The sequence below is a fragment of the Streptomyces sp. NPDC088785 genome (assembly GCF_044750685.1).
GTDB lineage: Bacteria > Actinomycetota > Actinomycetes > Streptomycetales > Streptomycetaceae > Streptomyces.
Map to the genome: position 1 here is coordinate 849,595 of NZ_JBIVKH010000002.1, position 204,701 is coordinate 1,054,295.

200 protein-coding genes, 1 pseudogene and 1 riboswitch (1 of these 202 running past the window's edge) are annotated in these 204,701 nt (G+C 72.3%); of the genes and pseudogenes, 111 read left to right on the plus strand and 90 right to left on the minus strand.

All coding sequences use genetic code 11. From position 1 onward, the window contains the following. Window positions 1–430, minus strand: partial view of a DUF2293 domain-containing protein gene (locus ACIP5K_RS09475; RefSeq protein WP_401407145.1) — the 5' portion only. Its footprint begins 311 nt before the window's first position; the window shows 430 of its 741 coding nt (coding positions 1–430); the start codon lies at window positions 428–430; its stop codon lies beyond the left edge, outside the window. A 64-nt stretch (window positions 431–494) separates the two neighbouring features. Here ACIP5K_RS09475 and ACIP5K_RS09480 point away from each other — a divergent pair, with 64 nt between their 5' ends. Beyond that, a complete protein-coding gene (locus tag ACIP5K_RS09480) occupies window positions 495–1,130 on the plus strand; it encodes a uridine kinase (RefSeq protein ID WP_401407147.1) in 636 nt (211 codons plus the stop codon). A gap of 19 nt (window positions 1,131–1,149) precedes the next feature. Here the strand turns inward: ACIP5K_RS09480 and ACIP5K_RS09485 are convergent, their stop codons facing one another. Continuing rightward, window positions 1,150–2,277 carry a magnesium and cobalt transport protein CorA gene (locus ACIP5K_RS09485; protein ID WP_401407149.1) on the minus strand — a complete coding sequence of 376 codons (1,128 nt, stop codon included), beginning with the start codon at window positions 2,275–2,277 and terminating at the stop codon, window positions 1,150–1,152. Window positions 2,278–2,497: 220 nt separating this feature from the next. Here ACIP5K_RS09485 and ACIP5K_RS09490 point away from each other — a divergent pair, with 220 nt between their 5' ends. Next, on the plus strand, window positions 2,498–3,301 hold the full coding sequence (locus ACIP5K_RS09490) for a methyltransferase domain-containing protein (RefSeq protein WP_401407151.1): 804 nt from the start codon (window positions 2,498–2,500) through the stop codon (window positions 3,299–3,301). Between the two features lie 134 nt (window positions 3,302–3,435). Here the strand turns inward: ACIP5K_RS09490 and ACIP5K_RS09495 are convergent, their stop codons facing one another. The 3 genes from ACIP5K_RS09495 to fdhA form a co-directional block, all read right to left on the minus strand. Continuing rightward, window positions 3,436–4,344 (minus strand): carbohydrate kinase family protein, encoded by a 909-nt coding sequence (locus ACIP5K_RS09495; RefSeq protein WP_401407153.1) that lies wholly within the window; start codon window positions 4,342–4,344, stop codon window positions 3,436–3,438. Further along, complete coding sequence (locus ACIP5K_RS09500) at window positions 4,341–5,246, minus strand: pseudouridine-5'-phosphate glycosidase (RefSeq protein WP_401407155.1); 906 nt, start codon at window positions 5,244–5,246, stop codon at window positions 4,341–4,343. The genes ACIP5K_RS09495 and ACIP5K_RS09500 overlap by 4 nt, the downstream gene beginning before the upstream one ends. A gap of 145 nt (window positions 5,247–5,391) precedes the next feature. Beyond that, window positions 5,392–6,618 carry a formaldehyde dehydrogenase, glutathione-independent gene (fdhA, locus tag ACIP5K_RS09505; protein ID WP_401407157.1) on the minus strand — a complete coding sequence of 409 codons (1,227 nt, stop codon included), beginning with the start codon at window positions 6,616–6,618 and terminating at the stop codon, window positions 5,392–5,394. A gap of 285 nt (window positions 6,619–6,903) precedes the next feature. Between fdhA and ACIP5K_RS09510 the strand changes: the two genes are divergently transcribed. Continuing rightward, complete coding sequence (locus ACIP5K_RS09510) at window positions 6,904–7,287, plus strand: cupin domain-containing protein (protein WP_401407159.1); 384 nt, start codon at window positions 6,904–6,906, stop codon at window positions 7,285–7,287. Window positions 7,288–7,317: 30 nt separating this feature from the next. Here the strand turns inward: ACIP5K_RS09510 and ACIP5K_RS09515 are convergent, their stop codons facing one another. The 3 genes from ACIP5K_RS09515 to ACIP5K_RS09525 form a co-directional block, all read right to left on the minus strand. Beyond that, entirely contained in the window at window positions 7,318–8,541 is a 1,224-nt protein-coding gene (locus tag ACIP5K_RS09515) for an MFS transporter (protein ID WP_401407574.1), read from the minus strand. Window positions 8,542–8,707: 166 nt separating this feature from the next. Next, window positions 8,708–9,283 carry a methylated-DNA--[protein]-cysteine S-methyltransferase gene (locus ACIP5K_RS09520; RefSeq protein WP_401407161.1) on the minus strand — a complete coding sequence of 192 codons (576 nt, stop codon included), beginning with the start codon at window positions 9,281–9,283 and terminating at the stop codon, window positions 8,708–8,710. Between the two features lie 43 nt (window positions 9,284–9,326). Then, window positions 9,327–10,211 (minus strand): glycerophosphodiester phosphodiesterase, encoded by an 885-nt coding sequence (locus ACIP5K_RS09525; protein ID WP_401407163.1) that lies wholly within the window; start codon window positions 10,209–10,211, stop codon window positions 9,327–9,329. 269 nt (window positions 10,212–10,480) lie between these two features. Between ACIP5K_RS09525 and ACIP5K_RS09530 the strand changes: the two genes are divergently transcribed. From ACIP5K_RS09530 to ACIP5K_RS09555, 6 genes are all read left to right on the plus strand, one after another. Beyond that, window positions 10,481–11,359 carry an MHYT domain-containing protein gene (locus ACIP5K_RS09530; protein ID WP_401407165.1) on the plus strand — a complete coding sequence of 293 codons (879 nt, stop codon included), beginning with the start codon at window positions 10,481–10,483 and terminating at the stop codon, window positions 11,357–11,359. A 60-nt stretch (window positions 11,360–11,419) separates the two neighbouring features. Next, window positions 11,420–13,558: an excinuclease ABC subunit UvrB gene (uvrB, locus tag ACIP5K_RS09535; RefSeq protein WP_401407167.1), complete on the plus strand. Its 2,139-nt coding sequence runs from the start codon at window positions 11,420–11,422 to the stop codon at window positions 13,556–13,558. 108 nt (window positions 13,559–13,666) lie between these two features. Further along, the gene (locus tag ACIP5K_RS09540) at window positions 13,667–14,287 is read left to right on the plus strand and encodes a TerD family protein (RefSeq protein ID WP_401407169.1); all 621 of its coding nucleotides are present in this window, start codon (window positions 13,667–13,669) and stop codon (window positions 14,285–14,287) included. A gap of 10 nt (window positions 14,288–14,297) precedes the next feature. Next, the gene (locus ACIP5K_RS09545) at window positions 14,298–16,199 is read left to right on the plus strand and encodes a TerD family protein (protein ID WP_401407171.1); all 1,902 of its coding nucleotides are present in this window, start codon (window positions 14,298–14,300) and stop codon (window positions 16,197–16,199) included. Between the two features lie 235 nt (window positions 16,200–16,434). Then, complete coding sequence (locus tag ACIP5K_RS09550; RefSeq protein WP_401407173.1) at window positions 16,435–17,424, plus strand: TerC family protein; 990 nt, start codon at window positions 16,435–16,437, stop codon at window positions 17,422–17,424. 176 nt (window positions 17,425–17,600) lie between these two features. After that, window positions 17,601–18,701 carry a calcium:proton antiporter gene (locus tag ACIP5K_RS09555; protein ID WP_401407175.1) on the plus strand — a complete coding sequence of 367 codons (1,101 nt, stop codon included), beginning with the start codon at window positions 17,601–17,603 and terminating at the stop codon, window positions 18,699–18,701. Here ACIP5K_RS09555 and ACIP5K_RS09560 read toward each other — a convergent pair. After that, window positions 18,691–19,983: an MFS transporter gene (locus tag ACIP5K_RS09560; protein ID WP_401407177.1), complete on the minus strand. Its 1,293-nt coding sequence runs from the start codon at window positions 19,981–19,983 to the stop codon at window positions 18,691–18,693. The two genes, ACIP5K_RS09555 and ACIP5K_RS09560, sit on opposite strands and share 11 nt — an antisense overlap. Before the next feature lie 228 nt (window positions 19,984–20,211). Here ACIP5K_RS09560 and aroQ point away from each other — a divergent pair, with 228 nt between their 5' ends. Then, window positions 20,212–20,685 (plus strand): type II 3-dehydroquinate dehydratase, encoded by a 474-nt coding sequence (aroQ, locus tag ACIP5K_RS09565; RefSeq protein WP_401407179.1) that lies wholly within the window; start codon window positions 20,212–20,214, stop codon window positions 20,683–20,685. A 32-nt stretch (window positions 20,686–20,717) separates the two neighbouring features. Here aroQ and ACIP5K_RS09570 read toward each other — a convergent pair whose 3' ends face one another. The 5 genes from ACIP5K_RS09570 to ACIP5K_RS09590 all read right to left on the minus strand — a co-directional run bounded on the left by ACIP5K_RS09570 (window position 20,718) and on the right by ACIP5K_RS09590 (window position 24,714). Next, a complete protein-coding gene (locus ACIP5K_RS09570) occupies window positions 20,718–21,467 on the minus strand; it encodes an amino acid ABC transporter ATP-binding protein (RefSeq protein ID WP_401407181.1) in 750 nt (249 codons plus the stop codon). Beyond that, the gene (locus ACIP5K_RS09575; RefSeq protein ID WP_401407183.1) at window positions 21,464–22,342 is read right to left on the minus strand and encodes an amino acid ABC transporter permease; all 879 of its coding nucleotides are present in this window, start codon (window positions 22,340–22,342) and stop codon (window positions 21,464–21,466) included. Before ACIP5K_RS09575 ends, ACIP5K_RS09570 begins: the two co-directional genes overlap by 4 nt. Beyond that, entirely contained in the window at window positions 22,339–23,211 is an 873-nt protein-coding gene (locus ACIP5K_RS09580; protein ID WP_401407185.1) for an ABC transporter substrate-binding protein, read from the minus strand. Before ACIP5K_RS09580 ends, ACIP5K_RS09575 begins: the two co-directional genes overlap by 4 nt. A 114-nt stretch (window positions 23,212–23,325) precedes the next feature. After that, window positions 23,326–23,982, minus strand: a complete 657-nt coding sequence (locus ACIP5K_RS09585; protein ID WP_401407187.1) for an MBL fold metallo-hydrolase — start codon at window positions 23,980–23,982, stop codon at window positions 23,326–23,328. A gap of 9 nt (window positions 23,983–23,991) precedes the next feature. After that, window positions 23,992–24,714 (minus strand): maleylpyruvate isomerase family mycothiol-dependent enzyme, encoded by a 723-nt coding sequence (locus tag ACIP5K_RS09590; protein WP_401407189.1) that lies wholly within the window; start codon window positions 24,712–24,714, stop codon window positions 23,992–23,994. 286 nt (window positions 24,715–25,000) lie between these two features. On the opposite strand from ACIP5K_RS09590, the gene uvrA reads away from it, so the two are divergent. After that, window positions 25,001–28,096 carry an excinuclease ABC subunit UvrA gene (gene uvrA, locus ACIP5K_RS09595; RefSeq protein ID WP_401407191.1) on the plus strand — a complete coding sequence of 1,032 codons (3,096 nt, stop codon included), beginning with the start codon at window positions 25,001–25,003 and terminating at the stop codon, window positions 28,094–28,096. Between the two features lie 134 nt (window positions 28,097–28,230). On the opposite strand, the gene ACIP5K_RS09600 is transcribed toward uvrA, so the two are convergent. Next, window positions 28,231–28,854 (minus strand): YceI family protein, encoded by a 624-nt coding sequence (locus ACIP5K_RS09600; RefSeq protein WP_401407193.1) that lies wholly within the window; start codon window positions 28,852–28,854, stop codon window positions 28,231–28,233. Between the two features lie 102 nt (window positions 28,855–28,956). Here ACIP5K_RS09600 and ACIP5K_RS09605 point away from each other — a divergent pair, with 102 nt between their 5' ends. Continuing rightward, window positions 28,957–29,814, plus strand: coding sequence for a helix-turn-helix domain-containing protein (locus ACIP5K_RS09605; protein WP_401407195.1), 858 nt, complete (start codon window positions 28,957–28,959; stop codon window positions 29,812–29,814). A gap of 91 nt (window positions 29,815–29,905) precedes the next feature. Here the strand turns inward: ACIP5K_RS09605 and ACIP5K_RS09610 are convergent, their stop codons facing one another. Then, window positions 29,906–30,847 (minus strand): carbohydrate kinase, encoded by a 942-nt coding sequence (locus ACIP5K_RS09610; RefSeq protein ID WP_401407197.1) that lies wholly within the window; start codon window positions 30,845–30,847, stop codon window positions 29,906–29,908. A gap of 508 nt (window positions 30,848–31,355) precedes the next feature. Here ACIP5K_RS09610 and ACIP5K_RS09615 point away from each other — a divergent pair. After that, window positions 31,356–31,787 carry a Rieske 2Fe-2S domain-containing protein gene (locus ACIP5K_RS09615; RefSeq protein ID WP_401407199.1) on the plus strand — a complete coding sequence of 144 codons (432 nt, stop codon included), beginning with the start codon at window positions 31,356–31,358 and terminating at the stop codon, window positions 31,785–31,787. Between the two features lie 47 nt (window positions 31,788–31,834). Here ACIP5K_RS09615 and ACIP5K_RS09620 read toward each other — a convergent pair whose 3' ends face one another. Continuing rightward, a complete protein-coding gene (locus tag ACIP5K_RS09620; RefSeq protein WP_401407201.1) occupies window positions 31,835–32,620 on the minus strand; it encodes a hypothetical protein in 786 nt (261 codons plus the stop codon). Window positions 32,621–33,377: 757 nt separating this feature from the next. On the opposite strand from ACIP5K_RS09620, the gene uvrC reads away from it, so the two are divergent. The 12 genes from uvrC to ACIP5K_RS09680 all read left to right on the plus strand — a co-directional run bounded on the left by uvrC (window position 33,378) and on the right by ACIP5K_RS09680 (window position 47,411). Continuing rightward, a complete protein-coding gene (gene uvrC, locus ACIP5K_RS09625) occupies window positions 33,378–35,492 on the plus strand; it encodes an excinuclease ABC subunit UvrC (RefSeq protein ID WP_401407202.1) in 2,115 nt (704 codons plus the stop codon). Next, the gene (gene rapZ, locus ACIP5K_RS09630; protein WP_401407203.1) at window positions 35,489–36,511 is read left to right on the plus strand and encodes an RNase adapter RapZ; all 1,023 of its coding nucleotides are present in this window, start codon (window positions 35,489–35,491) and stop codon (window positions 36,509–36,511) included. Before uvrC ends, rapZ begins: the two co-directional genes overlap by 4 nt. Next, entirely contained in the window at window positions 36,508–37,545 is a 1,038-nt protein-coding gene (yvcK, locus tag ACIP5K_RS09635) for a uridine diphosphate-N-acetylglucosamine-binding protein YvcK (RefSeq protein ID WP_401407204.1), read from the plus strand. The genes rapZ and yvcK overlap by 4 nt, the downstream gene beginning before the upstream one ends. Further along, the gene (whiA, locus tag ACIP5K_RS09640) at window positions 37,536–38,573 is read left to right on the plus strand and encodes a DNA-binding protein WhiA (RefSeq protein WP_401407206.1); all 1,038 of its coding nucleotides are present in this window, start codon (window positions 37,536–37,538) and stop codon (window positions 38,571–38,573) included. Before yvcK ends, whiA begins: the two co-directional genes overlap by 10 nt. 546 nt (window positions 38,574–39,119) lie before the next feature. Next, a complete protein-coding gene (gap, locus tag ACIP5K_RS09645) occupies window positions 39,120–40,130 on the plus strand; it encodes a type I glyceraldehyde-3-phosphate dehydrogenase (protein WP_401407208.1) in 1,011 nt (336 codons plus the stop codon). 138 nt (window positions 40,131–40,268) lie between these two features. Further along, window positions 40,269–41,480 (plus strand): phosphoglycerate kinase, encoded by a 1,212-nt coding sequence (locus tag ACIP5K_RS09650; RefSeq protein ID WP_401407210.1) that lies wholly within the window; start codon window positions 40,269–40,271, stop codon window positions 41,478–41,480. A gap of 6 nt (window positions 41,481–41,486) precedes the next feature. Beyond that, window positions 41,487–42,263, plus strand: coding sequence for a triose-phosphate isomerase (tpiA, locus tag ACIP5K_RS09655; RefSeq protein WP_401407212.1), 777 nt, complete (start codon window positions 41,487–41,489; stop codon window positions 42,261–42,263). Window positions 42,264–42,405: 142 nt separating this feature from the next. Next, a complete protein-coding gene (gene secG, locus ACIP5K_RS09660) occupies window positions 42,406–42,636 on the plus strand; it encodes a preprotein translocase subunit SecG (RefSeq protein WP_111666919.1) in 231 nt (76 codons plus the stop codon). Window positions 42,637–42,862: 226 nt separating this feature from the next. Next, window positions 42,863–43,198, plus strand: a complete 336-nt coding sequence (locus ACIP5K_RS09665; RefSeq protein WP_111666920.1) for an RNA polymerase-binding protein RbpA — start codon at window positions 42,863–42,865, stop codon at window positions 43,196–43,198. 206 nt (window positions 43,199–43,404) lie between these two features. Then, complete coding sequence (pgi, locus tag ACIP5K_RS09670) at window positions 43,405–45,060, plus strand: glucose-6-phosphate isomerase (protein WP_401407215.1); 1,656 nt, start codon at window positions 43,405–43,407, stop codon at window positions 45,058–45,060. 288 nt (window positions 45,061–45,348) lie between these two features. Next, complete coding sequence (locus tag ACIP5K_RS09675; RefSeq protein ID WP_401407577.1) at window positions 45,349–45,606, plus strand: DUF2087 domain-containing protein; 258 nt, start codon at window positions 45,349–45,351, stop codon at window positions 45,604–45,606. Between the two features lie 104 nt (window positions 45,607–45,710). Further along, window positions 45,711–47,411 (plus strand): FUSC family protein, encoded by a 1,701-nt coding sequence (locus tag ACIP5K_RS09680; protein ID WP_401407217.1) that lies wholly within the window; start codon window positions 45,711–45,713, stop codon window positions 47,409–47,411. A gap of 240 nt (window positions 47,412–47,651) precedes the next feature. Here ACIP5K_RS09680 and pgl read toward each other — a convergent pair whose 3' ends face one another. From pgl to tkt, 5 genes are read right to left on the minus strand one after another with little or no spacing between them, the layout of a single operon-like run. Beyond that, window positions 47,652–48,437, minus strand: a complete 786-nt coding sequence (pgl, locus tag ACIP5K_RS09685) for a 6-phosphogluconolactonase (RefSeq protein WP_401407219.1) — start codon at window positions 48,435–48,437, stop codon at window positions 47,652–47,654. Further along, a complete protein-coding gene (gene opcA, locus ACIP5K_RS09690; protein ID WP_401407221.1) occupies window positions 48,434–49,552 on the minus strand; it encodes a glucose-6-phosphate dehydrogenase assembly protein OpcA in 1,119 nt (372 codons plus the stop codon). Before opcA ends, pgl begins: the two co-directional genes overlap by 4 nt. Next, complete coding sequence (zwf, locus tag ACIP5K_RS09695; protein WP_401407223.1) at window positions 49,549–51,084, minus strand: glucose-6-phosphate dehydrogenase; 1,536 nt, start codon at window positions 51,082–51,084, stop codon at window positions 49,549–49,551. The genes opcA and zwf overlap by 4 nt, the downstream gene beginning before the upstream one ends. A gap of 4 nt (window positions 51,085–51,088) precedes the next feature. Next, window positions 51,089–52,207, minus strand: coding sequence for a transaldolase (gene tal, locus ACIP5K_RS09700; protein ID WP_401407225.1), 1,119 nt, complete (start codon window positions 52,205–52,207; stop codon window positions 51,089–51,091). Window positions 52,208–52,239: 32 nt separating this feature from the next. Then, the gene (gene tkt / locus ACIP5K_RS09705) at window positions 52,240–54,327 is read right to left on the minus strand and encodes a transketolase (protein WP_401407227.1); all 2,088 of its coding nucleotides are present in this window, start codon (window positions 54,325–54,327) and stop codon (window positions 52,240–52,242) included. 465 nt (window positions 54,328–54,792) lie between these two features. Here tkt and ACIP5K_RS09710 point away from each other — a divergent pair, with 465 nt between their 5' ends. The 3 genes from ACIP5K_RS09710 to ACIP5K_RS09720 all read left to right on the plus strand — a co-directional run bounded on the left by ACIP5K_RS09710 (window position 54,793) and on the right by ACIP5K_RS09720 (window position 57,383). After that, window positions 54,793–55,707 carry a heme o synthase gene (locus ACIP5K_RS09710; protein WP_401407579.1) on the plus strand — a complete coding sequence of 305 codons (915 nt, stop codon included), beginning with the start codon at window positions 54,793–54,795 and terminating at the stop codon, window positions 55,705–55,707. 95 nt (window positions 55,708–55,802) lie between these two features. Further along, a complete protein-coding gene (locus ACIP5K_RS09715; RefSeq protein WP_401407229.1) occupies window positions 55,803–56,135 on the plus strand; it encodes a hypothetical protein in 333 nt (110 codons plus the stop codon). Window positions 56,136–56,249: 114 nt separating this feature from the next. Next, window positions 56,250–57,383 carry an amidohydrolase family protein gene (locus tag ACIP5K_RS09720; RefSeq protein WP_401407231.1) on the plus strand — a complete coding sequence of 378 codons (1,134 nt, stop codon included), beginning with the start codon at window positions 56,250–56,252 and terminating at the stop codon, window positions 57,381–57,383. A gap of 46 nt (window positions 57,384–57,429) precedes the next feature. Here ACIP5K_RS09720 and ACIP5K_RS09725 read toward each other — a convergent pair whose 3' ends face one another. From ACIP5K_RS09725 to ACIP5K_RS09740, 4 genes are all read right to left on the minus strand, one after another. Next, window positions 57,430–58,425 (minus strand): heme A synthase, encoded by a 996-nt coding sequence (locus tag ACIP5K_RS09725; RefSeq protein ID WP_401407233.1) that lies wholly within the window; start codon window positions 58,423–58,425, stop codon window positions 57,430–57,432. Between the two features lie 129 nt (window positions 58,426–58,554). Beyond that, window positions 58,555–59,322, minus strand: coding sequence for an ABC transporter permease (locus ACIP5K_RS09730; RefSeq protein WP_401407235.1), 768 nt, complete (start codon window positions 59,320–59,322; stop codon window positions 58,555–58,557). Further along, window positions 59,319–60,245: an ABC transporter ATP-binding protein gene (locus ACIP5K_RS09735; RefSeq protein WP_401407237.1), complete on the minus strand. Its 927-nt coding sequence runs from the start codon at window positions 60,243–60,245 to the stop codon at window positions 59,319–59,321. The genes ACIP5K_RS09730 and ACIP5K_RS09735 overlap by 4 nt, the downstream gene beginning before the upstream one ends. Before the next feature lie 123 nt (window positions 60,246–60,368). Next, window positions 60,369–61,160 (minus strand): aminoglycoside N(3)-acetyltransferase, encoded by a 792-nt coding sequence (locus ACIP5K_RS09740; RefSeq protein ID WP_401407239.1) that lies wholly within the window; start codon window positions 61,158–61,160, stop codon window positions 60,369–60,371. A gap of 194 nt (window positions 61,161–61,354) precedes the next feature. Between ACIP5K_RS09740 and ACIP5K_RS09745 the strand changes: the two genes are divergently transcribed. The 13 genes from ACIP5K_RS09745 (at window position 61,355) to ACIP5K_RS09805 (ending at window position 72,169) form a co-directional block, all read left to right on the plus strand. Continuing rightward, window positions 61,355–62,140 (plus strand): helix-turn-helix transcriptional regulator, encoded by a 786-nt coding sequence (locus ACIP5K_RS09745; protein WP_401407241.1) that lies wholly within the window; start codon window positions 61,355–61,357, stop codon window positions 62,138–62,140. After that, window positions 62,137–63,561, plus strand: a complete 1,425-nt coding sequence (sufB, locus tag ACIP5K_RS09750) for a Fe-S cluster assembly protein SufB (RefSeq protein WP_401407243.1) — start codon at window positions 62,137–62,139, stop codon at window positions 63,559–63,561. Before ACIP5K_RS09745 ends, sufB begins: the two co-directional genes overlap by 4 nt. 57 nt (window positions 63,562–63,618) lie before the next feature. Then, entirely contained in the window at window positions 63,619–64,800 is a 1,182-nt protein-coding gene (gene sufD / locus ACIP5K_RS09755; RefSeq protein WP_401407245.1) for a Fe-S cluster assembly protein SufD, read from the plus strand. Then, window positions 64,800–65,129 (plus strand): bifunctional 3-phenylpropionate/cinnamic acid dioxygenase ferredoxin subunit, encoded by a 330-nt coding sequence (locus tag ACIP5K_RS09760; RefSeq protein WP_401407247.1) that lies wholly within the window; start codon window positions 64,800–64,802, stop codon window positions 65,127–65,129. Before sufD ends, ACIP5K_RS09760 begins: the two co-directional genes overlap by 1 nt. 7 nt (window positions 65,130–65,136) lie before the next feature. Further along, window positions 65,137–65,901: a Fe-S cluster assembly ATPase SufC gene (gene sufC, locus ACIP5K_RS09765; protein WP_401407249.1), complete on the plus strand. Its 765-nt coding sequence runs from the start codon at window positions 65,137–65,139 to the stop codon at window positions 65,899–65,901. Beyond that, window positions 65,898–67,154: a cysteine desulfurase gene (locus tag ACIP5K_RS09770; protein WP_401407251.1), complete on the plus strand. Its 1,257-nt coding sequence runs from the start codon at window positions 65,898–65,900 to the stop codon at window positions 67,152–67,154. The genes sufC and ACIP5K_RS09770 overlap by 4 nt, the downstream gene beginning before the upstream one ends. A 26-nt stretch (window positions 67,155–67,180) precedes the next feature. After that, entirely contained in the window at window positions 67,181–67,639 is a 459-nt protein-coding gene (sufU, locus tag ACIP5K_RS09775; RefSeq protein WP_401407253.1) for a Fe-S cluster assembly sulfur transfer protein SufU, read from the plus strand. Beyond that, window positions 67,636–67,974, plus strand: a complete 339-nt coding sequence (locus tag ACIP5K_RS09780; RefSeq protein WP_338695301.1) for a metal-sulfur cluster assembly factor — start codon at window positions 67,636–67,638, stop codon at window positions 67,972–67,974. Before sufU ends, ACIP5K_RS09780 begins: the two co-directional genes overlap by 4 nt. A 153-nt stretch (window positions 67,975–68,127) precedes the next feature. After that, complete coding sequence (locus ACIP5K_RS09785) at window positions 68,128–69,507, plus strand: DUF3616 domain-containing protein (protein ID WP_401407255.1); 1,380 nt, start codon at window positions 68,128–68,130, stop codon at window positions 69,505–69,507. A 104-nt stretch (window positions 69,508–69,611) separates the two neighbouring features. After that, on the plus strand, window positions 69,612–69,932 hold the full coding sequence (locus ACIP5K_RS09790; RefSeq protein ID WP_401407257.1) for a DMT family transporter: 321 nt from the start codon (window positions 69,612–69,614) through the stop codon (window positions 69,930–69,932). Then, the gene (locus ACIP5K_RS09795; protein WP_401407259.1) at window positions 69,932–70,471 is read left to right on the plus strand and encodes a TetR/AcrR family transcriptional regulator; all 540 of its coding nucleotides are present in this window, start codon (window positions 69,932–69,934) and stop codon (window positions 70,469–70,471) included. The genes ACIP5K_RS09790 and ACIP5K_RS09795 overlap by 1 nt, the downstream gene beginning before the upstream one ends. Before the next feature lie 127 nt (window positions 70,472–70,598). After that, window positions 70,599–71,201 (plus strand): RNA polymerase sigma factor, encoded by a 603-nt coding sequence (locus ACIP5K_RS09800; protein ID WP_401407261.1) that lies wholly within the window; start codon window positions 70,599–70,601, stop codon window positions 71,199–71,201. After that, window positions 71,198–72,169, plus strand: a complete 972-nt coding sequence (locus ACIP5K_RS09805) for a CU044_5270 family protein (RefSeq protein ID WP_401407263.1) — start codon at window positions 71,198–71,200, stop codon at window positions 72,167–72,169. Before ACIP5K_RS09800 ends, ACIP5K_RS09805 begins: the two co-directional genes overlap by 4 nt. Before the next feature lie 222 nt (window positions 72,170–72,391). Here ACIP5K_RS09805 and ACIP5K_RS09810 read toward each other — a convergent pair whose 3' ends face one another. Continuing rightward, entirely contained in the window at window positions 72,392–72,916 is a 525-nt protein-coding gene (locus ACIP5K_RS09810; protein WP_401407265.1) for a hypothetical protein, read from the minus strand. 286 nt (window positions 72,917–73,202) lie between these two features. Here ACIP5K_RS09810 and dapD point away from each other — a divergent pair, with 286 nt between their 5' ends. Next, window positions 73,203–74,195, plus strand: coding sequence for a 2,3,4,5-tetrahydropyridine-2,6-dicarboxylate N-succinyltransferase (dapD, locus tag ACIP5K_RS09815; protein WP_401407267.1), 993 nt, complete (start codon window positions 73,203–73,205; stop codon window positions 74,193–74,195). A gap of 155 nt (window positions 74,196–74,350) precedes the next feature. Here dapD and ACIP5K_RS09820 read toward each other — a convergent pair whose 3' ends face one another. Then, entirely contained in the window at window positions 74,351–75,754 is a 1,404-nt protein-coding gene (locus tag ACIP5K_RS09820) for an ATP-dependent nuclease (RefSeq protein ID WP_401407269.1), read from the minus strand. A 973-nt stretch (window positions 75,755–76,727) separates the two neighbouring features. On the opposite strand from ACIP5K_RS09820, the gene ACIP5K_RS09825 reads away from it, so the two are divergent. After that, window positions 76,728–76,997, plus strand: a complete 270-nt coding sequence (locus ACIP5K_RS09825; RefSeq protein ID WP_401407271.1) for a barstar family protein — start codon at window positions 76,728–76,730, stop codon at window positions 76,995–76,997. A 63-nt stretch (window positions 76,998–77,060) separates the two neighbouring features. Here the strand turns inward: ACIP5K_RS09825 and ACIP5K_RS09830 are convergent, their stop codons facing one another. After that, window positions 77,061–77,474, minus strand: coding sequence for a DUF6578 domain-containing protein (locus tag ACIP5K_RS09830; protein WP_401407273.1), 414 nt, complete (start codon window positions 77,472–77,474; stop codon window positions 77,061–77,063). A 172-nt stretch (window positions 77,475–77,646) separates the two neighbouring features. Here ACIP5K_RS09830 and ACIP5K_RS09835 point away from each other — a divergent pair, with 172 nt between their 5' ends. Continuing rightward, complete coding sequence (locus tag ACIP5K_RS09835; protein WP_401407275.1) at window positions 77,647–78,213, plus strand: SigE family RNA polymerase sigma factor; 567 nt, start codon at window positions 77,647–77,649, stop codon at window positions 78,211–78,213. After that, window positions 78,210–79,454, plus strand: a complete 1,245-nt coding sequence (locus ACIP5K_RS09840) for a WD40 repeat domain-containing protein (protein WP_401407277.1) — start codon at window positions 78,210–78,212, stop codon at window positions 79,452–79,454. The genes ACIP5K_RS09835 and ACIP5K_RS09840 overlap by 4 nt, the downstream gene beginning before the upstream one ends. On the opposite strand, the gene dapA is transcribed toward ACIP5K_RS09840, so the two are convergent. Then, window positions 79,387–80,355 carry a 4-hydroxy-tetrahydrodipicolinate synthase gene (gene dapA / locus ACIP5K_RS09845; protein ID WP_401407279.1) on the minus strand — a complete coding sequence of 323 codons (969 nt, stop codon included), beginning with the start codon at window positions 80,353–80,355 and terminating at the stop codon, window positions 79,387–79,389. The two genes, ACIP5K_RS09840 and dapA, sit on opposite strands and share 68 nt — an antisense overlap. A 372-nt stretch (window positions 80,356–80,727) precedes the next feature. On the opposite strand from dapA, the gene ACIP5K_RS09850 reads away from it, so the two are divergent. The 5 genes from ACIP5K_RS09850 (at window position 80,728) to ACIP5K_RS09870 (ending at window position 83,473) form a co-directional block, all read left to right on the plus strand. Continuing rightward, window positions 80,728–80,988, plus strand: coding sequence for a hypothetical protein (locus tag ACIP5K_RS09850; RefSeq protein WP_401407281.1), 261 nt, complete (start codon window positions 80,728–80,730; stop codon window positions 80,986–80,988). Window positions 80,989–81,118: 130 nt separating this feature from the next. After that, window positions 81,119–81,274 (plus strand): hypothetical protein, encoded by a 156-nt coding sequence (locus tag ACIP5K_RS09855; protein ID WP_401407283.1) that lies wholly within the window; start codon window positions 81,119–81,121, stop codon window positions 81,272–81,274. Then, window positions 81,271–81,954: a hypothetical protein gene (locus tag ACIP5K_RS09860; protein WP_401407285.1), complete on the plus strand. Its 684-nt coding sequence runs from the start codon at window positions 81,271–81,273 to the stop codon at window positions 81,952–81,954. Before ACIP5K_RS09855 ends, ACIP5K_RS09860 begins: the two co-directional genes overlap by 4 nt. A gap of 100 nt (window positions 81,955–82,054) precedes the next feature. Beyond that, window positions 82,055–82,687 carry an ArsR/SmtB family transcription factor gene (locus ACIP5K_RS09865; protein WP_401407287.1) on the plus strand — a complete coding sequence of 211 codons (633 nt, stop codon included), beginning with the start codon at window positions 82,055–82,057 and terminating at the stop codon, window positions 82,685–82,687. Between the two features lie 6 nt (window positions 82,688–82,693). After that, complete coding sequence (locus ACIP5K_RS09870; RefSeq protein ID WP_401407289.1) at window positions 82,694–83,473, plus strand: SRPBCC domain-containing protein; 780 nt, start codon at window positions 82,694–82,696, stop codon at window positions 83,471–83,473. Between the two features lie 69 nt (window positions 83,474–83,542). Here ACIP5K_RS09870 and ACIP5K_RS09875 read toward each other — a convergent pair whose 3' ends face one another. Further along, window positions 83,543–85,597 (minus strand): endonuclease/exonuclease/phosphatase family protein, encoded by a 2,055-nt coding sequence (locus tag ACIP5K_RS09875; RefSeq protein ID WP_401407291.1) that lies wholly within the window; start codon window positions 85,595–85,597, stop codon window positions 83,543–83,545. An 83-nt stretch (window positions 85,598–85,680) separates the two neighbouring features. Between ACIP5K_RS09875 and ACIP5K_RS09880 the strand changes: the two genes are divergently transcribed. Beyond that, entirely contained in the window at window positions 85,681–87,120 is a 1,440-nt protein-coding gene (locus ACIP5K_RS09880; RefSeq protein WP_401407293.1) for a hypothetical protein, read from the plus strand. 78 nt (window positions 87,121–87,198) lie between these two features. On the opposite strand, the gene ACIP5K_RS09885 is transcribed toward ACIP5K_RS09880, so the two are convergent. The 4 genes from ACIP5K_RS09885 to ACIP5K_RS09900 form a co-directional block, all read right to left on the minus strand. Then, window positions 87,199–87,645 carry a hypothetical protein gene (locus ACIP5K_RS09885; protein ID WP_401407295.1) on the minus strand — a complete coding sequence of 149 codons (447 nt, stop codon included), beginning with the start codon at window positions 87,643–87,645 and terminating at the stop codon, window positions 87,199–87,201. A gap of 11 nt (window positions 87,646–87,656) precedes the next feature. Further along, a complete protein-coding gene (locus ACIP5K_RS09890; RefSeq protein ID WP_401407297.1) occupies window positions 87,657–88,811 on the minus strand; it encodes a hypothetical protein in 1,155 nt (384 codons plus the stop codon). 88 nt (window positions 88,812–88,899) lie between these two features. Continuing rightward, on the minus strand, window positions 88,900–89,160 hold the full coding sequence (locus tag ACIP5K_RS09895) for a hypothetical protein (protein ID WP_401407299.1): 261 nt from the start codon (window positions 89,158–89,160) through the stop codon (window positions 88,900–88,902). Between the two features lie 134 nt (window positions 89,161–89,294). Beyond that, window positions 89,295–90,059 (minus strand): SDR family NAD(P)-dependent oxidoreductase, encoded by a 765-nt coding sequence (locus tag ACIP5K_RS09900; RefSeq protein WP_401407301.1) that lies wholly within the window; start codon window positions 90,057–90,059, stop codon window positions 89,295–89,297. Between the two features lie 114 nt (window positions 90,060–90,173). Between ACIP5K_RS09900 and ACIP5K_RS09905 the strand changes: the two genes are divergently transcribed. Next, window positions 90,174–91,625, plus strand: a complete 1,452-nt coding sequence (locus tag ACIP5K_RS09905) for an alkaline phosphatase PhoX (RefSeq protein ID WP_401407303.1) — start codon at window positions 90,174–90,176, stop codon at window positions 91,623–91,625. Between the two features lie 4 nt (window positions 91,626–91,629). Here ACIP5K_RS09905 and ACIP5K_RS09910 read toward each other — a convergent pair whose 3' ends face one another. Further along, window positions 91,630–93,105, minus strand: coding sequence for an amino acid permease (locus ACIP5K_RS09910; protein WP_401407305.1), 1,476 nt, complete (start codon window positions 93,103–93,105; stop codon window positions 91,630–91,632). Between the two features lie 210 nt (window positions 93,106–93,315). Here ACIP5K_RS09910 and ACIP5K_RS09915 point away from each other — a divergent pair, with 210 nt between their 5' ends. Further along, on the plus strand, window positions 93,316–94,542 hold the full coding sequence (locus tag ACIP5K_RS09915) for a TerD family protein (protein WP_401407581.1): 1,227 nt from the start codon (window positions 93,316–93,318) through the stop codon (window positions 94,540–94,542). Window positions 94,543–94,616: 74 nt separating this feature from the next. On the opposite strand, the gene ACIP5K_RS09920 is transcribed toward ACIP5K_RS09915, so the two are convergent. The 6 genes from ACIP5K_RS09920 to ACIP5K_RS09945 all read right to left on the minus strand — a co-directional run bounded on the left by ACIP5K_RS09920 (window position 94,617) and on the right by ACIP5K_RS09945 (window position 100,710). Next, window positions 94,617–95,606 carry a zinc-dependent alcohol dehydrogenase family protein gene (locus tag ACIP5K_RS09920; RefSeq protein WP_401407307.1) on the minus strand — a complete coding sequence of 330 codons (990 nt, stop codon included), beginning with the start codon at window positions 95,604–95,606 and terminating at the stop codon, window positions 94,617–94,619. After that, a complete protein-coding gene (locus ACIP5K_RS09925) occupies window positions 95,603–96,436 on the minus strand; it encodes a carbohydrate ABC transporter permease (protein ID WP_401407309.1) in 834 nt (277 codons plus the stop codon). Before ACIP5K_RS09925 ends, ACIP5K_RS09920 begins: the two co-directional genes overlap by 4 nt. Then, entirely contained in the window at window positions 96,433–97,377 is a 945-nt protein-coding gene (locus ACIP5K_RS09930) for a carbohydrate ABC transporter permease (RefSeq protein WP_401407311.1), read from the minus strand. Before ACIP5K_RS09930 ends, ACIP5K_RS09925 begins: the two co-directional genes overlap by 4 nt. After that, window positions 97,374–98,744 (minus strand): ABC transporter substrate-binding protein, encoded by a 1,371-nt coding sequence (locus ACIP5K_RS09935; RefSeq protein WP_401407313.1) that lies wholly within the window; start codon window positions 98,742–98,744, stop codon window positions 97,374–97,376. The genes ACIP5K_RS09930 and ACIP5K_RS09935 overlap by 4 nt, the downstream gene beginning before the upstream one ends. A 104-nt stretch (window positions 98,745–98,848) precedes the next feature. Beyond that, window positions 98,849–99,610: a DeoR/GlpR family DNA-binding transcription regulator gene (locus tag ACIP5K_RS09940; RefSeq protein WP_401407315.1), complete on the minus strand. Its 762-nt coding sequence runs from the start codon at window positions 99,608–99,610 to the stop codon at window positions 98,849–98,851. Between the two features lie 254 nt (window positions 99,611–99,864). Then, on the minus strand, window positions 99,865–100,710 hold the full coding sequence (locus ACIP5K_RS09945) for an NAD-dependent epimerase/dehydratase family protein (RefSeq protein ID WP_401407317.1): 846 nt from the start codon (window positions 100,708–100,710) through the stop codon (window positions 99,865–99,867). Between the two features lie 210 nt (window positions 100,711–100,920). On the opposite strand from ACIP5K_RS09945, the gene ACIP5K_RS09950 reads away from it, so the two are divergent. The 6 genes from ACIP5K_RS09950 to araD all read left to right on the plus strand — a co-directional run bounded on the left by ACIP5K_RS09950 (window position 100,921) and on the right by araD (window position 107,501). Beyond that, window positions 100,921–101,925: a 5-dehydro-4-deoxyglucarate dehydratase gene (locus ACIP5K_RS09950; protein ID WP_401407319.1), complete on the plus strand. Its 1,005-nt coding sequence runs from the start codon at window positions 100,921–100,923 to the stop codon at window positions 101,923–101,925. After that, window positions 101,922–103,082, plus strand: coding sequence for a hypothetical protein (locus ACIP5K_RS09955; RefSeq protein ID WP_401407321.1), 1,161 nt, complete (start codon window positions 101,922–101,924; stop codon window positions 103,080–103,082). The genes ACIP5K_RS09950 and ACIP5K_RS09955 overlap by 4 nt, the downstream gene beginning before the upstream one ends. A 124-nt stretch (window positions 103,083–103,206) precedes the next feature. Continuing rightward, the gene (locus ACIP5K_RS09960) at window positions 103,207–103,791 is read left to right on the plus strand and encodes a TIGR03086 family metal-binding protein (protein ID WP_401407323.1); all 585 of its coding nucleotides are present in this window, start codon (window positions 103,207–103,209) and stop codon (window positions 103,789–103,791) included. A gap of 385 nt (window positions 103,792–104,176) precedes the next feature. Beyond that, window positions 104,177–104,854 carry a GntR family transcriptional regulator gene (locus ACIP5K_RS09965; protein WP_401407583.1) on the plus strand — a complete coding sequence of 226 codons (678 nt, stop codon included), beginning with the start codon at window positions 104,177–104,179 and terminating at the stop codon, window positions 104,852–104,854. Continuing rightward, window positions 104,851–105,762 carry a dihydrodipicolinate synthase family protein gene (locus tag ACIP5K_RS09970; RefSeq protein WP_401407325.1) on the plus strand — a complete coding sequence of 304 codons (912 nt, stop codon included), beginning with the start codon at window positions 104,851–104,853 and terminating at the stop codon, window positions 105,760–105,762. The genes ACIP5K_RS09965 and ACIP5K_RS09970 overlap by 4 nt, the downstream gene beginning before the upstream one ends. Continuing rightward, window positions 105,759–107,501, plus strand: a complete 1,743-nt coding sequence (gene araD, locus ACIP5K_RS09975) for an L-arabinonate dehydratase (RefSeq protein ID WP_401407327.1) — start codon at window positions 105,759–105,761, stop codon at window positions 107,499–107,501. The genes ACIP5K_RS09970 and araD overlap by 4 nt, the downstream gene beginning before the upstream one ends. A 16-nt stretch (window positions 107,502–107,517) precedes the next feature. Here araD and ACIP5K_RS09980 read toward each other — a convergent pair whose 3' ends face one another. Next, window positions 107,518–107,838, minus strand: coding sequence for a hypothetical protein (locus ACIP5K_RS09980; protein WP_401407329.1), 321 nt, complete (start codon window positions 107,836–107,838; stop codon window positions 107,518–107,520). Between the two features lie 247 nt (window positions 107,839–108,085). On the opposite strand from ACIP5K_RS09980, the gene ACIP5K_RS09985 reads away from it, so the two are divergent. Both ACIP5K_RS09985 and ACIP5K_RS09990 read left to right on the plus strand, forming a co-directional pair. After that, window positions 108,086–108,925 carry an HAD family acid phosphatase gene (locus ACIP5K_RS09985; protein ID WP_401407331.1) on the plus strand — a complete coding sequence of 280 codons (840 nt, stop codon included), beginning with the start codon at window positions 108,086–108,088 and terminating at the stop codon, window positions 108,923–108,925. Between the two features lie 80 nt (window positions 108,926–109,005). Continuing rightward, window positions 109,006–109,557 (plus strand): hypothetical protein, encoded by a 552-nt coding sequence (locus tag ACIP5K_RS09990; protein WP_401407333.1) that lies wholly within the window; start codon window positions 109,006–109,008, stop codon window positions 109,555–109,557. A 50-nt stretch (window positions 109,558–109,607) separates the two neighbouring features. Here the strand turns inward: ACIP5K_RS09990 and ACIP5K_RS09995 are convergent, their stop codons facing one another. Both ACIP5K_RS09995 and ACIP5K_RS10000 read right to left on the minus strand, forming a co-directional pair. Continuing rightward, entirely contained in the window at window positions 109,608–111,068 is a 1,461-nt protein-coding gene (locus ACIP5K_RS09995) for a peptidoglycan D,D-transpeptidase FtsI family protein (protein WP_401407335.1), read from the minus strand. 118 nt (window positions 111,069–111,186) lie between these two features. After that, on the minus strand, window positions 111,187–111,981 hold the full coding sequence (locus ACIP5K_RS10000) for an IclR family transcriptional regulator (protein WP_401407337.1): 795 nt from the start codon (window positions 111,979–111,981) through the stop codon (window positions 111,187–111,189). Between the two features lie 161 nt (window positions 111,982–112,142). On the opposite strand from ACIP5K_RS10000, the gene ACIP5K_RS10005 reads away from it, so the two are divergent. From ACIP5K_RS10005 to ACIP5K_RS10025, 5 genes are all read left to right on the plus strand, one after another. Further along, a complete protein-coding gene (locus tag ACIP5K_RS10005; RefSeq protein WP_401407339.1) occupies window positions 112,143–113,684 on the plus strand; it encodes an aldehyde dehydrogenase (NADP(+)) in 1,542 nt (513 codons plus the stop codon). Between the two features lie 4 nt (window positions 113,685–113,688). Further along, a complete protein-coding gene (locus tag ACIP5K_RS10010) occupies window positions 113,689–114,294 on the plus strand; it encodes a DUF1349 domain-containing protein (protein ID WP_401407341.1) in 606 nt (201 codons plus the stop codon). A 57-nt stretch (window positions 114,295–114,351) separates the two neighbouring features. Continuing rightward, a complete protein-coding gene (locus tag ACIP5K_RS10015) occupies window positions 114,352–114,822 on the plus strand; it encodes a GNAT family N-acetyltransferase (RefSeq protein WP_401407343.1) in 471 nt (156 codons plus the stop codon). A gap of 90 nt (window positions 114,823–114,912) precedes the next feature. After that, on the plus strand, window positions 114,913–115,626 hold the full coding sequence (locus ACIP5K_RS10020; RefSeq protein ID WP_401407345.1) for a DsbA family oxidoreductase: 714 nt from the start codon (window positions 114,913–114,915) through the stop codon (window positions 115,624–115,626). A gap of 82 nt (window positions 115,627–115,708) precedes the next feature. Next, a complete protein-coding gene (locus ACIP5K_RS10025) occupies window positions 115,709–116,788 on the plus strand; it encodes an aminotransferase class V-fold PLP-dependent enzyme (protein ID WP_401407347.1) in 1,080 nt (359 codons plus the stop codon). A gap of 77 nt (window positions 116,789–116,865) precedes the next feature. Here the strand turns inward: ACIP5K_RS10025 and ACIP5K_RS10030 are convergent, their stop codons facing one another. Further along, complete coding sequence (locus ACIP5K_RS10030) at window positions 116,866–117,363, minus strand: MarR family winged helix-turn-helix transcriptional regulator (RefSeq protein ID WP_401407349.1); 498 nt, start codon at window positions 117,361–117,363, stop codon at window positions 116,866–116,868. Between the two features lie 141 nt (window positions 117,364–117,504). Between ACIP5K_RS10030 and ACIP5K_RS10035 the strand changes: the two genes are divergently transcribed. Continuing rightward, window positions 117,505–118,569, plus strand: coding sequence for an alkene reductase (locus ACIP5K_RS10035; RefSeq protein WP_401407351.1), 1,065 nt, complete (start codon window positions 117,505–117,507; stop codon window positions 118,567–118,569). Window positions 118,570–118,643: 74 nt separating this feature from the next. Here ACIP5K_RS10035 and thpD read toward each other — a convergent pair whose 3' ends face one another. The 5 genes from thpD to ACIP5K_RS10060 form a co-directional block, all read right to left on the minus strand. Beyond that, complete coding sequence (gene thpD / locus ACIP5K_RS10040) at window positions 118,644–119,525, minus strand: ectoine hydroxylase (RefSeq protein WP_401407353.1); 882 nt, start codon at window positions 119,523–119,525, stop codon at window positions 118,644–118,646. Window positions 119,526–119,530: 5 nt separating this feature from the next. Beyond that, entirely contained in the window at window positions 119,531–119,929 is a 399-nt protein-coding gene (locus ACIP5K_RS10045) for an ectoine synthase (RefSeq protein ID WP_018533388.1), read from the minus strand. 37 nt (window positions 119,930–119,966) lie between these two features. Continuing rightward, window positions 119,967–121,238 carry a diaminobutyrate--2-oxoglutarate transaminase gene (ectB, locus tag ACIP5K_RS10050; RefSeq protein WP_401407356.1) on the minus strand — a complete coding sequence of 424 codons (1,272 nt, stop codon included), beginning with the start codon at window positions 121,236–121,238 and terminating at the stop codon, window positions 119,967–119,969. Window positions 121,239–121,295: 57 nt separating this feature from the next. Further along, window positions 121,296–121,820 (minus strand): diaminobutyrate acetyltransferase, encoded by a 525-nt coding sequence (gene ectA / locus ACIP5K_RS10055; protein WP_401407358.1) that lies wholly within the window; start codon window positions 121,818–121,820, stop codon window positions 121,296–121,298. 365 nt (window positions 121,821–122,185) lie between these two features. Beyond that, window positions 122,186–123,286 carry a pyridoxal-phosphate-dependent aminotransferase family protein gene (locus ACIP5K_RS10060; protein ID WP_401407360.1) on the minus strand — a complete coding sequence of 367 codons (1,101 nt, stop codon included), beginning with the start codon at window positions 123,284–123,286 and terminating at the stop codon, window positions 122,186–122,188. A gap of 77 nt (window positions 123,287–123,363) precedes the next feature. On the opposite strand from ACIP5K_RS10060, the gene ACIP5K_RS10065 reads away from it, so the two are divergent. The 3 genes from ACIP5K_RS10065 (at window position 123,364) to ACIP5K_RS10075 (ending at window position 126,540) form a co-directional block, all read left to right on the plus strand. After that, window positions 123,364–124,458 carry an amidohydrolase family protein gene (locus ACIP5K_RS10065; protein WP_401407362.1) on the plus strand — a complete coding sequence of 365 codons (1,095 nt, stop codon included), beginning with the start codon at window positions 123,364–123,366 and terminating at the stop codon, window positions 124,456–124,458. Window positions 124,459–125,144: 686 nt separating this feature from the next. After that, a complete protein-coding gene (locus ACIP5K_RS10070; RefSeq protein WP_401407364.1) occupies window positions 125,145–126,107 on the plus strand; it encodes an SCO1860 family LAETG-anchored protein in 963 nt (320 codons plus the stop codon). Window positions 126,108–126,174: 67 nt separating this feature from the next. Further along, window positions 126,175–126,540, plus strand: a complete 366-nt coding sequence (locus ACIP5K_RS10075; RefSeq protein WP_401407366.1) for a group 1 truncated hemoglobin — start codon at window positions 126,175–126,177, stop codon at window positions 126,538–126,540. A gap of 101 nt (window positions 126,541–126,641) precedes the next feature. On the opposite strand, the gene cobC is transcribed toward ACIP5K_RS10075, so the two are convergent. The 3 genes and pseudogenes from cobC to ACIP5K_RS10090 form a co-directional block, all read right to left on the minus strand. Continuing rightward, on the minus strand, window positions 126,642–127,718 hold the full coding sequence (gene cobC / locus ACIP5K_RS10080; RefSeq protein ID WP_401407585.1) for an Rv2231c family pyridoxal phosphate-dependent protein CobC: 1,077 nt from the start codon (window positions 127,716–127,718) through the stop codon (window positions 126,642–126,644). A 105-nt stretch (window positions 127,719–127,823) separates the two neighbouring features. Next, a pseudogene (locus ACIP5K_RS10085) lies at window positions 127,824–128,108 on the minus strand (CbiX/SirB N-terminal domain-containing protein); the annotation flags it as partial. Window positions 128,109–128,166: 58 nt separating this feature from the next. Continuing rightward, window positions 128,167–128,601: a cobalamin biosynthesis protein gene (locus ACIP5K_RS10090; protein ID WP_401407368.1), complete on the minus strand. Its 435-nt coding sequence runs from the start codon at window positions 128,599–128,601 to the stop codon at window positions 128,167–128,169. A 6-nt stretch (window positions 128,602–128,607) separates the two neighbouring features. Here ACIP5K_RS10090 and ACIP5K_RS10095 point away from each other — a divergent pair, with 6 nt between their 5' ends. Next, window positions 128,608–129,339, plus strand: a complete 732-nt coding sequence (locus ACIP5K_RS10095) for a ZIP family metal transporter (RefSeq protein WP_401407370.1) — start codon at window positions 128,608–128,610, stop codon at window positions 129,337–129,339. 22 nt (window positions 129,340–129,361) lie between these two features. Here ACIP5K_RS10095 and ACIP5K_RS10100 read toward each other — a convergent pair whose 3' ends face one another. The 8 genes from ACIP5K_RS10100 to ACIP5K_RS10135 form a co-directional block, all read right to left on the minus strand. After that, window positions 129,362–130,717, minus strand: a complete 1,356-nt coding sequence (locus tag ACIP5K_RS10100) for a cobyrinate a,c-diamide synthase (protein WP_401407372.1) — start codon at window positions 130,715–130,717, stop codon at window positions 129,362–129,364. After that, the gene (gene cobO / locus ACIP5K_RS10105) at window positions 130,714–131,313 is read right to left on the minus strand and encodes a cob(I)yrinic acid a,c-diamide adenosyltransferase (protein WP_401407374.1); all 600 of its coding nucleotides are present in this window, start codon (window positions 131,311–131,313) and stop codon (window positions 130,714–130,716) included. The genes ACIP5K_RS10100 and cobO overlap by 4 nt, the downstream gene beginning before the upstream one ends. Further along, window positions 131,313–133,376, minus strand: a complete 2,064-nt coding sequence (locus ACIP5K_RS10110; protein WP_401407376.1) for a putative cobaltochelatase — start codon at window positions 133,374–133,376, stop codon at window positions 131,313–131,315. Before ACIP5K_RS10110 ends, cobO begins: the two co-directional genes overlap by 1 nt. 94 nt (window positions 133,377–133,470) lie before the next feature. Then, window positions 133,471–134,982, minus strand: a complete 1,512-nt coding sequence (locus ACIP5K_RS10115; protein WP_401407378.1) for a cobyric acid synthase — start codon at window positions 134,980–134,982, stop codon at window positions 133,471–133,473. Next, window positions 134,979–135,914 carry a cobalamin biosynthesis protein gene (locus ACIP5K_RS10120; RefSeq protein ID WP_401407587.1) on the minus strand — a complete coding sequence of 312 codons (936 nt, stop codon included), beginning with the start codon at window positions 135,912–135,914 and terminating at the stop codon, window positions 134,979–134,981. The genes ACIP5K_RS10115 and ACIP5K_RS10120 overlap by 4 nt, the downstream gene beginning before the upstream one ends. 79 nt (window positions 135,915–135,993) lie before the next feature. After that, window positions 135,994–136,066, minus strand: a riboswitch (cobalamin riboswitch). A 193-nt stretch (window positions 136,067–136,259) separates the two neighbouring features. Next, on the minus strand, window positions 136,260–136,481 hold the full coding sequence (locus ACIP5K_RS10125) for a hypothetical protein (protein ID WP_401407380.1): 222 nt from the start codon (window positions 136,479–136,481) through the stop codon (window positions 136,260–136,262). Between the two features lie 16 nt (window positions 136,482–136,497). Continuing rightward, entirely contained in the window at window positions 136,498–137,772 is a 1,275-nt protein-coding gene (locus ACIP5K_RS10130; RefSeq protein WP_401407382.1) for an anion permease, read from the minus strand. A 214-nt stretch (window positions 137,773–137,986) separates the two neighbouring features. Next, complete coding sequence (locus ACIP5K_RS10135) at window positions 137,987–138,733, minus strand: GH25 family lysozyme (RefSeq protein WP_401407384.1); 747 nt, start codon at window positions 138,731–138,733, stop codon at window positions 137,987–137,989. A gap of 115 nt (window positions 138,734–138,848) precedes the next feature. Here ACIP5K_RS10135 and ACIP5K_RS10140 point away from each other — a divergent pair, with 115 nt between their 5' ends. The 3 genes from ACIP5K_RS10140 to ACIP5K_RS10150 all read left to right on the plus strand — a co-directional run bounded on the left by ACIP5K_RS10140 (window position 138,849) and on the right by ACIP5K_RS10150 (window position 142,332). After that, window positions 138,849–139,514 (plus strand): class II aldolase/adducin family protein, encoded by a 666-nt coding sequence (locus tag ACIP5K_RS10140; RefSeq protein WP_401407386.1) that lies wholly within the window; start codon window positions 138,849–138,851, stop codon window positions 139,512–139,514. 191 nt (window positions 139,515–139,705) lie between these two features. Next, the gene (locus ACIP5K_RS10145) at window positions 139,706–140,833 is read left to right on the plus strand and encodes an alpha/beta hydrolase (RefSeq protein ID WP_401407388.1); all 1,128 of its coding nucleotides are present in this window, start codon (window positions 139,706–139,708) and stop codon (window positions 140,831–140,833) included. Between the two features lie 113 nt (window positions 140,834–140,946). Continuing rightward, the gene (locus tag ACIP5K_RS10150) at window positions 140,947–142,332 is read left to right on the plus strand and encodes a hypothetical protein (protein WP_401407390.1); all 1,386 of its coding nucleotides are present in this window, start codon (window positions 140,947–140,949) and stop codon (window positions 142,330–142,332) included. Window positions 142,333–142,428: 96 nt separating this feature from the next. On the opposite strand, the gene ACIP5K_RS10155 is transcribed toward ACIP5K_RS10150, so the two are convergent. Beyond that, on the minus strand, window positions 142,429–143,316 hold the full coding sequence (locus ACIP5K_RS10155) for a neutral zinc metallopeptidase (RefSeq protein ID WP_401407392.1): 888 nt from the start codon (window positions 143,314–143,316) through the stop codon (window positions 142,429–142,431). Between the two features lie 217 nt (window positions 143,317–143,533). On the opposite strand from ACIP5K_RS10155, the gene ACIP5K_RS10160 reads away from it, so the two are divergent. From ACIP5K_RS10160 to ACIP5K_RS10175, 4 genes are all read left to right on the plus strand, one after another. Next, a complete protein-coding gene (locus ACIP5K_RS10160; RefSeq protein ID WP_401407394.1) occupies window positions 143,534–144,340 on the plus strand; it encodes a hypothetical protein in 807 nt (268 codons plus the stop codon). 97 nt (window positions 144,341–144,437) lie between these two features. Continuing rightward, window positions 144,438–146,036 carry an ABC-F family ATP-binding cassette domain-containing protein gene (locus tag ACIP5K_RS10165; protein ID WP_401407396.1) on the plus strand — a complete coding sequence of 533 codons (1,599 nt, stop codon included), beginning with the start codon at window positions 144,438–144,440 and terminating at the stop codon, window positions 146,034–146,036. A gap of 386 nt (window positions 146,037–146,422) precedes the next feature. Continuing rightward, window positions 146,423–146,644, plus strand: coding sequence for a helix-turn-helix domain-containing protein (locus tag ACIP5K_RS10170; protein WP_018533414.1), 222 nt, complete (start codon window positions 146,423–146,425; stop codon window positions 146,642–146,644). 152 nt (window positions 146,645–146,796) lie between these two features. After that, the gene (locus ACIP5K_RS10175; RefSeq protein ID WP_401407398.1) at window positions 146,797–147,588 is read left to right on the plus strand and encodes an enoyl-CoA hydratase/isomerase family protein; all 792 of its coding nucleotides are present in this window, start codon (window positions 146,797–146,799) and stop codon (window positions 147,586–147,588) included. Between the two features lie 810 nt (window positions 147,589–148,398). Here ACIP5K_RS10175 and ACIP5K_RS10180 read toward each other — a convergent pair. Next, complete coding sequence (locus tag ACIP5K_RS10180) at window positions 148,399–149,124, minus strand: nucleopolyhedrovirus P10 family protein (protein WP_401407400.1); 726 nt, start codon at window positions 149,122–149,124, stop codon at window positions 148,399–148,401. 111 nt (window positions 149,125–149,235) lie between these two features. On the opposite strand from ACIP5K_RS10180, the gene ACIP5K_RS10185 reads away from it, so the two are divergent. From ACIP5K_RS10185 to amaP, 5 genes are read left to right on the plus strand one after another with little or no spacing between them, the layout of a single operon-like run. Next, window positions 149,236–149,712 carry an Asp23/Gls24 family envelope stress response protein gene (locus tag ACIP5K_RS10185; RefSeq protein WP_401407402.1) on the plus strand — a complete coding sequence of 159 codons (477 nt, stop codon included), beginning with the start codon at window positions 149,236–149,238 and terminating at the stop codon, window positions 149,710–149,712. A 49-nt stretch (window positions 149,713–149,761) separates the two neighbouring features. Beyond that, window positions 149,762–149,947 (plus strand): hypothetical protein, encoded by a 186-nt coding sequence (locus tag ACIP5K_RS10190; RefSeq protein WP_338695133.1) that lies wholly within the window; start codon window positions 149,762–149,764, stop codon window positions 149,945–149,947. 3 nt (window positions 149,948–149,950) lie between these two features. Continuing rightward, window positions 149,951–150,286 (plus strand): hypothetical protein, encoded by a 336-nt coding sequence (locus ACIP5K_RS10195; protein WP_401407404.1) that lies wholly within the window; start codon window positions 149,951–149,953, stop codon window positions 150,284–150,286. Next, a complete protein-coding gene (locus tag ACIP5K_RS10200; protein WP_401407406.1) occupies window positions 150,283–150,945 on the plus strand; it encodes a DUF6286 domain-containing protein in 663 nt (220 codons plus the stop codon). The genes ACIP5K_RS10195 and ACIP5K_RS10200 overlap by 4 nt, the downstream gene beginning before the upstream one ends. Next, entirely contained in the window at window positions 150,942–151,529 is a 588-nt protein-coding gene (amaP, locus tag ACIP5K_RS10205) for an alkaline shock response membrane anchor protein AmaP (RefSeq protein ID WP_401407408.1), read from the plus strand. The genes ACIP5K_RS10200 and amaP overlap by 4 nt, the downstream gene beginning before the upstream one ends. A gap of 151 nt (window positions 151,530–151,680) precedes the next feature. On the opposite strand, the gene ACIP5K_RS10210 is transcribed toward amaP, so the two are convergent. From ACIP5K_RS10210 to ACIP5K_RS10235, 6 genes are all read right to left on the minus strand, one after another. Further along, complete coding sequence (locus ACIP5K_RS10210; RefSeq protein WP_401407410.1) at window positions 151,681–152,436, minus strand: SDR family oxidoreductase; 756 nt, start codon at window positions 152,434–152,436, stop codon at window positions 151,681–151,683. A 4-nt stretch (window positions 152,437–152,440) separates the two neighbouring features. After that, complete coding sequence (locus ACIP5K_RS10215; RefSeq protein WP_401407412.1) at window positions 152,441–154,237, minus strand: glycoside hydrolase family 15 protein; 1,797 nt, start codon at window positions 154,235–154,237, stop codon at window positions 152,441–152,443. Window positions 154,238–154,526: 289 nt separating this feature from the next. Further along, the gene (locus ACIP5K_RS10220) at window positions 154,527–155,324 is read right to left on the minus strand and encodes an SURF1 family protein (protein WP_401407414.1); all 798 of its coding nucleotides are present in this window, start codon (window positions 155,322–155,324) and stop codon (window positions 154,527–154,529) included. A 76-nt stretch (window positions 155,325–155,400) separates the two neighbouring features. Next, entirely contained in the window at window positions 155,401–155,634 is a 234-nt protein-coding gene (locus ACIP5K_RS10225; RefSeq protein ID WP_111667090.1) for a hypothetical protein, read from the minus strand. Window positions 155,635–155,805: 171 nt separating this feature from the next. Further along, the gene (locus tag ACIP5K_RS10230) at window positions 155,806–156,789 is read right to left on the minus strand and encodes a DEDDh family exonuclease (RefSeq protein WP_401407416.1); all 984 of its coding nucleotides are present in this window, start codon (window positions 156,787–156,789) and stop codon (window positions 155,806–155,808) included. A gap of 90 nt (window positions 156,790–156,879) precedes the next feature. Continuing rightward, window positions 156,880–157,512, minus strand: coding sequence for a TetR/AcrR family transcriptional regulator (locus ACIP5K_RS10235; protein WP_401407418.1), 633 nt, complete (start codon window positions 157,510–157,512; stop codon window positions 156,880–156,882). 121 nt (window positions 157,513–157,633) lie between these two features. On the opposite strand from ACIP5K_RS10235, the gene ACIP5K_RS10240 reads away from it, so the two are divergent. The 8 genes from ACIP5K_RS10240 (at window position 157,634) to ACIP5K_RS10275 (ending at window position 165,381) form a co-directional block, all read left to right on the plus strand. After that, on the plus strand, window positions 157,634–158,431 hold the full coding sequence (locus tag ACIP5K_RS10240) for an acetoacetate decarboxylase family protein (RefSeq protein WP_401407420.1): 798 nt from the start codon (window positions 157,634–157,636) through the stop codon (window positions 158,429–158,431). Between the two features lies 1 nt (window position 158,432). Next, complete coding sequence (locus tag ACIP5K_RS10245; protein WP_401407422.1) at window positions 158,433–159,317, plus strand: SDR family NAD(P)-dependent oxidoreductase; 885 nt, start codon at window positions 158,433–158,435, stop codon at window positions 159,315–159,317. An 18-nt stretch (window positions 159,318–159,335) separates the two neighbouring features. After that, the gene (locus ACIP5K_RS10250; RefSeq protein ID WP_401407424.1) at window positions 159,336–160,625 is read left to right on the plus strand and encodes an amidohydrolase family protein; all 1,290 of its coding nucleotides are present in this window, start codon (window positions 159,336–159,338) and stop codon (window positions 160,623–160,625) included. Further along, on the plus strand, window positions 160,622–161,857 hold the full coding sequence (locus ACIP5K_RS10255) for an amidohydrolase family protein (protein WP_401407426.1): 1,236 nt from the start codon (window positions 160,622–160,624) through the stop codon (window positions 161,855–161,857). Before ACIP5K_RS10250 ends, ACIP5K_RS10255 begins: the two co-directional genes overlap by 4 nt. 25 nt (window positions 161,858–161,882) lie before the next feature. Continuing rightward, the gene (locus tag ACIP5K_RS10260) at window positions 161,883–162,608 is read left to right on the plus strand and encodes a VIT family protein (protein ID WP_401407428.1); all 726 of its coding nucleotides are present in this window, start codon (window positions 161,883–161,885) and stop codon (window positions 162,606–162,608) included. A 108-nt stretch (window positions 162,609–162,716) separates the two neighbouring features. After that, window positions 162,717–163,643, plus strand: coding sequence for a sterol desaturase family protein (locus ACIP5K_RS10265; protein ID WP_401407430.1), 927 nt, complete (start codon window positions 162,717–162,719; stop codon window positions 163,641–163,643). Continuing rightward, a complete protein-coding gene (locus tag ACIP5K_RS10270) occupies window positions 163,640–164,314 on the plus strand; it encodes a lysoplasmalogenase (RefSeq protein ID WP_401407432.1) in 675 nt (224 codons plus the stop codon). Before ACIP5K_RS10265 ends, ACIP5K_RS10270 begins: the two co-directional genes overlap by 4 nt. A 23-nt stretch (window positions 164,315–164,337) precedes the next feature. Continuing rightward, complete coding sequence (locus ACIP5K_RS10275) at window positions 164,338–165,381, plus strand: zinc-dependent alcohol dehydrogenase family protein (RefSeq protein ID WP_401407434.1); 1,044 nt, start codon at window positions 164,338–164,340, stop codon at window positions 165,379–165,381. Window positions 165,382–165,397: 16 nt separating this feature from the next. Here ACIP5K_RS10275 and ACIP5K_RS10280 read toward each other — a convergent pair whose 3' ends face one another. The 4 genes from ACIP5K_RS10280 to ACIP5K_RS10295 form a co-directional block, all read right to left on the minus strand. Beyond that, on the minus strand, window positions 165,398–166,405 hold the full coding sequence (locus tag ACIP5K_RS10280) for a CopD family protein (protein ID WP_401407589.1): 1,008 nt from the start codon (window positions 166,403–166,405) through the stop codon (window positions 165,398–165,400). A gap of 130 nt (window positions 166,406–166,535) precedes the next feature. Beyond that, the gene (locus tag ACIP5K_RS10285) at window positions 166,536–167,927 is read right to left on the minus strand and encodes a CoA transferase (RefSeq protein WP_401407436.1); all 1,392 of its coding nucleotides are present in this window, start codon (window positions 167,925–167,927) and stop codon (window positions 166,536–166,538) included. A gap of 75 nt (window positions 167,928–168,002) precedes the next feature. Next, complete coding sequence (locus ACIP5K_RS10290) at window positions 168,003–169,556, minus strand: S8 family peptidase (RefSeq protein ID WP_401407438.1); 1,554 nt, start codon at window positions 169,554–169,556, stop codon at window positions 168,003–168,005. A gap of 53 nt (window positions 169,557–169,609) precedes the next feature. Further along, window positions 169,610–171,136, minus strand: coding sequence for a S8 family serine peptidase (locus ACIP5K_RS10295; protein WP_401407440.1), 1,527 nt, complete (start codon window positions 171,134–171,136; stop codon window positions 169,610–169,612). Between the two features lie 396 nt (window positions 171,137–171,532). Here ACIP5K_RS10295 and ACIP5K_RS10300 point away from each other — a divergent pair, with 396 nt between their 5' ends. From ACIP5K_RS10300 to moaA, 3 genes are all read left to right on the plus strand, one after another. Beyond that, entirely contained in the window at window positions 171,533–171,901 is a 369-nt protein-coding gene (locus tag ACIP5K_RS10300; RefSeq protein ID WP_401407442.1) for a DUF485 domain-containing protein, read from the plus strand. Further along, complete coding sequence (locus tag ACIP5K_RS10305) at window positions 171,898–173,526, plus strand: cation acetate symporter (protein ID WP_401407444.1); 1,629 nt, start codon at window positions 171,898–171,900, stop codon at window positions 173,524–173,526. Before ACIP5K_RS10300 ends, ACIP5K_RS10305 begins: the two co-directional genes overlap by 4 nt. Window positions 173,527–173,708: 182 nt before the next feature. Then, window positions 173,709–174,707 (plus strand): GTP 3',8-cyclase MoaA, encoded by a 999-nt coding sequence (gene moaA / locus ACIP5K_RS10310; RefSeq protein ID WP_401407446.1) that lies wholly within the window; start codon window positions 173,709–173,711, stop codon window positions 174,705–174,707. A 31-nt stretch (window positions 174,708–174,738) separates the two neighbouring features. Here moaA and ACIP5K_RS10315 read toward each other — a convergent pair whose 3' ends face one another. Both ACIP5K_RS10315 and ACIP5K_RS10320 read right to left on the minus strand, forming a co-directional pair. After that, window positions 174,739–175,002: a hypothetical protein gene (locus ACIP5K_RS10315; RefSeq protein WP_401407448.1), complete on the minus strand. Its 264-nt coding sequence runs from the start codon at window positions 175,000–175,002 to the stop codon at window positions 174,739–174,741. A 221-nt stretch (window positions 175,003–175,223) separates the two neighbouring features. Continuing rightward, window positions 175,224–175,577, minus strand: coding sequence for a DUF3099 domain-containing protein (locus ACIP5K_RS10320; protein ID WP_401407450.1), 354 nt, complete (start codon window positions 175,575–175,577; stop codon window positions 175,224–175,226). Window positions 175,578–175,802: 225 nt separating this feature from the next. Between ACIP5K_RS10320 and ACIP5K_RS10325 the strand changes: the two genes are divergently transcribed. After that, window positions 175,803–176,078 carry a GlsB/YeaQ/YmgE family stress response membrane protein gene (locus ACIP5K_RS10325; RefSeq protein ID WP_401407452.1) on the plus strand — a complete coding sequence of 92 codons (276 nt, stop codon included), beginning with the start codon at window positions 175,803–175,805 and terminating at the stop codon, window positions 176,076–176,078. A 124-nt stretch (window positions 176,079–176,202) separates the two neighbouring features. Here the strand turns inward: ACIP5K_RS10325 and tyrS are convergent, their stop codons facing one another. From tyrS to ACIP5K_RS10340, 3 genes are all read right to left on the minus strand, one after another. Further along, entirely contained in the window at window positions 176,203–177,477 is a 1,275-nt protein-coding gene (gene tyrS / locus ACIP5K_RS10330) for a tyrosine--tRNA ligase (RefSeq protein ID WP_401407454.1), read from the minus strand. Window positions 177,478–177,541: 64 nt separating this feature from the next. Then, window positions 177,542–178,936: a metallopeptidase TldD-related protein gene (locus tag ACIP5K_RS10335; protein ID WP_401407456.1), complete on the minus strand. Its 1,395-nt coding sequence runs from the start codon at window positions 178,934–178,936 to the stop codon at window positions 177,542–177,544. Continuing rightward, window positions 178,933–180,456 carry a TldD/PmbA family protein gene (locus ACIP5K_RS10340; protein WP_401407458.1) on the minus strand — a complete coding sequence of 508 codons (1,524 nt, stop codon included), beginning with the start codon at window positions 180,454–180,456 and terminating at the stop codon, window positions 178,933–178,935. Before ACIP5K_RS10340 ends, ACIP5K_RS10335 begins: the two co-directional genes overlap by 4 nt. A gap of 195 nt (window positions 180,457–180,651) precedes the next feature. Here ACIP5K_RS10340 and fabG point away from each other — a divergent pair, with 195 nt between their 5' ends. The 3 genes from fabG to ACIP5K_RS10355 all read left to right on the plus strand — a co-directional run bounded on the left by fabG (window position 180,652) and on the right by ACIP5K_RS10355 (window position 182,586). Next, window positions 180,652–181,371 (plus strand): 3-oxoacyl-[acyl-carrier-protein] reductase, encoded by a 720-nt coding sequence (gene fabG, locus ACIP5K_RS10345; protein WP_401407460.1) that lies wholly within the window; start codon window positions 180,652–180,654, stop codon window positions 181,369–181,371. A 5-nt stretch (window positions 181,372–181,376) separates the two neighbouring features. Continuing rightward, window positions 181,377–182,162 carry an enoyl-ACP reductase FabI gene (gene fabI / locus ACIP5K_RS10350; protein ID WP_401407462.1) on the plus strand — a complete coding sequence of 262 codons (786 nt, stop codon included), beginning with the start codon at window positions 181,377–181,379 and terminating at the stop codon, window positions 182,160–182,162. 79 nt (window positions 182,163–182,241) lie between these two features. After that, window positions 182,242–182,586: a hypothetical protein gene (locus tag ACIP5K_RS10355; protein ID WP_401407464.1), complete on the plus strand. Its 345-nt coding sequence runs from the start codon at window positions 182,242–182,244 to the stop codon at window positions 182,584–182,586. Here ACIP5K_RS10355 and ACIP5K_RS10360 read toward each other — a convergent pair. Next, window positions 182,561–183,256: a FadR/GntR family transcriptional regulator gene (locus tag ACIP5K_RS10360; protein ID WP_401407466.1), complete on the minus strand. Its 696-nt coding sequence runs from the start codon at window positions 183,254–183,256 to the stop codon at window positions 182,561–182,563. The genes ACIP5K_RS10355 and ACIP5K_RS10360 overlap by 26 nt on opposite strands. 187 nt (window positions 183,257–183,443) lie before the next feature. Between ACIP5K_RS10360 and ACIP5K_RS10365 the strand changes: the two genes are divergently transcribed. The 4 genes from ACIP5K_RS10365 (at window position 183,444) to ACIP5K_RS10380 (ending at window position 185,946) form a co-directional block, all read left to right on the plus strand. Further along, on the plus strand, window positions 183,444–184,739 hold the full coding sequence (locus ACIP5K_RS10365; RefSeq protein ID WP_401407468.1) for a CynX/NimT family MFS transporter: 1,296 nt from the start codon (window positions 183,444–183,446) through the stop codon (window positions 184,737–184,739). Between the two features lie 29 nt (window positions 184,740–184,768). Next, a complete protein-coding gene (locus ACIP5K_RS10370) occupies window positions 184,769–184,888 on the plus strand; it encodes an SGM_5486 family transporter-associated protein (RefSeq protein ID WP_351458658.1) in 120 nt (39 codons plus the stop codon). Window positions 184,889–185,145: 257 nt separating this feature from the next. After that, a complete protein-coding gene (locus ACIP5K_RS10375) occupies window positions 185,146–185,352 on the plus strand; it encodes a hypothetical protein (RefSeq protein ID WP_401407470.1) in 207 nt (68 codons plus the stop codon). Window positions 185,353–185,427: 75 nt separating this feature from the next. Continuing rightward, entirely contained in the window at window positions 185,428–185,946 is a 519-nt protein-coding gene (locus ACIP5K_RS10380) for a SixA phosphatase family protein (RefSeq protein WP_401407472.1), read from the plus strand. Window positions 185,947–186,027: 81 nt separating this feature from the next. Here ACIP5K_RS10380 and serB read toward each other — a convergent pair whose 3' ends face one another. Both serB and ACIP5K_RS10390 read right to left on the minus strand, forming a co-directional pair. Continuing rightward, on the minus strand, window positions 186,028–187,275 hold the full coding sequence (gene serB, locus ACIP5K_RS10385; protein WP_401407474.1) for a phosphoserine phosphatase SerB: 1,248 nt from the start codon (window positions 187,273–187,275) through the stop codon (window positions 186,028–186,030). 383 nt (window positions 187,276–187,658) lie between these two features. Continuing rightward, window positions 187,659–189,326, minus strand: a complete 1,668-nt coding sequence (locus tag ACIP5K_RS10390; protein WP_401407476.1) for a streptophobe family protein — start codon at window positions 189,324–189,326, stop codon at window positions 187,659–187,661. A 246-nt stretch (window positions 189,327–189,572) separates the two neighbouring features. Between ACIP5K_RS10390 and ACIP5K_RS10395 the strand changes: the two genes are divergently transcribed. Next, complete coding sequence (locus ACIP5K_RS10395; RefSeq protein WP_401407478.1) at window positions 189,573–192,167, plus strand: FHA domain-containing protein; 2,595 nt, start codon at window positions 189,573–189,575, stop codon at window positions 192,165–192,167. A 124-nt stretch (window positions 192,168–192,291) separates the two neighbouring features. On the opposite strand, the gene ACIP5K_RS10400 is transcribed toward ACIP5K_RS10395, so the two are convergent. From ACIP5K_RS10400 to ACIP5K_RS10410, 3 genes are all read right to left on the minus strand, one after another. Next, window positions 192,292–193,050: a transglycosylase SLT domain-containing protein gene (locus tag ACIP5K_RS10400; protein ID WP_401407480.1), complete on the minus strand. Its 759-nt coding sequence runs from the start codon at window positions 193,048–193,050 to the stop codon at window positions 192,292–192,294. Between the two features lie 321 nt (window positions 193,051–193,371). Further along, on the minus strand, window positions 193,372–194,454 hold the full coding sequence (locus ACIP5K_RS10405; protein ID WP_401407482.1) for an S-adenosylmethionine:tRNA ribosyltransferase-isomerase: 1,083 nt from the start codon (window positions 194,452–194,454) through the stop codon (window positions 193,372–193,374). Next, window positions 194,451–195,149, minus strand: a complete 699-nt coding sequence (locus ACIP5K_RS10410) for an SDR family NAD(P)-dependent oxidoreductase (protein WP_401407484.1) — start codon at window positions 195,147–195,149, stop codon at window positions 194,451–194,453. The genes ACIP5K_RS10405 and ACIP5K_RS10410 overlap by 4 nt, the downstream gene beginning before the upstream one ends. A gap of 182 nt (window positions 195,150–195,331) precedes the next feature. Between ACIP5K_RS10410 and ACIP5K_RS10415 the strand changes: the two genes are divergently transcribed. The 4 genes from ACIP5K_RS10415 to ACIP5K_RS10430 all read left to right on the plus strand — a co-directional run bounded on the left by ACIP5K_RS10415 (window position 195,332) and on the right by ACIP5K_RS10430 (window position 198,008). Continuing rightward, window positions 195,332–196,477 carry a GAF domain-containing sensor histidine kinase gene (locus ACIP5K_RS10415; protein WP_401407485.1) on the plus strand — a complete coding sequence of 382 codons (1,146 nt, stop codon included), beginning with the start codon at window positions 195,332–195,334 and terminating at the stop codon, window positions 196,475–196,477. Continuing rightward, window positions 196,470–197,111, plus strand: coding sequence for a response regulator (locus ACIP5K_RS10420; protein ID WP_401407486.1), 642 nt, complete (start codon window positions 196,470–196,472; stop codon window positions 197,109–197,111). Before ACIP5K_RS10415 ends, ACIP5K_RS10420 begins: the two co-directional genes overlap by 8 nt. Window positions 197,112–197,293: 182 nt before the next feature. After that, a complete protein-coding gene (locus tag ACIP5K_RS10425; RefSeq protein ID WP_401407488.1) occupies window positions 197,294–197,539 on the plus strand; it encodes a chaplin in 246 nt (81 codons plus the stop codon). Window positions 197,540–197,768: 229 nt separating this feature from the next. Further along, window positions 197,769–198,008 (plus strand): chaplin, encoded by a 240-nt coding sequence (locus ACIP5K_RS10430; RefSeq protein ID WP_401407490.1) that lies wholly within the window; start codon window positions 197,769–197,771, stop codon window positions 198,006–198,008. Window positions 198,009–198,090: 82 nt separating this feature from the next. Here the strand turns inward: ACIP5K_RS10430 and ACIP5K_RS10435 are convergent, their stop codons facing one another. Next, window positions 198,091–198,873 (minus strand): hypothetical protein, encoded by a 783-nt coding sequence (locus ACIP5K_RS10435; RefSeq protein WP_401407492.1) that lies wholly within the window; start codon window positions 198,871–198,873, stop codon window positions 198,091–198,093. Window positions 198,874–199,048: 175 nt separating this feature from the next. Between ACIP5K_RS10435 and ACIP5K_RS10440 the strand changes: the two genes are divergently transcribed. The 3 genes from ACIP5K_RS10440 (at window position 199,049) to ACIP5K_RS10450 (ending at window position 201,427) form a co-directional block, all read left to right on the plus strand. Further along, window positions 199,049–199,846: an ABC transporter ATP-binding protein gene (locus ACIP5K_RS10440; RefSeq protein ID WP_401407494.1), complete on the plus strand. Its 798-nt coding sequence runs from the start codon at window positions 199,049–199,051 to the stop codon at window positions 199,844–199,846. 70 nt (window positions 199,847–199,916) lie between these two features. Continuing rightward, window positions 199,917–200,351: an NfeD family protein gene (locus ACIP5K_RS10445; RefSeq protein ID WP_401407496.1), complete on the plus strand. Its 435-nt coding sequence runs from the start codon at window positions 199,917–199,919 to the stop codon at window positions 200,349–200,351. 137 nt (window positions 200,352–200,488) lie between these two features. Beyond that, window positions 200,489–201,427: an SPFH domain-containing protein gene (locus tag ACIP5K_RS10450; protein ID WP_401407498.1), complete on the plus strand. Its 939-nt coding sequence runs from the start codon at window positions 200,489–200,491 to the stop codon at window positions 201,425–201,427. A 65-nt stretch (window positions 201,428–201,492) separates the two neighbouring features. On the opposite strand, the gene ACIP5K_RS10455 is transcribed toward ACIP5K_RS10450, so the two are convergent. From ACIP5K_RS10455 to ACIP5K_RS10465, 3 genes are all read right to left on the minus strand, one after another. Beyond that, a complete protein-coding gene (locus ACIP5K_RS10455; protein WP_401407500.1) occupies window positions 201,493–202,005 on the minus strand; it encodes an HNH endonuclease in 513 nt (170 codons plus the stop codon). Between the two features lie 146 nt (window positions 202,006–202,151). Further along, complete coding sequence (locus tag ACIP5K_RS10460) at window positions 202,152–202,703, minus strand: YbhB/YbcL family Raf kinase inhibitor-like protein (RefSeq protein WP_401407502.1); 552 nt, start codon at window positions 202,701–202,703, stop codon at window positions 202,152–202,154. A 44-nt stretch (window positions 202,704–202,747) separates the two neighbouring features. Next, the gene (locus ACIP5K_RS10465) at window positions 202,748–203,530 is read right to left on the minus strand and encodes a sporulation protein (protein WP_401407504.1); all 783 of its coding nucleotides are present in this window, start codon (window positions 203,528–203,530) and stop codon (window positions 202,748–202,750) included. Window positions 203,531–203,674: 144 nt separating this feature from the next. On the opposite strand from ACIP5K_RS10465, the gene ACIP5K_RS10470 reads away from it, so the two are divergent. Next, window positions 203,675–204,313 carry a DNA-3-methyladenine glycosylase gene (locus tag ACIP5K_RS10470; protein ID WP_401407506.1) on the plus strand — a complete coding sequence of 213 codons (639 nt, stop codon included), beginning with the start codon at window positions 203,675–203,677 and terminating at the stop codon, window positions 204,311–204,313. 155 nt (window positions 204,314–204,468) lie between these two features. Here the strand turns inward: ACIP5K_RS10470 and ACIP5K_RS10475 are convergent. After that, window positions 204,469–204,701 (minus strand): hypothetical protein (locus ACIP5K_RS10475; RefSeq protein ID WP_401407508.1); only part of this gene is annotated, 233 nt, incomplete at its 5' end.

Consider the following 204,701-nt stretch of genomic DNA (forward strand, 5'->3'; position numbering starts at 1 on the left):
TCTCCGCCGCGAACGCCGCCACGAAGCGCACGTCCTGCGCCGCCCGCCGCCCGGCGTCCCGCGCCCGGCGCCGCGCCCGGGCCTCCGCGTCGGCCAGGCACCGCTCCTCGGCCCGGATGAGCCCGCCCTCCTCGACCAGCACCCCCTGCCGCTCGTAGCGCCCGCGCCGCCGGTGGAACCGCACCACGACCGCCGACAGCCCGCTCTCCTCCCTCGCCCGCCTGGTCAGCGCGCTGTCGCCGCGCGGCAGGAACACCAGATGCCCCAGGTCCGCGCAGTCCAGGCAGCGCGGCTGCCCGTCCTCGAACACCAGCAGCGCGAGCGGCCCGCTGCGGCACGCGCCGCACCGCCGCCGCTTGACCGGCTGGAAGGCGAGGGGACCGCGCGTCACGGGAGAGGTCACGGGAAAGGGGGGATCGACACCGCTCATACCCACGTCATGCCCACCCCGGACACCCGGCCACCGCCCGCCCGCCGCCCGGCATCATGGACGGGTGCGACTCGAAGCGATCACCTGGGAACGGCTCGGCGACGCCCTCGCCGAGCGACTGCTCGACCTGAAACCGTCCGACGGCGGCCCTTGGCCGAAGATCGCCTTCGACGGGGCACCCGCTGCCCGTCCCGGCGACCTCGCCTCACGCGTCCACGAGGCGCTGCGCGTGCGCGGCCGGTCTTCGCTGACCGTGGGGACCGGCGGCTTCCTGCGCCCGGCCTCCCTCCGCTACGAGTACGGACACGAGGACGTGGAGGCGTACTACAGCGGCTGGTTCGACACCGGCGCCCTGTGGCGCGAGGTGTTCGGCCCCCTCGAACCGGACGGCACGGGACGCGTCCTGCCCGACCTGTGGGACCCCGACACCGACCGGGCCACCCGCAGCGCCCCCGTCCGACTCCCGCCGGGCGGCGCCCTGTTGCTCCACGGCCCCCTCCTCCTGAACCACTGGTTCCCCTTCGACCTGACCGTCCACGTGAGCCTGTCGCCCGGCGCCCTGCGCCGCCGCACCCCGCAGACCGACCACTGGACGCTGCCGGCGTTCGCCCGCTACGACGCGGAGACCGCCCCCGCCGACCACGCCGACGTCGTCGTCCGCGCCGACGACCCCCGCCACCCCGCGTGGAACGGCGGCTGACGGACACCGCGGTCCGCCGTCACAACCACCCGTTGCGCTTGAAGCCCCGGTACACCACGAAACAGATCACGGCGATGACGCCCAGCATCAGCGGATAGCCGAACCGCCAGTGCAGCTCCGGCATGTGATCGAAGTTCATGCCGTAGACCCCGCACCCCATCGTCGGCACGGCGACGATCGCGGCCCACGCCGTGATCTTGCGCATGTCCTCGTTCTGCGCGACGGTCACCTGCGCGAGATGGGCCTGAAGGATCGAATTGAGCAGCTCGTCGAACGCGGCTATCTGCTCCACCGCGCGCAGCAGATGGTCCGACACGTCACGGAAGTACGCCTGTATCTCGGGCGGCACCACCGGGAACGGGCGGCTCGCCAGCTCCAGCACCGGCCGGGACAGCGGCGCCACCGCGCGCTTCAGCTCCAGCAGCTCCCGCTTCAGCTGATAGATCCGGCCGGGATCGGTCCGTGCCCCGTTCCGCGCGAAGACCTCCGTCTCCACCTCGTCGATGTCCGCCTGGACCTCGTCGATCACCGTCAGATAGTCGTCGACCACACCGTCCGCGATGGCGTGCAGCACCGCCGCGGGCCCCTTGGCGAGCTGCTCCGGACTCGCCTCCAGCGACTCCCGGACGGGCCCGAGCGAACCGTGCCGGCCGTGCCGCACCGTGATCACGAAGTCGTATCCGACGAACACCATGATCTCGCCGGTGTCGACGACCTCGCTGGTGGCCGTCAGCTCCGCGTGCTCGACGTAGCAGACCGTCTTCAGTACGGCGAACAGCGTCGTCCCGTACCGCTCGACCTTCGGCCGCTGATGCGCGTGGACCGCGTCCTCCACGGCGAGCGGGTGCAGATCGAACAGCTCCGCGACGTCCGCGAACTCCAGCTCCGTCGGCTCGTGCAGGCCGAGCCACACGAAGCCGTCGTCCGCCTTGCGGACCGCGCGCACCGCCTCGACGAGATCCCGGCCGCCCGTCTCCCGCCGCCCGTCGCGGTACGTCACGCAATTCACCACCGCCGACCCGAGCGGGGAGCGCGCCGGGTGGCTCAGGTCGACCCGCGGCCGTCGGCGTGCCAGACGCGCGACTCTCCGCAGCCCGCCCACCTTGCGCAGGCTGCCGACCCTTCGCAGATTGCCCGCCATCGACATGCTCGGCTCCTCGCGCCGCTCTTCGTACGTGCGTGTACCTGGCCGCCGTCCCGGTGCGAGGACGACCTGGCGAGCCAGTCTGCCAGTCGTCGCCGACAGCGTGTCCAGCCCTGTGGGAACGGAGGATTCCGCTCCGCTCCGCTTCGGGGTGATCTCCGCGCAGACGTCCACGGCCAGGTCAAATGCCGGGTATGCGGGGAGAGGCTGGGATGATCGGGACATGACTCCATCCGGCGGCCACGCATACCTTCTCGACAATCAGCAGCCCGAGGCGGGCCAGCGGTTCGACGCGCTGTCGACGCTGTTCGACCCCACGACGTTCCGGCACATCGAGCGGCTCGGCATCGGATCCGGCTGGCGCTGCTGGGAGGTCGGCGCGGGCGGCACCTCGGTGGTGTCCTGGCTCGCCCGGCAGGTCGGCCCGACCGGCCGGGTGCTCGCCACCGACATCGACACGTCCTGGCAGACCGGTTCGCCCCGCTCGCCGGTCGAGGTCCGCCGGCACGACGTCGGTGCCGACGCACCGCCCGCCGAGACCTTCGACCTGGTCCACGCCCGGCTCGTCCTGGTCCACGTCCCCGACCGGGACCGCGCGCTCCAGTCCATGATCCAGTCGCTGCGCCCCGGCGGCCGCCTGCTGATCGAGGACGCCGACCCCGCGCTCCAGCCCCTGCTCTGCCCCGACGAGCACGGCCCCGCACAGCAGTTGGCCAACCGCCTGCGCCACGGCTTCCGTTCCCTGCTCGCCGAGCGCGGCGCGGACCTGAGCTACGGCCGCAGGCTCCCGCGCCTGCTCCGCGAGGCCGGCCTGCGCCAGGTCGAGTCGGACGCGTACTTCCCCCTGGCCTCTCCCGCCTGCACGGCCCTGGAAGCGGCGACGGTCGAACAGATCCGCGCCGACCTGGTCTCCGCGAACCTGGCCACGGACGCCGAGATCGACCGCCACCTGGCCAACGTGCGGGAGGGCTCGATGGATCTGGCGACGGCCCCCCTGATCTCGGCCTGGGGCAGGAAGCCCGCCTAGCCCCGCAGAGCGGCACGCACGGCCGGGGGCGCCGGGATCCGCGCGCCCAGGCCGGCGCGGCCGGGTCTCCCCGAGGGCGGGAGGGGCGGGCCGGGGATCGCCCGCCCGCCAGCGCGGCCCCCTCCGCCGCCGGGTCATCCCGGCGGCCGTCCCCCGACCACCCCCACCGCGGCCGCCCCGGCCCGGCATCCTGCCCCCACGGCCTCCCGCCACCCCTCGCCCCTGAGCCGCGCCGCGATCACCGCCCCGGTGAAGGCGTCCCCGGCCCCCGTCGAGTCGCGCACCACGACCCCCTCCGCGGCGACGCCCCGCTCCCGCACCACGCCACCCCGCGCGACCAGAGCCCCGGCGGCCCCCGACTTCACGACCACCACCGGGAACCGTCCGCTCAGCTCCGCCCCGGCCCCACCCGCGTCCTCCACCCCGCTGAGCAGCACCGCTTCGTCCCGGCTCGGCACCAGGACGTCGACCCCTTCGGCCAGCGCGAGAAACCGCCCGGCCCCCAACTCCCGCAGAAAGCCCGCCGATGCCGGGTCCACACTCACCGGCACTCCACGCGCGCGGGCGTCCCGCACCGCGACGGACACCAGCGCGCGCCCCGACGCGGAGAAGAACAGATACCCGGACAGGTGCAGCCAGCCCACCCCGTCCAGCCGCGCGGCCGACCAGTCGCGCGGCCCCACCAGCAGCGACGCCCCACTGTCCGTCAGGAACGTCCGCTCGCCGCCGTCCCCCTCGTCGACCAGGCTCACGACGGCCCCGGTCGGCGCCTCGTCGTCCACCACGAGCAGCGGCCGCACCCCGGCCCCCACCAGCGCCTCCGCGTGCCACCGCGCCGAGTCCGCCCCGACCCGTCCGAGCAGCGCGACGTCGGGGCAGCCCGCGTACGCCGCCCAGCAGGCCACGTTGGCGCCCGCGCCTCCCGGCACCGTCCGGATCCGGGCCGTCGTGTCCGTCCCCCGGGCGAGCGGTCCGCGGTGCCGGGCGACGACGTCCGTGACGACGTCGCCGACGACGAGCAGCGCCCCGCCGTCCCCCGTCACATCCGGGCCCGGGCCGCCGCGATCCGCGCGCCCAGCCGCACGTTCCCGCGCACGGCCGCCAGATTCGCCTCCAGGGAGGCCCCCTCGGTGTGCCGCATCAGATGGTCCAGCAGGAACGGCGTCACCGCCTGCCCGGCGACACCCTCCTCGGCGCAGGCCCGCAACCCGCTCTCCAGCACGCGCGCGTGCAGCTCCGGATCCAGCTGGGACTCCTCCGGTACGGGAAGGGCGACGATCAGCGCCGACTCCTGGGCCGCCAACTCGTCCTGGGCCCGCATGACCCGGGCCACCTCCTGCGGCGTGTGCAGCGTCCAGTCCACCGGCTCCCCGGAGTCGGCCAGGTAGAAGCCGGGGAAACGTGTCGTGCCGTACCCGGCCACCGCCACCCCCAGCGTCTCCAGCCGCTGCAACGTGGCCGGCACGTCGAGGATCGACTTCACCCCGGCACAGACCACGGTGATCCGCGTACGCGCGAGCAGCCCCAGATCGGCCGACTCGTCCTGCGTCCCGGCCCAGTCCCGGTGCACCCCGCCGAGCCCGCCCGTCGCGAAGACCCGTATCCCCGCCCGCGCCGCGAGCAGCGCCGTCGCGGAGACCGTCGTCGCACCGCTCGCACCCGTGGCCATGGCGAGCGGAAGGTCCCGCTGACTCAGCTTGCGGATGCCGTCCTCCTCGGCGACCCGCTCCACCTGCGCCCTGTCGAGGCCGACGTGGGGACGTCCGTCCAGGACGGCGATCGTCGCGGGCACCGCCCCCTCGTCCCGTACGGCCTGTTCCAGTTCGAGCGCCACCCGCAGATTCCGGGGCCGCGGCAGCCCATGAGCGATGATCGTCGACTCCAAAGCCACCACCGGGCGCCCCGCCCCGAGCGCGTCCCGTACCTCGTCCGACACCACCGGCATGCGTGTGCCTCCTCCGCCATCTGATCTGTCCCTGACATCCCTGGCGGACGTGCGTCACTCCCAAACACCGCCGCCGCGCGGGCGGATGGCACGGGAAAGGTGCCCCACGCGCGCGTGGAGCACCCTCACTCCGGTAACGCCCCTCCTAGACGGGACGCGCCCCGCTCAGCGCGCCGTGCGGATCGAGGACGTACTTCCTGCTCGCCCCCTGGTCGAACTCCGCGTATCCGCGCGGCGCGTCCTCCAGGCCGATCACCGTCGCGTTGACGGCCTTCGCGATGTGCACGCGCTCGTGCAGGATCGCCATCATCAGGCCGCGGTGGTACTCCATGACCGGGCACTGCCCGGTCGACAGCCGATGGCTCTTCGCCCAGCCGAGCCCGAGCCGCACCTTCAGCGTTCCGGTGCGCGCGTCCTGGTCGACACCGCCCGGGTCGTCGGTCACGTACAGGCCGGGGATGCCGAGCGCGCCACCGGCCGTCGTGAGGCCCATCAGGGAGTTGAGGACCGTCGCCGGCGCCTCGGCGGCGTCCGGGCCGTGCGCGCGGGCCTCGAAGCCCACCGCGTCCACGGCGGCGTCGACCTCCGGCACGCCCAGGATCTCCGCGACCTGGTCCTCGGCCGTGCCCCGCGTCAGATCGACCGTCTCGCAGCCGAAGCTGCGCGCCTGGGCCAGCCGTTCGGGGTTCAGGTCGCCGACGATCACCACGGCGGCGCCCAGCAGCTGCGCCGACGCGGCCGCCGCGAGACCGACGGGCCCGGCCCCGGCCACGTACACGGTCGAGCCGACCCCCGTCCCCGCCGTGACCGCGCCGTGGAACCCGGTGGGGAAGATGTCCGACAGCATCGTCAGGTCGAGGAGCTTCTCGCGCGCCTGGTCGGCGTCCGGGAAGCGCAGCGCGTTGAAGTCCGCGTACGGAACCATGACGAACTCGGCCTGCCCGCCGACCCAGCCACCCATGTCGACATAGCCATAAGCCGCGCCGGGCCGAGCGGGATTGACGTTCAGACAGATGCCGGTCTTGCGCTCCTTGCAGTTGCGGCACCGCCCGCACGCGATGTTGAACGGCACCGAGACGATGTCCCCGATGTCCAGGAACTCGACGTCCGGACCCTTCTCGACGATCTCGCCCGTGATCTCGTGGCCCAGGACCAGCCCCTCGGGCGCCGTGGTGCGGCCGCGCACCATGTGCTGGTCGCTGCCGCAGATGTTGGTGGCGAGCACCTTGAGGATCACGCCGTGCCGGCAGACGCGGCCGACGTTGGCACGCGCCACCCCCGGCCCGTCCTTCAGTTCGAGCGTCGGGTGGTCGATGGTCCTGACCTCCACCGCACCCGGCTTGAGATATGCGACTGCCCTGTTTCCGCTCATGCTTGATCGCCGTCCCTTCGGCTCTGCTGCTCGTCGTCGGCGGATGCTCCGGCTGTGCGCACGGGGGAGTCTGCTACCGAATCGGGCCGCTGAGGAGACGCGCGGCGCGGTCCTCTCGAAGGCGCCGCGAGCCCGCACGCCCGCGGGGTGCCCATGTCGTTACATCGCTTCGAGTCTCCGCCCGACGGCCCGCCCGCCCCTCGACGAGCCGTCCAGTCGGCGGCGCCGGCACGCTACGAGGCGTCCAGTGAGACCGCGGGCGCAGGCCGACTAGGGTGACCGGCCATGACCGTGAACGACCAGACCGCCGCCCCGGCTACCGCCGCCCCCTCCTTCGCCGTGCACATCCCGGACGTGGAGCTCGAACCCGAGCCGCTCGACCCCGCGCAGATCGTCTCCGGAACCCCCGAGGTCACCGGCAAGGTCCTGTGGGAGTCCGAGGACGGCACACACCTGCGCGGCATCTGGCAGATCACGCCGGGCGTCGTCACCGACACCGAGGCGAACGAACTGTTCGTGGTCGTCAGCGGCCGCGCCACCGTCGAGGTCGAGGGCGGCGCCACCCTGGAGGTCGGACCGGGCAGCGCCGCCGTGCTCCGCGAGGGCGACCGCACGACATGGACCGTGCACGAGACGCTGCGCAAGGCGTACCACATCACGCTGAGCTGAACGAACGTTTCCGCTGAACGGTCGTACGCGTCAGCCCGGTTGCGGGAGACGGCGGGTGAACAGCGCGAGCGCGCCGAGCGGCAGCAGCAGGCAGGCCGCCGCCAGGTTCAGCCACGCGTAGCTCGCCGTGGCCACCACCAGGCCCGCGGTCGCGCCGCCGATCCCCGCCGCCAGGCTCGTCGTCAGATCCGACAACCCCTGTGCGGCGGCCCGCGCGGCCCGCGGCACCGAGTCGGTGAGCAGCGCGGACCCGGCGACCAAGCCCGCCGACCAGCCGAGCCCGAGCGTGAACAGCCCCGCCGCGCTCTGCGCCCGGCCGCCGCCCGCCGTCCCGGCGAGCAGCGCCGCACACGCGAGCAGCCCGACGGCGAGCCCGATCACCGTGAGCCGCCCGAACCGGTCGGCCAGCCGCCCCATGACCGGGGAGAACGCGTACATCCCCGTGATGTGCCCGCTGATCACGAGGCCGATCACCTGGATGCCCGCGCCGTGGTGCTGGAGATCCACCGGCGTCATCGACATCACCGAGACCATCGCGGTGTGCGACACGGCCACCGTGACCAGCGCGAGCCGGGCCCGCGGCGAGGCGGCGACCGCGGCGAACCCCGCCCGGACGGACCGGGCCTCGCGCCCGTGCTCCTCGGCCGGCGCCGCCGCCCGCGCCGCCAGCAGCGGGTCGGGCCGCAGCATGACCTGTACGAGGACGGCGGCCACGAGGAACACCCCGGCCGCCCATACGAACGGGCCGGCCTCCGCGGGTATCCCGAGGCCGGTGACGCTGCGGCCCGCGGGCGCCGCGATGTTCGGCCCGAGCACGGCGCCGATCGTGGTGGCCCACACGACGGTCGAGATCGCGCGGGCCCGCCGGTCGGGCTCGGCCAGATCGGCGGCCGCGTAGCGGGCCTGCAGATTCGCGGACGACGCCGCTCCGAACCCGGCGAGCCCGACGAGCAGCAGCGGGAAACTCCCCGCCGCCGCGGCGCCCACGGTGAGCACCGCTCCCACCGCGCCGATCAGATAGGCGAGCACGAGTCCGGCCCGCCGCCCCCACGCGTTCATCAACGCGGCCAGGGGCACCGAGAGCACCGCGGTCCCGGCGACGCTCGCGGTGGACGCGAGCCCGGACAGCGCCTCGTCCCCGCTCACCCGCCTGGCGAGCACCGCCGCCAGCGCGATCCCCGTGGCGGTGCCCAGACCGCCGAGTATCTGCGAGGCGACCAGCACCTTCTGGGTCCGCCGCTGGAGCGCGCGCAGCTCGGGCCCGGCGCCGTCACCCGCGGCTGCGCCGGCGACCCGGCCGGCCGCGTCCTCGACCCGGTCGCGGCCCCCGCTCTCCGCACCCCGCACCCCTCACCCCTCACCCCACCCGGTCCCGGCGGCCCCGCGGCCCGGAGACGTCCTCGGAGCCCCGCAGACCCTCTCAGAACAGCGGCTCGGGCAACACCCCTTCGAGCGCGAGCAGCTTCCGCTTCGTCTCCAGTCCGCCGCCGAAGCCCCCGATGCCCCCGTCCCGCTCCACGACCCGGTGGCACGGCACCACGACCGGCAGCGGATTGGCCCCCATCGCCACCCCCACGGCCTGGGCGGCGGAGGGCTGTCCGACCCGGCGGGCCAGATCCCCGTATCCCACGACCGCGCCGAAGGACACCCCGGCCGCCAGCTCGCGCAGCACCTCGCGGTTGAACCCCGTGATCAGCGACCAGTCGAGCGGCAGCTCGAACGCGCGCCGCCGCCCGGCGAAGTACTCGTCCAACTGCCGTATCGCGTCGGCGAGCAGCGGCGAGTCCGGCGCCTCGACCGGCTCGGTCCCGAAGCGGGATCCGATCCGGGCGAGCGCCTTGTCCCGTACGGCGTCGGTGGCGTGGAAGACCACGTTCACCAGACCGTCCTCCGTCGCGGCCAGCAGCAGCGGTCCGATGTCGCTGCCCACGACGGCCCACACGACCCGCGGCCGCGCGGTCGCCGTGCCCTGCTCGTTCTGCCCGGTGGCGTCCATGGCGACCACGGTACGGCGGGCCACTGACAACGCCGGGCCGGGCTCAGCCCTTCAGCGCCCCCCGCACGACGTCGGGGGTGTTCGTGATGATGCCGTCGACGCCGTAGCCGGCCACGCGCCGCGCGCTCGCCGCGTCGTTGACGGTCCACGTGTAGACCTGGAGCGGCTTGCCGTGCGGCCCCTTGAAGGCGTGCACCGCGGCGACGTAGTCGGTGCCGATCGTCGTGTTCGACGGGTTGATCTGATCGGCGAACCGCGTGTACGCGGGCAGCTCGGCCACGGCGGGGGTGCCCAGGAAGCCGGTGGTGATGTCGGGCCGCCGCGCGTGCACGGTCCGGACGCTCCCCGCGTCGAAGCTCTGCACGACCAGCCGGCCCCTGACGTGCCCCCGGTCGAGCCAGCCGTCGCGGCCCAGCTGCCGCAGGATCTGGTCCTCGATGCCCGGATACAGCTCGGGCGACTTGATCTCCATGAGGAGCTTCTGGTGGTTGCGGTCCACGCGCCGCAGGTACTGGTGGAGCGTCGGGATCCGCGCCCCCGTGAACGCCGCGTCCTTCCAGCCGCCCGCGTCCAGCCGGGCGATCTCGGCCGCGGTGAAGTCCTTGACGTTCCAGGGGGCACGGTCCGGAAAGACCTGCTCCACGTCGGTCGTCCGCGTCAGCGTCGTGTCGTGCAGGACGACCAGGACGCCGTCCTTGGTGCGCTGCACGTCGTTCTCGACCCAGTCGAAACCGAGCCGGTCCGCCTTGTCGACGGCTTCGAGCGTATTTTCGGGGGCGTAGGCGGAGGCACCGCGGTGGGCGACGACCACCGGGCCGGGGTGCCGGTCGGCCCCGGGGGCGGCCTGGGCCGCAGTGGGCAGGACCAGAACCCCGATGACGACCGAGCCGGTCATGGAGGCCAGGGCGACTGCTGTACGTGCGGACACGTCTGCTCCTCGTGCGTCGTGAGATCACGGACGGCACGAGCGTGACAGTCCGGAGCCAACAGAACACAGGCGAAGGATGGTCAGAGGTTGAACGGTGTCACCCGACCGGAGCGACCCCCGCGTGGAATGGCAGGATTCTTTGCCGGAAAATCGTTCGGACGTTCCCGCGTGAGCTTTAATCTCAGCCTCGACCGCGGCCACTCGGGTGGCCGCCCACGAGGGATCGGTACGACACCTCACGGCACAACAGGGCGGAAGGGCTGCGACGCATGCAAGGCACGGTCGACGGCTTCAGTTACGGGCTCGTCACACCGGTGGTCGCTTATCTCATGGCGTGCCTCGGCGGCGCGCTGGGCTTGCGCTGCACGACCAGATCGCTCCTGGTGGCCAACACCTGGCGGGCCGGCTGGCTCGCGCTCGGATCGGCGGCCATCGGCTCGGGCATCTGGACGATGCACTTCATCGCGATGATGGGGTTCTCCGTCGAGGGAGTGCCGATCCACTACGACATGGCCACGACGTTCGCGAGCCTCGGCGTCGCCATCGTCATGGTCGGCGTCGGCGTCTTCATCGTCGGCTACAAGGGAGCGACCGGTCCCGCCCTGTTCACCGGCGGCACCCTCACCGGCCTGGGCGTCGCCACGATGCACTACCTCGGAATGGCCGGAATGCGCCTCCACGGGACGATTCAGTACAACATCGTCACCGTGGCCGCCTCCGTGGTGATCGCCATGGTGGCCGCCACCCTCGCCCTGTGGGCGGCCGTACAGGTCCGCGGCATCCTCTGGAGCCTCGGCGCCAGCCTCGTCATGGGGCTCGCCGTGTCCGGCATGCACTACATGGCGATGACGGGCGTCAGCGTCCACATGGAGAACTCCACGGCCGGCAACCCCGGGGGCGACGCGGCCGCCGGCATCATCGCGCCCATGATGATCGGCCCGCTCTGCTTCCTCCTGCTGGCCGGCGTGGTCGTCATGTTCGATCCGCTGATGGTCATGGGCCGCCCCGACTGGCGCGACGCCCAGGAGGCGGCGGACCACCGCGGCGCCGCCGCCACGCCCGTCCCCGTCGCGCGCCACGGGCAGAGCCACCGCGCCCGCCGGACCCTCGGCCGGCAGGAGCGGCCGCGGACCCCGCAGGACTGGTGAGCCCCGCCGCCGACGGCCGATCCGACCCGGTTGTCAGTGGCGGGTCGTACGGTTGATTCCATGCGGCCCGTATCGAAGATCGAACGCACGGTGGCACCTTTCGAGGTCGTCAGCCCGTACCAGCCCAGCGGTGACCAGCCCGCGGCCATCGCCGAGCTGGAGAAGCGCGTCACAGCAGGCGAGAAGGACGTCGTCCTGCTCGGGGCGACCGGCACCGGCAAGTCCGCCACCACGGCGTGGATGATCGAGAAGCTCCAGCGCCCCACCCTGGTGATGGCGCCGAACAAGACCCTGGCCGCCCAGCTGGCGAACGAGTTCCGAGAGCTCCTGCCGAACAACGCGGTGGAGTACTTCGTCTCGTACTACGACTACTACCAGCCCGAGGCGTACGTCCCGCAGTCGGACACGTACATCGAGAAGGACTCCTCGATCAACGAGGAGGTGGAGCGCCTGCGCCACTCGGCGACGAACTCGCTGCTGACCCGCCGCGACGTCGTCGTGGTCGCCTCCGTCTCCTGCATCTACGGCCTCGGCACGCCGCAGGAGTACGTCGACCGCATGGTCCAGCTGAAGGTCGGCGACGAGATCGACCGCGACGACCTGCTGCGCCGTTTCGTCGACATCCAGTACACCCGCAACGACCTGGCGTTCCAGCGCGGCACCTTCCGGGTGCGCGGCGACACCATCGAGATCTTCCCCGTCTACGAGGAGCTCGCGGTCCGCATCGAGATGTTCGGCGACGAGATCGAGTCGCTGTCCACCCTCCACCCGCTCACCGGCGAGGTCATCAGCGACGACGACTCGCTGTACATCTTCCCGGCGACGCACTACGTGGCGGGCCCCGAGCGCCTGGAGCGCGCGGCGAACGACATCGAGAAGGAGCTGGGCGAGCGCCTCACCGAGCTGGAGAAGCAGGGCAAGCTGCTGGAGGCCCAGCGGCTGCGCATGCGCACCACGTACGACCTCGAGATGCTCCGCCAGATCGGCTCCTGCTCCGGCGTGGAGAACTACTCGATGCACTTCGACGGCCGCGAGCCCGGCTCCCCGCCGAACACGCTGCTCGACTACTTCCCGGACGACTTCCTCCTCGTCATCGACGAGTCGCACGTCACCGTGCCGCAGATCGGCGCCATGTACGAGGGCGACGCCTCCCGCAAGCGCACCCTGGTGGACCACGGCTTCCGGCTGCCGTCCGCGCTGGACAACCGCCCCCTCAAGTGGGAGGAGTTCCAGGAGCGCATCGGCCAGACCGTCTACCTGTCGGCGACGCCCGGCAACTACGAGCTCGCCCGCTCGGACGGCTTCGTCGAGCAGATCATCCGCCCCACCGGCCTCATCGACCCCGAGGTGGTCGTCAAGCCCACCGAGGGGCAGATCGACGACCTGGTGCACGAGATCCGCACCCGCACCGAGAAGGACGAGCGCGTCCTGGTCACCACGCTCACCAAGAAGATGGCCGAGGACCTCACGGACTACTTCCTGGAGCTGGGCATCCAGGTCCGCTACCTGCACAGCGACGTGGACACCCTGCGCCGCGTCGAGCTGCTGCGCGAGCTGCGCGCGGGCGAGTACGACGTCCTGGTCGGCATCAACCTGCTCCGCGAGGGCCTCGACCTGCCCGAGGTGTCCCTGGTGGCCATCCTCGACGCCGACAAGGAGGGCTTCCTGCGCTCCGGGACGTCCCTGATCCAGACCATCGGCCGCGCCGCGCGCAACGTGTCGGGCCAGGTGCACATGTACGCGGACAAGGTCACCCCGGCGATGGAGAAGGCCATCGACGAGACCAACCGCCGCCGCGAGAAGCAGATCGCGTACAACGAGGCGAACGGCATCGACCCGCAGCCCTTGCGCAAGAAGATCAACGACATCGTGGCGTCCATCGCGCGCGAGGACGTCGACACGGAGGCGCTGCTCGGCACCGGCTACCGCAAGGGCGGCAAGGACGGAAAGGGCGCCAAGGCCCCCGTCCCCTCGCTCGGCACGGCGGACACGGGCAAGAAGAAGCGCGGCAAGGCGGCCGAGCCGACCGTGCCCACCGACCGGCCCGCGGCCGAGCTCTCCGCACAGATCGAGGAGCTGACCGAGCGGATGCGCGCCGCGGCGGCCGACCTCCATTTCGAGATCGCGGCACGGCTGCGCGACGAGGTGTCGGAGATGAAGAAGGAGCTGCGCCAGATGAGGGAGGCGGGGCTCGCCTGACCTGCCGCGACGGGCGGAGCGGCGTGGCTGTGTTGCAAGACCGCCACAATGTTCCGCCCGCGGTGGCGGCGCTGTCGGTGCCGCCCTCTAGGGTTTGACCAACCGCGCATGCGCCGCGGCAACAGGGGACGGTACGAGAGGGGACTGGGCGTGGGCATCAGCTTGGACAAGGGGCAGGCCATCAGCCTCGAGAAGCAGGGCGGAGGCACGCTCACCGCCGTGCGCATGGGCCTCGGCTGGCAGGCGGCCCCCCGGCGGGGTCTGTTCGGCACCCGCACCCGCGAGATCGACCTCGACGCCTCGGCGGTCCTCTTCGCCGACAAGCAGCCGGTGGACGTGGTCTTCTTCCGCCACCTCGTCAGCGACGACGGCTCGGTGCGGCACACCGGCGACAACCTCGTGGGCGGAGCGGGACAGGGCGGTGACGACGAGGCGATCCTCGTCGACCTCGCGCGCGTCCCGGTCCACATCGACCAGATCGTCTTCACGGTCAACTCGTTCACGGGCCAGACCTTCCAGGAAGTGCAGAACGCGTTCTGCCGACTGGTCGACGAGACGAACGGCCAGGAGCTGGCCCGCTTCACGCTCGACGGCGGCGGTCAGTACACGGCGCAGATCATGGCCAAGGTGCACCGGGACGGGGCGGGCTGGAAGATGACGGCCCTGGGCACGGCGGCCAACGGCCGGACGTTCCAGGACCTCATGCCTTCCATCCTTCCCGGCCTCTAGCGGGCCGACGATGGCGGCCGAACTGGTGAGGGGCCAGAACCACCCCCTCACCCAGACCCGTCTGGAGATCCGGGTGTCGGCCGGCCACCCGGTCGTCGCGGGCGCCACGCTCGCCGACGACCGGGGCACCGTGCACGGCGCCGGGCGCGTCGCCCACCCCGGCGCGCCCGCCCTGCCGGGCCTCGAAGTACCACGGCAGGCGGCGGCCGACCACCGCCTCGCCGTCGACCTGGACGCGATGCCGCCGGACGTGCACCGCGTCACCGTGCTGCTCGCGCTGCCCGTCGGCACCGGCGGGCCGACCCGCTTCGGCGCGGTGGCCGCCCCGTTCGTGGCGGTCACCGGTCTCGACGGCGCCGAGCAGGCCAGCTACACCGTCACCGACCTCGACTCCGAATCGGCCGTCGTCGCCCTGGAGCTGTACCGGAGACAGGACGCCTGGAAGGTACGCGCCATCGGCCAGGGCTACGCCGACGGACTCGCCGCGCTCCTCGCCGACCAGGGCCTGCCGGACGCCGGGGCGCTGGCGGGCGCCATCCACGACGCCGTCGCGCAGGGACTGGCCCGCGCGGTCGCACCCCCACCGCGTACGGCGGACGAGAGCCAGGTCCGCGCGGCGGCCACGGCCGGCCACGCCGCCGGCGCCCTGCCACCCACCCCCGCGGCCCCGGCCGCCGGCGGACCGGGCGGCCCCATCGACTACAGCCATCCGCGCCGCCAGGCGCCGCCGCCCCCGCCGGCGGCGCAGCCCGCCGGCACCGGTGGGCCCGCCGCACCGGTCGCGGGCGACGCCACCGGCTGGACCATGGAGGAGCGGCTCTACAACCAGGTGTGGGGCATGTTCGAGGACCTGGCCCGCACCGCCGCCGCCTTCCGCAGCGCCGTCGACTTCGCCGACTCCCGGATGGAGCAGGAGCTCGACCGCATCCTCTCCGGCCTGTCCGACCCGCGCAGCCGCCTCGGCAGCCAGGGCGACGCCGCCCGCGAGGCCGCCCGCGCCAAGCACGGCGCCCTCGTGGAGCGGGCCCGCGAAGTCCTCGACCGGGACCTGGCCCAGCTCGCCGCCGAGTCCGAGGTCGTCGAGCCGGCGCTCCCGGCCCCGTACGCCGGCTGGGACAACCCGTGCTGGCACGCCTACCGCAGCCCCATGGAGCTCCCCATGGCCGTGCGGCTGGGCGACCTCGGACTGCCGGAGAGCGACAGCCTGGGCCTGCGCATCCCGATGCTCGTGCGGCTGCCCCTGGAGCGCGGGCTGTGGATCGACGCCGGTGCCTCGGCCGGTGACGGGCTCAGCGACGCCGACGCGGTGCGGGCCCGCGCCGCACAGACCGCCGTCGTCCACGTCGCCCGGCTGCTCGCGGCGTATCCGGCGGGCGGGTTCAGCGTGCACGTCGTCGATCCGGCGGGCACGGCCGCGGCCGCCCTGGCGCCCCTGGTCGACGCCGGGGTGCTCGACGGGCCTCCCGCCCGGGGAGCGGCCGGTGTCTCCGAGGTACTGACCCGGCTCACCGAGCGGGTCGACCTCATCCAGATGGCGATCCGCGCGGGCGCCGCCGACTCCCTGCCGCCGGACTTCGACACCGCCCAGCAACTGCTCGTCGTGCACGACTTCCCGCACGGTTTCGACGACCGCGCCGTCACCCGGCTGCGCTACCTCGCGGACGAGGGGCCGCAGGTGGGCGTCCATCTGATGCTGGTCGCCGACCGCCAGGACGCCGCCGAGTACGGCCCGCTCCTCGACCCGCTCTGGCGCACCCTGCTGCGCCTGACGCCGGTGCCCGACGACCATCTCGCCGACCCCTGGGTCGGGCACGCCTGGACGTACGAGCCGCCGGCGGTCCCGCAGGGCAGCGCGGTCCTGCGGACCGTCCTCGCGGAGGTGGCGCGTGCCAGGCAGGAGAGGGGCCTCTGACCTGGTCTTTTGGTGATTCCTTTACTGAAACCTTTACCTTTCATGGGTCTTTCGAGTACTCTTCTTGACGCGGAGGGGAGTACTCCCATACGCGACGTGCCCGTCAATACGGACGACCCGGCCGCACGGCCGTCGATCCCGGGGCGTCGGCCCGAAGCCCCGGAGCGGGGCTCGGGTGGAAGAGACCTCCGGCAGCGACGACGCTGATCAGTAGCCGTACGACGCCGGAGGCGCAGTGGACGTATCGATGACCCTGTGGGTGCTGACCATTCTTGGTCTGAGCGCCCTGATCGCGGTCGACTTCTTCATCGGGCGCAAGCCCCATGACGTGTCGATCAAGGAAGCCGGCATCTGGACCGTGGTCTGGATCGCCCTGGCCGTGCTCTTCGGCGTCGGTGTGACGATCTGGGGCAGCGGCCAGGCCGGTGGCGAGTTCTTCGCCGGCTTCATCACCGAGAAGTCGCTCAGTGTCGACAATCTCTTCGTCTTCATCCTGATCATGGCGAAGTTCTCGGTGCCGACCCATCTCCAGCAGCGCGTCCTGCTCTTCGGCGTGCTCATCGCCCTGGTCCTGCGGGCGATCTTCATCGCGGCGGGCGCCGCGATCATCTCCAGCTTCTCGTGGGTCTTCTACCTCTTCGGTGCCTTCCTCATCTACACCGCCTGGAAGCTCATCAAGGAGGCCCTGGCGGACGAGGAGGAAGAGGACTTCGAGGAGAACCGCCTCCTGAAGTCGGTCGAGAAGAAGTTCGGCGTCGCGGATCGCTACCACGGCACGAAGCTCTTCATCCAGCAGCACGGCAAGCGGATCATGACGCCGCTGCTGGTCGTCATGCTCGCCATCGGCATGACCGACGTGCTGTTCGCCATGGACTCGATCCCGGCGATCTTCGGCCTGACCCAGGACCCGTACATCGTCTTCACGGCGAACGCCTTCGCCCTGATGGGCCTGCGCCAGCTGTACTTCCTCATCGGCGGACTGCTCAAGAAGCTGGTCCACCTCAGCTACGGCCTGTCGGTGATCCTCGGCTTCATCGGAGTGAAGCTGATCCTGCACGCCCTGCACGAGTCCGGCGTGCACGTACCGGAGATCTCGATCCCGGTCTCGCTCGCCGTCATCTGCGGTGTCCTGATCATCACGACGATCACCAGCCTCATCGCCTCGAAGAAGCAGGCCCGGCGCGACGCCGCCGAAGAGGCGCAGAAGGACAGCATCGGCGCCTGACGCCGACGGGCGCGGGGAACGACCCGGCACCGGGAGGGACGCGCGGCCGACGGCCGCACCCCCTCCCGGTGCTCGCTCGTGGCGTGGACGTGCCCCTGTCGGCCGCCCGCCTCCGCCCACCGCGACCCGAAGGACCCCAGGTCGCGCCCCCTCCCCGCCCCGGGCACCATCAAGACATGATCACCAGACTTCGGGCACTGGCCACCCGGTGGACCGTCCTCGTCCCGGTGCTGGCGATCGTGCTGCTCGCGTTCACCTGGGGGCGCGACCTGCCGGGTTTCCTGGTCGCCGTCGCCTCCCTGGTCCTCGCCGGATCCGTCCTCGCGGCCGTCCACCACGCGGAGGTCGTCGCCCATCGGGTCGGTGAACCCTTCGGCTCCCTCGTGCTCGCCGTCGCCGTCACCGTCATCGAGGTGGCGCTCATCGTCACGCTGATGGCCGACGGCGGCGCCAAGAGCTCGACGCTCGCCCGCGACACCGTCCTCGCCGCCGTCATGATCACCTGCAACGGCATCGTCGGTGTCAGCCTCCTCGCGGCGTCCCTGCGCCACCGAGTGGCGATCTTCCAGTCGGAGGGGACCGGCGGCGCGCTCGCGACCGTGGCCACCCTCGCCACGCTCTGCCTCGTCCTGCCCACGTTCACGACGAGCAGGGTCGGGCCCGAGTTCTCCACGTCGCAGCTGGTCTTCTCGGCCGTCTCCGCGATCGTCCTGTACGGCCTGTTCGTCGCGACGCAGACCGTGCGCCACCGCGACTACTTCCTGCCGATCTCCCGGCAGGGCGTCGTCATCGACGCCGACGACCACGCCGAAGCACCGACGAACCGCACCGCGCTGCTCAGCCTCGGGCTGCTCGGTCTCGCCCTCGTCGGCGTGGTCGGGCTGGCCAAGGGCGTCTCCAAGACGATCGAGCACGGGGTGGAGGCCGCGGGCATGCCGCAGGCCGTCGTCGGCGTGATCATCGCGCTGCTGGTGCTGCTGCCGGAGACGATCGCGGCCCTGCGCGCCGCCCGGCGCGACCGCGTACAGACCAGTCTCAACCTCGCGCTCGGCTCGGCGATGGCCAGCATCGGACTGACCGTGCCGGCCGTCGCCATCGCCTCGTTCTGGCTGTCGGGGCCGCTCGTCCTCGGTCTGGGCGCCACCCACATGGTGCTGCTCGCGCTGACCCTGGTGGTCAGCACGCTCACCGTCGTGCCCGGACGGGCGACACCGCTCCAGGGCGGCGTGCATCTGGTGATCCTCGCCGCATACGTGGAACTCGCCGTCACGCCGTGACCGCGTCCGGCGCCACCGCGGCGGGCGCCGTTTCCGGCAGCAGCAGGAAACACCCCAGGCTCAGCGCCGCGACGCCCGACAGATACAACCCCACGCCCCATGGAACCCCCGTCCCCTCACCGGCCAGCGCCGTCGCCACGATCGGCGTCAGTGCCCCGCCCAGCACACCGCCCAGGTTGTAGCCGACGGCGGCACCCGTACAACGCACCCGCGGTTCGTACAGTTCCGGCAGATACGCGGCGATCACGGCGAACATCGCGATGAACGCGAGCAGGGCCACCAGGAACCCCAGGAACATCAACAGCGGTTCCCTCGTGGACAGCAGAGCCACCATCGGCGCCATCCACACCACGGCCACCGCACACCCCGCGAGACACACCGGCCGCCGTCCGTACCGGTCACCGAGCAGCGCCGCCACGGGAGTCAGCGCCCCCTTCACGACGACCGCCGTCATGATGCAGGTCAGCATGACGCTGCGGCTCACCCCCAGTTGCTCCACTCCGTAGGCGAGCGACCAGGTGGTCACCGAGTAGAAGATCGCGTACCCGACGGCGAGCGCGCCCGCGGTGAGCAGCACCAGCCGCCCGTGCCCGCGCACCACCTCGGCGAGCGGCAGCCGGGCGGGCTCCTCCATGGCGAGGAACGTCGGGCTCTCCACCAGGGAGGAGCGCAGCCAGAGCCCGACCAGTGCCAGCACGCCGGCGGCCCAGAAGGGCACCCGCCAGCCCCAGGTGGCGAACTGCGCGTCGGTGAGGGTCGTCGACAGGACGAGCATGATGCCGTTGGCCAGCAGGAAACCCGCGGACGGGCCGATCTGGGGCAGGCTCGCCCACAGGCCGCGCCGCCCCGCGGGCGCGTGCTCGGCCGTCAGCAGGACCGCGCCGCCCCACTCGCCGCCCAGGCCGAGACCTTGCAGGAAGCGCAGCAGGAGCAGGAGCAGGGGAGCGGCCACCCCGATCGACGCGTAGGTGGGCACGAATCCGACCGCGACGGTCGTCGCCCCGGTCAGCAGCAGCGAGCCGACCATGACGGGCCGCCGCCCCCTGCGGTCCCCGATGTGCCCGAACAGGACCGATCCGAGCGGCCGGGCCACGAAGCCCACTCCGAAGGTCGCGAAGGCCGCGAGGGTTCCCGCGAGCGGCGAGAACGTCGGGAAGAAGAGCGGGCCGAGGACGAGCGCCGCCGCGGTGCCGTAGACGAAGAAGTCGAAGAACTCGATGGCCGTCCCGACCAGGGCGGCCGCCGCGAGCCGCGGCAGTGACGGAGGGTGAGAAGTGTGCATGACGCGGCAACTACCCGTGATCTGCGCTGGTTACGGGGCGTGCGAGAGCGCGACGAGAGGCGCACGAAAGCGCTCGGCGTTCCCGTGCCCGACCCCCGTCCGGTCCGCCTCGGAGCCGCGCGCGGCCCGTCCCCGGGGCTCCGCCGGGTCCGTGTCGGCCGACGTCCCGCGCGCGAAGGGCGCGTGATAGACCCTCAGGGAGCAACCGCCCCACGTACGGAGGTCCCAGTGCCGCACACCCTCGCCAGCGCCCCGATCATGGTTCTCAACGGCCCCAACCTGAACCTGCTCGGCAAGCGTCAGCCGGAGATCTACGGCCACGACACCCTCGCCGACGTCGAGGCACTGTGCGTGAAGGCGGCCGCCGCCCTGGGCGCCACCGTCGACTTCCGGCAGTCCAACCACGAGGGCGAGCTGGTCGACTGGATCCACGAGGCCCGGGAGAACCACGTGGGCGTCGTCATCAACCCGGCCGCCTACTCGCACACCTCGGTGGCGATCCTGGACGCGCTCAACGCCTGCGACGGCCTGCCGGTGATCGAGGTCCACATCTCGAACGTCCACCAGCGCGAGGAGTTCCGCCACCACTCCTACGTGTCGCACCGCGCGGACGGGGTGATCGCGGGCTGCGGCGTGCAGGGCTACGTGTTCGGGGTGGAGCGGGTGGCGGCGCTGACCGCACCCGGCACCGCGCGCGCCTAGCGCCCGGGGACACCCACCAGCACCGGGGACGGCTACAGGCGTCCGGCCTCCACGATCCGGCGCAGGAACCGGCGGGTACGTTCCTGCCGCGGGTCCCCGAACACGGCTTCGGGGGAGCCGCGTTCGAGCACGACACCGCCCTCCAGGAAACAGACCTGGTCGGCGACCTCCCGCGCGAAGCTCATCTCGTGGGTGGCCAGCACCATGGTCATGCCCTCGCCCTTCAGGTCGCGCACGACGTCGAGGACCTCTCCCACCAGCTCCGGGTCGAGGGCCGCGGTGATCTCGTCGAGGAGCAGCAGCCGCGGCCTGACGGCGAGAGCCCGCACGATCGCCGCACGCTGCTGCTGGCCGCCGCTGAGCCGGTCCGGGTACTCGTGGGCCTTCGCGCCGAGCCCGAGGCGCTCCAGCAGCTCCCCGGCGTGCTCCTCGGCCGCCTTGCGCGCGACGCCGTGGACCCGGCGCGGGGCCAGCGTGATGTTCTCCAGGACCGTCATGTGCGGGAACAGGTTGTAGGCCTGGAACACGATCCCGATGCGGCGCCGCACCGTGTCCGCGTCCGTGCGCGGATCGGTGATCTCCTCGCCGCTCAGCCAGATCGCCCCGTCGTCGATCTCCTCCAGGAGGTTGGCGCAGCGCAGCAGCGTCGACTTCCCGGAACCGGAGGAGCCGATCAGCGCCGTCACGGTGTGCGGGGCGACATCGAGGTCCACGTCGCGCAGCACCACGCTCTCGCCGAACGTCTTGCGCACGGACCGCATCCGCAGCACGGGCTCGGTCATACGAGGCCTCCTTGAGCCCGGCGCCGGTCCATGCGGGCCGTCACCCAGTCCGTGAAGCGGGTCATGGGGATGGTGAGGGCGACGAACACCAGTCCGGCGACCACGTAGGGCGTGTAGTTGAAGTCCTTGCCGGCGATGATCTGCGCCGCGTACACGGCGTCCACCGCACCTCCGATGGAGACGAGCCCCGTGTCCTTCTGGAGCGAGACCAGGTCGTTCAGCAAGGGAGGCACGACTCGGCGCACCGCCTGGGGCAGCACTACGTAGCGCAACGTCTGGCGGCTGCTGAGCCCCAGGGAGCGCGCCGCGGCCCGCTGCGAGGAGTGCACCGACTCGATGCCGGCGCGGAAGACCTCGGCGACGTACGCCGAGTAGGTCAGCACGAGCGCAGCCCCTCCGAGGAGCACGGGATCCGTGGTGACCCCCTGGAGCCGCAGGGCGGGCACCCCGAAGATGACCAGCAACAGGCAGATGATGAGCGGCAGTCCGCGGAAGAAGTCCGTGTAGGCCGTGGCAAGGGCCCGTACCGGGAAGAACACCGGCCCTTGCAGCGTGCGCGCCAGGGCCAGCAGCATCCCCAGGACGAGTACGCACGCCCCGCACACCGCCAGGAGGCGGACGTTCAGCCACAGTCCTTCGAGGACGTCGGGCAGCGCCACGCGCGCGTAGTGCGCGCTGAAGAACGTCTCCTTGGTGCGGTCCCAGCCGGGGGAGCGGGTGACGACGAGGAACAGCACGGTGCCGGTCACCAGGGTGCTCAGCGCCGCGATGGCGGTCGCGCGGCGCGTGCGGGCCCGCCGGTGGCGCTCGCGGGCCCGACGGCGCTCGGAGGGGACGTAGGTGTCCCGGGCGGCGGGCTGCTCGGCGACCGTCACTTGAGCACCGGTGCGTCGACGGCCTCGGACAGCCACTTCTTCTCCAGGGAGGCGAGCGTGCCGTCCTTGCGGAGCGCGTCGACGGCGTCCGTCACGCACGGGGTGAGCCGGCTCTCCTTGTCGAGGACGAGGCCGAACTGTTCCGGTGTGCCGGTGGAGTTCTCGAACTGGCCCACCACCTCGGCGTCGGTGACCTCGGCGCCCGTTATGTAGAAGGCGGTCGGCAGGTCGACGACGATGGCGTCCACCTGGCCGTTCTTGAGGGCGGACTTGGCGAAGTCGTTCTTCTGGTAGACGGCCGGCTTCTGACGGGGCTCCACCAGGTCGTTGATGAAGTCCAGGCTGGTGGTGCCGACCTGGGCGCCCAGCTTGACGTCCTTGAGGTCGGCCACGGTCTTCGCCCCGGCCGCCTTGGAGGACTTCAGGGCGACGACGGCCTGCCGCACGTCGTAGTAGCCCGAGGAGAACGCCACGGCCTTCTTGCGGGCGGCGCTGATCGACACCTGGTTGATGTCGAAGTCGAACTTCTTGGCACCCGGTGCGAAGGAGCTGTTGAACGGGACGGTCCGCCAGGCCACCCGCGGTTTCCCGTAGCCGAGCCGCTTCGCCACGGCGTACGCGACCGCCGACTCGAAGCCCTGGCCGTTGGCCGGGTCGTCGTCCTTGAACCACGGCGCGTAGGCGGGCTTGTCGGTCCCCACGGTCAGCTTCCCGGAGGCCACCGTGGACAGCTTGCCGGGGGCGCAGGACGAGGCGCCGGCGGGCTTGTCCCCGGCCCCGTCATCGGATTCGGGGGCGCAGGCCGCCGTCGCGGCCAGGACGACGGTCGAGCAGACGGCAAGACGCACGATGCGGTTGTCGAGAGGCATGGCGGGAGAGTGACAGCGCTCAGGCCCGTCTGTCGAGGTCAGACGGGCAACTGTCCGCATGGTGGGAACGGTGTTGCAGGTTCGTGAACACCCGGCCCGCGCCGCCCTCCCGGGTCACCAGCCGCGGGCGCGCCACTCCGGCAGGTGCGGCCGCTCGGCCCCCAGGGTCGTGTCGTTCCCGTGCCCCGGGTAGACCCAGGTCTCGTCGGGGAGCCGCGCGAAGATCTTCGTCTCCACGTCGTCGATGAGGCTGGCGAAGGCCTGCGGGTCCTTCCGGGTGTTGCCCACGCCTCCCGGGAAGAGGCAGTCGCCGGTGAAGACGTGCGGGTGGCCGTGCGGGTCGTCGTAGACCAGTGCGATGGAGCCCGGCGTGTGGCCCACGAGGTGGCGGGCGGTGAGGGAGATCCGGCCGAACTCGATGGTCTCCCCGTCGGCCACGGCCACGTCCGTCGCCACCGGGATGCCCTCGGCGTCGTCGCGTCCCGCGTACGTGCGCGCGCCGGTCGCCGCGACGACGTCGGACAGGGCCTGCCAGTGGTCCCCGTGCCGGTGGGTGGTGACGACGGCCGCGATGCCGTCGTCGCCGATGAGCCGCAGCAGGGTCTCCGGCTCGCTCGCCGCGTCGATGAGGAGCTGCTGGTCGGTCGCGCGGCAGCGCAGCAGATAGGCGTTGTTGTCCATCGGCCCGACCGCGACCTTGGAGATCATCAGGCTCTGCAACTCGTGCACGTCCGCCGGGCCGCCGACCTTCACCGTTCCGCTGTACGTCATGGGCTCAGCCTATAGCGGGGGCAGGGCGGGCAGCAGGCCCCCCGTGACGGTCAGCCCGGCACCCGCGCGACGGCCGCAGAGCCAGCCCAGGAGGTCCGCGGGACGGCCCGTGACGGCTCGCGCCGAACCGGTCGCGCCGCCCCCTGTGGTCCAGTTCCCGGTGCCGAAACCGGCGCCCCGGCTCCACACGCGTCCCGTGTCCGTGGCCAGGGCCGTCGACGGCACGTCCCGGTGCCCGGCGAAGCGCTCGGCGAGGAAGTCGATCTCGCGGTAGGTGAACTCCTCGGGGAGGTCCTCCAGCTCGTAGCCGATCCCGAGGTCCACGTGGTGCAGCTCCACCTCCACGAGGCGGCGGAAGGGGATGCGGGACGCGCTGTCGGTGACCCCGTTGCGGAGCTCGACCGTCCGTCCCCAGTCACCGTCCTCGGCCCCGACCCGCCCGAAGCGCTCCGCGCTCGCGCGCACGTCCTCGATCTGCTCGCGCAGGTCGCGGGGGGCGCCCCGCTCGATGTCGGCGTCGCGCACCTCGGCGCCGGCGTACATGGGCCGGCCCTCCAGGACGTTGACCAGAGCGTCGGCGTTCCGGGCGAGGTGGGCGAGCACGTGCCCCCGGCTCCAGCCCGGAAGCCGTGACGGCTCGGTCACACCGGCGTTGTCCAGGGTGCTGATCGCAGCGAGCAGCCGGTCGGTCGCTTCGCGTACAGACGCCAGGTCGCGCACATGATCACTCATGACGCCGACGATAGCGGCGCCACACGTTCGGGTGAAGGCGGCCGACCTCACACGTAAATCGAATACACGTGCTATATGGTCGAGTGCGACATCGGGCATGGTTGAAGGTCCGGGTTTGTTGGCAAACAGGGAAACCAACCGGCGTTGTCAGTGGCTCCCTCTACTCTTCGAAAGACAGCCTTCTCGTAATGTCTCCGGGACCCCTCGGAGGCCGGCGCGAGAGTCAGACCTCGGGAGACGGGGGCCTTCGCCCCTGTCGCTTCTCTCTAGAAAGGTGCGGACCGGCGTGGCCGACCGTCTCATCGTCCGTGGCGCGCGCGAGCACAATCTCCGGAATGTCTCGCTCGACCTCCCGCGCGACTCCCTCATCGTCTTCACCGGTCTGTCCGGCTCCGGCAAGTCCTCGCTCGCGTTCGACACGATCTTCGCCGAGGGCCAGCGCCGGTACGTCGAGTCGCTGTCCTCGTACGCCCGTCAGTTCCTCGGCCAGATGGACAAGCCGGACGTCGACTTCATCGAGGGCCTGTCGCCGGCCGTCTCGATCGACCAGAAGTCGACGTCGCGCAACCCGCGCTCCACGGTCGGCACCATCACCGAGGTCTACGACTATCTGCGCCTGCTCTTCGCGCGCATCGGCAAGCCGCACTGCCCCGAGTGCGGCCGCCCCATCGCGCGCCAGTCGCCGCAGGCCATCGTCGACAAGGTCCTGGAGCTGCCCGAGGGCAGCCGCTTCCAGGTCCTCTCGCCGCTGGTGCGCGAGCGCAAGGGCGAGTTCGTCGACCTCTTCAGCGATCTCCAGACCAAGGGCTACTCCCGCGCGCGCGTGGACGGCCAGACGATCCAGCTCTCCGAGCCGCCGACCCTGAAGAAGCAGGAGAAGCACACCATCGAGGTGGTCGTCGACCGCCTCACGGTGAAGGACTCCGCCAAGCGCCGCCTGACCGACTCCGTGGAGACCGCGCTCGGCCTGTCCGGCGGCATGGTCGTGCTCGACTTCGTCGACCTCCCCGAGGACGACCCGGAGCGCGAGCGCATGTACTCGGAGCACCTGTACTGCCCGCACGACGACCTGTCCTTCGAGGAGCTGGAGCCCCGCTCCTTCTCCTTCAACTCGCCCTTCGGCGCCTGCCCGGACTGCACGGGTATCGGCACGCGCATGGAGGTCGACCCCGAGCTGATCGTCCCCGACGAGGACAAGTCGCTCGACGAGGGCGCCATCCACCCGTGGTCGCACGGCCACACCAAGGACTACTTCGGCCGTCTCGTCGGGGCGCTCGCCGACGCCCTCGGCTTCCGTACGGACATTCCGTTCGCCGGACTGCCGCAGCGCGCGAAGAAGGCGCTGATCTACGGCCACAAGACGCAGATCGAGGTCCGCTACCGCAACCGGTACGGGCGCGAGCGCGTGTACACGACGCCCTTCGAGGGCGCCGTCCCGTTCGTCAAGCGCCGCCACAGCGAGGCCGAGTCGGACGCGAGCCGCGAGCGCTTCGAGGGCTACATGCGCGAGGTGCCCTGCCCGACCTGTGAGGGCACGCGCCTCAAGCCGATCGTGCTGGCCGTCACCGTCATGGACAAGTCGATCGCCGAGGTCTCGGCGATGTCCATCAGCGACTGCGCCGACTTCCTGGCCAAGCTGACGCTGAACGCGCGCGACAAGAAGATCGCCGAGCGCGTCCTGAAGGAGGTCAACGAGCGGCTCCGCTTCCTCGTCGACGTGGGCCTCGACTACCTGTCGCTGAACCGGGCGGCGGGCACCCTCTCCGGCGGCGAGGCCCAGCGCATCCGCCTCGCCACGCAGATCGGCTCCGGTCTCGTCGGCGTGCTGTACGTCCTTGACGAGCCGTCCATCGGCCTCCACCAGCGCGACAACCACCGCCTGATCGAGACCCTGGTCCGCCTGCGGGACATGGGCAACACACTCATCGTCGTCGAGCACGACGAGGACACCATCAAGGTCGCCGACTGGATCGTCGACATCGGCCCCGGCGCGGGTGAGCACGGCGGCAAGGTCGTGCACAGCGGCCCGTTGAAGGAGCTGCTGAAGAACGCCGAGTCGATGACCGGCCAGTACCTGTCAGGCAAGCGGGCCATCCCGATCCCCGACCTGCGACGCCCGGTGGACCCCGGGCGCCGTCTCACGGTGCACGGCGCCAAGGAGAACAACCTGCGGGACATCGACGTGTCCTTCCCGCTGGGCGTCCTCACGGCTGTCACCGGCGTCTCCGGCTCGGGCAAGTCCACGCTGGTCAACGACATCCTCTACACGCACCTGGCCCGCGAGCTGAACGGCGCCCGCACGGTCCCCGGCCGGCACACGCGCGTGGAGGGCGACGACCTCGTCGACAAGGTCGTGCACGTCGACCAGTCGCCGATCGGCCGCACCCCGCGGTCGAACCCGGCGACGTACACCGGTGTCTTCGACCACGTCCGCAAGCTGTTCGCCGAGACCACCGAGGCGAAGGTCCGCGGCTACCTGCCGGGACGCTTCTCCTTCAACGTCAAGGGCGGCCGCTGCGAGAACTGCTCGGGCGACGGCACGATCAAGATCGAGATGAACTTCCTGCCGGACGTGTACGTCCCGTGCGAGGTCTGCCACGGCGCCCGGTACAACCGGGAGACGCTGGACGTCCACTACAAGGGCAAGTCCATCGCCGAGGTCCTGGACATGCCGATCGAGGAGGCATTGGGCTTCTTCGAGGCGGTGCCCGGGATCGCCCGCCACCTCAGGACGCTGAACGACGTGGGCCTCGGCTACGTCCGGCTCGGCCAGTCCGCGCCGACCCTGTCCGGCGGCGAGGCGCAGCGCGTGAAGCTCGCCAGCGAGTTGCAGAAGCGGTCCACGGGACGCACCGTCTACGTGCTCGACGAGCCGACGACCGGTCTGCACTTCGAGGACATCAGCAAGCTGATCACGGTGCTCTCGGGCCTCGTGGACAAGGGCAACTCGGTCATCGTCATCGAGCACAACCTCGATGTCATCAAGACCGCGGACTGGGTCATCGACATGGGCCCCGAGGGTGGCAACGGCGGCGGCATCGTCGTCGCCGAGGGCACCCCGGAGGAGGTCGCGGCGGAGCCCGCCAGCCACACCGGCAAGTTCCTGCGCGACATCCTCGGCGCCGACCGCGTCAGCGACGCCCCGGTGCCCGCGACGCGTGCCCGCAGGACCACGGCCAAGAAGGCGGTGGCGGCGGGCAGGGCGCCGGCGAAGAAGGTGGCGACGGCCAAGACCGCCGCCACCAAGCCGGCCGCCACGTCGACCACCAAGAAGGCCGCGTCGACCACGAAGAAGGCGACTCCGGCGAAGTCGGCGGCCACGAAGTCCACGGCCAAGAAGACCGCGGCGAAGAAGACGACCGGCAGGGCCCGCAAGGCCTGACGCATCGAAGTGGCCCGGTCCGACCCGTCGGACCGGGCCACTTCGCCGTGCACGCCCCGCCACCCAAAAGTCACTCTCCGTGAAAAAATCGGCGCCCCGTGGGAACTCCCCACGGGGCGCCGCACGTTCAACGGTCAGCCAGCCTGGTCCTGCGGTTCACGAGGCGCCACGAACTGCATGTCCAGTTGCACCTTGACAACATCAGAGAGCAGGCCGCCGCCGAAATCGAGTCCGAAGTCGCTGCGCCGGATCTCCCCCGTCGCCTCGAATCCGGCGTGCCGGCTCCCGTCCGCGGGCACGTCGACGACCCCGCCGAACTCCACGTCGAGCGTCAGCGGACGGGTCACGTCACCGATGGTCACCTCACCCTCCAGGGACCAGTCCTCGTCCGACCCGCTGACCCGGGTCGAGCGGAAGACCATGGTGGGACGCCGCTCCACGTCCAGGAGGTCCGCGGAGCGGGTGTGCGCGTCCCGATCGGCGTTGCCCGTGTCGATCGAGGCGAGCGAGATGGTGGCCGTCACCCGCACGTCGGCCGGCGTCTCGCCGACGTGCAGCCCGGCCTCGACCTGGGTGAAGCGGCCGCGCACCTTCGCGATCCCCAGGTGCCGGATCGTGAAGCCCACCGCCGAGTGCAGCCGGTCCAGGGTCCAGTCGCCGGGGACCAGGGGCAGTGCCACGGTGGACGTCGCGGTCGCGGTCGCGGAGAAGGAGGTGGAGGTGGAAGTGGGGGTGGTCGCGGAATCGTTGTCAGCCATGCGTCCACTCTGTGCCGGGGTGCCGGACGCCAGGAAGGCCGAGCCGAGAGTGGTAGTGACAGGGCCACGATGTGCGGCCGCCCGGATTGGTACGTTCGCCGGGTGAGTGACAACGAGTTGGGTACGTTCCTGCGGACGCGCCGCGAAGCGGTCACTCCCGCCGAAGCGGGGCTGCCGACCGGTCCGCGCCGCCGCACTCCGGGACTGCGCCGCTCCGAGCTGGCCACGCTGGCCGGGGTCAGCGTGGAGTACCTGACCCGGCTCGAACAGGGGCGGGACCGCAATCCGTCGCCGTCGGTCCTCGGCGCCCTGGCCGACGCCCTGCGCCTTGCGACGGACGAGCGGCTGCTGCTGCGCCGCCTGGCGAAGGCGAGCGGGGCGGACGCCGCGTTCTGCTCCGGGGTCACCGCTCCGTCCCAGGCGGTCAGGCCCGGTGTCCGCGCAGTGCTGCGCCGCCTCGAACCGGCCCCGGCGGTCCTGGTGAACTGGGTCGGCGACATCCTGGCCCACACCGACGGCTACGCCCGTTTCGCCGGACCGCTCGGCATCCTGGACGGCGAGCGGCCCAACCTCCTGCGGTACGTGTTCACCGACGAGCGGGCCCGCCTCGTCCACCCCGACTGGGACCGGGTCGCCGACGACCAGATCGCGCGATTCCGGCAGGGCGCGCCGCTCGTGGACGCTCATGTCATCGCTCTCGTCGACGAGTTGACGGTGACCGCGGGTGCGTCCTTCGCCGACCGGATGGCGGCGGCGCCGACTCTGCCCCGGCGCGCCGGTCACGACCTCGTGGAGCACCCCGAGGCGGGGCCGCTGCGCATGGCGTACGAGGCCCTGTCGCTGCCGGACGCCGACGCGCAGACGATCCTCGTCCTGCTGCCGGCCGACGACGCCACGGCGGCGGCCCTCGACCGGCTCGACGGACGCACCCCGGGGGCGCTGCGCGCGGTCAACGGCTGAGACGGCCGGGGCCGGGGCCGGGGGCGGGGGCGGGACCGGACCGAACCCGGCACCCGCATCTCGCCGGGCCCCGGGCCGCAGGACCCGACGCCTACACCCCGCCGACCTCGGACGCGTACGGCGGTTCCGCGCCGGCGCGGGAGCAGGTGATCGCCGCCGCGTGCGCCGCGAATCCGAGCAGGCGGGTCCAGCCGTCGCCGTCCAGGCCGCCGACGGCGGCGGGGGAGAGGGCGTCCCGCTGCGCAAGGCCGTGCAGCAGTGCCGCGTTGACGGTGTCACCGGCGCCGATGGTGTCGACGACCTCGACCTGCTCACCCGGCACGGCGTGTTCGCCGCCGTCCCGGGTGAAGACGGTCAGGCCGTTCCCGCCGCGGGTGAGCACCACGGCGGCGGGACCGTCGGCCAGCCACTCCCGTGGGGTGCCGCCCAGCCACTGCGCGTCCTCCTCGGACAGTTTGAGGAGCGTGGTCGACGGCAGCCAGCTCTTGAAGCGGGTCCGGTAGGCGTCCGCGTCGGGGATCAGCCCGGCCCGGATGTTCGGGTCGAGCGCGGTGAACAGGCCCTGCGCGGCGGCCGAGCGCATCACCTCCTCGTAGGCCGTGGCGCCCGGCTCCAGAACCAGCGAGCAGGTGCCGAACGACACCGCGCGCGTCCCCGACGGCAGCCGGTCCGGCACCGAGAAGAGGCGGTCGGCGGTGCCCTCCGCGTAGAAGGAGTAGCCGGCCGACCCGTCGGGCCCGATGGCCGTGACCGCCAGCGTCGTCGGTTCGTCGCCCCGCTGCACGGGGGACACGTCCACGGCTGCCGAGCGCAGGCCGGCCAGCAGGGCCTCGCCGAACCCGTCCCGCGACAGGCGCGAGCAGAACGCGACGGGGGAGCCGAGCCGGCCGAGGGCCACCGCCGTGTTGTACGGGCCGCCGCCGAGACGCGGCGCGAGCTGGGGCAGCCCCGCCGCCCGCCGGTCCACCCCGTCGGCGGGGCTCGCCTCCAGCGGGACGAGGTCGATCAGGGCCTCTCCGGCGACGACGATCACAAGGGGGCCTTTCGGACGGCGGGACGGGACGGGGACGGCCAGGTCGGCGGGCGTACTGCATGGTGCGGGTGCGGGTGCGGGTGCGGGTGCGGGTGCGGACTGTGGACTGCGGACTGCGGTTGTGCCCGGCCGCCCCGGCTGGGCGCCGGGCCGAGACGGGTCGGGTCGGGTCGGGTCGGGTCGGGCCCACCATGTGAGCCGTCCGACGGCAGGCTAGAACGTCAGCGCCGCGGAGGGCAGCACCCGCCCCCGACCCGGGCACGTCCAGAGCCGAAGCGGGCACGGCGAGGACAGGGTCGGGCAGCGCCCGCGCGCGGGAGTTCCGCCCTCGCCGCCTCCCCGGGCTTCCGGAAAGTCCCCGTCGCCCCGTCTCTCCCGGGGGCCCCGGGAAGCGCCCGTCGCCCCGCCGGTATCGTCTGATCTGTCACCCCTGATCAGCCTCAAGGCCGCTCGGTTCTCGGTCTGTCGCCCGGCTGTTCCTCCGCCCAGCGACCCCTGTGGAGCCCCGATGGCCGGCACGACCCCTTCCCGTATCTCCCGTCGCACCGCACTGCGCGGCGCCGCCCTCGCGGGGACGGCCGGGATCGGCCTGACCGCGTGCTCGACCGGGTCGGACTCGGGCGCGGCCGCCGCACCCACCGCCCCCGTCGACCTGGGCAGGGCCGAGGACGTGCCCGAAGGCGGTGCGAAGCTCTACAAGGACGAGCACGTCGTCGTCAGCCGCGCCAAGGGCGGCGACTACAGAGCCTTCAGCACCATCTGCACCCACGCGGGCTGCCCGATCGCCCTGCTCAAGGGCACGGAACTGACGTGCAACTGCCATGGCAGCAAGTTCGACGCCACCACCGGCAAGGTCCTCCAGTCCCCGGCGACGCAACCGCTGGAGGAGCTGTCGGTGAAGGTCGAGGGCGGCAAGATCGTCGCGGGCCCCCAGAAGTAGTCGCGGGCCTCCCGCGCTCTCCCTCCCGCTCTCGCCCCGGTTCCTCCCTACTCCCAGTCCCAGCCGATCCCCAGCAGCCCCACCCGCACCGGTTGCTCCACCACGTGCACGGACCGGTGCCGGACGCTGAGTGCCAGTTCCCGGCGGTCCACGCGCGGTGCCGCCGTCGACTGCTGGGCGAAGCGGTGGCAGCGTACGGGCAGCGCGGCAGCGGCGAACCGCACCTGGAGCGCGTACTGCCCGGCCGGGCGGCCGAATCCCCGGATGTACTCGCTCGAAGCGCCCGCCGTGCCGTCCTCGAACCCGTACCGGAACACGTGGGTCTCCCCGGACCGCAACCGGGTGTCGAAGAGCAGTTCCGCCACCAGCACCCCGGTACCGGTGTCCCAGCGCACCCGCCCCGTACGACAGTTCTCCATGGCCTCCACCGCCACCTCGCCGGGGGAGCAGCCCGGACCTCCGTGGTGGACGGCCACATAGCGATCCACTCCGTCGCGGTGGGCCCGCACGATGTGCTGCGAGTCCCTGCCGAGCAGCTCCCTGTGCGCGCCGATCCGGACCCGTTCGACGTGCCCCACGGTGCGCGGGCCGCCGTCCAGGGGCGATCCCAGGTCGGCCAGCAGCCGGTCGAGGGCTCCGGAGGCCGTGACCAGGGCACGGTAGGAGCGGGTCGTGGGCCGTCGGGTGGCCACGGCCTTCTCGCCCGGGCCGAGCAGCCTGATCAGCGACTCGTCGGGCAGTCGCAGGATCTCCTCCAGCGCGCGCACCGCCCGCATCGACTCGTCGCGCTGCGGTCGCCGAGCGCCCTGTTGCCAGTAACTCAGGCTCGTCACCCCGACCTTGATGCCCTGGCGTGACAGATGGTGCTGAACCCGGTGCAGCGGCAGTCTCCGGGCGGCGATCGCGGCGCGCAGAGCGACATGGAACGGACCGCTCCGCAGAGCCGCCTCCAACGAGGGAGCGGGTTCCGGCACGGATGTAAGGGCCGACGGTGCCGGTGGAACCGACCCCGACCCCGACCCCGACCCCGGCCCTGACCCGGGCGTCGGCACCGTTGTCGAGGTCGGACCCAGCCCCCGGGTCGGTCCCGGTGTCGCGCTCATGTGCCGTTCGCCCAGTCGCATCGGGGTCTCCCGCTTCTCCGCGCACCGCCTGCGGCATGTGGACGTCCACATCACCGTCACCGGGCGCTCGCGCCGGTCGGAGTGGGGCGGCCGATCGACGTACCGAGGTCGTTTCCGCGTCGGTGGGCCGTCGTCCGGGAGGCGGCCGAGTCGCGCCGGTCACCTTCGCACGGCCACCTCCGTACGGCGTCCTTCGCCACCCGAAGTCACCCGGCATTGAAGCGTGTTGATCTGCCGCCGACAAGGGTCGGCGTCAGCGGTGCGTCCGGCTTGGCGGAAATGGGCGTGATGGGCACCGCGCCCACCCCGCCGACCGCGGGGAGACCCCGACCCGCCGGCCCGCCACCCTCCAGGCTCGCCGACCGACCGGGCCGACCGGGCCGAGGGGACTGACCTGGCGGGGTGTGCGGTGGTCCGGTGGGCGGACCGGCCCGAAGTGTCACACCCCGGAAGTAGGGTGTCTGACATGGCCGACCCCTCCAGCTACCGCCCCAAGCCGGGACAGATCCCCGACTCCCCAGGGGTGTACAGGTTCCGTGACGAACACCGCAGGGTGATCTACGTCGGAAAGGCGAAGAGCCTGCGCCAGCGCCTGGCGAACTATTTCCAGGACCTCGCGAATCTGCACCCGCGCACCCGCACCATGGTCACCACGGCCGCGTCCGTGGAGTGGACCGTGGTGTCCACGGAGGTCGAGGCGCTCCAGCTGGAATACTCCTGGATCAAGGAATATGACCCCCGGTTCAACGTCAAGTACCGCGACGACAAGAGCTATCCGTACCTCGCGGTGACCATGAACGAGGAATTCCCCCGGGTCCAGGTCATGCGGGGCCAGAAGAAGAAGGGCGTGCGCTACTTCGGCCCGTACACGCACGCCTGGGCGATCCGCGACACCGTCGACCTGCTGCTGCGGGTCTTCCCGGTGCGGACCTGCTCCACCGGAGTGTTCAAGAACGCGGCGAGGACCGGCCGCCCCTGCCTCCTCGGCTACATCGGCAAGTGCTCGGCGCCCTGCGTCGACCGCGTCACCCCGGACGAGCACCGCGAACTGGCGGACGAGTTCTGCGACTTCATGACCGGACGGACGGGGACGTACATCCGCCGCCTGGAGAAGGAGATGCAGGCGGCGGCGGAGGAGATGGAGTACGAGCGGGCGGGCCGCCTGCGCGACGACATCGAGGCCCTGAAGAAGGCCATGGAGAAGAGCGCCGTCGTGCTCGCCGACGCCACCGACGCCGACCTCATCGCCCTCGCGGAGGACGAGCTGGAGGCGGCGGTCCAGATCTTCCACGTGCGCGGCGGCCGCGTCCGCGGCCAGCGCGGCTGGGTCACCGACAAGGTCGAGGCCGTCACCAGCGGTGACCTGGTCGAGCACGCGCTCCAGCAGCTCTACGGCGAGGAGAGCGGCGACGCCGTCCCCAAGGAGGTCCTCGTCCCCGCGCTGCCCGAGCCCGTCGAGCCGATCCAGGCCTGGCTGACCGAGCGCCGCGGCTCCATCGTCTCGCTGCGCATCCCGCAGCGCGGCGACAAGAAGGCCCTCATGGAGACCGTTCACCGCAACGCACAGCAGGCGCTTGTCCTGCACAAGACCCGGCGCGCCTCCGACCTGACCACCCGCTCGCGCGCCCTGGAGGAGATCGCCGAGGCCCTCGACCTGGGCGGGGCCCCGCTGCGCATCGAGTGCTACGACATCTCCCACCTCCAGGGCGACGACGTCGTCGCCTCCATGGTGGTCTTCGAGGACGGCCTCGCCCGCAAGAGCGAGTACCGGCGCTTCCAGATCAAGGGCTTCGAGGGCCAGGACGACGTGCGCTCCATGCACGAGGTCATCACGCGCCGCTTCAAGCGCTATCTCGCCGCCCAGGAGAAGTCGGCCGACTGGTCCGACGCCGAGCTCGACGACGAGACCGAGCAGGAGATGCGCCTCACCGAGGACGACGGCCGGCCCAAGAAGTTCGCCTATCCGCCCCAGCTGGTCGTCGTCGACGGCGGCCAGCCGCAGGTCGCGGCGGCCAAGCGGGCCCTGGACGAGCTGGGCATCGACGACATCGCCGTGTGCGGCCTCGCCAAGCGCCTCGAAGAGGTCTGGGTGCCGGACGAGGACGACCCGGTGGTGCTGCCGCGGACCAGCGAAGGGCTCTATCTTCTCCAGCGGGTGCGCGACGAGGCGCACCGCTTCGCGATCACCTACCAGCGCACCAAGCGGGCCAAGCGCTTCCGGGCCGGCCCGCTGGACGACGTACCGGGACTGGGTGACGCCCGTAAGCAGGCCCTCATCAAGCACTTCGGTTCGGTGAAGCGGCTGAGGTCCGCCACAATCGACCAGATCTGCGAGGTTCCCGGCATAGGCCGCAAGACCGCCGAGACCATCGTGGCCGCCTTCGCGCTGGCGGCACCGGCGGCACCCGCGGTGAACACGGCCACCGGAGAGATCATGGAAGACGACGACCAGACCGACCACCACACCGAGGACAGCGCCGCGGACCGGGCCCAGGACCAGGCCACGGACCCCGCGCCGGACGCGCGGACCGGCGAGGAGCCCGTGGGCGCTTCGGAAGAACGACGGGGGCAGGAGCCATGAGCGAGCAGGACCACGAGAGCAGCGGCACCGGCGAAGCCGGCGGTACGGCACACGGCTCCGCAGCGCCGGAGCGGCCGACCGGGCAGCAACCCGACCATGGAGCAGCAGTGAGTACCGGCACAGGCACCACCCACGACACCCCCGGAGCCACCGACTCCGCCATCCCCGAGCTGGTGATCATCTCGGGGATGTCGGGCGCGGGCCGCTCCACCGCCGCCAAGTGTCTGGAGGACCTCGGCTGGTTCGTCGTCGACAACCTGCCGCCCGCGCTGATCCCCACGATGGTGGAGCTCGGCGCCCGCTCGCAGGGGAACGTGGCACGGATCGCGGTCGTCGTCGACGTCCGCGGCCGCCGCTTCTTCGACAACCTCCGGGAATCCCTCGCCGACCTGGAGTCCAAGCACGTCACCCGGCGCATCGTCTTCCTGGAGTCCTCCGACGAGGCGCTGGTGCGCCGCTTCGAGTCGGTGCGCCGCCCGCACCCCCTCCAGGGCGACGGCCGCATCGTCGACGGCATCGACGCCGAGCGGGAACTCCTGCGCGAGCTGCGCGGCGACGCCGACCTCGTCATCGACACCTCCAGCCTGAACGTGCACGAGCTGCGCGCCAAGATGGACGCCCAGTTCGCGGGCGAGGAGGAGCCCGAGCTGCGGGCCACCGTCATGTCGTTCGGCTTCAAGTACGGTCTGCCCGTCGACGCCGACCTCGTCGTCGACATGCGGTTCCTGCCGAACCCGCACTGGGTCCCCGAGCTGCGCCCCTTCACCGGGCTCAACGAGGAGGTCTCGAACTACGTCTTCTCGCAGCCCGGCGCCAAGGAGTTCCTGGACCGCTACACCGAGCTGCTCCAGCTGATCGCGGCCGGCTACCGGCGCGAGGGCAAGCGGTATGTGACCATCGCCGTCGGCTGCACCGGAGGCAAGCACCGCTCCGTCGCCACCTCGGAGAAGCTCGCCGCCCGCCTCGCCGCGCAGGGCGTGGAGACGGTGGTCGTCCACCGGGACATGGGCCGGGAATGACAGGACGCACGCTCCGGCTCACCAGCAGGATCCGCCGCAGAACCTCCCCGGCGGCGCCCGGCAGGGGCGCCACGCCCAAGGTCGTCGCGCTCGGCGGCGGCATGGGCCTGTCCGCCTCCCTCGCGGCGCTGCGCCGCATCACGGGCGACCTCACGGCCGTCGTCACGGTCGCCGACGACGGCGGCTCCAGCGGGCGCCTCCGCGACGAGCTGGGCGTCCTGCCGCCCGGCGACCTGCGCAAGGCCCTCGCGGCCCTGTGCGGCGACGACGACTGGGGCCAGACCTGGGCCCGCGTCATCCAGCACCGCTTCCAGTCACCCGGCGAGATGAACGGCCACGCCGTCGGCAATCTGCTGATCGTCGCCCTGTGGGAGCAGCTCGGGGACCACGTCCAGGCCCTCGACCTCGTCGGCAAGCTGCTGGGCGCGCACGGCCGGGTCCTGCCCATGTCGGCGGTGCCGCTGGAGCTCCAGGCCGAGGTCAGGGGAGACGATCCGACGCGCCCGGACGACATCCGGACCATTCGCGGTCAGGCGAACGTCGCGCTCACCCTGGGCGAGGTCCAGTCCGTGCACGTCGTGCCGCACGACCCGCCGGCCGTTCCCGAGGTGGTCGCGGCCGTACTCGACGCGGACTGGGTGGTGCTGGGCCCGGGCTCCTGGTTCTCCTCGGTGATCCCGCACCTCCTGGTGCCCGAACTGCTCGACGCGCTCGTCGAGACGAAGGCCCGCAAGGTGCTCTCGCTCAACCTCGCTCCGCAACCCGGAGAAACCGATGGCTTCTCCCCGCAGCGTCATTTGGAGGTTTTGGGACGACACGCCCCTAAACTCGCCCTGGACGTGGTGCTGGCCGACGAGGCCGCCGTGCCCGACCGCGATGAACTCATCGATGCCGCCAAGGAGCGATTCGGTGCCGCGGTCGAGCTGGCGCCGGTAGCCAGACCCGACGGAACTCCAAGGCACGATCCGGAGCTGTTGGCCGCCGCGTACGACCGTATTTTTCGGATGCATGGAAGGATCGGCCCATGGCGATGACGGCAGCGGTGAAGGACGAAATCTCCCGGCTCCCCGTCACCCGGACCTGCTGCAGGAAGGCCGAGGTCTCGGCGATCCTGCGGTTCGCGGGCGGCCTTCACCTGGTGAGCGGCCGCATCGTGATCGAGGCGGAGCTGGACACCGCGATGGCCGCCCGGCGGCTCAAGCGGGACATTCTGGAGATCTTCGGGCACAGCTCGGAGCTGATCGTGATGGCACCGGGCGGGCTGCGCCGCGGCTCGCGCTTTGTCGTACGGGTGGTGGCGGGCGGCGACCAGCTGGCCCGCCAGACGGGGCTCGTGGACGGCCGCGGCCGTCCGATCCGGGGTCTGCCCCCGCAGGTGGTCTCGGGGGCCACCTGCGACGCGGAGGCGGCCTGGCGGGGCGCCTTCCTGGCGCACGGCTCGCTGACCGAGCCGGGGCGCTCCAGCTCGCTGGAGGTGACCTGCCCGGGCCCGGAGGCCGCGCTCGCGCTGGTCGGCGCCGCCCGCAGGCTCTCGATCGCCGCCAAGGCCCGCGAGGTGCGCGGCGTCGACCGGGTCGTCGTCCGGGACGGTGACGCGATCGGCGCGCTGCTCACCCGGATGGGTGCTCATGAGTCGGTGCTCGCGTGGGAGGAGCGGCGGATGCGCCGCGAGGTCCGCGCGACCGCCAACCGCCTGGCGAACTTCGACGACGCGAACCTGCGCCGCTCGGCGCGCGCCGCGGTCGCCGCGGGTGCGCGGGTGCAGCGCGCCCTGGAGATCCTGGCCGACGAGGTGCCCGAGCACCTGGCGGCGGCCGGACGGCTGCGGATGGAGCACAAGCAGGCCTCCCTGGAGGAGCTGGGCGCGCTCGCCGACCCGCCGCTGACCAAGGACGCCGTCGCCGGCCGGATCCGCCGCCTGCTGGCCATGGCGGACAAGCGGGCGCAGGACCTCGGCATCCCGGGCACGGAGTCGAACCTGACGGAGGAGCTGGCCGACGAGATGGCGGAGGAGATGGCCGAGGACCTCGCGGGCAGCCTCGCGGACAACATGGTGGGCTGAGGCCCGCCGACCGGCGCGCGGAGCCGGTGGCGGTACCCCCGAAGGGTGCCGCCACCGGCTTTTCCCGTCTTCCGGTCCTCCCGCTTCCGGCCCCCGGCGGCCGGTCCCGCGATTTCGCCTCAATTTCCTGTTGGCCACCTGTCGGCCGCCACTTCCCGCGCGCATTTATCCGGTCATCGGCCGGCTCATCGGCCGGCCGCCGAAATCCGGAAAGCGGACGTCCGGACCGCCGCCGTTCACCGACACCCCGCCGGTCCGCGGCGGGCCCCGCCACCCGGACGGCCCAGGTCCCCGGGCCCCCGCCCATTGCGCTCATCGGAATGGTCCCGCGCTCAATTAGCGACCGAACGGCCGGATCGGCGCGGAAATACCCTCGAAATAAGCCGCGGCCACGACGTTACTGGTGAGTACGAGTCGATGAGCGCTGTGTACGGACGCTCGATGTCACCCAAAGCCTTTATGAGAGGTAGGGTCGGAGGCGGTCGGGGACATCCCAATACATCTCGCCGGCGTCGAAACCCGGCGTACCAACGAGGAGATCGGTTCGTGACGATCCGCGTAGGCATCAACGGCTTTGGCCGCATCGGTCGTAACTACTTCCGCGCGCTGCTGGACCAGGGTGCGGACATCGAGATCGTGGCTGTCAACGACCTTGGTGACACCGCGACCACCGCACACCTTCTGAAGTACGACACCATCCTGGGCCGTCTCAAGGCCGAGGTGTCGCACACCGAGGACACCATCACGGTGGACGGCCACACCATCAAGGTGCTGTCCGAGCGCAACCCGGCCGACATCCCGTGGGGTGAGCTGGGCGTCGACATCGTCATCGAGTCGACCGGCATCTTCACCAAGAAGGCCGACGCCGCCAAGCACATCGCCGGTGGCGCCAAGAAGGTCCTGATCTCGGCCCCCGCCTCGGACGAGGACATCACCATCGTGATGGGCGTCAACCAGGACAAGTACGACGCGGCGAACCACCACGTCATCTCGAACGCCTCCTGCACCACCAACTGTGTGGCGCCGATGGCCAAGGTTCTCGACGAGAACTTCGGCATCGTCAAGGGCCTGATGACGACGGTGCACGCGTACACCAACGACCAGCGCATCCTTGACTTCCCGCACAAGGACCTGCGTCGCGCCCGCGCCGCCGCCGAGAACATCATCCCGACCACGACGGGTGCCGCCAAGGCCACCGCCCTGGTCCTGCCGCAGCTCAAGGGCAAGCTCGACGGCATCGCGATGCGCGTCCCGGTCCCGACCGGCTCGGCCACCGACCTGGTCGTCGACCTCCAGCGCGAGGTCACCAAGGACGAGGTCAACGCCGCGTTCAAGAAGGCCGCCGACGACGGCGACCTCAAGGGCATCCTGTACTACACCGAGGACCCGATCGTGTCCTCGGACATCGTGAGCGACCCGGCGTCCTGCACCTTCGACTCCTCCCTGACGATGGTCCAGGAGGGCAAGACGGTGAAGATCCTCGGCTGGTACGACAACGAGTGGGGCTACTCCAACCGCCTCGTCGACCTCACGGTCTTCGTCGGCGGCCAGCTCTGAACCTCTAAGGTTCTGGAGCAGCAAGGCACTCAGATGTGAGCGAAGGGTCCGGACCCGCGCGACGCCGCGCGACGGTCCGGACCCTTCGCACGTCAGCCTCCCAGCCTCGTACGACCAGTCCTCTCAAGGAGCCCACTCATGAAGACCATTGAGGAACTTCTCGCCGAAGGGGTCGAAGGCAAGCGGGTGTTCGTCCGCGCCGACCTCAATGTGCCGCTGGCCGACGGCCTCATCACCGACGACGGCCGCATCCGCGCCGTCCTGCCGACCGTCGAGGCCCTGGCCGGGGCGGGCGCCAAGGTCGTCGTCGCCTCCCACCTGGGCCGCCCCAAGGGCGCCCCGGACCCGCAGTTCTCCCTGCTGCCCGCGGCCGAGCGCCTCGCCGAGCTGCTCGGCAAGCCGGTCGCGTTCGCCCAGGACACCGTCGGCCCCGCCGCCCACGACGCCGTGAACGGCCTGGAGCCGGGGCAGGTCGCCGTCCTCGAGAACCTGCGCTTCAACGCGGGGGAGACGAGCAAGGACGACACCGAGCGCGGTGAGTTCGCCGACCGGCTCGCCGCCCTCGCCGACCTCTACGTGGGCGACGGCTTCGGCGCGGTGCACCGCAAGCACGCCTCGGTGTACGACCTGCCGAAGCGCCTCCCGCACTACGCCGGCTTCCTCATCGCCACCGAGGTCGGCGTCCTGAAGAAGCTCACCGACGACGTCAAGCGCCCCTACGTGGTCGCGCTCGGCGGCGCCAAGGTCTCCGACAAGCTGGCCGTCATCGACGAGCTGCTCGGCAAGGCCGACCGGCTCCTCATCGGCGGCGGCATGGCGTACACGTTCCTCAAGGCCAAGGGCTACGAGGTGGGCATCTCGCTGCTCCAGGAGGACCAGCTCCCGGCGGTCACCGAGTACCTGGAGCGCGCCGAGAAGAGCGGCGTGGAGCTCGTGCTGCCGGTGGACGTCCTGGTGTCGACGGAGTTCCCCGACCTCAAGACCAAGGCCCCGGCCAACCCCTCCACCGTCGCCGCGGACGCCATCCCGGCCGACCAGGAGGGCCTGGACATCGGCCCGCAGACCCGCAAGCTGTACGCCTCGAAGCTCGCCGACGCGCAGACCGTCTTCTGGAACGGGCCGATGGGCGTCTTCGAGCACCCCGACTACGCCGAGGGCACCAAGGAGCTCGCCCAGGCCCTCATCGACTCCCCGGGCTTCACCGTGGTGGGCGGCGGCGACTCCGCGGCCGCGGTCCGTACGCTGGGCTTCGACGAGAAGGCATTCGGCCACATCTCGACCGGCGGCGGCGCCTCCCTCGAATACCTCGAGGGCAAGACGCTGCCCGGTCTCGCCGCACTGGAGGACTGACCCTTTATGAGCACCCGCACGCCGATCATGGCGGGCAACTGGAAGATGAACCTCAACCACCTCGAGGCCATCGCCCACGTCCAGAAGCTCGCCTTCGCCCTCGCGGACAAGGACTACGAAGCCGTCGAGGTCGCCGTCCTGCCGCCCTTCACCGACCTGCGCTCCGTCCAGACGCTGGTGGACGGCGACAAGCTCAAGATCAAGTACGGCGCCCAGGACGTCTCGGCGCACGACTCCGGTGCCTACACCGGTGAGATCTCGGGCCCGATGCTCGCCAAGCTCAAGTGCACCTACGTCGCGATCGGGCACTCCGAGCGCCGGCAGTACCACGACGAGACCGACGAGATCGTCAACGCCAAGGTGAAGGCCGCCTTCAAGCACGGCATCACCCCGATCCTGTGCGTCGGTGAGGAGCTGGACGTCCGCGAGGCGGGCAACCACGTCTCGCACACCCTCGCCCAGGTCGAGGGCGGCCTCAAGGACCTGCCGGCCGAGCAGGCCGAGACCGTCGTCATCGCCTACGAGCCCGTGTGGGCCATCGGCACCGGCAAGGTGTGCGGCGCCGACGACGCGCAGGAGGTCTGCAAGGCCATCCGCGGCAAGCTCGGCGAGCTGTACTCCGAGGACGTCGCCGAGAAGGTCCGCATCCAGTACGGCGGCTCCGTCAAGTCGGGCAACGTCAAGGAGATCATGGGCCAGGCCGACATCGACGGCGCCCTGATCGGCGGCGCCTCGCTGGACGCCGACGAGTTCGTCAAGATCGTCCGCTTCGGCGAGCAGTGAGTAGGCGCTGACGGCGATACGTCGTACCCTTGCGGGGGCCGAGCGGCACGCTGCTCGGCCCTGAGCGTCGGTTCACGTCACCGTTCAGTTCAAGTCACCTTCAGTCCGAGTTCAGTCCGAGGAAGTTGGTCCAGCCGTGGTTATGGGGTTCTCGATCGCCCTGATCGTCTTCAGCCTGCTGCTGATGCTCCTGGTGCTCATGCACAAGGGAAAGGGTGGCGGCCTCTCCGACATGTTCGGTGGCGGCATGCAGTCGTCCGTCGGTGGCTCCTCGGTCGCCGAGCGCAACCTGGACCGGATCACCGTCGTGATCGGTCTGCTGTGGTTCGCGTGCATCGTCGTGCTCGGCATTCTCATGAAGATCAACAACTGACCTTCGCAGCGACTCGTCACAACTGCACACAGGTCACGTGTTTTCACGTAAGGCCCCATGTAAGGTACGCGCTCAACTGCGCGGCCTATCATGGGGCTTGCGTCTAGGTGGAGGGAGGTAACTCCAATCACTGGACGCGCGTTGGGCCTTACGTAGACTGAGGCGCTCCGCGGCGAAGCGAGACGCCGACACGCTTCGCGGCACCATCACGCAGGGAGTTACGACCGTGGCAAGTGGCAACGCGATCCGAGGAAGTCGGGTCGGGGCGGGGCCGATGGGCGAGGCCGAGCGTGGCGAGTCCGCGCCGCGCCTGGCCATCTCCTTCTGGTGCTCGAACGGGCACCAGACGCAGCCGAGCTTCGCCTCCGACGCGCAGGTGCCGGAGACCTGGGACTGTCCGCGCTGCGGATTCCCGGCGGGGCAGGACCGGGACAATCCGCCGGACCCGCCGCGCACCGAGCCGTACAAGACGCACCTCGCGTACGTACGGGAGCGTCGCAGCGATGCCGACGGCGAGGCCATCCTCGCCGAGGCGCTCGCGAAACTGCGGGGCGAGATCTGAATTTTCCGGCCGGGCCGGGCACCGGGGACGGTGCCCGGCCCGTCTCCGTACCCGGTCGTCGCGCGCCCGGGGCCGCCGTCCGCGCGGGCTTCCGCACGCCCGGATCGTGCTGCGCCGAAAGGCCCGATTCACCCTGATCAACTAGGTTGGGTGGCAGTAGTGGGGCAACGCCCGTACGCGCGTACGAGAGAAGGCTGAAGGTCGAGATGAACGCGTCCGACAAGCAGGCAGTGCTGACCCAGACGTCCGCATGGCGGGCCCTCGCCGAGCACCGGGAGCGGCTGGGCGACCTGCGGCTGCGCGAGGTGTTCGCGGCCGACCCCGCGCGCGGCTCCGGCTACGTGCTGCGCGTCGGCGATCTGTACGTCGACTACTCCAAGCACCTGGTCACCGACGAGACGCTGCGGCTGCTGCGCGACCTCGCCGAGGAGACCGACGTGTTCGGGCTGCGCGACGCCATGTTCCGCGGCGAGAAGATCAACACGACCGAGGACCGGGCCGTGCTGCACACCGCGCTGCGCGCCCCGCGCGACGCCGTGGTGGAGGTCGACGGGGAGAACGTCGTACCCGCCGTGCACGCCGTCCTCGACCAGATGGCCGCGTTCGCGGACAAGGTGCGCTCCGGCGCGTGGACCGGCCACACCGGCAAGCGCATCAAGAACGTCGTCAACATCGGTATCGGCGGCTCCGACCTCGGTCCCGCCATGGCGTACGAGGCGCTGCGCTCCTTCACCGACCGCGACCTCACGGTCCGCTTCGTGTCGAACGTCGACGGCGCGGACCTCCACGAGGCCGTACGGGACCTGGACGCGGCGGAGACGCTGTTCGTCATCGCCTCGAAGACGTTCACCACCATCGAGACGATCACCAACGCGACGTCCGCCCGCACCTGGCTGCTCGGTGAACTGAGTGCCGGTCAGGATGCCGTCGCCCAGCATTTCGTGGCGCTGTCGACCAATGCCGAGAAGGTCACCGAGTTCGGCATCGACACGGCCAACATGTTCGAGTTCTGGGACTGGGTCGGCGGACGCTACTCGTACGACTCCGCGATCGGGCTCTCGCTGATGATCGCGATCGGCCCGGCCGCGTTCCGCGCGATGCTCGACGGGTTCCACCAGGTCGACGAGCACTTCCGCACCGCGCCCGCCGAGTCCAATGTGCCGCTGCTGATGGGCCTGTTGGGCATCTGGTACGGCAATTTCCACGACGCCCAGTCGCACGCCGTTCTGCCCTACAGTCACTACCTGTCGAAATTCACCGCCTACTTGCAGCAGCTCGACATGGAGTCGAACGGCAAGCACGTGCAGCGTGACGGCGAAGAGGTGGCCTGGCAGACCGGCCCGGTCGTGTGGGGCACCCCGGGCACGAACGGCCAGCACGCCTACTACCAGCTGATCCACCAGGGCACGAAGCTGATCCCGGCGGACTTCATCGGGTTCGCCGAGCCGGTCGCCGACCTGGCGCAGGGGCTCGTCGCCCAGCACGACCTGCTGATGGCCAACTTCTTCGCGCAGACGCAGGCCCTGGCCTTCGGCAAGACGCCCGACGAGGTGCGCGCCGAAGGGGTCACCGAGGACCTGGTGCCGCACAAGACGTTCCAGGGCAACCACCCGACGACGACGATCCTGGCGCGCGAGCTCACCCCTTCGGTGCTCGGTCAGCTCGTCGCGCTCTACGAGCACAAGGTGTTCGTCCAGGGCGCCGTGTGGAACATCGACTCCTTCGACCAGTGGGGCGTCGAACTGGGCAAGGTGCTGGCCAAGCGCGTGGAGCCGGCCCTGACCGAGGGCGCCGACGTGCCCGGGCTCGACGCGTCGACCAAGGCGCTCGTGGCCGAGTACCGGGAGCTGCGCGGCCGTTAATCGGATGCGCGGGGGCCGGGGGCGGGCCAGACTGCCGGTTCCGCCCGTCACTGCCCGGAGGCCCCCGTGGACCAGTTGTTCTCAGCGCTCGCCGACCCCGAACGCCTCAGGCTGTACGCGCGTGTCGTCCTCGACGACCTGCCGCCGCGGGAGGCCGACTCCCCGGTCGCCCGCAAGCATCTGGGCAAGCTGATCGCGGCCGGGCTCGTCGAGCGCGACGCCGGCGGAGCGCTGCGGGCCGGGCCCGAGGTGTTCCGGCGGGCCAGGACGCCGGAGCAGGCCCACGGGGTGCCGCGCCACCTCACCGGATTCTTCGCGGGCGGCCGGCTGACGGCGATCCCCGTGCGTCCCGCCGTCCGCCACCAGTTGCTCGTCCACCTCACGGGCACGCTCTTCGACGCGGCGCGCTCCTACAGCGAGCGCGAGGTCAACGACGCGCTGCGCACCGTCCACGACGACACCGCCGCCCTGCGCCGCTACTGCGTCATCGACGGCCTGCTGGTGCGCGAGAAGGACGGCTCCGACTACCAGGTGGCGGCGCGCTAGACCGGGCGACGGGCTCGCGGGCGGGCCGGGTTGTCCGGAGGGGCCATGGAGGGGCGGACCCGAGCGTAATCTTTTACAGGTAAAACACATGTTAATCTTTTGGCATGAGCAACGCCGTGCCCGCCACCAGACAGCCCCCCGTCCGCAGGCTCCCGCTGGCCGGCGTGCTCCGTGTCGGCCGCCCGTCCGACATCTGGTTCAAGCCCGCGACCAGCGTCGCCGTGGCCGCCGCCCTCGTCCTCGCGCCGCTGCTCGTCGCGGGCCGCGGCGAGCTGGCGATGTACGCCATGGCCGGGGCGTTCTGCGCGCTCTACGGACATCAGCTGCCCTACACCGCGCGCGTGCGGGCCACCGGCTGGGTCGTCGCCGGCATGACCACGGGCATGACCGTGGCGCTGCTCTGCGCCTCCCTCGTCGGCAGCGTCGTCGCGCTCATCGCGATCGCCGGGGTGCTCGCCGGGGTCCTGAAGGCCGTCTGCGACGCCACCCGGATCGGCCCGCCCGGCCATGTGATCCCCGTCTTCGTCATCTCGGGCACCCTGTTCGCTCCCCAGGAACTGCGCGAGGTCCCCTTCCACGCCCTGCTCACCCTCGGCGGCGGTGCCGTCGCCGCGCTCGTGGTGCTGGCCCCGGCGCTGGTCCGGCCCGAGGGGCCCGAGCGCATCGCCACGGCACGGGCGCTGGAGGCCTCGGCGGCCTGTCTCGCGACCGACGACACCGCCCGGCACTCCCGGGCCCGGCACGCCGCCGCGGCGGCCGTACAGGGCGCCTGGCAGTGCCTGCTGGCCGCCGGCGGGCGCACCCCGGCCCGGCGCACCCTGGAACACCTCGTCCTGCGCGCCGAGGCCGCCCTCGTCGGCACACCCCACGCGGGCGACCGGGACCGCCTGCTCGGCTGGGCCCGCCAGGTCCGCGGCGGCGGCGCCCTGCCCGAGGTGACGCTGCCCACGGGCGGCGGCGACGAACTGCTGGGCATCGACACCGAGCGCGCGGAGCGCCGCGCGCGGGGACGCGAGCGGCTCACCGCCCTTCTCCTGCGGCCCGGATCGGCGCTGCTGCCCGTCGCCGCGCGCTGTGCCGTCGGCTGCGCGGCCGCCGGGTACGCGAGCCTGGCCCTCGGCGTGGGCCATCCGTACTGGGCTGTCGTCTCGGCCGGCGCCATCTATCAGGCGAACGTCACCCTCACCTGGCACCGCGTGCTCCAGCGCCTGCTGGGCAACGTGCTGGGCGTCCTGGTCTTCGTCGCGCTCGTCCCGCTGGCCCGCACCGGTGTCGTCGTCCTGGCCGCCCTGTGCGTCGTCCTCAGCTTCCTCAGCGAGATGCTGATGAGCCGCAACTACTGGCTCGGCTCCGTCTCGGTCACGCCGATGGCCCTGCTGATCACCCAGTTCGCCCAGGTCCGGCCCGTCACGGAACTCGTCACCGACCGGGTCCTCGACACCCTCGCCGGTGTCGTGGTCGGCCTGGCCGCGGCCGTGCTCATCACCAACCGGCGCAGCGGCGGCCGGATGGAACAGGCCCTCGACGCCACCGAACGGGCCGCCGCGGGCGCCGACAGCGCGCTGGCCGCCCCCAGGGGCTCCGCCGCCGATCTCGCCGCCGCCCGCCGCCGGCTCACCGCCAGCCTGGTGGAGCTGCGGGACGCCGCCGACACCGCCGCCGGCGAATGGTGGCAGCGCGCCCTGCCCGAGGAGCGGCTGATGCGCACCGAGCAGCGTGCCCACCGCACGCTCGCCGCGACGGTGCGCCGCCAGGGGCTGGCACGCGACGAGCCGCTCGTCGGCGCCGGGGAGCAGCGGGCCTGACCGGCGCCGCCGGGACGACCGCGCGGCGGCCCGGCCGCGACGCGCCGCCGCCCGGACACCGGCCCCGTGCGGCCGATCGGGGCCGCGACGCACGACCCGCCGCCGCACCGTCGCCGCCGGGCCGTGCCCGACGCCGTGCCGCCCGCGCCCGGGCTCGCAGCGGACCCGGACGCGTCGGGCCCCGCTCGACCGCGCACGGGACGTCGTGCGCGCGAACGGGGCCCGTGGCCGCGTCAGTGGTCAGGAGACCGCCGGCGGGTACAGCTCCGGAGGGAGCTGCGACGCGGCGTCCGCGTCGAGCAGCCACAGCGTGCGCGAGCGGCCGTAGGCGCCCGCGGCGGGGGCCTGGACCTCTCCCGCGCCCGACAGCGCGATCGCGGCGGCCTCGGCCTTGTCCTCGCCCGCCGCCAGCAGCCACACCTCACGCGCGGCCCGGATCGCCGGAAGCGTGAGCGTCACGCGCGTGGGAGGGGGCTTCGGGGCGCCGTGCACACCGACGACCGTGCGCTCCGTCTCGCGGACCGCCGGCAGCTCGGGGAAGAGCGACGCGACGTGCGTGTCCGGGCCGACGCCCAGCATCAGGACGTCGAAGGCGGGCACGTCCCCGTGGTCCTCCGGCCCGGCCGCTGCGGCCAGTTCGGCGGCGTACGCCTCGGCGGCCGCGTCCGCGTCGTCCCCGTGGGGTCCGTCCGACGCGGGCATGGCGTGCACGCGCGCGGGGTCGAGCGGAACGGCGTCGAGCAACGCCTCCTGGGCCTGGGTGACGTTGCGCTCGGGGTCGCCGTCCGGCAGGAACCGCTCGTCGCCCCACCACAGGTCGAGGCGGCCCCAGTCGATCGCGTTCCTGGCCGGGGACGAACTGAGCGCGGCCAGCAGGCCGTTGCCGTTGCGGCCGCCCGTCAGGACGACGGAGGCGGTGCCGCGGGCGGCCTGGGCGTCGACGATCTTGGTGATCAGCCGGGCCGCGGCCGCCTGCGCCATCAGCTCCTTGTCGCGATGGACGACCAGTTGGGGTGCTGCACTCACTTGCTCGCCGCTTTCTTGGCCGGAGCCTTCTTGGCCGGGGCCTTCTTCGCCGCTGTCTTCTTGGCCGCCGCCTTCTTGGCGGGGGCCGCGGGAGCCTTCTTGGCGGCCGCCTTCTTGACGGGCGCGGGCTCCGGGTGCGCCGCGTGCCGGTCCGGCGCCGGCTCCTCGGGGACCGTCGTCTGGTCCGCCGGTTCGCCGAGCCGGTCCACGCCGAACCGCAGGGCCGCCGCGTAGGTGTCGTCCGGGTCCAGCCGGCGCAGCTCCTCCGCGATCAGCTCGGACGTCTCGCGCCGCTTGAGGGCGACGGCCCGGTCCGGCTGCCCCTGGATGGAGAGCGTCGCCAGCGTGCCGTCGGCCCGGTCGAGGACGATCGGGCCGTGCGTGGAGTCGAGCCGCACGCCGGTCAGGCCGGGGCCCGCCGAGAGGGTGCGCCTGACGGGGACGTCCAGTCGGTCCGCGAGCCACATGGCCAGCAGCTCGCAGCTCGGGTTGAACTCCTCGCCCTCGACCTCGACCGAGGTGACGTCCGTCGTGACCTGGTCCAGGGCCGCCGCGAGCATGGAGCGCCACGGCGTGATCCGGGTCCAGGACAGGTCGGTGTCGCCGGGGGCGTAGGACGCCGCGCGGGCCTCCAGCTCGTGGACCGGCTGTTCGGCCGCGTACGTGTCCGTGACGCGCCGCTGGGCCAGGGCGCCCAGCGGGTCGTTCGCGGGGTCCAGCGGCGCGTCCACGGGCCACCAGACGACCGTGGGGGCGTCGGGCAGGAGCAGCGGCAGGACGACCGACTGGGCGTGGTTGACGACCTCGCCGTACAGCCGGAGCATCACGGTCTCGCCGGTGCCCGCCTCCACGCCGACCCGCACCTCGGCGTCGAGCCGCGACTTCGTGCGGTCGCGCGGGGAGCGGGAGACGCGCTTGATGACCACGAGGGTGCGCGAGGGGTGCTCGCGCGAGGCGTCGTTGGCCGCCTTCAGGGCGTCGTACGCGTTCTCCTCGTCGGTGACGATGACGAGGGTGAGCACCATGCCGACGGCCGGGGTGCCGATGGCACGGCGGCCCTGCACCAGCGCTTTGTTGATCTTGCTGGACGTGGTGTCCGTAAGGTCGATCTTCATGGGCGCCGCCAGCTCCGTCCGTCTCGTGCGAGCATTTCGTCCGCCTCGGCGGGCCCCCACGTGCCGGACGGGTACTGCGCGGGCTTGCCGTGCGTGTCCCAGTACTGCTCGATCGGGTCGAGGATGTTCCAGGACAGCTCGACCTCCTCCGTGCGCGGGAAGAGGTTCGAGTCGCCCAGCAGCACGTCCAGGATCAGCCGCTCGTACGCCTCCGGGCTCGACTCCGTGAAGGACTCGCCGTAGGCGAAGTCCATCGAGACGTCCCGGATCTCCATCGAGGTGCCCGGCACCTTGGAGCCGAAGCGGACCGTGATGCCCTCGTCCGGCTGGACGCGGATGACGATCGCGTTCTGGCCCAGCTCCTCCGTCGCCGTGTGGTCGAAGGGGGAGTGCGGGGCGCGCTGGAAGACGACGGCGATCTCGGTGACGCGGCGGCCGAGCCGCTTGCCGGTGCGCAGGTAGAAGGGGACGCCCGCCCAGCGGCGGTTGTCCACCTCCAGCTTCACCGCGGCGTAGGTGTCGGTCTTCGACTTGGCGTCGATGCCGTCTTCCTGAAGGTAGCCGACGGCCTTCTCGCCGCCCTGCCACCCGGCCGCGTACTGACCGCGTACCGTGTCGCGGCCCAGGTCCTTGGGCAGCCGTACGGCGCCGAGCACCTTGGCCTTCTCGGCGACGAGCGCGTCCGCGTCGAAGGAGGCGGGCTCCTCCATGGCGGTCAGCGCCATCAGCTGGAGCAGGTGGTTCTGGATGACGTCGCGGGCCGCGCCGATGCCGTCGTAGTAGCCCGCGCGGCCACCGATGCCGATGTCCTCGGCCATGGTGATCTGCACGTGGTCCACGTAGGACCGGTTCCAGATCGGCTCGAACATCTGGTTGGCGAAGCGCAGCGCCAGGATGTTCTGGACGGTCTCCTTGCCGAGGTAGTGGTCGATCCGGAACACCTGGTCCGGGTCGAACACCTCGTGCACGATCGCGTTCAGCTCCTGGGCGGAGGCCAGGTCGTGGCCGAAGGGCTTCTCGATGACGGCGCGCCGCCACGAGCCCTCGGGCGCGTCCGCGAGCCCGTGCTTCTTGAGCTGCTGCACGACCTGCGGGAAGAACTTGGGGGGCACCGAGAGGTAGAACGCGAAGTTGCCGCCCGTGCCCTGCGACTTGTCGAGGTCGTTGATCGTCGCCTTGAGGTTCTCGAAGGCGTCGTCGTCGTCGAAGTTGCCCTGGACGAAGCGCATGCCCTGGATGAGCTGCTGCCAGACCTCTTCGCGGAACGGCGTACGGGCGTGCTGCTTGACCGCGTCGTGCACTTCCTGCGCGAAGTCCTCGTCCTGCCACTCGCGGCGGGCGAACCCGATCAGCGAGAAGCCCGGGGGGAGCAGACCCCGGTTGGCGAGGTCATAAACGGCAGGCATCAGCTTTTTGCGTGACAAATCACCCGTAACGCCGAAGATCACCAGACCCGACGGCCCCGCGATGCGCGGGAGCCGTCGGTCTGCGGCGTCACGGAGCGGATTGTGGTGCGCTCCGTGTGCGGTCAAGGGTTCAGCCCTCCGAAGGGGCGAGGCGCTTGAGCTCCGCCTCGGTCGACTTGAGCAGGTCGTTCCAGGCCGCCTCGAACTTCTCGACGCCCTCGTCCTCCAGGAGCTGGACGACCTCGTCGTACGAGATGCCGAGCTTCTCGACGGCCTCGATCTCCTGGCGGGACTTGTCGTACGTGCCCGCGATGGTGTTCCCGGAGATCTGGCCGTGGTCGGCCGCGGCCTCCAGCGTGGCCTCCGGCATGGTGTTCACCGTGCCCGGGGCGACCAGGTCGTCGACGTACAGGGTGTCCTTGTACGCCTTGTCCTTCACGCCGGTCGAGGCCCACAGCGGGCGCTGCTTGTTGGCCCGCGCCTTGTCCAGGGCGGCCCAGCGGTCACCGCTGAAGACCTCCTCGAACGCCTCGTACGCGAGACGCGCGTTGGCCAGACCGGCCTTGCCGCGCGCGGACTTCGCCTCGTCGGTGCCCAGCGCGTCGATCCGCTTGTCGATCTCGGTGTCCACGCGGGACACGAAGAAGGACGCCACCGAGTGGATCTTGGACAGGTCCAGGCCCGCGGCCTTGGCCTTCTCCAGGCCCGCCAGGTAGGCGTCCATGACCTCGCGGTAACGCTCCAGCGAGAAGATCAGCGTCACGTTGACGCTGATGCCCCGGCCGATGACCTCGGTGATGGCCGGCAGGCCGGCCTTCGTCGCCGGGATCTTGATGAGCGTGTTCGGCCGGTCCACCAGCCACGCCAGCTGCTTGGCCTCGGCGACGGTCGCCCTGGTGTTGTGCGCGAGGCGCGGGTCGACCTCGATGGAGACCCGGCCGTCCTGGCCGTCCGTCGCGTCGAAGACGGGGCGCAGGATGTCGGCGGCGTCGCGGACGTCCGCCGTCGTGATCATGCGGATGGCTTCCTCGACGGTCACCTTGCGGGCCGCGAGGTCGGCGAGCTGCTGGTCGTAACCGTCGCCCTCCGAGATCGCCTTCTGGAAGATCGACGGGTTGGTGGTGACGCCCACGACGTGCTGCTGGTCGATCAGTTCGGCGAGATTGCCGGACGTGATCCGCTTGCGCGACAGGTCGTCCAGCCAGATCGCCACGCCCTCCTCGGAGAGGCGCTTGAGTGCGTCTGTCATGGAAATTGCATCTCCTATGTCGTGTACGGGCGTCAGCGCTGAGCAGCCGCGAGGGATTCCCGCGCCTTGGCCACCACGTTCTCGGCGGTGAAACCGAACTCCTTGAAGAGGACCTTGGCGTCGGCCGAGGCACCGTAGTGCTCCAGGGAGACGATGCGGCCGGCGTCGCCGACGTACTTGTGCCACGTCAGACCGATACCGGCCTCGACCGAGACCCGGGCCTTCACCGCGGACGGCAGGACGCTCTCCCGGTACCCCTGGTCCTGCTCCTCGAACCACTCGACGCACGGCATCGACACCACGCGCGTGGCGACACCCTCGGACTCCAGCTGCTCGCGGGCCTCGACGGCCAGCTGCACCTCGGAGCCGGTGGCGATCAGGATCAGGTCGGGCGTCGCCCCGGAGGCCTCGGCGAGGACGTAGCCGCCCTTGACGGTGTCCTCGTTCGGCTCGTACGTCGGCACGCCCTGACGGGTCAGCGCCAGGCCGTGCGGGGCGCTCTTGCCGAAGTCCTTCTTGCTGCGCCGGAGGATCTCGCGCCAGGCGATGGCCGTCTCGTTGGCGTCCGCGGGGCGGACCACGTGCAGCCCGGGGATGGCGCGCAGCGAGGCCAGGTGCTCGACCGGCTGGTGGGTCGGGCCGTCCTCGCCGAGGCCGATCGAGTCGTGCGTCCACACGTACGTGACGGGCAGGTGCATCAGGGCCGACAGCCGGACGGCGTTGCGCATGTAGTCGGAGAACGTCAGGAACGTTCCGCCGTAGATGCGCGTGTTGCCGTGCAGCGCGATGCCGTTCATCTCGGCGGCCATCGAGTGCTCGCGGATGCCGAAGTGGATCGTGCGGCCGTAGGGGTCGGCCTCGGGCAGCGTGTTGCCGACCGGCAGGAACGACGAGGTCTTGTCGATCGTCGTGTTGTTCGAGCCGGCGAGGTCGGCGGAGCCGCCCCACAGCTCGGGGACGATCGGGCCCAGCGCCTGGAGGACCTTGCCGGACGCGGCGCGGGTGGCGACGGCCTTGCCGGTCTCGAAGGCCGGGATGCTCTTCTCCCAGTCGGCCGGCAGGTCGCCCGCGGCGATCCGGTCGAACTCGGCGGCGCGCTCCGGGTTGGCGGCACGCCACTCCTGGAACGACTTGTCCCACTCGGCCTTGGCCGCGGCGCCGCGGTCGAGCGCCTTGCGGGTGTGGCCGATGACCTCCTCGGAGACGTCGAAGGACTTCTCCGGGTCGAAGCCGAGGACGCGCTTGGTGGCGGCCACCTCGTCGTCGCCGAGCGCCGAGCCGTGGGCGGCCTCGGTGTTCTGCGCGTTCGGGGCGGGCCAGGCGATGATCGAGCGCATGGCGATGAAGGACGGCTTGTCCGTGACCTTCTTGGCCGCCTCGATGGCGTTGTAGACGGCCTCGTGGTCCAGGTCGCCGTCCGGCTTCGGGGCGACCCGCTGCACGTGCCAGCCGTACGCCTCGTAGCGCTTGCAGGTGTCCTCGGAGACGGCCGTCTCGGTGTCGCCCTCGATCGAGATGTGGTTGTCGTCCCACAGCAGGACCAGGTTGCCGAGCTTCTGGTGCCCGGCCATCGACGACGCCTCGGAGGAGATGCCCTCCTGGAGGCAGCCGTCACCGGCGATGGCGTAGACGAAGTGGTCGAACGGGGAGGTGCCGGCGGCGGCCTCCGGGTCGAACAGGCCGCGCTCGTAGCGGGCGGCCATCGCCATGCCCACCGCGTTGGCGACACCCTGGCCGAGCGGGCCCGTCGTGGTCTCCACGCCGGTGGTGTGGCCGTACTCCGGGTGCCCGGGGGTCTTGGAGCCCCAGGTGCGGAACGCCTTCAGGTCGTCCAGTTCCAGGCCGAAGCCGGCCAGGTAGAGCTGGATGTAGAGGGTCAGGGACGAGTGGCCCGCGGACAGCACGAAGCGGTCGCGCCCGACCCAGTCGGCGTCCGCAGGGTCGTGCCGCATCACCTTCTGGAAGAGGGTGTACGCGACAGGGGCCAGGCTCATCGCCGTACCGGGATGGCCGTTTCCGACCTTCTGTACGGCATCGGCGGCCAGGACCCGGGCGGTGTCCACCGCCCGCTGGTCCACATCGGTCCACTCGAGGTCTGTGGTGGTCGGCTTGGTACTCACCCTGAGTCAGGGCTCCTCTCCACATGGCTAATGCCGGTGATGTCGGTCTCACCGGCCGTTGTCGAGCCTACCTGTGCTGGAACACGCATTTTCTCGACTCGTTCCAGACTGCCGGGACTCCGTCGAATCCGCCTCCTGACCGGGATCCGGGCCGTTCCTCAGGTGAATACGGATCCGCTCATCCGGGGGCTCATCCGGGGGCGCGGCGGCTCATCTGGAGCGCCCCCGCGGACCCGGGCGAAACGGACGGCGCGCGGGCGGCGGCTGCGCGCGTTGCGTCCTTCGCGGCATGCTGCCCAACACGACCCCACCCCCACGAAGGGCGAGGTATAGGCAACGTCTACAGTGGCGTGGTACGCGCGAGCCTTTACCGGGACTTCACATCAAGTGGTCTTCTTCGGCGGCTCGCTGGAGTCTCTGTCAGGGGTGTGCGTGACGGCCGTCGAATCCCGTCCAGCGGGAGCGCTGACGAGCAGCAGCAACCGGAGCCAGCGACCGTTCGGGGCCCGAGTCAAGGCGTTCGTGGCGCTGACCAAGCCGCGGATCATCGAGCTGCTGCTGATCACCACGGTGCCGGTGATGTTCCTCGCCGAGCAGGGTGTGCCGAACCTGAAGCTGGTGCTCGTCACCTGCCTCGGCGGCTACCTGTCGGCGGGTGGTGCCAACGCGCTGAACATGTGGTATGACCGCGACATCGACGCCCTCATGGAGCGCACGTCCCAGCGACCACTGGTCACCGGGATGGTGAGCCCGAACGAGTGCCTCGTCTTCGGCATCTCCCTCGCGGTGGTCTCCACACTGTTGTTCGGGTTCGCCGTCAACTGGCTGTCGGCCTGGCTGTCGCTCGGCGCGCTCCTCTTCTATGTGGTCGTCTACACGATGATCCTGAAGCGGCGCACGTCGCAGAACATCGTGTGGGGCGGCATCGCGGGCTGCCTGCCCGTGCTCATCGGCTGGTCCTCGGTGACCGACTCGATGTCCTGGGCGCCGGTCATCCTCTTCCTGGTGATGTTCTTCTGGACGCCGCCGCACTACTGGCCGCTGTCCATGAAGGTGAAGGACGACTACGCGCGCGTGGGCGTCCCGATGCTCCCCGTCATCGCCTCCAACAAGGTGGTGGCGAAGCAGATCGTCATCTACAGCTGGGTGATGGTCGCGGTCTCGCTGCTGCTCACCCCGCTCGGCTACACCGGCTGGTTCTACACCGTGGTCGCGCTGCTCGCGGGCGGGTTCTGGCTGTGGGAGGCGCACGGTCTCCAGACCCGCGCCAAGGCCGAGGTCACGGGCGGCAAGCTCAAGGAGATGCGGCTGTTCCACTGGTCCATCACCTATGTGTCGCTGCTGTTCGTCGCCGTGGCGGTCGACCCGTTCCTGCGCTGATCCCCCGCTGACGCTCCTCGATGGGTGGGGTGCGTGGCCCAGGCCACGCACCCCACCCATCGCCTGTTTCCCTACTCGTCGGTAGCATCCTGTCCATGGCAGAGACTCAAGAGGTTGAGGCGTCCGGTCGGGCGACGAAGGACGAGCGCCGGGCGGCCAGGCTGGCCCGGCAGATCGGCGCGTTCGCCAAGGCCCACGGCGGCGCCGAGGGACAGCTCGCGTACATCGGCGAGCGCGGCACCCGCATCGTGCTGGTCGGCGAGGACGGCGGCTGGGGCGATCTGGTGGCCCGGACGTACGAGATCGCGCAGAAGGCCGTCGAACAGGCCGGGATCACCCTCCACGAGGACTTCGACGGCGACTTCGCGGCCAAGGTCGAGACCGGCCCCTACGAGTGGAAGCGCATGGCGGGCATCCAGCTCGGCTGACCCGGCCTTTTGGGCGGTCATGGGCGCAGGTGTGCGACGCGAGGTCGAGCAACACCAGGTGGCCCGTCACCCGTTAGGACTGTGGGAGCACGGTCCACACACGGGGAGCACCGGATGATCGAAACGCCGTCCCTCGTGGACCAGTACTGCCACGGGGTGCTGCGTACCGAGCTGGGCCTCGGCACGTTCGAGGCCCACCTCGGCCGGGGCATGGGCCCGCCCGCGCCCGGCACCACGTCCTTCGACACGCAGACCGGCTTCGCGGTACGCCGCTGGTGCCCGCCCCTGCTCGGCCTCGAACCGCACTGCGCGCCCGCCCGCTACCTGGCCAGGCGCCGCGAACTCGGTGTCCTGGAGGCGGGGCGGCGGCTGCTGCGCGGCAGCGGCATCACCACGTACCTCATGGACACCGGACTGCCCGACGACCTGACCGGGCCGGCCGAGATGGCGTCGGCCGCGGAGGCCGAGACCCACGAGATCGTCCGCCTCGAACTCCTGGCCGAACAGGTCGCGGACACCTCCGGGACCGTCGAGTCCTTCCTCGCCAATCTCGCCGAATCGGTGCACGCCGCGGCCGTCGGCGCCGTCGCCTTCACCTCGGTGGCCGGCGTACGGCACGGCCTCGCGCTCGCACCGCAGCCGCCGGGCCCCGGCGAGGTGCGCGGGGCGGCCGGACGCTGGCTGGCGGCCCGCACCGTCGGCGGCCCGGTGACCGATCCGGTGCTGCTGCGCCATCTGCTGTGGATCGCGGTCGCCTCGGGCCGGCCCCTCCAGCTGCACGCCGGGCTCGGCGAGCCCGGACTGCGCATCGACCGCACGGACCCGGTGCTGCTCGCCGACTTCGCCCGGGCGACCACGGGGCTCGGCACCGATCTGGTCCTGCTGCACGGCTACCCGTACCACCGGCACGCCGCCCACCTGGCGGGCATCTTCCCGCACGTCTACGCGGACCTGGGGCCGGCCCTCGCCCGCACCGGGGCGCGGGCCGCGGCCGTCCTCGCGGAGTTCCTGGAGCTCGCCCCGTTCGGCAAGCTCCTCTTCTCCAGCGGCGCGAGCGGCCTGCCCGAACTGCACGTGATCGGCGCCCGGCTGTTCCGCGAGGCGCTCGGGCGGGTCCTCGGCGGCTGGGTGGCCGACGGGGCGTGGTCGCTCCACGACGCGCAGCGGGTCGCCGGGATGATCGCCTCGGGGACCGCCCGGCGGGTCTACGGACTCGGGACCGGGGAGGCCGCCGCCGCGGACGGCTGAGCGGCTCCGAGGACCCGTCAGGTGTCGGGGGAGCGGTGCCGCGGGGTCAGACCGCCGACAGCTCCGAGCCCGCCTGGGCCGGTACGTCCGCCGTCGCCCCCGGGCGCTCGCGCAGCGACAGCACCACCCGCAGCACCCCGATCCAGACCAGCGCCGAGCCCAGCATGTGCAGGGCGACCAGCACCTCGGGGAGGTCGGTGAAGTACTGGACGTAGCCGATGACGCCCTGGGCCAGCAGGATCAGGAAGAGGTCGCGGGTGCGGTTCAGCGGGCCCTTCGGGGCGTCCACGGCCTTGAGGACGAACCACAGGGCGAAGGTCAGCGTCACCACGATCCAGGCGAGCACCGCGTGCAGCTTGGCGACGGTCTCCCAGTCCAGCGGCATCCGCGGGACGTCGCTGGAGTCACCGGCGTGCGGACCCGCACCGGTCACCACCGTGCCGACGAGGATGAGCAGGCCGGCCGCCAGGACCAGGAACCAGACCAGCTGCTTGATGGCCTGGCCGACCAGCGGGCGGGGCGCGGCGTCACCCTCGCGGGTGCGCTGCCACATCAGTACGGCGACCGTGAGGAGCGCGGTGGTCAGCACGAAGTGCGCCGCGACCGTGTACGGGTTGAGGCCGACCAGGACGACGATGCCGCCCAGCACCGCGTTGCCCATGACGACCCAGAACTGGGTCCAGCCGAGCCGGGTCAGCGACCGGCGCCACGGCTTCTGCGAGCGGGCGGCGATGATCGCCCAGCCGACGGCGGCGCACAGCACGTAGGTGAGCATGCGGTTGCCGAACTCGATGGCTCCGTGGAAGCCCATCTCGCTCGTCGCGGTCAGCGACCGGTCGGTGCACTTGGGCCAGGTCGGGCAGCCGAGCCCGGATCCGGTCAGGCGCACCGCGCCGCCGGTGACGACGATGATCACCGTCATCACGACGGCGGACAGGGCCGCACGCTGGACGGTCCGCCGCGTGGGGGTCCAGCGGTCGGCGATGAAGGCGAGCGGGTTGCGCACCGCCTGGACGGCGTCGGCGCGGGTCAGGTTTGGCACGGGCCCATCGTAGGGGGCCGCTTGTGCGCCGCTTCACGAGGGGGACGTAACTGCGGAATCTGTGACGGGAGTTACGTCACGGTGGCGGCATGTCGCATCACGCCGAGCGATGCCGGGCGCCCCCGGGTGTCACTCCCAGCGGAAGAACCGCCCCGCCGCCCCGAGCCCCACGACCGCCCACACCGCGAGGATGCCGAGGTCGCCCCAGGGCATCGAGGCGCCGTGCTGGAGCACGTCCCGCAGGCCGTCGGAGAGCGCCGAGATGGGCAGCAGGCCGAGCACGGACTGCGCCGCGTCGGGGAACTTGTCGAGCGGCACGATGACGCCGCCGCCGACGAGCAGCAGCAGGAAGACGAGGTTGGCGGCGGCGAGCGTGGCCTCCGCCTTGAGCGTGCCGGCCATCAGCAGGCCGAGCCCGGAGAAGGCCGCCGTGCCCAGCACCAGGAGCAGCAGGACGGTGAGCGGGTTCCCGTGCGGCGACCAGCCGAGGGCGAGGGCGATCACGGTCAGCAGGAGCACCTGGAGCACCTCCGTGACCAGCACGGAGAGCGTCTTGGCCGCCATCAGGCCCCAGCGCGGCAGCGGCGAGGCGCCCAGCCGCTTGAGCACGCCGTAGCGGCGCTCGAAGCCCGTCGCGATGGCCTGTCCGGTGAAGGCCGTGGACATCACGGCGAGGGCGAGGACGCCGGGGGCGAGGAAGTCGACCGCGTCGCCGGAGCCCGTGTCCACGATGTCGACCGACGAGAACAGGACGAGCAGGAGGGTGGGGATGACCACCGTCAGGAGCAGCTGCTCGCCGTTGCGCAGCAGCATCTTCGTCTCCAGGGCGGCCTGCGCGGCGATCATGCGGGGGAGCGGCGCGGCTCCCGGGTTCGGTGCGTACGTGCCGGCGCTCATCCGCGCAGCTCCTTGCCGGTCAGTTCCAGGAACACGTCTTCGAGGGTGTGCCGCTCGACGGAGATCTTCTCCGGCATCACGCCGTGCTGGGCGCACCAGGAGGTGACCGTCGCCAGCAGCTGCGGGTCGACCGTGCCGCTGACGCGGTAGGAGCCCGGGGTCAGCTCGACGGCCTCGGAGTCGGACGGCAGCGCCTTGAGGAGGGAGCCGACGTCGAGGGCGGGGCGGCCGCTGAAGCGCAGCGTGTTCTCGGCGCCGCCGCGGCACAGCCGGTCCGGGGAGCCCTGGGCGATGACCCGGCCCGCGTCGACGATCGCGACGTCGTCGCAGAGCTGCTCGGCCTCGTCCATGTGGTGCGTCGTGAGGATCACCGAGACGCCGTCGGTGCGCAGGTCGCGGACCAGGTCCCAGGTGGCGCGGCGCGCCTGCGGGTCGAGGCCGGCGGTCGGCTCGTCGAGGAAGACCAGCTCGGGGCGGCCGACGACGGCCATCGCGAGCGCCAGGCGCTGCTGCTGGCCGCCGGACAGCCGGCGGTAGGTGGTGCGGCCGCAGCTACCGAGGCCCAGCCGCTCGACGAGGGCGTTCACGTCGAGCGGGTGGGCGTGCAGCTTCGCGATGTGGCGGAGCATCTCGTCGGCGCGGGCGCCGGAGTAGACGCCGCCGGACTGGAGCATCACGCCGATCCGCGGACGCAGCCGCGCGGCGTCCCGCACCGGGTCGAGGCCGAGGACGCGGACGGTCCCGGAGTCCGGCCTGCGGTAGCCCTCGCAGGTCTCGATGGTGGTGGTCTTGCCCGCGCCGTTGGGGCCGAGGACCGCGGTGACGAGGCCCGCGCCGATCGTGAGATCGAGGCCGTCGACGGCGGTCTTGTCGCCGTACCGCTTGACGAGGCCGACGGCCTCCACGACGGGGTTGTTACTCATGTGGGCGAGTCTACGGAGCCGTTCGGGCGGCCCGGCCGGTGGGGAGCGGGGCGCCGGACGGGCGGGGGCGGGGCGCGCGGGCCGATCCGGTCGGCGAGGGCGCCGGAGCGGATGGGTATGCGGCTAGCCGGTGTGCGGGCGGTGCGCGGGCAGCCACTTCTGGGCGTACGCCACCGCGTCGGCCAGCGGGAAGAGGCGGGTGTCGGCGGCGCCGACCCGGCCGCGGACCACCGGGCTGTCGCGTTCGAAGGCCGCGCCGAGTTCGTCGAAGCGGTCGGCGGTGATCGCCACCTCGGTGACCGGGTGCCAGCCCGCGGGGCCCGGCCGGCCGGCGTCCTCCAGGAGGAACGGCACGCGGTACTCGGCGAGGTGGAAGCCCGTACAGGCGTCGAAACCGGCGCCGAGGAGGAGCACGCGCGCGCCCAGTTCCTCCAGACGGGCGAGCGGGCTGCGTTCGCCGAGCCGGCAGTCGGGGGCGTGCCCGCCGACGATCCGGGCGGCGCGCGGGCCCAGCGCGGCGAACGAGGTGTGCGGGTGGGCGCTGCGCAGGGCGCCGGGCCAGGTGCGCACGGTCTCGGGGACCACGCCGACGCCCCGGCTGGGGGTGAGCGCCGGGTCGTACCCGGGCATGGTGGCGCGGACCGTCTCCCACCAGTCGCGGGGGAGCGGCGGGTCGAGCCAGCCGTCGGGGTCGGTCAGGTCGCCGGTCTGGGTGGGGACCGCGAGGGTGCCGTCCGCGCCGAGGGCGTCGAGCAGGGCCCGGACGACGGCGACCGGGCCGCCGTTGACCCAGCCGAGGCTGCTGAGGGAGGTGTGCACCAGCAGGGTCTCGCCGGGTTCGACGCCCAGTGCGCGCAGATCCGTGGCGAGGGAGGCGCGGGTGACGAGCGGGCCGGTCGGCCGGGGTGCGGGCATGCACGGCAGTGTCCGGGAGCGGCTCCCGGCGCGCCAGGGGATATCGATGCGGCGCGGCGCATTCTGATCGATCAAAGATCGTTTCCGCAGGTCACGCCGGGTGCCTAGTTAGGTCTACCTAAGTGATGCACCGCACCGCGCGGTGATCACCGCGTCGCTTGTCAGGCTCTGAGGAATTACGCAACAATGGCGTTGTGAAAAACGTCGGCGAGGCTCAGGAGGCCCCCATCGGGGCCCCGCAGGAGTTCGCGACCGGGGAGCGTTCGGAACGATCGACACGCAACCGGGTCGCGCGCTCCATCCTGGACCACGGCCCGTCGACGGTCGCCGATCTGGCCGGGCGGCTCGGTCTGACCCAGGCCGCGGTCCGCCGTCACCTCGACGCCCTGGTCGCCGACGACGTCGTGCAGCCCAGGGAACAGCGCGTGTACGGGGCCCGCACCCGCGGCCGCCCCGCCAAGGTGTTCGCCCTGACCGACTGCGGCCGGGACGCCTTCGACCAGTCCTACGACAAGCTCGCCGCCGAAGCCCTCCGCTGGATCAGGCAGAGCGCGGGCGGCGGCGCCGCCGGGGACGAGGCGGTCGTCGCCTTCGCGCGGGCCAGGATCGCCGCGCAGGCCGTGGCGTACCGCGCGGCCGTGGACGCCGCGCCGCCCGCGGAGCGCACACAAGCGCTGGCGAAGGCCCTGAGCGCGGACGGGTACGCTGCTACGGCGCGCAGCGCGCCCCTCCCGCAACAGGGTGAGCAGCTCTGCCAGCACCACTGCCCGGTCGCCCATGTGGCGGAGCAGTTCCCGCAGCTCTGCGAGGCGGAGACGGAAATCTTCTCCCAGCTGCTCGGCACGCACGTCCAGCGACTGGCGACCATCGCCCACGGCGACGGGGTCTGCACGACGTTCATCCCCAAGAACGCACCGAAGACCACACCCGAGAACCACCACAACGCATCTGCAAGCACGGCCGGGAGGAACCCCGCATGACTCTCCCCATCGAGGAGACTGCCCACCCTGAGCTCGAGGGCCTGGGCAAGTACGAATACGGCTGGGCGGACTCCGACGCGGCCGGCGCCTCTGCCAAGCGCGGTATCAACGAAGACGTCGTCAAGGACATCTCCGGCAAGAAGTCCGAGCCGGAGTGGATGACCAATCTCCGGCTCAAGGGCCTGAAGCTCTTCGGCAAGAAGCCCATGCCGAACTGGGGCTCGGACCTGTCGGGCATCGACTTCGACAACATCAAGTACTTCGTGCGGTCCACGGAGAAGCAGGCGGAGTCCTGGGAGGACCTGCCCGAGGACATCAAGAACACGTACGACAAGCTCGGCATCCCCGAGGCGGAGAAGCAGCGCCTCGTCGCCGGTGTCGCGGCCCAGTACGAGTCCGAGGTCGTCTACCACCAGATCCGCGAGGACCTGGAGGAGCAGGGCGTCATCTTCCTCGACACCGACACCGCCCTGAAGGAGCACCCGGAGCTCTTCAAGGAGTACTTCGGCACGGTCATCCCGGCCGGCGACAACAAGTTCGCCGCGCTGAACACCGCCGTGTGGTCGGGCGGCTCCTTCATCTACGTGCCGAAGGGCGTGCACGTCGAGATCCCGCTCCAGGCCTACTTCCGTATCAACACGGAGAACATGGGCCAGTTCGAGCGGACGCTGATCATCGTCGACGAGGACGCCTACGTCCACTACGTCGAGGGCTGCACCGCGCCGATCTACAAGAGCGACTCGCTGCACTCCGCGGTCGTCGAGATCATCGTGAAGAAGGGCGCCCGCTGCCGCTACACGACCATCCAGAACTGGTCGAACAACGTCTACAACCTGGTCACCAAGCGCGCCGTGGCGTACGAGGGCGCGACCATGGAGTGGATCGACGGCAACATCGGCTCCAAGGTCACCATGAAGTACCCGGCCGTCTACCTGATGGGCGAGCACGCCAAGGGCGAGACGCTGTCCATCGCCTTCGCGGGCGAGGGCCAGCACCAGGACGCCGGTTCCAAGATGGTCCACATGGCGCCGAACACGTCCTCGAACATCGTCTCGAAGTCGGTGGCGCGCGGCGGCGGTCGCACGTCGTACCGCGGCCTCGTCGAGATCGGTGAGGGCGCCTCCGGATCGAAGTCGAACGTGCTGTGCGACGCGCTGCTGGTCGACACCATCTCCCGCTCCGACACGTACCCGTACGTCGACGTCCGCGAGGACGACGTGTCCATGGGCCACGAGGCGACCGTCTCCAAGGTCTCCGAGGACCAGCTCTTCTACCTGATGAGCCGCGGTCTCTCCGAGTTCGAGGCCATGGCGATGATCGTGCGCGGCTTCGTCGAGCCGATCGCCAAGGAGCTCCCCATGGAGTACGCGCTCGAACTCAACCGGCTGATCGAGCTCCAGATGGAAGGCTCGGTGGGCTAGCCCCCGCCGCACGCACCATCCGCCACTCACGTAACGAAAGCGAGCACTACGACAGCCATGGCTGAGGCTCAGAACATCTCTGCGGGGTCCACGACCGCAGGCGCCGTCGCGGTCGCCGCCGAGTCGACCGTCGCCACGCGCATGAGCGCGCCTCCGTCCTACGACGTGCGGGACTTCCCGGTCCCGCACGGCCGTGAGGAGGAGTGGCGGTTCACGCCGCTGGAGCGCCTGCGCGGTCTGCACGACGGCACCGCCACCGCGACCGGCACCGGCGTGAAGATCGACATCGAGGCCCCCGAGGGCGTCACCGTCGAGACCGTCGGCCGCGACGACGCCCGCATCGGCAAGGCCGGCAAGCCGGTCGACCGCGTCGCCGCCCAGGCGTACTCGGTCTTCGAGAAGGCGTCCGTCGTCTCCGTGCCCAAGGAGACGGTCCTCACCGAGCCGATCCGCATCGCGGTGCACGGCGAGGGCGGCGTCGCCTACGGCCACCAGGTCGTCGAGCTGGGTGCCTTCGCCGAGGCCGTCGTCGTCATCGACCACACCGGTGACGCGGTGCTCGCCGCCAACGTCGACTACCTCCTCGGCGACGGCGCGAAGCTGACCGTCGTCTCCGTGCAGGACTGGGACGACAAGGCCGTCCACGTGGCGCAGCACAACGCGCTCGTCGGCCGCGACGCCTCCTTCAAGTCCGTCGTGGTCACCTTCGGCGGTGACGTCGTCCGCCTCAACCCGCGCGTCAACTACGCGGGCACCGGCGGCGAGGCCGAGCTGTTCGGCCTCTACTTCACCGACGCCGGCCAGCACCAGGAGCACCGCCTCCTGGTCGACCACAACATGCCGCACTGCAAGTCGAACGTCGTCTACAAGGGCGCGCTCCAGGGCGACGACGCGCACGCGGTGTGGATCGGTGACGTCCTCATCGAGGCCGCCGCCGAGGGCACGGACACGTACGAGATGAACCGGAACCTGGTTCTGACCGACGGCGCCCGCGTCGACTCCGTGCCGAACCTGGAGATCGAGACCGGCGAGATCGTCGGCGCCGGCCACGCCTCCGCGACCGGCCGCTTCGACGACGAGCAGCTCTTCTACCTGATGTCCCGCGGCGTCCGCGCGGAGGACGCCCGCCGGCTCGTCGTGCGCGGCTTCTTCGCCGAGCTGGTCCAGCAGATCGGCGTCGACGACATCGAGGCCCGCCTCCTCGAGAAGATCGAGGCCGAGCTGGAGGCCACCGTCTGATGGCCTTCGTCCGCGCCTGTGACCTGAGCGAGCTGGAGGAGGACACCCCCAGGCGGGTGGAACTCGACGGCACGCCGGTCTCGGTCGTCCGCACCGGGGGCGAGGTGTTCGCGATCAACGACATCTGCTCGCACGCGAACGTCTCGCTCTCCGAGGGCGAGGTCGAGGACTGCCAGATCGAGTGCTGGCTGCACGGATCCGCGTTCGACCTCCGCACCGGCAAGCCGTCCGGCCTCCCCGCGACGCGCCCCGTCCCCGTTTACCCCGTACAGATCGAAGGGGGCAGCGTCCTCGTTGACGTACGCGCCTCCCTCACCCAGGAGTCCTGAGGCACCCATGGCAACGCTTGAAATCAAGGACCTGCACGTCACCGTCGAGGCGGACAACGCCACGAAGGAGATCCTCAAGGGCGTCGACCTGACCGTGAAGCAGGGCGAGACGCACGCCATCATGGGCCCGAACGGCTCCGGCAAGTCGACTCTCGCCTACTCGCTGGCGGGCCACCCCAAGTACACGATCACCTCCGGCACCGTCACGCTCGACGGCGAGGACGTCCTGGAGATGTCCGTCGACGAGCGCGCCCGCGCCGGTCTCTTCCTCGCCATGCAGTACCCGGTCGAGGTCCCCGGCGTCTCCGTCTCCAACTTCCTGCGCACCTCGGCCACGGCCGTGCGCGGCGAGGCCCCCAAGCTGCGCACCTGGGTCAAGGAGGTCAAGGAGGCCATGGAGAAGCTCTCCATGGACCCGTCCTTCGCCGAGCGCAACGTGAACGAGGGCTTCTCCGGCGGTGAGAAGAAGCGCCACGAGATCCTCCAGCTGGAGCTGCTCAAGCCGAAGATCGCGATCCTCGACGAGACCGACTCCGGCCTGGACGTCGACGCGCTGCGCATCGTCTCCGAGGGCATCAACCGCGTCCGGGAGAACGGCGAGGTCGGCACCCTCCTGGTGACGCACTACACGCGCATCCTGCGCTACATCAAGCCCGACTTCGTGCACGTGTTCGCGGCCGGCCGCATCGTCGAGTCCGGCGGCGCCGAGCTCGCCGACCAGCTGGAGAACGAGGGCTACGACAAGTACGTGAAGGGTGGCGTATCCGCGTGACACAGCTGCCGGGCCTCCTCGACACCGAGGCGATCCGCAAGGACTTCCCGATCCTCGACCGGGTGCTCCACGACGGCAAGAAGCTCGTGTACCTGGACAACGCGGCGACCTCGCAGACGCCGCGCCAGGTGCTCGACGTCCTGAACGAGTACTACGAGCAGCACAACGCCAACGTCCACCGCGGCGTGCACGTGCTGGCCGAGGAGGCCACGGCGCTGTACGAGGGCGCGCGCGACAAGGTCGCGTCGTTCATCAACGCGCCGAGCCGCGACGAGGTCATCTTCACGAAGAACGCCTCGGAGTCGCTCAACCTCGTCGCCAACATGCTCGGCTGGGCCGACGAGCCGTACAAGGTCGACCACGAGACCGAGATCGTCATCACGGAGATGGAGCACCACTCCAACATCGTCCCGTGGCAGCTGCTCTCGCAGCGCACCGGCGCGAAGCTGAAGTGGTTCGGCCTGACCGACGACGGCCGGCTCGACCTGTCGAACATCAACGAGGTCATCACGGAGCGGACGAAGATCGTCTCCTTCGTGCTGGTGTCGAACATCCTGGGCACCCACAACCCGGTCGAGGCCATCGTGCGCCGCGCCCAGGAGGTCGGCGCCCTGGTCCTGATCGACGCCTCGCAGGCCGCCCCGCACATGCCGCTCGACGTGCAGGCGCTCCAGGCCGACTTCGTGGCCTTCACCGGCCACAAGATGTGCGGCCCGACCGGCATCGGCGTCCTGTGGGGCCGCCAGGAACTCCTGGAGGACCTTCCGCCGTTCCTCGGCGGCGGCGAGATGATCGAGACCGTGTCGATGCACTCGTCGACGTACGCTCCGGCGCCGCACAAGTTCGAGGCGGGTACGCCGCCGATCTCGCAGGCCATCGGCCTCGGGGCGGCGATCGACTACCTCAACGCGATCGGCATGGAGAACGTGCTGCGGCACGAGCAGGCCCTCACCGAGTACGCGGTGAAGAGGTTCCAGGACGTCCCCGACCTGAAGATCATCGGCCCCGCCACGGCCGAGGACCGGGGCGCCGCGATCTCCTTCACGCTCGGTGACATCCACCCGCACGACGTGGGCCAGGTCCTCGACGAGCAGGGCATCGCGGTCCGCGTCGGGCACCACTGCGCGCGGCCCGTCTGCCTGCGGTACGGAATTCCTGCGACCACGCGAGCGTCGTTCTATCTGTACTCCACGCCCGGCGAGATCGACGCGCTCGTCGACGGCCTGGAGCACGTACGGAACTTCTTCGGCTGAGCGCTGGGACGGATGGGACAGGAAACGTGAAGCTGGATTCCATGTACCAGGAAGTCATCCTGGACCACTACAAGCACCCCCACGGGCGGGGCTTGCGGGACGGCGACGCCGAGGTGCACCACGTCAACCCGACCTGCGGCGACGAGATCACGCTGCGGGTGAAGTACGACGGCGAGAAGATCGAGGACGTCTCGTACGAGGGCCAGGGCTGCTCCATCAGCCAGGCCTCGGCCTCCGTGCTGAACGACCTGCTCGTCGGCAAGGAACTCGCGGACGCGCGGAAGATCCAGGAGACCTTCCTGGAGCTGATGCAGTCCAAGGGGCAGATCGAGCCGGACGACTCGATGGAGGAGCTGCTGGAGGACGCGGTCGCGTTCGCCGGCGTCTCCAAGTACCCGGCCCGAGTCAAGTGCGCGCTGTTGAGCTGGATGGCGTGGAAGGACGCGACGGCCCAGGCTTTCGCGGAGGAGGCGAAGACCGCATGAGTGAGAACACCGCTGTTGAGATGAAGCCGGCCTCCGAGGAGGAGGTCCGCGAGGCGCTGTACGACGTCGTCGACCCCGAGCTGGGCATCGACGTCGTCAACCTGGGCCTGATCTACGGCATCCACATCGACGACGCGAACATCGCGACGATCGACATGACGCTGACGTCGGCCGCGTGCCCGCTGACCGACGTCATCGAGGACCAGGCCAAGTCCGCCACCGACGGCATCGTCAACGAGCTGCGGATCAACTGGGTCTGGATGCCGCCGTGGGGCCCGGACAAGATCACGGACGACGGTCGCGAGCAGCTGCGCGCGCTCGGCTTCAACGTCTGAGACCCGTCCCTCCCCGAAGAGCCCCGGCCCGCGCGGCCGGGGCTCTTTGCCGTTGTCGACCCAGTTGTTCCACCGTCGTACGGGTGAGCGACACCAGGGGTTGGGGTACGGAGCGGAACCTTCCGACGGCATCACGTCGATGAAAGGACCACAGTGCCGCACTCCTCTCGGATCGCGCGCCGCGCGGCCGTCGCCGCCGCGGGCGGACTGCTCACCGTCGCCGTCGTCAACTTCCCCGCCGCGGCGGCGAGCACACCGACGATCAAGCTGTCGACCGCCTACCTCTCCGGCGCCGTCGGGGCGAGCGGCGACCCGGCCGTCACCGTGACCGTCGCCCAGAGCGGCACCGACGCCTCCGCCCTCACCGTCACCGCGTCGGCCAGCAGCAAGACGTCCGTCGCGCAGACCGGCGACGTCACCGTCACCGGCACCGGCGCGACCCGCACCGTCTCCGTCGCCGCGCGCGCCCAGGGCTACACCGACCTGACGCTGAAGGTGACCGGCACCGGCGGCGCCACGGCCACCACCAAGCTGCACTACGCGGCGTCGAAGGCCGTGCAGAGCCCGGCCGACACCCGCTACCTCACCGGGTCGTCCGACGCCTCCGCCGCGGTCGACGCGGGCGGCGGCTACGTGATCGTCGCGGACGACGAGTCCAACGTGCTGCGCCTGTACAACGGCGCCGTCTCCGGCGCGCCCGTGAAGACCTGGGACATGACCTCCAAGGTCGGCGCGAGCAAGGAGATCGACATCGAGGGCGCCACCCGCGTCGGCAACCTCGTCTACTGGACCGGTTCGCTCGGCAACAACAAGGACGGCGAGTACAAGGCCGACCGCAACACCGTCTTCACCACGACGGTCACCGGCTCCGGCGCCGCCACCGAACTGTCCTACGCGCACTCCTACAAGAAGCTGCGCGACAAGCTCGTCGCCTGGGACGAGGACAACGGCGACCGCTACGGGTTCAAGGACGCCACCGAGGACGGCCAGGCCCCCAAGCAGGTCGACGGGTTCAACGTCGAGGGCCTGGAGTTCGCACCCGGCTCGACCACCACCGCCTACGTCGGTTTCCGCGCCCCGCTCGTGCCCCCGGCCTCCGGCGGCAAGGCGCTCGTCGTGCCCGTCACCAACATGGACAAGGTCGTCGCGAGCGGCTCGTCCCCGGTCTTCGGCACGCCGATCGAGCTGGACCTGGGCGGCCTGTCCATCCGCGACATCCGCAAGAACGCCGCCGACCAGTACCTGATCGTCGCGGGCAGCTGGGCCGCCGACGACAACTCCGACCCGTACGCGCTCTACCGCTGGGACGGCGTCGCCGGGCACGCGCCGACGAAGGTCCGCGACCTGCCCACCACCGACCCGGGCGGCTGGGAGGCCGTCGTCTCGGTGCCCGACCTGACCGCGTCCGGCCAGAGCGTCCAGCTGATCACCGACAACGGGGACGCCGACCTGTACGGCGACGGCACCGCGGCGAAGGACCTCGACCACGACGAGTGGAAGAAGGCGCGGGAGGTCCGCTTCACGGTGTCCTGACGCCCACGCGCCCCGGACGGTGCGGGCTGCCGGCGCCGGCCGCACTCCGCGGGGGCGGGTCGCGGTGTGTACGGGCGTACACAACGATGTGTACCCTCGTACACATGGGATACGTTCTGCTGGCGGGCGCCATCGCGGCCGAAGTGGCCGCCACCACGGCCATGAAGTACAGCGAGGGCTTCAGCAGGCTCTGGCCCTCGCTGATCACCGTCTCCGGATACGTGATCGCGTTCGCGCTGCTCGCCCAGACCCTGAAGACCGTGCAGATCGGCACCGCGTACGCGATCTGGGCGGGCGCGGGCACCGCCGTCATCGCCGCGATCGGGATGGTCTTCCTCGGCGAGGGGCTGACCCTCGCCAAGGTCGCCGGCATCGTGCTCGTCATCGGCGGCGTCGTCCTGCTCAATCTGGGCGGGGCGCACTGATGGCGGCGCGGCGCCACGACCCCGAGCGACGCCAGCGGATCATCGACGCGGCGATCCGCGTCGTCGGGTCCAAGGGGATCGCCGGACTGAGCCATCGCACCGTCGCCGCCGAGGCCGACGTGCCGCTCGGCTCGACCACGTACCACTTCACCACCCTCGACGAGCTGCTGGTCGCCGCGCTGCGCCAGGCCAACGAGGGATTCGCCAAGGTCGTCGCCGCGCGCGGCGCCTTCCAGGACCCGGCCCGGGACCTCGCCGATGAACTGGCCGGCCTGCTCGGCGAATGGCTCGCCGGCGAGCGGGTCGGCGTCGAGCTGGAGTACGAGCTGTACCTGGCGGCCCTGCGCCGCCCCGCGCTGCGGCCCGTCGCCGCCGACTGGTGCCGGGAACTGGCGGAGGTCCTCGCCGAACGGACCGACCCCGTCACCGCCCGGGCGCTCGTCGCGCTGCTGGACGGCATCTCGCTCCAGGTGCTCCTCACGGACGGTGCGTACGACGCCGGATACGCCCGCGAGATGCTGGCCCGGCTGATCCCCTGAGAATTTCCTGTGCGGCGTGAACTCCACGCGGGCCTGCGGGGAACAACGGCTGACACGCCGAGCGGGACCGGGGAGACACGGGGGTGTTCCCCGCTCCCGCTCGGCCCCACCCGCGGACGGAGGACTCGTGAGCGGACCACCGGGGCCCGGCACCGGGCCCGGCGAGCACGACGGCGTGATCATCGCCAGATCGCTGGAGCAGCCCGAGCTGTTCGCCGTGCTCTACGACCGGTACGCGCCCGACATCCACCGGTACGCGGCCCGGCGGCTCGGCGAGCAGGCGGCGGACGACATCACCGCCGACACCTTCCTCACCGCGTTCCGGGTGCGCGCCCGCTACGACACCGCGCGGCCCGCCGCCCGGCCGTGGCTGTACGGGATCGCCGCGCACCTCATCGGCAAGCAGCGGCGCAAGGAGGTGCGCGGGCTGCGCGCGCTGGCCAGGACCGGGCGGGACCCGGTCGCGGGCGGCTGGGTCGAGGACACCGCGGACCGCGTCGCGGCGCAGGCCCCGCTCGCGGACGCGCTCGCCGAGCTGTCCGCCGCCGACCGGCACGTCCTGCTGCTCGTGGCCTGGGCCGATCTGACGTACCAGGACGTCGCCGAAGCGCTCGGCATACCCGTCGGGACCGTGCGGTCCCGGCTGAACCGGGCACGCAGGAAGGTGCGGGCCGCCCTGGGGGCGGACCCGGCGTTCGTGAGTGACATGGCGGAGGTGGTCCGGCCGTGAACGTGGACGAGATCAAGGACGTACGGGACTTCCGGGCCGGGGCGCCGACGCCCGACCGGGCCCGGCTCGCCGAGGGGCGGGCCCGGCTCACCACCGCCGCCCGGGGCGGCCGGGTGCACCGGTTGAGGGCCGACTGGCGGTTCGCGGCGGTCGGCGCGGCCGCCGCACTGACCGTGGTCGCCGTGCTGGCCGCCGGGATCGGCGGGGACGGCGCCGACCGGTCCGCGCCCGCGGACACGCGTACGGTCCGCGGTTCGGTCGGCGAGATCATGGAGCGGGCCGCGACCGCCGTGGAGGGCGACGACCCGCCCGCCACCCCGCGCGCCGGGCAGTGGATCTACACGAAGACGCTCTCCCGCAGTCCCTCGGGCTGGCCCAAGGGCAGGGCCGCGCCCGCCAGGCAGGAACCTCCTCAGGAGTCCTGGACGCTGTACGCGGACCCGCGCTTCGAGAACGGCAAGGAGGGCGACGACCGTTCGCCGCGCGAACGCCTGCGGTTCCTGAACTCCCTGCCCGACGACCCGCGAGCCGTCCTCAAGAGGATCCGCGCCTACTACCCGTCGGACAAGGCGAACCCCGAGTCCGAGGGGGAGCACGACATGCGCGCGATGACCGTCGTGCTGGAGAGCCGCCCCATGCCGCCGAAGGCGCTCGCCACGCTGTACCGGGCGCTGGCCGCGGTGCCCGGCGCCGAGGTCAACCGGCGGCTCGTGCGCGACGCGGCGGGCCGGGACGCGCTCGCGGTCGGGAACGACGAGAAGGGGCAGACGGTCCGCCGCGAGATCCTGATCGACCCGCGCACCTATCAGTACCTCGGCGACCGGTGGGTGGTCGTCAAGGACTACAAGGAGTCCTTCGCCTTCACGGGCGACGACACTCCTGACCGGCCGTGGAAGGCGGGTGACCTGGTGTTCCAGGACGCGCTTCTGGAGACGGCGGTCGTCGATCACAAGGGGGATCGTCCCTGAGCGGGCGGGACTGTCCCGGGCCGGGGCGGGGGAGTGCCGGGGGCGCGCCGGTTCGGTGCGGTTCCGGCGCGTGATGATGTCGAGGCCGATGCCGAGGATGCCGGGGACCCTCGTCGTCCGGAGAGCTTTTCCCGCGGCCTGATCGCGCGATCGGGAACGACGGACGGGCGGAAACGGATGGGCGGAAACAGACGGGCGGAAACGGATGGGCGGAAGCAGTGGTCAGAGGTCCATGCCGGTGATCCACACCGTGGGGTGCTCCGGATCGGTCGTGCTGTCCACAGCCAGCGCTCGCGGGCTCGTCTCCATGCCGCTTCCGGGACCGTCCTGGCTGTACTCCATGGCGGGGTCGACCGGTGGGGTCAAGCCGCACGGGCCCTGCGCGGCCCGGACCGGCGTTCCGGGGCCGTAGACGGTCCAGTCGCCCACGGACAACGCGGTGGCGGCGCTCGGCTCGTCGAAGTGACTGGCCTTGAGGAACGCGGCGAGGCCTGTCGGCGTCGTGGTGAAGCGCATCGACAGGTTCGTCTCACCCTGCAGACCGCCCGCATTCGCGGTGTAGACGAGGTGCGTGGCGGCGGGGGGAGCGACGAGATCGAAGTGGCCGGTCGCGTCGGCGAAGGAGATGTTGTTGCCGCTGGTCTGCGGGCAGACGCGCGAATCGGATGCCGCGACATGGTTGTCCGGCGGTCCGAATGCCGAGTCGAGAACCGACTCCACCCCCCAGCCGAGGAGGGCCAGCAGCACGGCGGCACTCACCGAGATGGTCAGACACCCTGATCTCTTCAAGGCCCCGTGCACCCCTTCACGAGCGGATCGGAGCGCGATCATAATCGACCGGCGTCCGGAGGAATCGGGCCGGCCAGCCGGGTCTCACCTCCGATCAGTACGGGGCCCGTGCCGATGGGGAGGGGGACGGGGAGGGGGATGGGTCGAGGGCGGGGCCGACGCCGGCAGGGGGCGGCGCCCGTCACCTGAGACGCCGCGCTCACGGGTTCGCTCGAACAGGGGCCCGCCGATTAAGTTGGGCCCCATGACCGACACGACCCTTGCCCCCCGCTCCACCGGCGCCGTCGCCGCCGGCCTCGCCACCGTCACCGCCGACGGCACCGTTCTCGACACCTGGTTCCCCGCGCCGTCCCTGACGGACGAGCCCGGCCCGGCCGGGACCGAGAAGCTCTCCGCCGAGAAGGCCGTCGAGCTGCTCGGCGCGGGTGCCGCCAAGGCGATCGGGCCGGACGCCCGCCGCGGTGTCGAGGTCGTGGCCGTCCGCACGGTCATCGGCTCCCTCGACGACAAGCCGCTCGACGCGCACGACGTGTACCTGCGCCTGCACCTGCTCAGCCACCGCCTGGTCAAGCCGCACGGCCTGAACCTGGACGGCCAGTTCGGCTTCCTCGCCAACGTCGCCTGGACCTCGCTCGGCCCGGTCGCCGTCGACGACGTCGAGACGGTCCGCCTGAACGCCCGCGCCGAGGGCCTGCACCTCCAGGTCACCTCGATCGACAAGTTCCCGCGGATGACGGACTACGTCGCCCCCAAGGGCGTGCGCATCGCCGACGCCGACCGGGTCCGCCTCGGCGCGCACCTCGCCGAGGGCACCACCGTCATGCACGAGGGCTTCGTGAACTTCAACGCCGGCACGCTCGGCACGTCGATGGTCGAGGGCCGCATCTCCGCGGGCGTCGTCGTCGGCGACGGCTCCGACATCGGCGGCGGCGCCTCCACCATGGGCACCCTCTCCGGCGGCGGCAACGTCCGCATCGTCATCGGCGAGCGCTGCCTGGTCGGCGCCGAGGCGGGCGTGGGCATCGCGCTCGGCGACGAGTGCGTCGTGGAGGCCGGGCTCTACGTCACCGCCGGCACCCGGGTCACGATGCCCGACGGCGAGATCGTCAAGGCCCGCGACCTCTCCGGCGCCTCGAACATCCTCTTCCGCCGCAACTCGGTGACGGGCACGGTGGAGGCACGGCCCAACAACGCCGTGTGGGGCGGCCTCAACGAGGTCCTGCACAGCCACAACTGACCATCGACGGCCGTGACCTGCGGCCGCCTACTGGACCACCGCTCTGAACTGCGGCTTCACTGTCGCCAGTTGTCAACGCTGGTCACCAATGAGCGCCCTTCCACGGCCCCAGGACGGCCCGGGAGGGCGCTTGCGTATTGGTGCGAGCGTTGCACTTAAAGAAGAAACTCCTCGATCCTGCTTGCAAGCTCCGCGGCCGTAGCTGCATTAACTGGTTCCTCGTACCATGCTTCGAAAGCGACACGCAAGCAATATTGCCAGTCGTGCCCTGTTCGCCTAGACAAGGTGTCCAGCCAACTATGATGGTCTGCGCCTCTCATTTCGCTAATGCAGACGGCCATGGATTCCATCGAGCAGCCGAGTCGAAGCGCCATTTTTTCGATGTTGCGAGACGCGTACTCAATAAATACACGTTCCGGTGCCTGATTCCCTGGAAGGCATAGTAGGCTGCACTCCCTATTCTTCAGAAGCTGTTTTCTCTGGTCTCCATCCAAGACGCCAACAGTCCGGGTTCGGCGCGAAGACGCGAGCGTAGTGCACGTAGTTATAACATCACTCCAAGATCCCGCCTTAATGATCTCCATTTCGCTGAGCCTAGAGAATCTTTGCCGAGTGAGGAGCAAGGTAAGGACGGCCTCCGCGACTTCGTCTTCGACCACAATGAAGGAACGCAGAGGCGGTTCAACTCCAAGAGTATTTCGGAGATCTGCCGCACTCGACGGAGTCATGACTGTCCGCGAATCGCCTAGGTTCACGCACATGCGCACGAGGTGAAGAGGGACTCTGTTGATGAACTCCGCGGAATGAGTTGCGATAACAACCTGCACGTTGGAAGTGCGGGCCATTCTGGCCAACTCGTCCACCAGTGCAGCACGGCCCCTTGGTGCTACATGGGCTTCCGGTTCGTCCAGAAGAAAAACCTCGTCAGGCTCGGCATGCTTGATCTCCCAGCGAAATTTGTGGACTGTCAGTTCGCCGTAACTCATCGCGAAAGAATCGATCCAAGTGCTACCCTTCCTGGCTTTAACGTATGGAAAGGTTGGGCCGTAAGATCCGACTTCGAGCGGATAATACGTTACCTCGTCATAATCTACGCCCAGGATGGAACGTAAGGCGTCCAAATCTTTCCGATTCTGAACCTCCGGCTCTCCCGTCAGATATTCCTCCATAGATGCGCCCATGAAATCTTGGAAGAAAATGAAGATGTCGCTAGAGGTGATGTAGGTATTTTGGTAGTTCGGCACCAGGGGCGAGGGAATGTTGACGTCAACATTCCGGCCATCCTTCACCGTCGCCTGGAGCGATAATGATTCTCCGTCCTGGGTCTTGATGTTGATTCGAATAAGGCCGTCGAGGGCGGGCCGCGGAAGACCGAATTTCGGCTTGCCGAAGAACGGCGGCTGATCCGAATAGGTGATTGTTCCTCGCAGGCTGTTGGTTAAAGAGTTAAGAAGCGTTGACTTCCCTGCGCCGTGCATTCCCGTGATAATCGTGAAGGGCTCAAGGGAGGCTCGCTGCCCAGCGAATGGTGCTCGTTCCTCAAATTCGATCGAGCTCACCCAGCTTTGGGGTCGGAAATTCCTCATGGAATCCCAGAGCCGCTGGGAGGATGACGGAGAAATCGACAACTTATTCCCTCTGGTCCCTTAGGTTGGCAGGTGGGCCTTCCTATTTACTCTCTCAGGTCGGATGCTCCGAAGTCACTAGAATTGTGGGTTCCGCGCTATACGAGGTCGGCGGAGCGGCTTTGGGCTGGAGCTGCTTTGGGGCGAGTGATCATGGCCCGTTAAGCTGATGGCGAGTCGGGCAGTCTGTGAGGCTGCCCGTTAAAGCACGACGTTGGGCCATGATCTTAGAGGCTCGCCCCAAAGTGGCTGCCTAAAGCCGTGGAGCCGACCGCCCCAGCCATAGAGGGTGTTTCCTGACCTCGCCCGCATGCACGCAGCGGGCCGCCGGGCCCGGCCAGCCGGGGCGGAGACATGAGGCAGGCCGGGCCGCTGAGGCGGCCCGCGCCCGCGCTGTGCGCGGGCCTTGATGAAGTAGGGAAAGTTCCACCGCGCCAGGGGCCTTGTCGGCACTGCCGGACTGTCCAGCGCTCCGCGGCTCGGATACGGTGCGATTCATGCCTCTTGCACTGGACACGCCTCAGGGGGCGGCCGACCTGGCCGAGTCCCTCTTGCCCCGCTCGGTGACCGCTGACTTCACACTCAGGCTGTGTGGCTGTACCGGAGGGTGAGCGCAATCTCCTCGTAGCCACAGCGTGGTTGCACGACATCGGTTGCGCGAGACCGGGTTCCATCCGCTGACCGGGCCCGTCACTGTGGCCGGCGTGCCGGATCTGGGCAGGGTCCCAGGGGCCGGGGCTCTGGTGCGGTGCCATTCATGCCCCACGTCAGGGAATGGTCGAGGGGCTCGTCTGGCTGTCTCTTCTGCCTCTGCTCGGTAATCGATGGCTCCACCTCAAGCAGGTCGGCCGTGCCGATGGGAAGGACGGGTACCGTCCGCTCCGCCGGGGCCGTGCGAGTATGTGGCGTGATCACTATCGACGTCAGCGGGGTGGGCGACGAGCGGGCTCTTCATCTGCTTCTGATGCGGGAGCTGGGGTTTCCGGAGTTCTACGGGATGAACTGGGCCGCCTTCTGGGACGCGATCACCGGGCTGGTCGGCATTCCCGATCAGGTGCGCTTCCTCGGCTGGGAGCTGCTCGCGGACCGCGTTCCCGAGGGGAGCGACCTGCTGCGTCGGGCGCTCGACGACTATCGAGCCCTGTACCGCCCGCAGTTCGTCGCTGAATACGCGTAAGGGGTCATCGGCAGTCGCCGTACCAGGCCGCCCGGTCCCACAACCTGTGGCGAGTGCGAGGCTTCAGGGTCGGGTTTGCGGAGGGCGTTCGGCCGGGGGGTGTTCGGTCACCACGAGGTAGCCGGTGAAGTCCACCCCGGGGCGGGCCGGTGCCCAGCCGTCCGCCGCTCGGACCGGTACCAGTTCGGTCGTCCCCGGTACCGCATGCCGCACGTTCGACGTGCTGCCCCCGGGGACCTCGTACCGGCAGTGCACCTCCGTGACGGTCAGCACCCGCAGCCGGGTCGGCGTGGGGCCGGTCTCGTGGCCGTGGTGCTCCTCGCGGAAGTCGATCGCCGCGGCGCGATCGCCGCCCAGGACGTCGGCGTAGTCCTCGGGGTCGACCTCGAGGAGGTGCCAGGCGACGACATCTCCCGGCGCGAAGGGCTCCCCGCAGCACTGCATCTGCCAGTCATCGACCCAGATCGTCCACGTCATGGCCGCCATTGTCGCAGTCCGCCGCCCGCCCACCAGGTGTTTTGCCCGTGCCCCGCGCGCGGACCCCGGAGGCGGGCGAAGAAAATGGGCGGGGGTGGCATAGCGGGGGGCCGTCGCAGGCGTCACCAGGGTCAGGAGCACCACACCGGTGGTGGGGGAAGTGATGGTGACGATGGATGCCGTGCATGACGAGGGCGCGGAGAGTTTCCGGGAGTTCGTGGCGAACCGGTCGTCCGCGCTGCTGAAGACGGCCGTGCTGCTCAGCGGCGGGGACCGGCACGCCGGTGAGGACCTGTTGCAGAACGCGCTGATCAAGGTCGCGGGGAAGTGGAACCGCGTCGAGGACCCCGAGGCGTACGTGCGTCAGGTCCTCTACCGGCAGCAGATCGGCCGCTGGCGGCTGAAATGGCCGAAGCGCGAAGTGAGTTACGGGGAGGTGCCGGACAGCGCGGGCGGCGAGGGGGGCACGTCCTCCGCCGAGTTGCGGGTCGTCGTGCGCGAGGCCCTCGGGCGGCTCACCGCACGGCAGCGCACCGTGCTCGTCCTGCGCTATTTCGAGGACCTGCCCGAGGCGGACGTGGCCCGTCTCCTCGGGGTGTCGGTGGGCACCGTGCGCTCCACCACCCACCGCTCCCTGGCCCGGCTGCGCGACCTCGTGCCCGACCTGGCCGGGTTCGGCCCGGCCGACGCCGAGCAGCCGGTGTCCCGTGACTACGCGCCCGTGGAGGTGCGCCCGTGAACGTCGACGAACTGCTCAAGGAGGCTCTGCGCGACCAGGCGGCCGACGTCGGGCCCGCACGCGCCGACCTCGCCGACCGGGTGTTCGTGACCCGGCGCAGGCGGCGCACCCGCGCCGTCGTGTCCGCGACGGTGGCCGTCACCGCGGTGGTCGCCACGATCGTGGCGGTGCCGCGGATCGGCGGCGGTGAGGACGTCAGGCCCATGGACGTGATCGGTCCGGCCGATGTCGTCGCGCACCCGGACCAGTCGCCGCCGAAGGACGCCATCGCGGCCGGGCGGACGGCGCTCGCCGCGTTCGCCTCGTACAAGAGCGTGTACTACGAGAACGGCGACGGGCGGCGGACCCGTACCTACGGCGTGCTCGACCCGACGACGCGGACCTACCACAGGACGACCAAGTGGTCCGTGCTGACCGTCGCCCCGGGCCTGCGCACCGCCGCCGTGCTCGAACAGAAGCTGCCGGCCCGGCGGATCGGGCTGCTCGACCTCGCCTCGAACAAGGTCGAGCGCTGGATCCCGGTGACACAGGGGGTCGCCGGGGTCGAGTACTCCGCCGACGGCAGCAAGCTGGTCGCGACGACGTACAAGAACGACCCGGACCATCTCTACAAGGACGTCGAGGTCATGTCCGGCACCGCCGACGGAAAGGGGAACGGCACGACCAGGCCGGGCCCCGGTCATCCGTCGCGTACCGGGTTCTCCGTCATCGACGTGGCCAGCGGCAAGGGCAAGTGGGTCGCCAAGCCGCAGGAGGGGGACGCGTTCGACCACAACGCGCGGGAGGACTTCGCGTTCAGCCCGGTCGGCAACTACGTGGTCGACACGAGCATGATGTCCGACATCGGGGCCACTTACTACGACTTCGACGGCCGCAAGGTGCCCGTACCCGCCGGAGCCGAGCACGTGCTGCCGTACGTCCAGGCGGGTCTGTCGCCCGACGGCAGGCACGTCGGCGGGGACTTCGCGGGCAGGGGCGACAAGATCGCCGTCGCCGTGAACGACGCGCGGACCGGCAAGCTCGCGGAGAAGCTGCCCGCCCAGCAGGTGGTCGCCTGGGCCGACAACAAGCGGATCGTCGCCTGGGGCTGCGAGCCCGGGAAGTGCGCGGGCAAGGGGGAGTTCCGCAATCAGCTGCTGCTGATCACCCTGGGCTCGCACAAGGTCGTGCCGCTCAGCGGCTTCCGCAAGGCGTCGGCCGAGTATCCGGGGCGCTGGGCCCCCCAGTTCCAGACGCGCTGACCAGCGCGTCATGGGCCCGGAGCAGCCCGTCGGCCACCTCGGGGCCGGCGGGCAGCAGGGGTGCCCGGACCGTGCCTCCGCCCGGCAGGCCCAGTGCGGCCAGGAGGGCCTTCACGGTGACGGTTCCGGGCAGCCCCGCGTCCATCGTCGCCTCCGTCAGCGGCACCGTCAGCCGCTGCCGGCGGGCGGCCTCCGCGGTGTCCCCCGCGTCGTACGCGTCGACGATCGCGCGGAACGCGCCGGGCACGGCGTTGGCGACCGTCGAGACGTATCCGGCGCCGCCCAGCGCGTACAGCGCGAGCGCGTACTCGTCGCAGCCCGTGTAGTACGCCAGGTCGGTGGCGGCCATGACCTTCTGCGTACCGAGCAGGTCGTACGCGCAGTCCTTGACGGCGACGATCCGCGGATGCGCGGCGAGCCGGATCATGGTCTCCGGCTCGATACGGGTGCCGGTGCGGCCCGGGATGTCGTACAGCATCACCGGGACGTCGACCGCGTCGGCCAGCTCGCGGAAGTGGGCCTCGACGGCGGCCTGCGGCGGCCTGCTGTAGTACGGCGTGACCGCCAACAGGCCGTCCGCACCCGCCCGTTGGGCCTGGCGGGCCAGCGTGCGGGTGTGCCGGGTGTCGGCGGTGCCGATGCCCGCGAGGACCGTGGCGCGGCCGTCGACCGCCTCGCGCACCGCCCGCACCAGGTCCGCCTTCTCGGCGTCCGTCGTGGTCGGGGACTCCCCGGTGGTGCCGGACAGCACGAGCCCTTCGCAGCCCCCGGTCACCAGCCGGGCGGCCAGCCGCTGCGCGGCGGTCAGGTCCAGGACGCCGTCGTCGGAGAAGGGGGTGACCATGGCGCACAGGGCGCGGCCGAACGGGCTGCGGGGGCTTCGTGGCTCGCGGATCTCCATGCCCGAAGTCTCGGTCGCCCGAAGGTGAAGCTCCACTTAAATCTTCTACGAGGTGTCGTGGAGGGCTGCTTAAGCGGGAGGAGGGTGACCGGGCGTTTCCGGTTGACCCGGCCGGTTCTTCCCTCAGTCGGAGGCCGTTAGGGGAGTCGTGCCGTTCGTCCGGCGCGGGTGTTCGTCCGGCGCGGGCGTGCGGGCGTGCGGTCATGCGCTCGTGTGGCCGCTCGGCTGTGCGGCCGTCGTGTCCGGTCGGTCGTCAGGCCCGGTCGGTCGTCGGGTCCGGTCGGTCGGTCCGGTCGGTCCGGTCACTCGTTCGGTGCGGCCAGTCGTCCGGTGCGGCTCTGTCGACTCATCCGTGTTCGTGAAGGGGTTCTGGTGCGAGACGTGGTCCTTGCCCTGGCCATGCCCGCGCTGATGTGCGCGAGCGGGATCTACGCGGCCGGTGCCGCCTGGTGGCGCCGCCGGCATCCGGCGCCGCCGCCGTACTCGCAGGCCGGGCTGCGGCTCGCCGGTGAGCGGGCGGTCGTCGTGGCCGAGGCGATCGTCGCCGACGAGTTCGCCCTGTGGGCCGCCGACGCGGGCATCCCGGACGGCCGGGACACCGGGGGCGTGCGCGCGCGGGACCGTCGCCCCTGAACGGCAGGTCAGGGCCCTGCTGCCAAATCGCCCCGTATGCGCCACCATGAAGGCGTAAGTAGTTCAACGGCGTAGTTCGCAGGCACAGTTCAAGGTGTGGTCGGTTCACAGGCCGTTCAGGGGAGGCAGCATGAGGCTGGGCAAGGCACTCGCCACCGGGATCGCCGAGGAAGCGCCGCGGGAGGCCGACGAGGTCGCCGCGGAGCGTGAAGCAGTCGTGGAGAAGCCGGAGTCGAAGGGCAGGGCCGCCGCGGCGGAGCCCATCGGGGTCCCGGCCGTCCGGTGAGACTCCGGCTCCCCGAGGAGAGCCCGAAGGAGCCGCCCACCGGATTCAAGATCGCCCACCCCGTGCTCCGCGCGGACGGTGGGCGCGCCGGTTTCCTGGGCGTCTCGCTCGGCGCGGCCGCGCCCTACGGAGTGCTCGACCACGCGCGGTGCGTGTACGGGAGACGGCACCGCGTCCCCCACCGGCGGTGCGACTGCGGGTTCCACTGTGTGCACGAACGCAGCACCGCCGAGGGGCTGTTGGTGCTCGCCGAGCACCGCAAGGCGGTCCTCCTGGAGGTGACCGTCCTCGGCGCCTACATCCGGTTCGAGCGGGGCTTCCGCTACTCCCGGCAGCGGGTGCGCGCCATGACCGTGGGGCCGTGCCCGTGCGGCGCCGCGGCCTCGGTGCTCGCCGACGCCGGGTGGGGGCGGGACGGCCAGCGGGCCCTGGAAGCCGCGTGCGGGAGCTGTGTCGGCGGCCGGGCGCGCTGGACCCTGCGGACGTTCGCCGAGCGCGCGGGCCAAGGGCTGAAGGTGACGGCCGCGCCCGGCGCGCAGGCCGCCGCCGACCTCCCCGGCATGCCGGAGCTGGTCGCCGAGGCGGCCCTCCTCCAGGCCCGGCTCGACTGGTTCCAGGGGCAGCTCGGCCGGCTCGGCGAGACCGGGGGAGGAGGTGGTGGGCCGACGCCCCGTACCTGAGGGACCCCGAGTGCCGAGGCCCCGCACCAGAAGGGCCCCGGCACCCTCCGAACACATTACCCACCTAGACAAAAAATGTTTTCGGTGGGACGGTGGAGTCATGTTCGACGTCACCGTCATCGAGGATCCGGCCGCCGCCGCGGTCTCGCTCGACCCCGTCCGCGCCCGGCTGCTCGCCGAGCTCGCCGCGGGTCCCGCGTCCGCGGCGATGCTGGCGCCCAAGGTCGGCCTGCCGCGGCAGAAGGTGAACTATCACCTGAAGACGCTGGAGCGGCACGGCCTGGTCGAGCTGGCCGGCGAGCGGCGCAAGGGCAATGTGACCGAGCGGCTGATGCGGGCGAGCGCGGCCTCGTACGTGATCTCGCCCGGGGCGCTCGGCGCGGTGCAGCCGGACCCGGACCGGGAGCGCGACCGGCTCTCGGCGCACTGGCTGATCGCGCTCGCCGCCCGTCTCCTGCGGGACATGGGCGCCCTGCTCACCGGCGCCGCGAAGGCCCGCAAGCGACTGGCGACGTTCGCGCTCGACGGCGAGGTGCGGTTCGCGTCCGCCGCCGACCGGGCCGCGTTCGTGGCGGAGCTGACCCAGGGGGTCGAGGGGCTGGTCCGCAAGTACCACGCGCCGGACGCCGCCGACGGGCGCGACCACCGCCTCGTGATCGCCCTGCACCCGAAGGTCCGTGACGAGGAACCCCGACCGCCCATCAGCGCCAGCGACCAGGAATCGACGGAGTGACAGGCCATGACTGACGACAAGCGGAACGCGGAGACCGCAGGCGGGTTCGAGATCCCGCGGGAGTTCGAGATCCCGCGCGAGTTCGAGGTGGACGCCTCGCCCGAGCAGGTCTGGGACGCCGTCACCCGGCACACCGACGGCTGGCAGTGGCCGATGGAGTTCGAGCCCAAGGAGGGCGGCGCAGGCCCCTTCAACTCCGTACTGACCGCGTGGGAGCCGCCGCACCGGCTCACCGTCCGCTCCGACGACCCGGACGCGCTGCCCCCGTTCCAGACGAGCAACCAGCTCGACTACACGATCGAGGCCCGCGACGGCGGCGCCCGCTCCTGGGTGCGCTACGTGCACAGCGGCATCTTCGTCGACAACTGGGACGACTACTACGACGGCGCCGACAAGCACACCGACTTCTACCTGCACACCCTGCGCCAGTACGTCACGTACTTCCCGGGCCGGGCGGCCGCCTTCAGCTCTCTCGACGCGCCCGCGGCGTCGGCGAACGAGTCGGCCCTGGCCGCCGTGGGCCGGGCGCTGAACCTGCCCGACGACGCCACCGCGGGCGCGCGGATCCGGGTCCAGGGCCCGGACGGCTCGACCCTGGACACCGTCCTCGACTACCGCAACGACTGGTTCATCGGCCTGCGCACCGACACGGCGCTGTACCGCGTCTTCGGCCGGGGCCGCTGGCACGCCCCGGTCGGGGTCACCGTCCACGACTTCGCGCCGGACGCCGACGCCGACCGCAACGCCAACGACTGGAGTGCCTGGCTCACCGCCCTCTTCGGCTGAGCCGTCCGCACACCCGCGGCACCCTGCCACCACGCCGCCGCACGGCACACGCCGTGCGGCGGTCCCGGGTCACGGGCGCAGGCGCAGCACCTGCGGGTCGTGGTCGCTGATCTGGTCGTGGAACTCGCTGTTGATGTGCACGCTGTCGTACGCGAACGCGCCCTTCCAGCGGATGGACGGGCTGACCAGTATCTGGTCCAGGACCTGGCTGTTGCCCTGGTAGTCGTACGTGTACCGCTCGTTCCTCGGCAGCGACTTGATCGCGGACCAGAGCGCGCCGCCGTCCTCCAGGAGCTTCGCCGTGCCGGAGAACTCGAAGTCGTTGATGTCGCCGAGCGTGATCACGTCGGCGTCCCGCTGGACCGCGAGGATGTCCTTCACGAACGCGTTCACGGCCGTCGCCTGCGCGTGGCGCTGCGTCTCGGAGCTGCGCGCCGGCGGCTGGAACCGCGAGGTCAGGCCCTGGTCGCCGCCCTTCGACGCGAAGTGGTTGGCGATCACGAAGACGGTCCTGCCGCGGAAGGTGAACTCGCCGGCGAGCGGCTTGCGGCTGTTCGTCCACGCGGTGTTCGCCGGGTCGATCCGGCCGGGGGACGCGGTGAGCGCCGCCTTGTTCCGGCCGGCCCGGGCCACGCCGACCGCCGTCGTCGCGTCGCCGCCCGCGCGGTCGGTGAACGACACCCGCTCCGGGTTGAACAGGAAGACCTGGCGGATGTTGCCGCCCGGCTCGCCGCCGTCCGCGTTGTTCACCGGGTCGATGGAGCGCCAGTCGTAGCGCGGGCCGCCCGCCGCGACGATCGCGTCGATCAGCTTGCCCACCGTCTGGTCGGCGGCGACCGTGCCGTCGTTCTTCGCGCCGTTGTCGTCCTGGATCTCCTCCAGGGACACGATGTCGGGCGAGCGCAGGTTGTCGACGATGGCGGCCGCGTGCTCCTCGAAGGTGGCGTCGCCCGGGTCGAGGTTCTCGACGTTGTACGTGGCCACGGCCAGCTCGCCGGACTTCTGCGCCCGGGTCGTCTCGCGGGTCGGGCCCGACTTCTTCAGGCTGCCCAACTCCCGTGCGACCAGCGTGTATCCGCCGAACGAGTTGTAGTCGAGCGGGCCCTCGGTGGTGCCGGTGAGGACATCACCCACGTCGGCGACCGGGAAGTCGGCGGTCGCGCCGAGCGACTGCACCTGGAGCCGGCCGGTGTTCTGCGAGGTGTACGAGCCGTAGCGGGTGCCGCCGCGCTTCGTCGCGTTCTCGTGCGGCTTCACCGTGACCCACAGCTCCGTGTACGGGTCGGACGCGGTCACCACCCGCGACGAGCCGATCCGGACGTTCTGGCCCTCCAGGGACTCGTAGTAGTCCAGGGCGTACTTCCGCGGCTGGAGCGGCAGCCCGTCGATCGAGCCGCCCGCGGCGCCGTCGCCCGCCGGGGTGTACGCGTCCGGCACCGACTTCGCGCTGATCGTCGTCACCGGGACCGGGTTGCCGGACGAGACGACCGTCACCGTCGGCTTGGTCACCTCCGTGAGCGACTGGTTGCCGGACGACGCGCCGCCCGGCACGTACTCGGTGACCGTGCCGGAGACGGTCACCGCGTCGCCGGCCGCGACGGTCGGGGTGGAGCCGGTGAAGACGAAGACGCCCTCACTCGTGGCGGGGTCGGCGTCGGGGTTCGGGTCCTGGAACCAGAAGCCCTTGGACGAGCCGTACGTGCGGACACCGGTCACGACCCCGGCGACGTCCGTGACCGCCTGGCCGGCGAGCGGGGACGTGCGGGTGCCGCCCTGGATGTCGTGGATGGCGGCCGTGGCGGCGTGCGCGGGGGCCGTCACCACGACCGCGTAGGTCGCGCAGCACGCGGTGGCGACGGCGAGCGCGGCGAGCCGCGACCGGGAACGCGCGGAGTACGCGGACGATGCGGACGAAGCGGACGATACGGACTTGCTCGACAAGGGATGCCTCCGGGGGCGTGCGGGTGGCGAGCGCCGGGACGAGGGTGGGGCGGGCGCGGGCGGGGCGGGGCCCCGACCGGTTCCGCGGCTACTACGTCTACGCGCGTCAATCTCTTTCCTGGGCAGGGGAGTTGTCAAGGTGTTCCGGGTGTCCTGCGGGCGAGCGAAACCTGACGGGTACATGAACTGGGCGGCAAAGGGTCAAATCCGTCTACGCTGAGTCGTCGCGAACGCATGACTCTTGTACGCCCGAGGAGAACCAGCCGATGTCAGACAGCTCCCCCCTGCCGCCGGTGCGGCTGCCCGCCGAAGCGGACCTGGCGCGGGACGCCCTCGCCAGCCCCCTGCTGTCGCGCGCGGTGCAGCTCGCGCGCTGGGCCGGACCCGGCACCCGGGTCGGCGCGGGCGGCGAACTCGTCGAGGAGCAGTTGCCCGCCGCCGCCGCCGAGCTGGGTCTCTCCGGCTCCGGTGACGACGACGGCGAGGCCGCCGCGTACGCGAGCGAGGCCTGGCGGGTCGCCGTCGACACCGGGCTCGTGGAGATCGTCGACGAGGAGGAGGGCACCGTCGGCGCGGGCGAGGAGCTGGGCGTGCTCGCCTCCGGCGGTCCCGCCGACGTCCTCGGACTGTGGCTCGGCGCGCTCGACAGCGTCCTCGCCGACGCCTCCGTACCGGACCTGGAGGACCTGGTCGGTGCCATGGAGGACGGCGGCGAGATCGACTTCTCGCAGCTCGACTGGGACCCCGAGGCCGAGTCCGAGTTCCTGGACGGCGTCCTCGCCAATCTGTACCTGCTGACCGTGACCGGGGGCGGCGCGGGCGACGAGCCGGTGCCGCTGCCCGCGCTCGCCGCCTCGATGATCGTGCCCGACGACATGGGGGAGCCGACCGACGACGTCCTGGAGCAGGTGTCGGACGCGATGATGCGGCTCGACGACCAGTTCCGGCTGCTCGACCCGATCGGGCTCGTGGAGTTCCAGCCGGTCGACGAGGCGCTGATGGCCGAGCCCGACGAGGCCGCCGCCGAGCCGTTCGACGAGGCCGACGTCTCGCGGTACGGCATGGTGCGGCTCACTCCGCTCGGGCTGTACGGGATCCGGGCGCGGATGCGGGAGGCCGGGGTGGACGCGCCGGCCGTCGGCGACCTGGCGGAGGAGGGCGCAGGCGTGCTCCTGGACAGCACCTCCGGGTTCCCGCAGGCGGCCGCGCAGGCGGAGATCGAGCTGTGGCTCGCACGGCGTGAACCGCTGGGCGCGGCGCGGGAGTTGCTGGCGGCGGCGCGCGGCGCCGACGACAGGGCGCCGCTGCGGCGGCTGCGGTGCCAGCAGGCGCTGTCCCTGGTCGGGACCGAGGCCGAGACCGCGCTCCGGGAGGTGCTCGACGACCCCGAGCTCGGGGGGCTCGCCCGGGTCTGGCTCGCCGAGCACGGGTTCGGTGACGTGCCGGCGCCGTCGGAGGACCTGGTCTTCTGGCTCACCGTCGACACCATCGCGGCGCAGCTCTCCCTGGAGGGCAACTCGGACGAGTTGCAGGCGCTGGTGGAGGGGCTCGCCGCGCAGCACAGCGGGTTCTTCGCCGCCGCGTGGCGGGTCGAGCACCCCGCGACGGCGGATGTGCTGGAGGCCATGGGGCGCCTCCACCCCGACAAGAAGGTCGCCAAGGAGGCGCGCAAGGCCGCCTTCAAGGCTCGCTCCGCGTCGCAGTAGCCCACGGATTACGGGTCGCGGGTGGTGGGGCCCGGTGGGCCGGACGGGAGGTCCGGCCCACCGGGCGGGCGCCGGGCGTCAGCAGAGATAGCGCGTCGTGTGCTTGAACGACGACGTCGCCCCGTCGAAGCCGTACGTGCCCCGGTACGCCGGCGGGTTCTGGAACTCCCCGACGATCGTGATCGTGTTCGCGCACGACCCCTGGCCGGACCGCTTGGCGTCGATCCGGATCGAATCGCCGATGAAGCCGCCCGTGATGTCCCACGGCGCCCCGCAGATGCCGGACGTGATCTGGCCCCCGGTCACCACGTAGGGGTGGGTGTTCGGATTGACCTGCGCGGTGATGCCGAACGTGACGGTGCCGTTGTTCAGCTCCAGCTTGCAGTCGACGGCCACCGCCTCGGCGGACACGTCGGCCTGCGCGGCGAACGCCTCGTCGCGGGTCTTGACCTCGGCGCCCTGCGGGTTGTGGAACCGGTGCTCCCCGCGCGTCCGGCCCTTCTGCTTGCGTGCCTGGGTCGTCATGACGTCACCCCCTATGCCAACTGCTCGGCGAGCTCGACGCGCAGCAGCGCGCGGACGTTCTCGATGTGGTTGGCGACCGTGACCTGCGAGGAACCGGCGAAGAGCAGGCCCACCGCGACGTTGTCGAGCGAGGTCACCAGGGAGCCGGAGTCGCCGCCGGCCGACATGTTCGTGGTGAGGATCTGGTCCTTGAAGCGGGCCGTGCCCGCCGTGCCGTAGTTGACGTCGATCGTCGCGTCGACGGCGATGATCCGGCCGAACGAGATGTTCGTGGTGCGGCCCGTCTTCTTCAGGGTGTCCCCGACCGCGACGTTCGCCTTGCGCCGCCAGGCCCGCGGCGCGCCGCTGAAGTACTGCTCGCGCGTGGCGTCCTGGAACTGCACCTCGCCGAGCGCCGCGTCGACCACGTTGTTGTGCTGGTCGATCGGTGTCGTCGGGGCGAACTGGATGGTGATGAACCGGGACAGCGTCGCGATCCGGTCCGCGGGGCTGGTGCCGCCGTCGAAGGTGCCGGGCTGGAGGATGACGCTGCCGAGCTGGGCCCGGTTGGAGTCGGCGAGCACATGGTTGTTGGACAGGACGTAGAACTTGCTCGGGGTGCCGAGCCCGGCGCCCGGCGGGTCCACGGTGGCGCCCGGCAGGAAGTCGTAGACGACGCTGCCGAGGGTGCCCGCGGTGATGGCCACGTTGCCGACCGAGAAGCCGGCCGGGCACGGGCGCATCCGGCGGACCAGGACCTGCGGCTCGAAGGTGCCGGGACCGCCCAGCTCCTCCAGCATCGGCTGGCTCGTGCCGCCGAACTGCTGGCCGGAGCTGCCCTCCGGACCGTAGCCCTCCTGCTGGCGCGACCCGCCGCCCGACCGGCTCTGCCGCCGCTGGGCGGAGATCTGGCCGACGGCCACGATGTCGGTGGGGGTGCCGTCATCCATCTGACGCGGGATCACATCCCGTTCGGGCAGCATGGATTCGGAGACCTTCTGGGTCACGAAGACGAGGACGGCCGGTTCACCGGTGGGCCGTCCGTCGACCCATTTCACGCCGTGGCCGTAGCCGACCACATTGGCCAGCGGCTGCTCGCGGCGCAGGAAGTCGCTCTGCGCCTGCCGGCGGGAGCTGTCGCTGAGCTGACCGCCGGCGGGTCCTCGCATCAATTCGGGCTGGCTCACGCCAGACCACCTCTTCCCCTGACGTGCAGGTGCTCGAGACAGGTGCTCGAGACGGGATGCACAGGTGTGCGGGGTTCCCCGGAGCCGGTCAGCGCCCTTCGGGCGGCTCGCCGGGCGTCGTCCCCCGGGCCCGGACGTCGCCGATCGCGAGCACGCGCACCGGTACGCCGTCCAGCTCCTCAGGAACCATGTCGTCCGCGGGGAGCCGGTCCGGGGGCACTTTCCGGGTGACGAAGACGATGATCACGTCCGTCCCCGTGTGCTCGTCCCTGCCGAGCCCGACTCCGGTGACATTGGCCAGCTTCATCAGCCGGCTCTCATGGAGGGTGCGCGCCCGACGTGCGTCCACTCGGCTCGCCTCCCCCTCGGCGGGTGGTGCGGTGATGCAGGTAAGGCCTGTCTAGTGACGGTCGGAAAGGTGGTCAAGGCGTACCGCCGGAAATCTTCCCCCCGACGGTGGGCCGCGGCTGCCGGACCGACCGGTCAGGTACGCAGGTAGGACGCCCCGTTGAGGTCCAGGACGGTTCCCGAGGCCCACTGCGCCCCGGGCGACGCCAGCCAGAGCACCGCCCCGGCGATCTCCTCCGCCGAGGCGACCCGGCCGAACGGGCTCTGCGCGCGCACCTCGTCCGTCAGCCGGTGCGCCACCCGCTCCGTCTCGATGAACCCCGGCGCCACCGAGGCCACCGCGATCCCGTGCGGCGCCAGCGCGACGGCGAGGGACTGCCCGAGCGCGTGCACGGCGGCCTTCGTCGCCCCGTACGCCGGGTGGTCCGGCTCGCCCTTGAAGGCGCCGCGCGAGCCGACGTTGACGATCCGGCCCCCGGTGCCCTGGTCGATCATGCGCCGCGCCGCGAGGTGGCTCAGGTTCGCGGTGCCGAGCAGATTCACCGCGACGTGCCGCTGCCACAGCCCCGACCATTCCTCGTACGGCGTGGTCGCGGGCGGGTGCGGCAGGTTCACGGCCGCGTTGTTGACCAGGACGTCGATGCCGCCGAGCCCCCGCGCGGCCCGCTCGGCGACCGACGCGGCGCCCGCCGGGTCGGACAGGTCGCCGCCGACGAGCACGTGCCCGGTGCCGGTCAGCGAGTCGAGGGTGGCGCGCGCCTCGGCCTCCCGGGAGGCATAGTGCACCGCCACCCGGTCGCCGCCCGCCGCGAACGCCCGCGCCAGCGCCCGCCCCAGGCCGCGCGAGGCGCCGCTCACCAGCACGCGCCGTCCGGATTCCGGCAGATTCACTGAAGTCATGAAAGGGAGCCCCTCGGCTTAGGACGGTGTTCAACCGCCGTTTATACGCGAGCGAGAACGTGTGGCCGAAACAGGCCCGCCCCCCGCCACACCATCATCACGGGAGACAGCCACATGTCGCTCACCCGCAGGGACTTCGCCAGACGCTCCGCGGCCACCGGTGCCGGAGTCGCGCTGGCCGGCTCCGTCGGCGCCCTCGCCACCGCGCCGAACGCGCTCGCGGCCACCGACCACGGTCACGACCACGACGACCACGACCACGGGCACCACCACGAGCACGGCGTCGGCTACGGACCGCTGATCCCCGACCCGGCCGGCCTGCTCGCGCTGCCCGCCCACTTCTCCTACGAGGTCATCACCTACAGCGGTAAGACCAAGCTGGAGTCCGGCGAGTTCACCCCGTCCAACCACGACGGCACGGCCGCCTTCGAGGGCGCGCGCGGCACCACCCTCCTCGTCAACAACCACGAGCTGGCCGGCGCCCGCGCCGACTGGCCGCACCCGGTGCCGCTGACCGAGGGACTCGTCTACGACCCGGGTGCCGCCGGCGGCTGCACCGTCGTCGAGGTCCGCCGCGGCGGCGAGGTCGCCGAATGGGTCGGCATCGCCGGCACCGCCACCAACTGCGCGGGCGGCTCCACCCCCTGGGACACCTGGCTGACCTGCGAGGAGACCGAGGACAAGGCCGGCAAGAACGGCTTCACCAAGGACCACGGCTACGTCTTCGAGGTCGACCCCGCCGACCGCCGCGCCAACCGCGCCCCCCACCCCGTCAAGGCGCTGGGCCGCTACGCCCACGAAGCGGTCGTCATCGACCCCCGGCGCGGCGACGCCCTGCTCACCGAGGACGCATCGAGCCCCAACGGCCTGCTGTACCGCTGGGTGCCGCCGCACGGCTTCAAGCACGGCCGCGGCCGGCTGCGCACCCTCGCCGACGACGCGGGCGTCCTCCAGGCGTTCAAGTGCTTCGACTCCGGCGGCCGGTTCGTCGACGACCTCTCCCGCGCCACGAAGATCGGCACGGTGTACGGCGTCGACTGGGTCGAGGTCCCCGACCGCGACGCCAGGACGGTCTCCACCCGCAAGCAGTTCAAGGACGGCGAGGTCACCCGCGCCCGCAAGCTGGAGGGCATGTGGTGGGGTGACGGCGGCGCGTACATCGTCTCCTCCTTCGCCCGCACCGAGAGCCCCGTCCAGCACGACGGCCAGGTCTGGTTCTACGACCCCAAGCGCCGCACCCTGACCCTGAAGGTGCTGCTCGGCGTCAACCCCGACCCGTCGAAGGACGGCGCCTTCGACGGCCCGGACAACATCACCGTCTCGCCCTACGGCGGTCTGGTCATCGCCGAGGACGGCGAGGGCGTCCAGCACCTGTTCGGCGCCACCGACAAGGGCCGCACGTACCCGATCGCGCGCAACGAGCTGAACATCGGCACCGCCGAGGACCCCGAGTACAGCGAGTTCACCGGCGTCACCTTCTCGCCCGACGGGCGCACGCTGTTCGCCAACATCCAGACGCCCGGCATCATGCTCGCCATCACCGGCCCCTGGAAGCGTCAGCGCTAGCGGTTCAGCGCAGCGGGTCCACCGGCGGCGCCTCGCCCTCCGCGGCGATCCGGTGGACCCGCCGGCGCACCGCGTACCAGCCGGCCAGCAGCGCGGCGGCGATGGGGACGAGGGCGAGGACCGTGTCCCGGCCCGCGCCGTCCGTGTCGAACCACATCATCACCACGACCGCGAGCAGGAAGACGATCGTCGACAGCTCGATCCACGGCGAGGCCCACAGCCGGAACGCCGGCCGGTGCACCAGGCCCTGGCGTGCGCGCCGCACGAACAGCAGATGACACACCATGATCATCGACCAGGTGGAGATCACCCCCAGCGACGAGATGTTCGTGACGATCTCGAACGCCTTGTCGGGCAGCCACGCGTTCAGCGCGACCCCCAGCAGCGCCACCACCGCCACCAGCAGGATCCCGCCGTAGGGGACGTGGCTGCGGCTCATCCGGGCGGTGAAGGACGGCGCCGAGCCGGCCATCGACATCGAGCGCAGGATGCGGCCCGTCGTGTAGAGACCGGAGTTGAGCGACGACAGCGCGGCGGTCAGCACCACCAGGTTCATGATGCCGCCCGCCGAGGGCACCCCGATCTTCGACAGCACCGTCACGAACGGGCTCTCGCCCGAGGAGTACGACGTCCAGGGCAGCAGCAGCGTCAGCATCACGACCGAGCCGACGTAGAAGACCGCCACCCGCCACATGATGGAGTTCACCGCGCGCGGCACGACGGTCGCCGGATCGGCGGTCTCGCCCGCCGTCACACCGACCATCTCCACGGCCGCGTAGGCGAAGATCACGGTCTGCGTGATCAGCACGACCGGCCAGATGCCGAGCGGGAACACCCCGCCGTTGTCGGCGATCAGGGAGAGGCCCGCCGGATGCCCGTCGACCGGCTCGCGCGAGACGAGGAAGTAGATCCCGATGAGCAGGAAGACCACCAGTGCGGCGACCTTGACGATCGCGAACCAGAACTCCATCTCGCCGAACGCCTTCACCGAGATGAGGTTCACCGTGAGGACGATCCCCAGCGCGATCGCCGCCAGTACCCACTGCGGCACCGAGGTGAACAGCGACCAGTAGTGGACGTACACCGCGGCCGCCGTGATGTCCGCCATCCCCGCGGTCGACCACTGGAGGACGTACATCCAGCCCGCCGCGAACGCCCCCTGCTCGCCCAGGAACTCGCGCGCGTAACTCACGAAGGAGCCGGACGACGGCCGGTGCACCACCAGCTCGCCCAGCGCCCGCACCACGAAGAAGGCGAACACCCCGCACACCAGATAGGCGATCGCGAGCGCCGGACCCGCCTTGGCGAGATTGCCGCCCGCCCCGTAGAGCAGACCGGTGCCGATCGCCCCGCCGATCGCGATCATGCTGATGTGCCGCGGCTTGAGGGTCTTGCTGTAGCCGAGGTCACCGGCGTCGGCGACGCCCTCCCCGGTGGTCGGATCGTCGAGACGCGATTCTGGATTCCTGTCCTGGTGCACCCCGGAACTCTCGCAAAACAAATGCCTCGCCCGGCTGATACGCGCCGCCGGCATTCCGCCGGTTCCGCCGGCCTCGATCTCCGGACGCCTGCATTTCGCCTCCGCGCTGCGCCGCCCCGGCGACCTGGGCGGCACGAACACCGCCGGAAGAAAAGTCTTCGGTAAGGGAACGGTAAAGCGGATCCGCTCGTTACCTGGGACATGACCGCTATGACCCCCGGTTCGAACATCCCGCTCACGGCGCAGCGCGTGGCGGTGGACGTCACCGCCCCCGTGCGGCTCGACGTCTCGGGCCTGCTGCTCACCGCCGACGGCAAGGTGCGCTCCGACGACGACTTCATCTTCTACAACCAGCCCGCCGGGCCGGGTGTGACGTACACGTCGGGCGGGGGCACGTCCCCCGACTCGATCACGGTGGACACCACGGCCGTGCCGCCCGGCATCGAGAAGATCGTCGTCACCGCGAGCCCGGACGCCGACGGGCAGACGTTCCAAGGCATCGAGCCGACGGCCACGGTCCGCGACGCGGCCGACGGCTCGGTCCTCGCCACGTTCACCCCGCCGCAGCTCGGCACCGAGACCGCACTGGTGATCATGGAGGTGTACCTGCGGAACGGCGCGTGGAAGGCGCGCGCGGTGGGCCAGGGGTACGCGGACGGGCTGGCGGGCATCGCCACCGACTTCGGCGTCTCCGTCGAGGAGCCGGCGGCCCCGGCCGCGCCCGCCCAGGCCCCGGCCGCGCCGGTGGCGGCGCCCGCGCCGACCACCCCGCCGGTGGACCCGCGCATCGCGCCGCCCCCGCCGCAGGCCGCCGCCCCGGCCGCGCCCGCCGCCCCGCAGGCCCCCGCGCCGGGCGCCGGGAAGATCAACCTGGACAAGGGCCGGGTCTCCCTCCAGAAGAACCAGACGGTGTCCCTGGTCAAGGGCGGCCGGCCGCTGCTGAGTCAGGTCAAGATGGGCCTCGGCTGGGAGCCCGCCTTCCGCGGCAAGGACATCGACCTGGACGCGTCGGTCATCGCGTACGGGCCGCAGCGCAATCACGTCGACAGCTGCTACTTCGGCAAGCTCTCGATCGTGAACGGCGCGATCAAGCACTCGGGCGACAACCTCACGGGTGAGGGCGGTGGCGACGACGAGGTGATCGTCGTCGACCTGGGCCGGCTCCCGCAGGACGTCACGGGCCTGGTCTTCACGGTGAACTCGTTCTCGGGCCAGAAGTTCACCGAGGTCGCCAAGGCGTACTGCCGCCTGGTCGACGCGGCGACGGACGAGGAGCTGGTCCGCTTCGACCTGACGAACGCCGAGGCGCAGACGGGCGTCATGATGGCCAAGCTCATCAAGCAGTTCACCGGCGAGTGGGAGATGACGGCGATGGGCGACTTCGTGAAGTCGCGGACCGTGCGCGGCATGGTGAAGCCGGGCGCGCAGGCGCTGTAGCGGGATGGCCGCGAGGCCCCTTCGGCGGTGCGGTCACGGGTTCGCTGCCCGCGCCGCCGAGGGGGCCGGCCGTACTACGGCACCACCACGATCTTGCGGCCCACTCCGGACGCGAACTGGTCCAGGGCCTGCGGATAGGCGTCCAGCGGGAGACGGTCGCTGATGAAGACGTCCGGGTCGAGGACGCCGCCCGCGAAGAGTTCGGCCGCCCGCTCGTAGCTGTGCAGCACCGCCATCGACCCGGTGATGGTGATCTCCTGGTTGTAGATGCGGTACGGGTCGATGGTCACCCGGGTCGCGTAGTCGGCGACGCCGAACTGGAGGAACGTACCGGCCTTGGCGACCCGGTCGAGGCCGTCCTGGATCGCCGCCGCGTTGCCGGTCGCGTCGATGACGACGTCCCAGCCGGCCGGCCGGTCCAGCTCGTCGGGGCCCGCCGCCGACGCGGAGACGCCGAGCTGCCGGGCGGTGGCGAGCCGGTCGGGGTTCAGGTCCACGACGTCGACGCTCGCGGCGCCCGTCCGCTTGGCCAGCTCCAGCATCATCAGGCCCATCGTCCCCGAGCCGTAGATCAGCACGTGCGCGCCGAGCCGGGAGTTCAGCACGTCGTAGCCGCGCACCGCGCAGGACAGCGGTTCGATGAGGGCCGCGTCCTGGGTGCGTACGTGGTCGGGCAGCCGGACGCAGTTGGCGGCGGGCGCCACGGCGTACTGGGCGGCGCCGCCCGCCGTGGTCACGCCGATCGCGGCCCACCGCTCGCACAGGTTGCCCCGGCCGGCCCGGCAGAAGCGGCACTCGTGGCAGTGCAGGGAGGGGTCGACGGCGACCCGGTCGCCGACCGCCAGCTCGGTGACGTCGCCGCCCAGCCCGACGACGGTGCCCGCGAACTCGTGGCCGGGGACGACCGGCAGGGTCGGCGCGAACTCGCCCTGGAGGATGTGCAGATCGGTGCCGCACAGGCCGCAGGCGGCGACCTCGACGACCACGTCCCGGGGGCCCGGCGTGGGGTCGGGGACCTCGCCCACGACGACCTTGCCGACGGATTCGACGATCGCGGCCTTCATTTCACAGCTCCCAACGACAGGCCCTGGACCAGCTTGTCCTGGGCGGCGAACCCCGCGGCGAGCACCGGCAGGGAGATCACGAGCGACGCGGCGCACACCTTCGCCAGGAACAGGCCCTGGCTGGTGATGAAGCCGGTCAGGAAGACGGGCGCGGTCTGGGCGACGACCCCGGTGAGGACCCGCGCGAAGAGGAGTTCGTTCCAGCTGAAGATGAAGCAGATCAGGGCCGTCGCCGCGATGCCGGGCAGCGCGATGGGGGCCACGATCCGGGTGAGGAGGGTGGGCAGCCGGGCCCCGTCGATCTGCGCCGCCTCGATCACCGCGACCGGCACCTCGGCGAGGAAGGACTGCATCATCCACACCGCGATCGGCAGGTTCATCGACGTGTAGAGGACGACCAGCAGCCAGATGTTGTCGAGGAGGTCCGTGTTCTTCGCGAACAGGTAGATCGGCAGCAGTCCGGCGACCACCGGCAGCATCTTCGTCGACAGGAAGAAGAACAGGACGTCCGTCCACTTCTTCACCGGCCGGATGGCGAGGGCGTACGCGGCCGGGAGCGCGAGGAGCAGCACGAACAGGGTCGAACCGAGCGACGCCACCAGCGAGTTGACCAGGGCGGGCCAGGGGCTGGCGCCGCCGCCCGCGCCGAAGAAGTCGCGGTAGCCGTCGAGGGTGAGCGCGGCGGCGAAGGAGGGCGGGTTGGTCGCGGCGTTCTCCTCCGAGTGGAAGGAGGTCAGGGCCATCCAGGCGATCGGCAGGAAGAAGACGATGCCGAGCAGCCAGGCGACCAGCCCGAGCCCCTTGCCCTTGAGGGCCGATGCGGACGTCATCCGCGGGCCACCTCCTCACGGAACAGCGACGACACGACGCGCAGCGCGAACGTCGCGATGATGATGGAGCCGATGACGACGAGGACGCCCGCCGCGGAGGCGAGGCCGTTCTCGTGGGCCTGGTAGAAGGTCTGGTAGACGGTGTACGGCAGGTTGGCCGTGCCCAGGCCGCCGGAGGTGAGGGTGAACACCGCGTCGAAGTTCTGCACGATGTAGATCGAGCCGAGCAGGGCACCGAGTTCGAGGTAGCGGCGCAGGTGCGGGAGGGTGAGGTGGCGGAAGACCTGCCAGGGGCCGGCGCCGTCCATCCGGGCCGCCTCGATGAGTTCGGGGGAGCGTGACTGAAGCCCCGCGAGCAGGATCAGCATCATGAACGGGGTCCACTGCCAGATCAGCGACATCTCCACGGCGAGCAGCGGGGTGTTCGAGATCCAGTCGGGCTGCGGCCCGCCGACGTAGTGCAGCAGGCCGTTCAACAGGCCGTACTCGGGGTTGTAGAGGACGTGCTTCCACAGCAGCGCGGCCGCCACGGGCACCACGAGGAACGGCGCGATCAGCAGCGTACGGACGATGCCGCGGCCCCGGAACCTGCGGTCCAGGAGCAGCGCGAGCCCCAGTCCCGCGACCAGGCTGACCACCACGACGGTCACCGTCAGCAGGATCGTCGTCAGGACCGACTTGCGCAGGTCGGGGTCGGTGAGGACCTCGGAGTAGTTGGCGAACCCGGTGAAGTGGCGGGCGTCGGGATAGAGGGCGTTCCAGTCGAAGAACGAGATCACCAGCGTCGCCACGAACGGCAGCTGGGTGACGACGATCATGAAGACCAGGGCGGGGAGCAGCGGGGCCCGGGTGGCCCAGGCGCGCAGCCGCTGCGGGCTGCGCCGTGCCGGTGCGGCCTGGGGGCGGGCCGCGGCGGCCGTGGTCACGGTCGGTGTGGTCATCGGCCCTCGTACTCCTTCGCGATCTCGGAGGCGAGTTTCTGGGACTTCTCCAGGGCCGAGTCGACGGACTGGCGCCCGGCGACGGCCGCGCTGATCTCCTGCGAGACCTTGGTGCCGAGATCGGTGAACTCGGGGATGCCGACGAACTGGATGCCGGGCGCGGGCCGCGGCTGGACGCCCGGGTCGCGCGGCCTGGCGCCCTCGATGGCGGCGCGGGTCTGGTCCTGGAAGGCGGCGGCCTCCTCGCGGTACTGCGGGATGTCGTACGTCGAGGCGCGCTTGCCCGCGGGCACGTCGGCCCAGCCGGACTTCTCGCCGACGAGCTTCTCGTACTCCTTGCCGGAGGCCCAGGAGATGAACTTCCACGCCTTGTCGGGGTTGGGGGACGCCTTTTGCAGGCCCCACGCCCAGGTGTACAGCCAGCCGCTGGACCTCGTCCGCACGGTGGGCGCGGCGACGTACCCGATCTTGCCCTTGACCGGCGAATCGGCGGACTCCAGGGAGCCGGCGGCGGACGTGGCGTCGTACCACATGGCGGTCTTGCCCTGGGTGAGGTTGTTGAGGCATTCGGCGAACCCGGACTGCGCGGCGCCGGACTCGCCGTGCTTGCGCACCAGGTCGACGTAGAACCGCGTCGCGTCCTTGAAGCCCTTGTCGTCGAGGCGCGCCGTCCAGTCCTTGTCGAACCAGGTGCCGCCGAAGGTGTTCACCACCGTCGTCAGCGGCGCCATCAGTTCGCCCCAGCCCGGCAGGCCGCGCAGGCAGATGCCGCGCATGCCGGACTCGGCGCCGTCGGCCTTCGCCGCGAGGTCGGCGACCTGGTTCCAGGTCGGGTGGTCGGGCATCGTCAGGCCCTTCTTCGCGAACACGTCCTTGCGGTACATGAGGAAGGACGACTCGCCGTAGAACGGCTCCCCGTAGAGCTTGCCGTCGTCGCCGGTCAGCGACTGGCGCATCGGCGCGAGGATGTCCTGCTGGTCGAAGCCGGGGTCCTTGCGCACGTACGGGCCCAGCTCGTGCAGCCAGCCGTTGCGGGCGTAGATGGGGATCTCGTAGTTGGAGAGCGTCGCGACGTCGTACTGGCCCGCCTGGTTGGCGAAGTCCTGGCTGATCTTGTCGCGGACGTCGTTCTCGGGCAGGACCGTGAAGTTCACCTTGATCCCGGTCTCCCGGGTGAAGTACCGGGCGGTGAGCTTCTGCAACTCGGTCATCTGCGGGTTGTTCACCATGAGGACGTTGAGGGAGTCGCCGCCCCCGAGCCCGCCCGCGCCGGCCCAGCAGCCGGACAGCAGAGGGGTGAGCAGCGTCCCTGCGGCGGCCGTCGCGAGCAGGGCGCCCGGCGGCCTCCGTCGGCTCTGGGTTCGCATGGATGCTCCTGGACTTCTGTCGCGTATACGGATGAATCGACGGCTGACGGGTGTGCGGGTCCGACTCCCGTGCCCGGCACGGGAGTTGATGGCAGGGCGGGTGTTCAGGCGCGGATGACCTGCGGGCCCATCAGCGAGTAGCGGTGTGCTTCGGACACGGGGAGCTGGGTGCTCGTCACGATCGTCTCCAGGGCGCCCACGGGCGCGAACCGGCAGAAGCTGACCGCGCCGAACTTGGTGTGCACGCCGACGAAGACCGTGCGCCGTGACGCCCGGATCGCCTGCGCCTTGACCTCGCTGACCGCCGGGTCCGGGGTGGTCAGGCCGTGGTCGCGGCTGATGCCGTTGGCGCCGATGTAGGCGAGGTCGATGACGAAGCCGGCGAGCATCTTCGTCGTCCAGTGGTCCACGGTGGCGAGCGTGCCCGCGCGGACCCGCCCGCCGAGCAGCAGGACCGAGGTGTTCGGGGACCCGGCGAGCGCGCCCGCCGTGGCCAGGGAGGCGGTGACGACGGTCAGCGGCCGGTCGCGCGGCAGCGCCTCCGCGATGAGCTGCGGGGTGAACCCCTCGTCGACGAAGACCGTCTCCGCGTCGCCGAGCAGTTCGGCGGCGGCCGTGGCGATCCGCCGCTTCTCCGGTACGTGCATGGTGGTGCGGAACGCGAGCGTCGTCTCGAACCCGGCGCTCTCCACCGGGTACGCCCCGCCGTGCGTGCGCCGGACCAGGCCGTGGTCCTCCAGGGCGCGCAGGTCGCGGCGGACCGTCTCCTTGGCGACGCCGAGTTCGGCCGCGAGCCCGCTCACGTCGACGCTGCCGGTGCGGCGCGCCGCGCGCACGATCTCCCGCTGCCGTTCCTCGGCGCTCATGTCGCCCCCTCCGTGCCCCGGTGCCCGTTCGGGCCCGTCGGGGCCCGCTCCGGAATTTCTACCGGCGTCCCGGGGTGGTGACCAGGTCTGTCGGGGGAGCGATGCGGCCCGTTTCTGTCCGTCTGCGGGCGCGGCGGCCCGGCTCGGACCTGGGCCGGAGCCGGGGACCGGGTGGGTTCGGGCGGGGCCGCTGCCCGTTCCGGGGGGCGGACGGGCCCGATTGGTGCCCGGATGCCGCGTGGGCGGCGGCCGGCTCAGTAGGGCCAGATCGGCGGGTCGTTGATGAAACGCCCGCCCATGTACCGGTGTGCCGGGTCGGCGTCGTCGAGCGGTCCGAACTCGGCGAGCAGCTTCTCCGCGTACACCTCGGAGTCGTCCTGCGGCGCGTAGCCGAGGGCGCGGGCGCTCGACAGGTCCCACCAGACGCGGGTGTTGGCGGACGAGCCGTAGACCACCGTGTGGCCGACGTCCGGCGCGGACAGCGCCGCGTGGAAGAGGCGGGCGCCGTCGGCCGGGCTCATCCAGACGGACATCATGCGGACGTCGGTGGGCTCGCGGAAGCAGGAGCCGATGCGGACGGACACCGTCTCGATGCCGTGCTGGTCCCAGTAGTACTGGGCCAGGTCCTCGCCGAACGACTTGGACAGGCCGTAGAAGGTGTCGGGGCGGCGCGGCGTCGAGACCGGGACGAGGGGGGCGCCGTCCTCGGTGCGCGGGCGCGGGGTGTAGCCGATCGCGTGGTTGGAGGAGGCGAAGACGACCCGGGGCGCGGTGCCGTCGGGGCGGTCGGCGCCCTCCGCGCGGACCGCTTCGTAGAGCCGCTGGGTGCCCTTGATGTTCGATTCGACGATCTTGTCGAAGGTCGATTCCAGGGAGATGCCCGCCAGGTGCAGGACGCCGTCGACGCCGCGGACCGCCTCGCGCAGCGCCTCCGTGTCGTTCAGGTCCGCGACGATCGCGTCCGGCGCGCCCGCGACGGGGCGGACGTCCAGCAGCCGCAGGGTGTACCCGTGCGGTGGCAGCAGCTCGCGCATCAGGGTGCCGAGTCCGCCGGCGGCGCCGGTCAGCAGGATGGTGCGGGGCGCGGAGGGGACTGACATGTGCGGGTTCTCCATGTCCATGCGTGAGCGGCATTCACATTCGTGGACACGCTAGGGAGGTGGCCCCGCTCCGTCAAGAGTCTGCCTCGTCTCCGCCGAGTTCGGGCGCTTGACCACCCGCTGGAGGGCGGCTTACGGTGAACGCGTTCAGACATATAGACGCTGATCAGAACCATGCACATGTGTGCGTGCAACGCTCAGGGAGAGCCCGTGACGTCAGCCGCCCTCGCCGTTCGACTCGGTGTCCCGAGTGGCCCGCTCTTCTTCCCGGTGACCCCGTACGGACCGGACGGCGCCGTCGATCTCGACACCTACCGCGTCCACGTGCGGCGCGGCGTCGAGGCCGGGGCCGCCGCCGTCTTCGCCTGCTGCGGAACCGGCGAGTTCCACGCGCTCACGCCCGAGGAGTTCGAGGCGTGCGTGGCCGCCGCGGTCGAGGCGACGGACGGCCGGGTGCCGGTCGTCGCGGGCGCCGGATACGGCACCGCCCTCGCCGTCGGGTACGCGCGCGCGGCCGAACGGGCGGGCGCGGACGGCCTGTTGGCGATGCCGCCCTACCTCGTCGTCGCCGGACAGGAGGGCCTGCTGCGGCACTACACCGAACTGGCCGGGGCGACCTCCCTCGACATCATCGTGTACCAGCGCGACAACGCCGTGTTCACCCCGGAGACCGTCGTCGAGCTCGCCCGCCACCCGAAGGTGATCGGCCTCAAGGACGGGCTCGGCGACCTCGACCTGATGCAGCGGACCGTGAGCGCGGTGCGCGCCGCGGGCGTCCGCGACGACTTCCTGTACTTCAACGGCCTGCCCACCGCCGAACTCACCATGCTCTCCTACCGGGGCATCGGCATCACCCTCTACTCCTCCGCCGTCTTCTGCTTCGCGCCCGACCTCGCACAGGCCTTCCACCGGGCGCTGAACACCGGCGACGACGACACCGTGAACGCGCTGCTGGACAGCTTCTACCGGCCCCTCGTCGAGCTGCGCAACCAGGGCCGCGGCTACGCCGTCGCGCTGGTGAAGGCCGGGGTGCGGCTGACCGGCCTCGACGTCGGAGAGGTCCGCCCACCGCTGCACGAGCCGACCGAGGAACACGTCAAACAGCTCGCCGAGCTCCTCTCCGGCGCCGCACGGTCGCTGGACACCGCGGGCCTGGACACCGAAGGCCTGGACACCTCGGGTCCGCACGCCTCGGGTGAGGAGCGCGGCGCGTGAGGACCTCCGCCTTCGTCTACCCCTGGGACGTCGTCGGGGACCCGGACGCCGCCCGCCGCATCGCCGCACTCGGCGTCCAGCAGGTCACCCTCGCCGCCGCCTACCACTCCACCCGGGCCCTCACCCCCCGCCACCCGCGGCACCGCGTGGTCACCGCCGAACACGCCGCCGTGCTCTACCCCGTCGACGAGCGGCGCTGGAAGGACAGCGCCCTGCGGCCGTACCCGGCCGGCGACTGGGCCCCCGGCGACGCCTACGGCGAGGCCGCGACGGCCCTCGCCGACGCCGGGCTCGACGTGCACACCTGGGTCGTCCTCGCCCACAACTCCCGCCTGGGCACCGAACATCCGGACACCTCCGTCGTCAACGCGTACGGCGACCGCTACCCGTGGGCCCCCTGCATCGCCAAGTCCGCCGTCCGCGCCCACCTCGTCGCCCTCGCCGCCGAGGCCGCGACCCGGCCCGGCGCGCGCGGCACCGAACTCGAATCGCTCGGCTGGTACGGACTCGCCCATCTGCACGCCCACGACAAGACCGGCGGCGTCGCCCTCGGGGAGGCCGCGCAGTACCTGATGTCGCTCTGCTTCTGCCCGGACTGCCGGGCGGGCTACGCCCGGCACGGCCTGGACCCCGACGGGGCGAGCCGGGCGGTGCGGGCCGCCCTGGAACCCGTATGGCGCGGCGAGCGCGCCGACGACGGCTGGGCGGGCGTCGAGCGGCTGCTCGGCGCCGAGCCGGCCCGCGCCGTCCGCGCCCACCGCGACGCCACCGCGCGAGGCCTCCAGGAGGCGGCGGTCGCGGCGGTACGGGAAGCGGCCCCGGCCGGGTTCCAGGTCCTGCTGCACGCCGACCCGGTCTCCCACCACTGCGGTGCCAACGCCGGTGTCGACCCCGCGCACATCCTGTCCGTCGCCGACGGCGTGGTCGTGCCCTGCACGGGCGGTCCGGGCCTGCTGGCCCCCTTCGCCGCCGAGGGCAGGGGCATCCTCGCCGCGAACCTCACCGTCGTCCGCGGCATGGGCGGCAGCCCCGGCACCCTCGCCGCCGACGCGCGGGCCGCGCGCGAGCTGGGCGCGGACGAGCTGCGCCTCTACCACGCGGGCCTGGCCTCGGACGCGGACCTCCGCCTGGTGCGGGCGGCACTCGCCGAGCTGTGAGCCGGGAGCTGTGAGCCGGGAGCCGGGGGCCGATGAGTTCCGGCGCGCGGCGGGGTCTGTACCGGTGAACCCCGCCCCACCGCCCCACCGACTTACCGTCCCCCGTCTCACCGGAAGGGTCGCCATGAGTGACACGACAGTGGACCTCGGTCCCCAGGCCCGGATCGTCGCCCGGCTCGCCGACGGCGTCCGCGAGGACCAGCTCGACCTGCCGACGCCCTGCCCCGACTACGCCGTGCGCCATCTCATCGGCCACCTCGCGGGCCTCGCCGCCGGTCTGCGCGCGACGGCCCGCAAGGAGCGACCGGACGGCGGCGGGGAGCGGCCCGGCAGCACGCTCCCGGAGCTCGGCGGGGACTGGCGCGCGGACCTGCCCAAGGCGCTCGACGCCCTGGTCGAGGCGTGGCGGGACCCCGCCGCCTGGGACGGCACGACCCATGCCGGGGGCCTCGATCTGCCCGGCGCCGTCGCCGGGCTCGTCACCGCCGACGAACTCGTCGTGCACGGCTGGGACCTGGCCCGCGCCACCGGCCAGGAGTACACCCCGGACGACGCGGCCCTCGGCGCCGCCCACGCGCTGCTGGCCCCGGCCGCCGACGACGCCGGACGCGGCGGCCTGTTCGGTCCGGTCGTCCCGGTCGCCGACGGTGCGCCGCTCACGGACCGGGTGATCGGCCTCAGCGGCCGGGACCCCGGCTGGCGGCCGTAGACCCCGCGGGCCCGCCCTGACCGGCGCCGCCCCCGATGCGCCACTCGTCCGGGCCGGTGGCCCGGGCGGGCAGCGGGCCGCGCGCGCCGCCCGGCACGATCCAGAACGTGCCCCGGAGACCGGGCACCGCGTGCAGGTCCCGGGTCAGCACGGCGAGACGCCGTGTCCTCGACGGGGCGCGGTGACGATCGGTGCGGGCCGGAGGCATTGACGAACCCCGTCCCCGCTCCTACCTTCGACCCGTCGTACTTCGTACGTCATATATGAGACGCCATACACGAGACGTCATACACGGAGCTTCCTGCGCGAAGCATCCTGCATGACAGGCCCTACGCGAGAGGCGCGCATGACCTCTGTGCCCCACCCGACCGTGCCCGCCCCGACGATGTCCGCCCCGGCCCCGGCCCCGGCCCCGGCCCCGACCCCGATCCCCTCCCGCACCCAGTTCGTCCTGGACGACATCAAGCACCGCATCCTGACCGGCCGGCTGAGCCCGGGGCAGGCCCTGGTCGAAGCCGACCTGGCCGCCCAGTTCGGGGTCTCCAAGACGCCGGTGCGCGAGGCGCTCAAGACGCTCGCCGGGACCGGGCTCGTCGTGATGAGCCAATACAAGGGCGTCACGGTGCGCACGGTGGACGCGGACATGGCCCGCGAGGTCTACGACGTGCGCCTCCTCCTCGAACCGGAGGCCCTGCGCCGCACCGTGCGGCGCGAGGCACCTCTCGACGCGGCCCGCGACGCCCTGCGCACCGCCGACGCGGCACCGGACGCGGCCCGGAGGTCGCTGGCCAACCGCGCCTTCCACCGCGCCCTCTACGCCCCCTGCGGCAACCCGCTGCTCGGCAGGATGCTCGACGAGGTGCGCGACCAGGCCGCGCTGGTCGCCGCCGTGGCCTGGGCCGCCGACCCGTCCTGGGAGCGGGAGGCGGCCGAGCACCGGGAGATCCTCGAACTCGCGCTCGCCGGTGACGCGCAGGGCGCCTCCCGCGCGCTGCGCGACCACATCGCGTCGTTCGTGCGGCGGGCCTTCCCCGAACTCCGGGACGCCGAGGGGGAGCGGTGACCACGACCACGTACGCGACCCAGCGGGCCGCGCTCGCCGACGTCGTGGCGATCCCGGTGACCCCGTTCGCCGCCGACGGCACCGTCGACGAACCGGCCCTGAGGGCCCTGCTGCGACGGCTGCTCGACGCCGGCGTGCGCACCCTCACGCCGAACGGCAACACCGGCGAGTTCTACGCCCTGACCGCCGCCGAGCGCCGCCGGGTCGCCGAGGTGACCCTGGCCGAGGCGGGCACCGCCGCCACGGTCCTGGCCGGCGTCGGCCACGACGTGCCGACCGCGATCGACGCCGCCCGGCACGCAGCGGACCACGGCGCGCGCATGGTGATGGTGCACCAGCCGGTGCATCCGTACGTCTCCGCGGGCGGCTGGGTCGACTACCACCGGGCCGTCGCCGACGCGGTGCCCGCACTCGGCGTCGTCCCCTACCTCAGGAACGCCGCGCTGCCGGGCGCCCGGCTCGCCGAACTCGGCGCCGCCTGCCCGAACGTGATCGGCGTCAAGTACGCGGTCCCGGACGCCGCGCGCTTCGCGGCGTTCGCGCGGGACGCGGGCCTCGACCGGTTCGTGTGGGTGGCCGGGCTCGCCGAGCCGTACGCCCCCTCCTACTTCTCGGCCGGTGCCACCGGCTTCACCTCCGGCCTGGTCAACGTGGCGCCGGACCTCTCACGGTCCATGATCGAGGCGCTCCGCTCCGGCGACCACCCGGCCGCCATGAAGGTCTGGGAGCGGATCCGCCGCTTCGAGGAGCTGCGCGCCGCCGACGCCTCCGCCGACAACGTCTCCGTCGTCAAGGAGGCCCTCGCCGCGCTGGGCCTGTGCCGCCGCGACGTCCGCCCGCCCAGCCGGGAACTCGGCCCGGCGGAACGCGCCGAGGTCGCGGAGATCGTCGCGCGGTGGTCGGCGTGAGCGACGACGGCCCCGCGCGGCTGACCCCGGAACAGCTCCGCTCGCACCAGTGGTTCGGCACCGAGGGCGCCCTGCGCACCTGGTCGCACAACGCCCGGATGCGGCAACTCGGCTACGAGGACGAGGAGTACCGGGGCCGCCCGGTCGTCGCCGTCGTCAACACCTGGTCCGACATCAACCCCTGCCACGTCCATCTGCGCGAGCGCGCCGAGGCGGTCAAGCGGGGCGTCTGGCAGGCGGGCGGCTTCCCCCTGGAGTTCCCCGTCGCCACCCTCTCGGAGACGTACCAGAAGCCGACGCCGATGCTCTACCGCAACCTCCTCGCCATGGAGACGGAGGAACTGCTGCGCTCCTACCCGGTGGACGCGGCCGTGCTGCTCGGCGGCTGCGACAAGTCGACGCCCGCGCTCCTCATGGGCGCCACCTCCGCCGACGTCCCCGCCCTCTTCGTGCCCGCCGGGCCGATGCTCCCGGGCCACTGGCGCGGCGCGACCCTCGGCTCCGGCACCGACATGTGGAAGTACTGGGACGAGCACCGCGCGGGCAACCTCACCGACTGCGAACTCCGCGAGCTCCAGGGCGGGTTGGCCCGCTCGCCGGGCCACTGCATGACCATGGGGACCGCCTCCACCATGACCGCGGCGGCGGAGGCCCTCGGCATGACGCTGCCCGGCGCCTGCGCCGTCCCGGCCGTCGACTCCGCGCACGAGCGGATGGCCGCCGCCTCCGGGCGCCGCGCCGTCGAACTGGCGTGGACCGCGCTGCGGCCGTCCCGGATCCTCACCCGCGAGGCCTTCCACGACGCCGTCACCACCGTGCTCTGCCTCGGCGGCTCCACCAACGCCGTCATCCACCTGATCGCGATGGCCGGCCGCGCCGGGGTCGCGCTCACCCTCGACGACTTCGACCGCATCGCGCGCACCGTCCCCGTCCTCGCCAACGTGCGGCCCGGCGGACGGACGTACCTCATGGAGGACTTCCACTTCGCCGGCGGGCTGCCCGCCCTCCTCTCCCGGATCACCGACCTGCTGCACCTCGAACGGCCCACGGTGAACGGCACGTTGGGCGGACAGCTCGACGGCGCCCGCGTCCACGACGACGACGTCGTGCGGCCCCGGGGGAACCCGGTCGCGGCCGAGGGCGGGGTCGCCGTGCTGCGCGGCAACCTCTGCCCGGACGGCGCCGTCATCAAGCACATCGCCGCGTCGCCGCACCTGCTCCGGCACACCGGCCCGGCCGTGGTCTTCGACGACTACCGGACCATGCAGCGCACCATCGACGACCCGGGGCTGAACATCACCGCGGACAGCGTCCTGGTGCTGCGCGGCGCCGGCCCCAGGGGCGGGCCCGGCATGCCCGAGTACGGCATGCTGCCCATCCCGGAGCACCTGCTCAAGCAGGGGGTACGGGACATGGTGCGGATCTCCGACGCGCGGATGAGCGGCACCAGTTACGGGACGTGCGTGCTGCACGTGGCGCCCGAGTCGCACGTCGGCGGCCCGCTCGCCCTCGTGCGCACCGGCGACCGCATCACCCTCGACGTGGCCGCCCGCAGCCTCCGGCTCGACGTGGACGACGAGGAGCTGGCGCGCCGCCGCGCGGGGTGGAGCGCGCCGCCCGAGCGGTACGGGCGCGGCTACGGCGCGCTCTACGACGCCCAGGTCACCCAGGCCGACACCGGCTGCGACTTCGCCTTCCTGGCCCGGCGGGGCGCGGTGCCCGACCCGTACGCGGGCTGAGGCGCCGCCCGCGGTCTCAGCCCAGCTGCCACAGCGCGTAGGCGACGAGGATCAGCAGCAGTCCGGCCAGCGCCATCATCGCGCCCAAAAGCCGCAGGTAGCCGGGGCGCGCGAGCAGGTTGCCGGTGGCGTCGAGGTCGCTCGCCGGACCCGTCACGTCCCAGGCGCCGTCCCGCCGGTGCCGGACGCGCCCGCCGCGCCGGGTGGTGAGCCCGCGCAGGTCGAGCGCCCAGTGCATTCCGGTCCAGATCGCGACGACGCCGCCCACCAGGAAGGCGCCGAGGATCACGGGGGAGGGGCCGTGTCCCGTGGTGGCGAGGGTGACTCCGGCAGTCACGATGATCCGTCCTTGCTCCATCGGGCGTAGGTGTGTCAGACGACCTTATGGGTCCGGGTTCAACACCAGGTCAAGCGCGGTTCACACCTGGGCAATGGTGCTGAAAACGACGCGTCGGCGCACCCCTCGCCCGGGCGCCGGATATCGATCGGGCAAAGGCGCCGGTCCCCGGCGCGTGATGCGCGTAGACAGTGCGAGTCCGGCGCGCTCCCCCCGCGCGCCGGGTCCCTGATTCCGGAGGCATGACATGCGGAGATCCCTCACCCTCACGGGCCTCGCGGCGGCCTGCGCCCTCACGGGCGGCGTCCTCTACGGCACCGGAGCCGCCGTCGCCGAGCACCCGCGCGGGGACACGACGGCCGAGCCGCACAACATCGGTCTGCTGGTCGGCGAGATCAAGAGTTACTACGGCGCGGCCCAGGACGCCGACGGCGTGTGGCAGGCGTCGCCGGACAGCGCGTACGCCGACGACATGGCGCGGGCGGTCGCCAGGGCGGAGCGCTCCATCGGCAAAGCGGCCAAAGCAGCCAAAGCAGCCGAGACGGTCAAGGCCTCCGAGGGGCACGGCGGGCGCGGCGGCCACGGCAGGAAGCCCGCCGTCGTCTTCGACATCGACGACACGCTGCTGCTCAGCCTCGACTACGAGATCAAGACGAACTACACGTACAACAGCGCGAGTTGGGCGGACTATGTGGCGAGGGCCGACCGGCCCGCCGTGCCCGGCACCCCCGAACTCGTGAGGTACGCCGCCCGCAGGGGCGTCACCGTCTTCTACAACTCCGGGCTCAAGGAGTCGCAGCGCGCCGGAGCCGTGGAGAACCTGAAGAAGGTCGGCATCGACGTCGGCCTCGACACGGAGCACGTCTTCCTCAAGGACACCGTCCACCCGCCGGCCTATCTGAGCGGCTGCGCCACCGCGGCCGCCTGGAACTGCACGACCGTGCAGTACAAGTCGGGCACCCGGGCCCACATCGAGTCGCTCGGCTACGACATCGTCGGCAACTTCGGCGACCAGTACTCCGACCTGGAGGGCGGCCACGCCGACCGGACGTTCAAGTTCCCCAACCCCACCTACTACGTGGAGTAGGAGCCGGGCGGCCGCGGCGCTGTAGTTGGATGGCCCCACCGGGGACTGCCCCGGTCACATCGGCGAGGGCGAGGCGGCGCGTGGGCGACGGGACGAGGGCGGCGGCGTACTGGGGCGAGGTCTCCCGGGAGCTGCACGGCCGCGGTCTGCCGCCCGGCCACGTGACGGCGACGGTCGACGAGCTCGCCGCGCGGTCCGGCGGCGCCGACCCGGCCCCCGCGTTCGGTCCGCCCGGCGCCCTGGCCGGCCTGCTGGCGCCGGAGCGGGCCGCGCCCGACGAGCACGTCGAGGTCTGGCGCTGGAGCGCCGACACCTTCGCCGACGCGGCGCTCCTGGACCGCTTCGGCGCCGAAGGCTGGGAGCTGCGGGAGATCGACGCCCTCGGCCGCTTCGTCTGCCACCGTGACCCGGAGCACCCCCGGCTCTGGGAGTACCGCAGGGAGCCGGCCGGCCCCGGCGACGCCGTCCCCGACGGCTGGGAGCCGTGCGGCGCCTGGGTCGTCTACCACTGGTTCAAGCGCCCGGCGTCCACGCGACCGGCCACCGGGCCCGGGTCCGGGGAACCCCCGCCCCCGCCCCCGGCCCCGGTGCGCCGCGGCCTGCTCCGCCGCGTACTCCTGCGCCGCCGCTAGCCGCATTGCCGCATTGCCGCAGCGCCGCAGCGCCGCAGTGCTTCAGCGCCTCAGTGCTTCAGCGCTGCCTGCATCATCGCCTTGGCGATCGGTGCCGCGAGGCCGTTGCCGCTGACCTCGGAGCGTGCCGCGTTCGACTGCTCCACGAGCACCGCGACGGCCACCGAGCGGCCCGTGGAGTGGTCCTTCGCGTACGAGGTGAACCAGGCGTACGGCGTCTGGCTGTTGTTCTCGCCGTGCTGCGCCGTACCGGTCTTGCCGCCCACGGTGGCCCCCGCGATCCGCGCGTTCGTGCCCGTGCCCTGACCGACGACCGTCTCCATCGCGGAGCGCAGCTGCTTCGCGGTGGACGCGCTGACGACCCGCTCGGTGTCGGAGTCCGGGAACTCGGTGACCGCGTCGCCGTCCGCGTCCGTCACCTTGGACACCATGTGCGGCGACGCCTGGAGACCGCCGTTGGCGAGCGTGGCCGAGACCATCGCCATCTGGAGCGGGGTGGCGGTGACGTCGAACTGGCCGATGCCGGACAGCGCCGTCTGCGCGCCGTCCATGCCGGACGGGAACACGCTCTCGGCGGCCCGCACCGGCACGTCCTGCTTCGCGTCGTCGAAGCCGAACCTGTCGGCCATCGCCTTGAGCTTCTTCTCCCCGAGATCGGCGGCGATCTTGCCGAACACGTTGTTGCAGGAGTACTGGAGCGCCGTCCTGAGCGTCGCGTTCTCGCAGGGGGCCGACGCGCTCTCGTTCTTCAGGTACGTGTGCGTCCCGGGCATCAGGTACGGGTTCGGGGAGTCGGTCCGCTCGTCGACCGACGAGTACAGCCCGTTCTCCAGCGCGGCCGACGCCACCACCAGCTTGAACGTCGAGCCGGGCGGCAGCGCCTGCTTCAGTGCCCGGTTCAGCCGCGGCTGGTCCTTGTCGGCCGCCAGCTCCTTCCACGCCGACGCGTCCGACGAGCCCGAGCCGCTGATCCTCGACGGGTCGTACGACGGCGTCGACACCATGCCGAGGATCTTCCCGGTCTCGGGGTCGAGGGCGACGGCGGCGCCCTTCTTGTCGCCGAGCGCCCGGTACGCGGCCTTCTGCACGCCCGGGTCGACCGTCGTGATCACGTCACCGGGCCGGGTGCTCTTCCCGGTGAGCAGGTCCACCGGGTTCTTGATCCGGTGGTCGGTGCCGTCGAGCACGCCCTGGTAGAGGGACTCCAGCTGGGTGGAGCCGTACACCTGTGACGTGTAGCCCGTCAGGGCCGCGTACAGCGAGCCGGCCTTGTAGGTCCGCTTGTACGCGAGATCGCTGTCGGAACCCGTCTTCGTGGAGCCGGTCACCGCCTCTCCGCCCACGATGATGTCGCCCAGCGGATGCGCGTACTGCTGCATCACGGTCCGCCGGTTGTCCTTGTCGTCCGCGAGGGCCTGGCCGTCGTAGAACTGCACCCATGTCACCCGCGCCAGCAGGGCGAGCACGAGCAGCAGGCAGAAGACGGAGGCACGTCTGATCGTCTTGTTCATCCCACACCCAAGACGAGCGGAACGCGGCGTTTCGTTCCTGGAGCGACCTTCCTCACAGACTTTCTCAGGAAGCTCTCATCGGATCCCCGCCGCCCGGCGTCCCGTCGGACGCGCCGCGTCAGAGGCGTCGGGTGGCCAGGGTCAGCCGGTCCCGGGCGTCGAACAGGGCGTCCTTGACCATCTGCTCGTGCGCGGGGGTGAGCCGGGCCACGGGCACCGAGCAGGAGATCGCGTCCCGGGCCGGGGTCCGGTAGGGGACGGCGACGCCGAAGCAGCGCAGCCCCAGCGTGTTCTCCTCGCGGTCCACCGCGAAGCCCTGCTCGCGCACCGCGTGCAGCTCCTCGATGAGCTTCTCGCGGTCGGTGATCGTGTGCTCGGTCAGCGCGGGCAGCGTCTGCGGGAGCAGCTTGCGGACCTGCTCGTCGGTGTGGGTGGCCAGCAGCGCCTTGCCGAGCGAGGTGGAGTGCGCGGGCAGCCTGCGGCCCACCCGCGTGAAGGGGCGCAGATAGTGCTGCGACTGCCGGGTGGCGAGATAGACCACGTTCGTGCCGTCGAGGCGCGCGAGGTGGATGGTCTCCGTGGTGTCGTCGGACAGCCGGTCCAGGGTCGGCCGGGCCGCGGCGACGACCTCGTCACCGTCGATGTACGAGGTGCCCACCAGCAGCGCCCGCACCCCGATCCCGTACCGCGTGCCGGTCGCGTCGGTCTCCACCCAGCCCAGCTCGACCAGGGTGCGCAGCAGCATGTACAGGCTGGACTTGGGATAGCCGACGGCCTCCTGGACCGCGGCCAGGGAGTGCATCCCGGGACGGCCCGCGAAATATTCCAGCAACTCGACCGTCCGCACCGCCGATTTGACCTGCGCGCCGCCTGCCGCGCCGCCCGCGACGGCCCCCGTCTCGTCTGCCGACATCGCCCTTGACCCCTTCGTTCGACGAGAAATAGTCTCCGCATTGTTCATCGACAGAGACAGCGTTCAGTATATCGAACGACCCTCGGGGCTCGTCCGCCGAGCCGCGAGAAAAGCTGGAGGACATCGCCGTGGCAGTCGAGGCAGCAGCACCAGTCTGGAGTGTGGACCCCCGAACCGGGAAGCAGCGGGAGCAGGTCGCGGTGGAGGCCACGGCCCAGGAGGTGGACGAGGCGGTCCGCGCCGCCGACGCCGCCCGCCCCGCCCTCGCCGACCGCGCCGTGCGCGCCGCGTTCCTGCGCACCGCCGCCGACCTGCTCGACGGCGCCGGCGCCACGGGGGCCCATCTCATCGAGGCGGCCGACGCGGAGACGGCCCTCGGCCCGGTCCGGCTCACCGGCGAACTCGCCCGCACCTGCTTCCAGCTGCGCGCCTTCGCCGACGTCGTCGACGAGGGCGCCTTCCTCGGCGTCGTCATCGACCACCCCGACGACACGGCGACCCCGCCCATCCCCGACCTGCGCCGCTACAAGATCCCGCTCGGAGTCGTCGCGGTGTACGCCGCGTCGAACTTCCCCTTCGCCTTCTCCGTGCCCGGCGGCGACACCGCGAGCGCCCTCGCCGCCGGCTGCCCGGTCGTCGTCAAGGCCCACCCCGACCACCCGGCCACCTCCGAGCTGGTCGCCTCCGTCATCCGCCGGGCCGCCGCCCGGCACGGCATCCCCGAAGGCGTCCTCGGCCTGGTCCACGGCTTCGGGGCCGGGGTCGAACTGGTCCGGCACCCGCTGGTCGCCGCGGCCGGTTTCACCGGGTCCGTGCGCGGCGGCCGGGCGCTCTTCGACGCCGCGGCGGCCCGGCCGACACCCATCCCGTTCCACGGCGAGCTGGGCTCGCTCAACCCCGTCGTCGTCACCGAGGCCGCCGCGGCCGAGCGCGCCGAGGAGATCGGCGCCGGGCTCGCGGGCTCCATGACGCTCGGCGTCGGCCAGTTCTGCGTCAAGCCCGGCCTGGTCCTCGCGCCCGCGGGCCCGGCGGGCGACACCCTGGTCAAGGCGCTCACCGCGGCCGTCAGCGGCACCGGCTCGGGCGTCCTCCTCGACCACCGGATGCGGGACGACTTCATCGCCGGGGTCGCCGAGCGCGCCGCACTGCCCGACGTGGCCGCCCCGGTGACGCCCGGCGCGGGCGGCGACCACACCGTCTCGCCCGGCTTCCTCACCGTCCCCGCCGCCCGGCTGGCCGTCGCGGGCGGCGCCCACGACCTCCTCCTGGAGGAGTGCTTCGGGCCGGTCACGGTCGTCGCCCGCTACGCGTCGGCCGACGAGATCACCGCCGTCGTCTCCCGCCTCCCCGGCAACCTCACCGCCACCGTCCAGCTGTCCTCCGCCGAGGCCGCGGGCGAGGACGGGGGCGCGGGCGAGGGCGGGGGCCGGGGCGCCGCGCTGCTCACCGAGCTGACGGGTGTCGCGGGCCGCGTCCTCGTCAACGGCTGGCCGACCGGCGTCGCCGTCGCCCCCGCCCAGCACCACGGCGGCCCGTACCCGGCGACCACCTCCACCTCCACCTCCGTCGGCGGCACGGCGATCGAGCGCTGGCTGCGCCCGGTCTCGTACCAGACCACGCCCGAGGCCCTGCTCCCGCCCGAACTGCGCGACGGCAACCCGCTGGGGCTGCCGCGGCGCTACGACGGACGACTGGAAAACTGACCCCATGGAACTCCACCTCCCCGAACTGCCCTTCCCGCTGCGCGCCCACGGCCCCGAGGGCCACTGGGCGTACGCCGACGGCGTCCTCACCGGCCGGGCCGGCGCCCGCCAGGACCGCTTCGTGCCGCCGGCCGGCGACGCGCTCGACCCCACCTCCGACGCGCCCCGGCTGCTCGGGGCGCCCGAGGGCGACTTCCGGTTCAGCGCCCGGGTCACCGTCGGGTTCGCCGCGCCCTTCGACGCGGGTGTGCTCTACGTGCACACGGGGGACCGGCAGTGGGCCAAGCTCTGCTACGAGCAGTCCCCGCACGAGCCGACCATCTGCACGGTCGTCACGCGCGGGCGGTCCGACGACGCCAACTCCTTCGTGGTGCCGGGCAACTCGGTGTGGCTGCGGGTCAGCCGTACCGGGTCGGCCTTCGCGTTCCACGCCTCGACCGACGGGGAGACCTGGACCTTCGTCCGGGTGTTCGCCCTCGGGGACGACACGTCCGCGCCGCCGCTGATCGGGTTCCTCGCGCAGTCGCCGACCGGCGAGGGCTGCGACGTCTCCTACGACCACATCGAGTTCCACCAGGGCTGGCCGAAGGATCTCAGGGACGGCTCCTGACACCGGGCGGGGGCGGCCGGCCGGAACCGCGGCGGGGGCCGGACCGTCTTCCCGGTCATGATCCGTACCGCCGTCCCCGCCGACGCCCCCGCCATCGCCGCCCTGCACCAGCGCGCCCGCGCCACCTACTACCCCGACGGGTTCCCGGACGGCGACACCCCCGAGCTGTGGCAGGAGCGGTGGACGCGGTCCATCCTGCGGCCCCGCGCCCACGTCCTGGTCTGCGTCCGCGACGGCGAGCTGGTCGGCGTCGCCTCCTTCCGCCGCCCCGACGAGGACCCGCACGGCACCACGGTCGTGCTCTTCCAGCTGCACACCGACCCGGCCCACTGGCGCCGCGGCATCGGCACGGAACTGCACACCGCGTGCGTCGAGCAGTGGCGGGTGGACGGGATGACCGAGGCCCTGCTGGACGTGCACCGCGACAACGAACGGGCCCAGGCGTTCTACGCGGCCCACGGCTGGCGCGGCCCGAGCACCGGCTCGGGACACCACCGCGAGCTGCGGCTCGGCCTGCCCCGGGAATGACCGGAGGCGGCATCCGGTTGTACCGGACGGCGCGGGACACCCCCGCCCGACCGGACGTGAACCCGTGATCAGCTGGAGCGAGAGACCCCCATGCGCGTCGAGATCTGGACCGACATCAACTGCCCCTTCTGCTACATCGGCAAATCCCGGTTCGAGCAGGCCCTCGACGCCTTCCCGCACAAGGACCAGGTCGAGGTCGTCCACCGCTCCTTCGAGCTGGACCCGAGCGTCAAGAAGGACGAGACCGGTCTGGTCGTCCCGCACATCGCGCACAAGTACGGCATCAGCGAGGCCCAGGCCGCGGCGAACGAGCAGGGGCTCGGACAGCAGGCGGCCGCCCTCGGCCTGCCCTACCTCACCGAGGGCCGCGACTACGGCAACAGCTTCGACCTGCACCGCCTGCTCCACCTCGGCAAGGACAAGGGCGTGCAGGACGCCCTGATCGACGCCCTGTACCGGGGCAACTTCGTCGACCGGGAGTCCGTCTTCGCCGACGAGGAGCACGTCGTGCGGCTCGCCGTCGGCGCCGGCCTGGCCGAGGCCGACGTCCGCGGCGTCCTCGCCGACCCCGACGCCTACGCCGACGCGGTGCGCGCCGACGAGCGCGAGGCGGCCGAGCTGGGCGCCACCGGCGTGCCCTTCTTCGTCCTCGACCGCAAGTACGGCGTCTCCGGCGCCCAGCCCGCCGAGGTCTTCACCCAGGCCCTCACCCAGGCGTGGGACGCCCGCTCCCCGCTGACCGTGCTCGACCCCTCCGGCGGCGACGCCTGCGGCCCCGACGGCTGCGCCGTCCCGCAGGCCTGAGCGGCACTGATAAGGACCGCTTAGAGGTACTGCTCAAACATCCTCGATGGACGGGTAGTTGGCGGCGGGGCACAGTGGTCGCATGGAGACTTCCGGTGCGCCCCGACAGCTCGACACGGACCTGGTCCGCGCCGAGTACACCCCCGCCACCAGCTACCTGAACACGGCCAGCTCCGGCCTGCTGCCCGCCCGCGCCGTGCGGGCGATGCACGCGGCGATCACCGCGATGGCCGAGGGCCGCCCGATCGACTCCCTCTTCGTGGACGTGGAGGAGGCGCGGGCGGCCTTCGCCCGGATCGCCGGGGTCCCGGTGGACCGGGTGGCGACGGGCGCCTCCGTCGCCGTCTACACCGGGCTGATCGCCGCCGCGCTGCCCGAGGGCGCCGAGGTCCTCGTCGCCGAGGGCGAGTTCAGCTCCACCATCAACCCCTTCCACGTACGGCAGGACCTGAAGGTGCGCACCGTGCCGCTCGCGGCGCTCGCCGAGTCGGTGCGGCCCGGGACGGCCCTCGTCGCGGTCAGCGCCGCGCAGTCGGCGGACGGCCGGCTCACCGACCTGACGGAGCTGCGGGCCGTCACCCGCGCGCACGGCGCCCGGCTCTACGTCGACGCGTCCCAGGCCGCCGGCTGGTTCCCGCTCGCCGGACACGCCGCCGCGGCGGACTACGTCTCCTCCGTCGCCTTCAAGTGGCTCACCTGCCCGCGCGGCGCCGCCTTCTTCGTCGGCCCGCCCGACCCCGCCGACCTGCTCCCCGTCTTCGGCGGCTGGGTCGCGGGGGAGAAGCCCTGGGAGAGCTGCTACGGACCGGTCACCGAGCCGGCCCGCTCCGCCCGCCGCTTCGACGAGACCCCCGGCCTGATCGCGTACACCGGCGCCCGCCGCTCGCTCGAACTGATCGAGGAGCTGGGCCCGGAGGCGATCCGCGCCCACGACCTCGCCCTCGCCGACCGCTTCCGCGCGGGACTCGCCGAGCACGGCCACGAGCCGGTGGCCGCCCCGGGGTCACCCATCGTCTCCGTGCCCGGCCTGGGCGTACGGCAGCCGGAGCTGCACGCGGCGGGGGTCGAACTCTCGGACCGGGCGGGCAACCTGCGGGCGTCCTTCCACCTCTACAACACGGCCGAGGACGTCGACCGGCTGCTCGCCGCGCTGGCGCGCTGAGCGCACCGGACCACCGGAACACCGGAACACCGGACCACTGGACCACCGGGCCACTGGACCACCGGGCCACCGGCCCGTCAGGGGCAGCCGTCCCCGGCCTCCGCGCAGAGGCTGCCCTCCACCCGGGCGAGCAGCCGCACGAACTCGGTCTGCTCGGGCCCGGAGAGCCCGGCCAGGGTCCGCTCCTCCAGGGCGGACCACGCGTCCGACACGTCCTTCAGCAGCCCGCAGCTCTGCTCCGTCGCCTCCACCCGGACCGCCCGCCGGTCGTCCGGGTCGGGGGAGCGGCGCACGTGCCCGGCCTGCTCCAGGCGCTGGAGCATCTTGGTGACCGTCGACGGGTCCAGCTCCACGGCCTTGATCAGCTCCGACTGCCGTACCGGGCCCTTGTCCCACAGGTGCATCATCACGAACTCCTGCCCCGGGTACAGCCCGAGCCCGCGCAGCCGGCGGCCCGCCGCAGCGCGGTGCAGCCGGGCGACCCGGGCCAGGGCGAGGCTGACCGGACCGCCGAGGGCGACGGCCGGCACGGGGGCGGTACAGACGGGCTCGCCGTCCTTCGGGGTGGGCGACATGGCTGCTCCTGCGGGCTGGTTCGGCTTCACGCAAACATTACCTTGGTCGGCCAACTAATGCGCTAGAGTGACGTCAGCGCAATTGATTGGCCGACCACATAATTCCGTGGCGGACCCGTACCGATGTTGATCGGAGCAGTCATGACCACCGCTTTCGACCCGTTCGACCTCCGCGGCACCCGGATCGCCAACCGCATCGTGATGGCCCCGATGACCCGCAGCCGGGCCGGCGCCGGCGGCACGGCCACCGACCTGACGGCCGAGTACTACGCGCAGCGCGCCTCCGCGGGCCTGATCATCACCGAGGGCGTCCAGCCCTCCGCGGTGGGCCAGGGCTATGCCTGGACCCCGGGCCTGCACAGCGCCGAGCAGATAGCGTCCTGGCGCACGGTCACCGACGCCGTGCACGCCGCGGGCGGCGTGATCTTCGCCCAGATCATGCACGCGGGCCGGATCAGCCATCCCTCGTTGCAGCCCGACGGCGGCCTGCCGGTGGCGCCCTCCGCGGTGGCCCCCGAGGGCAAGGCCTTCACGGACGACGGCTTCCAGGACTTCGTCACGCCGCGCGCGCTGACCGGCGACGAGGTCCGCGCCACGATCGCCGACTACGCCACCGCCGCGAAGAACGCGATCGAGGCCGGCTTCGACGGCATCGAACTGCACGGTGCCAACGGCTACCTGATCCACCAGTTCCTCGCCCCGGGCTCCAACGAGCGCACCGACGAGTGGGGCGGCTCCGTCGAGAACCGCATCCGGTTCGCCGTCGAGACCGTCAAGGCCGTCGCCGAGGCCATCGGCCCCGAGCGCACCGCGCTGCGCGTCTCGCCGCAGAACGCGTACAACTCGATGCCGGGCACCGACACCGCCGAGACCTACCAGGCCCTGGTCGCCGCGATCGAGCCGCTCGGCCTCGCCTACCTGCACGTCATGGAGGCCACCGCGGCCGCCCGGGAGATCACCACCGACCTGCGCAAGCGGTTCAGCGGCCCCTTCCTGCTCAACGCGTTCACCGCGACCCCGACCGACCACACCTCGCTCACCCTGATCGAGGACGGCCTCGCCGACGTCCTCACCTTCGGCGCCCTCTTCCTCGCCAACCCGGACCTGCCGGCCCGGCTGCGCACCGAGGGCCCGTACAACACCCCCGACCCGTCCTCGTTCTTCGGCGGCGACGCGAAGGGCTACACGGACTACCCGGCCCTGTGACACGCCGGTGGGGCGGGACCGTCGACCGGTCCCGCCCCACTCGGGCGCGTGCGGACACCGTCCGCGTACGAGGATCACCGCACGGGGGTGAAGTCCCGCGCCCCGATGAAGTCCGGCCGCCGCACGGGCGCCGCGAACGGCTGCACCGCCGTGTTCTCCACGCTGTTGAACACGATGAACACGTTGCTGCGCGGGAACGGGGTGATGTTGTCCCCCGAGCCGTGCATCGCGTTGCAGTCGAACCAGGTGGCCGAGCCCGCCCTGCCGGTGAACAGCTTGATGCCGTGCGCGTCCGCGAACTTGGTCAGCGCCTCGTCCGAGGGGATGCCCGCGTCCTGCATCTGCAACGACTTCTTGTAGTTGTCCTTCGGCGTCTCGCCCGCACAGCCGAGGAACGTCTTGTGCGAACCCGGCATGATCATGAGGCCGCCGTTGGTGTCGTGGTTCTCCGTCAGGGCGATGGAGACGGACACCGTCCGCATGTTCGCGAGGCCGTCCTCGGCGTGCCAGGTCTCGAAGTCCGAGTGCCAGTAGAAGCCACTCGCCCCGAAGCCCGGCTTGACGTTGATCCGCGACTGGTGGACGTACACGTCCGAGCCGAGGATCTGCCGGGCCCGGTCCACCACGCGCTCGTCGCGGACCAGGTTCGCGAACACCTCGCTGATCTTGTGGATCTCGAAGACCGAACGGATCTCCTGCGACTTCGGCTCGACGATGGAGCGCTCGTCGGCGCGCATCGCCGGGTCGGAGACCAGCCGGTCGAGCTCGGCCTGGTAGACGCCGATCTCGTCCGGGCCGATCAGCTCGTCGATCGCGAGGAAGCCGTCCCGCTCGAAGGACGCGAGGTCCGACTCGCGGATCGGACCGCGGGTGCCCGGAGGTGACCAGACGACCGGGTCGACACGGGGCGTCGCCACCTCGGAGGTGCCACGGGTCGGATACAGGTCAGTGGTCATCTGCCTCAGCCCTCCTCGGTCAGCAGCGGGTAGACGCCGTTCTCGTCGTGGTCCTCCCGTCCGGTCACGGGCGGGTTGAACACACAGACGCAGCGGAAGTCCGTCTTGGGCCGGAGCGTGTGCCGCTCGTGGCCGTTCAGGAGGTACATCGTGCCCGGCTCGATCCAGTGCTTCTCGCCGGTCTCCCGGTTCTCGAGCTCGGCCTCGCCCTCGACGCACAGCACGGCCTCGATGTGGTTGGCGTACCACATGTCGGTCTCCGTGCCGGCGTAGAGGATCGTCTCGTGCAAGGAGAAGCCGACCTTCTCCTTGGCCAGGACGATGCGCTTGCTCTCCCAGGTGCCGGTCGCCGACTTAATGTGCCGGTCGGTGTTCTCGATCTCCTTGAACGAACGGACGATCACGGTGAGTCGCTGCCTCTCTGATATTGCTGAATAGGTGTCAGGCCGTCTCGCGCACAGCCCTGGTGAGCGTGCGCAGGCCCTCTTCCAGCTCCTCGGGCGTGATCGTCAGTGCCGGAAGCAGCTTGACGACCTCGCTCTCGGGGCCGGACGTCTCGATGAGCAGGCCGAGCTCGAAGGCGCGCTTGGCGACCTTGCCCGCCCGCTCCTTGTCGCGGAACTCCAGGCCCCACACCAGGCCGCGGCCGCGGTACTCGACGGTGTCGTCGGGGAACTCCTCGCGCAGCGCGCGCAGCGCCTGGTCGACCTGTTCGCCGCGGGCCAGCGTCTGCTTCTCCATCGCGGCGCCGTCGGTCCAGTACGTCTCCAGAGCGGCGGCGGCGGTCACGAACGCGGGGTTGTTGCCGCGGAACGTGCCGTTGTGCTCGCCCGGCTCCCAGACGTCGAGCTCCGGCTTGAACAGGCACAGGGACATAGGGAGTCCGTACCCGCTGATGGACTTCGAAACGGTGACGATGTCCGGTGTGATGCCCGCCTCCTCGAAGGAGAAGAAGGCACCGGTGCGGCCACAGCCCATCTGGATGTCGTCGACGATCAGCAGCATGTCCCAGCGCTTGCACACGTCGGCGAGCTTGCGCAGCCACTCGGTGCGGGCCACGTTGATGCCGCCCTCGCCCTGGACCGTCTCGACGATCACGGCGGCGGGCGTGTTCAGGCCCGAGCCGGAGTCCTCCAGGAGCCGCTCGAACCAGATGAAGTCCGGGGTCTGCCCGTCGAGGTAGTTGTCGAACGGCATCGGGGTGCCGTGCACCAGCGGGATGCCGGCGCCGGCCCGCTTGAAGGCGTTGCCGGTCACCGCGAGCGCGCCGAGCGACATGCCGTGGAAGGCGTTCGTGAACGACACGATCGACTCGCGGCCCTTGACCTTGCGGGCCAGCTTCAGCGCGGACTCGACGGCGTTGGTGCCCGTCGGGCCCGGGAACATGACCTTGTAGGGCAGGTCGCGCGGGCGCAGGATGATGTTCTGGAACGACTCCAGGAAGTTGCGCTTCGCCGCCGTCGACATGTCGAGGCCGTGCGTGACGCCGTCCCGCTCCAGGTAGTCGATGAGCGCGCGTTTCAGCACCGGGTTGTTGTGCCCGTAGTTGAGCGATCCGGCGCCCGCGAAGAAGTCCAGGTACTCGTGGCCGTCCTCGTCGTACATGCGGCTGCCCCGGGCCCGGTCGAAGACGGTGGGCCAGCCGCGGCAGTAGCTGCGCACCTCCGACTCAAGGGTCTCGAAGACGCTCAGGTCCGGCTGGGTGATGGTCACAGCAATAGCTCCTCTGGGGAAGCGAGTGAGGGGGGTTCGCGGTGGGTGGGGTCGGGGTCAGGCGGGGGTGCTGCCGGGGCCGAGGGGCCCGATGCGGTACAGCTCCTCCGGCAGGTGCCCGTCGTCGGGGAACAGGCCGGCGTCGAACAGGACCTCACGGGCCACACCGGCACCGTGCCGACGCGCGAAGGACAGGAACAGCGCCTGGGAGGCCGTGTTGTCCGGGGTGATGGTCGTCTCGACCGTGCTGACCGGCCGCCCGGCGCCCAGGACCTTGGCCGTCAGTCCGTCCAGGAGCTCACCGGCGAGGCCGTGCCCGCGGTGGGCGTGGTCCACGGCGACCTGCCACACCACGAGGGTGCGCGGGCGCTCCGGGCGGATGTAGCCGGTGACGAACCCGGCGACCTCGCCCCGCTCGTCGCGGGCCACCACGGAGGTGGCGGCGAAATCACGGCACCAGAGCAGATAGCTGTACGAGGAGTTGAGGTCGAGCACCTTCGAGTCGCGTGCGATACGCCAGATCGCAGCGCCGTCGGCGACGCCTGGATGGTCGAGCTGGAATTGCGCTTGTGCGGCGGTCATGGAAATTGAATTTACCGACCTGCTTCTCGAATTGCATCCGGGGGAGGGGTTACGTACGAGGCCGATGTGTGTTATCGCGTGCCTGCGGGTGCGCGCACGAACGAGCCGAGAAATATGCCGATTTGAGGCGACCATAAGGTGCATATCGCGGTGCGTGTGGAGTACGTCACAACGCCGTAACCGCCTCGGTACCCGCCGGAATTACGCCCCTTCCCGTTGTTGAAACCTTAGTGTTTACGCCCGGGAAAAGCGGGCAGAAGTGATACGGGAAGCTGCTCCCGCAATTATCCGGGAATTGTGTTGGAGAAGAATAAAGAAAAGCGCCGCCCTCCGGAAAGGGCGGCGCTGTCGTCGGATGCGGCGCATTACTGCCAGGCGGTCGCGACCGCCTTGCGCGCGGCCTCCAGGTCCACCGTGCGGCCGGCCTCCGCGAGCGCCCCGCCGAGCGCGGCAAGCGAGGACTGCACGACACCGCGGGTGGCCTGCGGGCCGTAGTGGTTGACCCGGATCATCTCCTGCGCGAGCGCGCCGCCGCCCGCGACCAGCGGCAGCACCGGGTCCGCGGCGAGGGCCCTCGCGACCAGCTCGCGGGCGTCGGTCCCGGCGGGCGCCCGCAGCGTCGTGGCGACCGGGGCGGCGTCCCGCGCCTCGTGGACGTACGGCTCCAGACCGCCGCCCAGGGCCAGCGCCCCGGCGCGGGTGGCGGCCGCGGCGCTCGCGTGCCGCGCCGTCAGCGCGTCGAGCCCCTCGCTCTCGATCCGCTCGACGCACGCCTCGAGCGCGAGCATCTCCAGCTGCGCGGGCGCGTGCAGCAGCGCCGTGCGGCCACCGTCGATCCACCGCTGCTTCCAGTCGAGCAGCGACAGGTACGAGTGGCGCGGCGCCTGCTCGTTGGCGGCCATCCGCTCCCAGGCGCGGGCGCTCACCGACACCGCCGACACCCCGGCCGGACCGCCCATCGCCTTCTGCGCGCCGATCACGCACAGGTCCACGCCCCACGCGTCGGGCAGCACCGGCTCGGCGGCGATCGCGGCCACGGCGTCGAGGTAGAACAGCGCGCCGTGCGCCCGCACCACCTCGCCGATCTCGGCGACGGGGTTGGTGTTGCCGGTCGCCGCCTCCGCGTGCACCAGGGACACGAAGTCGATCGCGGGGTGCTCGGCGAGCGCCGCCCGCACCTGCTCCGCGGTGACGGCCGTGTGGAAGGGGACCGCCAGGTCGTGCACGGTCGCCCCGCAGTCGCGCAGCCAGTCGCCGAAGGTCTGCCCGTACGGGCCCGTGATCACGTTCAGCGCGACGGTGCCGGGCGCCGCCGTCCCGCGGATCGCGCCCTCCAGCGGCAGCAGCGCCTCGCCCTGCATGATCACGACATCCTGGGCCGTGTCCATCAGCCGGGCCACGCGGTCCTCGATGGAGGCGAAATGCTCGGCGCTCAACGGGGCCAGATCGAGAAACGGGTGCGTCACGGTGGTGCTCTCTTCGCTCACGGGTTCGGACGGATGCCGATGACGAGCGTACCCACCGCACCCCTAGGCTTCCGTCCATGACCGATGCCGGGGTGCTGCATGTGAGGGGCCGGGTGCTGGCCGGGCCCGACGACGTACGCGACGAGCTGTGGGTGGTCGGCGGCCGCGTCACGTACGACCGGCCGGTCTCGGCGGGCCGGGACACGACGACGCTCGACGGCTGGGTGCTGCCGGGGCTGGTCGACGCGCACTGCCACGTGGGCCTCGACGCCCACGGCCCGGTCCCCGCCGAGACCGCCGAGAAGCAGGCCCTCACCGACCGGGACGCCGGCACCCTCCTCCTCCGCGACGCGGGCTCGCCGTCCGACACCCGCTGGATCGACGACCGCGAGGACCTGCCGCGCATCGTCCGGGCCGGCCGGCACATCGCCCGCACCCGCCGCTACATCCGCAACTACGCGCACGAGATCGAGCCCGAGGACCTCGTCGCGTACGTCGCCCAGGAGGCCCGGCGCGGTGACGGCTGGGTCAAGCTGGTCGGCGACTGGATCGACCGCGGCACCGGGGACCTGGGCGCCTGCTGGCCCCGGGACGCCGCCGAGGCCGCCATCGCCGAGGCGCACCGGCTCGGGGCCCGGGTGACGGCGCACTGCTTCGCCGAGGACTCGCTGCGCGACCTGGTGGAGGCGGGCATCGACTGCGTCGAGCACGCCACCGGGCTCACCGACGACCTGATCCCGCTCTTCGCCGAGCGGGGCGTCGCCATCGTGCCGACCCTGGTCAACATCGCGACATTCCCGGACCTCGCGGCCGGGGGCGAGCGGAAGTTCCCGCGCTGGTCGGCGCACATGCGGCGGCTGTACGAGCGCCGGTACGACACGGTGCGCTCCGCGTACGACGCCGGGATCCCGGTGTTCGTCGGCACCGACGCCGGCGGCTCCCTCGCCCACGGTCTGGTGGCCGCCGAGGTCGCCGAACTGGTCCGCGCCGGGATTCCCGCGCGGGAGGCCGTGTCGGCGGCGGCGTGGGGGGCCCGGGAGTGGCTCGGCCGGCCCGGGCTGGAGGAGGGCGCTCCGGCGGACCTGGTGGTGTACGGGGCCGATCCCCGGGCGGACGTGGGCGTGCTGGCGGCGCCGAGCCGGGTGATCCTCCGCGGCCACCCGCTTCCCTGACTCTCCGCCCCCATCCGCGACCGGGCGCGGGCCGGCCACGCGCTTCCCGGCACCTCCGAGGCGGTCTTTCGGGCGCGCCACCGTCGTGGCTGGCCGCGCAGTTCCCCGCGCCCCTGGGTCGCACGTCGCCCGCGGCCCGGTGGCCGCTTCTCGCGCAGTTCCCCGCGCCCCTGAGGTGCGCACTGCGTGCGGCATCTCAGGGGGAGGCTGCGCGCAGCGCATGCCTCAGGGGCGCGGGGAACTGCGCGACCAGCCACGACGCGAGGCGCACCCGAAAGACCACCCAGCGACCAGCCCCCACCGGCCCGCAGGCGGCGGCCCTGGCCCGACAACGACTCAGGGGGTCGGGGAGCGCGGCGACCGTCCCGGGTTGACACGGAGGGTGACCGGGCGGAGAGGTGCTCGTTGAGAATCCCTCGATCGCGCCCGCGCACCCCCCACCAGAAGCCGACAGGAGGGACAGCTGGGAACAACAGCGCCAGCAGATTCGAAGATCTGCACGGAAACCCCCCTTTGGAGTGAACTCACGCCTGGTTGCCGCCCGTTCACTCTCAGTGCGTAAAGATTCCCTCGTCGGCGACGGAGTGACGCGGTGCCGTGGGATGTCCCCGTGACCCGCCCGCCCCACCCCGCCGCCGACACCACACGTCCCGTATCCGCAGTCACCCCTGGGGGGTCTTTCCAGCATGTCCAGCACCAGCAACAGCGTGTCCCGTCGCACCCGCCACCTCGCCGTGACGGCCACCGCGGCCGTCCTCGCCGCCGGCCCCGCCGTGCTCGCGACCGCGGTCCCGGCGGCCGCCACCGGCGACCACGGCGGCGGTGGCGGCAAGGCCGGCGCGGTGGTCCTACGCACGGGCCTGGACGTCTCGCTCCTCAACAAGACGGTGAACGTCCCGCTGAGGGTTGCGCTCAACGAGGTGCAGGCCCCCGCGAGCGCCGAGAAGACCGCGCTGACCGCCCGCCTCGACGGAGTCGGCGGCGGGCAGCCGTTCAGCGTGCTGCGCGCCGACGTGGCCAAGGCCAGGGCCACCGTGGACGACAGGAGGGCGGAGGGCTTCACCCAGCTCGTCCACGCCAAGGTGCACGTCCCCGGCCTGCCCCTGCTCTCCCTCATCGAGGTCGACCAGGTCACCTCCAAGGCGCTGTGCGAGGCGGGCCGCAAGCCGGTCGCGCAGTCGAACGTGCTGGGTTCGGTCACCGTGCTCGGCAAGAAGGTCACCCTGACGGCGGGCGGCACGACCCGCGTCGAGGTCCCGCAGATCGGCGAGGTCTCCCTCGCCCTGTCCGAGACCTCCACCACGTCGACCACGGCCGCCGCCTCGGCGCTGCACCTCAAGGTCTCGGTGAACCCGCTGAAGCTGAACGTCGCGGAGGTCAACGGCGAGGTCACCCTCGCCGGCGCCACCTGCACCGCGCCCAAGGCGGCCCCGGCCGAGGACCCGAAGCCGCAGGGCGGCAAGCCGGCCGAGCCGGTCAAGGCCGCACCGGTCGAGGACAAGGCCGCGCCGAAGCCGGAGGCCAAGGCCGACCTGGCGGAGACCGGGGGCAACGCGAACACGCCGTACATCGTGGGCGGCGCCGTCGTGCTGCTCGCGGCGGGCGGCGGCGCGGTGGCGATGGCGCGCAAGGGACGCTCGCGCGCGTAGCGCCCGCCACAGTGGCACCGAACACAGTGGTACCGAATGCCCGGTTCCGCAGATACGTTCGATCGCCATGAGTGAGTCGAGTGTCTACGAGGCGGTGGGCGGTGCCCCCGCGGTGGCAGCAGTGGTCGACCTCTTCTATGCCAGGGTGCTGGCGGACGGCGACCTGTCGCCGTACTTCCGCACCACCGACCTGACGAGACTGAAGGCCCATCAGCGGACCTTCATCGCCGCGGCGCTGGACGGCCCCGAGACGTACCGGGGCCGTCCGCTCGGCGAGGTGCACGCCCGACTCGGCCTGACCGAGGGGGACTTCGACCGGGTGGTCACCCACCTCGCGGACTCCCTGGCGGAGGCGGGCGTGGACCAGGACCTCATCGCCGAGATCGCGACCCGCCTGACACCTCTGAAACAGCAGATCGTGAAGGGCGAGTAGGGGGAACGGTGAGCGGGGCGGGGGAACCACTGGCCCCGCTCACCACCCCCCGGCCATCACCACCCCCCCGGCCATCCCCCTCGGCCACCACCCCCGCGCGATCACTCCGCGGCCGGCCCCTCCGCCAGCACCTTCCGCAGTGCGGCGACGAACGCGGCGCCGGTCCGCCGGTCCCGCACGGCCACCCGCACCCAGTCCGGCCCGAGCCCGGGAAACGTGTCCCCGCGCCGCACCGCGAACCCGGCCGCCCGCAGCCGCTCCCGCACCCCGGCCGCGTCCGGCACCCGGACGAGCAGGAAAGGCCCCTGCGCGGGCCCGGCCACCCGCACCCCGAACTCCGCCAACTCCCCGAGCAGGCCGAGCAGTCGGGCCCGGTCGTCCGCGATGTCCCGCGCCGCCGCCCCGGCCTCCGCGACACCGCGCGCCGACACGCACGCCTCGGCCGCGACCAGCGCCGGGGACGACACCGGCCACAGCGGCTGCGCCCGCTGAAGCGCCGCCACCACCTCCGGCTCGGCCAGCACGTACCCGATGCGCAGCCCCGCCAGCCCCCACGTCTTCGTCAGGCTCCGCAGCACCACGAGGCCCGGCACGTCCGTCCGCCCGGCCAGCGACTCCCGCTCGCCCGGCACCGCGTCCATGAACGCCTCGTCCACGACGAGCACCCGGCCGGGCCGCGCCAGCCGCGTCACCGTCGCGGCCGGATGCAGCACCGAGGTCGGATTGGTCGGATTGCCGAGCACCACGAGATCCGCGTCGCCCGGCACCAGCGCCGGATCGAGCCGGAACCCGTCCTCCTCCGGCAGCAGCACCCGGCGCACCGCGTGCCCGGCGTCCCGCAGCGCCGCCTCCGGCTCCGTGAACTGCGGATGGACCACCACGGGCCGCCGCACCCCGAGCGCCCGCGCGAGCAGCACGAACGCCTCGGCGGCGCCCGACGTCAGCAGCACCCGCTCCACCGGCACCCCGTGCCGCGCCGCCACCGCCGCCCGCGCCGCCCGCCCGTCCGGATACGCCGCGAGCCCCTCCAGCGCCCCGCCGATGCGCTCCCGCAGCCACACCGGCGGCGTCCCGGTCCTGACGTTCACCGCGAGATCGGTCAACTTCTCGCCGTCGTCGCGAACTTCGGCGTCCCCATGATGGCGTAGATCGGGTCCGTCGTCCTCGGCACCCGGCACCACCGGGGCGGCCCCGTGCACCACCGACACCTCGGGATGCGCGAGGCCCCACCCGTCGGCCTGCGCCCGGCAGCGCCCCGCCGCCGACGCCTCGTACGGCAGCACGACGACCCGCCGCGCCCCGAGCGCCGCGCACCGGTCGAGCCCCGCCGGCACGTCGGGCGCGGCGCCCGAGACGAACGCGGCCTCCACCCCCGCGTAACCGCTGCCCTCCCACAACAGCCGTGCGGCGGCGGCCAGTTCGGCGTTCGCGGCCGGGTCGGGCGAGCCGCTCCCGACGAGCAGCACGGTCACGTCGGCCCGGTCGTGCGGGGTGCGGGCGCCGGAGCCCAGGACGTCGTCGAGCCGGCGTTCGAGCGCGGCGAGCAGGGCCGGGGGAGGGGTGAGCACGGGACGGACTCCTAGCGGGGTGCGGACAGGACGGACGGGCGGGGGGAAGGACCGGACCCTACCCGGCGCGCGCCAGCGCGAAGGTCACCCTCCCGCGCCCCCCGCCGACCCCGCGCGCCGTTCGCTTGGGGACCAGCAGCTCGCCCCCGGCGGCGAGCGCGGCGGCCTCCGCGACCGACGGCGTCCCCACGGCGTCCCGCACGCCCCTCGCGGGGTGCGGCACCGGTACGGCGGCCAGCCGCGCCGCCGGATACGTCACGAGCGGCACCCCGAGCAGCGCGGCGGCCCGCACGATCCCCGGCTCCCGCCCCTTCGCCTCCACGGTCGCCAGCGCCACCAGCGCGCCCGGCCCCGCCCCGGCCTCCGCCAGCACCTCCCGGACCAGGCCGAGCACCTCCTCGGCACCCACCCCGGCCCGGGCCCCGACCCCGCCGACGACCCGGTCCGGGCCGCAGGCCATGATGTGCGACGCGGGGGTCGGATGAGTTAGCAAGGGCTTATGGCGGTGTTCGTGGCGCTCGGCGCCTTTCTGATGACCCTGATCGGCGGCTGGACCGCGCAGCGGGTCACCGACCGGCGCCATCTGGTGCTCGGGCTCGCGGGTGGTCTCATGCTCGGCGTGGTCGGCCTCGACCTGCTGCCGGAGGCCCTGGAAGCGGCGGGCGGACCGGTCTTCGGCGTCCCCGCGGCGCTGCTGCTGTTCGTCGCCGGATTCCTCGGCGCGCACGTCCTGGAACACCTCCTCGCCCAGCGGCAGGCCGCCCACGGCGGCGCCGAGCACGGCGACGGCCGGGTCCCCGAGGTGGGCCTGACGGCCGCCTCCGCGATGGTCGGGCACAGCCTGATGGACGGCATGGCGATCGGCGCCGCGATCCAGGTGGGCGGCGGGATGGGCCTGGCCGTGGCGCTCGCGGTGATCGCCCACGACTTCGCCGACGGCTTCAACACCTACACGCTCACCCGGCTGTACGGGAACGCCCGCCGCAAGGCGCTGACGATGCTGTTCGCCGACGCGGCGGCCCCCGTGGTGGGCGCCGCGTCGACGCTGCTGTTCACCATTCCGGAGCAATTGCTCGGCGGCTATCTGGGCTTCTTCGGCGGGGTCCTGCTGTACCTGGCCGCCGCCGAGATCCTGCCCGAGGCCCACCACGACCACCCGGCCCGCTCGACCCTGGCCGCCACGGTGGCGGGCGTGGCCTTCATCTGGCTCGTGGTGGGCATCGCCGGCTGAGCCGCCGGTCACCGCGGCCACCTCACCGCGGGCACCGCTCCACCAGCCGGTGGGCGATGTCCGGCAGCGCCGCCCAGTGCGTGTGCAGATAGCTGGCGTGCACACCCTGCTGCACGAACCCCTCGACGCGCGGAGCGGGCAGCCGCATGCCCCACGCGGGCGCCGGGCCCGCGCCCGGTTCGAGGACCGTGCGGTGGAACTCGTGGCCGCGCATCCGGGTCCCCGCCGGGGCCAGCACGCTGTCGCCGATCGCGACCGCGTCCCGGTAGCCGAGCGTGAGACGCCCGGACATCCGGGCGTCGGCCTCCAGGGCCCCGCACATCGGCCTGTCGTCGAGGGAGCGGGCCAGATAGAGCAGCCCCGCACACTCGGCGAGGACGGGGGCGCCCGAACCGGCCAGCGCGGCGACCTCCTTGCGGAGCTGTTCGTTGGCCGACAGCTCCGGGGCGTAGACCTCGGGGAAGCCGCCGCCGATCACCAGCCCCGCCGTGCCCTCCGGGAGGTGCTCGTCGCGGAGCGGGTCGAAGGTGACGACGTCCGCGCCGGCCGCCGCGAGCAGTTCCGTGTGCTCGGCGTAGGAGAACGTGAAGGCCGCGCCCCCCGCCACGGCCACGGTCGGCCGCGCGGCCCCCCGCGCGGCCCCGCCGCCGACGACCGGACGCCAGCCTTCCGCCGACAGCGGCGGGGCCGTGCGGGCCAGGGCCAGCAGCCCCTCCAGGTCGCAGCCCGCCCTGACCATCGCCGCCGACGCGCGGACGGAGTCGAGCGCCTCCGTGCTGCGCTCGGCGACCGGGACCAGGCCGAGGTGCCGCGACGGGGTGACCACCTGCGGGGTGCGGTACAGGGCGCCGTACACCGGGACGCCCACCTCCTCCAGCGCCTCCCGCAGCACCTGCTCGTGGCGCTCGGAGCCGACCTTGTTCAGGATGACCCCCGCGAGCCGCACCTCCGGGTCGAACGACGCGAAGCCGTGCACCAGCGCCGCCACCGACCGCGACTGCGACGACGCGTCCACGACCAGGACGACCGGCGCCCTGAGCAGCTTGGCGACATGCGCCGTCGACGCCAGCTCGCCCGCGCCCGACACCCCGTCGAACAGGCCCATCACGCCTTCCACGACGGCGAGTTCACAGCCCGCGGCGCCGTGCGCGAACAGCGGGGCGACCAGGTCGGGGCCGCACATGTACGCGTCCAGGTTGCGGCCGGGCCGGCCCGTCGCGAGAGCGTGGTAGCCCGGGTCGATGTAGTCGGGCCCCACCTTGTGCGGGGACACGGCGAGGCCGCGCTCGGCGAACGCGGCCATCAGACCCGTCGCCACCGTCGTCTTGCCCGACCCGGAAGCCGGCGCGGCGACGACCAGCCGGGGGACGTCGGTCACCACTCGATGCCTCGCTGGCCCTTCTGACCCGCGTCCATGGGGTGCTTCACCTTCGACATGTCGGTCACCAGATCCGCGAACTCGACCAGCTTCTCCGGCGCGTTGCGGCCCGTGATGACCACGTGCTGGGTGCCCGGCCGGTCGCGCAGCACGGCGACGACCTCCTCGACGTCGATCCAGCCCCAGTGCAGCGGATAGGCGAACTCGTCGAGCACGTACAGCCGGTACGTCTCGGCGGCCAAGTCCCGCTTGACCTGCTCCCAGCCCTCGCGGGCCTTCTCCTCGTTGTCCGCCTGGTCGTCGCGCTGGACCCAGGACCAGCCCTCGCCCATCTTGTGCCAGTCGACGGTGCCGCCCTCGCCGGAGGCGCCGAGCACCTTCAGCGCGTTCTCCTCGCCGACCTTCCACTTGGCCGACTTCACGAACTGGAACACCCCGACCGGCCAGCCCTGGTTCCAGGCGCGCAGCGCGAGACCGAAGGCGGCCGTCGACTTGCCCTTGCCGATGCCCGTGTGCACGAACACCAGCGGACGGTTGCGGCGCTGACGTGTCGTCAGCCCGTCGTCCGGTACGACACTCGGCTGTCCCTGCGGCATCAGGCGGCCCTCCTGCTGGTGGTGTTGGTTCCCTGTACGTCCTTGACGAGCCCGGCGATCGAGTCCGCGCGCAGCTCGTCCAGCGTCACGGCCTGCCCGCCGAGCCGCGCGGCCAGCTCCCCGGCGAGGCCGAGCCGCACCATGCCGCTCTCGCAGTCCACGACCACGCTGGCGGTGCCCTCGGCGGCGTGCAGGCCCGCGGCCCGCCCGGCCAGCCGGACCGGCTCCGGCCCGCCGGTGGCCCGCCCGTCGGTCACGACGACCAGCAGCGGCCGCCGCGCCGGGTCCCGCAGCCGCTCCACGCGCAGCACCTCGTGCGCCGTGAGCAGCCCGGCGGCCAGCGGTGTGCGGCCGCCGGTCGGCAGCGTCTCCAGACGGGCCGCGGCGGCGTCCACGCTGGACGTCGGCGGCAGCGCCACCTCGGCGCCCGCGCCGCGGAACGTCACGAGCCCCACCTTGTCCCGGCGCTGATAGGCGTCGAGGAGCAGCGAAAGCACCGCGCCCTTCACCGCGCCCATGCGCTTGCGGGCCGCCATCGACCCGGAGGCGTCCACCACGAACAGGACGAGGTTGCCCTCGCGGCCCTCCCGCGTCGCCTGCCGCAGATCGTCCCGGCGCACCACGAGCCCGGGGCCGCTGCGGCCCCGCGCCCGCTGGTGCGGGGCCGCAGCCTGCACGGTGGCCGCCAGGTGCAGCCTGGTCAGGTGCCCCCGGGGGCGCACGGAACCCGTGGTGCGGCCGTGCTCGGTGCGCGCCCGGGAGCGCCGCCCGGCCGCGCCCTCGCCGAGCCCCGGCACGCTCAGCGCCTTCGTGCGGAACGGCTCGCCCGCCGACACGGCCCGCTGCTGCGCAGGCGCTCCGGCGCCCGGCGCGGGCGGCGCCTCGGTGGGCCCCTCCTCGGCCGCCGTACCGTCGTCCGGCGTACCGTCGCCCGCCGGGTCGCCCCCCGGCGGCACCCCGCCGCCATCGCCACCGCCGCCACCGCCACCGTCGCCGCCGCCGTCGGGCTCCGGCCCGTCCGGGTCCGGCTCCGGGTCGTCGTCGGGGCGGTCGGGGCCGAACTCGTCCAGCGTCTCGTCGAGCTTGTCCTCATCGAGGCCCGGCGCGTCGAACGGATTGCGCCGCCGTCGGTGCGGCAGCGCGAGCAGGGCCGCCTGCCGCACGTCCTCCGCGAGCACCTCGCCGCGCCCGGCCCACGCGGCGAGCGCGGTCGCGGTCCGCGCCATCACGATGTCGGCCCGCATGCCGTCCACCTCGAACGCGGCGCAGGTCGCGGCGATCTGGGTCAGCGCGTCGTCCCCGAGCCGCACCTCGGGCAGCAGGGCGCGCGCGGCGACGATCCGCGCCCGCACGTCGGCCTCCTCACCGGCCCACCGCTCGACGAAGGCGTCCGGCGCGTCGTCGTAGGACAGCCGCCGCTTCACCACCTCGACGCGCTGCTTCGGCTCCCGGGACGCGGCGACCTCCACGGTCAGCCCGAACCGGTCGAGCAACTGCGGCCGCAGTTCGCCCTCTTCGGGGTTCATCGTGCCGACGAGCAGGAACCGCGCGGCATGCCGTACGGAGACGCCCTCGCGCTCCACGTACGAGGCGCCCATGGCGGCCGCGTCGAGCAGCAGGTCGACGAGGTGGTCGTGGAGCAGGTTCACCTCGTCGACGTAGAGGATGCCGCGGTGCGCGTCGGCGAGCAGCCCCGGCTCGAAGGCCTTCACGCCCTCGGCGAGCGCCCGCTCGATGTCGAGCGCGCCGACCAGCCGGTCCTCGGACGCGCCGACCGGCAACTCGACCATGCGGGCGGGGCGTTCGGCGCGGCCCGCGTCCTCGTGGGGCCCGTCGGGGCACTGCGGGTCCGGAGCCGCGGGGTCGCACGAGAACCGGCACCCGGGCACGACCGCGACACCCGGCAGCAGCGCCGAGAGGGCCCGCACGGCGGTGGACTTGGCGGTCCCCTTCTCCCCGCGCACGAGCACTCCGCCGACGGCGGGCGACACGGCGTTGAGCAGCAGGGCGAGCCGCAGATCGTCCTGCCCGACGACGGCGGTGAACGGATAAGGGGCAGACATCAGCCGTGATCCTCCGTTGGATGGGGGCGCCCCGGCAGGGGCGCGGGGAACTGCGTGACAGGGGAGCGGCGGGGGCGGGAGCCCCGCCCGGCACTCACGCGGGCGCCCCGGGCGGCACGAACGGCATGCCCGCGGGCGCGCCCCCCTCGATCAGCCGCCACAGCGCATCGGTGTCGGCGTGCCGCTCGATCAGATCGCCGAGCCGGTCCAGCTGCTCCTCGCGCAGCGCGGCGAACGAGGTGTCGGGCGCCGGCACGAACCGCCGCCCGGCCGCCGCCGCGACCTCCCGCAGGAAGGCCCGCCGGAAGTCGTCCGACTCCAGCGACCCGTGCCAGTGCGTGCCCCAGACGGCCCCCACCCGGCACCCGTCGAGGAAGGGCTCCCCGCCGAGCACGTCGGCGACCCCGTGATGGATCTCGTAACCCTCGACGGCCGCGCCCAGCGCCTCGCCCACCGGCCGGGCGAGCGTCTTGTCGGCGGCGAACCGCACCTGTACGGGCAGCAGTCCGAGCCCGTCGACGATCCCGGCCCGCGACTCGACCGTGTCGTCGATGCGCTCGCCGAGCACCTGGAAGCCACCGCACACGCCGAGCACCGGACGCCCCTCGGCGGCCCGCCGGACCAGCGCGTCGGCCAGTCCGCGCTCGCGCAGCCACGCCAGCGCCCGGACGGTCCCGCGGGTGCCGGGCACCACCACCAGATCGGCGTCGACGAGCTCCTCGGCGCGGTCCACGAACCGCACGACGACGCCCGGTTCGGCGGCCAGCGCGTCCACGTCGGTGAAGTTCGACATCAGCGGCACCGCGCACACCGCGACCCGCAGCACGTCCGCACCGGCCGGCGGGGCGACGACGGACTCGCGCACGGCGCCCCGCAGCGACACCCGCAGCCCGTCCTCCTCGTCGATGCCGAGCCCGTGCTGATAGGGCAGCACGCCGTAGGTGTCGCGCCCGGTGAGGGACCTGAGCATGTCGAGACCCGGCTGGAGCAGACTCACGTCGCCGCGGAACTTGTTCACCAGATACCCGGCGAGCAGCTCCTGGTCCTCCGGCGCGAGCAGCGCCGTCGTCCCGAAGAACGAGGCGAAGACCCCGCCCCGGTCGATGTCCCCGACCACGAGCACGGGCAGCCGCGCGGCTCGCGCGACCCCCATGTTCACGATGTCGGTGCGGCGCAGATTGATCTCGGCGGGCGAGCCCGCGCCTTCACAGATCACAGCGTCATGACTGCCCCGCAGCTCCTCCAGGCACCCCACCACCGTGTCCAGCAGCGCCTCCTGGCGCGACCCGTGGTAGCCCCGCGCGCTCATCTCGCCGACCGGCCGGCCCATCAGCACGACCTGGCTGCTGCGGTCGCTGCCGGGCTTGAGCAGCACCGGGTTCATCAGCGCGGTCGGCTCGACGCGGGCGGCCTGCGCCTGCATCGCCTGGGCCCGCCCGATCTCGGCGCCCTCGCGGGTCACGAACGAATTGAGGGACATGTTCTGCCCCTTGAACGGCGCGACCTTCACGCCCTGCCGCGCCAGCCACCGGCAGATCCCGGCGGTGACCACACTCTTCCCGGCGTCGGAGGTGGTGCCCGCCACCAGCAGCCCGCCCCGGTTCATCGACGACCCCACAGCAACCGCCCGCCCACACAGACTCCCAGTGCCAGTACGCCCACCCGCCGCGACAGCCGCGCGGCCCGTTCCACATCGGTCACCCGGACCGCCCGTCCCGTTCCGTTGAGCACCGGCCGGTGCTCGACCCGTCCCGCGTAGGACAGGGTGCCGCCGAGCCGGACCCCGAGGGCACCGGCGAAGGAGGCCTCGACGACACCGGCGTTGGGGCTCGGGTGCCGTCCGGCGTCCGCCCGCCACGCGGCCAGCGCGGCGCGCGGCCGGCCGCCGGCGAGGACGGCGAGGGCACCGGTGAGCCGGGCGCCCGGCCAGCCCGCGACATCGTCGAGGCGGGCGGCGGCCCAGCCGAACCGGAGGTACTTCGGCGACCGGTGCCCGACCATCGCGTCGAGCGTGTTCACGGCGCGGAAGGCGAGCAGCCCCGGCACCCCGCCGACGGCGCCCCACACCAGCGCGCCCACCACGGCGTCGGAGGTGTTCTCGGCGACGGACTCGACGACGCCCCGGGCGATCCCGTCCGCGTCCAGCCCCTGCGGGTCGCGCCCGCACAGCCGGGGCAGCAGCTCCCGGGCCCGGTCCACGTCCCCGGCCTCCAGCGCGGAGCCGATCGCCCGCGCCTCCCGGCCCAGCGAGGTCCCGCCGACCACGGCCCAGGTCGCGGCGGCGGTCAGGGCGACGGAGGCGGCGGGGGAGCGGCGTACGGCACAGCGGGCGGCGGCTCCCACGGCGGCGGCGCCACCGGCGCACACCAGCGTGTGCAGCGCGCCCCAGCCGCGGTGGTCCCGCCACAGCGTCCGCTCGACGGCGCTCGCGGCCCGCCCGAATCCGGCGACGGGGTGCCCGCGGCGCGGATCACCGACGAGCAGGTCGCTCAACAAGCCGGCGGCGGCCCCGTACGCGAACACGCGCCCGGACCGCATGACGCCGCGCGGGGCGAACATGGCGGTAGTTGTCCTCACTCAGGGTGTCCACGCCCTGGTTCGACGAGACCGGCAGCGGGAGTTCCTGGCTCGCCCCGGGGATCGGGGGCTCACAGTGGCGGGACCGCGCCGGATTCGCACCGGCTTCCTCACCTGCTGCCGTACATGGCGTTGGCAGTGCACCACGCTCCGCGAAGGCGCGTCAACTTGCTGTTGACCTGGGCCGGGAGAGTGTGGGCAGCTCCACAGCTCCACAGCTCCACAGCTCCACAGCTCCACAGCGCCCAGCGACACGGCGGGCCCGGACCATCGAGGTCCGGGCCCGCCGTCGCGGTCGCTCGTGGATCAGGCCACGATCAGGAAGATCCCGTACGCCACGGCCGCCGCGCACGCCGCGAAGCAGGCGTAGGCGCCGGAGACGGCGAGCGTCGCCGAGCCGCCCTGCCGTGCCGCGGACTCCTTCTTGGAGAGGCCGACGATGCCGAGGGTGAACAGGCCCACCAGGGCCACGGTGATCACGAGGCTGACTCCGAACACGGAGCCGAGGGCCGCCCAGTCGATCTTCATAGCTGGTCCTGCTTCCTTACAGCGTGGCGCCGGCGGGGCGCGCGGGGTCGGCCGGGGCGGGTGCCGGGATGGTCGTCCTGACCTCGGCCGCCGTCGCCTCGGTGGACAGCGTCCCCGCGGGCGGCGGGGTGACCGCGGCGATGGCGGTGGTCACGACGCCCGCGGGCTCCTCGGCCGGCGCGGAGCCGGTCTCGTCGGCCGTGACGTTCGTGTGGTCGATCGAGTTGCGCCGGGACAGCACCCAGATGACCGCGGCACCCGCGATCAGCAGGGCGGCGGTCAGGCCGACGCCCCACGCGCCCTGCTTGGTGAGGAACTCGGCGCCCGCGCCGACCAGGCCGGCGGCCGGCAGGGTCAGGCCCCACGCGACGAACATCCGGGTCGCGGTCGACCAGCGGACGACACCGCCCTTGCGGCCGAGACCGGAGCCCATGACGGCGCCGGAGCAGACCTGGGTGGTGGAGAGCGAGAAGCCGATGTGCGAGGAGGCGAGGATCGCCGTCGCGGCGGACGTCTGCGCGGCGAAGCCCTGCTGCGGGGCGAGGTCGGTCAGGCCCTTGCCCATCGTGCGGATGATCCGCCAGCCGCCGAGGTACGTGCCGAGCGCGATGGCCGTACCGGCCGAGACGATGACCCACAGCGGCGGGTCGGCGTCGGGGGCGATGACCCCGCCCGTGATCAGGGCGAGGGTGATGATGCCCATCGTCTTCTGCGCGTCGTTCGTGCCGTGCGCGAGGGAGACGAGCCCGGCCGAGGCGATCTGACCGGTGCGGTAGCCCTTGGCGGTGGCCTTCGCGTCGGTTTTGGCGCTGATCCGGTAGGTCAGGCGCGTGGCGAGCGTCGCGGCGAGGCCGGCGACGATCGGCGCGGCGACCGCGGGCAGCAGGATCTTGGTGACGACGGTGCCGCCGTTGACCGAGCCCCAGCCCATCGACATGACCGCGGCGCCGATGAGGCCGCCGAACAGGGCGTGCGAGGAGCTGGACGGCAGGCCGAGCAGCCAGGTCAGCAGGTTCCAGAGGATGGCGCCCACGAGCGCCGCGAAGATGACCTCTGTTCTGAGCCCGTCCTCGTTGATGATGCCGCCGGAGATCGTCTTGGCGACCTCGACCGAGAGGAACGCTCCGACGAGGTTCAGCACGGCGGACATGGCCACCGCCGTCTTCGGCTTCAGGGCGCCGGTCGAGATGGTCGTCGCCATCGCGTTGGCGGTGTCGTGGAAACCGTTGGTGAAATCAAAAACCAGTGCGGTAACGATCACGATCGCGAGGAGCAGCGTGATGTGTTCCATTTACCCAGGCTTCGGTTGGACGTCAGTGGCAGTTCGAACGTAAGCACGTCGGGTGAACGGAAGATGAACTGGGCCGGGCGTTGCGGTGACCTGTTTCGGAGCGTCGTCGCTCCACTCGGCGCGCGGCGGTGCCACCGACTCCGGATCGGACGCCGCGCGGGACCGCGCGAGCCCTGGAACGCCGGGTTCCGCGGGACGTCGGCCCCGCCGTCGGCTAGCCCCGCGCGAAGCTCTTCAGCTGGGCCGCGGACCCGTTGAAGAGATCCTGGTCACCCGGCAGCCCGCCGCTGTCGGCGTACTGCCAGAACGTCCAGTACGACCAGCCGCCGGGCAGCGCGCCCGCGCCGGCGCCGAAGTGCGCGAGCCACAGCGCGTGATCGGCGGCGAAGACCCGGCTGTCGCCCGTGCAGGTCTTCCACCAGTTGTACGTCGTGTAGAGCACCGGGCGGCGGCCGGTGAGCCGCAGCAGCTCGTCGCTGAACGCCGAGATCCACGCCACCAGTTTGCTCGCGCTCATGCCGTAGCACTTGTCGGCCCCGTACGGGTTGTACTCGATGTCGAGGGCGGGCGGCAGCGTCCGGCCGTCCCCCCGCCAGGTCCCGCCGTTGCGCACGAAGAACGCCGCCTGGGCCGCGCCTGAGGACTTGCTGGGGATCGCGAAGTGGTAGGCGCCCCGCAGCAGACCGGCGTCGGCGGCCCCGCCGTACTGCTGCGCGAAATAGGGGTTGGTGTAGGTCGTGGACTCGGTCGCCTTCACGTAAGTGAACTGTGCCCCGGCGCTCTTCGTCTTCGGCCAGTCGACGTTCCGCTGGTGCGACGACACGTCGTGCCCCTTCGGCCTCTCCACCGCCCGGGCCGGCAGTGCCGCCAGGAGCGAGGCCCCCAGGGCCAGCGCGGCGACGGAGGCCGCCGCCCGCAGCCGCGCCCGACGGCCGGACGACGGCGTGGTGCCACGAACCATGTCTTTCCCCGCATTCCGATGACGCTCGGTGATCGATCGTGCGCCCAGGGTAGGGGTTGCGGACCATCCCCTTCCGCATCCCGCCGGGGGTCCGCGCGGCTGGCAGGATGCCGCCATGACGGATCACGGACAGATCTGGGAAGAGCTGGTGGCGACGGCCGCCAGGACGGTCCGCGACGGACTGGTCGTCGGCACCTCCGGCAACGTCTCGGTCCGCGTCGGGGACGGCGACGACGCGGACATCCTCGTCACCCCCAGCGGCGTCCCCTACGACCGGCTCGGCCCGGACGACCTCGTCGCCGTCGGCCTCGACGGCACCCGCCGCGCCGGGACCCTCACCCCCACCAGCGAGCTGCCCCTGCACCTCGCGCTCTACCGGAACACCCCCGCGCGGGCCGTCGTCCACACCCACGCGGTGCACGCCACGGCCGTCTCCACGCTCGTCCCCGAACTCCCGCCCGTCCACTACATGACCGCCGCCCTCGGCGGCACCGTCCGCGTCGCCCCCTACGCGACCTACGGCACCGAGGAACTCGCCGCGAACATGCTCACCGCGCTGGCCGGGCGCACCGCGTGCCTGCTCCAGAACCACGGCACCGTCACCTACGGCGACTCCCTCGCCCAGGCCTACGACCGCACCGCCCAGCTGGAATGGATGTGCCGCCTCTGGCTCACCGCCCACTCCGTCCCCGGCCTGCGCCCCTCCCTGCTGAGCGACGCCCAGCTCGCCGACGCGGCCGACCGGCTCGCCGGATACGGGCAGCAGGCCCCGCCGCGCTGACCGCGCCGGGCACCCCCGCGCCGTCCGGGATGCGTACGACGCGCGCCGCTGAGCACTCGTAGGGAACCCCAGCGAAGCGAGGAGGCCCGGTGAGAAGAACCCGAACGCTCTTTCCGCCCCGCCCGGCACGCCCGTCACCCGCATCGGCCGTCCCGCTGGCCCGGGCGCGCCCGGGCCCCGACACTGGACGGGTGCGCACCGCCAAAGCGACGGCCGCTGCCGTCACCGCCGTCCTCGGGGCCTCGGCCGCCGCCATCGCCGCCGGCCGCCTGGCCAGCAACGCCGCGCTCAAAGCGCCCGCGGGACGCCCCCTGCCCACCGAGCCACGGCTCACCGTCCACGCCATCGCGGCCGGACACATCACCCTGTCCCGGGACCTGGTCTCCCAGTACCCCGGCACCTACGGACTCGCGGGCGACGGCTTCCACGCCGTCGTCGGGCCGGTCGTCACCGCGGCGCCGCACGCCGCGGACACCGTCGTGCGCCGCCTGGAGCGGGTCACCCACGGCACCCTCGAACCCGGCGCCAAGGCCTGGCTCACCCCCCAGGTGCACATCGGCGACCCCAAGTCCGCGCTCGGCCTCGACCACGCCGACGTCGACATCCCGGGCGAACTCGGCCCGCTGCCCGCCTGGTTCGTCCCCGGCGCCCGCGACACCTGGATCGTCACGGCGCACGGCCTCGGCACCACCCGCGAACACCCCATGAACCTCATGGAGTTCCTGCACCACCACCGCTTCCCGGTCCTCGACGTCGCCTACCGCGGCGACCTCGGCGCGCCCCGCTCCCCGGACGGCCTCGGCCACCTCGGCGAGTCCGAGTGGCGCGACCTGGACGCGGCCCTGCGCTACGCCGTGCGCTACGGCGCCCGCCGCATCGTCGTCATGGGCTTCTCCACCGGCGCCGCGATGGCCCTGCACGCCGCCGCCCACTCCGCGCTGCGCGACCGCATCGCCGGACTGGTCCTGGACAGCCCGGTGCTGTCCTGGGAGACCACCCTGCGGGCCCTGGCCGCCGCCCGCCGCACCCCCGGCGTCCTGCTGCCGCTCGCGGTGCGCGCCGCCCAGGGGCGCACCGGCCTGGCCGGTGACCGGCTCGCGGAGGCCGCCGACCCGCGGCTGCTCAAGGTCCCCACACTGGTCCTGCACGGCCCCGACGACGAGGTCGCCCCCTGGGACCTCTCCCGGCGGCTGGCCGCCGCCCGCCCCGACCTGGTCTCCCTGCACACGGTGGACGAGGCCCCGCACAACGCCATGTGGAACGCGGACCCGGCGGCGTACGAGGAGACCCTGCGGCGCTTCCTGACCCCGCTGATGTGAGCGCCGGTGCGGGGCCCCCCGCCGGGGCCCCGCGCCGGTTCCGCACCCCGCAGCGAGCGCCGAACACAGGGCCGCGTTTGGGAATTCACGGGGTCACCCGGGAGACTGCTCCAGTGACGTCCCGTACCCCGCGCGACTCCAGGCTCCGACTAGTCCGCCCTCGCCGCCAGCCGCTGGCCCCCGCTGCCCCGCGCCGAGCGGCCCGCCCCGCTCCGCGCCCCCCGGAGGGCACCCCGCCCCCCGCCGAACTCGCCCGCACCGCGCGCGAGGGACTGGCCGCCGCCGTCCGCGTCGCGCGCTGGGCGGACGCCACGCTCAGCCCCGGCAACCACACCGCCGCCGGGGACGGCAAGGGCACCCTCGCCGACGCCACCGCGCGCCGCGCCGCCGACGACCTCGGCCTGAGCGTGGAACAGGTCCGCGCCGACTGGGACACCGCCCGCCTCGCCGGCCTCGTCGAGGTGCACGGCGACAGCGCCCGCCCCGGCTGGCGGCTGCGCGCCTGGGACCGCGACGACACCGCCGTGCTGCGCGGCTGGGTCGCCCTGTTCGACGCCTGGTCGCTGGTCCACCCGGCGCCGGACGCCCTGGAGCCCGCCGCCGTCGCCGAAGTCGTCGAGGCCGTTCCCCAGTTGCTGTCCTTCCTCCAGCTGATGGCCGGACCCGTCGCCGCGGCCCAGCTCCTCGACCTCCTCGACCAGCGGGTCGTCGAACTGCGCACGGAGCGCTGCGAGATCCCCTTCGGACCGCAGCCCGAGCCGACCCCGCCCGAGGACACCCCGCTCAGACCCCTGCTCGACTGGTCCCTGCACGGCCTCGCCTCCGTCGGCGCGCTCACCTACACCGACGGACAGGCCACCCTCACCCCGCTCGGCAGCTGGGCGGTCTGGGTCAAACTGGAGCAGATCTGCGTCGCCGCCCAGTCCCCGGCGGGCAACATCGAGGTCAGCGCCGAGGACATGCTGCGCGGCTGCGCCCGCCTGCGGCCCAACGCGGCGCGCGCCGAGTACCGCGCCTGGCTCGCCGCCCGCGACGTCGGCACCGCCGTCATCGAGCTGATCGAGGCGGCCCGCGGCGAGGACGCCCTGCTGCGCGGCCTCGCCTTCGAGGCGCTGCGCGTCGTCGGCGGCCCCGCGGAGCCCGAGGTGCGGCGCGCCGCCGACGAGCCGGGCCTGCGCCCCTACGCCCTGCTGTGGCTCGCCGAGGCGGAGGGCGCCGACCCCGAGGACGTGCACACGGTCCTCACCCGCGAGGAGGCGACCTGGCTGTGGGTCGACACCGCCGCGGCCGTCGCCGACCACGGTGAAGCCCCGCTCCTCGTGCGCCACTTGGAGTCGGCCGTGCAGCCGACCGTGCCCGCGCTGATCGCGGAGGTCCGCGCCGTCGGCCACCCCCGCACCGTGCAGGTCCTGGTCGCCCTCGCCGCCGCCCACCCCGACCCGGCGCTCGCCAAGGCCGTGCGCCGCGCGGCCTTCCAGGTCCACACCGGCGGGGCCTGACGGCCCCGGGTCCGGTCCGGCGGATCCCGTCGCGGGCGCGGGGTCCGGCACAGAAGGGCGCGGGCCGCCCGGCCGCGACCTGGTCCGCCCGAGGCTCTAGCCGAAGGTGTTGCACCGGCCCATGTCGCCGGTCGTGTAGCCCTGGTAGAACCACTGCTGGCGCTGCTGGGCCGACCCGTGCGTCCAGGACTCGGGGGTCACCCGGCCCTGGTAGCGCTCCTGGATCCGGTCGTCGCCGACCGCGGCGGCCGCGTCCAGGCCGTCCCGGATGTCGGCGTCGGTCAGGCGGGTGATCAGCGGGCGCCCGGTCGACTCGTCGGGCGTGCGCGTCGCGTTGCGGGCCCACACGCCCGCGTAGCAGTCGGCCTGGAGCTCCACCTTGACGGCGTTGCTGTTCTGGCCGGTGCGACCGTCCTGCGAGCGCGACAGGGTGCCCATCAGGTTCTGCACGTGGTGCCCGTACTCGTGCGCCACGACGTACGCCTGCGCGAACGGCCCGCCGCTCGAACCGAACTTCGTGCGCAGCTCGTCGAAGAAGCCCAGGTCGAGATAGACCTTGCGGTCGCCGGGGCAGTAGAAGGGCCCCACCGCCGACGTCGCCGCCCCGCACGCGGTGCTCACCCGGTTGGTGAAGAAGACCGTGGCGGCGCCGCTGTAGCGGGCGTCGCGGCGCGCGAACTCCTGCCGCCAGAAATCCTGCACGCTGTTCACCACCGCCACGATCCGGCAGTCGTCCTTGCTGTTCGCGTCCGACCCCGTGCGGCACTGCTGCTGCACCTGCGCCGCGCTCGACACGGACGTGGCGGGCGTGCCGCCGCCGTCCGAGGACAGACCGAACTGGTCCGTGCCGAAGAACAGCCCGAGCACCAGGGCCAGCAGACCGGCCAGACCGCCGCCGATCGTCGCCCGCCCGCCCGGCACCCTGCTGCTGCGCTGGTCCTGGACCTCGGACGTGTCCAGGTTGGCGTCGTCGTCGAACTGCATGCTCGTACCGCCCTCTCGCCGGATCCCACCCTGTTCATCCTGTTGCCTGGCGTCATGCCGGGCCCTGATCCGGCGGCCGAACGGGGGACGCGCCCGCCCGCGCCCGCCGTGTCGGCGCCGTCCCCCGGCCCCGCCGCCCGCCGCCCCGGCTACGCTCTGCGCCTGATCCGTGGCCCGTGGTGAGGGCTGCCGTGGTGCGGAACGAGGGGGGTGCGCGATGGCGGTGCTGCCGCTCGACGTGACGGCGGGGCAGGACACCGCGCGGCCGGCCCCCGCCCACCCCGCCGGCCGACCGAGGCGGCCGTTCCGCAGGCCCCGCGCCGCCCTCCTGCTCCCCGTGCTCGCCACCCTCCTCGCGCTCCCGCTGATCGGCGCCGCCCAGGGCGTCCGCCCGCACCCCTTCGGCGACCACCTCACGCGCGCGGCGGCCCGCTCCGGCGCGCCCGCCCTGCGCACCAGCGGCGGCGCCGTCGAGGCGTACGACGCCGACGGCACCCGCTGGCGCCACGCGCGCGCGGGACGCCGGGCGCTCGCCGTGCTGCCCGCCGCCGGGCACGCCTTCGCCCTGTGGAGCGACGGCCTGGTCACCGACACCGAGCGCCGCAGCGCGGCCGCCGTGCGCTGGCACCGCGCGACCCCGGACGCGGCGCCCTGGCTGCGCACCCCGGGCGCGCACGGCGGCGCCGGGGTCCTGCGGGCGCTCGACCCGGCGGGCCGGATGCTCGCCGTCGTCACCCCCCGGCGCATCGCCGGCTACCGCACCGCGGACGGCGACCTGCGCTGGGTGCTGCCCGCGCGCGCGGGCTGCGCGTTCGCCCCGGCCACCGCCGCCCGGCGCGGGCCCGCGCTGCTGATCGCCCAGCCCTGCGCCGGGTCCGACCCGGACTGGACCGAACAGCTCGTCGCCGTCGACGGCCTGGGCCGGATCGCCCCGCACCGCACCCCCCTGGGCAACGAGCTGCCGGGGGAGCGGCCGGGGCGCCGCCCGGGGCAGGTGGGTAAAGCCCTTGCATCCCACCGGTAAGCTGGGTCGTATGACGTTTCTTCTCTGGGTGCATTAGCGGTACAGACCGGCCCCCGCCCCGTCAATCAGCCGTTCTTCCCGCCCTGGAGACCCACCCGTGATCACCGCATCCGGTATCGAACTGCGCGCCGGCGCCCGCATCCTCATCGAGAACGCCAACTTCCGTGTCGCCAAGGGCGACCGCATCGGCCTCGTCGGGCGCAACGGCGCGGGCAAGACCACCCTCACCAAGTGCCTGGCCGGTGAGGGCGTCCCGGCCGGCGGCACCATCACCCGCTCCGGTGAGGTCGGCTACCTGCCGCAGGACCCGCGCACCGGCGACCTCGACGTGCTCGCGCGGGACCGCATCCTGTCCGCGCGCGGGCTCGACACCCTGATGCGCAAGATGCGAGAGAACGAGCAGCGCATCGCCAACGGCACGGGCGCCACCCAGACCAAGGCCCTCAAGCAGTACGAGCGCCAGGAGACCGAGTTCCTCACCAAGGGCGGGTACGCCGCCGAGGCCGAGGCCGCCACCATCGCCGCCGCGCTCAACCTCCCGGACCGGGTGCTCGGCCAGCCGCTGCACACCCTCTCCGGCGGTCAGCGGCGCCGCATCGAGCTGGCCCGCATCCTCTTCTCCGACGCGGACACCCTCCTTCTCGACGAGCCCACGAACCACCTGGACGCGGACTCGATCGTCTGGCTGCGCGACTACCTGAAGACGTACAGCGGCGGATTCATCGTGATCTCCCACGACGTCGACCTGGTCGAGACGGTCGTCAACAAGGTCTTCTACCTGGACGCCAACCGCTCCCAGATCGACGTCTACAACATGGGCTGGAAGCTCTACCAGCAGCAGCGCGAGGCCGACGAGAAGCGTCGCAAGCGCGAGCGCCAGAACGCCGAGAAGAAGGCCGCGTCCCTGAACGCGCAGGCGGACAAGATGCGCGCCAAGGCCACCAAGACGGTCGCCGCGCAGAACATGGCCCGCCGCGCCGACAAGCTGCTCGCCGGTCTCGAGGCGGTGCGCCAGAGCGACAAGGTCGCCAAGCTGCGCTTCCCCGACCCCGCGTCCTGCGGCAAGACGCCGCTGATGGCCGAGGGCCTGTCGAAGTCGTACGGCTCGCTGGAGATCTTCACCGACGTCGACCTGGCCATCGACAAGGGCTCGCGCGTCGTCATCCTCGGACTGAACGGCGCGGGCAAGACCACGTTGCTGCGGCTCCTCGCGGGCACCGAGAAGCCCGACACCGGCGAGGTCGTCGAGGGCCACGGCCTCAAGCTCGGCTACTACGCCCAGGAGCACGAGACGCTCGACCCCGAGCGCACCGTCCTGGAGAACATGCGCTCGTCGGCGCCCGACCTCGACCTGGTCGAGGTCCGCAAGGTGCTCGGCTCGTTCCTGTTCTCCGGCGACGACGTCGACAAGCCGGCCGGCGTGCTCTCCGGCGGCGAGAAGACCCGCCTCGCCCTCGCGACCCTGGTGGTCTCCTCGGCGAACGTGCTGCTCCTCGACGAGCCCACGAACAACCTAGACCCCGCCAGCCGCGAGGAGATCCTCGGGGCGCTGCGCACGTACAAGGGCGCGGTCGTTCTGGTCACCCACGACGAGGGCGCCGTCGAGGCACTCCAGCCGGAGCGGATCATCCTGCTCCCGGACGGGGTCGAGGACCTGTGGGGCCAGACCTACGCGGATCTCGTCGCCCTCGCCTGACCGGTGGCGGGCCGCTCGGCAGGGGGGCGTGACGGCGTCAGCACTGCTTGATCGAATAACTGATCCACTCGGTATGGATCATTCGGCCGAGTGGTGATCCTTCATCTGGGTGAGACCGCCTCGTACCGTGGTGTGTCCTACACGCATTTCGCCCGCTCATCGGGGCTGAAGCCCTTGGGGCGCCTGGGCAGTCGCTGACCTGCCGGTTTTTTGGGGCGGGGGGTTCCGGAGGGTGGGAAAAGCCTCCGGAACCAGGAATTCCACTCGTGTGGATCGCCTTCCTCAGCGGAATTCCTGGTCTACGGACCTTGCCGAATGGGTGGCCAGGAAGCCCACTAGGGGTGATCATGGGAAATCCAGAGCGCACTTCCCATGAGGAGGCACGGGTGGCCGAGACTCTGAAGAAGGGCAGCCGGGTGACCGGCGCCGCGCGCGACAAGCTCGCGGCAGACCTGAAGAAGAAGTACGACTCCGGTGCGAGCATTCGGGCGCTGGCCGAAGAGACCGGCCGCTCGTATGGCTTCGTCCACCGGATGCTCAGCGAGTCCGGGGTCACGCTGCGGGGTCGCGGCGGGGCTACGCGAGGCAAGAAGGCCGCTGCAAGCTGACGCGGCCGGCCCGTCCGTCCCCTGGCGGCGGGCCGCACGGCTCCCGTGGTGACCACCCGGTCGGTTCCCCGATCGGCCGAGTGGTTACTGTGCAGTCACTTAGGTCGTCCACGTCGTCCTGTGGACACGACTGCGCAGACTCGGAGGCCCAGATGGCAACGCTCGCACCCCTGCTCGACAAGGACGGGGTCCGGCTCACCGTCGACGATGCCATCGCCACGGTGACCCTGACCAACCCGGACAAGCGCAACGCTCAGTCTCCCGCTCTGTGGCGGGCGTTGACCGAGGCCGGGCGGTCACTGCCGGGCTCCGTGCGCGTCGTCGTGGTGCGCGGCGAGGGCAAGTCCTTCTCCGCCGGTCTCGACCGTCAGGCGTTCACGCCCGAGGGTTTCGACGGCGAGCCGTCCTTCATCGACCTGGCGCGCGGTGGCGACGATCTGCTCGACTCGACGATCGCCGAATACCAGAGCGCCTTCACCTGGCTGCGGCGCAGCGACATCCTGTCCGTCGCCGCGGTCCAGGGGCACGCGATCGGCGCGGGTTTCCAGCTCGCCCTCTCCTGTGACCTGCGCGTCGTCGCCGACGACGTGCAGTTCTCCATGCGCGAGACCAGCCTCGGCCTCGTCCCGGACCTGACCGGCACGCACCCGCTCGTCTCGCTCGTCGGATACGCGCGCGCCCTGGAGATCTGCGTCACCGGGCGCTACGTGCACGCCGACGAGGCCGTCGCCAGCGGTCTGGCCAATGTCGCCGTCCCCGCCGAACAGCTGGACGCGGCCGCCTCCGACCTGGTCGGCGCGCTGCTGGCCGCGCCGCGCGACGCCGTGATCGAGACCAAGGCCCTCCTCCAGGGCGCGTCCCGCCGCACCCTCGACGACCAGCGCACCGCCGAACGGGAGGCCCAGGGCCGCCGCCTGCGCGACCTGGCGGGCCTCGGCGACTGACCCCCCTCCGGCCGGCCCCCCTCTACCCGTCCGGCCGGTTCCCCTCCATCCGCCGGGCGGCCCGGCGGGCCCTGTGCGGCCGGCCCATCCGGTCGGCCGGACCGCCCACCTGACCGGCGAGACTCGTTGGCCCGTCGATCCGTCCGTCCGGCCGGGTCCGCTCCATCTGCTGGGCGGTCCGGCGGGCTCTGCGTGGGCGGTCGGGGCAGTCCGATGCGGCCTATGCGACCGATCGGGCTGGCCGATCCGGTCGGCGAGACTCGTTGGTCCGTCGATCCGTCCGTCCGGCCGGGTCCGCTCCATCTGCTGGGCGGTCCGGCGGGCTCTGCGTGGGCGGTCGGGGCAGTCCGATACGGCCGATCCGGCTGGCCGACCTGGTAGGCGAGACTCGTCGGCCCGTCGATCCGTCCGTCCGACCGGTTCCGCTTCACCCGCCGGGCAGCCCCGCTGTTCGGCGGACCGGGGCAGCCCGATCCGGCCGCCCCGGTCGGCCGACCCGCTGGCCCACCCGGTCGGCGGGTCGGACCGCTCAACCGCTCGGCGAGGCTTATCGGCCCGTCGATCCACCCGTCCGGCCGATGCACCTGGCCGGGCCGATCGGCGGAGCCGGAAACCCGGTCCGCGCGCGCCGTGAGCCTGTTCGCCCGTTCTCCCTGGCCGACCCCCGACCCGGCCGGGGTCCGGCGGACCCGGAAGGCGATCCGCCCGCGCCGGCGCGGCCCCGACCGGTTCGCCGAGCCGATCCACCCGCGGGCCGGACGAACGACGCGCCGGGTCTGCCCACCTCACCCTCGCACCGGCCCGCACCGCTCAGGCCGTCACCTCGGTGATCAGGACCGCCACGGTCGGCCCGTCCTGGAGGGCGGCGGAGACCGCCGTCCGGACCCCGCGGGCCACGTCCAGGGCGCGGTGCGACGACGCCACCGCCAGTTCCACCCGGACGTGCCGGTGCGGCAGCGTCGCCGGTGCCTGCGTCTCCTCGATGTGGACCGCCCGGCCCAGGCCGCCCAGGGCGCCCGTCAGCCGGACCACCCCGGCGACCCCCTGCGCCGCCCGCGCCGCGCGCCCCTCGTCGTCGTCGGGGACGGACCTCTCGGCCGGGGCGCCCGCGGGGCCCGGCTCGTCGGCCGCCGCCGGATCGGTGTCCAGGAGCGCCGTCACCTGGAGGTCCACCTCGGCCACCACCAGCCCGAGCCCGTCCCGCGCCGACTGCGCGAGCGCCTCCCGCAGCCGCGCCGCGGCCCGGGGCAACGGCTCCTCCGCCGTCGCCGAGCACTCCGCGACGATCCGCAGCGGCCCCGGCGGGAGCGCGCTCGGCGGAGCGGGCACCACCGACGCGGCGGAGTCGTCCGGATCGGCCAGGGCGAGCCGCACCGACCCAAGGCGCACCCCGCGCACCCCGGCCACGGCCCGGCGCAGCGCCTGCGCCGCCGCCCCCTCGGTGATCCACGCGCCGTCACCCGGTCCGCCCAACGGCAGCAATCTGCCGAATCCGAGCTGTTGCCTTACTGCCTGTGCCCATCGGTCTGCCGTCATCCACCCAGGCTGCCTCATCCCGGGCGCGGGCTCGGGTAACCGCACTTAGTGTGGGCAAAAGAAAGCAGGTTCCCGCAGGGAGACCGCACCTCACAAGAGGGGACACCCCCGATGAGCGACACCTCACAGAAGCCCGGCGACACGCCGACGGGCGCGCCCACAGGCCGGACCAACGTGACCAAGAAGGGCGGTGGCGACCCCGCGGGCCGGGGCCGCACCACCATCGCCGACGGCGTCGTCGAGAAGATCGCCGGACTCGCCGCGCGTGACGTCCTCGGCGTCCACGCGATGGGCAGCGGCCTCTCGCGCACCTTCGGCGCCGTCCGCGACCGGGTGCCCGGCGGCGGTGACAAGTCCGTCTCGCGCGGGGTCAAGGCCGAGGTCGGCGAGGTGCAGACCGCGCTCGACCTGGAGATCGTCGTCGAGTACGGCGTGTCGATCGCCGACACCGCCCGCGCGGTGCGGGAGAACGTGATCACGGCCGTCGAGCGGATGACAGGCCTTGAGGTCGTCGAGGTGAACATCGCCGTCAGCGACGTGAAGCTGCCGGACGAGGAAGACGAAGAGCCGGAGTCACGACTCCAGTGACGAGATCACGTAGCGGGCTGGGCAGCAGGCCCGAAAGAAGGAGCACACGATGAATCTGGCCGTGATCGGCATGATCGCCGGCATGGCTCTCGGGTTCGCCGGATACTTCGGTGGCTTCGGGGCCTTCCTGCTGGTGGCGGCGCTCGGCGCCATCGGCTTCGTCGCGGGCCGGTTCCTCGAAGGGGACCTGGAACCCGGCGAGTTCTTCCGCTCGCGCGGCGACCGGCGGCGGTGACCGGTGGCGACACAGGTCGCGCCGGCCGAGCGCGGCGCGACCCGGATCGCCGACCGGGTCGTCGCGAAGATCGCCGCGCACGCGGCGCGTGAGGCCCTGGACACGATCCCCGAGGACGGCGCGCCCCCGCACGCCGCGGTCGCGGTGCACCAGGGCGCCGCGCGCGTACGCATCAGTCTGGAGCTCGGCTTCCCGGCCGACATCGGCGCCCAGTGCGGCGCCGTGCGTCGCCAAGTGGCCGAGCGGGTAAGGACGTTGGCGGGCATGGAAGTGCCGGAGGTGGCCGTCCTCGTGGAGCGGCTGCACGCGGCGGACAGCGAGCGGGGGAGGATCCGATGAGCGAGCCCACCCAGCGCGTGCCGGTGGTCGAGCAGGGCCCCGGGACCCCCGACGGCCTCGACCAGTCGGCCTCCGCGTCCGCCTACGAGCCGCGCCCCACCCTGGAGGGCGAGGCGAAGGCGGGCCGCTTCTGGTCGGCCCGCCGCATCCCGGCCGCGCTCGCCGCCCTGGTGCTGCTCGGCGGCGTCGGCCTGCTGCTCTACGACATCGCCGCGGTCCGGGCCGGGCGCGACGCCATGCAGTGGCGCCGCACGCTCGCCGACGACCTCGCCACCCGTCCGCTCGACGACACCGCCGTGCTGATCGGCGCCGGTGTCGCCGCCGCCCTCGGCCTGTGGCTGATCGTCCTCGCGGTGACGCCCGGGCTGCGCGCGGTCCTGCCGATGCGCCGCACCCACCCCGACGTCCGCGCGGGCCTGCACCGGGACGCCGCCGCCATGGTGCTGCGCGACCGGGCCATGGAGGTGCCGGGCGTGCAGTCCGTACGCGTACGGATGAAGCGGTCCAAGGCGGATGTGCGGGCGGTCTCGCACTTCCGCGAACTCGACGACGTACGGGCCGACCTGGACACCGCGCTGGGCGACGGCATCACCGGCCTCGGGCTCGGTTCCGCGCCCCGCCTCTCGGTGCACGTGGCCCGGCCCGGACGGAAGGGATGACCGGCGTGCTCAGGACCGTGAACCGGATCGTGCTCGGCCTGCTCGGCCTGCTCCTCGTCCTCGGCGGCGGCTCGGTGCTCGCCGTGGGGCTCGGGGTGAAGCCGCCGTCCTGGTGGATCCACGACGGCAAGGACGACGTGCTGCTGAGCGTCGCCGACCGTCAGCGCTGGCGCGCCGACGGCTGGTGGTGGCCGGTGGTGATCGCCGCGCTCGCCGTGGTCGTGCTGCTCGCGCTGTGGTGGCTGGTCGCCCAGCTCCGGCGCCGCAGGCTCTCCGAGGTCCTGGTCGACACGGGCGACGGCGAGGGCGCGCTGCTGCGCGGCCGCGCCCTGGAGAGCGTGCTGGTGAGCGGCGCCGAGGCGCTGGACGGCGTGGAGCGGGCCGGCGCCGTGCTGACCGGCCGGCGCTCCGCCCCGCAGGCCAGGGTGGGTCTCACCCTCGCCCCGCACGCGTCGCCCGGCGCGACCCTGGACCGCCTCGGCGACGACGCCCTGGCCCGGGCCAGGGACTCGGCGGGCCTGGCGTCCCTCCCGGCGGAGGTCCGCCTGCGCGCGGTCAAGCACCGCGCGGAGCGGGTGAACTGACCCGGCCGCACAGCACGCCCGACCCGCACGGCACCGGCACCGGATCGACCCAGATCCGGTGCCGGTGCCGCATCGGCTTCGAGGACCCGTACCAGTACCGGCACGGGTCCTCGACTCAGAACCCGTGCCGGTGCCGGATCGGCTCCCCGGCTCAGAACCCGTGCCGGAACCCGCCGTCGACCGGCAGCATGACCCCGGTCAGGTACGACGCGGCCGGCGACAGGAAGAACGCGGCGGCCCGGCCGAACTCCTCCGGCGTGCCGTACCGGCGCAGCGGGATCCGCGACTCGTTGGCGGTGCGGGTCGCCACCGGGTCCGCCGAGTTCCCGTCCAGCTCCCGCACCCGGTCGGTGTCGATACGGGACGGCAGCAGCCCCACCACCCGGATGCCGCGCGGCCCCAGCTCGTCGGCGAGCGACTTGGCGAACCCGGCGAGGCCCGGCCGCAGCCCGTTGGAGATGGTCAGCCCCGGGATCGGCTCGTGCACCGAACCGGAGAGCACGAACCCGATGACGCCGCCGTCACTCAGCTCGGCCGCCGCCGCCCGGGCGAGCCGCACCGCGCCCATGAACACCGACGCGAACGCCGACTCCCACTGCTCGTCCGTGTTGTCGGCGACGAACCCCGGCGCGGGCCCGCCCACGCTGACGAGAATGCCGTCGAACGCGCCGAACCGCTCGCGGGCGGCGCCGATCACCTGTTCGGCGACGGCCGGGTCTGCGTTGTCGACGGCGACCCCGTGCGCGTTCGGACCCAGCTCGGCGGCGGCGTCCTCGACCTTCTGCGCGTCGCGCCCGGTGATGACCACCTTCGCGCCGTCGCCGACGAGCTGGCGCGCGGCGGCGTTGCCGAGGCCGCGGGTCGCGCCGGTGACTACGTAGACACGGTCCTTCAGTCCAAGATCCATGGAACTATCCTGCCTCGCCGTCCGGCTCCGGCGCGAACAGGGTGAGCGCGGTGCCCACGAGTCCGATGTGGCTGAACGCCTGCGGGAAGTTGCCCAGCTGGCAGCCGGCCACGGGGTCGTACTCCTCGGCGAGCAGCCCCACGTCGTTGCGCAGCTCCATCAGCCGTTCGAACAGCTCCCGGGCCTCCTCCGTCCGGCCCGTCAGGTGCAGCGCGTCGGCCAGCCAGAACGAGCAGACGAGGAAGGCGCCCTCGTCGCCGGGCAGGCCGTCGACCTCCGCCCCGTCCGTGTTGTACCGGCGCAGCAGGCCGTCCCGCGTCAGCTCGGCCCGTACCGCGTCAACCGTGCCGACGATCCGCGGGTCGTCGGCCGGCAGGAACCCGACGCGGGGCAGGAGCAGCAGCGCCGCGTCGAGCTCCCGCGAGCCGTAGGACTGGGTGAACGTGCCCCGCTCGGTGTCGTAGCCGCGCTCGCACACATCGCGGTGGATGGTGTCGCGCAGTTTGCGCAGCCGGTCGAGGTCGCCCGGCAGCTGCGGGTCCTCCTCCATGGACCGTACGGTGCGGTCCACGGCGACCCACGTCATCACCTTCGAGTGGACGAAGTGGCGGCGCCGCCCGCGCACCTCCCACAGTCCCTCGTCGGGCTCGGACCACGCGTCCTGGAGGAAGTCGAGCAGCGCCAGTTGCAGCTGCCAGGCGTGCGGCCCGGCCTCCAGGCCCGACCGGCGGGCCAGCGCCAGCGAGTCGACCACCTCGCCGTACACGTCGAGCTGCAACTGCTGCACGGCCTCGTTCCCGGTCCGTACGGGACGGGAGGCGCGGAAGCCGTCCAGCCAGTGCAGCTCCTGCTCGGGCAGCCGCCGCTCGCCGGAGAGCCCGTACATGATCTGGAGGTCGGCGGGGTTGCCCGCGGCGGCCCGCAGCAGCCAGTCGCGCCAGGCCAGGGCCTCCTCCTGGTAGCCCGCGGACAGCAGCGCGCCGAGGGCGAGGGTGGAGTCGCGCAGCCAGCAGTAGCGGTAGTCCCAGTTCCGTACGCCGCCGATCTCCTCCGGCAGCGAGGTGGTGGGCGCGGCCACGATGCCGCCGGTCGGCGCGTACGTCAGGGCCTTGAGCGTCAGCAGGGAGCGCAGCACGGCGTCCCGGTGCGGCCCGTCGTAGCTGCACCGGTCGGCCCAGGCCCGCCAGTCCTCCAGGCTGTGCCGCAGCGACTCGTACGGGTCGACGAGCGCGGGCCGCTCCTCGTGCGAGGGGTGCCAGGTCAGGACGAAGGCGACCCGCTCGCCCTCCGCCACCGTGAACTCGGCGTGCGTGGCGAAGTCCTCGCCCCAGCTGTGCACCTCGGGCTCGCTGCGCAGCCACGCGGAGTCGGGCCCGGCCACGGCCACCCGGTGTCCGTCGACGCGGCGCATCCACGGCACGATGGAGCCGTAGTCGAAGCGCAGGCGCAGCGCGCTGTGCACGGTGACCCGGCCGCTGAGCCCCTCGACGATGCGGATCAGGTCGGGCGCCTGGTCGCGCTGCGGCATGAAGTCGGTGACCCGGATGCTGCCCTCTTCGGTGTCCCACTCGGTGTCGAGCACGAGGGAGTCGGACCGGTAGGAGCGGCGCGTGCAGTCCCCGTCGGCGTCCTTCGGGGCGATCCGCCAGTGGCCGTTCTCCTCGTCGCCGAGCAGTGCGGAGAAACAGGCGGGCGAGTCGAAGCGCGGCAGACACAGCCAGTCGACGGAACCGCCCCGGGAGATCAGGGCGGCGGTCTGTTCGTCGCCGACGAGCGCGTAGTCCTCGATGGATCGATGCATGGGTTGCGCCTGCCCCGTCCGGGGCCGGGGGAACTGCCCGGAGGGTCACACACGACCGGGACGCGCGAGCGGCCTCGGCCGGGCGGCCGAGTGCGCGGCCCGGCTAGGGCCTGTCCGGCGGATCTTGTCGCGGGCGCGGGCTCCGGCACGCCGACCTGCGGCGTTGTCGTCGGTTGCCGACGCTCCGCGTCGACGCCCTCCTCCGCCTTGCATCCCGACGCACCGGGCCCCGCTCACTAGCACAGAAATACGCGGGCACCCGACTACGACCTGATCGGCCGGACACGCCCTAGACGGCGGCCGGGGCCACCTCGTCGACGGCCTCGTCGTCCTCCTTGCGGCGCCGGTCACGCAGCTCCCGGCGCAGCAGCACCACCCAGCCCACGGGCACCGCGGCGGCGAACAGCCACCACTGGTACGCGTAGGCGAGGTTCAGAGCGGCGTCCTCCTTGCCCGGCTGGCCGAGCTGCTCCGGGACGTCGCCCCCGGGGTCGGGTGCGGTCTGCGCGATGTATCCGCCGAGGACCCGGGTGCCGCCGCCGAGGCGCTTCGCCTCCTGCGCGCTGTTGATCAGCATGACCTGCCGGTCGGGCAGGCCCCGCAGGTTCTTGATGCCGCTGGCCGCGGTCGTCTCGTCGGGCATCAGCCGGCCCTGGAGGGTGGTCTCGCCGGCCGGCGGGGCGGGAATCTTCGGGAAGGTGGTCTGGCTGCCGCTGTCGGGGACCCAGCCCCGGTTCACCAGCAGGATCTTGCCGTCCTTCAGGACGAACGGGGTCAGGACGTGGTAGCCGACCTCGTCGTTGGAGTTGACCCGGCGGCGCACGACGACCTCGTCGTCGGTGTCGAAGCGGCCGGTGGCCGTGACCGTGCGGTAGCGCTCCTTGCTGGTGACGGTGTGCCCGACGGACGCCAGGTCCTCGACGGGGACCGGCTTCGCCTTCAGCGCGTCGGTGACCAGCTGGTTGCGGGCGGCGCGCTCGTCGTGGCGGTGCATCTGCCAGATGCCCAGCCGGATCATCGTGGGGATGAGGACGAGGGCGACCAGCGTGAGGATCACCCACTGCCGAGTCAACAGGAAGCGGTACACCCCATGACGGTACCGCTCGGCCATGGGGTGTTCTCAGGGGGGTGCGCCCCGCCCGGGCGGCGGGGTGCGGCGGGGGTCAGACCTTGTCGACGATGCCCACCCGCCCCTCGGAGCGGGCGCAGTGCGCCCCGCAGTACCAGTGGCCCTCGACCTCGACGCCCTGCCCGATGATCCGCGAGCGGCAGTGCTCGCAGATCGGCGCCATGCGGTGGATGGCGCAGGAGAAACAGTCGAAGACGTGCACCGCGCCCTGCGCGTGCACCTCGAAGGACATGCCGTAGTCGTTTCCGCAGACCTCGCAACGTGCCATGCGCCACAGGGTGCGGGTGCGGGCCCCGGTGGGCGAGCGGACGCGGGGCGAGTCGCTCCGCAAATCACCCGTCTGTCCGTCATCTCCCCTTATTTACGGACGATTGCTTCCCGGGCGGGCGCCTGCTTCGGGCGGGACGGGTCGGGCGCCGCGGTCGCTGCGCCGCGGTCGCTACGCCCCGTCCGCGTCGGCCACGTCCTGGAGGAGCTGGCCGAACGCTGCCTCGTCCACGACCGGCGTCCCGAACTGCTTCGCCTTCACGGACTTCGACGTGTACGAGTCCGGGTCGTTCGTCACCAGCAGGCTGGTCAGCCGCGACAGGCTCGTCGCCACGTGCAGCCCCGCCTCGACCGCGCGGTCCTCCAGGAGCTCCCGGTCGACCGAGGTGTCCCCGGAGAACGCGACCCGCATGCCCTGCTTGAGCGGTCTGCCCGACTCGTAGCGACCCGGGTTCGGGTACGGGCACGCCGGCCGCTTGCGCGAGGGGCGCCAGCCGGCCCCGGCGCCGCTCCCGCGGTACGCGGACTGCTGCCGCGGCACGGACTGCTCGGCCCACTCGGTGAGGGGCCGGCACTCCAGGAGCGGCAGCCGCATGTTCCGCGTGGCGGCCGCCGTCAGGCTCGGGCGGAACGCCTCGGCGAGCACCCGCGCGTCGTCCAGCGCGTGGTGCGCGCGCTCCTGGACGACCCCGAAGTGCGCGGCCAGCGACTCCAGCTTGTGGTTGGGCAGCGGCAGCCCGAGCTCCTTGGACAGCGCGATGGTGCACAGCCGCTGCCGCACCGGCGCCGCGCTCCGCGCCCGCGCGTACTCGCGCGAGATCATCGACCAGTCGAACACCGCGTTGTGCGCGACCAGGACGCGGCCCTCCAGCCGCGCGGCGAACTCCTCGGCGATGTCCGGGAAGAGCGGCGCCCCCGCCAGCACGTCGTTCGTGAGGCCGTGGATCCAGACCGGGCCCGGGTCCCGCTCCGGGTTGACCAGGGTGTACCAGTGGTCCTCGACCTCGCCGCGGGCGTCCAGGCGGTAGACGGCGGCCGAGATTATCCGGTCGTCCCTGGAGAGGCCGGTGGTCTCCACGTCGACGACCGCGTATCCCTGCGGATACGCGGCCGGCCAGGGGGCTGCGGACGCTGCGGTCGGGCGGTCTTCGAGCATGGTCCCTGAGGATACGGGCCCTCACTGACACTCCGGTCGCCGCCGTCCCCCTCGCGCGCCTCCCGGGAACCCGCCGCTCCCGGACCCGGCTCAAGTGGCCGGACCGAGCAGCGACTTCACCAGGGCGCGGACCGACGTGTCGAACAGCCGCTCGGTGTCCACGGGGGCGGCGAGGGCCCGGGCGAGCGCCCGGTCGTCCTCGGCGGCGGGCGCCTGCGCCCCCGCCCACAGCTCCTCCTCGCCGGGCCGCTGCACCGGCGCACGCTCCCTGTTGCGCTCCACCAGGACGTGCCCGACGACCTGGAAGAGCACCGCCCGCACGGCCTCGGCCGCGGCCGCCCCGCGCAGCCCCGCCGCGTGCACCTCGTGCACGAGGGCCCGCTGCACCGGCAGGAACATGTGCTCGGTCAGCCCGCGCTCGTGCACCATCGCCACCAGGTGGGGACGGGCGCGCAGCTGGCGGCGCAAGGTGCGCGCGATGGACACGACCCGCTCCCGCGGATCCCGCCCGCGCGGCCGGATGTCGCCGAGGTCGGCGACGGTCCGCCGCACCAGGGCGTCGAGCAGCGACTCGCGATTGCCGACGTGCCAGTAGATCGACGTGACGGCCGTGCCGAGCTCGGCGGCCAGCTTGCGCATGGACAGCGCCTCGGGTCCGTGCTGCTTCACGAGGTCGCCCGCGACGGACAGGACCTCGTCCCGGGTGAGCGGCGCGCGTGCCATCCCTGGCCCCCTCGACTTCCGTCCGTGCACGTGTCTTTACCCTTCATCGCCGCCGGTGTAACTGTGTTACAGGCGCCGAGCGCACGACCCCCGACACGTCACGGACGAAGGGCGGTACGACATGGCACGCGTACGGTACGGAGCGCGCACCGAGGCGGAGATCGCCGCCGCGCGCACCGCGAGCAGCAAGCTCCCCGACATCTGGTCCACCGGCGTGGTCGCCGTGTGGGAGTCCGATCCGGACGCCGTGGCCGCGGTCCTGCCGCCGCCGCTCAAGCCCACCGAGCGGCCCCTGGTGCGGGCCACCGTCAGCAAGGTCGATCTGCCGGGCTACCCGCTGGGCGCCGGCTCGGTCGCCGTCGCCGCCGAGCACGGGGGAGTGCGCGGCTGGTATCCGCTCGTCATGCCGATGACCCATGAGCGGGCCCTCATCGGCGGCCGCGAGGTCTTCGGCGAACCCAAGAAGCTCGGCGAGGTCACCGTGGAGCGCGAGGGCCTGGTGGTACGGGCCGCGCTCGCCCGGCACGGCATCGCGTTCGTCGAGGTGCGCGGCGCGGTCAGCGGCCCCCTGCCGGTGCCGGAGCCCACCCGCAAGACGGACTTCTACTTCAAGTTCCTGCCGGCCGTGGACGGCGAGGGCTTCGACGCCGACCCGGTGCTCGTGCACTGCCGGCGCAACGAGAAGGTCAGGAAGCTGGAGCGGATCACCGGCGACGTCGTCCTGCGCGAGTCCATGTACGACCCCGTGGCCGACCTCCCCGTGCGCGCCCTGGTCGAGATCACCATCGGCGAGAAGACCACCGACCAGCGGGGCAGGGTCGTCGAACGGGTCAGCGCCCAGGCCCTGCTCCCGTACATCCACCAGCGCTACGACGACCCCGGGCAGATCCTCGACGGCCCGCCCGAGGGGAGCGTGTGACATGGAGCTGCGCGAAGGACAGGTCGCCGTCGTCACGGGCGCGGCGAGCGGCATCGGCCTCGCCATGGCGCGGCGGTTCGCGGCGGACGGCCTGAAGGTGGTGCTCGCCGACGTCGAGAAGGGGGCCCTGGAGGCGGCGGCCGACGCACTCCGGGCCGACGGCGCACGCGTCCACGCGCGCGTGGTCGACGTCGGCGAGCGCGAGCAGGTCGTCGCCCTGGCCGAGGACACGTACGCCACCTTCGGCGCCTGCCACGTGCTCTGCAACAACGCGGGCGTCGGCTCCGGCGCCGAGGGCCGCATGTGGGAGCACGAACCCAACGACTGGAAGTGGGCGTTCGACGTCAACGTGTGGGGGGTCTTCCACGGCATCCAGGCGTTCCTGCCCCGGATGCTCGCGGGCGGCGGACCCGGCCACGTCGTCAACACCTCCTCCGGCGACGGCGGCATCGCCCCGCTGCCGACGGCCTCGGTCTACGCGGTCACGAAGGCCGCCGTCGTCACCCTCACCGAGTCGCTGTACGCGCATCTGAGGGCCGAGCACGCGCGCGTGGGCGCCTCCGTGCTCTTCCCCGGCCCCCACATGCTGCGCACCGGCCTGTGGGAGTCGCACCGCAACCGGCCCGACCGCTTCGCCAAGGAGCGCCCGCGCAGAACGCCGTACCGCAGCCTCGACCAGTGGGAGGCCGCGATGCGGGCGGCGGGCAAGGAGATCGCGTTCACGCCCGTCGAGGAGGTGGCCGACCTCGTCGCCGAGGGCATCGCGGCGGACCGGTTCTGGCTGCTGCCCGCGAGCGAGCACAGCGACCGGCAGATCCGGGCGCGCTCGCGTTCGATGCTGGACCGGGCGAACCCGGCGTACCTGGAGAGCTTCATTCTCGACTGAGAACGTGAGGGACGTGTGATGTCGGCTCAGCGGAACGACCCGTATCTGATCATCTCCTCCGACTGCCACGCCGGACTGCCCACCGAGGAGTACCGGCCCTACCTCGACAGCCGTTTCCACCGCGCCTTCGACGACTTCCTCGGCCAGCGGGACGCCCGCCGCGCGGAGGCGACGCGGCTGGGCATCCGCAACGACGCGTTCGCCGCGAAGTGGTTCGCCGACAACGCCGCGGGGCTGCGCGGCGGCTGGGACGCCGCCCAGCGCCTCAAGGAACTCGACGGCGACGGGGTGGCCGCCGAGGTCGTCTTCCCCGACGCGGACGCCGTCGACAGCGGGACGGCGGCGCCCTTCGGGGTCGGGCTCGGCCTCTCCGGCGACCAGGACCCCGAGCTCGGCATGGCCGGCGCCCAGGCGCACAACCGGTGGCTCGCCGAGTTCGTCGGACAGCACCCCGAACGCCACTGCGGCGTCGCCCTGCTGCCCATCACGGCCGACCCCGGGAAGGTCGTCGCCGAGGTGCACCGGGCCAAGGAGTCCGGGCTCGGCGCCCTGATGATCCCGTCCATGTGGGTCGACCACGACCCGTACCACGCGAGCCGCTACGACCCCGTGTGGGCGGCGGCGGCCGAGTGCGGGATGCCCGTCGTCACGCACTCGGGGGCCGCGCCCCGGCACGAGTACGGCGACCACCTCGGCATCTATGTGAGCGAGGTGACGTGGTGGCCCGCCCGCCCGCTCTGGTTCCTGCTGTGGTCGGGCGTCTTCGAGCGGCACCCCGGCCTGAGGTTCGGCATCGCGGAGTCGGGCTGCTGGTGGCTGCCCAACCTGCTCTGGTTCATGGACCGCCTCTACCTGGGCGCCCACGGCGGCAAGAAGCTCTCACCGTTCGCCGAGCTGAAGCGCCCGCCGCACGAGTACCTGGACCGGCAGGTCTTCATCTGCGCCACCAACACCAAGCGCCGCGAACTCGCCCAGCGCTACGAGATCGGCGTCGACAACATCCTGTGGGGCAGCGACTTCCCGCACCCCGAGGGGACCTGGCCCGACACGCGCGCGTGGCTGCGCAAGACCTTCCACGACATCCCCGTCGCCGAGACCCGGCGCATGCTCGGCCTGGCCGCCGCCGAGGTCTTCGGCTTCGACACCGAGAAGCTGGCGCCGCTCGCCCGCCGCATCGGCCCGACCCCGGCCGACTTCGGCCAGGACGCCGACCAGAGCGCCGTGGAGGCGTCCTGGGCACGCTCGCGCGAGGTGGGCCGGCACTGGCTGACCGACCACGACTTCCCCACGATCGGGGTGCGGCCGTGACCACGCCCCCGGACCACTACACCGTGATCTCGGCGGACTGCCACGCGGGCGCCGACCTCCTCGACTACCGCCCCTACCTGGAGTCCCGGCACCACGACGCCTTCGACGCCTGGGCCGCCGGCTACGTCAACCCCTACGCGGACCTGCTCGCCGACACCGCCGACCGCAACTGGAACTCCGGGCGCCGGATCGAGGAGCTGGAGCGGGACGGCATCGTCGCCGAGGTCGTCTTCCCCAACACCATCCCGCCGTTCTTCCCGTCCGCCTCCCTCATGGCGCCCGCCCCCACCCGCGAGGAGTTCGAACAGCGCTGGGCGGGCCTGCGCGCCCACAACCGCTGGCTCGCGGACTTCTGCGCCGCCGCGCCCGGCCGCCGGGCGGGCGTCTTCCAGATCCTCCTCAACGACGTGGAGGAGGCCGTGAAGGAGGTCCGCTGGGCGGCGGACGCGGGCCTCAGGGGCGGCCTGCTGCTGCCCGGCACACCGCCGGGCTCCGGGCTTCCCGAGCTGTACTCGGCGGCGTACGACCCCCTGTGGCGGGTCTGCGCCGAACTCGGCGTGCCGGTCAACCACCACGCCGGCTCGGCCTCCCCGCCGCTCGGCGACGAACCCGCCGCCCGCGCGGTGTTCATGGTCGAGACCACCTGGTTCTCGCACCGCGCCCTGTGGCACCTCGTCTTCGGCGGCGCCTTCCGCCGGCACCCCGACCTCAGGCTCGTCCTCACCGAGCAGGGCTCCGGGTGGATCCCCGGCGTCCTCGACATGCTGGACTACTACCACGCGCGTCTCGTGCGGGCCGCCACGAAGGCGGACACCGCGGAGTCCAAGTTCGGCGCGGGGCTCGCCGATTCGATGGGCAAGGGCCCCTCCACCGTGTGGCGCGAGAACTGCTTCGTGGGCGCCAGTTTCATGCGCCCCCACGAAGTACCGCTGCGCGACCGCATCGGCCTCGACAAGATCATGTGGGGCAGCGACTACCCGCACGACGAGGGCACGTACCCGTACACGCGCGAAGGGCTGCGCATCGCGTACGCGGGACTGCCGCGCGACGAGATCGCCGCCATGGTCGGCGGCAACGCCGCCCGCGTCTACGGCTTCGACCTCGCCCTCCTCGACCCGATCGCCGCGCGCGTGGGCCCCACCGTCGCCGAGATCGACGAACCGCTGAAGGCGCCACCGGCCGACGCCACCAGTCCGGTCTTCGCGCCCGGAGCGTCGGTCCGGGTCTGGTGAGAGCCGGGAGTGCCATGCTCACCCGGTGACCGAATCAGCCCCGCGGGGATCCACGCACGACGAAGCACACGGCGGCGCGCTCGGCTCGCGGCTCAACTGGCTGCGCGCCGCCGTCCTCGGCGCCAACGACGGCGTGGTCTCCACCGCGGGCCTCGTCGTCGGCGTCGCGGGCGCCACCGACGACCGCTCCACCCTGCTCACGGCCGGGCTCGCCGGCCTGCTCGCCGGCTCGATGTCCATGGCGGCCGGCGAGTACGTCTCCGTGTCCACCCAGCGCGACTCCGAGAAAGCCGCGCTGGACCTGGAGAAACGCGAACTGCGGGAGCAGCCGGAGGCCGAACTCCAGGAGCTGACGGACCTGTTGGCCGAGCGCGGACTCAGCCGTGACGTCGCCCGCGAGGCCGCCGAACAGCTGACCGAACGCGACGCGCTGCGCGCCCACGCGCGCGTGGAGCTCGGCATCGACCCCGACGACCTCACCAACCCGTGGCACGCCGCCTGGGCCAGCTTCCTCGCGTTCACCGTGGGCGCCCTGCTGCCCCTCCTCGCGATCGTCCTCCCACCCGCCGCCTGGCGGCTGCCCGTCACCGTCCTCTCCGTCCTCGGCGCGCTCGCCCTCACCGGCTACAGCAGCGCCCGCACGGGCAACGCGGCCCCGGGCCGGGCGATCCTGCGGAACATGGGCGGGGGCGCGCTGGCGATGGCGGTGACCTACGGGGCGGGGGCGCTGCTCGGCGCGGCGGGGGTGTGAGCGGCCCGGCGATTGGCGGAGATCACCAACAAAACCGCCGTACCCGGGGTGATACTTGTGGGTAACAACCCCTAGCGGCAGCCTCCTCCGGGCTTCTACGGTGCACGCATGTCGACGCCCAACCTGCCCGATGTCGTGCTGTGGTCGATCCCCGCCTTCGTGCTGCTCACGATCGTGGAGATCGTGAGCGTGCGGATCCATCCCGACGAGGACGAGGCCGGATACGACACCAGGGACGCCACCACCAGCGTCACCATGGGGCTCGGCAGCCTCGTGTTCGACTTCCTGTGGAAGATCCCGATCGTCGCGATCTACACGGCGGTGTACGAACTGACGCCGCTGCGCGTGCCCGTGCTCTGGTGGACGGTCCCGCTGATGCTGCTCGCCCAGGACTTCTTCTACTACTGGTCGCACCGCGGCCACCACGTCGTCCGCGTCCTGTGGGCGTGCCACGTCGTGCACCACTCCAGCCGCAGGTTCAACCTCACGACCGCGCTGCGCCAGCCCTGGACCAGCGTCACCTCGTGGCCCTTCTACCTGCCGCTCGTCCTCTGCGGCGTCCATCCGGCGGCGCTCGCGTTCTGCTCGTCGGTCAACCTCGTCTACCAGTTCTGGATCCACACCGAACGCATCGACAAGATGGGGCGCCCCTTCGAGTTCCTCTTCAACACCCCCTCGCACCACCGCGTCCACCACGCCTCCCAGGGCGGCTACCTGGACCGCAACTTCGGCGGCATCCTCATCGTCTGGGACCGGCTCTTCGGCTCCTGGACGGCGGAGGTCGAGCGGCCCGTGTTCGGCCTCACCAAGAACATCAGCACCCACAACCCGCTGCGCGTGGCCACCCACGAATACGCCGCGATCGCCCGGGACCTGAAGGCGGCGACCGGCTGGCGCGAACGGGCGGGACGGGTGTTCCGCGGCCCCGGCTGGCAGCCCGCGCCGGGCAACCGGCCCGCCGCGCAGCCGCAGCCGCAGGCACCGACGCAGCCCGAGCCCGTCCCCGCCCCGCAGGCCGCCGAGGGCGCCGCGTGACCCTGTCCGGGCCCCTGCGCACCGCGTTCCTCACGGTGTGCGCCGCCGACCTCGTCGCCCTGCTCGCCGGGGCGCACACCGCGCACGTCGTCCTCAAGCCGCTGCTCGTCCCCGCCCTCCTCGCCCACGTCGTCGCCCGCGGCGGGCCCCGGCTGCTGTGCGCCGCGCTGCTGTTCGGGTGGGGCGGCGACGTCCTGCTGCTGGTCGACCGGGACGCCGCCTTCCTCGCCGGGATGGGCTGCTTCGCCGCCGGACACGTCTGCTACCTGCTGCTCTTCAAGCGGTACGGAACGCCCCGCGCGCGTGGCGGAGCGCTCGCGGCCGGCTACGGCGTCGTCCTGGCCGTCACCGTCGCCGCGCTCTGGCCCGACCTGCCGGCCGGGCTGCGCGGACCCGTCGCCGCCTACAGCCTGCTGCTGACCGCCATGGCCTGCGGCGCCTCGCGGCTCGGCCCGGCGGCGGGCGTCGGCGGCGCCCTGTTCCTGCTCTCGGACTCGCTCATCGCCATGGGGCTGGCCGAGTGGCCGACCCTGCCGCGCCCCGACTTCTGGATCATGCTCACCTACGTCGTCGCGCAGTTCCTGCTGGCCCGAGGGGTGCTCGATGCGCGGCCCGCACCCCGTGCGGCGTACCGTGAAGAGAGCGTCGAAACCCGGCGCACCCCTCACTGACCTGCACAAAGGAACACCCCCCTATGCGCGCCACCACCATTCACGCCCCGTACGACATGCGTGTGGAGGACGTCCCCGACCCCGTCGTCGTGCTGCCCACCGACGCCGTCGTCCGCGTCCTGCGCGCCTGCATCTGCGGCAGCGACCTGTGGGCCTACCGAGGCGAGGCCGCACGGCAGCCGGGGCAGCGCATCGGGCACGAGTTCCTCGGCCTCGTCGAGGAGACCGGCAGCGAGGTGTCGGGCCTCCGGCGCGGCGACCTCGTCGTCGCGCCCTTCATGTGGTCCGACGGCGTGTGCGACTACTGCCGCGAGGGCCTCACCACCTCGTGCGAGCACGGCGGCTTCTGGGGGTCGGTCGGCTACGACGGCGGACAGGGCGAGGCCGTCCGCGTCCCCTTCGCCGACGGCACCCTGGTGCGGCTGCCCGCCGACGCCGCCTCCGACGACCACCTGCTGTCCGCCCTGCTGACGCTCTCCGACGTCATGGGCACCGGCCACCACGCCGCGCTCGGCGCGGGCGTCCGCGAGGGCGCCACGGTCGCCGTCGTCGGCGACGGCGCCGTCGGCCTGTGCGGCGTCCTCGCGGCCAAGCGGCTCGGCGCCGAGCGGATCATCGCGCTCGGCCGGCACCGGGCCCGTACCGACATCGCCCGCACCTTCGGCGCCACCGACGTCGTCGCCGAGCGCGGCGACGCGGCCGTCGAGGCGATCCGCGAGCTGACCGGCGGCCAGGGCGCGCACGCCGTGATCGAGGCCGTCGGCACCGAGCAGTCCATGAGGACGGCCGTGAACATCACCCGCGACGGCGGCGCCATCGGCTTCGTCGGCGTCCCGCACGGCAGCGGCACCGGCCTCGACCTCAGCGTCATGTTCAACCGGAACATCGCGCTGCGCGGCGGCGTCGCACCCGTCCGCAGCTACCTCCCCGACCTGCTGCCCGACGTCCTGGACGGCACCATCGACCCCTCGCCCGTCTTCGACATGACCGTCGACATGGAGGGCGTCCCCGGCGGCTACAAGGCGATGGACGAGCGCACCGCCCTGAAGGTGCTCGTCACCAACTGACCCCGCCGCACCCGGGTCAGGACCAGCGGATCGGCAGCGGCACCGCCGTCAGGACCGCCGACACCGCGACCACGACCCCCAGCACCACCACCTCCGCGCGCGCGGGGACGTACGCCCGCGTACGGTCCCGCGCGCGGGACAGCCGCAGCCGCGCCACCAGCGCCAGCACCGCGACCACCGCCACGAGGAGCACCTTCGCGAGGAGCGTGCGCCCGTACGCCGTCGAGGTCAGCTGATCGAGGACGGTGCCCGCCGGCATCCGGCGCAGCGTGCTGCACACCCCGGTCGCGGTGATCGCCGCGAGCAGCCCCGCCGCCACGCGCGCGTAGCGGCCCAGCAGCGCCGCGCCCGCCTCCGGGGCGAGACCCCGCCACGCGTGCGTGGTGCGCAGGACGTACAGCAGGCCGCCCACCCACAGCGCCGCGCTCGTGACGTGCACCAGGGTCAGCCCGGAGCCGATGAGCGCGGTGTCCTCGGACGGCGGGTGGGCGCGCAGCGCCTCCGCGACCGCCACGGCCGCCAGCGGCAGCAGCGCCGTGCCGGGACGCCGGGTGCGCGCGCACAGGGCTGCCACCACGAAGGCGTTCACCTCGACGAGCGCCAGCGTCCCGTCCCGCGTCCCGTACAGGCCGCCGACGTCCAGCGCCGCGAGACCGTCCGGGACCAGGTTCCCCGAGGCCACCACCGAGGCGAGCCCCAGGGCCGCCGCGCAGCCCGCCCACGGCGCGTACGCCGACCAGCGGCGCGGCCGGGGCGCGGCGGGCGCCACCCGGCGCGCGAGACGCCCGGCGAAGACCTCCCCGGCCTGGACGCACAGCGCGGCGAACAGCACGGTCCGCAGCAGCGCGATCCCGCCGGTCCCGGGCGCGGCGGCCTCACCCGTGCCGTCGAGCGCGGCCTGCGGCCCGAACATCGGGATCAGGGCCGCGGCGGCGACGAGCACGACGACGGCGGCGGCGCGCCCGGTGCCGGCTCTGCGGACGGGCGCGTCCGCCGGAGCGGACAGTTCGGTGGTCGGCGGCATGGAACTCACGAGTGGATCTTGACCAGCGGTTCCGGGTGCGGGCAAGTCCAGGGTCGTCCGGCGGGCACGGTCATCCATGGCCGGGAAGACGCGGGCGAGGCCGCCGCGGTTCGCCCGGAGCGCGCCGGCGTCACGGCGCGGACCACCGCGGCGCGTCCGCGCCCCAGCACCCGGGTGGCCGCCGCCAGTCGGCGGGCCCGCCCTCGAACGACACCGGCGGCAGCGCGTACCGGAGGCGGCCCAGCGGACTGTCCGTCTCCGCGAGCCGCCCCGCCGGGCCGGGCTCCGCGCCCGGGGCCGCGGGCTCCGGCCGCACCCCGTGCACCAGCCAGTGCGCCGTCTGCGCCAGCGCCAGTCGCACCACCCGCGAACCGCCCCCGGCGCTCTGCTCGGTGAGCGCGCGCAGCACCGCCGCCGCCAGCAGGTACCCGGTGCCGTGGTCGAGCGCCTGCGCGGGCAGCGCCCCGGGACGGACCCCGCCGGTCTCGTCCCCGGCGCCGTCGCTCTCGACGGCCGCGATGCCCGAGGCGGCCTGCACGAGGCTGTCGAAGCCGCGCCGAGCGCCCCACGGCCCGTACGCGCCCCAGGCCGACAGCGACGCGACCACCAGCCCGGGCCGCCGCCCCGCCAGCGCCGCGGGCGCGAGCCCGAACCGGTCCAGCGCCCCCGGCCGGTACCCGGTGACCACCACGTCCGCCCCGGACAGCAGCTCCTCGAACGTCCGCCGGTCGGCGCCGCGGGCCAGGTCGAGCCGCGTCGAGCGCTTGCCGAAACCGGTGTCGGCGTGCGCGTCCGCGGCCTCCGGCAGGTGGGGCGCGTCCACCCGCAGCACGTCCGCGCCGAGCAGCGCCAGCGTGCGGGTGGCGACCGGGCCGGCGATGACCCGGGTGAGGTCGAGCACCCTGAGGGGCCGCCGCGGGTCGCGGGCCGGCGCCGCGTCGAGCCGTTCCCGGGTCAGCAGCGGGCGGGCGGCCACCCGGGCGCCCTGCGGATGCGCGGCCCACGCCTGCGGGGTGCGCAGGGCGACGGCCAGCCCGCCGGCCGCGGCCACGCGCTGTTCGACCTCGTCCGCCGACCGCTCGGCGAGCAGCGCCGCCACGTCCGCGACGGCCGCGTCCGCCCCCACGCCGAGCGCCGCGCACAACCGCGCCCGGTGGTGCGGGTAGTTCGCGTGGGTGCGCAGCCAGCCGTCCCGCGTGCGCCAGAACCGCGACAGCGGGGCGAAGGAGACCGCGGCCCGCCCGTCGACCCGCAGGTGCCGCTCGCTGACGAAGGCCGTCGCCACCGCGCCGTCGTCGACGCGGACGGGGCCCACGTCCCGCCCCGCGCGCGTGGCGGCCAGTTCCGCGGCGGCGAGGGAACACACGCCGACGCAGGCCGCGGCCAGTTCGCGCACGGGAAGGCGGGCGGGCAGCGCACCCGCGCGGGTGTGGTGCGTGATGCGGGACAGCAGCGCGGCGTCCCCGCCGAGCGCGTCCCAGGCGGCTGCGGTGGCCGGCGACGGCCCGGCGGTGTGGGTCATGCGGGCAGTGTGCCGGACCGGAGCGGGGCGGGACCCGGCCGGGTCCCGCCCCTGGTTCGCGCCGCCCGCGGGGCGCTACCTGGTCACGGCGTCGAGCGCGTCCGCCGTGCCGGCGCCGTAGAAACTGTTCTTGTTCTTGCCGCCCACGCACACCGCGTCGACCGCGCCGTCCCCGTCGATGTCGTACGGGTCGGTGCACCGGGTCGCGTCGGCCTCCTTGTACAGCAGCGCCTTCACCTGCGCCGCCGAGGCGTGCGGATGCGTCGACTTGATGAGCGCGGCGACGCCCGCGACGTGCGGGGACGCCATCGACGTACCGGCCATGTACTGCCACGAGCCGCCCGGCACCGTGGACAGGATCAGTCCGCTGGTCGCCGGGGGAGCGGGCGTCTGGTACGCGGTGCTGTCGCCGCCGGGGGCCGCGATGTCGATGACGCCCTCGCCGTAGTTCGAGAACGACGACTTGACGCCCTTGGCGCCGGTCGCCGAGACGGTGACCACACCGGGCAGCTGCGACGGGATGTCGAAGCAGTCCTTCGTCCTGATGACCCGGTGCGTCGGCGTCGAGTCGTCCGGCGAGGAGTCGTCGACGATCTCGTCCTGCGCGAGGTCCGTCGCCGCGTTGCCGGCCGCCGCGACGTTCACCGCGCCCTTGTGCTCGGCGTACTGCGTGGCCCGGGTGACGGCCGTGACGAGCGCCTTCTGGTCGGGGTCCGTCGTGCAGTTGAACAGCCAGGGGTCGGTGTAGTAGCTGGAGTTGGTGACGTCCACCCCGTGGTCGGCCGCCCACACGAAGCCGCAGACCACGGCCTCCGTGTAGTACATGCCGGTGTCGGGCTCGGCCACCTTCAGGCTCGCGACCTTCACGCCCGGCGCGACCCCGGTGACACCGACGCCGTTCTTGGCGGCGGCTATCTCACCGGCGACGTGCGTCCCGTGTCCGGACTCGCCCGGCACCGGCCGCCACGCGGCGTCCTTCTGCACGGGCACCCCGCCCAGGCAGTTGGCCGACGCCTTCCGGTCGAAGTTGGGGGCCAGGTCCGGGTGGGTGTCGTCGACGCCGGAGTCGAGCACGCCGACGGTCACCCTCGGGCTGCCCAGGGACACCCGGTGGGCCTTGTCCGCCTTCATCGCGGGCAGGTCCCACTGCAACGGCTCCAGCGGGTCCTGGTCCGGGCCGGCCGCGGCGGCCGCCTTCCTGGCCTCCGCCGCGGTCAGCACCTGCCGGGTGGCGAGGTCGTCGCTGGACTGCGCGGCCAGCGGCGTGGTGCGGGTGGCACCGGCCGACTGGACCCCGCGCACGGTGCGGACCTTCTTCGCGAAGTCCGGGTCCGTCGAGTGCGCGACGACGACGCCGATCCTGTCGTATGCGATGACGACGGTGCCGCCGGCTCTGCCGATGGCCTTCTTCACCGTCGAACCGCCCTTGCCCGGACGGACGTTGACGACGTAGCTCAGGTCGGGTCCGGCGGCGGCCGGGGCGGCGGCCGGGGCGCCGCCCGTGTCGGCCGCCGTCGCGGTGGCGTGCGGCAGGAAGGCCAGCGCGCCGGCCGCCGCGAGGCCGAGCGGCAGCGCCAGGGGCCGGCGGCGGGCGCCGCGCGGCCGCGGCCGGGAGTGGGGCGACGTCATGGAGTCTCCGTTCGGTCGGATGTCGGGTCGGGGGCGCGCGTCATCGGGGCGGGCTACTTGACGGCGTCGAGCGCGTCGACGATGCCGCGTCCGTAGAAGCTGTTGTCGCGCACGCTCCCGGTGCAGGTCGCCTTGTACGTGCCGGTGCCGTCGGGGTCGTACGAGGCCGGGCAGGCCTGCGGGTCGGCCTGGGCCTTGAGCAGGGCCTGCAACCGGGCCGGCGTCGCCCACGGGTGGCGGGACTTCAGCAGCGCGGCGACGGCGGCGGCGTGCGGGGACGCCATCGAGGTGCCCTGGAGGTAGCCGTACGCGCCGCCCGGCAGCGTCGACAGGATCCGCCCGTTGGCGTCCGGGGTGGCCGGGACCTGGAGCTTGTCGCCGCCCGGTGCCGCCACGTCGATGACACCCCTGCCGTAACTGGAGTAGTACGACTTGGCCTTGTTCACGCCGGTCGCGCTGACCGTGACGACACCCGGCAGCTGGGTGGGCACGTCGAAGCACTCGTGCGGGTCGATGGTGCGGCTGACCGGCGTCGAGTCGTCGGGGCTGGAGTCGTCGACGATCGCGTCGGAGTCGAGGTCGTGCGAGGAGTTGCCCGCCGACGCCAGGTTCAGGGTGCCCTTGCGGGTGGCGTACAGCTGGGCCCGGTTCACCGCGTCGACGATGGCCCGCTGGTCGGGGTCGTCGAGGCAGTTGTAGAGCCACGGGTCCACGTAGTAGCTGTTGTTGGTGACCTCGATGCCGTGGTCGGCGGCGAAGACGAAGGCGCAGACGACGCTCTCCGGGTAGAACAGCTCGGTCTGCGGGTCGGCCACGCGGATGCCCGCGACCTTCACGCCGGGCGCGACCCCCGCGACGCCGACTCCGTTGCGGGCGGCGGCTATCTCACCGGCGACGTGCGTGCCGTGGTAGTGGTCCGGGGTCGCCGGCCGCCAGGCGCCGTACGAGGTGTCCGCCTTGCCGCCGACGCAGCTGGCCGACTGCGAGGGCGAGAAGTTCGCGCTGAGATCGGGGTGGGTGTCGTCGACGCCCGTGTCGATGACCCCGACCGTGACGTTTCTGCTGCCCGGATCGATCTTCGCCGCCTTGTCGGCGCCGATCGCCCGCAGGTCCCACTGGTTGGCCTCCAGCGGCTCCTCGCCCGGAGCGGCCTTCGCCGACAGGGTCCTGACCTCGGCGGCCGTGAGCCGCTGGACCTTGCCCTCGTCGGTGGTGCCCGCGACGCTGAGCGGCGCGGTGCGGGTGGCGCCCGCCGAGGCGACGCCCTTCGTGGCGCGCAGCGTCCTGCCGAAGTCCGGGGCCGCGGAGTGGACGACGAAGACGCCGATCCGGGCATACGTCTCGACGACGGAACCGCCCGCCGCGGATATCGCCCTGCGCACCGAGGCGAGGGTGCGCGCGTCCGTGCTCCGGGTGTTCACGACGTACGCGAGCGAGGTGTCCGCGGCCGAACCGGCCGTCACCGCGGGGGAGTCGGCCGGTGCGGCCGCCGCGGCCGGCAGGAAGCCGAAGGACGCCGTGAGCACGATGCCGATCGGCAGGGCGAGGGCCATGCGTCGGCCGGCACGAAGATGAGCCATGGGGTCTCCACATCATCCGTCGTTCAAGGGCGAATGGGTGCACATATGAGGGCATATGCGGAAAGCCCGAACACATGTGGTGCCCGGGCAGGTACATGACGCGTGGTGCGAGGCGAACGTATCTCTAGTCGCCGCAGGTCATCAACGAGTTCCGAAAGAAAACAAGGGAGTTGAACCGCTCCGTACGCGCCGCCGTGCCGTTGTGCAGGGGGCAAGGAGCACGATCCAACCCCCTGTCGGATCACGTCGGCTCGCTCTAGCATCGCGACCCGGCCCACGTGATCCACGTCACCATGAGGTCCGAGAACAGCCATGCCCGTACAGCCAGAGTCGCCCGCGACTCCCGCAACTCCCCCTGACCGGTCCCCGAAAGCACCCGCACCACGAGGAGACTCCGTGGCCACCGACGCACCACCACCCCAGAAGGGCAGTCCGGACGAGCCCCGCGCACTGCCCTCCACCGAGGAGTTCACCGAGGTGCAGCAGAGCGCGGAGTTCGGTGAACTGCGCCACGCGCACCGCTCGTTCGCCTTCCCGCTCACCATCGCGTTCATCGCCTGGTACCTCGTGTACGTCCTGCTCTCGAACTACGCGGGCGACTTCATGGGCACCAAGGTCGTCGGCAACATCAACGTCGCCCTCGTCCTCGGCCTCGCCCAGTTCCTCACCACGTTCCTCATCGCCTGGTGGTACTCGCGGCACGCCGCCGCGAAGCTCGACCCCCGGGCCGAGGCCATCAAGTCCCGTATGGAGGGCGGCGCATGAGCCCCGTCACGTCACAGTTCACCCTGGCCGCGGCCGAGGCGAGCGACCACCGCCCGCTGATCATCACCCTGTTCTCGGTGTTCGTCGCCGCGACCCTCGTCATCACCGTATGGGCGGGCCGGCAGACCAAGAGCGCCGCCGACTTCTACGCGGGCGGGCGGCAGTTCACCGCCTTCCAGAACGGCCTGGCGGTCTCCGGCGACTACATGTCCGCCGCGTCCTTCCTCGGCATCGCCGGAGCCATCGCCCTCTTCGGGTACGACGGCTTCCTCTACTCCATCGGCTTCCTGGTCGCCTGGCTCGTCGCCCTGCTCCTGGTCGCCGAACCGCTGCGCAACTCGGGCCGCTACACGATGGGTGACGTCCTCGCCTACCGGATGCGCCAGCGCCCGGTCCGCACCGCCGCCGGCACCTCCACCATCGTCGTCTCCATCTTCTACCTGCTCGCGCAGATGGCGGGCGCGGGCGTCCTGGTCTCGCTGCTGCTCGGCATCCAGTCCGACGGCGGCAAGGTCGGCATCGTCGCCCTCGTCGGCGTCCTGATGATCGTGTATGTGACCATCGGCGGCATGAAGGGCACCACCTGGGTGCAGATGGTCAAGGCCGTGCTGCTCATCGCGGGCGCCCTCCTGCTGACCTTCCTGGTGCTGCTGAAGTTCGACTTCAACATCTCCGACCTGCTCGGCACGGCCGCCGAGAACAGCGGCAAGGGCACGCCGTTCCTGGAGCCCGGGCTCAAGTACGGCGCCACCGCCACCTCGAAGATCGACTTCATCTCGCTGGGCATCGCGCTCATCCTGGGCACCGCCGGACTGCCGCACATCCTGATCCGCTTCTACACGGTGCCGACCGCCAAGGCCGCCCGGAAGTCGGTCAACTGGGCCATCGGCATCATCGGCGTCTTCTACCTGATGACCCTCGCGCTCGGCTTCGGCGCCGCCGCCCTCATCAAGCCGGCCGAGATCATCGCCTCGAACAAGGCGGGCAACACCGCGGCGCCGCTGCTCGCCCTCCATCTGGGCGGCGTCGACTCCAGTTGGGGCGCGATCCTGCTGGCGTCCATCTCGGCCGTCGCCTTCGCCACGATCCTCGCGGTCGTCGCGGGCCTGACCCTGGCCTCGTCGTCGTCCTTCGCGCACGACATCTACGCCAACGTCATCAAGAAGGGCCAGGCCACCGAGAAGCAGGAGATGCGGGCCGCCCGCTGGGCGACGGTCTTCATCGGCATCGTCTCGATCGCCCTCGGCGCCCTCTCGCGCGACCTCAACGTCGCGGGCCTGGTCGCGCTGGCCTTCGCCGTCGCGGCCTCCGCGAACCTGCCGACCATCCTCTACAGCCTCTTCTGGAAGCGCTTCAACACCAGCGGCGCGCTGTGGTCGATCTACGGCGGCCTGTTCACCGCCGTCTTCCTCGTCCTCTTCTCGCCGGTCGTCTCCGGCAAGGAGACGTCGATGTTCAAGGGCGCCGACTTCGACTGGTTCCCGCTGGAGAACCCGGGCCTCATCTCGATCCCCGTGGGCTTCCTGCTCGGTGTCGTCGGCACCTACCTGGCCAAGGACAAGGCCGACGCGGGCAAGTACGCGGAGCTGGAGGTGCGCTCCCTCACGGGCACCGGCGCCCACTGACGCCACCGCCCCGGGCGCGCCCGCCCGTACGTCCCTCCCGCGCCCCCGTCGCAGCGAGCTGGTAGCTCTCTACGACGGGGGCGCCGCACACTCGTGGGATCACCGGACTGTCGGTGTCGGACCCGTCACGTAGGCTCGGTGAGGACAGGCCGTACACGCACGACAAGAGGGAGGGGGCCCACGTGCTCATCGACACCTTCGGCCGGGTGGCCACCGACCTGCGGGTCTCGCTGACCGACCGCTGCAATCTCCGGTGCACGTACTGCATGCCCGAAGAGGGCCTCCAGTGGCTCGGCAAGTCGGATCTGCTGACCGACGACGAGATCGTCCGGCTCGTCACCATCGCCGTCACGCACCTGGGCATCACCGAGGTCCGCTTCACCGGCGGCGAACCCCTGCTCAGGCCCGGCCTGGTCGGGATCGTCGAGCGGGTCGCCGCCCTGGAGCCCCGCCCCCAGATGTCCCTGACGACGAACGGCATCGGGCTGAAGCGCACCGCCGCCGCCCTGAAGCAGGCGGGCCTGGACCGGGTGAACGTGTCACTGGACACGCTCCGCCCCGACGTCTTCAAGACGCTGACCCGCCGCGACCGCCACCGGGACGTCATCGACGGCCTCGCCGCGGCCCACGAGGCGGGCCTGACCCCGGTGAAGATCAACTCGGTCCTGATGCCGGGGCTGAACGAGGAGGAGGCGCCCGACCTCCTCGCCTGGGCCGTCGAGCACGACTACGAGCTGCGCTTCATCGAGCAGATGCCGCTGGACGCGCAGCACGGCTGGAAGCGCGAGGGCATGGTCACCGCGGGTGACATCCTGGCTTCCCTGCGCACCCGCTTCACGCTCACCGCGGAGGAGTCCGCGGAGCGCGGCTCGGCCCCCGCCGAGCGCTGGCTCGTCGACGGCGGCCCGCACCGCGTCGGTGTCATCGCCTCGGTGACCCGCCCGTTCTGCGCGGCCTGCGACCGCACCCGCCTCACCGCCGACGGCCAGGTCCGCACCTGCCTGTTCGCCCGGGAGGAGACCGACCTGCGGGCGGCCCTCAGGTCGCAGGGCCCGGAGGGCGAGGACGAGAACATCGCCCGCATCTGGAAGCTCGCGATGTGGGGCAAGAAGGCGGGCTCGGGCCTCGACGACCCGACGTTCCTCCAGCCCGACCGCCCGATGTCGGCGATCGGCGGCTGACCGGCGCGACCGTCCGGCCCGTCCGGCGGGGTCAGTCCTGCTGAGCCGCCTGCTCGGCGGACTGCCACTCGGCCAGTGCCACGACGTCCTTGAGGAAGCCGCGCACGCCGAGGAACTGGGAGAGGTGCTCGCGGTGCTCGGCGCACGCGAGCCAGGTCTTGCGGCGCTCCGGCGTGTGCAGCTTCGGGTTGTTCCACGCCAGCACCCACACCGCGTCCGCACGGCAGCCCTTGGCGGAGCACTGCGGGGTCGTGGGGGACGGCGGGGTCGGCCCGGACAGGTTCGCGAGATTCACGCCTCAACCTTAAACGGCCCGGAAAACCCCCCGGGAAAAGGCGACGCCGAGCAGCCACGGGGGGAGCTGCCCGGCGTCGGTCAGTCGCTCCGACGGGGGATGCGGAGCGCGTACGCAGTATGTCACGCGCGACCCCGTACCCGGCACCGGAACCACATGATTGATCTGAGCTTTTCTTGAGCTTTATCGACCAGTAGTACCGCGCGCCGACGCGCCGCCGACTACGGGCGGTCCTCCGGGACGGGCTCCGCCGGTCCGGCCGTCGGTGTCGGCGCGATCATCGGCCGCGAGGGGGCCGGCACGAAGGTCGACGGCAGGTTCGGCGCGTTCTCCCGGCCCGCGTTGGCGATGACCACGGCCACGTAGGGCAGGAAGGCGCCGAGCACCAGGGTCACGATGGCGACGGGCCGCTCGATGTCCCACAGCACCGCCGTGGCGATCACCGCGAGCGTACGGACCACCATCGAGATGACGTACCGGCGCTGCCGCCCGCGCACGTCCTCGGCGAGTCCCGTCCGGGCCCCGGTGATCCGGAAAACCTGTGCCCCGCCGTTGTCGCTGCGCTTTCGCGTCACACTCCACCACCCGCCAGCTCGCCGGACTCTCCCCGGACCGGACCGCCACCACGTTACGCCGCGGCCGCGTCGGCCACGAGAGCGGGGGAGTCCGCGGTCGGGTGCGCCCACTGCGCCGTCCCCCGTACGGGGCGCCCCGACATGCGCCGTACGGAGTACGGCCGGAGACTGATCGCATGTGGGTGGCGCAGGCCGCGCACTCCGCGCCGCTGAGGAGGCGATGTCATGAGTTGGTTGTGGGCGATCATCGTGGGTCTGGTCCTGGGCCTGATCGCGAAGGCCATTCTGCCTGGTAAGCAGCAGATTCCGCTGTGGCTGACGACGGTCTTCGGCATCATCGGCAGCGTGCTCGGCAACTGGGCCGCCACGGGCCTCGGTGTCAACGACACCAAGGGCATCGACTGGATCCGCCACCTGCTCCAGCTGATCGGCGCCGTCGTGGTCGTCGCCGTGGGCGACATGGCCTGGACGGCGCTGCGAGGCAACAAGCAGCGGACCTAGACCGGGCCGCGAGCCGGGCTCGACCGGGCTCGACCGGAATCGACCGGAATCGACCGAGGGCGCCGCCCCTTCCGCCTGCGGAAGCGACGGCGCCCTCGGTCGTCGGGACGCGCTGCGGGACGCCCTAGGCGCCCTTCACCTCGACGGCCGCGAGGTTCTTCTTGCCGCGGCGCAGGACCAGCCAGCGCCCGTGCAGCAGGTCCCCGACGGCCGGCACGTGGTCCTCGGCGGCGACCTTGACGTTGTTCACGTAGGCCCCGCCCTCCTTCACCGTGCGGCGCGCGGCGGACTTGCTGGCCACGAGACCGACTTCGGCGAACAGGTCGACGACCGGACCCAGCTCGGTGACCTCGGCCTTCGGCAGCTCCGACAGGGCGGCCGCGAGGGTCGCCGGGTCGAGGTCCGCCAGATTTCCGTCGCCCTGGCCGAACAGCGCCTTCGACGCGGAGATCACGGCGGCCGTCTGGTCGGCGCCGTGCACCAGCGTCGTCAGCTCCTCCGCCAGCGCGCGCTGGGCGGCGCGGGCCTGCGGGCGCTCCTCGGTCTGCCGCTCCAGCTCCTCCAGCTCCGCACGGGAGCGGAAGGACAGAATCCGCATGTACGTCGAGACGTCACGGTCGTCCACGTTCAGCCAGAACTGGTAGAACGCGTACGGCGTCGTCATGTCCGCGTCGAGCCAGACGGCGCCGCCCTCGGTCTTGCCGAACTTGGTGCCGTCGGCCTTGACCATCAGCGGCGTCGCGATGCAGTGCGCCGTCGCCTCCGGCTCCAGGCGGTGGATCAGGTCGAGACCGGCCGTGAGGTTGCCCCACTGGTCGGAGCCGCCCTGCTGGAGCGTGCAGCCGTAGCGCCGGTACAGCTCCAGGAAGTCCATGCCCTGGAGCAGCTGGTAGCTGAACTCGGTGTAGCTGATGCCCTCCTGCGACTCCAGGCGGCGGGCCACGGAGTCCTTGGTCAGCATCTTGTTGACCCGGAAGTGCTTGCCGATGTCGCGCAGGAACTCGATCGCGGACATCCCGGCGGTCCAGTCCAGGTTGTTCACCATGACCGCCGCGTTCTCGCCCTCGAAGTCGAGGAAGGGCTCGATCTGCGAGCGCAGCCGGGTCACCCAGTTCGCGATCGTCGCCGGGTCGTTCAGCGTGCGCTCCGCCGTCGGCCGCGGGTCGCCGATCTGACCCGTGGCGCCGCCCACCAGCGCCAGCGGGCGCAGGCCCGCCTGCTGGAGGCGGCGCATGGTCAGCACCTGCACGAGGTGGCCGACGTGCAGGGAGGCCGCGGTCGGGTCGAAACCGCAATAGAACGTGACCGGACCGTCCGCGAGCGCCCTGCGCAGTGCGTCCTCGTCAGTGGACTGGGCCCACAGCCCGCGCCACTTCAGCTCGTCGACGATGTCCGTCACGGTTCCGGGTCTCCTTGCACAGTTCTGTTGGGGCCCGCCCAGTCTATGGGCGAACCGGCGCGCCTCAGACGCCCTGGCTGACCGAGCTCATGTTGAAGTCCGGCACCCGCAGCGCCGGCATCGCGGCCCGGGTGAACCAGTCGCCCCACTCGCGCGGCAGCGTCTGCTCCGTGCGCCCGGCCTCGGTGGCCCGCCCCAGCAGGTCCACCGGCGACTCGTTGAACCGGAAGTTGTTCACCTCGCCCACGACCTCGCCGTTCTCCACCAGGTACACACCGTCGCGGGTCAGCCCCGTCAGCAGCAGCGTCGCCGGGTCGACCTCGCGGATGTACCACAGGCAGGTCAGCAGCAGCCCCCGCTCGGTGGCGGCGACCATCTCCTCCAGCGACCGGCCCGAGCCGCCGTCGAGGATCAGGTTGTCCCCGGCGGGCGCGACCGGCAGCCCGGTCAGTCCGGCGCTGTGCCGCGTCGTCGTCAGGTGCTTCAGCTCGCCCTGGGAGATCCAGTCCGTGGCGCTCACCGGCAGCCCGTTGTCGAAGACGGACGCGTCGTCCCCCGACGAATGCGCCAGCACGAACGGCGCGCACTCCAGACCCGGCGCGTGCGGATCGCTGCGCAGCGTCAGCGGCAGCTCGCTGAGCCGCTCGCCGACCCGGGTGCCGCCCCCGGGCCTGCTGAACACGGTCCGCCCCTCGGCGGCGTCCCGCGCCCCCGCCGACCACAGCAGATAGATCAGCAGGTCGGCGACGGCGGTGGGCGGCAGCAGCGTCTCGTACCGGCCCGCGGGCAGGTCGATCCGGCGCTCGGCCCAGCCCAGCCGGGTGGCCAGCTCGGCGTCCATCGCGGCCGGGTCGACGTCCGTGAAGTCGCGCGTGGAGCGCCCGGCCCACGCCGAGCGCCGGCGATCCGGCGACTTCGCGTTCAGCTCCAGCGTCCCGTTCGGCTGGTCGTGCCGCAGCCGTACGCCCGTCGACGTACCGAGATAGCTGGAGGTCAGCTCGTGGTTGGCGAAGCCGTACAGCTCGCGCCCGCCGGCCCTGGCCCGCGCGAACGCCTCCCCGAGCGCGGGCGCGAACCGCGTGAACACGTCCGACGAGGTCTCGGCCGGGGCGTCCGTGAAAGCGGCGCCGGGCGCCGCGCCCTCGACCAGCGGCTGCGCGTCCTCGGCGGGCCCCGCCTTGGCGGCGGCCTCCTCGGCGGCGCGGACCAGCGGTTCGAGGTCGTCGGCGGTCACCGCGGCCCGGGACACGACACCGGTCGCCGTGCCCTCCTTGCCGTCGACCGTCGCGATCACGGTGAGCGTGCGCCCGCGCGTCACCCCGTTCGTGGTCAGCGCGTTTCCTGCCCAGCGCAGGTTCGCGGTGGACGTCTCGTCGGCGATGACGACGCAGCTGTCGGCCCGCGACAGCTCCAGGGCGCGCTCGACGGTCTCGTGGGGCCTGCTGGTACGAGGGCTCATCGACCCGCCTCCTGCGTCGTATTGAGGATGTTGACGCCCTTGAAGAGCGCGCTGGGGCAGCCGTGCGAGACGGCCGCGACCTGGCCGGGCTGGGCCTTGCCGCAGTTGAAGGCGCCGCCCAGGACGTAGGTCTGCGGGCCGCCGACCGCCGCCATGGAACCCCAGAAGTCGGTCGTCGTCGCCTGATAGGCGAAGTCCCGCACCTGGCCGGCGAGCCGCCCGCCCCGGATCGCGTACGCGCGCTGCGCGGTGAACTGGAAGTTGTAACGCTGCATGTCGATCGACCAGGACCGGTCGCCGACCAGGTACAGGCCGTTGTCGACGCCCGAGATCAGATCCTCCGTCGACAGGCCGCCGGGGTCGGGCTGCAACGACACGTTCGCCATCCGCTGCACCGGCACGTGCCCGGGGGAGTCGGCGTACGCGCACCCGTTGGACCGCTCGAAGCCGGTGAGCCGGGCGATCCTGCGGTCGAGCTGGTACCCGACGAGCGTCCCGTCCCGCACCAGGTCCCAGGACTGCCCGGCCACGCCCTCGTCGTCGTAGCCGATGGTGGCGAGCCCGTGCTCGGCGGTCCTGTCCCCCGTCACGTTCATGATCTCGGAGCCGTACTTGAGCTTCCCGAGCTGGTCGAAGGTGGCGAAGGAGGTGCCCGCGTACGCCGCCTCGTAGCCCAGCGCGCGGTCCAGCTCCGTGGCGTGCCCGATGGACTCGTGAATGGTCAGCCACAGATTGGACGGATCCACGACCAGGTCGTACGAGCCCGCCCGCACACTCGGCGCCCGCATCTTCTCGGCGAGGTGCTCGGGCAGCCGCGCCAGCTCGCCCTCCCAGTCCCAGCCGGTGCCCGTCAGGTACTCCCAGCCGCGGCCCACCGGCGGCGCGACCGTGCGCATCGAGTCGAACTCGCCGCTGGACTCGTCCACGGCGACCGCGGTCAGCTGCGGGTGCAGCCGGACCCGCTGCTGGGTCGTCACCGTCCCCGCCGTGTCCGCGTAGAACTTGTTCTCGTGCACGGCCAGCAGCGAGGCGTCGACGTGGCTGACCCCGTCGGCCGCCAGCAGCCGCGCGCTCCAGTCGGCGAGCAGCCCGGCCCGCTCCTCCTCCGGCACCGAGAAGGGGTCGATCGCGTAGGAGGAGATCCACGTCCGGTCCGCGTGCACCGGCTCGGCCGCCAGCTCCACCCGCTCGTCGGACCCGGCCGCCCTGAGCACCTGCGCGCTCAGCTTGGCCATCGCGACGGCCTGCGAGGCGACCTTCGCCGCAGCGTCCATGGTCAGGTCGACCCCGGAGGCGAAGCCCCAGGTGCCGCCGTGCACCACCCGCACCGCGTACCCGAGGTCGGTGGTGTCGGACGACCCGGCCGGCCGGGCGTCCCGCAGCCGGACCGCCGCGCTGCGCACCCGCTCGAAGCGGAAGTCGGCGTGCTCGGCGCCCAGGGCCCGGGCGCGGGCGAGGGCCGCGTCGGCCAGGGCGCGCAGCGGCAGGGCCGTGAAGGCTTCATCGATCGTATGGGGCACAGGGCCTCCCTGTTCGTCGCGGTTCGTGGCCACGGGCGGGCTCCGATCATGTCGCGGGACAGGGGTGCGCGGCCAGACCTTTCTGTAGGGACCCGACAGTGAGTCGTGGACGCCACTGTCGGTGGCCGATTCTCCGTACTCCGGGTCGTACCGATAGGTTTCGAGGACCACGACCGCTATCGAAAGGGTGATCCGTTGAGCCGCTCGGTTCTCGTCACCGGAGGAAACCGGGGCATCGGCCTCGCCATCGCCCGTGCCTTCGTCGAGGCAGGCGACAAGGTCGCGTTCACCTACCGCTCGGGCGAGCCGCCCAAGGAGCTCATCGACGCCGGGGCGCTCGCCGTCAAGTGCGACATCACCGACACCGAGCAGGTGGAGCAGGCCTACAAGGAGATCGAGGAGAAGCACGGCAACGTCGAGGTGCTCGTCGCCAACGCCGGCGTCACCAGGGACCAGCTCCTCATGCGCATGTCCGAGGAGGACTTCTCGTCCGTCCTCGACACCAACCTCACCGGCACCTTCCGGGTCGTGAAGCGCGCCAACCGCGGCATGCTGCGCGCCAAGAAGGGCCGCGTCGTGCTGATCTCCTCCGTCGTCGGCCTGCTGGGTTCCGCGGGGCAGGCGAACTACGCCGCCTCGAAGGCGGGTCTGGTCGGGTTCGCGCGGTCCCTGGCCCGTGAGCTGGGATCGCGCAACATCACGTTCAACGTCGTCGCCCCGGGTTTCGTCGACACCGACATGACCCAGGCCCTGACCGACGAGCAGCGCGCCGGCATCGTGTCGCAGGTGCCGCTCGGCCGGTACGCGCAGGTGGAGGAGATCGCCGGAGTGGTGAAGTTCCTGACCTCCGACGACGCCTCGTACATCACTGGAGCCGTCATCCCGGTTGACGGCGGATTGGGCATGGGTCACTGAGAACGATGACTAGTACTGGCGGAATCCTCGAGGGCAAGCGCATCCTCATCACCGGTGTGCTGATGGAGTCCTCCATCGCCTTCCACGCCGCGAAGCTGGCGCAGGAGCAGGGCGCGGAGATCATCCTCACCGCCTGGCCGCGGCCGACGCTGACCGAGCGCATCGCCAAGAAGCTCCCCCGGCCCGAGAAGGTCAAGGTCCTGGAGCTCGACGTCTCGAACGACGAGCACCTCGGCCGCCTGGAGGCCCAGGTCCGCGAGCACCTGGGCGACCGCCTCGACGGCGTCGTGCACTCCATCGGCTTCGCGCCGCAGGACGCGCTGGGCGGCAACTTCCTGAACACGCCGTTCGAGTCCGTGGCCACCGCCATGCACGTCTCCGCCTTCTCCCTGAAGTCGCTGACCATGGCCCTGCTGCCGCTGATGACCAACGGCGGCAGCGTCGTCGGCCTCACCTTCGACGCCCAGTTCGCCTGGCCGCAGTACGACTGGATGGGCCCGGCCAAGGCCGCCCTCGAGGCCACCAGCCGCTACATGGCGCGCGACCTCGGCAAGCACGACATCCGCAGCAACCTGGTCTCGGCCGGCCCGCTCGGCTCCATGGCCGCCAAGTCCATCCCGGGCTTCAGCGACCTCGCCGCCGTCTGGGACTCCCGCTCCCCGCTGGAGTGGAAGCTCGACGACCCGGAGCCGGCCGGCAAGGCCATCGTCGCCCTGCTGTCGGACTGGTTCCCGAAGACGACCGGGGAGATCGTCCACGTGGACGGCGGGCTGCACGCCATCGGCGCCTGAGCCCCGCTCGCCCGTTCGGCTCACAGATCGGGCACACACGAGGGACCTCCCCGCACCCTGGGTGTGAGGAGGTCCCTCTGTGCGCCTGCCCCGACGCATGGCCCCAGCCGTCGCCGCCGTACTCCTGATCGCCGTACTCCCGTACGAAGCCGCGTCCGCCGATCGGCCCGCCCGGCCGAAGCGCGCGCTGTTCGGCGCCCAGTGCCGGGTCGCCGTCGACGGCGCGCGGGTACGGGCGTTCTGCCACAACCCCTACCCGGGCGTCGACGCCGTCGCCCTGCACGTCGAGTGCGCGCCGTGGTGGGACATCGACACCGACTCGGCGCCGCGCGAGGTGGGCCCCGCCGAGACCGTGCGGATCGACGGGCGGTGCTGGAAGCAGGTGCGGGACGTGTGGGTCAGCCACCGAAGGGCGGGCCGGTGAGCCGCCCCGGCCGGCACAGGAACGGATAGCCCGCCGCCTCGATGCCCGCCGCCTCCGCGTTCCCGTCCCGGATCGCGTCGACCAGCCCGGCGTGGTCCATGTGGTTCTCGGCGGTGAGCCGCTCGCCCACGTCCTCGCGCAGCCAGTCCCGCAGCACCTCGCCGAGGTCCGCGTACATCGCCGTCATCACGTCGTTGTGGGAGGCCGCCACCACGGCCATGTGGAACGTCGCGTCCGCCGTCACGAACGCCTCCGTGTCACCCGACCCCCACGCCTCCTCACGGCGTACGAGGAGCGCGTCCAGCTGCTTCACGTCGCGCTCGGTGCGCCGCACCGCGGCCAGCTTCGCCGCGCTGGACTCCAGCGTGGAGCGCAGCTCGGCGATGTGCCGCGGGTCGGCCTCGGCGAACCGGCGCTGCATCACCCCGGCCAGCTCGCTCGTCGCCACGACGTACGTGCCCGAGCCCTGCCGGATGTCCAGCAGCCCGTTGTGCGCGAGGGCGCGCACCGCCTCGCGCACCGTGTTCCGCGCCACGCCCAGCTGTTCCACCAGCTCGGGCTCCGTCGGGATCCGCGAGCCCACCGGCCACTCGCCCGACGAGATCTGGGCGCGCAGGGCGGAGATGACCTGCTCGGACAGGGCCGAGCGCCGGGGAGAGGTCAGCGGCATGACGTTCCTTCGTGCGGACGGACTGCGAACAGTAGCGAACGGACCGGCCGGATCCGGGGCCGGATCCGCGAACCGGTCCGGCATCCGATCCAGTAACCGATCCGGCAACCGATCCGGCAACCGATCCGGCAACCGATCCGGCAACCGATTGGACAGTCAATCATCCCATGATTCTAAGATGGGTCTCATGGCTAGTGAGGACACCCCGACGATGGCGCCCCCGAGCACCGATTCCCCGATACCCCGCGACACGGTGACGGACAAGGACGAAGGCACCGCCCCGCGCGCGTGGGCGGTCCGCCTCATCCCCGTCGCCATCGTCCTCGCCGCCATGAACCTGCGGCCCGCCATCACCAGCCTCGGCGCCCTCCTCGAAGAGGTCCGCGACGGACTCGGCATGAGCGGCAGCGTCGCCGGACTGCTCACCTCCGTCCCGCCGCTCTGCTTCGCCGTCTTCGGCGTGATGGCACCCCGGTTCGCCAAGCGGTTCGGGCCGGGCGCCGTCGTCTGCTTCGGCATGGCCGCGATCACCGCGGGCCTGGTCGTCCGCCCGTACACCGGCGGCACCGCCGGCTTCCTGGTCGCCAGCGCCCTCGCCCTCATGGGCATCGCGGTGAGCAACGTCCTGATGCCGGTCATCGTCAAGCGCTGGTTCCCCGACCGCGTCGGCTCCATGACGGGCCTCTACTCGATGGCCCTCGCCGCCGGCACCTCACTGGCCGCCGCCGCGACCGTGCCCCTGACCGACGGCCTCGGCGGCAGCTGGCAGACCGGCCTCGCCGTGTGGGCCGCCCTCGGCGCCGTCGCCCTGCTGGCCTGGATCCCGCTGGCGCGCGAGCGGGGCCCGGTGGAGCCCGCCCCCGTCCGGTCCGGCGGCACGCCCGCCGACGGACTGCGCATCACCCGCAGCCGCACCGCCTGGGCGCTCGCCGTCTTCTTCGGGCTCCAGGCCACGGCCGCGTACATCACGATGGGCTGGATGGCACAGATCTTCCGCGACGCCGGGGTCTCCGCCTCCACGGCCGGTGTGCTCCTCGCCGTGACGATGGTGATGGGCGTGCCGCTCGGCTTCGTCATCCCGCGCGTCGCCGCCCGGCTGCCCAGCCAGGGCCCCATGGTGATCGCCCTCGGCGTGTGCGGCCTGGCCGGGTACGCGGGCCTCTACCTCGCCCCCGCCTCCGGCGCGTGGGCCTGGGCGGTCCTGCTCGGCATCTCCAACTGCGCCTTCCCGCTCGCCCTCACCATGGTCGGCATGCGCGCCCGCACCGGCGCCGGCGTCGCCAAGCTCTCCGCGTTCGCCCAGTCCACCGGCTACCTCATCTCGATCCCGGGACCGCTGCTCGTCGGCGTCCTCTACCAGCACAGCGGCGGCTGGGGCGTGCCGATCGCGCTGATGGCCGCCCTGATGGTGCCGCAGATCGTGATCGGCGTCCTCGCGGGCCGCAACCGCACGGTCGAGGACGAACTGGCCCCCGCGTCCTGACGACCGGGGCCGGGTGGGACACTTGCCGCATGTCGCCTGTGCTCGAACCCAATCCGCAGAACGGCCAGAAGAAGCTCCTCGCCGTCCTGGGCCTGATGCTCGCCGTCACCGTGATCGTCGCCGTCGTCGCGACCATCGCCTCCCCGTGACCGTCGCCTTCCCGTGACGGTCGCCTTCCCGTGACGGTCGCCTCCCCGTGACCGTCGCCTTCCCGTGACCCGGGGTGGGGTTACCTCCACCATCCCCTAGGGGGTCAGGCTCAGGGTCGACTGGGTGGATCACCGGATGGGCGCCGGCCCGTCCGGTCCGTACCGTCGAACTGTCGCCGGGAACGGCGGCGCGACCGTTCGACGAAGACGCACGTACGCGGCCTGCCCGCACGGCGTCACGGATCCCGGAGGCACCCATGTCGGCCCCCTCGCACCCCCGGTCCCACCCGGCAGCCACGGGCGGCGTCGACATCCGGCTGCCCTGGTGGGCCGTCGTGCTGCCCGCCATCGCCTTCGTGACGCTGCTCCTGCTCATCCTCAATCCGGCCGACGGACACGCCGCGGCGGGCGATCCCGCCCTCGCCCACGTCCTGGGCCGCGCCAAGGATCTCCTGCTCCCCTAGGGTCCGTTCACCCCTGTCGGGCGAGCACGTCAACTCCCTGCGCCCCGTGCCCGGTTTCGTGCGAAGCTGGGACTCATGAGCGTCGCAGAACCCCGCAGGATTGTCCTTTTCCGGCATGCCAAGGCGGACTGGCCCGAGGTCTCCGACCACGAGCGGCCGCTGGCCGAGCGGGGCCGCAGGGACGCCCCCGTCGCCGGCCGCCGGCTCGCCGACTCCGGAGTCACCTTCGACCTGGCCCTCTGCTCGACCGCCGCCCGCACCCGTGAGACCTGGAAGCTCGCCGTCGCCGAGCTGCCCGAGCGGCCCAGGACCGTGTACGAGGAGCGGATCTACGACGCGTCGCCGGGCGAGCTGATCGCCGTGCTCAACGAGACGCCGGACGACGTGCGCGACGTCGTCCTGATCGGCCACAACCCCGGGGTGCAGGCCCTCAGCGAGATCCTCACGGCGAAGGCCGAGGGCGACGCGCGCGAGCGGCTCGACCGGCGCGGCTTCCCCACCGCCGCCTTCTGCGTGCTGACCTACGCCGGCCCCTGGAAGAGCCTGGAGCCCGGCACCGCCACCCTCACCGACTACTGGGCGCCGAGCGAGTAGCGCCCGCGCGCACGGAAGGGGCCCGGCGCCGCGCCGGGCCCCTTCCGCTGCCGCGCCGGGGTGGTCGGTGGCCCGACGGAGCTACGCGCCCTGCTCGTCCGCCGCCTCGACCTCTTCGCGCGAGATGCCGAGCAGATAGAGCACGGTGTCGAGGAACGGCACGTTCACCGCGGTGTGCGCCGCCTCCCGCACCACCGGCTTGGCGTTGAAGGCGACGCCGAGGCCCGCCGCGTTCAGCATGTCCAGGTCGTTGGCGCCGTCGCCGATCGCCACGGTCTGCGCGAGCGGCACCCCGGCCGCCTCGGCGAACCGGCGCAGCAGGCGCGCCTTCCCCGCCCGGTCCACGATCTCGCCGGTGACCCGGCCGGTCAGCCGGCCGCCGACGATCTCCAGCGTGTTGGCCTGCGCGAAGTCGAGGCCGAGCCGCTCCCGCAGGTCGTCCGTCACCTGCGTGAACCCGCCGGACACCACGCCCACTTGATAGCCGAGGCGCTTGAGCGTACGGATCAGCGTGCGGGCGCCGGGCGTGAGCCGCACCTCGCTCCGCACCTTGTCGACGACCGACGCGTCCAGCCCTTCGAGGAGCGCCACGCGCGCGTGCAGCGACTGCTCGAAGTCCAGCTCGCCGCGCATCGCCGCCGCCGTCACCTCGGCGACCTCGTTCTCGCAGCCCGCGTGCGCCGCGAACAGCTCGATGACCTCGTCCTGGATCAGCGTCGAGTCGACGTCCATCACGACGAGCCGCTGCGCCCGCCGTTGCAGTCCGGACGCGACGACCGCGACGTCCACGCCCAGCTTCGCCGCCTCTATGGCGAGCGCCGTGCGCAGTTCCTCGGTCCCGGTGCCCGAGACCGCGAACTCGACGGCGGTGACCGGGTACTTGGCGAGGCGGAAGATGCGGTCGATGTTGCCGCCGGTGTCGGTGATCGACGCGGCGATCGCGGCGGTCGACTCGGCGGTGAGCGGGTGCCCGAGCACGGTGACCAGGGAACGGCCGAGCCCGCGCGGCCGGTTGTCGCCGATGCCGGAGATGATCTCGGCCTGCATCTTCATCGACTCCGCCCAGCTGTGGACGGTGGCCCGCAGGTCTCCCGCGAGACCGGCCGGCGGTTCGGTCACCAGGGCGCACAGGACGATGCGCCCGCGGGTGACGACCTGCTCGATGTCGACGACGTCCACGGAGTAGGCGGCGAGGGTGTCGAAGAGCCCGGCGGTCAGGCCGGGCCGGTCCTTGCCGAAGATCTTGACGAGGAGGGTCGGGACGTCGGCCGCCACGGTCGCGGTGTCGGTCGGGGCATCAGCGAGGTGCTGGGGCTGCGAAGCGCTCATGATGCCCTTACGGTATCGGGCCCGCGCGCGGGGGCGCGGGGCCGGTCCGCCTGCCGGACACGGCCCGCGCCGCGCGACCGCGGGACGGCCCGAGGCGGGCCCTCGCACCCCACGGACCACCACTCGGGACCGTGCCCCTGTCCGGGCGCGCGGGACCCGGACCAGGACCGGCGGCCATCTAGCGATCTGGCGATCTGGCGATCTGGCGAGCGGGGAGCTGGGCGCGGGACCGGGCCGGTCGCTCCGCGCCGCTCCGATCCTCGGGACCGGGGTCCGCCGACGGGGCCGTCGGCACCCCGGGGGCGGCACCGGGAGGGCGGCACGTGCCCACGCGCGTGCGGGGCCGCCCGGACGTGGGGCGGCCCTCTGCGCCGCCCCGCCCCTCACTCGCCCGTCGGCCCCCGAGGCCGTCGCCGGTTCCCGCCCGGGCCGGGGGCGGGCGGCGGCGGGGGAGGGGACGGCCAGTCGGTGCCCTGGCCGGGCGACCGTGGCCGGGGCCGCGGCCCGGGCCGGACGGGACCCGCCACCGTCGGCTCGGCGTCCACCCCGCCCGCGCCGCGCCCGTCGTAGGGGTTCTTCAGGTACGGGTTCGTGTCCGGGTCGGCCGGGCGGTACGGCTGCGTCGGCCGGTACGGTCCCGTCGGCCCGGCCGGCGGTTCCGGCACCGCCGCCACGGCGAGCGGCGACACCCGGCTGCCCGCGGCCCCGGCCGCGCACGAGAGCAGCGCACCGAGCGCCCCCGCGCCCGCACCCCACGCCGCCCCGAGCAGCACCGCCATGCCCAGCCGGCCGTGCAGGTCGAGGCCCGCGCCGAACGCGTCGAAGCCCAGTACCGACAGGGAGGCGTCGGCGGAGACGTCCGTCAGCCACACCAGGAGCGGCAGGGCGAGCGCCGTGCCGGCCGCGAGCCGCAGCGCGCACCGCCCGGCGAACCCCCACGGCGCCCGGACCACCGGCGACCGCACCGCCGTCAGCACCCCGGCGAACAGCATCATCAGCGCCACGGCGGCGGCCAGCAGCCAGACCCTGCTGTCGAGTTCGGCGAGCCGGCCCAGCGTCACGGGCCGGTCGGAGGAGTCCCGCAGCAGATCGTCCAGCGGGTGCGGCAGGACGCCGGTGAGCGCGCCGGTCGCCCTGCCGTCCCACGGCACGAACAGGCCCAGCGGGACACCGATCCACACGCCGTTGGGCGCCCCCAGCAGCGCGGCGCCCGCGATCCGCCTGGGATGGTCGTCGCCGACCATCGCGTACACCGCCGCCGCGAGGCCCGCGAGCACCGCCACCAGCAGCACCGTCACCAGCGCCGAGACGGCGGGCCGCACCACCCGGTGCACCGCGCCCAGCGCCCGCGGCAACGGCGTACGGCGCGACGCGAGCAGCGCGATCAGCAGCACCCCGAGCACGAACGCGGCGCCACCGAGCAGCGTCGCACCCGTCTCCACGGTGAAGCCGACCTTCGCCTCGGCCTTCACCAGATCGCCGATCCGGCCCGGCAGTTCGTCCCCGAGCCCGCCGGGGAGCCGGTCCGCGAGCCCGCCGGGCAGACCCCCCGCGCCCGGAATGTCCTTCAGGCCCAGCTTCGAACCGTCAATCGTGATGATGTCGTGACCCGCCCAGGCGAGCCCGCCCAGCATCGCCACGAACAACAGCACCACCGATCCCACGCGCGCGAGCAGTTCGCCCGGCGACACCTCGACTCCCGCCGACCGCAGGGACCGTAGGAAGAACCAGCTCAGCACCAGCGCCCCCACCAACCCCACGCCCAGCGGCGCGATGTCGATCGAGGTGTGGGCCTGCGCACCGTCCAGTCCGAACGCCGAGACGTCCCCCGACGGCGTCACCCGCCCCCCGACGCCGATCGCCACCACCGCGGCCGTCATGGGGCCCAGCGACCCCGTCGTGTCCGCGTCCAGCAGATGGAGCCCGAGCGCCGCGACCCCCGCCATCGTGATGAAGGCCCAGCTCACCGCGGCGATGGCGGACAGCAGCACATCGCCCCACCGCACGGCGGGCGCAGCTCCGCTTCGTGTCCCCTGCCGGCCGCTCTCCATCAGGACCCCCCGATCCTTAAGGCATCGCCCCCTGGGCTCCCACCACTCTCCGGGTGTCGGCGGCACCCCGTCAACGGGGCGGCGGGCGGCGCTCCCGGGGAGGCGCACAGGACACTTCACCACCCCACGGCCACCCCGCGCGCGAGGGCCAACTTTCGGCCGCGGGGGCGTTCCTGAAATAGTTCCTCACGATGTTCGACATCCCTAGACTTCGCATGTCGGGGGAAAAACTCGGGGGACAACTCAGTGGGGCATGGAGTGCCTGAACTCGTACTGGAACTGAATGGCAGGACCTGGACGCTCGACCCGTCCCGGTCGTACACCGTCGGGCGCGATCCGGGGGGTGACATCGTCCTGGACGACGCCCGGGTGTCGTGGCGGCACGCCACGATCAGCTGGGGCGGCCGCGGCTGGGTCATCGAGGACCACGGCTCGACCAACGGCACCTTCGTCCAGGCGCAGCGCATCCACCAGATGGAGATCGGGCCCGGCACGTCGGTGCACCTGGGCAACTCCACGGACGGCCCGCGGCTGACCGCGCGGGGCGGCGCCCGGGCCGGCGTCCCGGCGCAGGCCGCCGGACAGCCCGCGCAGGCCGCACCGCACCAGCCGCACCAAGCGCATCAGGCGCATCAGGCGCACCAGCAGGCCGCCGGCCTCGCTCAGCAGCCGTCGCCCCAGCCGTACCAGCAGCCCGCCTGGCAGCAGGCACCTCCGCAACAGCAGCAGCAACAGCAGCAGCCCCCGCCGCAGCAGTGGCCGACGCCGTCGGCGCAGGGGGTCCCGCAGCAGGCGCCCGGCGGCGTCGCGGGCGCCCCGCCGGTCTACGGCGACCGCAGCCCCACCACCTTCCACCAGCTCTCCCTCGGCCGCGTGATGCGCATCGGCCGCGCCCTGGAGAACGAGCTGGTCGTCTCCGACCTCCAGGTCTCGCGCCACCACGCCGAGTTCCACGCGATGCCCGACGGCCGCTTCGAGATCCACGACCTCGGCTCGCACAACGGCACGTACGTCAACGGCCAGCCGATCTCCAAGAGCGGCACCGCCCTGCTGGGCCCGAACGACATCGTCGGCGTCGGCCACTCCACGTTCCGTCTCGTCGGCGACCGCCTGGAGGAGTTCGTCGACACCGGCGACGTCTCCTTCTCGGCCCGCCATCTGACCGTCACCGTCGACGGCGGCAAGCAGATCCTCAAGGACGTCTCCTTCGGCGTCCCCGAGAAGTCCCTGATAGCCGTCATCGGCCCCTCGGGATCCGGCAAGTCGACCCTGCTGAAGGCGCTCACCGGCTACCGCCCGGCCGACCGCGGCGACGTCCTCTACGACAACCGCAACCTGTACAAGCAGTTCGCAGAGCTGCGCCAGCGCATCGGTCTGGTCCCGCAGGACGACATCCTGCACAAGGAGCTGACCGTCAAGAAGGCGCTCAAGTACGCCGCCAAGCTGCGCTTCCCCGCCGACACCAGCGAGCAGGAGCGCCAGCAGCGCATCGACGAGGTGCTGCGCGAGCTGAAGCTGGACATCCACAAGGAGAAGAAGGTCACCTCCCTCTCCGGTGGCCAGCGCAAGCGCGTCTCCGTCGCCCTGGAGCTGCTCACCAAGCCGTCGCTGATCTTCCTGGACGAGCCCACGTCGGGCCTCGACCCGGGCATGGACCGCGACGTCATGCAGCTGCTGCGCGGCCTGTCCGACGACGGCCGTACGGTCCTGGTCGTCACGCACTCGGTCGCCGAACTGGCGCTGTGCGACAAGCTGCTCGTGATGGCGCCGGGCGGCTCGGTCGCCTACTTCGGACCGCCGGAGGAAGCGCTCAACTTCTTCGGCTACGACACCTGGGCCGACGTCTTCTCCGCCTTCGAGAACTACCGCGACTACGACTGGGCGGGCCGCTGGAAGGGCTCGCAGCACTACCAGATGTACGCCGCCGACATCGACGCCGTCGCCCCGCAGTCCGTGCAGATGCCGCCGCCCGCGGCCGTGAAGCCGCCCAAGCCGCAGCCCTGGGGCGCCCAGCTGCTCACGCTGATCCGCCGCTACGTGTCGGTCATCGCCTCCGACAAGGGCTTCATGGGGCTGATGGTGATCCTGCCCGCGGTCCTCGGCATCGTCTCCGTCGTCATCCCGGCCGAATTCGGTCTCGGGCCGCCCAAGCCGCCGGACAAGTTCAACGCCGACGCGGGCACCATCATGCTGATCGTCGCGGTCGGCATGTGCTTCTCGGCCGCGGCCAACTCCGTCCGTGAGCTGATCAAGGAACGGGTCATCTACGAACGGGAGCGCGCGACGGGCCTGTCCCGCTCCGCGTACCTGATGTCGAAGGTCATCGTCCTCGGCGTCATCACGGCCGTCCAGGGCGTCATCATCTGCGCCATCGCCTTCACCCCGCGCGAGCTGCCCGCGCAGGGGCTGCTGATGCCGCCGGCGATCGAGCTGTGCGTCGCGATCATCGCGCTCGGCTTCACGTCGATGATGTTCGGCCTGGTCATCTCCTCGCTGGTGAAGACCTCCGAGAAGACGATGCCGCTGCTGGTCATGTTCGCCATCGTGCAGGTCGTCTTCACCGGCGTGCTGTTCCAGATCTACGGCTCCATCGGCCTGGAGCAGTTCGCCTGGCTGATGCCGTCCCGCTGGGCGGTCGGCGCCGCGGGCGCCACGCTCGACCTGTCGCACGTGATGCCGCCGTGGGACGAGAAGAAGCCGAACGACCTCGACCCGCTGTGGGACCACTCGGTCGCCCAGTGGGGCATCGACCTCGCGGTCCTGATCGTGCTCGGCATCATCTGCGGCGTCGTGGTGGCCCGCCTGCTGCGCCGCCACGAGCCCGAGGTCATGCGCAAGTAACCCCGCGCCACCGGCGACGGGAGAGACCCGGAGAAGACAGAGGAGGGCGGCACCCCGCGGGGTGCCGCCCTCCTCCGCCGTGGGGGTCAGCGTGTTCCGGACCCGGAGGTCCCGGCAACGGGTCTCAGTACGCGCTGTTCACGTTGTCGATGGAGCCGTACTTGTCGGCCGCGTAGTTCGCGGCGGCCGTGATGTTGGCGACCGGGTCGTAGATGTTCGCCGACGTGCCGGTCACGTGGTACGCGGAGAACGTCGGCTGGATGACCTGGAGCAGGCCGATCGACGGCGTGCCGTTCTGCGCGTTGACGTCGTAGCCGTTCACGGCGTTCGGGTTGCCCGTCGACTCCCGCATGATGTTGCGGTGCAGGCCGTCGTAGCTGCCCGGAATGCCCTTGGACTTCATGATGTCCAGCGACTGCCGGATCCAGCCGTCGAGGTTGTTGGCGTACGTCGGGGCGGCCGCCTGGGTCACCGTGGCGGTGCGCTGGGCGGACCGGCTCGCGGCGGCCTTCGCCTCGCGCTCCTGCTTGGCCTTCGCCTCGGCGTCGGCCCTGGCCTTCGCCTCGGCCCGCGCCTTCTCGTCGGCGGCCTTTTTCTGCTCGTCCGCGGCCTTCTTCGCGGCGGCGGCCCTGGCCTGCGCGTCGGCGGTGGCCTGCTGGTGGGCGACACCGGCCTGCACGGACTTGATCTGCTGGGCACCGGCGTTGGTGGTGAAGGCGACCGGGGCCGCGGCGACGGTCTCGCTCTGCGCCGTGGCCTGCGTGTCGTGACCCGGGACCAGGGTGGCCGCGAGGGCGGCGGCGCCGAGCGCGGCGACACCCGCCACCGAGAACTTGTGGGTGCGGGTCAGCGGACTATGGCCGAAGGTGCGGAGCCTGGACATGGAGACGGGGACCTCTCGAAGAACGGAAGCCGCCCGCCGGTCCGGGATCCCGGAGGCCGTGTTTGGGACACGAACGCCGCGGGTAGGACCCCGCGGCGCTGAGCGACGGTGGCCATTCTTAGCGGCCGCAAAAAACCGTGGCAACGATGTGACGTACGAAGCCGGGTAGTGGACCGGGGCACGGGAAAAGGGGGCCGGAAGCCCGCTCCCGACCCCCAGCCCCCGTGCAGCCTCGGGACTTAAGTCCCGAGACGATCCACTAAAGACGTTCGTACGTGACCTGTGCCCTATGTGCGGGGTCACATCCAGAGCGTTGCCGTCTCACTGAAAGTTGCTGTCGCAATCCCCAGAGTGAGACTTCTCCTCCGGAAGGATGAGGTGCACGTCCCCGAACTCGTGCCACAGGTAGAGCCCCCGCAGCGCCTCCTCGTACGTACGGCCCACGGCCGCCCGCCCCGCGATCGCCTCCAGCATCAGCAGATGCGACGCCTCCGGCTCGTGCAGCCCGGTCAGCAGCCCGTCCACCACCCGCACCCCGCGCTCCGGCGTCACCACGAGCTCCGTCCAGCCGCCCGCCGCCCGCACCACCCCGTCGGCGCCGGCCGCCGACTCGACGGCGCGCACCGCGGTCGTCCCCACCGCGACGACCCGCCCGCCCCCGGCCCGCGCGGCGTTGATGAGCCGGGCCGACGCCTCCGGCACCGCGAAACGCTCGCCGTAGGGCGGCTCGTGCGACTCCGCCGACGCCACCCCCGTATGCAGCGTGACCGGCGCGAACTGCACGCCCCGGCTCACCAGCCGCGCCACGACGCGATCCGTGAAAGGCCGCGCCGCACTCGGCATCTCGGCACTGCCCGACCCGTCCGCGTACGGCAGCGCGAACACCGTCTGGTAGGCCGACAGCGGCTGGTCCCGTGCCGTGTACGCGTAGCGGATCGGCCGCCCGTGCGCGCGCAGCAGCCCCGGCACGTCCCCGTTCGCCCGCACCCACCACAACCGCTCGTGCCCGGCCGCCACCGGCTCCTCGAACACCAGGCGCACGCCGTCGGGGAGCGCCACGACCGAGCCCGCGGGCCCGCCCGCGCGCGGGCGCGTCGTCCCCCGCCCGTCCGGCTCCCGCAGCTCGACCACCCACCGCCCGCCGTCGCCCCGCGTCGAGACGTGCACGACCACGCGCGCGCGGTCGAGCGTTCCGTCCACGGCGGCCGCCAGCGTCGGCGAGGTGTTGACGATCAGCAGATCCCCGGCCCGCAGCACGTCCGGCAGCTCCGGGAAGCGGTGATGGGCCACCGCCGTCCCGCGCGACACCAGCATCCGCACCGACGCCCTGTCCCGGCCGGGCCCCCGCTGCTCGGCCGGCACCCGCGCCAGCAGCTCCCGCGGAACCCGCAGCGCGAGCGTCATCGCACCTCCAGCAGCGACGCCGCCGCGTACCTGCCGCTGGCGGGCCGGTCGACGAGCAGCCGCACGACGGCGGGCGCCACGTCCCGCGGCGCCGGCACCCCGCTCAGGTCCTCGTCCGGCTCGGCCGCCGCCAGCATCCGCGTGCGCATCCCGCCCGGATCCACCGCCCACACCCGCAGCTCCGGCTCCTCCACGGCGAGGACCGCCGACCACCGGTCCAGCGCCGCCTTCGTCGCCCCGTACCCGCCCCAGGCGCGGTACGCCTCCGTGGCCGCGTCCGACGTCAGGTTCAGCACCGCACCGGCCGGCGCCCGCCGCAGCAGCGGCAGCGCCTCCTGGACCAGCGCCAGCGGCGCCACCACGTTCACCTCCAGAGCCCGGCGGAACGCGTCGGCCGGCAGCTCCTCCAGCGTCACCAGCGGCTCCACCCCCAGGACACCCGCGTTGTTCACCAGCAGATCGAGCCCGCCCAGCTCCCGGGCCGCCGCGACCAGCCCGGCCCGGTGGCCGCCGTCCGTCACGTCGCCCGGCACCGCCCGCACCGTCCCGCCGTGCTCCGCGAGCCGCGCCGCGGCCTCTTCCAGCGGCGCCGCGTGCCGCGCGTCCAGGACGAGGTCCCAGCCCCGCTCGGCCAGCACGGCCGCCAGCGCCCGGCCGAACCCCCGCGACGCCCCCGTGATGATCGCTACCGCCATGACAACCGTCCCCTCGCTCCGGCCCGTGTGCGTCCAGGGCCCAACCTAGGAACGCCGGGGGACCAGGCACCTCCGGCGCGGGTCGCGACGCCGCCGGGCCCTTCGCCCTACGCCCGCGGCCCTAGGCGGAAGCCGCCACAGGTCCGATACGCACGGTCACACCCCACCGGTACGGTGAGGCCATGAGTCACGGTCCACGGGCTGGCCTCGCGGCGGTGAGCGCCGCGCTCCTGGCCATGAGCAGGCACCTCGAAGTGCGCGACGTCCTCAAGACGATCGTCGCCTCGGCGCGCGACCTGCTCGACGCCGAGTACGCGGCCCTCGGCGTGCCCGACGACCACGGCGGCTTCGCCCAGTTCGTCGTCGACGGCGTCAGCGACGCGCAGTGGAAGGCCATCGGCCCGCTGCCCCGCCAGCACGGCATCCTCGCCGCGATGCTGCGCGAGGCCCGCACCGAGCGCCTCGCCGACGTCCGCGACGACCCCCGCTTCGAGGGCTGGCCTGCCGCCCACCCCGACATGTCCGACTTCCTGGGCCTGCCCGTCAAGGACGGCGACGAGACGATCGGCGCCCTGTTCCTCGCGAACAAGAAGAGCGACAAGCCCCGGGGCGGCTGCGGCTTCACCCAGGAGGACGAGGAACTGCTCGGCATCCTCGCCCAGCACGCCGCGATCGCCCTCACCAACGCCCGCCTGTACGAGCGCAGCCGCGAGCTGACCATCGCCGAGGAGCGCTCCCGCCTCGCCCACGAACTGCACGACGCGGTCAGCCAGAAACTCTTCTCGCTGCGTCTGACGGCCCAGGCCGCCGCCAAGCTCGTCGACCGCGACCCGGACCGCGCCAAGGACGAGCTGCGGCACGTCGTGGAGCTGGCGGCGGAGGCGACCGACGAACTGCGCGCGGCCGTCGTGGAGCTGCGCCCCGCCGGTCTCGACGAGGACGGCCTGGTGGCGACGCTCCGCACCCAGATCCAGGTCCTCGACCGGGCGCACGGCGCGCACGTCACCTTCGGGACCGGCGGCATCCGCGCGCTGCCCGCCGCCCAGGAGGAGGCCGTCCTGCGCGTCGCCCAGGAAGCGCTCCACAACGCCCTGCGCCACTCGCAGGCCGAGCTGGTCGAGGTGACGCTGCACAAGCACGGCGCGGGCGCGGTGCTCCGCGTCACCGACGACGGCTCCGGCTTCGACCCGCGCGCGGTCCGCCGCGCGGGACGCCATCTGGGCCTGGTCTCCATGCGGGACAGGGCGAGCGGAGCCGGCGGCCGGCTCACCGTGGAATCGGAGCCCGGCAAGGGCACCACCGTCGAGATGGAGGTCCCCGGTGGCTGACGCGATCAAGGTCCTGCTGGTGGACGACCACCAGGTCGTGCGCCGCGGGCTGCGCACGTTCCTGGAGATCCAGGACGACATCGAGGTCGTCGGGGAGGCGGCCGACGGCGCCGAGGGCGTCGCCCGCGCCGAGGAGCTGCGGCCCGACGTCGTGCTCATGGACGTCAAGATGCCCGGCATGGACGGCGTCGAGGCGCTGCGCAGGCTCCGCGAACTGGCCAACCCGGCCAGGGTGCTGATCGTCACCAGCTTCACCGAGCAGCGCACGGTCGTGCCCGCACTGCGCGCCGGAGCCGCCGGATACGTGTACAAGGACGTGGACCCCGACGCCCTGGCCGGCGCCATCCGCTCCGTCCACGCGGGGCACATCCTGCTCCAGCCGGAGGTGGCGGACGCCCTGCTCTCCCAGGAGGAGAGCCACGGCGGGCAGGGCAGGGGCGGCTCCCTCACCGAGCGGGAGCGCGAGGTGCTCGGCCTGATCGCGGACGGCCGGTCGAACCGGGAGATCGCCCGCGCCCTGGTCCTCTCCGAGAAGACCGTCAAGACGCACGTGTCGAACATCCTGATGAAGCTCGATCTGGCGGACCGCACCCAGGCCGCGCTGTGGGCCGTGCGCCACGGCGCGGCGGGCTGAGGGCGCGCGCTCCGGCGCAGTACCGGACGGCGGACCGCACCACAAGGCGCACGGTTCCCTTCCGGTGTGAGATTCATACCGTCGTGTAGATGTCATCCGAATGGCGCATCCTGTCGGACCCCGCCGCGTTCTCCAGTGCGTGCTGCGGCGGCTGGCCGCGGTGATCCCAAGGAGGACTAGAAGTGAAGAACCTGAAGAAGGCCGCGGCTGTCACCCTCGTCGCCGGTGGGCTCGTCGCCGCCGGTGCCGGTCTCGCCTCCGCCACTGACGGTGCGCACGCCGACGGCAAGGCCGTGAAGTCCCCGGGCGTCGGCTCGGGCAACCTGGTCCAGGTCCCGGTCCACGTCCCGGTCAACGCCGTGGGCAACACCGTGTCCGTCATCGGCGCCCTGAACCCGGCCTTCGGGAACCACGGCTTCAACGGCTGACGGCTGACACAGCCTCACGGTCCTCAGGACCCGCGGCCCCCCGGGATGCGTCCCGGGGGGCCGCTCCGTCGTGCCCGGACCCGCGCGCCCGCGTTGATCCCATCGTCAGCTTATTGACCGGATCGGGCGCATCGCGGTCCCACCCCGTGTCGTCCCCGGGGCCCGCGCGTTTCGCAGCGTGCGCCTCCGCGGTTCGGGGGCGAACCGTACTTCTGGAGGAATTCTTCTCATGAGCATCGCCAAGAAGGCCGTCCTGGCCGTCGCCGTCGCCGGTATCGCTTCGGGCGCGTCCGCCGGAGCGGCCTTCGCCGACGCGAACGCCGACGGCGCGGCCACCCTGTCCCCGGGTGTCGTCTCCGGCAACCACGCCGAGGTCCCGGTCCACGTCCCGGTGAACGTCTCCGGCCTCTCGGCCAACGTCATCGGCGTCCTGAACCCCGCCTTCGGCAACGTCGCGTCGAACGTCTGACGTACACGCCCAGCAGGCACGGCGAGGCCCCGCGGACCAGGTCCGCGGGGCCTCGCCCGCCGCGGGGGGCGGACGGGGCCGCTCAGCCCCGCTCCCGCTCCTCCACGAACGCGTTGTACGCGGCCACCTGGGCCCGCCGGGCCGTCCGCTCGACCGGCCGCAGCGCCACCGCCCGCGCCCCCATCTCGGAAGCGCTCACGGCCCCGCCGTGCCCGCTCCCGTACGCCACCGAGATCAGCAGCCCGACCCGCTGGGCCAGCTCCAGCACCCGCACCGCCCGCGGCGGATACCCCGGGGCCAGCACCTCGCGCCCCCGCTCGGCCCGCGCCCGGTACGCGTCCACGGCCGCCTCGGCCACCGGACCCGACCCGGCCACGTCCAGCCGCGTCAGCACCTCGGTCGCGTCCCGCAGCGCCTCCGCCAGCTCCCGCTCGGCCTCGCCGAGGGACGGCACGTCGGCCGGCGGCGCCTCCCGCACGGCCAGGCAGTGCCACACCACCTCGACATGCACATCGCCGTCGGGCCCGGCCTCGTACACCTCCGGTACGAGCCCCAGCGCGGCCCCCCGGCAGACGACGGCCTCCTCGGCCTCCAGCGCCCGCGCGTTGAACTCGGGCGGCCCGCTGAGCCCCAGCGGATGCCCCGGCGCGGGCAGCGCGACCCGCAGCCCGGTCGCCCCCAGCGCGCGCAGCCTTCCCAGGGCGAGCGTCAGCCCGACGGGACCGCTCTCCCCTGGCACCCCCTCGACCCGGTGCACGGCGTCCTCGCCGACGATGGCGAGCACCGCGTCATCAGGTGCGACAAATCCGCCCAACAGGGCATTTCCCCAGGACGCCAGGCGTCCGGACCGTGGTTCCGACAGCATGCGCACCACCTTAGAAGCCCCGAGGAGCCCTCCGGGACGCGAAAACCGCAGCCGCGGGAAAGGACGGCCGCACCAGTGGCGTAGGTTTGTCTGGGGGCTGCGTCCAGGGGCGAATCAGCCGATCCGTCCGCGGACGCACGAGACAGCCGAGACTGCAATGGGAGATCACGCGCTCATGAGCGATGTACTGGAGCTGGAGGACGTATCCGTGGTCCGCGAGGGCCGGGCTCTGGTGGACCAGGTCTCCTGGTCGGTGAAGGAGGGGGAGCGCTGGGTCATCCTCGGGCCGAACGGCGCGGGCAAGACCACGCTCCTGAACGTCGCGTCCAGCTACCTCTACCCGAGCAACGGCACCGCCACGATCCTCGGCGAGACCCTCGGCCGGCCCGGCACCGACGTCTTCGAACTGCGCCCGCGCATCGGCATCGCCGGCATGGGCCTCGCCGAGAAGCTCCCCAAGCGCCAGACGGTCCTCCAGACCGTCCTGACGGCCGCGTACGGCATGACCGCCGGCTGGCAGGAGGAGTACGAGGACATCGACGAGCAGCGCGCCCGCGCGTTCCTCGACCGCCTCGGCATGAGCGACTTCCTGGACCGCAGGTTCGGCACCCTCTCCGAGGGAGAGCGCAAGCGCACCCTGATCGCCCGCGCCCTGATGACCGACCCCGAACTGCTGCTCCTGGACGAGCCCGCCGCGGGCCTCGACCTCGGCGGCCGCGAGGACCTGGTCCGCCGCCTGGGCCGCCTCGCGCGCGACCCGATCGCCCCCTCGATGATCATGGTCACGCACCACGTCGAGGAGATCGCCCCCGGCTTCACCCACGTCCTGATGATCCGCCAGGGCAAGGTCCTCGCCGCGGGCCCGCTGGAGCTGGAACTCACCTCCCGCAACCTCTCCAAGTGCTTCGGCCTCCCGCTGCTCGTCGAGCAGAAGAACGACCGCTGGACCGCCACCGGCCTGCCCCTCGGCTGACCGCGCCGCTCCACCGTGCGGGCCGGACGTCCCCTGTCCGCACGGCCGTCGGCGGAACTACCATGACCATGTGGCAGACATCGACGCATGGGTGTGGTGGCTGATCGCGGCGGCCGCACTCGGTATCCCGCTCGTCCTCACCGCCATGCCCGAATTCGGCATGCTGTCCCTGGGCGCCGTGGCCGGCGCCGTGACGGCCGGCCTGGGCGGCGGTGTGGTGCTCCAGGTCGTGGTCTTCGCCGTCGTCTCGTGCGCGCTCATCGCCGTCGTACGCCCCGTCGCCGCACGCCACCGCTCCCAGCGGCCCGAACTCGCCAGCGGCGTGGACGCCTTGAAGGGCAGACAGGCCGTGGTGGTCGAGCGCGTCGACGGCAGCGGCGGCGGACGCATCAAGCTCGGCGGCGAGATCTGGTCCGCCCGCGCGCTCGACGGCGACGCCGCGTTCGAACCCGGCCGCCAGGTCGACGTCGTCGACATCGAAGGGGCCACGGCGATCGTCATGTGAACCTCTCAGCACACCGCGAAGTGGCTGGAAGCAGCCACGACACCAGGGCTGTTCTGACAGACTCGACCAGCAAGATCCCATGATCTTCCGGCGGGACGTCGCCGGTCGAAGCCGGCACGAAGGGCACAGGAGACGCGATGTCAGCGATCATCATCGTCCTGATCATTCTGGTGGTGTTGGTCTTCATCGCCCTGATCAAGACCATCCAAGTCATTCCGCAGGCCAGCGCGGCCATCGTGGAGCGCTTCGGCCGCTACACGCGCACGCTCAACGCGGGCCTGAACATCGTCGTCCCCTTCATCGACTCCATCCGCAACCGCATCGACCTGCGTGAGCAGGTCGTGCCGTTCCCGCCCCAGCCGGTGATCACCCAGGACAACCTGGTGGTCAACATCGACACCGTCATCTACTACCAGGTGACGGACGCCCGCGCCGCGACCTACGAGGTGGCCAGCTACATCCAGGCCATCGAGCAGCTCACGGTCACCACGCTCCGCAACATCATCGGCGGCATGGACCTGGAGCGGACCCTGACCTCCCGCGAGGAGATCAACGCGGCCCTGCGCGGCGTCCTCGACGAGGCCACCGGCAAGTGGGGCATCCGCGTCAACCGCGTCGAGCTCAAGGCGATCGAGCCGCCGACCTCCATCCAGGACTCGATGGAGAAGCAGATGCGCGCCGACCGTGACAAGCGCGCCGCGATCCTCACCGCGGAGGGCATCCGCCAGTCCCAGATCCTTACGGCCGAGGGCGAGAAGCAGTCGGCGATCCTGCGCGCCGAGGGTGAGGCGAAGGCGGCGGCCCTGCGCGCCGAGGGCGAGGCCCAGGCGGTCCGTACGGTCTTCGAGGCCATCCACGCCGGGGACCCGGACCAGAAGCTCCTCTCGTACCAGTACCTCCAGATGCTCCCGAAGATCGCCGAGGGCGATGCCAACAAGCTCTGGATCGTCCCCAGCGAGATCGGCGACGCCCTCAAGGGCCTGTCGGGCGCGATCGGCAACTTCGGCCCGATGGGCGGTCCGAGCCCGGCCCCGGCCGCCGGCAAGGAGCGCCGCGAGCAGCCCCCGATCGACTGACGGCCACGGCGTACGGCGAGGGGGGTCCCGCAGCCCGAGGCTGCGGGACCCCCCTCGCCGTACGCCTATGCGGCGGCCCGCTGACCGCGCTGGTTCAGCCAGTCCGGCAGCACGTCGCCGGAACCGAGCGACAGCAGCATCGCGTCGGCGGGCGTCGGCTCGAACGGCTCCCGCAGCAGCGGCATCCCGGCCTGCTCCGGCGTCCGGTCCGCCTTGCGGTGGTTGTCCTCGGCACAGGAGGCGACGGTATTGAGCCAGGAGTCGGCCCCACCCCGGGAGCGCGGCACGACGTGGTCCACGGTCGTCGCCCGCTTCCCGCAGTACGCGCACCGGTGCTGGTCCCTGATGAGCACGCCCCGCCTCGACCAGGGCGCGCGTCTTCGGAACGGCACCCGCACGTACCGGCACAGCCTGATCACCCGCGGTACGGGCATCTCGATCGCGGCACCGCGCATGCGCAGGTCGGGATGGGCCTGCTCGACGACGGCCTTGTCCGTCAGGACCAGCACCACCGCTCGGTTGAGCGTCACCGTCGAGAGCGGCTCGAAGCTCGCGTTCAGCACCAGTGTGTCCCGCATCCTGCCCACCTCCCGTGCGCACCGGATCACCCCTCGGCGTCCGTGCGTCAACTCTGGCCGTGCACGCCGAGATGGACAACGCAATAAAAAAATGCCCGCCCCTGATCAATTCCAAGACCAGGGGCGGGCAAACGTTCCGTGAACGCCTACTCGTCCCGACTTTCGGCGGGAGCGGCGTACTCGGCGATCACCTGGGCACGCGCGAGCGTGTGGAAGCGCAGGTTGAAGCCCACGAAGGCGGGCGAACCGTCGGAGTCGGGCCCCAGCTTCTCCTCGTCCACGGCGTACACCGTGAACACGTACCGGTGGGCCGGGTCGCCGGCGGGCGGCGCCGCGCCGCCGAACTCCTTGCTCCCGTAGTCGTTGCGCACCTGGACGGCGCCTTCGGGAAGCCCCTCGAACTTTCCGGTGCCGGCGCCCGTCGGCAGCTCGGTCACCGAGACCGGGATGTCGAAGACGGACCAGTGCCAGAACCCGCTGCCCGTCGGCGCGTCCGGGTCGAAGCAGGACACCGCGAAGCTCTTGGTGCCGGCCGGGAAACCCTCCCACCGCAGATGCGGCGAGGTGTTCCCCTCCGCGTAGACCTGCGCGTCGTCGAGCACCCCACCCGCCGAGAAGTCGTCGCTCACCACGGTGAAGGACGGCACCTGCGGATGGAAGTCGTGAGGCAGCGGAGCACGCCCGGGCTGCTCGCTCACAACGTCACCTCCTTGTTGGACGAGTCTTCAGAGACAGACAAACCCTAGAACCAGTTCCGCTTGCTGCCGACCTCGGACAGCCACTGGTGCAGGTACGCCGACCAGTCGGTGCCCTGGAAGTCGTGGTGGCCGACGACGAACGACCGGAACGTGTCGCTGCCCTCGCTGAACAGCCCCGGCTTCTTGTCCATCTCCAGGACGACGTCCATCTCCCGGTCGTCGGCGACGAAGCTCAGCTCGACCTGGTTGAGCCCCCGGTACTGCTGCGGCGGGTAGAACTCGATCTCCTGGTAGAACGGCAGCTTCTGCCGCGTGCCCCGGATGTGCCCGCGCTCCATGTCGGCGCTCTTGAAGCGGAACCCGAGCCCGATGAAGGCGTCGAGGATCGCCTGCTGCGCCGGCAGCGGGTGCACGCTGATCGGGTCGAGGTCGCCGGAGTCGACGGCCCGCGCGATCGCCAGCTCGGTGGTCACCCCGATGCTCATGCCGCGCAGCTGCTGTCCGTCGATGGTGGTGACGGGCGTCTCCCAGGGGATCTCCAGGCCGAACGGCACCGCGTGCACCGCGTTGGCCTGAAGGGTGAAGGCACCGCCGAGCCGCGTCTTGGTGAACTCGATGTTCTGCTTGGTCTCCTGGTCCCCGCTCTCGACCTCGACCCGCGCCTGCAATCCGACCGAGAGCCCCTCGATCTCCTGCTCGACGGAACCGCCCTGGATCCGCACCTCACCCTGGACGACACCGCCGGGTACGACATTGGGCTCGATGAGCTCGGTCTCCACAGAGGCCCCGCCCGCACCAAGACTCGCCAACAGCCGCTTGAACCCCATGTCCCGATTCCCTCCGTACGCGTACGCGCGCTAGACGACGACAACACTGCTTCGTACTGCTTCGTACTGGTCACTACGAACGCGATACACCCGCGCCCGGTTCCGCACGTGCCCACGCCGCCCGCTCCGTTACCCTCGGACGGCATGATCGCGGCCCCTGACCGTACGCCCCTGCCCCGTGACTTCTTCGCCCGACCTGTCCTGGACGTCGCACCCGACCTCCTCGGACGCGTCCTGGTCCGCCGTACCCCGGACGGCCCGGTGGAACTCCGCATCACGGAGGTCGAGGCGTACGACGGCGAGAACGACCCCGGCTCCCACGCCTTCCGAGGCCGCACGGCCCGCAACAGCGTGATGTTCGGCGAGCCCGGACACGTGTACGTCTACTTCACCTACGGCATGTGGCACTGCATGAACCTCGTCTGCGGCGAGGAGGGCCGGGCCAGTGCCGTCCTGCTCCGCGCCGGCGAGATCACGCGGGGCGCCGAGTCCGCCCGGAAGCGCCGACTCTCGGCCCGCAACGACAGGGAACTGGCCAAAGGTCCGGCCCGGTTGGCGACGGCCCTGGACGTGGACCGCTCCCTCGATGGCATCGACGCCTGCGCCGGCCCCGACGCGCCCCTGTCCCTGCTCCACGGCACCACCACCCCCGCCGACCAGGTACGGAGCGGCCCGCGCACCGGAGTCTCGGGCCCCGGGGGCGTCCACCCGTGGCGCTTCTGGATCTCCGACGACCCGACGGTCAGCCCTTATCGGCCGCATACTCCGCGCCGACGAGCTTGACGCGCCCTTGCGCGATCCGTAATGTGGCCCGAGCCGCTTGAACGGGTACGGCGTTCAGCAAGCATCCGAGAGCGGCCAAACCACTACCTACGACTTCCCCTGGCGGGGTCTCTTCGGCGTGCTTGCATGTCGAAATTCAGGCCCCTGGAACTCGATTATGAGTCGCCGAGGAAATCCGCTAACGTAGTGGACACGCCGAAAGGCAAAGGCCCTCCAACGGCCACCGGAAACAAACTCCGAACCGGAAACGGAACGGAAAAAGGATCTGGTAAGGTTGGAAACACGAAAGACCAAAGGGAAGCGCCCGGAGGAAAGCCCGAGAGGGTGAGTACAAAGGAAGCGTCCGTTCCTTGAGAACTCAACAGCGTGCCAAAAATCAACGCCAGAT

What these genes read in the sequence shown, in the direction of transcription:
- ACIP5K_RS09485 (WP_401407149.1), bottom strand. Translation starts at nt 2,277, where the DNA reads ATGTCGATGGCGGGCAATCTGCGAAGGGTCGGCAGCCTGCGCAAGGTG.
- ACIP5K_RS09490 (WP_401407151.1), top strand. Translation starts at nt 2,498, where the DNA reads ATGACTCCATCCGGCGGCCACGCATACCTTCTCGACAATCAGCAGCCC.
- ACIP5K_RS09500 (WP_401407155.1), bottom strand. Translation starts at nt 5,246, where the DNA reads ATGCCGGTGGTGTCGGACGAGGTACGGGACGCGCTCGGGGCGGGGCGC.
- fdhA (WP_401407157.1), bottom strand. Translation starts at nt 6,618, where the DNA reads ATGAGCGGAAACAGGGCAGTCGCATATCTCAAGCCGGGTGCGGTGGAG.
- ACIP5K_RS09510 (WP_401407159.1), top strand. Translation starts at nt 6,904, where the DNA reads ATGACCGTGAACGACCAGACCGCCGCCCCGGCTACCGCCGCCCCCTCC.
- ACIP5K_RS09520 (WP_401407161.1), bottom strand. Translation starts at nt 9,283, where the DNA reads ATGGACGCCACCGGGCAGAACGAGCAGGGCACGGCGACCGCGCGGCCG.
- ACIP5K_RS09530 (WP_401407165.1), top strand. Translation starts at nt 10,481, where the DNA reads ATGCAAGGCACGGTCGACGGCTTCAGTTACGGGCTCGTCACACCGGTG.
- uvrB (WP_401407167.1), top strand. Translation starts at nt 11,420, where the DNA reads ATGCGGCCCGTATCGAAGATCGAACGCACGGTGGCACCTTTCGAGGTC.
- ACIP5K_RS09540 (WP_401407169.1), top strand. Translation starts at nt 13,667, where the DNA reads ATGCGCCGCGGCAACAGGGGACGGTACGAGAGGGGACTGGGCGTGGGC.
- ACIP5K_RS09545 (WP_401407171.1), top strand. Translation starts at nt 14,298, where the DNA reads ATGGCGGCCGAACTGGTGAGGGGCCAGAACCACCCCCTCACCCAGACC.
- ACIP5K_RS09555 (WP_401407175.1), top strand. Translation starts at nt 17,601, where the DNA reads ATGATCACCAGACTTCGGGCACTGGCCACCCGGTGGACCGTCCTCGTC.
- ACIP5K_RS09560 (WP_401407177.1), bottom strand. Translation starts at nt 19,983, where the DNA reads ATGCACACTTCTCACCCTCCGTCACTGCCGCGGCTCGCGGCGGCCGCC.
- ACIP5K_RS09570 (WP_401407181.1), bottom strand. Translation starts at nt 21,467, where the DNA reads ATGACCGAGCCCGTGCTGCGGATGCGGTCCGTGCGCAAGACGTTCGGC.
- ACIP5K_RS09580 (WP_401407185.1), bottom strand. Translation starts at nt 23,211, where the DNA reads ATGCCTCTCGACAACCGCATCGTGCGTCTTGCCGTCTGCTCGACCGTC.
- ACIP5K_RS09585 (WP_401407187.1), bottom strand. Translation starts at nt 23,982, where the DNA reads ATGACGTACAGCGGAACGGTGAAGGTCGGCGGCCCGGCGGACGTGCAC.
- ACIP5K_RS09590 (WP_401407189.1), bottom strand. Translation starts at nt 24,714, where the DNA reads ATGAGTGATCATGTGCGCGACCTGGCGTCTGTACGCGAAGCGACCGAC.
- ACIP5K_RS09600 (WP_401407193.1), bottom strand. Translation starts at nt 28,854, where the DNA reads ATGGCTGACAACGATTCCGCGACCACCCCCACTTCCACCTCCACCTCC.
- ACIP5K_RS09615 (WP_401407199.1), top strand. Translation starts at nt 31,356, where the DNA reads ATGGCCGGCACGACCCCTTCCCGTATCTCCCGTCGCACCGCACTGCGC.
- uvrC (WP_401407202.1), top strand. Translation starts at nt 33,378, where the DNA reads ATGGCCGACCCCTCCAGCTACCGCCCCAAGCCGGGACAGATCCCCGAC.
- rapZ (WP_401407203.1), top strand. Translation starts at nt 35,489, where the DNA reads ATGAGCGAGCAGGACCACGAGAGCAGCGGCACCGGCGAAGCCGGCGGT.
- yvcK (WP_401407204.1), top strand. Translation starts at nt 36,508, where the DNA reads ATGACAGGACGCACGCTCCGGCTCACCAGCAGGATCCGCCGCAGAACC.
- whiA (WP_401407206.1), top strand. Translation starts at nt 37,536, where the DNA reads ATGGCGATGACGGCAGCGGTGAAGGACGAAATCTCCCGGCTCCCCGTC.
- ACIP5K_RS09650 (WP_401407210.1), top strand. Translation starts at nt 40,269, where the DNA reads ATGAAGACCATTGAGGAACTTCTCGCCGAAGGGGTCGAAGGCAAGCGG.
- tpiA (WP_401407212.1), top strand. Translation starts at nt 41,487, where the DNA reads ATGAGCACCCGCACGCCGATCATGGCGGGCAACTGGAAGATGAACCTC.
- secG (WP_111666919.1), top strand. Translation starts at nt 42,406, where the DNA reads ATGGGGTTCTCGATCGCCCTGATCGTCTTCAGCCTGCTGCTGATGCTC.
- pgi (WP_401407215.1), top strand. Translation starts at nt 43,405, where the DNA reads ATGAACGCGTCCGACAAGCAGGCAGTGCTGACCCAGACGTCCGCATGG.
- ACIP5K_RS09680 (WP_401407217.1), top strand. Translation starts at nt 45,711, where the DNA reads ATGAGCAACGCCGTGCCCGCCACCAGACAGCCCCCCGTCCGCAGGCTC.
- opcA (WP_401407221.1), bottom strand. Translation starts at nt 49,552, where the DNA reads ATGAAGATCGACCTTACGGACACCACGTCCAGCAAGATCAACAAAGCG.
- tal (WP_401407225.1), bottom strand. Translation starts at nt 52,207, where the DNA reads ATGACAGACGCACTCAAGCGCCTCTCCGAGGAGGGCGTGGCGATCTGG.
- ACIP5K_RS09715 (WP_401407229.1), top strand. Translation starts at nt 55,803, where the DNA reads ATGGCAGAGACTCAAGAGGTTGAGGCGTCCGGTCGGGCGACGAAGGAC.
- ACIP5K_RS09720 (WP_401407231.1), top strand. Translation starts at nt 56,250, where the DNA reads ATGATCGAAACGCCGTCCCTCGTGGACCAGTACTGCCACGGGGTGCTG.
- ACIP5K_RS09730 (WP_401407235.1), bottom strand. Translation starts at nt 59,322, where the DNA reads ATGAGCGCCGGCACGTACGCACCGAACCCGGGAGCCGCGCCGCTCCCC.
- ACIP5K_RS09735 (WP_401407237.1), bottom strand. Translation starts at nt 60,245, where the DNA reads ATGAGTAACAACCCCGTCGTGGAGGCCGTCGGCCTCGTCAAGCGGTAC.
- ACIP5K_RS09740 (WP_401407239.1), bottom strand. Translation starts at nt 61,160, where the DNA reads ATGCCCGCACCCCGGCCGACCGGCCCGCTCGTCACCCGCGCCTCCCTC.
- sufB (WP_401407243.1), top strand. Translation starts at nt 62,137, where the DNA reads ATGACTCTCCCCATCGAGGAGACTGCCCACCCTGAGCTCGAGGGCCTG.
- sufD (WP_401407245.1), top strand. Translation starts at nt 63,619, where the DNA reads ATGGCTGAGGCTCAGAACATCTCTGCGGGGTCCACGACCGCAGGCGCC.
- ACIP5K_RS09760 (WP_401407247.1), top strand. Translation starts at nt 64,800, where the DNA reads ATGGCCTTCGTCCGCGCCTGTGACCTGAGCGAGCTGGAGGAGGACACC.
- sufC (WP_401407249.1), top strand. Translation starts at nt 65,137, where the DNA reads ATGGCAACGCTTGAAATCAAGGACCTGCACGTCACCGTCGAGGCGGAC.
- ACIP5K_RS09780 (WP_338695301.1), top strand. Translation starts at nt 67,636, where the DNA reads ATGAGTGAGAACACCGCTGTTGAGATGAAGCCGGCCTCCGAGGAGGAG.
- ACIP5K_RS09790 (WP_401407257.1), top strand. Translation starts at nt 69,612, where the DNA reads ATGGGATACGTTCTGCTGGCGGGCGCCATCGCGGCCGAAGTGGCCGCC.
- ACIP5K_RS09795 (WP_401407259.1), top strand. Translation starts at nt 69,932, where the DNA reads ATGGCGGCGCGGCGCCACGACCCCGAGCGACGCCAGCGGATCATCGAC.
- dapD (WP_401407267.1), top strand. Translation starts at nt 73,203, where the DNA reads ATGACCGACACGACCCTTGCCCCCCGCTCCACCGGCGCCGTCGCCGCC.
- ACIP5K_RS09830 (WP_401407273.1), bottom strand. Translation starts at nt 77,474, where the DNA reads ATGACGTGGACGATCTGGGTCGATGACTGGCAGATGCAGTGCTGCGGG.
- ACIP5K_RS09835 (WP_401407275.1), top strand. Translation starts at nt 77,647, where the DNA reads ATGGATGCCGTGCATGACGAGGGCGCGGAGAGTTTCCGGGAGTTCGTG.
- dapA (WP_401407279.1), bottom strand. Translation starts at nt 80,355, where the DNA reads ATGGAGATCCGCGAGCCACGAAGCCCCCGCAGCCCGTTCGGCCGCGCC.
- ACIP5K_RS09855 (WP_401407283.1), top strand. Translation starts at nt 81,119, where the DNA reads ATGAGGCTGGGCAAGGCACTCGCCACCGGGATCGCCGAGGAAGCGCCG.
- ACIP5K_RS09865 (WP_401407287.1), top strand. Translation starts at nt 82,055, where the DNA reads ATGTTCGACGTCACCGTCATCGAGGATCCGGCCGCCGCCGCGGTCTCG.
- ACIP5K_RS09870 (WP_401407289.1), top strand. Translation starts at nt 82,694, where the DNA reads ATGACTGACGACAAGCGGAACGCGGAGACCGCAGGCGGGTTCGAGATC.
- ACIP5K_RS09875 (WP_401407291.1), bottom strand. Translation starts at nt 85,597, where the DNA reads ATGTACCCGTCAGGTTTCGCTCGCCCGCAGGACACCCGGAACACCTTG.
- ACIP5K_RS09880 (WP_401407293.1), top strand. Translation starts at nt 85,681, where the DNA reads ATGTCAGACAGCTCCCCCCTGCCGCCGGTGCGGCTGCCCGCCGAAGCG.
- ACIP5K_RS09885 (WP_401407295.1), bottom strand. Translation starts at nt 87,645, where the DNA reads ATGACGACCCAGGCACGCAAGCAGAAGGGCCGGACGCGCGGGGAGCAC.
- ACIP5K_RS09900 (WP_401407301.1), bottom strand. Translation starts at nt 90,059, where the DNA reads ATGACTTCAGTGAATCTGCCGGAATCCGGACGGCGCGTGCTGGTGAGC.
- ACIP5K_RS09905 (WP_401407303.1), top strand. Translation starts at nt 90,174, where the DNA reads ATGTCGCTCACCCGCAGGGACTTCGCCAGACGCTCCGCGGCCACCGGT.
- ACIP5K_RS09915 (WP_401407581.1), top strand. Translation starts at nt 93,316, where the DNA reads ATGACCCCCGGTTCGAACATCCCGCTCACGGCGCAGCGCGTGGCGGTG.
- ACIP5K_RS09920 (WP_401407307.1), bottom strand. Translation starts at nt 95,606, where the DNA reads ATGAAGGCCGCGATCGTCGAATCCGTCGGCAAGGTCGTCGTGGGCGAG.
- ACIP5K_RS09925 (WP_401407309.1), bottom strand. Translation starts at nt 96,436, where the DNA reads ATGACGTCCGCATCGGCCCTCAAGGGCAAGGGGCTCGGGCTGGTCGCC.
- ACIP5K_RS09930 (WP_401407311.1), bottom strand. Translation starts at nt 97,377, where the DNA reads ATGACCACACCGACCGTGACCACGGCCGCCGCGGCCCGCCCCCAGGCC.
- ACIP5K_RS09935 (WP_401407313.1), bottom strand. Translation starts at nt 98,744, where the DNA reads ATGCGAACCCAGAGCCGACGGAGGCCGCCGGGCGCCCTGCTCGCGACG.
- ACIP5K_RS09940 (WP_401407315.1), bottom strand. Translation starts at nt 99,610, where the DNA reads ATGAGCGCCGAGGAACGGCAGCGGGAGATCGTGCGCGCGGCGCGCCGC.
- ACIP5K_RS09945 (WP_401407317.1), bottom strand. Translation starts at nt 100,710, where the DNA reads ATGTCAGTCCCCTCCGCGCCCCGCACCATCCTGCTGACCGGCGCCGCC.
- ACIP5K_RS09960 (WP_401407323.1), top strand. Translation starts at nt 103,207, where the DNA reads ATGAGTGACACGACAGTGGACCTCGGTCCCCAGGCCCGGATCGTCGCC.
- ACIP5K_RS09965 (WP_401407583.1), top strand. Translation starts at nt 104,177, where the DNA reads ATGTCCGCCCCGGCCCCGGCCCCGGCCCCGGCCCCGACCCCGATCCCC.
- ACIP5K_RS09985 (WP_401407331.1), top strand. Translation starts at nt 108,086, where the DNA reads ATGCGGAGATCCCTCACCCTCACGGGCCTCGCGGCGGCCTGCGCCCTC.
- ACIP5K_RS09995 (WP_401407335.1), bottom strand. Translation starts at nt 111,068, where the DNA reads ATGAACAAGACGATCAGACGTGCCTCCGTCTTCTGCCTGCTGCTCGTG.
- ACIP5K_RS10000 (WP_401407337.1), bottom strand. Translation starts at nt 111,981, where the DNA reads ATGTCGGCAGACGAGACGGGGGCCGTCGCGGGCGGCGCGGCAGGCGGC.
- ACIP5K_RS10010 (WP_401407341.1), top strand. Translation starts at nt 113,689, where the DNA reads ATGGAACTCCACCTCCCCGAACTGCCCTTCCCGCTGCGCGCCCACGGC.
- ACIP5K_RS10015 (WP_401407343.1), top strand. Translation starts at nt 114,352, where the DNA reads ATGATCCGTACCGCCGTCCCCGCCGACGCCCCCGCCATCGCCGCCCTG.
- ACIP5K_RS10020 (WP_401407345.1), top strand. Translation starts at nt 114,913, where the DNA reads ATGCGCGTCGAGATCTGGACCGACATCAACTGCCCCTTCTGCTACATC.
- ACIP5K_RS10025 (WP_401407347.1), top strand. Translation starts at nt 115,709, where the DNA reads ATGGAGACTTCCGGTGCGCCCCGACAGCTCGACACGGACCTGGTCCGC.
- ACIP5K_RS10030 (WP_401407349.1), bottom strand. Translation starts at nt 117,363, where the DNA reads ATGTCGCCCACCCCGAAGGACGGCGAGCCCGTCTGTACCGCCCCCGTG.
- ACIP5K_RS10035 (WP_401407351.1), top strand. Translation starts at nt 117,505, where the DNA reads ATGACCACCGCTTTCGACCCGTTCGACCTCCGCGGCACCCGGATCGCC.
- thpD (WP_401407353.1), bottom strand. Translation starts at nt 119,525, where the DNA reads ATGACCACTGACCTGTATCCGACCCGTGGCACCTCCGAGGTGGCGACG.
- ectA (WP_401407358.1), bottom strand. Translation starts at nt 121,820, where the DNA reads ATGACCGCCGCACAAGCGCAATTCCAGCTCGACCATCCAGGCGTCGCC.
- ACIP5K_RS10065 (WP_401407362.1), top strand. Translation starts at nt 123,364, where the DNA reads ATGACCGATGCCGGGGTGCTGCATGTGAGGGGCCGGGTGCTGGCCGGG.
- ACIP5K_RS10070 (WP_401407364.1), top strand. Translation starts at nt 125,145, where the DNA reads ATGTCCAGCACCAGCAACAGCGTGTCCCGTCGCACCCGCCACCTCGCC.
- ACIP5K_RS10075 (WP_401407366.1), top strand. Translation starts at nt 126,175, where the DNA reads ATGAGTGAGTCGAGTGTCTACGAGGCGGTGGGCGGTGCCCCCGCGGTG.
- ACIP5K_RS10095 (WP_401407370.1), top strand. Translation starts at nt 128,608, where the DNA reads ATGGCGGTGTTCGTGGCGCTCGGCGCCTTTCTGATGACCCTGATCGGC.
- cobO (WP_401407374.1), bottom strand. Translation starts at nt 131,313, where the DNA reads ATGCCGCAGGGACAGCCGAGTGTCGTACCGGACGACGGGCTGACGACA.
- ACIP5K_RS10110 (WP_401407376.1), bottom strand. Translation starts at nt 133,376, where the DNA reads ATGTCTGCCCCTTATCCGTTCACCGCCGTCGTCGGGCAGGACGATCTG.
- ACIP5K_RS10115 (WP_401407378.1), bottom strand. Translation starts at nt 134,982, where the DNA reads ATGAACCGGGGCGGGCTGCTGGTGGCGGGCACCACCTCCGACGCCGGG.
- ACIP5K_RS10120 (WP_401407587.1), bottom strand. Translation starts at nt 135,914, where the DNA reads ATGCGGTCCGGGCGCGTGTTCGCGTACGGGGCCGCCGCCGGCTTGTTG.
- ACIP5K_RS10125 (WP_401407380.1), bottom strand. Translation starts at nt 136,481, where the DNA reads ATGAAGATCGACTGGGCGGCCCTCGGCTCCGTGTTCGGAGTCAGCCTC.
- ACIP5K_RS10130 (WP_401407382.1), bottom strand. Translation starts at nt 137,772, where the DNA reads ATGGAACACATCACGCTGCTCCTCGCGATCGTGATCGTTACCGCACTG.
- ACIP5K_RS10135 (WP_401407384.1), bottom strand. Translation starts at nt 138,733, where the DNA reads ATGGTTCGTGGCACCACGCCGTCGTCCGGCCGTCGGGCGCGGCTGCGG.
- ACIP5K_RS10140 (WP_401407386.1), top strand. Translation starts at nt 138,849, where the DNA reads ATGACGGATCACGGACAGATCTGGGAAGAGCTGGTGGCGACGGCCGCC.
- ACIP5K_RS10155 (WP_401407392.1), bottom strand. Translation starts at nt 143,316, where the DNA reads ATGCAGTTCGACGACGACGCCAACCTGGACACGTCCGAGGTCCAGGAC.
- ACIP5K_RS10160 (WP_401407394.1), top strand. Translation starts at nt 143,534, where the DNA reads ATGGCGGTGCTGCCGCTCGACGTGACGGCGGGGCAGGACACCGCGCGG.
- ACIP5K_RS10175 (WP_401407398.1), top strand. Translation starts at nt 146,797, where the DNA reads ATGGCAACGCTCGCACCCCTGCTCGACAAGGACGGGGTCCGGCTCACC.
- ACIP5K_RS10180 (WP_401407400.1), bottom strand. Translation starts at nt 149,124, where the DNA reads ATGACGGCAGACCGATGGGCACAGGCAGTAAGGCAACAGCTCGGATTC.
- ACIP5K_RS10185 (WP_401407402.1), top strand. Translation starts at nt 149,236, where the DNA reads ATGAGCGACACCTCACAGAAGCCCGGCGACACGCCGACGGGCGCGCCC.
- ACIP5K_RS10190 (WP_338695133.1), top strand. Translation starts at nt 149,762, where the DNA reads ATGAATCTGGCCGTGATCGGCATGATCGCCGGCATGGCTCTCGGGTTC.
- ACIP5K_RS10200 (WP_401407406.1), top strand. Translation starts at nt 150,283, where the DNA reads ATGAGCGAGCCCACCCAGCGCGTGCCGGTGGTCGAGCAGGGCCCCGGG.
- amaP (WP_401407408.1), top strand. Translation starts at nt 150,942, where the DNA reads ATGACCGGCGTGCTCAGGACCGTGAACCGGATCGTGCTCGGCCTGCTC.
- ACIP5K_RS10210 (WP_401407410.1), bottom strand. Translation starts at nt 152,436, where the DNA reads ATGGATCTTGGACTGAAGGACCGTGTCTACGTAGTCACCGGCGCGACC.
- ACIP5K_RS10215 (WP_401407412.1), bottom strand. Translation starts at nt 154,237, where the DNA reads ATGCATCGATCCATCGAGGACTACGCGCTCGTCGGCGACGAACAGACC.
- ACIP5K_RS10225 (WP_111667090.1), bottom strand. Translation starts at nt 155,634, where the DNA reads ATGGCACGTTGCGAGGTCTGCGGAAACGACTACGGCATGTCCTTCGAG.
- ACIP5K_RS10230 (WP_401407416.1), bottom strand. Translation starts at nt 156,789, where the DNA reads ATGCTCGAAGACCGCCCGACCGCAGCGTCCGCAGCCCCCTGGCCGGCC.
- ACIP5K_RS10235 (WP_401407418.1), bottom strand. Translation starts at nt 157,512, where the DNA reads ATGGCACGCGCGCCGCTCACCCGGGACGAGGTCCTGTCCGTCGCGGGC.
- ACIP5K_RS10240 (WP_401407420.1), top strand. Translation starts at nt 157,634, where the DNA reads ATGGCACGCGTACGGTACGGAGCGCGCACCGAGGCGGAGATCGCCGCC.
- ACIP5K_RS10245 (WP_401407422.1), top strand. Translation starts at nt 158,433, where the DNA reads ATGGAGCTGCGCGAAGGACAGGTCGCCGTCGTCACGGGCGCGGCGAGC.
- ACIP5K_RS10250 (WP_401407424.1), top strand. Translation starts at nt 159,336, where the DNA reads ATGTCGGCTCAGCGGAACGACCCGTATCTGATCATCTCCTCCGACTGC.
- ACIP5K_RS10265 (WP_401407430.1), top strand. Translation starts at nt 162,717, where the DNA reads ATGTCGACGCCCAACCTGCCCGATGTCGTGCTGTGGTCGATCCCCGCC.
- ACIP5K_RS10275 (WP_401407434.1), top strand. Translation starts at nt 164,338, where the DNA reads ATGCGCGCCACCACCATTCACGCCCCGTACGACATGCGTGTGGAGGAC.
- ACIP5K_RS10280 (WP_401407589.1), bottom strand. Translation starts at nt 166,405, where the DNA reads ATGCCGCCGACCACCGAACTGTCCGCTCCGGCGGACGCGCCCGTCCGC.
- ACIP5K_RS10285 (WP_401407436.1), bottom strand. Translation starts at nt 167,927, where the DNA reads ATGACCCACACCGCCGGGCCGTCGCCGGCCACCGCAGCCGCCTGGGAC.
- ACIP5K_RS10290 (WP_401407438.1), bottom strand. Translation starts at nt 169,556, where the DNA reads ATGACGTCGCCCCACTCCCGGCCGCGGCCGCGCGGCGCCCGCCGCCGG.
- ACIP5K_RS10295 (WP_401407440.1), bottom strand. Translation starts at nt 171,136, where the DNA reads ATGGCTCATCTTCGTGCCGGCCGACGCATGGCCCTCGCCCTGCCGATC.
- ACIP5K_RS10305 (WP_401407444.1), top strand. Translation starts at nt 171,898, where the DNA reads ATGAGCCCCGTCACGTCACAGTTCACCCTGGCCGCGGCCGAGGCGAGC.
- ACIP5K_RS10325 (WP_401407452.1), top strand. Translation starts at nt 175,803, where the DNA reads ATGAGTTGGTTGTGGGCGATCATCGTGGGTCTGGTCCTGGGCCTGATC.
- ACIP5K_RS10335 (WP_401407456.1), bottom strand. Translation starts at nt 178,936, where the DNA reads ATGAGCCCTCGTACCAGCAGGCCCCACGAGACCGTCGAGCGCGCCCTG.
- fabI (WP_401407462.1), top strand. Translation starts at nt 181,377, where the DNA reads ATGACTAGTACTGGCGGAATCCTCGAGGGCAAGCGCATCCTCATCACC.
- ACIP5K_RS10360 (WP_401407466.1), bottom strand. Translation starts at nt 183,256, where the DNA reads ATGCCGCTGACCTCTCCCCGGCGCTCGGCCCTGTCCGAGCAGGTCATC.
- ACIP5K_RS10365 (WP_401407468.1), top strand. Translation starts at nt 183,444, where the DNA reads ATGGCTAGTGAGGACACCCCGACGATGGCGCCCCCGAGCACCGATTCC.
- ACIP5K_RS10370 (WP_351458658.1), top strand. Translation starts at nt 184,769, where the DNA reads ATGTCGCCTGTGCTCGAACCCAATCCGCAGAACGGCCAGAAGAAGCTC.
- ACIP5K_RS10375 (WP_401407470.1), top strand. Translation starts at nt 185,146, where the DNA reads ATGTCGGCCCCCTCGCACCCCCGGTCCCACCCGGCAGCCACGGGCGGC.
- ACIP5K_RS10380 (WP_401407472.1), top strand. Translation starts at nt 185,428, where the DNA reads ATGAGCGTCGCAGAACCCCGCAGGATTGTCCTTTTCCGGCATGCCAAG.
- serB (WP_401407474.1), bottom strand. Translation starts at nt 187,275, where the DNA reads ATGAGCGCTTCGCAGCCCCAGCACCTCGCTGATGCCCCGACCGACACC.
- ACIP5K_RS10390 (WP_401407476.1), bottom strand. Translation starts at nt 189,326, where the DNA reads ATGGAGAGCGGCCGGCAGGGGACACGAAGCGGAGCTGCGCCCGCCGTG.
- ACIP5K_RS10400 (WP_401407480.1), bottom strand. Translation starts at nt 193,050, where the DNA reads ATGTCCAGGCTCCGCACCTTCGGCCATAGTCCGCTGACCCGCACCCAC.
- ACIP5K_RS10405 (WP_401407482.1), bottom strand. Translation starts at nt 194,454, where the DNA reads ATGACGCTCGCGCTGCGGGTTCCGCGGGAGCTGCTGGCGCGGGTGCCG.
- ACIP5K_RS10410 (WP_401407484.1), bottom strand. Translation starts at nt 195,149, where the DNA reads ATGGCGGTAGCGATCATCACGGGGGCGTCGCGGGGGTTCGGCCGGGCG.
- ACIP5K_RS10415 (WP_401407485.1), top strand. Translation starts at nt 195,332, where the DNA reads ATGAGTCACGGTCCACGGGCTGGCCTCGCGGCGGTGAGCGCCGCGCTC.
- ACIP5K_RS10430 (WP_401407490.1), top strand. Translation starts at nt 197,769, where the DNA reads ATGAGCATCGCCAAGAAGGCCGTCCTGGCCGTCGCCGTCGCCGGTATC.
- ACIP5K_RS10435 (WP_401407492.1), bottom strand. Translation starts at nt 198,873, where the DNA reads ATGCTGTCGGAACCACGGTCCGGACGCCTGGCGTCCTGGGGAAATGCC.
- ACIP5K_RS10440 (WP_401407494.1), top strand. Translation starts at nt 199,049, where the DNA reads ATGAGCGATGTACTGGAGCTGGAGGACGTATCCGTGGTCCGCGAGGGC.
- ACIP5K_RS10450 (WP_401407498.1), top strand. Translation starts at nt 200,489, where the DNA reads ATGTCAGCGATCATCATCGTCCTGATCATTCTGGTGGTGTTGGTCTTC.
- ACIP5K_RS10455 (WP_401407500.1), bottom strand. Translation starts at nt 202,005, where the DNA reads ATGCGGGACACACTGGTGCTGAACGCGAGCTTCGAGCCGCTCTCGACG.
- ACIP5K_RS10465 (WP_401407504.1), bottom strand. Translation starts at nt 203,530, where the DNA reads ATGGGGTTCAAGCGGCTGTTGGCGAGTCTTGGTGCGGGCGGGGCCTCT.
- ACIP5K_RS10470 (WP_401407506.1), top strand. Translation starts at nt 203,675, where the DNA reads ATGATCGCGGCCCCTGACCGTACGCCCCTGCCCCGTGACTTCTTCGCC.